Below are 224979 nucleotides of genomic sequence, written 5' to 3' on the forward strand. Positions count from 1 at the left end.
GGCGAGCTGAGTTCACCCACGTATCCCGCGGCCAGGCCGGTGATACCGACGAACAGGATGAGCGTCAGCCTGCCGCGAGCAGGCATGGACCGCATGCAGAGCCCGGCGAGACCGGCGGCGGCAACAAGACCGGTGGCGACGACTGCTGCGGGCTGGGTGACCAGTACGGCGCCGGCAATGCGTTCGGGGGAGACGAACGGGGTCCAGCTGTCCGTGCCGCGAAGTATCTCGGCGAGCGATGCCCACTGAGTGGTGACACCGGCGGACTCGATGTAGTCGAGGAACGGTGGGCTGATCTTGCCGAGCAGCAGGAGCGGAACGATCCACCACAGGGTGCCGAGAGCGACGAACAGGGCCCACCAGGCGGTGAACGTCAGCCACGTTCGGTTGGGTTTGTGCGAGAGCCACCAGATGATCGCGACAAGGCAGGCCGCGGCGGTGGCGACGGCATTGATCGAACCCATGAGCGCGACGGCGAGGGCGGATTGTGCGGCCAACCGCCTCAACCCCCGTGAGCGGTTAGGGAGTCCAGGGACTCCTTTTCCACGCACAGGGCCGAAGGCCAAAACCACCGGCAACAACACCCAGGGCGCCAACATCATCGGCAGGGTTTCCGAGGAAATCGAGCCGAGCGTGGTCAGTACGCGGGGAGATAGAACGAAGGCAACCGCTGCGATGACGCGCGAACTACGGCTGCCGATTCCGAGAGCCTCGGCAACTCGGATGATGCCCCAGAAACCCGCGATCAGGAGCAGAGCCCACCAGATGCGCTGGGTGATCCACGGCGGAACGTTCGCCAACTCGCCGAGCGCGAAGAACGGCCCGTGCGGAAAGAAATATCCGTAGGCCTGGTTCTGAACCTGGCCGAGCGGGGCCTGACTACTCCATTGATGCGACGCGCGTTCGAGGAAACCGAACGGATTCTGCGTCAGGTCGTACTTGGTGTCAGCGGTGATCAGACCCGGCGATTGCAGAAAAGTGAGAAGAAACGCTACGACGGAGGCGCCGAACAGCCACCGCTTCGACAGGGGCTCTGCCGACGGGGCGGTGTCTACCGAAGACACCGCTGCGTCGGCGGAAGAACGGGAACTCGCGAGGCCTGCGCTCTCAGCGGCTGCCGTACTCAACCTGGTTCAGCACGGAAGAATCTGCGTTTCCGCTGCGGTCGATCTCGGGACGAGTGTTGTCCGACGCGGCGGCCGTGACACCGAAGATGACGCCGGCACCCAGAACGGCACCGATGACAGCGCTGGCCACACCGGGGACAAGGAACTTCGTCATCGCGGATCTCCCAATTGGTCGTTAGTCGGTCGTTCGCAGTCGGACGGACTTACCGGCCCGTACGAACTGCTCGGGTCAAGGTATCACCCGCACTCGGGAATCCGGACGATTACCCTCGTGACGTGCTGGTCAGTCGAGGGTTTCCGCACCGAGCGCGGTCAACAGGGTGCGCAGTTTCGTGGACGTTTCGTCGAGCTCGTCCTGCGGGTCCGATTCGGCGACAATTCCGCCACCCGCGCTGGCCCAGGCACTGAGGCCGTCTGCATTGATCTCGGCGCAGCGGATGGCAACCACCCAATCTCCGTCGCCGGCATCGTCGCACCAGCCGACGGCGCCCCCGTAGAAACGGCGTGGCTCCTCGGTCTCGCGGATGACTTTCAGCGCCGCGTCAGTGGGCGTTCCGCACAGTGCCGGCGTCGGATGCAGGGCGATAGCGAGGTCGAGCGCAGTTGTATCGTCTCGCAGCGTGCCGCGGATCGGGCTGGCCAAGTGCCAGACCTCGTGGGTATTGGTCAGCTCGGGTATCGCCGGTACCGACAAGTCACTGCACATCGGTTGCAGGATCTCGCGGATCCATGAGGTCACGAAGGCGTGCTCGGCCAGGTTCTTCGTCGAATGCAGAAGGCTCTCGCCTGCCTCGCGGTCTCGATCGGCGTCGGTGGACCGCTTTGCGGTCCCGGCCAACGGGCGACACGTCACGACGCGCCCGCGTCGACTGACCAACACCTCGGGCGTTGCGCCGACCAGGCTGTGGCCCTCGAATTCGGCTCCCGCCGCAGAGAGATCGACGGCAAAGGTGTTGGCGACGGGATTGAGCGCCGCCATGCGTGCGGCGAGCGCAGCCGGGGAGATCGGGGTCTGCGTCCGAAGCTCCACAGTGCGAGCCGCGACAACTTTGTCGACCTCTCCACTGCGGAGGCGTCCGATCAACTTTTCCACCCGACGAAGATGCTCCGACGACGACGGGATCTCTCGGCCCACCCGGGTCGTGGGCAGCGGCTGGGGATCAACCGGTTGCCACGGCCTGGGCGTGATCGTTGCCTCGGCAGGCTCGTACAACGCCGTTGCGGCAGCCGGGTCGAATGGGAGAGCACCGACGATCAGCTTTGCCGAACCTGCCGACATAGCGTTGGCAGCCGCGTCGGAGCTGTCGAAGCTGCGTCGTACGCCGCGGGTGACAACGCTGTGATCGGGGCGCGAGAGAACAAAACCGTCCATGGTGCATTCGACACTAGTCGGCCGCGGATCAGGAATGCGCGAAGGTCACTTCCCCGGAGGGACGATCAACACCGGCCGATGACTGTGACGCAGAACATGATCCGCGACGCTGCTCTGCAATAGCGACCGCAAACCCGTCGTACCGCGGGTGCCGGTCACGATGATGTCGACGTCCAATTCGTCTGCGGTTTCGACGATTGCAGACCAGATCGCGGATCGGCACTCGGCGCTTCTACCTTCGACGGTCAGGCCCGCGGCTTCAGCCAGAGCGACGCCCTCGGCGAGGGTGACTTTGGCGTCGGTGTACGCGATGTCCTCGACGTCGTCGTCGGGAACCCACTCCGGTTGCATCACCCCGGACAGGCCGGACATGCGAGCGGCCTGGCGAACCATCGGCTCCCAGGCGGTGACGAGAACAGCACGATTGGCGGAGAGGAAACGCCCCGCATAGTTGACGGCGCGCTTGGCGTTGTCGGAACCGTCGTACGCGATGAGCATCAGACCTTGTGGCATCACGACCTCCTCGTCAGCGGGGGGAATCGGTTCTCTTCCAGGCTACCGTCCCGATGTGCCCGTGAGGGAGTGTATGGGTACCGGGTCCGTTACGGTCGAGGTATGCGGATCAAGTTTCTGAAGGCTGCGACGACCATTGCTTTGTGCGGAGGGTTGGTTGCGGGATGCTCAGGCGAAAACGGGACCGCTGATCCTGTTTCGAGCGCCCCGACCAGCACCAGTACCGAGATCACGTCGACGCCTGCGGCATCGAGCTCCGCACCCGTCGCCGCGTCGTGCGGTAGCGACCTTCTGGCTTCGCTCTCCCTGCGTCAGAAACTTGCCCAGCTGCTCAACGTCGGCGTCACCGGGACCGACGACGCGTTGTCGATAGTGCAGAACGAGGAGATCGGCGGCATCTTCGTCGGAAGTTGGACCGATCAGTCGATGCTCACCAATCGCGAAGTGCCGCAGGTTGCTTCGGCGTCGAAGTTGCCCCTGATGGTGACGATCGACGAGGAAGGTGGACGGGTCTCCCGCGTCGCGGACATCCTCGGACCCGATCCGTCGGCCAGGGAAACGGCGCAGACCATGACAGTGGAACAGACGTACCAGATGGCACTCGAGCGTGGACGTGGGTTGAAGGATCTCGGGATCACCGTCAACTATGCCCCCGACGTCGACGTCAGCAGCCAACCCGACGACTCCGTGATCGGGGACCGCTCGTACTCCGACGACCCCCAGACCGTGGTTGCCTACGCCGGTGCGTACGCGCAGGGTATGCGCGACGCCGGAATCTTCCCGGTGATCAAGCACTTTCCCGGTCATGGCAGCGCGTCGGGTGACTCGCACCGCGGTGAGGTGACCACGCCGCCGCTGCAGGATCTGATCGCGTCGGACCTGATTCCCTTCCGCGAACTGTCGGGAACCGGAGTCGGCGTCATGATGGGTCACCTCGAGGTTCCCGGTCTGACCGAGCCCGGTACCCCTGCCAGCATCAGCCCCGCCGCCGTTGCCTTGCTTCGCGACGGAGTGGGTTACGGCGCAGCGCCGTTCACCGGTCCGGTATTCACCGACGACCTCAGCGGTATGCAGGCGATCACCGACCGATACGATATTGCCGACGCAGTTCAGGCTGCACTCGCGGCAGGAGTCAATCAGGCATTGTGGCTGACCACCGATGACGTACCGCGGGTTCTCGACCATCTCGAGCGGGCCGTCGCGTCGGGTGCGCTTCCGCAGGCCCGAGTCGATCAGGCCGTCGTCACGGTTGCCGCGGCCAAAGGTGCCGTGACCTGCTGAGTCGAAGTTGCGATTCGACGCACAATCTTACCGTAGAGTAAGATCGACATTTACCCTGTGGTTGGAGGAAGCATGGCCGGCGGTACCAAGCGACTGCCACGCGCAGTGCGTGAGCAGCAGATGCTCGACGCAGCTGTGGACGTGTTCTCCGACAGGGGGTTTCACGAAACTTCGATGGACACCATCGCGGCAAAAGCCGAGATCTCGAAGCCGATGCTGTACCTGTACTACGGCTCGAAGGAAGAGCTGTTCGCGGCGTGCATTCATCGTGAAGGACTTCGCTTCCTCGAGGCCCTCGCCCCGGCCGGCGCGCCCAACCTGACTCCGCGTGAACAATTGCGCGCCGCTCTCGAGGGGTTCCTCGGGTTCGTGGGCGCAAACCGCAAGTCGTGGATGGTGCTCTACCGTCAGGCCGTCGGGCAGCAGGCTTTTGCGGGAACCGTGCAGTCCAGTCGCGATCGATTGATCGAGTTGACCGCGCATCTGCTCGAGTCCAGCACCAAGGATCCGGATGCCGCGCACGATTACGGGATCATCGCCATCGCGCTCGTCGGCGCCGGTGAGGCGGTAGCGGACCGGGTCGCGGGTGGGGAAATCGAAGTGGATGCCGCAGCGGACCTACTCGAATCCCTCGCGTGGCGCGGTCTGTCGGGCAAGAAGAAGTCCGAGTAGCTCTCAAACCAAACCACATCGCGTGAACGTATCGCTCCCCTTGCTGAACAAGGGGAGCGATACGTTCACACTGTCGGGGCGGGGTCGGAAACGCACCAGCCCAACCAGTTCAGTCCTGGGTCAGCGCAGCGTCGCCGTGACGTGCGGGTAACCCTTCTTCGGGTGACGCAGCGACAGATCCCAGCCGTCATCGGTGCGGTCGGCGTAGGCATTCAGCGTCGCCGGTAGCAGAATCGGCTTGCCGAAACGCACGCTGTACGTGACCTTGTCCGCGACGGAACCCTCGACGGTCCGCAGAACTGCCGCGGCACTCCACATTCCGTGAGCAATGGTCTTCGGGAAACCGAAAGCCTTGGCGCCCAGGGACGAGACGTGAATCGGATTGCGGTCGCCGGAGACTGCGGCGTACTTGCTGATCGTGGTCTGGTCGACGCGGATGGTGCTCATCGGCATCGGCGGAACCTCGTCGGCCTTTGGCTCCGGTCCGGGCTGGCCGGACAGCGAGGTCTTCTGCTGGTTCAGGAAGCTCGAGGTCTGTCGCCAGACCAGTTCCCGTCCCACCCGAATTTCGGTGACCACGTCGATCAGCAGGCCCTTGCGGTGCTCACGCAAGTTCTCGGCGTGTACCGAGAGGTCCAGCGGTTCGCTGACGGAGATGGGCCGCAGCGATTCGATGACGTTCTCGGCGTGAACGGAACCGACGGCGGCGAAGGGGAAGTCCTTCGACACCATCAGCTTCATCACGGTCGGGAAAGCCAAGGTGAAGGGATAGGTGATCGGCAGAGTGTCGCCGAACCGCAGTCCCGTCACACGGCAGTACGCCGCCAGATTGTCGGTGTCGACCTTCAATCCGGTGAGGGTGAAAGTCTGCTGTGGCACCGAGCGCGAGTTGGACTTGTTCCACGGCAACAATCCCAGTACCGCGCGGGAGTAGATGTCGAGGGTCTTCGGCTGTTCGGTGAGCGCGACGGTCTTTGCTGCCATCATGCGCCCAGAAGGCTCTGGCCGCAGACGCGAACGACCTGTCCCGTAACGGCATTGGAGGCCGGGCTCGCGAAGTATGCGACGGTCTCGGCGACGTCGACGGTCTCGCCGCCCTGCAGGAGCGAGCTCATGCGGCGGCCGGCTTCGCGGGTGGCGAAGGGGATGGCTGCGGTCATGGCAGTCTCGATGAAGCCTGGTGCGACGGCGTTGATGGTGATGTTCTTCTTGGCCAAGACGGGAGCTTCGGCGTGAACGAGGCCGATGACGCCGGCCTTGGAGGTGCCGTAGTTGGTCTGGCCGCGGTTGCCCGCGATGCCGGCGATGGAGGAGACGTCGACGACGCGGCCGCCTTCCTTGAGGGCGCCCTTCTCGACGAGGTGCTCGGTGATCTTCTGTGGTGCAAGAAGATTGACGTTCATGACCATGTTCCAGCGGCCCTCGTCCATGTTGGCGAGGGTCTTGTCGCGGGTGATGCCGGCGTTGTGGACGATTATGTCCGCGCCGCCGTGACGCTCGAGGAGATGAGCTGCGAGGACCTCGGCTGCGTCGGCTGCCGTGACATCGAGAGCGAGGGACGTGCCGCCGACCTTGTTCGCGGTCTCGGACAGCGCTTCGCCGGCGGCCGGGATGTCAGCGCAGACAACGTGCGCGCCGTCGCGGGCAAGCACCTCAGCGATGGTGGCACCGATGCCGCGGGCTGCACCGGTAACGACGGCAACCTTGCCTTCGAGCGGCTTGTCCCAGCTTGCGGGTGCGACGGAATCTTCAGCACCGACGACGATTACCTGACCGTCGACGAAGGCGGACTTGGCCGAAAGAAGAAAGCGCAGAGTCGATTCCACGCCGGAGAGTCCGGTGGACGCCTTGGGGGAGACGTAGACCAGCTGAGCGGTGGAGCCGCGCTTGATCTCCTTGCCGACGCTACGGGTGAAGCCTTCGAGGGCGCGCTGAGCGACATGCTCGTCGACGCTCGAGGTTTCTTCCGGCGTCGTGCCGAGAACGACGACGCGAGCCGACGGTGCGAGGTTGCGGATCACGGGCTGGAAGAACTCGAACAGCTGTTCGAGTTCGCTGACCTGAGTGATTCCGGTTGCGTCGAACACGAGTCCGCCGAAGCTGCTGTCGTGCGCCTGAGCTGCCGGGTAATCGGAAAGCAGTACGCGCAGTGGTTCCGCGAGCCGGCCCTTGCCGCCGATGAGGACAGGTCCGGCGAGTGCGGGTTCCCCTGCTTTGTAGCGACGCAGGTTCTCGGGCCTGGGCAGGCCTGCCTTCGACGCGATGAATGCGCCGGGGGCGGACGAGAGGAACTGTGAATAGAGGTCGGGAGCTCCCTTGCTGGCTGCCACGGTCCTACCTTCTGTTGTGTTTCGGGTTGTCTCTCACCGGGCAATCTGAAGAATGCGGCGATAGACAAGTAACTTACTACTGAGTAAGAATAGTCTTCAACAGGTAATCGCACCATCCTTGGAGACGCAAGTGACAAGCAAAGCCCGTTCAAACGCAAAGCCCGCCGCACCGCGCACTGCACCGGCCGCGGCCGCTGCGAAGTCCCCAGGTCAGCGCCGCCCGGTTGCGATCGTCGGCGGAAATCGCATTCCGTTCGCGCGCTCGGACAAGGCGTACGCACAGGCGTCCAACCAGGACATGTTCACTGCGACGCTCGACGGTCTCGTGAGCCGATTCAATCTGCAGGGTGAGACGCTCGGCATGGTCGTCGGCGGCGCGGTGCTCAAGCACAGCCGTGATTTCAATCTCATTCGCGAGTCCGTTCTCGGCAGCGCGCTGAGTCCGTACACGTCGGCCTACGACCTTCAGCAGGCGTGTGGCACCGGACTGCAGTCGATCATCGCCGTCGGCGACGCCATTTCGGCCGGCCGCATCGATTCCGGCATCGGTGGCGGCACGGACACCACGTCCGATGCCCCGATCGGCGTCAATGATCAGGCACGCGAGTTCCTGCTCTCCCTCAACCGCGCGAAGTCCACGGGCGACCGCATCAAGCTGCTCGGCAACGTCCGTGCGGGCATGCTCGGCCTCGAAATTCCGCGCAACGGCGAGCCTCGCACCGGCAAGTCGATGGGCGACCACGCTGCGATCACCGCCAAGGAATTCGGCGTGAAGCGCGAGGACCAGGACGAACTTGCCGCGGCCAGCCACAAGAACATGGCAGCTGCCTACGACCGCGGTTTCTTCGACGACCTCGTCACCCCGTTCCTCGGTCTGACCCGGGACGACAACCTCCGTCCCGGTTCGACCGTCGAGAAGCTGTCGACGCTCAAGCCCGTATTCGGTACCAAGCTCGGCGACGCGACGATGACGGCCGGCAACTCGACGCCGCTCACCGACGGTGCTTCGGCAGTGCTCCTCTCCACCGACGAGTGGGCAGCCGAGCGCAATCTTCCGGTTCTGGCGCACCTCGTCGATTCCGAAACCGCTGCCGTCGACTACGTCCACGGCAAGGACGGGCTGCTCATGGCTCCCACGTACGCGATCCCGCGTTTGCTGGCCCGCAATGGCCTCACCTTGCAGGACTTCGATTACTACGAGATCCACGAAGCCTTCGCTTCGGTGGTTCTCGCAACCCTGCAGGCTTTCGAATCCGACGAGTACTGCAAGGAACGCCTCGGCCTCGACGGCGCACTGGGGTCGATCGACCGAAGCAAGCTCAATGTCAACGGATCGTCCTTGGCTGCAGGTCACCCGTTCGCGGCAACCGGTGGACGTATCGTCGCTTCCCTCGCGAAGATGCTCGCCGAAAAGGGTTCGGGCCGCGGCCTGATCTCGATCTGTGCCGCCGGCGGCCAGGGCGTCACGGCGATTATCGAGCGGTAATCGCTCCACAATCTCCCCACGCGTGTGAAAACTGCGCTCACCTGCAGTGATCGGCGCGAGGGGATGCGTAATCGGGGATCCGGCCACGAGGGGTGGCCGGATCCCCGAACTCTTTGCAAACTTTTTCGCGCAGGCGTGTAACGCTGCAGAATAGCTACCGATATTCATGACAGCCCCGTGTTGCTGCCTGACCCCCGACCTGGCAGCAGCGCGGGGCTCTCGTATGTCCGGATATCCTGTGTTGAGTTGTCGGTGAGCGCCGCAGCGACGGTTGATGCAGCGAGGAGCCAACAGGTGAGTGACGAAGAGGGTCCGTCCGTCGAGAAGACGAACAGCGAGGACTCGTCCCTCCCAGAACAGGAACTCGAGTCGGTCGAGGAACCCCAGACCGCTGACGACACCGAGCCAGTCGTCGAGCCTGAGCCAGTAGAGCCTGAACCAGTCGAGCCTGAACCGGCCGAAGCACCAAACGAGCTGACCGACGTCGAGCCAACAATCGACGAGCTGGCAAACGACGAGCCGGCAAACGACGAATCGGCAAACGAGGTCACCACCGTCATCCCTGTCGTCCCAGCGGAGGACGCACCGCCGACGGAAGTAGTCGACTCGGCTCCGGCGACAGAAGCCATCGACGAGCAGACACAGCAGTTCGAGCCTCCAGCAGTGGTGGTTCCCCCGAAGCCGCCGCGCCCCGAGTTCGTGCAGCAGTACGACACGCAGCAATTCGAACCCATCCAGCAGCAGTACGAGCCTGTTGTCCGCGAACCAGAGGTAATTGCACCCCCGCCACCGCAGCGACCAGTGGCGCCCGCTCCGGCGTCTTCCCGCAAGTGGGTCAAACCGGCGATAGCAGTCGGCGCCATCTTTGCCGTCGCAGTGATTGCCTACGGAGTGGACATCTTCACCTCGTCCGGGAAAACTCCCCGAGGCACGCAGGTCGCCGGGGTCGACATCGGTGATCTCACGCCCGCCGACGCGGAGGCCACGCTGCGCGCCCAACTCGGCCCGAGGCTCGTCGAACCTGTAGCCGTACATGCCGGCGGCGTCGACTCCGAGATCGTTCCCGCATCTGCGGGTGTGGACGTCGACTGGTCGGCGACGCTGTCGGGCGTGAACGCTCAGCCCATCAACCCGATCACCCGCATCACGTCGTTCTTCGGCTCCCGCGAGGTTCCGGTCGTGTCGACCGTCGACCAGGGGGCGTTGGACGCCTCGATGTCGCAGCTTGCGGCGAACAGCGATCGTGCGCCCGTCGAAGGTGCAGTCGTGTTCGAGGACGGTAAGGCGACGGGTGTTTCGCCCGCCGCTGGCCAGGCGCTCGAAGCGCAGCAGGCGGGCGCCACCTTCGCCGCCGAATGGTCCGATGGTGGCGTCGTCGATCTTCCGGTCGACGAGGTTCCGGTGACGGTCACTCAGGCTGGTGTCGATCGCGCACTGCAGGAGATCGCCATTCCAGCTGTCTCGGGTGACGTCGTGGTCAACGGCCGTGACGGCAAGGTCGCGACGCTCGGCGTCGATCAGATCGGCGAGGTGCTGACTTTCACACCCGACGGCTCGGGTGGGCTGACTCCGCAGTACAACACGGATGCCGCGATCAAGATTCTGACTCCGCAGTTGGTGTCGACGGAAGTGCAACCCAAGGACGCGTCGTTCACCTTCGCCGGTGGCAAGCCGACGGTTGTGCCTGGTGTTGTCGGAGATCTGATCAACTGGCCGGACACGGTCAAGGAACTCCCGGTTCTGCTGGGCAGCACGGCTTCTCGGGCAACCCCTGCCGTGTACGGACCGGTTCCGCCGGCGCTGACCACCGAAGCCGCGAACGCACTCGGCATCAACGAGGTGATCGGCGAATTCACCACCGGTGGTTTCGAATACGCGTCTGGCGTCAACATCGGCCTGGCGGCGTCGGAGATCGACGGTGCGGTCATCAAGCCCGGAGATACGTTCTCGCTCAACGAATACACCGGTCCGCGCGGTGCCGCTCAGGGATACGTCGAGTCGGGGATCATCAACAACGGTCGGCCGGACAAGGCTGTCGGCGGCGGTATCAGTCAGCTTGCGACGACGCTTTACAACGCGACGTACTTCGCCGGCATGGACGACGTCGCGCACACCGAGCACAGTTACTACATCTCGCGGTACCCGGAGGCGCGTGAGGCGACCATCTTCGATGGTGCGATCGACTTGCAGTTCCGTAATCCGGCGAAGACCGGCGTGATGATCGAGACGATTGCGACGTCGTCGAACATCACCGTTCGGATCTGGGGAACCAAAACCGTCGATGTCGCTTCGACGACCGGCCCGCGTACGTCGCCGACGTCACCGAACACCGTGACGTTGCCGGAGGGGCCTGGTTGTGTGGCTTCGAGCGGTGCGCCCGGATTCACGGTCAGCGACACTCGCGTGATCACCGACCACGCGAGTGGCGCCGAGATTTCCTCGAACACCCGGACCGTCAAGTACGACCCGGTGCCGATCGTGAAGTGCGAGTAGGGGACTACTTGCCGACGAGTGGGCCGAGAGTGCGGCCCGCGAGGTCGACGATGCCTGGCTCTTCGCCGTTGGTGATCAGGTTGATCACGACGCCGTCGATGCCGTGGTCGAGGATGCGCGTCTGAACCTGCTCGGCGACGTCGTCCGGGCTGCCCACGAAATGACGCTCGGTGGCCTTGGCGACGACGTCTTCCGGCGCCGTGGTGATGTCGAGACCACGCTCTGCGAGGAACGTTCGCTGATGCGCGCGAGCCTTGTCGCCGTCCTCGTCGATCATCATGAACGTCAGGAAGCTGGTCTCGAGGGTCGCGGGGTCGCGGCCGGCTTCGTCGCAGCGTGCCGCAAGTGCTTCCATCTTGCGCGGCAGTTCGGACGGGTCACAGATGATGTTGAGATGATCCGCGAAGCGAGCGGCGAGCCCGAACGTCTTCTTCTCGCCGCCGCCACCGAGCAGGATCGGCAGGTCGTCGCGGACTCGGGGCTCGTTGATGGCGTCCTTGACGTGGTACCACTTGCCGTCGAAGGTGGGACGCTCCCCGCGGAGCATCGGCGCGATGATCTGCAGTGCTTCGTCGAGTTTCTCGAAGCGTTCGGTGAAAGTTCCGAACTCGTATCCGAACGAATTGTGTTCGAGTTCGAACCAACCAGCGCCGATGCCCAGGATGGCCCGACCGCCGCTCACCACGTCGAGGGTGGTGACGGTCTTGGCGAGCATGGGCGGATTGCGGTAGGTGTTTCCCGTGACCAGTGCAGACAACTGGATGGTCTCGGTGGCCGTCGCCAGCGCGGAGAGCGCGGAGTAGGCCTCGAGCATCGGGGCGTCCGGGGCTCCGATTCCGGGGAGTTGGTAGAAGTGATCCATCACGAATGCAGTGTCGAAGCCTGCGGCTTCGGCTTCGCGGGCCTGCGCTATGACGGTGGGGAAGAGGTCCTTGACCGGACCGCCGTAGCTGAAGTTGGGCATCTGGTATCCGAGGCGAGTGCTCACCGTTTCGACGTTACTCGCGATCGGTTGACCTGGCACGATTTTACCAACTCTATGGATTCTGTTGTGCTGGGCAGACTTCCGGAATTCAGAGAAGTTCTTCGGCCGCTTCGCGTCGCTTGGCTCGCTGCTGGTGAAGCTTGACTGCCGCGATTGCGATGCCGCCACCGACAATTCCGCCGACGAGAGCGCCGACCCAGGTAGACGATTCTTCGTAGGAATCGAATTTGAGACGCGCCATGATGCCGACTGCGGCGACGAGGTACAGCGCGATGCCGATCACGACCCGGGGGCGGTTGTAGTTGGACAATACGTAGACATCGACGTCGCACCGAAGTGCATAGATGATCGTGATCAACGAGCCGAACAACGCAACGATCAGCAGCGCGAGCGAGATCCACGCCCCTGTTCGGCCGGCGACCCAGGGCAGAATCGCCGAGCTGACGAATATTGCCCAGAAGACACTCTGGAGTCCCACCGCCGAGGCTTCGTTCCAGACGTCGCGCTGACGCTCGTCCTTGTAGAAGTCGTCGTCCAGATCTCCGACGAACCGCATTGCCTTCATTATGGTGCTCATGCCGTCTCCTCTGGAATTTCTGCGGTGAGTGCCGATTCGGGTAGGGGAAAGAGTGCTTCAACGGTGGTCCCCAGCGCCAGTGCCAGGCGAAGTGCCAGGTAGACGCTCGGTGCGTAGTCGCCGCGTTCGACGGAGACGATGCTCTGTCTGCTCACTTGGCCTGCTGTGGCCAGTTGCGCCTGGGTGAGGCCGGCGAGGCGTCGGTGCTCCCGCACATTGTTGTCGCCAGCCTTGCCAGTCATGGGAAAAGTAAAGAATACTTGTCAGATGATGTCAAGTTTGCTTGTCATATGGAAAGCTGACGGCATGCGTGAACGATTTCTCGAGATCGCCCTGGCAAATCCGGTGGTCGCAACGATCGTGGATCGGGCGCCGAAGTTGGAGTTGGCTGAGTGGTACCTGACCGCAGGTGGGCTTTTTCAAACCGTCTGGAATCACATCGACGGCCGTGACCCGGGAGCCGGAATCAAGGACTACGACCTCTTCTATTTCGACGCCGATGATCTGAGCTACGAGGCGGAAGATCGCGTGATTCGTTCGGCCGCAGAATTGTTCGCCGATGTGGATGCCGACGTCGAAGTACGCAACGAAGCCCGCGTGCACCTGTGGTACGAGCAGCATTTCGGCATTCCCGGCGTTCCGTTCACCAGTTGCCGCGACGCCATCGACCACTTCGCCTCCACAACTTGCTGTTTCGGGATCACCAAGGGAGCAAGCGGCACCGTGGACGTGTATGCCCCGCATGGATACGACGATCTCTTCGACATGATCGTCCGCCCCAACCCGGTGCTGGCGCCGCGAGAGGTGTACGAGGCCAAGGCGGCACGGTGGCGCAGGGAATGGCCTGCGCTGACCGTGGAGCCTTGGCCCGAGACCTAGACTTAGACCTCGATCGGCGGATGCAACCTGTCCATGGTCCATTGCCGATTACGACGTGCGGCAAGTGAACTGGCGCCGAGTGAGGCGACGAGAAGGCCACCGAGGACGGCGATCGAGACCCACAGCCTCGAGTCGATACCGCCGACGGTGAGTTGTCGTAGCCCGTTCACCGCGTAGGTCATGGGGTCGAACGGGTGGATGATCTGGAACGGTTTCGCGGTGGTTTCGACGGGATAGATGCCGCCGGCCGAAACCAATTGCAGCATCAGGAAGGCCAGGGTGATGACGCGTCCGACGGATACTCCGAAGATGGCGTTGAACGCCTGGATCAACGCCATGTAGGTGGCGGTGATGAGCATCAGGAACCCGACGGTACCGAGGGCGTGCGTGGGGTGCAGACCGACGGCGAAGTGCACGACCAGGTACATCACGATCACCTGGCAGATGCCGATGAGCAGTGCCGGCCAGTACGAGGCGAGGACCACTCGCAGCGCGCCGAGACCGTTTGCGATGGGCCGGTTCTGGAGCGGCTTGAGCAGCATCCAGGTGATGATGCCGCCCACGAACAGCGCGAGGGGCAGGAAGAACGGAGCAAATCCGGTGCCGAAGGTGCTTGCCCGGTTCTCGTAAGTTTCCTGCAGTTCGACCGGGCTGGAGAGGGTTTGAGCGGTTGCGGTTCGCTGTTGATCGGTCCAACTGGGAATCTGGCCCGCGCCCTCGGTGAGTTTGGTTGCAAGTTCGGAGGATCCGGCACGGAGTTGCTCGGTGCCGTCTGCGAGTTTGGCCGCACCGTCGGAAAGTTGGACGCTGCCGTCAGTGAGTTGAACCAGTCCGCTACTGAGGGTTTGAGCGCCGTCGTTGACTTGTTGACCGCCGTCACGAAGCTGCACCAGACCGTTGCGGAGTTCACCGCCGCCGTTGGCCGCGGCATTGAGCCCGGCTCGGAAGGTGCTCGACGGATCGTCGAGTTGGTAAGCGAGTTGTTGTGCACCGCTCTTGAGTTCGCCCAGTTGGCCCATGGTCGCTTCACCGAAACCCTGAGTGCGCAGCATGTCCTGGGCAGGCGCGAGGGCATTGGCGATCTGTTGGCTGACGGGATCCGGGTTCAGCCGAAGGCTGGCCACGGCCTGCCCGACCAGCTGTGCGACGTCTGCCTGTGTGTTCCCGAGGACGCTCAGTTGGTCGACGACCTGGGTGACGCCACCACTGAGTTGGCTTGCGCCGTCGCCCAGTTGGACGGCTCCGAGATCGAGCTGCCCCAAACCGTCGGTCAGTGCGAGGACACCGTCCGTGGCGGTGTTGATACCGGTCGAGAGTTGCGCTGTACCGCCGGCAAGAGTGGCTGCACCGTCGCGTGCGGTAACCATGTTGTCGGCCAGCGTTTTCGAGCCCGACGCCAATTCGCCGGCTCCGGCGTTGGCTGTGTTCACTCCGGCCGAGAGCTGGAGCGCTCCGTCGGCGGCCTGCTTCAAACCTGCACCCGCGTCGGTCAATCCGACGAGAACCGTCTCGACCGACTGCGCTCCGATCTTGTCGCTGACTTGGCTGAGGACCTGCTGGGCGGCATTTTGACCGATGATGGTGCCGAGGTAGTTGTTGACGTCGTTGAAGGTGAACTGCAACTGCGCTTTGTGGGGGTCCTTGGAGGTCGGGGATGCAACGGCCTCACTGAAATTCTCGGGCAGAGTCAGAGAGAAGTAGTAGGTGCCGTCCGAAACTCCCTGTGCGGCTTCCTGCTGTGAGACCAGGTGGAGATCGAGCTCACCGGAATCGAGCAGCGCTTGGCTGACCTCGTCGCCCGCGTTGAGTTCCTGCCCCTGGACCATCGCGCCACGGTCGGTGTTGACCAGAGCTACGGGGACCTTGTTCACCTCACCGAACGGATTCCAGAAGGCCCACAAGTACATCGCGCCGTACAGGAGCGGCATCAAGATGATGGTGACGAGTGCAATCCTGGGCATCGCGCCGCGGGAGAACCGCTTGAGTTCGGTTCCGAGAGACATTCCAGCGAGCATCGCGTTTACCTCGCCCCTTCTTGGTCGGGATTGGTGACTTCTTGGAGCAAGGTGACGGCATCGATGGGTGATCCGTCGGGCAGCGGGTTGACGGTCGACGCGATGATGGTCTGGTAGCTCCCCATCTCGACCAGTCGCTCGACGAGATATGCGCGCTCGGAGTCACGCCGCACCTGTTCGAGATCGTCGACGACCAGCAGGGCCGGCTTCTTCGTGTTCGCGACGGCGATACGCAGCAGGGTCGCCTCGAGTTCGCCGAGGTCGCTGACATATCGGCCGAGTGCAGGCAGCGGATGGTCACCGAAGACAGGGGCACACACGGTTTCGAGTTCTCGATCTCCGGCACGTCCGATGAGCTTGTACCAGGGTGCGTCCCACCGGATCTGCTCCGTGATCAGATCGCGAACGGTGACGGACTCGGCAAACTCGTCGATGTCCTCGAACCCGGCGACCCCGGCGATCTCGAAGATCTCACGGGGACGGGTTCGGCCGAAGACGGAGAGCGATCCGGAACTGGCTTTCATTCGCCCGCTGAGTGTCAGAAGTAAGGACGTACGTCCTGAACCGGCCGAGCCTTCGAGGATGGTCACACCGCCCGCACGAATCTCGAGATTGACGGGTCCGAACACCGGCCCCCATGGGCCGTCGAGCGCCAACTCCGTGGCAGTCAATGCCAGGTCGGGGGCGTAATCGGGTTGTGCGTGCTCTGGTGCGACCACGATGATCACCTGTCTGTTGATCTACTCGGCCTTCGAAGGAACCGAGTGCTGGTTCAGTGGACGTTCGTGCTCACCCAATCACATCGGTAGGGGGCGAGCGGTCTCACGAACGGGATGTGTCGGACACGTCTGACAACTTGGAGACCGAACGGTATGTATTCTGTTGGAAACGGACAGGGGGAGTCGAGGTGCCGGTTCGTAGACGCGGTATGTGCGTGTTGCTTGTCATGGCCGCCCTGTCGGCTGTCTCCTGTGCCGGTGAGCGCGAGTCGCGCCCGTTCGTGTCCAGCGAAGAGCGTTTCGCGTTCACCGGACGCAATCCGGCTGCTGGTCCTCCGACTGTTCCGACCTTGCCTGCCGAGGATGCGCCATACGGAGCGATCAAGCTGTCGGGTGCTTGGACGGGCGCTGCCAAAGTCTCGGTGCCCGGATCTGTCACGTGTCTCGAAACAGGTTCCGGAGATGCCACTCCAACTGGCTACCGTCAATGGACGTACGAGGTGCATACGAGTTCGTTCTACGAATACGACGGAGGCGGCGAATATCCGGGACGCGATTTTCACTTGTACGTCATGGTGAACGAGAGTCCGGAGCAAGGGCGATCCGGAGCGATAGTAAAGTTCTCCGATCAAAGTGGAGAGTTCGTGTCCTTCGGTATCAGTGACGACTCGCCCTTCGAGATGACCGGTTCCTCGGACCGAACGCGTCTGGCAATCGCAATGACCGGCACGGCGGCGAGAGCCGGCGAACAACCGACGACGTCGGTACTGTCCGCTCAGATCAGTTGCCCCACCATCGAGCGCAGATGATCGCAGGCGACACCGAGCGCTGACAATAAAAATGCCGGCCCCGAAACGTTCTCGGGACCGGCACTTTTCATGAATCAGGAGCGAATCAGAATGCTGCTTCGTCGATCTCCATGATGTCGTTCTCGGTGTTCGCGACGATCTCGCGCGAAGCCGTGAGCTCCGGCAGAACGTTCTTGGCGAAGAAGGACGCGATGGCGACCTTGCCCTCGTAGAAGCTCTTGTCCTTGTCGGAAGCGCCGTTGTCGAGTGCTGCGAGAGCGATCTCGGACTGACGGAGCAGCTGCCAGCCGATGAGCAGGTCGCCCACGGACATCAGGAATCGGACTGAGCCGAGGCCGACCTTGTACAGCTCGGTGGGCTGCTCCTGAGCTCCCATGAGGAAGCCGGTGAGCGTGGCAGCCATGGCCTGGACGTCTTCGAGTGCGGTGGCGAGCAGTGCGCGCTCCGCCTTCAGACGGCCGTTGCCGGCTTCGCTGTCGATGAAGGTCTTGATCTGTCCGGCAACATGAGCGAGCGCGACGCCGCGGTCACGGGCGATCTTGCGGAAGAAGAAGTCCTGAGCCTGGATGGCCGTGGTGCCTTCGTACAGCGAGTCGATCTTGGAGTCGCGGATGTACTGCTCGATCGGGTAGTCCTGCAGGAAGCCGGAGCCGCCGAGGGTCTGCAGGCTGTCCGTCAGGTACTGGTACGCACGCTCGGAGCCGACGCCCTTGACGATCGGGAGCAGCAGGTCGTTGACGCGGAACGCGGTGTCCTTGTCTGCGCCCGAGACGAGCTTGGCGACAACCTCGTCCTGGTGTGCTGCGGTGTAGAGGTATACCGCGCGCAGGCCTTCGGCGTATGCCTTCTGCATTGCCAGGCTACGACGCACGTCGGGGTGGTGCGTGATGGTCACGCGGGGCGCGGCCTTGTTGGTCATCTGGGTCAGGTCTGCGCCCTGCACACGCTGCTTGGCGTAGTCGAGAGCGTTGAGGTAGCCGGTGGAGAGGGTGGCGATTGCCTTGGTGCCGACCATCATTCGAGCGTGCTCGATGACGTCGAACATCTGGGCGATGCCGTTGTGGACCTCGCCGACCAGCCAGCCCTGTGCGGGGATGCCGTGGCCGCCGAAGGTGACCTCACACGTGGCGGAGACCTTCAGGCCCATCTTGTGCTCGACGTTGGTGACGAAGGCGCCGTTGCGCTCGCCGAACTCTTCGGTCTCGAAGTTGAAGTGCGTCTTCGGGACGAAGAACAGGCTCAGGCCCTTGGTGCCGGGTCCGGCGCCTTCGGGGCGAGCGAGAACGAGGTGGAAGATGTTCTCGAACAGGTCGTCCGAGTCGGCCGAGGTGATGAAGCGCTTGACGCCCTCGATGTGCCAGGATCCGTCGTCCTGCTTGATTGCCTTGGTGCGTCCGGCACCGACGTCGGAGCCGGCGTCGGGCTCGGTGAGGACCATCGTGGCGCCCCATCCGCGTTCGACGATGGTGGCGGCCCACTTCTTCTGCTCTTCGGTGCCGTTGTTGAACAGCACGTCCGCGAAGGCGGGTCCGGCCTGGTACATGTGCGCTGCGGGCTGTGCGCCCAGGATCAGCTCGCCGATGGCCCACACGACGGAGCGGGGAACCGGCACGCCGCCGACCTCTTCGCTCAGTCCCATGCGGTACCACTCGGCGTCCCAGAGAGCCTTGAAAGACTTCTTGAAGGATTCCGGCAGTGCAACGGTGTGTGTCTCGGGATCGAAGACAGGGGGGTTGCGGTCCGCGTCGGCGAAAGATTCGCCCAGCGGTCCCTCGGCCAGGCGTGCGACCTCTGCCAGCATGTTGCGGACAGTGTCGGCATCCAGGTCGCCCCAAGCGCCTTCGCTCAGTGGCTTCTCCAGTCCGAGAACCTCGAAGAGGTTGAACTCCAGGTCCCGAACGTTGCTCTTGTAATGGCCCATGTCTTCTGCTTCTCCCAGTGAGGTGGTGCGGTCCAGCACTCCTAGTACCGCCCGAAGTTTATTACTCGTCGGTAACTTAATACATGTTACTAGCCGTTCTTTGCATTGCCAACACCGGATTTGCGTCCGATGACAAGCGCGTCGACCGCGAGTCCCGTTTCGGTGTGCCTGTGGGGATTTCCGGCGATCTCGAACTCGAGCTTTCCTTGGAACTCCTGCATCAATTCTTCTGGGGTGTAGAGGATTTCGGGATCTTTCGGTCCGCCGACGCCGTAGTCGATGTTGCTTCGGTCGTGACCCAAAATCATGAGGATTCCATCAGGTTTCAGAGAATTTATGGCACGGTTCACAACCAGGGTGCGTTGTGGTGCGGGTAGATGAAGGTAAAGAAGCAGGGCCAAGTCGTATGCCTGCCCGTTTCTGGAGGGGTAATCCGCGACGGTGACGTCGCCGCATCGGTAGTCGAGCCGGTCGAGGACCGATCGGGGTGAGCGGGCTGCGATCGTGCGGGCTTTCTCGATCGCGACGGCCGAGTAGTCGATGCCGGTGACCTGCCAACCGCGGGTTGCGAGCCACAACGCGTTACGGCCCTCGCCACACGCCAGGTCCAGTGCCTGGCCATGGGGGAGGGCCGTTGCGTATTCCACCAGTAGTTCGTTGGGAGGTGCGCCCCAGACGAGCTCGGATTCTTCGTACTTCTTGTCCCAGGCGGCCGCATCCATAGATGACGACGGTAGTGGCACTCAGTTCTTGCGGACGCCGTCCATCGGGTTCTTGCGCAGGGCCGCGCGAGTCGGGATCGCGATGGAGACAAATCCCAGAACAGCGGTCACGGCGACGATGGAACCGTAGATCACCGGTGAGATCGCCGGGATCGGCTGCCCGGACACCGCCACGGCGATGCCCATCAGCGGCGGCAGGGCGATCAGCGATCCGACCACGACGGCGATTCCCACCACCATCAACGATTCGATGCGCATCATCGCTCGGACCTGCTTCGTCCGCGAACCCACCAGCTGCAGGAGCGCGAACTCGCGGGAACGCTCGGCAGTGGCGGCGACCAGAGTGTTCACGACGGCGACGGCCAGATAACCGAGCAGGACGAGGACGGCGAGGATGCTGACCCACGACTGCATACGTCGCTGATCTTCGCCTGCGGCTCCGAACTGGTCCTGGTTCATCGCGGCGATCGAGGGGAAAGACTGCAACGACTGCTGTACTTCAGCCGACCGTCCGGGTTCGGCAGCAACCAGAACGGTGTCGATCAGAGCGTCGGTGGAGTGCTGACGCAAAGTCTCGATCGGCATGGTCACGTCCCCGAATCCGAGGCCGCGACCGTATTTTGCGACGACCATCGGATGCACCAGCGTTCCGTCACCCAGATAGAGGTCGACGCGCTGGCCGACCTTGGCTCCGAGTGTGAAAGCGCCGTCTTCGCTCACGGCAACGGTATCGCCGGTCAGAGCGCTCAGGTCGCCTTCGGTCACCGCGAGATCGAGGGTCGCGGCGGCACTGTCGGCGTCGATGCCCTGGGCCGCGATCGCGCTGTCGGCTGAGCCGCCTTCCTCGCCACTCGGTACCGGTAAGACCTGGCTGCGCACCACGGGGTTTGCCGCACTCACACCGGGCACCGCTGCAATCGAGTCGAGGAGAGAGGGAGCGATACCGGCCGGAGCGCCGACGATCAGGTCTGCGGTGACGCCCTTGATCGACTGGTTGGTCGCCTCGGCTGCGACGGTGCTCTGACTGAAGAACTGCACCGAGCCCAGTGCGATTGCTAGAGCCAAGGGGACAACGGCCGACGAGAGTCGCCTCGAGTTGGATTCGGCGTTGGCCGCGGCGAGAACTTTCGACGCCGATCGGCTACGGCGCAGCGGGCCGCCGAGAACCTTGATGATGCCGCGCACCAACAACGGGCCGAGCAGCGCGACCGAGAAGATCAACAGCAGTGCGCTCGAACCGGCTCCGGCGGCTGCCACGCTGCCGGGCAGGAAGGCCGGGAGGATGCACGCGCTGAGGCCGGCGGCGCCGAAGATCAGCCCGGTGATGATGCGTCCTCGGCCCAGTTTCGCCGGGCCGCTTTCGGATTCGCGGAGTGCTTCGACAGGGTCGAGCTTTGCCGGCCGACGGGCAGCGATCGCAGCCGCCGCGCGGGCAGTGAGTACGCAGATCAGGAAGGCCGCGATGGCAGGAAGCGGGCTGTACGCCAACGCGAAATCCGTGGGCATGACCCCTGCATCGGCGAACTGTGCGCCCAGAACTCGGGCGAGCAGGTATCCGGGCACCGCGCCGAGAGCTGCCGCCGCAGCAGCAACGAGCAGCACTTCACGCCCGATCATGACGTGGACTTGCCGAGTAGTGGCTCCGATTGCACGCAACAGAGCGAACTCTCGGCGCCTGGCGTTGATCGAGAGCGACAACGTGCTGGACACGACGAACATGCTGACCATCAATGCAAGACCCGCAAACGAGGCGCAGAGCACGATCAACTGAGTCCGCGCAGCACCGGCGTCGAGGAATTCGATGCCTCCGCGTGCGGTGCCGGTCGAGATCTCGGCGTCGGTCCCGGCGAGTGCCTCGCGAGCGAGAGCGGCGGCATTCACGCCTTCGGGGGCGATCAATCCGACTGCGGTGACCGAGTTCTGGTGCGGCCACAACCGTTCGGCCTCTGCGTCGTCGAGGAAGACCAGTGCCGGACGGTCGGGTGAGGGCACCGAAGACGAATCTGCTGTGCCGACAACGGTGTACTCGTCCACTATGCCGCCGTGAGCCAGCATGATCCGCTCGCCGAGCGCGGCGCCGGTGGTCGAGACCACCTCGTCGCGGCTCTGCGGAGCGCGACCCTCGGCGAGCGAGTACGGCGCCAATTGTGCTGTGTTCCAAGGATGTGCGTCGAGTACGACGCCCTCGGCTGTACTGACAGGGACGGAGATGTCGGGAACCACCGTGACATCGAGTGCCTCGAGCTTGCGGACCGCATCACCGTCGAGGAGAACTCTCTCGGCAAAAGGCTGATCGGCATCTTCCTTGACCTCGAGTGCCTGCGGTGCGCTGACCACGGCGTCGGCGCCGGCGTAGAGATGTGGTGAGACTCCGCCTCGCACTCCGGATTCCAGCAGCACACCCAGACCGCAGGTGAGGAGAGCCGCGCAGAATACGGAGACGAACACGGCGACGAAACCGGAGCGATGCGCTTTCAGATGGGCAAACGTGTGCGCTTTCATCATCACCAGTCCCCGAGGTGTGTCATGCGCTCGGCGATCTGCTGGGGTGTCGGGCGGTCGATGTGCCCGACCAGTTTCCCGTCGGCGAGGAACAGCACACGATCGGCGTACGACGCGGCCACCGGATCGTGCGTGACCATGACGATGGTCTGGTCGAACTCGGCGGCCGTTCGGCGCAGCAATTCCAGAACCTGCTTGGCGCTGCGGGAGTCGAGGGCGCCCGTCGGTTCGTCGGCAAAGAGTGCGTCGGGGTGGGTGACGAGGGCGCGCGCGATGGCGACGCGTTGCTGCTGACCGCCGGACAGTTCGGAGGGTTTGCGCTTGCGGTGCGATCCGAGTCCGACGGATTCGAGGACGAAGGTCAGGTACTGCTTGTCGGCTCGTCGTCCGGCGAGGAGTAGGGGGAGCGTGACGTTCTGCTCGACGTCGAGAGCGCCGAGCAGGTTGTAGGCCTGGAAGACGAAACCGATGTGGTCGCGTCGGAAGATGCTGCGGGCCTTCGGTTTCAGCTGTGAGATCTCGGTGTCGCCCAACCACACCGATCCGCTGCTCGGTCGGTCGAGGCCCGCGGCGCAGTGCAGGAAAGTGCTCTTACCTGATCCGGACGGGCCCATCACGGCGGTGAAGGTGCTGCGCGGCAGAGTGAGGCTGATGTTGTCGAGGGCGGTCACGGCGCCGCGGCCGTTGCCGTAGATCTTGCTGACTCCTTCGAGGCGTACAGCAGATGTTCGAGCGCCCGTGGCACCAGAAGCCGGCGGGGCGAGGACCGAGTGTCGATTCTTCATGGGAAGAACGCTATGGAGATTCGGCATTCGTCGACATCCAGCAGAGTCCCGAATCAATGGTGTAGCCAGCTGTAGTGGATCGTGCGGTGCGGTGCGGCATGCTGGGGCAGTGAAGAAGAGAACCAGGGCTGCGGTGTACGTGCTCGTCGAGGGTGCGGCAGCTGTGGTTTCCCTGTTCTTGCTCATGGTCGGTCTCATTCTCTTGTCGCTCTCGATTCTGATCGTCGGCTGGTTGGTGTTGCCGTCGTACGTGCGAGTGCTCCGGTGGTGGGCCGGCCTGGCTCGCAAACGCACTGCTGCGTACACCGGGCGCCCTGTTCTGCAGCGATACCCACCGATGCCCAGCAATCCGACATTCGGGGACTGGCGCCGGTTCCTTACCGATCAGTCGACGAGGCGCGACGCGGCATGGTTGTCGATTCATGGTCTGGGTGCTTTCGTCGCCGCGATGCTGACCATTGCTCTGCCACTCGGTGCACTCAATGCGATTGCCGTCCCGCTGTACTGGCAGCAGATGCCCGCGGGCGAACCCGTCAACAACCCGTACCCCGTGACGTCGTGGTTGGGCGCTGCGGGGATGCCGTTGATCGGCATCCTGTACTTCCTGATCGCGTGGTGGTTGATCCCCGCGATGGCGAAGTGGATCAGTTGGTCGACCACGACTTTGCTTGCGCCGGATACGCGTTCGGACCTCTCGAAGCGCGTCACCGCCCTGACGGCCAGCCGCGCTGCAGCGCTCGACGCACATTCGGCCGAACTCAAACGCATCGAGCGCGATCTGCACGACGGTGCGCAGAACCGTCTGGTCGCGGTGGTGATGATGTTGGGGATGGCGGAGCGGTCGTTGCAGATCAACCCGGACCAGGCTCTGCCGCAACTGCATCGGGCGCAAGATGCCGCGACCGAGGCGTTGAGTGAACTGCGCACGTTGGTGCACGACATCTATCCGCCGATCCTCGACGAGCTCGGCCTCGAGGGCGCGATCTCCGCGCTCGCGGGGCGCTCCAGTGTGCCCTGTGTGCTCGAGATCGACGATCTCCGCCGTGCCCCGGCTGCCGTCGAGGCTGCCGCGTATTTTGTCGTCGCCGAGGCTTTGACCAACGTCGCAAAACACAGCGGAGCGCGCAGCGTCACCGTCACGGCAAGGACGGAGACGTCTGCCGACTCTTCGGGTGAGACGATGCTTATCGACGTGATCGACGACGGTCACGGCGGTGCGAACGAACGGCCGGGCGGCGGCGTGGCGGGCATCCGGCGCCGGGTCGAGGCTTTCGAGGGAACCGCTGTACTGGAGAGCCCGGAGGGTGGACCGACAACGATGAGGGTGGAACTACCGTGCGGATTCTGATTGCCGAGGACGACGCTCTCCTGCGTGAAGGGCTGGCACTGCTGCTTCGCGGAGAGGGCTTCGAGGTGTCTGCCGTCTCCGACGCCACACAGTTCCTCGCGGTGTTCGAGGAGACCGCCCCCGACGCCGCGGTGCTCGACGTCCGGATGCCTCCTACTTTCACCAACGAGGGACTTCGAGCGGCGATCGAGGTGCGCAAGCTTCGTCCGGGCTTTCCCGTCCTGGTCCTTTCTGCGTATGTCGAGGATCGCTACGCCGGTGAACTGTTGGCAGGCGGCGCCGGTGGCGTCGGCTATTTGCTCAAGGAACGGGTTGGCAAGGTAGCCGAGTTCGTCGACGCGCTGAACCGGGTCGTCGACGGTGGAACGGTGATGGATCCCGAGGTCGTATCCCAGCTGATGAGCCGTCGACGCGCCGACGATCCGATCAGATCGCTGACTCCACGCGAGTCCGAGGTTCTCGGACTGATGGCGGAGGGGCTGGGAAATCAGGAAATCGCCAGGAAATTGGTCGTCAGCGACACCGCTGTGAGCAAGCACATAGGAAATATCTTCGCGAAACTCGGCCTGTCGGCTTCGGAAAGCGGGCATCGTCGTGTTTTGGCAGTTCTAGCTCATTTGCGCGCCTGATCGAGGATCTGGACTACATACCTGACCGAAGCGTAACGTGAGCGAGCCTCATGTTGTTGCCGTGATCGAACGGTGACCTGAGAGGCAGGGGCTTATGTCCTGTACGTAACGTGTGATGTCGAATGCGCGTCATCACCAGAAACCAACGAGGAGATCGATCAATGGGTAAGCCGATTGCCAGTGTGGCCGGAGGTCGGCAGTCCGTCCTTCTCGGGCTCGGCGTTCACCGCCCGGAGCGAGTCGTGACCAACGACGAGATCTGCGAGCTGATCGATTCCACCGACGAGTGGATCCAGACGCGATCGGGCATCAAGTCGCGCCGGTTCTCCGGCGAAGGCGAAGGCATCCTCGCCATGTCGATCAGCGCGGCCCGTAAGGCACTGGACGTCAGCGGCATTGCACCCGAGCAGATCGGCGCCGTGATCATCGCGACGTCGACGTGGGACTTGCAGACTCCTCAGGCCGCATCCATCGTTGCCCATGAGCTGGGTATCAAGGGTCCGGCTGCGTTCGACGTCGCAGCAGGTTGCGCAGGTTTCTGTACCGCCCTTGCGGTGGCCAGTGACCTCGTTCGCGGTGGCACCGTAGATCACGTACTCGTCGTCGGTGTCGAGTTGATGAGCGAGGCCACCGAGCCCACCGATCGCAGCGTTCGCTTCATCTTCGGTGACGGCGCCGGCGCCGTTGTCGTCGGACCGAGCGATACCGTCGGAATCGGCCCGGTCGAGTGGGGTTCGGACGGCAGCCAGTCCGACGCCATCGTTCAGGAGCCGAGCTGGCTCGACTACACCAAGAACCCGACCGGGCCTCGGCCGTGGATCAAGATGGCCGGTACCGCGGTGTTCCGCTGGGCTGCCTTCGAGATGGGCAAGGTCGCCACTCGCACCCTGGAGAAGTCGGGGTTGGGTATCGAGGATATCGACGCTTTTGTGCCGCATCAGGCAAACCAGCGCATCAACGAGGTCATCGCTCGCAGCATGAAGCTGCCTGAAGGATTCCCGGTCTCCAACGACATCGCCGAGACGGGCAACACGTCCGCGGCGTCGATCCCGCTCGCCATGGAGCAGATGCTGCGCGACGGAGAGTGCAAGCCGGGCGACAAGGCCCTGCTTCTCGCCTTCGGTGCCGGTCTGTCCTTCGCCGGTCAGGTTGTCGTCATGCCGCCGTTGGCTGGGGCAGAATCAGCCTGATCTTCCCTCGTACCTACTGAGCGCCTCGAACTTCGGTTCGGGGCGCTCAGTCGTTTCGGGAGGGCAGTCGTTTCCGCTCCGGCTCGCCGGAACGTGCGATATGGCACCCTGGCGAGATGGTCGAGAGTGTCGGTGAGTCCGAACGTACGGGTGAGACGGGCGGCAGCTTGGCGAAAATGGGCGGGCAAGTGGCGCTCGCCAGCACGGTCAGCCGGATCACCGGTTTCGTCCGCACCCTTGCCCTTGCCGCAGTCCTGGGCATTGCCCTCGTCAGCGATGCGTACAACGCGGCCAACAGCTTCCCCAACATGGTCTATCAGCTCCTACTCGGCGGAATTCTCGCCAGTGTCCTGCTTCCGTATCTGACGCGGCAACGACTCCGTGGGCGGGCGCTCGAACGAGCGCAGACGCAACGCGTCCTCACTGTGGGAGCGCTTGCTCTTGCTCTCGTGACAGTAATGGCAGTGGTGTGCGCGCCGCCGCTGGTCTCGGCCGTGATCGATGATCCGGCTCAACGCGAGCTCACGACGCTCTTCGCGTATCTACTTCTGCCGGAGATCTTCTTCTACGGCATCACGGCGATGATGACGGCTGTGCTCAGTGTTCGATCGGTGTTCGGCGCGCCGGCCTGGGCACCGGTGATCAACAACGTCGTCCTTCTGGTGACGGTCGCAGTCTTCTTGTGCATCCCGGGTCCGGTGGCTTTGACTCCAGAGTCGATGACAATGGCGCAGGTTCTGGTGATCGGTGTCGGTACTCTGCTCGGGATCGTGGCGCAAACCGCTGTCGTTGCTCTAGCGCTGCACCGCAACGGGTTTCGGTGGCGCCTTCGCGTGCGGGTCGTACCGCACACCTGGCGACCGGTGCGCGTCGGGGTGCCGTTGCTCGGGTGGGTTCTGATGTACGTTGTTGCCGGTCAGGTCGGGGTGTGGGTGACGATGAAGGTGACGCTCTCACGTCACGTCTACTCGATGTACACACATGCGGATCTGCTGTTTCAAGTGGCATACGGAATTCTCGGAGTGTCTCTGTTGACGGTACTGATGCCGCGAATCGCCAGGTCAGTTGCAGCGGGGGATGACGTAGGCGTCGTATCCGATCTCGGCCGCGGAGCCCGGTATTCAGTGGTGGCTCTGATTCCGGTCACCGTGGCACTCATGGTGTTCGGCCCCTCGTTGACCACTCTGATCTTCTTCGGCCGGGTGGACGGCAGCAGTGCCCGTTTGATCGGGACGGCCCTTGCAGTCAGTGCATTCGGCCTGGTGCCCTTTGCGATGGTCATGCTTCAGCTACGAGTGTTCTACGCCGACAACGATACTCGAACTCCCGCCGTGATTGCCGTTGTGATGGTGATTGCCAAGACGACACTCGTTCTTCTTGCATCACTGTCGGCGAGTGACGAAACGCTGATCCTGGCTGTCTGCGCCGCCGGCTCGTTCTCCTACGTGTTCGGAGCGGTGCTCGGCCATGTCCTGCTTCGAAAACGATATGGGCTGTTGGGATTCCGTCACGTGCGGGCCACTGTCGGCAGGATTTCGACGGCGACAGTGCTGGCAGGCGGTTGTGCGCTCGCTCTGGTTGTGGTGGTTCAGAATCGCATCCCCGAGCCCAGACTCGCTGCTGCTGTTTCCTTGTCGTCGGGTGCAGCCGTTGGTGTCATTGTCCTGTTGGGCGCGTGCAAGGTGGTCGGTGTTCCCGAGATTCGCCAGGCCCGAGCCCTACTGTTGTCCTGAGGACAGGAGCGGTACCAGCAGTTCGTCCGGGGTGAGGGCACCGTGCTGTCCACGGAGGCCGGACAGTCCTGACTCGACAGATCGGCGTACGACGGCTACGTCTCCGGAGGCAATGGCGATCACATCGCCGATCCGCCCGTGATACTCGGAATGCACTGCGGGCCCGAACAATCCTGCGACTATGCCTTCAGATCTCGTCCCGATCCACATGCGATCACCCAGCTCGGCGCGCCAGCGGTCCGCAACATCTTGTGCAGCGCCTTCTGTGGTGTGGATATGACGACAACGCGGTTCACCGGCAAGGGCGAGTACGTTTTTGGACAGAATCGGAGTGTTGTCGAAGTCGATCTTGTTCTCGTCCAACACGTCGACCATTCCGTGGTCAGCCGTCACCAGCAATCTCACGTCCGGACCGAGAGCGGTGGCGAGTTGTTCGACCAGTCGATCGACAAGCATCAGTTGGAAGATCCACGGCTCGGACTCGGGGCCGTAGACGTGGCCGAGTGCATCGATCTCGCTGATGTAGCAGTACGTGAACGTACGGTCGGCAGATTTCGACGCCGCCACGGTGCGAGCGAGGAGGTCTCCGTATGCCTGGATTCCGGCAAACTGGGCACCGCGCATCCCGGCACGGGTGAGGCCGCTGCCGTCGAACTTCGACGGAACGACGGTAGTGACGGTGATGCCGGCGGCCGCTGCGCGATCGAAGGTCGTGGCCTGCGGCTGCAAGGTCTCCGGGACGATGGAGTCGGTCTGCGAATCCTTCTTGCCCGCGCTGTGCCAGCCCAGCCAGTTGAACACCGAATCGGCTTCTTCGACGTAGGACTGGTAGCCGGTGATGCCGTGCGCTCCCGAAGGCAGACCGGTCCCCAGCGAGACGATGCTGGTGGCCGTCGTCGTGGGGAATCCAGCCCGGATGGGCGTTCCGGCGAGTGAATTCAGGAATGGTGCATGTTCGACGTTGCGGGCGAGCAAATTCGCGCCCATCCCGTCTACCAGCAGAATGACGGTCTTCTTGCTGGGCTGCAGATCGAGACGGTTCGCTTCGCCACTCACTCCGAGGGAAGCGAGTACCGACGGCGCAAGCGTCGACAGTGTCGGCTGCGAGTACACATCGAGGAGAGGGGCGGGGGCGGGCATCCCATGAGATTAGGCGTTGGACGCAGAAAACTGCATACCTTCTGGGCGAGTGTTCAAATCTGCGCTTCTCGAAACCGGCCTTCACTCCATGATCGTCGAGATCTGGAACTTGGCACCGAGAGGATCGGCAACCGATGCGAGACGGCCGAAGGGCGTGTCCTCGGGATCGCGCAGTACGCTGCCGCCGAATTCGACGACCTTGGCGACTGCCGCATCCGTGTCGTCCGCCCCGAAGTACACCTGCCAGAACGACGGCACCTCCGCCGGGAGGAACGAACTGGCATCCATCAAACCGGCGACGACGGTGTCGCCCTGCTTGGCCTGTGAGTACCGGAACTCGTCGCTGTCGCCGATGGACTCGTAGGTCCAGCCGAACACGTCGGTGTAGAACGGCAGAACCGCGGCGTAGTTCTTGGACAATGTCTCGTGCCAGACCGGCGCTCCGGCCTCGCCGACCAGACCGAAGCCGTGGTGCTGATCTGCCTGCCAGATGCCGACGACGGCACCGGCCGGATCGCCCACGATCGCCATGCTGCCCTGAGGACCGACTTGCATCGACGGCATCATGATCGTGCCGCCCGCGGTTTCGGCCTTGGACGCCGACGCCGCCGCATCCGCCGAGGAGATGTAGGTGGTCCAGACGTCGCCGTACGGGTTTCCCTCCTGCTGGGGGCCGAGCCCGGCGATGGGCTGCCCGTCTTTGCTGAAGATCGCGTAGCCCCCGTACTGCGGGTCGTCGTTTGTGTCAGCCTGCCAGCCGAACACGTTGGTGTAGAACGATTTGGCAACCGCCGTGTCGGAGCTGGTCAGGTCGATCCAACAGGGAGTTCCGTCGAGCGCTGTACGTGCGGGCATCTGAAAATTCTCCTTTACCGAAACGGATACACAAGCAAGGGACACAGAGCGGGCTGGCCGATGAAGGCGCGATTCTCACGCTACGCGCGTACTCCGACACATTCCCAGGGATCGAGAGCTTTGGAGTATTTGGCCGCTTCATGTACACCGGTGGACCGGACCCGCCAGTATCATCTGCGCCGAATCGTTCTGACTACGCCGAAATTATTGGGGCACTTGCCCAATCGGTAAAGACTTTTTACTGGCGTAGTGCCGGTGCGGGTCAGCTCGTGATCAGCCCCGTGCGATCGAGCCACGCGAGCGCATGACGGGTGAACTCGTCCGGAATCTCCAACTGTGGGGTGTGGCCGGTGTCGCCGAGAATGATGGTGGTCCAGTGTGGATGTGCAGCAGCGGCCGCCCGTGCGGCCTCGACCGGGACAAGACGATCGCGGTCGCCGTGGATCAGGAGCGTCGGAGTCGTGATCTCTCGCAGGGTCTTTCGATACGAAGCCGGGCGGGCGAGGGTCATCAGCAGTGATCGTGCTGCCTGCAGGAACTCGGCATCCTGAGTGGGTTCGTTGCGGCGAATAGCCGTCAAGGCGGCGCCCGCGTCGAGAACCGCGGGGTCTGCTCGCGTCGGATCGGCGAAACACAATCTGGTCATCTGTGCGGCCAACTGCCGGTCGGACATCTTCCGGCGTCCGAAGCCGAGAACCTGCTCGCCGACGTACGGCATCGAGTAGAGCGCGAATTGAGCGGCGACGGTCAGGTCGGGAAGTTGGACGGGAAGGGGGAGTGCCGGATCCACCAGGACCAGGCCGGCCACTGATTCGGGACTGGCATGGGTCGACATTGCCGAGACCATTCCGCCCATCGAATTGCCGAACAGGACGGCGGGCTCACGCACCACTGCGTCGAGAAAGCGATTCAGGAGCGCCGCGTTGGCATCGACGCCGGTGTGCCGCCCATCAGCAGAGGTGAGTCCGAATCCGGCGAGATCCAATGCATACACGCGCGTGCGTGCGGCCAACGCCGGTGCCACCCGTACCCAGTTGAGATGTGAGCCGCCCAGTCCGTGAACGAGGACGATGGGCGGCGCTCCGCTGGGACCGCCGAAGTCGATCCAGTGAACATCACCGCCAAGATCGGTGATGTTGCTTGTCCCGCCCCACGGGTGCGTGAGGGTGCTTCCGTCGGCAAGTTGGGCCGAAACAGCGGATTCCATACCTGCCAGGATGCACCGAGGTGTCGTCGTAGTCACGCACTCGTCCCGGTTCGAGATGCGAAATTGTGTGCTCGATCACGGATTGTCCAGAAGCTCACGAAACGGTCAAAACGGAATATGACTGGTGCCAAGTACTTTTCGTGGTTTTCATCGATCTTGCGCGGCCGCGGTTCGCGTCCGGCCGAGGGAGGTTCGGGCATACTGAAAACCATGTGGTGGATGGTCGGGCTCATTGTGCTGGCCGCGTTGGTTTTGGCATCCGTTCTGGTCGGTTTCGTTTTCCGCCGCCCGATCGCCGAAGACAAGTCGGCGGTGCTTGCCTTCGACGACGCCGCATCTCAGCCCCAGCGCGACTGACCGCCGTCGAGCGGAATTGTTGCTCCCGTCAGATAAGCGGCATCCGGCCCGACCAGGAAAGCCACCGCTGTACCGATGTCCGTCTCGCAGTCGCCGATCCTCCGCAGTGGAATCCCGGCAACAAAAGCGGCAGCCTCTTCCGGACGCGCATCGGCCCAACGCTGTAACCCGGGTGACGAGGCGTGTGGGGCCACCGCGTTGACACGGATCCCGTCGACGCCCCATTCGCACGCTGCTGCGCGGCTGAGGGCTCGGACGGATTCCTTCACGGCCGCGTATCCGCCGTAGCCGGCAGCGTCCCAGCGGACGGCCACGGAACTGACCATGTTGATGATCGCCCCGCCGCCGCGCTCCTTCATGAACGGGTAGCAGGCTTGCATTGTTCGCAGCGTCGCGACTGGACCGGAAGTCAGTCCGTCGGCAAGGCGCTCCGGAGTGAGGTCGAGGATGTTGCCGAGCGGGTTGAGGCTGGCGTTGTTGATCAGGATGTCGACGCCGCCGAACAGTTCCACGGTTCGCGCCACAGCGCCGGTGATGGAGTCAGCGTCGGCGATATCCACGAGCACCGGTTCGGCGCGGCCGCCACGTTCGGTGATCTCGTTACATGTGACGACGAGTTTCGACTCAGTGCGGCCCGCGACCGCGACAGAAGCGCCCTCCTTGGCGAGTGCCAACGCAACTCCCTGGCCGACTCCTTGCCCTGCGCCAGTGATCAGGGCCACTTTTCCATCCAACTTGCCCACTGCTGTTCTCCTGCTCGTCATTCAACGGTTCCCGAAGCGTTGTCCGAATCGCGCATTGTTACTCGTGGGTTCCCGCTGGATGAGATGTGAGTTACGTCCCACTCGGCGGCACCGCTTCAAATTTCGGCTGTCTTACGTATATTGTGAGCGCCGTTACATACCGGGCGCGCGGACCGCGTACACATTCCATGATGAGGAGCTAGACATGGCATTCACCACTGGCAGCAGCAAGACGGACCTGGCACAGCTCGGCGACTTCCAGAAGATCATTGCAGGCCTGGGCGGCGTCCTCGTCGGCATCGGCGCAGTTGCTGGTCTTCTCGGCGCAATCGGTGGCGCAGGAAGCTCGCAGCCGAAGGCTTGATTGCTTCGCTGAACCGGATTTACGGCCTCCGGCCCGCGTCCTGAAGGCATTGCCTTCGTGGATGCGGGCCGGAGGTTTATCTTCATGTGAATGTCTGTGCCTTGCAGGCACATTCATTTTTGTGATACGTCGATTGTCGCTGGTACGTCCACACCTTCTTCGTAGACCTGGGGTCCGAAGTTCGGCAACGGAGTGAAATCGAGTGTCGCTTCCGAACCGCGGTAGTGGCGGAAGTAGTAAAGCGATCTGTCCGGCCGGACCACTGTGTCGGGTTCGGTTGTCTTCCAGGCCCAGTGGACGTCTGCTCGCAGAACCTCCGACAGTCTGAGTATGTTCTTGCAGCCGTGGCTTTGTAGCCCAAGGCATTTGAGCGTACCGACGTCTCGCAGTTGCCCGTCGCGCGTCCACCTGGATTCGTAGACCAGCGCATCGAGAACAACGCGGTGCGAACCCTCTCGAGTAACACCACCGAGTAGTGTCCCCCAGTCCAATCCTGGTGCGTGTTGGAGGTATTCGTCCGCGTCGATGAATGCTGCCCAGGCGACCGTGTCGCGATGTCGGGTCACGTAATCGACGTAGGCCTCCACCTGTCCGTGCACGATCCGACCGTCCGCGTCGCGCGGTTGCCAATCGATGATTGTCACCGGGAGGTCGTGCAGTTCCTTGCGGAATGCGACCTGAACCTCGCTGTCCGACATCGATCGCGTGAAGGCGCCGTACGAGTTGCCGCGCTTGTCCTCGCTGCGTCCGTGCCAGCGGTTGAGACTGAATGCGCTTGTCTTGCGAGTGGACCCGACGGAACCGGTGTTGTCGTAGAGAACAACCTCCCAGCCTTGCTCGATGTGGTGCAGGCACCAGTCTCTGATGAAGGGGAGATGTTCGCGGGGGAGCAGGACCGCAACCACTGCGCGACGTCCGGTGTCAGAGCTGTTCGGATGATTCTTCGGATCCGTGATCACCCGACACACGATAGTGCTCTGCGTGGAAGCGAGTTACTCGATATTGAGGATGGAGATTGTTTGACACATTCGACTATTTGTCTCATAGTCGAGTCATGACAATCTCTGTGTCACATTCGCCACGGTTTGTTCCTTCCACTGGGGAGTCCTGGCGTTCGCCGTGGGCAATGTACGACGCGTTACGCGAGAACGATCCTGTTCACAACGTTGTGCCGGAAGCTGCGCCGCAGGACGACTACTGGGTGCTCACCCGTCACGAAGACGTCTACAACGCCGCTCGCGACTACGAGACGTACTCGTCGGCAAAGGGATTGACCACTGTCTACGGTGAACTCGAGCAGATCGGGATGCAGGACAATCCGCCGTTCGTGATGCAGGACCCGCCCGCGCAGTCGGAGTTCCGGCGCATGGTGTCGAAGGGGTTCACCCCGCGTCAGGTGTCGGCGGTCGAGCCGATGGTCCGCGAATTTGTCGTCGAACGTATCGAGGCGTTGAAAGCGCGTGGCAGCGGCGATATCGTCGTCGAGTTGTTCAAGCCGTTGCCGTCGATGGTCGTCGCACATTATCTGGGTGTGCCGGAATCGGACCGTGATCAGTTCGACGGCTGGACCGAGGCCATTGTTGCTGCCAATTCGGCTGGTGGTGTGGCCGCAGCGGCGACGACGGCGCAGGCTGCCACCGGTGAGTTGATGATGTACTTCGCTTCGCTGATCGAACGCCGCAAGGTCGAACCGGGTGACGACACTATTTCGCACCTACTCGCCGCTGGACTCGGTGAAGAAGGCGACATGTCCGGCTTACTGTCGATTCTGGGCTTCGCCTTCACCATGGTGGCCGGTGGAAACGACACTACAACAGGAATGTTGGGCGGATCGGTGGCGATGCTGACCGAACGCCTCGACCAGCGTCAGATCCTGTTGGACGATCCCGCATTGATCACTGACGCAGTCGACGAACTGCTTCGGCTCACCTCGCCGGTCCAAGGTCTGGCACGCACCACGACGCGAGATGTGGCCTTGGGTGGCAAAGTGATTCCGGCAGGACGTAAGGTTTTGCTGATGTATGGTGCGGCAAATCGTGACCCCGAAAAGTACGGACCCGACGCGGCGGAGTTGGACGTCTTGCGCCGGCCACAGAAGATACTCACCTTCAGTCATGGCGCCCACCATTGTCTGGGTGCGTCGGCAGCTCGGATGCAGGCACGAGTTGCGTTGGAAGAGTTGCTCTCCCGGATTCCAGACTTCCACGTCGACATCGACGCGATGCAGTACGCACCAGGCAATTACGTCCGCCGTCCGCTCACCGCCCCGATGTCGGTTAGCCGGCCGTGAGCAACGACTGGCTCGGTGAGGGCCGCGCTTTGGCGGCAGCCGAGAAGATTCTCGACAGCGCGGCGCAATTGTTCGTCGAAAAGAGCGTCGCAACGGTCGGTATGGCGGAAATAGCCTCTGCTGCAGGATGTTCTCGGGCCACCCTGTATCGGTACTTCGAGAATCGACAGGCTCTACACATCGCGTTCGTTCACCGCGAAGCGCGCAGGCTCGGAACAGCGATCGCGGAATCGGTAGCGGCCATCGATGATCCGAGCGAGCGTCTCGAAACGGCGATGCTCGCTGCAGTGTCCGCGGTACGCAGCACTCCGACTTTGGCTGCATGGTTCACCCCGGGTGATGCGAGTCTCGCCGGTGAGCTTGCCAATTCGTCTGATGTCATCAACGGGTTGGGGGTCGCGATGCTCGGTGACACCGGTGCCGAGGCAGCCACGCGAGCACGCTGGATCGTGCGAGTGATCCTTTCGCTGCTCATGGTGCCGGGGGCGGACGAGAATGACGAGCGGGCGTTGGTGCGTGAGTTTGTCGCTGCACTGTTGAGTGCAGGAAGGACCGCCTGATCATCCCTTCCGGGTGATGCGCGTGGGTGCTGTCGGGATCGAGGATGAACCGGTATCCAGACACAGGCCACCGCGAGTTCCCGAGGAGCGTAAGAGAAGATGACTACACCGTCCGAACTCGACCCCAAGCCCGCCACCGAAGCCACTCGCCAGGCAAATGCTCAGGTGCTCCGTGACCTTCCTTTCGACGACACCTTCGACTTCGATTTGATTTCACGAGGTCTGGTGGCGCCGCTCATCGACGGCGGGCTCGTCAAGGGCGACAAAGGGCAGTTCATCTTCTCTTACGACGCCTACGGGTTCGCCGACGGCGATGCGCCGGACACCGTCAACCCGAGTTTGTGGCGCCAAGCGACTTTGATGGGAAAGGGCGGCGGACTGTTCAAGCTCGCTGATCGCCTGTATCAGGTGATCGGCCAGGATTTGTCGAACACGACGATCATCGAGGGCGACACCGGGTTGATTATCGGTGACACTCTGATGTCCGCGGAAACAGCCGCTCTCGCGCTGGAGTTGTACTACCAGCACCGCCCAAGGGTCCCGGTCAAGGCAATCATCTTCACGCATTCCCACGGCGATCACTTCGGCGGTGTGAAAGGATTTGTCACCGACGAAGAGATTGCGTCCGGTGCTGTAAAGGTCTATGCACCAGATAGTTTCACGGAGGAAGCGATCTCCGAGAACGTGCTTGCCGGCACGGCGATGACACGTCGCGGAATGTACATGTACGGATCGTTCCTGCGTCCGGGTCCACAGGGACAGGTATCCGGTGGTCTCGGCTTGTCCACTTCGCACGGCACGTCCACGTTCGCCGTGCCGACCGACGTCATCACCGAACCGATTCACGAAGAAGTCATCGACGGCGTGCGCGTGACGTTCATGCTCGCGCCGGGAACCGAAGCGCCATCCGAAATGCTCTTCTATTTACCAGATTTCAAGGCACTCGGTTCGGCTGAGGACGTCACACACACGATGCACAATCTATACACGTTGCGCGGCGCCAAGACTCGCGACGCCAAGGCCTGGTCGCATTACGTTCGCCTGGCGATGGAGCTCTTCCCCGACGTCGAAATCATTTTCGCGCAGCATCATTGGCCCACGTGGGGCAATGAGAAGATTCGCAAGCTCATGTCGGATCAGGCAGACCTGTACAAGTATCTCCACGACCAGACGTTGCGTCTTGCAAACAAGGGACTGACACCCGTCGAGATCGCCGACCAGATCGAGGTACCCGACGCCATCGGAAAGCAGTGGTACAACCGCGGGTACTACGGCTCGCTCAGTCACAACGTCAAGGCGATCTACACCTTCTATCTCGGTTGGTTCGACGGCGTTCCCGCTCACCTGAATCCTCATCCGCCGGTGGAGAACGGCAAGCGCTACGTCGAAGCCGTCGGTGGACCGGACGCGCTCCTGACGAAGGGCAAGCAGGCGTTCGATGACGGCGACTACCGCTGGGCGGCGGAGTTGGTGAATCACCTGGTCTTCGCCGATCCGAGCAATCAGAAAGCGCGAGAGTTGTTGGCGGACACGTACGAACAGCTCGGCTACCAAGCCGAGAACGGTACGTGGCGCAACTTCTATCTGGTCGGAGCGATGGAGTTGCGGCATCCGCTGGCACCGATGCCGTCCAACAACCCCACCGGCCCGGCCGTCGTCGCAGTGATGCCGCTCGAACAGATGCTGGACTTCTGGGCAGTTCGCCTCGACGGCCCGAAGGCCGCCGACGTCGACCTGTCGTTGCGATTCGTGTTGTCGGATACCGAGGACAACGTTCTGGTCACAGTGCGCAACGGCGTGCTGAACTACGACATGGACAGGGCAGATTCGTCGGCCGCCCTGACTCTGACCTTGACCCGTGCGGTGTTCAACGAGGTGTATCTGGGGACGACCTCACTCACCGAATCCATCACCTCCGGAACAGCGACGGCTGCGGGGGATCAGTCGGAACTGGAGACGTTCATCTCGCTGCTGGAGGATTTTGATCTGTGGTTCGATATCGTCACGCCGTGACTGGTCGACTCCATGATGTGGCCCGGGCGGGGATCACTCGAAACGAGAAGGATCCCCTGCTCCGACGCGCACGATCTCGGGGACACCGGACGAATAGTCGACCACTGTGGTTGGTTCAGTTCCGCAATCACCCGAGTCGATGACCGCGTCGAGCTGGTGGTCGAGTTCTTCCTTGATCTGCCAGCCGTCCGTCATCGGCTCCTCGGCGCCGGGCAGCAGAAGGGTGCTGGAGAGGATCGGTTCACCCAATTCCTGCAGGAGCGCACGCACTACCGGGTGACTGGGGATGCGCACCCCGACGGTCTTCTTCTTGGCGTGTGCCAGCCGCCGCGGAACTTCCTTCGTGGCGGGAAGGATGAACGTGTATTGGCCCGGGGTGGCGGCTTTCACCGCGCGGAACGCCGAGTTGGTGACGTGGACGAAATGCCCGAGCTGCGCGAAGTCGGCACAGACGAGCGTGAAATGGTGATCCGACCGCAGGTGACGGATCTCGCGGATCCGATCGGTGCCCGAGTGATTGTCCATTCGGGCGCCCAAGGCGTAGCAGGAATCGGTGGGGTAGGCGATGACCGCGTCGTTGCGCAGCATTTCGACGATCTGGCTGATCGCGCGCGGCTGCGGGTTTTCGGGATGTACGTCGAAGTATCGGGCCATCAACTCAGCTTAGTTCAGTCGGCAGATCACGAATGCAGTTCACCGTTCAGACTGTGGTCGGCGAGTAATCCCGTCAGTTCTTCGGCGTAGGCGAGTTGCTTACGTAAGTGTATGCAGCTTTCTTCCGCTCGGGTGTGGCAGGCGGTGACGAATTCGGTTGCACCGGTTCGCATCGACGCGTCCGAACCTTCGTCACCGAGCACTGCCAGAGAATCGAGGAGTTGTTTCATTTCTTCGAGACTGAATCCGAGCGGCTTCATTCGTCGGATTACCAGTAGCCGCTGGACGTCGGCCTCGGTGTAGAGGCGGAAACCTCCGGCGCTCCGCTCGGAGGGGGTCACCAGACCAACCTCGTCGTAATGACGGATCGTCTTGATCGACAGTTCGGTGCGCTCGGCAACCTGACCGATCTGCATGTTCTGCCCCTGGCCCGCGTGTTCCGGCTCAGACATCACTCCCACTTTCGTCGCGCTGACCCTCCATACTCTCAATGACCATCACCCAGGCGACCGGACAGGCGCAGATGGCGCTCGGCCGACGCGCCGTCGAGGCCCACGATCTCGACTTTCTTGCCTCTGGCGGCGTACTTGGTGGTGATGGCGTCCAGAGTCGCCACGGTCGACGCGTCCCAGATATGAGACTCGGAAAGATCGATGACAATGCTCTTCGGGTCGCCGACGTAGTCGAACTGATAGATGAGATCGTTGCTCGATGCGAAGAACAACTCGCCTCGAACCGCATAGACACGGGTGTCCTCGTCCGGATGCGCTACGTCGATAACTTCGGTGAGGTGCGCGACGCGGCGGGCGAAGATCACCATCGCGGTAATCACTCCGACGATCACGCCGTAGGCGAGATTATGGGTCGCGACGGTGACAGCCACGGTGACCAGCATGACCGTTGTCTCGCCGATCGGCATGCGGCGCAAGGTCTTCGGATTGATGCTGTGCCAATCGAAAGTTCCGACCGAGACCATGATCATGACGGCCACCAATGCGGCCATGGGAATCAGCGCCACGATGTTGCCGAGGCCGACCACGAGTATCAGCAGGAACACGCCTGCAAGGAAGGTCGAGATCCGAGTGCGAGCGCCGGAGACCTTCACGTTGATCATGGTCTGGCCGATCATCGCGCACCCTCCCATGCCTCCGAAGAAGCCGGTGACGATGTTCGCGACGCCTTGGCCCCACCCTTCTCGGGTCTTGTTCGAGTGGGTATCCGTGACGTCGTCGACGAGCTTGGCGGTCATCAACGATTCCAGGAGTCCGACGAGCGCCATGGCCAACGCGTACGGAGCAATGATCGACAGTGTGTGCATTTCCAGAGGGACGTCGGGGAACAGTAGCGTCGGCAGGCTCGACGGAAGTTCGCCCTCGTCGCCGACGTCGGGAACATCGAATGCGAAAACGACTGTGGCGGCGGTCAGTAGCACGATCGCCACCAGCGGAGCCGGGACCGCGTTCGTCAGTTTCGGCAAGAACACGAGAATCAGCAGGGCGACCATCAGGAGTGGGTAGACGACCCACGGAACATCGATCAGGTGGGGGAGTTGGGCGATGAAGATCAAGATGGCCAGTGCATTGACGAATCCCACCATGACGCTGCGCGGGATGAAACGCATCAACTTTGCGACGCCGAGGAGGCTCAACACGATCTGGAGGAGGCCGGCCAGGAGGACTGTCGCGATCAGGTAGTCGATTCCGTACTCGCGCGTCAGTGGAGCGACGACCAGTGCGACGGCGCCGGTGGCCGCGGAGATCATGGCAGGTCGTCCGCCGACGACGGCGATGGTCACAGCCATCGTGAACGACGCGAACAGCCCCACCCGCGGATCCACCCCGGCGATGATCGAGAACGAGATCGCTTCGGGGATCAATGCCAAGGCCACGACCAGTCCGGCCAAGACTTCGGTTTTGAGTCGGCGAGGTGACCGAAGCGCGGTTCGTACCGAGTTGTCGATGGTGGATGAAGCGGTGGTTACTGCCATGAGATTCCGTCCTGACGAGGTTCTCAGACTCTACCCTCCCGTAAGGGTAGAGTGTGAACGAGAATTTGACAGCGATGCGAGTGTCGGTCGAATTCTATTTCGCTGCAATGAATCTCGATTGTCTCGATTCAGCGGAAGGGGAAGGCTCGCGTTGGCTGTCAGATGTGACGGCCGGTAACCCTTACCAAGTATTTACCTACTGTGTGGTTTTTGTTGATCGAAAACTGGCCAATTCGGGCGTTCGCTCCGTTACAGTTCGGCGGCAAACGTCAATCAGGTTGTTCCGAGAGGACATCATGTCAAAACGCTTACTGAATGCTGCGCTGCTAGCCGGCCTCCTTGCCGGTGGAACCGCGGTGGCCGTGATTCCGGCGACCGCGGCACCCGTTGCAGAAACCACGTCGACAACTTTTCAGGTCACGTGCCGCGCAGTTCCGAGTGCGTTCTCCGGGCCGTCGTCAGACGGAAAGCCTGCCACGGTGCGGGTCTCGGCTCCGTCGGTCGTAGCGCCAGGTCAAGTCTTCGACATCGACGTGGATCCGGGTAGCGTCCAGATCCCGAACGATGTGAGCGGCGCAAGTGTCAAGAAGATCTCACGTCTGAAGATCGATCTTCCGATTCCGGCCAACGCGGAGTTCGTCTCGGCGGTGGTCACCGATCCGGGCAATGTCGTTGCCGGGAAACCTGCTTCGGTGATTCGTGTAAACGAAGACGGCACTCCCACTCCTGACGGCACGATACTCCGGTTGTCCGGCGCAAACGAAGCGATCGGCAACAGTCCGTCATCGTCGTCGGGAGCGCACGGTGGTCTCGCGATCAATGCTCAGTCCGGTGCCGAGACGAACATCGTCTTTCCGAAGATCAGAATTACCGTGAAGGCCGGGTCTTCCGGCGTGGTCGAGACCAATGTCCGGACCTCGGGCGCTGCAGGTACTTTCGGTGGGCCGGAGTCATTCTTGACCTTCCTCCCTCAGGTCAGTCACTGGCTCGCGGGAACGATCTGGGCGCCTACGTCCTGCTCACCCCGCGACAGCGAGACCGGCCCTCTCAATGCCGGTGCCGGCGGCCTGGCGTCGACAAAAATCGACGGGGACCTGGGACCGGTCGATCCTGAGCCCGGTACCGACATCGTGACCACACTCGAGGGACCGGCTACCGCCGTAACCGGCACCAAAGTGTCCTTCGCTACTCACGTCGAACCGGAAAATGCCACGGGAACAGTCCAGTTCATGGTCGACGGCAAGCCCGCCGGCGAACCGCGGCCGGTGGTTCGCGGTATCGCCCGCCTGGATCTGACCTTCGGTAAGGCCGGAATCAAGTCTGTGACTGCGGTGTTCACCGCTACCGATGACGAGGCGAAGCACATGTCGGCGGCACACATTCTCACCGTCACCGGCGATTCAACAGGTCCGGTCGATCCTAACCCGACCGATCCGGGCACGCCGGGCGGTCTGGGCAGCCTCGAGTCCGTTCTGCCGCAGCTGCCGACGGGTTCGCTCGGCGGCAAGTGATCACGGATCTACTTCACCGAACACTCGATGCCCGAGTTCTTTTGAAAGGCAATACATGAACCCCCGTTCTCTGGCTGTTTGCGCAGCCGTACCCGCTCTCGCGGCCGGACTCCTCGCTGTGTCCGCGCCGACAGCAGCAGCATCAGATGCCGTGACACGAACAGTTTCCTTCGAACACAAGTGCCGGGTCGACGGCGCCACCGATTGGGATTCGTCGTTCTCCGACAACATGGAGGTCACGGCGCCCACGTCCGTGCGTCCCGGCGAGCAGTTCACGGTGAAACTCCATCCCGGCACCATGCGTAGTTCGGATTCGGACACCGGTCGAATCAAGTACGACATTGCGCTTCCGCAAGGGGTAACACTGGTTTCGTACTCTCTCGTCGGTGATTCGTCGTCCAACTTGACCGGCGAAGCTGCGGTACTGCTCCGTGTGGGTGCAGACGGAAATGCGAACGCCACCGGTGAATATTTGCGCATTACCGGGACCAGCAACAAAACTGTCAACGACGGTCCGAGCGCGAACGACAACAAGCCCAAGGAAGGGCTGCAGGTCAAGGCCAACACGGACTTCCGTCTGCCGGCAGTCGAATTGAAACTCGAAGCTCGCTCCGACGAGGGCAATGCGACGACGCACTTGCGTGCAGGGGCTTCGAGCCCGACTATCAAGATCAAAGACACAAGCATGAGCTTCGGCGAGTCCCGATGGGTCAATGCCGCTGGGTATTGTGTTGCTTCGGGCGACGGACGCGGCGCCCTCTCGACTACAGAGGTCTTCTCGACCAACCAGACCGAGACGACGGTCGCTGTCGCACTAGAGGCACTGACGGGCGAAGACGTCAAGATCGCGGCGAGCATCGACCCGAATCCAGGTGAGGGAACAGTCGAGTTCTTCGACGGCGATACCAAGATCGGCAGCGCCGCAGTCGATTCGAATGGCCATGCTGAACTGGTCTGGCCGTTCCGCGACCAGGGCGAGCATCGCATCACCGCAAAGTTTCTGGGTACCAAGAAGTTCAGTTCTTCGGAATCTGCGGACAAGACCGTGACCGTCACCGTGCCTGGTGTCATCGTCGTCGAGCCGGTGGATCCGACGGATCCGGAAACACCGGGCGGAACCGGAAGCCTCGGTGACATCTTCTCGAAGCTGCCGACGGGCTCACTCGGAGGCTGAGTCACCCAAACGGCAGGGGAGCGTCGACGTTTCGGCTCGAATCTGGGTGTGTGGTCGAATACTGGAATGACAGGTTCGAATCATGTCGAGAGCCGCAACGCCGGCGTTCCCTGTTTTTCTCAATGGGAGTCTCCGTCACGGAAACCGGGCCGGAACCACAAAAGGTAGCTCACCAAAACTCGTGCCCTTTTACTACCGTTGGTTGAAGAACTGCGCGATCCGCGGGTTCTTACATCAACAAGCCTTCGAACTCGCCGCTGCGGTTCAGGTATGAACAAGGTAGGGAAAATGCGCAAGGTTGGTTTGCTCGCGTCCGCTGCGGCAGTAGCTGTCAGTGTGGCAATGATCGGGACGTCTACGGCTTCAGCAGCGCCGGGAAGCATTCCCGGACACGGGCTGTTCGACGTGCCGTGGGAGGTGTTGCCGGGAACCTACACGACTTCTGGACCCGAATCGGCTGACATGCCATGCATTTACGGCCGAGCAAAAGTTGGCGGCGACGGTGAATTGAATGTCCTCGAGTTCGAAAGCACCCTCGAACCGGCGACGGTCACGATTCTCTTGACGGATTCTCGCTTCACCACCGCATATTGCGCTGATTGGAAGAGAGTGTCGTCAATCGGATCGTTGGACCTCGGATCACTTTTCGGGTCATAGACGTCTCCTGGATTGACATGAATATCGGATATGGCTGTTCTTGCCATTTCGATTGAACACTCGGCTCGCGGATGCGCTCGTTCGTCTCGAGTTGCCGACCACTCGTCGCATGAGTCGACGACCAGGGACTTTGGCCCTCGGTATTTACCTACCACTCGGTATATTCTGCGAAGGTACGGACTTCGTGAACCGATGTGAGTTGGCTCCGGGGGACGTGCCGGCCTCGCAGGACCGCCCGCAAAGTCAGCCCGGTGAGGCCACCAGAAGTTCGCGCATTTCGACAGATTGCCGCTGGGTCCGTCCGCTACGAGGGGAGCGGACGGACCAGACGGCACGAGAGAGTGCCATGCCTGAACGTGGTCAAAGCAGAGTGGACGCGGGGATCATCGCCGTTGTCGCGATCGTTACCGGTGTGTTCGTTGCACTGACCGGTCACGGTCTCGTTGCAGCGCTGGCCACCGTGTTGGGGCTCGCGCTCGGAATGGCGATTGTGCGGTATCTGATCAAGGGCCGCTGATCAAGGGCCGCTGATCAAGGGCCGCTGATCACTGGACTCTGATCACCGTAAAGAGTTTCAGCAGGTCGTGAGAATGTCGGCGATGGTGTCATGTTCGGCTTGGGTGACCCACAAACCGTATGCCGCTTTGACTTCCACTTGAGCAGTCACGTACTGGCAGCGGTAGGCCTTGTTGGGTGGCAGCCACGACGCCGCGTCGGAATCCGACTTCTTCTGGTTCGTGGGTCCGTCGACAGCGCGCAGGTTTCGAGGGTCGTTGGCGAGATTGGTTCGCGTTTGCGTATCGAGCTGCTGCGCGCCCTTCTGCCAGGCGTCCGAGAGTGCGACAACATGGTCGATCTGGACTGCAGAAGACGTGTCCTGGCCGCGGGTGAAGGAGATGGTCTTGTTCGTGTACGGGTCACGGAGCGTACCGGTTTGGACCGAGCAGCTTTTGGAACCGTCTTTGAATGTCAGGTCGGTGAGGTCACGCCGCAGGATGTCGTTTCGGGTATCGCAGCCGTTGTGGCCGAACTCGACGGTGACGTCGTCGGTCCAGGCGGTACCGAACAGTGCACGGTCGTATCCGGTCTTGGGTGCGCGTCCCTTGATGGGGATCTGTGCCAGCAGTTCAATTGCGGCGGACGAGGGAGCCGAAGTTCCGGCCGATACCGTCGTCGTGACGCCGGATCCGATTCCTGAACCGAGAGAAGATGTTTCGGGTGCATCGGCCTTGGAATTGGCGCAGCCTCCCAGCACGATCACGGCAGCGATGCCGATGGTGACGCCGGTGATGCCGCGCCTGTGATGTGCCGTGCGTGCCATGTGCGAGAGTCCATTTCTTCGAGAGATGAACTACAAGTATGTCATTCGCGACATTTCGGGCTGAACCGGCACCTCCCGTCAGTCCGGTCGAAGTAGCCACCGCTTCACCGGGACGGAGACTAGAACTCGCGGGCCGTCGCGAGTCTCATCTGCGGCGTCCCATCCGTCGTACTTCTTGCCGAAAAGTCGCGGGAGATCACCGAACTCGTCGACGTTGCGATGAATTGTTGCGAGACCCTGTGCGACCCACGGGTCGCGTGTGGAGCCGTCAACCGCCAAGGAGACCCGAGGATCGTCCCGCAAGTTCCGAACCTTCCGATTCCTTTCGGCGCTCGGAATCCAGAATGTGTTCTGACGCAGCAAGAACCAGACCGGAGTCGTGTGCGGCGAGCCGTCAGTTCGAAGGGTGGTCAACCACACGCAAGGAGTGTCCGCGATAGTCACGGTCTCAGTATCGGTGCCCGCCGGAGGTACACAAGTCGACGATGCGAAACAAACAAGGCCCGGTTGTCGCCGTGCGGCGACAACCGGGCCTTGTCGGGAGGTGTGGAAGCGTCAGATCTCGATCTTGGGGGTCTGTTCGCCCAGCTTGTGGCGAGCGAGTGCCAGGTTCGCACGTGCGCGGTCGAGGACGAGGTACACGAACAGCGTCGAGAGTCCGGGCGTCTCGAGGACACGAATGAGGTGGTACTGGTTGCTCAGGGTAATCAGGATGTCTTCCAGGGTGTCGGTAATCCCCAAGTTACTCATCGTGCGGAGCTTTGCTCGCACAACCTCGGAGTTGCCGGCGCCGGCGTACTCGAGGCTGAATGACGGGTTGCCGCTCATGCCGAGAACCATTCCGCTGTCGGCGTCGACGACGGCTACACCGCTGGCACCGTCGATGCGCATCAATTCGCCGAGGATTTTGTCGATGTTGCTCATTACTTCTCCTTGGTTGGACAGAGCCGCGCGGGGCGACTCCAGGTGATGCTTCGGTGGTGAAGTCATCGGTACATTTCGAGGTGGAATCGTTGGTTGCGGCGTCGGGGGTGGGCCGGGCGGCAACTGTTCAGCCTGTGAGATTTGGGGGCTTGCTCCGCTATGCGCAGATGAGCGGCCGTTCGACGACTCGAATTCGTCGATGCGGTCTGCGGGCAGCCAGCCGTCTCCAGGGGGTGCGTTGAGCGGCCATCGCGTGTCTGTCTCGTAGTCCGGGACCGGCGGCTGGAGTTGTGGATACACCGGCGCAGTCAGTGGTCGCTTGTACGGAATCGGTTGACCGCCCGCGTCGCCGACGTTCGCGAACCAGGCGGCGTACCCGGGATCGCTGCGATCGAGGTTTTGCCCGCGATCGTCATCATCCTCCCGGGAACCTCGTCGACGAAAAAGTCCCACTCGTTCCAGCCCCTTAAAGACGAACTCTTTCCGATCGGTGCGTTCCGGATGAACGCGGCAGACCGGACAATCCCACCCGTAGTTACTTTGCAGTTAAATCACCGTAGCATGGGTTTGCGAAGGCGGTATACGGTCCAATACCGCAGACGGGAGGACGAGGCGCTCGGATTCGGCAGGCTGCGCGGGCGATTGTCGCTGATCGGCGATGCCGGTCCGTTCGAACCTCAGTGGCCCTCTGGCATCCTTGAGGGATGAAGAAAACGATCACCGGGTTCATCGGTGCCTGCTCGCTGGTGGCGCTGGTTGCCTGCGGTTCTGACGGAGACAAGCCGACCGAGGTCGGAACACTCACTTCCTCCGCTTCGGCGACCACTACGGCGACGCCGACGGCGTCATCCGAGGCTCCGGCAACGTCGTCGGACATGACTACCGAGGCACCTTCGGTCGAGTCGAGCGCTCCGGTGGAGGTTCCTTCGGACCCGAACGCAAGCTCGGCGCTGCCGCGGACATACGCGCAAGCCTGCGCCGACGTTCTCCGGTACCTCGACGCGTACCAGCCGGCAATCGACCAGTCGGGCGAGGAAATGGGTATGACGCGTGAATCATTGGCAAACGACATGATGACGTCCATCCAGGCTTATCCCGAATGGTCGAGCTTGTCTGCCGACGAGCAGGCCGAGGTCACTCGCGGATTCGCCGCAGCGACCGCAGGAAGCTGCTGACTTCCCTTCAGAACAACGATTCCTGAATCGCCACGCCAGGGGATACGAACTCGCCGACGGTGATGGTTCGACCGACCAGTCCGGACACGTCCGCGACAAAGCGTGGTGATTCAGGGTCGGTGTCGATCCGCAGCGATGCGATCGACCCGGCAAGGCCCTCCAAATACAGAGAATGCTCCCCGGACTCGAAAGTGTGCGGATACGCGATCAACGGTGCCGCATCGAAGACCACGTCGGCGCACGCCGGCGCCGTCCATTCTTCGGGAGCCTCCAGGATCTCGATGCCGTCGATGTCCGCCCCGATGTCCTTCAACTCGTCTTTGATCGACGATACGAAGTGATGCAACGACTTTCGGAGTTTCTCGCGATCCAAAGAACCCGTCAGTGCTTCGATCTTTCGAGACGTACGGATGGCCTGGCTCAAGTGGAACTCTTCCGACACCCGGGCTTCGAGCGAACGGATGCTGTAACCGTCTGTCGACCGCGCGACGAACAACGCGCAGACTGCTCCCTGCTCGGCGACTCGCGGATGCTTGCGGAACTCGGACGCCGTCCCCACCTTCATCTGACCGCCGGCGAATACGTCGACGTAGAGCCATTGTGGTTGTGCGAGGTAGGTACGCACGTTCGGATGAATGTGCGCACCGCTGACGTGTGCCTGATGAACTGTGGTGAACCCCTCACGATTTCGGCACCGATCGCATTGGCGTCCGGCAACGACGGTGGCCCCGCGGTCACACGGCGAGTGGCCTGGACCTTCTGCGGTGAGATCTCGCCACCCGAGGCAACGGCGGCCCTTCGCTTTGTCGACGGAGAATCGCAGTACCGAGTCGTGAGTGAAGAACGTCGTAGCGGAAGTGGTGTCGTCGACGCATCGGATCCGTGGTGCTGTCGGGTTCGACCATTCGATTCCGCGGACGAGCAGGGTCATGATGAAGTGTCGATTCCTTCTGGACGAGGCGTCGTCGCGGTTGGCGCGGTAGTTCGCAGGTCGACACTTATGGTAGTCAGTGCACGTGCGGTTCAGTGCAGTGGTTGTGCCCCGCGTTGCCCGAGCATCAGTGTCATCAGCCCGGATTCCTGACTCTGGGTGTTGATCATGTCTCGGGCGGACTGTTTCACCGGCCCACTCTCGAGTAGTGCATCGGCGGCCTGCGCCATGGCGATCCCGCCGCGGTGGTGGCGTTCCATCAGTTGAAGGAACATGACCTCGGCATCGCTGCCCTGAGCGGCGCCCAATCTCTCGAGTTCCTCGGTCGTAGCCATTCCGGGCATGACCTCGGTGTCTGTGTCGGGCGCATCGGGTGCCGGGTGATGATGGCCATCGCCGGTGCCGCTGAAGGATGCTTCCATCCACCCCATCGGCGTTCTACTGTTCGGTGGTACACCCGCCAGTCGGAGCCAACCGAGCATGACGCCGATCTCGGTTCGCTGAACGTCGTCGATCTGTTGGGCCAGCCTCGTCACTGCCTGGTCCACATCGGGACTCAGACGCGCGAGAATGAAGAGGGCCTGCTGATGGTGGGTCGCCATGTCGTGCACGAATCCGATTTCGGTTTCGCTCAGAACGGCTGTCTGCGTATGGTTCTCGGGCGCAAACAGGGGGCGCAATGCTGCGCCGAGTACGAGCAGCATCAGGGCCGCCGCGACCAGCGCGACGGCTTTGACCGATCGCGTAGCCGTCATGATCCGACAGTTGTTTTCTGGTCGGTGGGAGGTGTGTAGACGCCGTTTTCGAGCTGCATGGCAACAAAGCCGTTGTCGGCGCACGTCGCCCACAACGTGGTCCCTCGCCATTCGGGTGGGGAGAAGCACCAATCGGTGGAGATGTCGCCGAGAGCGACCATGCCTGACCGCGAACTCAGCGCTTGGCCGGGGTCGAACTGACCTTGCGCGATCGACTGCGCAATTGCCGGCGTGCTGAGAATGGGTACCCCGATGAGCGAGGCGAGAGCATGCGGCGAGTTGGCGAGTTGGAGATTGTCGCCGGTTCGGGCGGGTGGGTTGAAGTACGCAATTTCGTGGACGTCGAAGGGATCTCGAACATCGAAGACCCGAATCCCGCTCGAGATCCATCCACATGCCAGCGCCGTCGGGTCGACTGGGCGATCGGCGGAACAGTAGTGCGATTCGTACGCGAACAGCGATCCACCGGCAGCGGACGCCAGCGCGGTGTCTTGATTCTCCGGCAGATTGATTTCCAGCTTCACCGAGTTGACGACGGTCGGTTCGTTGTCATTCGAGATGTCGATCAATTTGACGCCGCCGGAACCACCCTCGTCGACGGTGAACAGGTACGGCGAACCGTCGTAGGTGACCGGAATGCTGTGTTGGGTGGCCCAGCCGTCGGTCCACGAGAGCTGGGACAGTTGGCGCACTCGCGGATTCGGGACGCGGCGCTGAACCTCACTGATGTCGAGAACATGTATTCCGCCGAGATTGTTCGACAGGTACATGCGATTTCCGTCGGGACTGATGCCGAAGCCGTGGGTCGACAACCCGATGAGGTCCTGCCAGATGACGCGAGGGTTGGCGGGATCGGTGAGATCGACGGCACTCACAACACCGGGCGCGGTGCCGGAAGACCAGTATGTGTTGCCGTCCGGTGAGAATCCGCCTTCGTGATTGGTGATGGGCAGCAACATTCCCAGATCGGTTCCGGGGCCGGGGTTGAGTAGTTTCGGGTGCGCGCAATCGGAGATGTCGTAGACCGACATCAGGCCGACGCCGGTCAAGAGCGGAACGCCCGTGCCCACCAGCAGCTTTCGTGCGGTGTTGACTTTGAGACTCTCCCACGTTCCGGCGAGCATCGCGGGTTCGGTCAGGGTAGCGGTGAGTGCGGGGTTGGCAGGATTCGATACGTCGAGAACTTGGACACCCTGCGCGGGGCCCAGGAGGTTTCCGGGGAAGAAGCTGCCGACGTACGAGCAGTGTTCGAAGTTGGTGGACGTGATTCCGCCGCCGCGACCCGAGTAGCCGCCGATCTGAGACATGTTGCAGCTGTATCCGTCTCGGCTGCGTCCGCTGTTTCGGTCCTCGGCGGGCACATCGCCCTGCAATCCTGTCTCGGGCATCGAACCGGGCCCGCATTCCGCGCGACTTGCTGCATTCGAGCCGACGCCTGAAGCCTCGAGGATGGAGCCGGGGGCAGCGGCGGGTTCGGCAGCGGCAACACACACCGGAAGGATGGTGATCAATGCGACGAGCGCGATGGCAGATCTGGTTCTGATGGTCGTGAACGATTTCATCGAGTCCAACTCCCGGTGCGGGATTGCCTTTCGTATCTCTCACGGACAGACGTGCCTCACGGACAGGCAGCACGGAGGGCAGGCGCGTGTTCGAGCGCTCACGACGGTCGGGTCGGGGTGTGAACCGGTGTCGGGCCGCAACCAACCGGACAATGCTGTCCGGTTGGTATCGTAGTGTGCGTGACATCGTCTGGCCGCGTCAATAGCGGATCCCTCAACAGAGGGCCGAGAGATGCGGCGCGCAATCGTGCGGCGCTCATCTCGGCAGCTCGCGAGGTGTTCGCCACTCATGGTTTTGCTGCTCCGCTCAGCCTGATCGCCCGCACGGCAGGAGTCGGCCAGGGCAGCCTCTACCGGCACTTTCCCACTCGCGAAAGCCTTGCCCTCGCGGTGTTCGACGAGAACATCGTCGAACTGCAAGACCTGGCTGCCGATCCGGATTCGACTCTCGACGATCTTTTTCGTTTGTTGGTCGACCAGATCACCACCTCCATCGTGTTCGTGGAGGTCATCAAGCCCGTCTCCTTCGGCGACTCTCGACTGAATTCGGCAGGCACCCGCCTGACCGATCTCCTCGAAGGACGCCTCGAGGAGGCGCGTCGAGCTGGGAAGATACGCGAGTCCGTCACTGCTGAGGACGTGATCCTGGCGATCGCCATGTTTGCCGCGATCATGGAACGGACCGCCGAGAGCTCGCGAAGAGAAGTCGCGCACTCGGCGTGGAACCTTCTTGTGCAGGGACTGGCCGGACCGGCAGCGGCGGGCTGAGACGCGTTCGCCTCGCGCTTCGAAGTGATCGCCTAGGCTCGTGCCATGGCTATTGTCTGGACAGTTCCTCGCGCTATCGGCTCCACCCTGCTCGTTGCTCCGTTGATCAAGGAGTTCCTTGTCGAGGGTGACGGCACCCTCGATGCAAAACTGAATGCGGTCGGTACGGTCTCTGCCTCTCTCGAGAAGCAAGTCGGTCGCACGTTCACCTCGATCAGCGCTGCTTCGGCGGCAATCTTTTCCGGTGTTGCCGGTTCAAGTAGCGTGCCCGACGCACTCCGTCTGGCCGTGATGCGCACTCTGTCCACCGAGGTCGTCGTCCGGAAGCCGGCTCCGCAGCCGTTTACCGAAAAGGTCGGGAAGAGGCTGGGGCAGTACGTCTTTGCCCTGCGCGACCCACGTAACCACCAGGTATTCCATGTCGGGCACGGCGCGGGAAATCAGGTCTTCGCGCCGGTGTTCGAAGCGCTCGGTGAACTCGCGAATCTCGAAGGTGCGGACGGCCCGGCCGAGACGAATGCTGCCGTGACCGCGGCCAAGATCGCTCGGATCCGCGAAATTTACGACGCGGGTTCGGCGGTGGAGCACTTCGTACTCCTCCGCTCGGTCTCCGCCGCCACCGATTCGGCCGCCACCACCGGAGAGGTCGTTCGCGGAATCGCGGAAGCTTTGCGGATCACCGACGCGGGAGACGGTCTGACCAACCTCGCCGGCGACACGTCGGACAAGGACACCCGTGCGACCCGCGTCGAGGAACTCGCCTTGCGGTACTCGGCGGATCCCGCGCCGGAACTCCCGACACCGAGCATCGTCCTTCATGTACCGGCATCGGCTCGTCCGGGAGCGACGCAGGAAGAGATCTACGAACTCGCGCGCGCCGAGTGGTCTGCCGGGGCGGCTGTCCGCGCCGAGATCGGCATCCCGGTTCTGGTGTTTGCGGACAGCATCATTCGTGGTGCATTCCGCGCTCAGTCGTGGGAGGTGTCCACGCGCAACGCCGACGGAAGCCAGCTGTGGCGGTTCAACGGAACCGTCGACGACGAGCTTGCTGCCAAGTACGTCGGAACCGAAGTCACCCCGCACAACGTCGGCCTGAAGAAGTGGCCCGTCAGTGGTTGGGTCACGCGGTTGACCACCGCCCGCCCAGGTGCGGTTATGCCGGGACCTCGTAAGTCCAAGTAAGGCAACAGTTCCAGGTAGGCAACACTGTGGGGCGGGATCCGACCGGATCCCGTCCCACAGTGTTGTTGACGCCCTCGCCAGCGTCGCTATCCGAGCAATCCGCTTCCCAGATAGTCGTTCTCGCTGCATCCCGGCGGAATGAGATACACCGCCGAACCGATCGGCGTCGTCCACTCGTTGAGTGCGTCGAAGTCACTCAACCGCTGTTGGACCGGTAGATACTGCTCGGCGATGTCCCGTTGGAACGCTGCGAAGATCAATCCCGAGTTCGAGGTCTGCCCGCTCTCGGGTGCGTCGTCGTAGTTGTACGCCCGACGGAAGAACTGCTCCTTCTCGTGTGTGCGGCGGGCTCTGGCGATGTGTGATCCTGGCGGGATAACCGGAATGCCGAACTTGTCCGTGAGAGTGAAGTCCGCTTCGTCGAATTCGTTGGTTCCGTTGAGCGGAGCGCCATTGGACAAGGTGCGCCCCATGGTGAGTTCGCGCCCCGAGCGGTCGAGTTCGTCCCACGTGTCCATTTCCATACGAATGCGTCGCAGTACCAACGAGGTTCCACCCGCCAGCCACGACTGACCGGCGCCGTCGTGCCAGATCAGTGAATCGAAATCCACTGTTCCCGGAGCAGGATTGACCGTCCCGTCCACCTGGCCCATGAGATTGCGCATCGTGGTTCCCTCAGGCATGGTGCCGCGAGCATTGCGGAATCCCTTTTGCGTCCACCGGATGGTCGTCAATGATCGGACGTTCTTGGTCAGGACTCGCACAGCGTGAGCAATGGTTACCGGGTCGTCGCCGCAGATCTGCAACAACAGATCCGAGGCGCCCCATCGATCGTCGAGTCGATCGATCGCGTAGCTCGGCAACGGTTCGAACCAATCCGGTTGACGTGCCTGTAATCCCAGCTTGGAGAACAGACCAGGGCCGTAGCCGACGGTCACCGTCAAGCGGGCCGGATCCACAGCCAGTTCCCGTTCGGTGTCCGCCAGCGCCGGGTTGCCGGCGGTGAGCCGTGACGCGTCCTCGGACCACATCTTCATGATTCCGACGACTACAGCTCGATCGGTTCCCGGCAAGAGGTCGAACCCGATGAAGGTGCCGTGCGCTTGTGGCGTGGTGTCGATGCCGGCTTGGTGGACTCCGTAGAACGGTTCCACGAGCTTGCCTGCTTGCTGCTGGTGTTCGCTGCGCTCGACCACTGTGGTTGCGCCCCAGGTTATTCCCGCGACGCCGAGCGCGGCGGCGCCTCCTCCGAGAAGGCGCCGCCGGCTGAGAGCTCGGCTGGGCGGGTTCGTGTTCTCAGCCACCGTGATTCGGGTCGTAGTTCTCCTGATTACCGGAGAAGTCGCGAATCTGGGCCGTGAACGTGGTGCTGGAACCGTCGTCGTAGATCAAGGTGAGGTCGGTTTCTGCGCCGGGGAGCAGTGGCGCGGACAGGTCCATGAACATCAAGTGGTCACCCCCCGGCGTCAGGGAGGCGGAACCGTTGGCGGGGACCAGGAAACCGCCGTCCTTGGGGCGCATCGTCATGGTTCCGCCGTCGCCGGTCACAACTTCGTGCAGTTCCAGTCGCGACGACGCGGGGCTGGTTGCCGAGACCACGCGCACGTCCTTGTCGCTGGAGTTGACGAGTTCGGCGAATGCCGCGCTCATTCCTTCCGGCGCAGCCTTGACCCATTGATCCTGAACGGTGATCGATTGTGCAGCCTCGGTTTCCTTGTCGGAGTTGGAAGAACAACCGGTCAGAGCGAGAGCCGCGGTGAGTGCAACAGCTGCGAATATCTTTGTACGAACAGTCATGTGTGTCTCCGTATTTCGTGAAGTGTCAGGTGGTGGCACGGCGTTTGAACGCCGCAATGCACACGTCGATGAGCAGGAATGCGAGAAGGCTGATGCCCAGTAGCGGCACGAACCAGCCGACCAACGCCGTGATCGCGACGAGCGCAACGATGCTGGTCGGGGAGAGGTTGCGGATTCCGCCGCGGGCGGGAACCCGGCCGACTGCCCAGTCGGAGCCTCGGGTGGGGCGTCGGCGCCACCACATGATGTAGCCGCGGATCACGACGCTGACCAGCGCGAGTGCCAATGCGGCGAGTGCGATCTGGTTGGCAAGGCCGAACAGCAGACCCATGTGGAGCTGGATTCCCCAGGCCGAAAGTTTAGCTGCGAGTGGCCAATCCGAGAACCACAACTCGTCGGTGACCTTTTGCGTCGCTCCGTCGATTGCGATGGTGTTGTTGCTGTACACCCAGGGCTGACGTGTCTGGGCGACGGTGAACGCTGTCTCGGCGTTCGCCGGTATCGATACTTCGACCGGACCGGTGATCCCGTTGTATCTTGCGATACCGAGGATTGTGTCGACGCGTCCGACGTTGGTGTCTGTCAGCGTGCCGGTGGCGGCGGGGGCCATGTCGTGACCCTCGTGCCCGCCCGTTGCCGGTGGGGGAGCGTCGCCGAGAGTCTTCACGACGGAGGGCGTCGTCCAACTCAATGCGGTTCTCAGATTGCTGACGTTCTCTCCGGCGTACGTCGACCACGTGAGGCCGGTCGCCGAGAGAAAGACCAATGCAACTGCTATCCAGATGCCGACGACACCGTGCCAGTTCAGGGTCCGGCTTCGTCCGGTGGACGCTCGATCGATCGTGAGCAGTCGAGCGTTCCGGGCGGTGCGGTATCGACGGAACCAGAGGTAGACACCGCCGAGGGTGACCACCCACATCCACGACGCGGCCAATTCGCTGTAGAGGCGGCCCGGTTCGCCCAGATGTAGGTGGCGATGCAGTTGGGAGATCCAGGTTCGTAGTGGCAGCGAACCACTGCTTCCGTACACCGCCAACTCGCCGACCGGCTGTGCGAGCACCGGATCGACGAAGACCGCGAGCCTCTCCGATTCGCCCAGTGACGGATCGGTGAACAGGACCCGGGTGGTTTCGCCGGCGCCAGGCGACGGACGTACTGCCGAGACAGTCAAGTCGGGGCGGTACTGCTGAGCGGAACGGATCTGGTCGTTCAGAGACGCGATCTGTCCGGTGGTGTCGGTCTGGAGGTAGTCGTCGTAAACGAACTTCTCGATGGTGGGCGCCATCGCGTAGATACCGCCGCTCAGCGCGGCGATGAGAATGAACGGTCCGATGAGGATGCCGGCGTAGAAGTGCAGGCGCAGGATCAGGGGTCTGGCGCCGCCAACCTGCTTCTTCGGGGGAGAACTGTCGTTGGACGCGCGCGTCTGTGCGCGCTCCAATTCGGGTGCGGACATGCGTGTACTCGATCCCGCCGTGCGCCTTTATTAACCGCGGGCGGTTAATAAAGGCGCACAGCAAAGTGCGCACGTATTCACGTGCGTGAAGTGAAAAGGGAAGGTGAGTTACACGAATGCCGGTGGGCCGCGAGTGCCCAAGCCGGAGGTGAGCAGTTGACGCAGAACAACTTTGGCGCGGTATCGAGTCCGCGCAGTGAACGGCGAGGGTTCAGGTGCCCACGGGCGCAGAAGCACTGCGACAATGGCGGCCACCGTCGACGCTGCCACGACGTATCCGCGTTCTGCGCCGCGAATCAGCACTGCGCACACTCCGACGGCAGCGATGTGCGCCGCCAGCATCGGAAGGGACAGGAGCAGTCCGTGCTGATGATCCGAAGCGATGGTCAAAGTCGCGTGACCGATGGCCTGACCCGCAGCGAGCATGAGGGCAAGCAAGAGCGCGGGGGAGCGACGGGTGTCGATGGACGTGACCACCGCGCCGACGCTCGCGCACGCGAGGATCAACAACACCACCGCGCTTTCGGACGGGGCCATGCCGCCGCCACCGAGGGCGTGGGCCGCGACAGAGACCGCGCCGGATGTGCCGCCCACGAAGGCGCCGCGCAGCTGCGCGACATCTTTCGGACCCGGCGTCATACGCGAAAGGATACAGGCGCCTACTACCGGGCTTAGTAGGTGACCAGGTCGCGATGTCTCCGGGGGACGGCTGAGGGCAACCTGAACCTCCTCGGCGCCGGCAGAAAAGTTGCGAAGACAACCGCGGACATCTCCGGGTGAACGTGAATGCGGCAGACATCACAGGCGGTGATCTCGCACCCACCATCAACCACTGCGACACGAGCGGTTCATTCGCAAGTATGGATCTGTCGACGATATTCGGAAGTTCACGGAAGCCTGGAATCCTGCAGCAGCTGAACACTTGTCCATGAAGGGTGGGTGATCGCCCAGGCGATCACCCTCCCTTTTCTCGTTTGGTACCAAGGGATTTGCCCTGACATTGCGGAGAGCTGTTTTCAACGGCAGATGAAGATATATGTGCCGCATATCGTTACGCCTTCGTATTTGCTGAGAATGGCACCAGCGGGGGGACCAAAGTCATCGAAAGGCGGGTGTAACGGTCTGTTGTGCTGTGACGGTATTGAGCAGAGAACGGCAAGCCCGCCAGAGTGATAGCGTCCGAGAGGCTATGTCCGAATTGATTTCGACCTCGACCTAGGAAAACGGTGCGCAGCGATAACAACGGTTCGAATGGCGGAGTCCTGGGGAACAACTCGGGAACGACTAGAGGCGACGGCCTTTTCGACGCGTCCGACGACGGCTACTCGACGTCGATTCGAACTGTCACGTTCACACCACAATTCGACGAACCAGCCGCAAAACCGTTGCCCAGCCAGCGGATGCGCCAGCAACGGCGTGAAGAGCCGACCGATTTTCGAACCTCGACGCCCAGGCCTATGACCTCCGTCGACGACTTGGACATCATCAAGCGGGCGAAGCGTCCACCCGAACGCGGTTTGGGCAGTGTGTTGTTCAAACTCACCGGCGGTCGCATCAACACTGGACAGTCGGCTGCCGAACTCGAACACCAGGCTCTCGTGCGCCGTGCCAACCGCACGGTGCGCGGCGTGTACAAGATCGCTTTCATCTCGCTCAAGGGCGGTGTGGGAAAAACCACGGCGGCCAAAACGGTCGGTTCGACGTTCGCCTCGATCCGTGGCGATCGGATCGTAGCCATCGACGCCAATCCCGACCTGGGGACTCTGGCTGATCGTGAACGACGTGAACACCATCTGACCGTTCGTGATCTGTTGGCCGACGGCGACATTCGTACGTACAGCGATGTTCGCTACTACACGTCGCAAGGCGACAGCCGGCTCGAAATCCTTGCAAGTGAAGCAGATCCGGAAACTTCGGAGTCGTTCAACGAGCAGGACTACCTCGATACCCTGCGGATTCTCGAGGTGCACTACAACATCGTCATCACCGACTGTGGCACCGGAATCATGCACTCGGCCATGTACGGAATTCTCGACGAAGCAGATGCCTTGGTTGTCGTCAGCCCGACGGCGCAGGACGGTGCGCGTAGTGCAGCAGCAACGCTCAGTTGGCTGACCAAACATGGATACGCGGATCTGGTGAGCAGGTCGGTTGTGGCGATCAATTCGACGCGGCCAGGTTCGTCTTCGCTCGATCTCGACCAGCTCGAGGACGTTTTCGCTCAGCGTGGAGTGCGCGCGGTCAAGACCCTGCCGTACGACGATCACCTCGGCGAGGGCGGTCCGATCGACTTGAAGTTATTGAACAAGCGCACTGCGCGGGCGTATCTGGAGCTCGTGGCAGCGATTGCCGATGGTTTTCCGGACTCGGTGGGCAAGCACGCTTCTCGCTGAAGGTGCTCGCCCACTGAATCTGATCAGCAGGCCTGTGTTCAGGGGTGCCGAAGTATCGCGCCGTAGCCGTCGGCGAGAACCAGGCGTTCGTCGATCTGCACCAGTTCGGTGCCCGTCCCGATTGCGAGGTAGGGAAGTACGCGATCGGCGGGCCCGATCAACTTTCCGCTCGTGACTTCCTTGTCGTCGGGGTCGGTGAGCAGTAGCGTTTCGACCTTGCCCTGCTCGAGTGCGTCTAGGACGCGTGCGGTCCCGTCGATGGAGAGGCCGGAGTCCCGTCCCTGCTCTGCGACGTAGCGTTCGGTTTCCGTATCCATTCTGCGCAGCCGCTGCGTGCCGATCAGTTCACGAATCGACTTCGACACCTCGGCGGGTGTCGAACCGACTGAACGCGAACCCTTTTCGACGTCCACCACCCGTAGCGTCGACGGTAGGAGCTGAGCAAAAGCTTTGCGTGACTGTACTTCTCCGATCACGACTACCAATGCAACCTTGTGTTCACGGGCGAGCGCCGCCGCGCGCTCCACGGCCAGTGTCAGGTTCTTCCGGATGTTCTCCTCCACGAGGCCTTGGCTGTCGGTGTACCGCTCCTGACCGCCGACGTGTGCCTTGTGGACCGGGAAGCCGTCGCCGTCGACCGATTCGCCGTACACGTCACGCCCGCGCGCATCACGTACGCACAGGTCTGCGCCGGTGTGGTCGACCTTGGCGATGAGGAACGGCTCGGTGTCGTATCCATGTGCGATCAGTGGAATCAGGTAGGGCAACTCGCCCAAGGTTGCGATGGTCGATCCGGCAGGTTCGAGCAGAATGTCGTCGATCAGCACGGCCTCCGGCGTGGCGACGATCGCCCGCCCGGCGCGCCCCGAGATTCCGTGATGGTTGTCCTTCACCTCGTCCAGCCGTGCGATCAGTGATTCGGATGCTCCCTGCTTCGAGAGTTGATTGCGCATCGAGCGCCATTCGAGTTCGAAGCGCTCGCGCGCATCCTCCCGGTTGCGGACGTCCTCGAAGTACACGGAGGCAAACGGGCCGTCACTCGAACCGACCTTCTTCAGTCGCCCAGCATGCATGTCGGCTCCCTTCTGTAGTGGTCCTATGCCGCGTACCCGACAACCGGGGATTCGACACGACCGCTTTCAGTTCGCACGTTTGTTCGACTGCTGGTACTGTCTGTGAACGTGAGGGTGGTGCAGAGGGAAGCCTGCATCACCTTCACGCCAAGAACTCGGGACCTGCCGCCGACTGCCTTCGGTGGCAGGCCCCGATTCTGTTCACTCGGCGTCGTCGGCGCCCTTTGATCTGTCGGAACTCTTGCGCCAGTGGGTAAATCGTTCCTTGATGTCCGACGCCACGTCGCCAACGCCGTTTCCGACGGCGCCAACCGCGCCGCCCAGTCCGCTGCCGATGTCGCGCACCATTCGGATCAAAGGGTCTTCTGATTCGTCGAAGTTCTGCTTGTAGGTCTTGGCCGCATTCTTGAACTCGTCGCTGATCTTCGCTCCGTCGTCTTCTCCTCGCCGCGGGTAGTTTCCGCGCAGAATTGCGGCGTAGTCACCACTGTCCACCCACTTCTTGAGTTCTGCGGCGCGAAGTACCGAGAACGGATGCGAGAGCAGTTCGATGTTGAGGAGCTTGAGTACACCGTCGCGGAGGTCACCACTGGCGTCGTACTCGGCGGCCTGGGCCAAGAATGCGTCGATGTCGATTTCACTGACTCGGGATCCGCCCGCCAATTTCATCTGGACGCGGATCGCGGTGTGTACGTCCTGCCCGCACAGCAGTCCGGCGCGATCGCCGGACAGTTCGGACTTGCGCTGCCATTCCATGAGGGCCGCGATGATCGCGCGCAGTGCCCACCCGCCGACGGGCAACCAGCCGATGGTTCCGGCAAGTCGCATCAAATGCATCAAGATGGTGCGATACACCGCATGACCGGACAGTGCGTGGCCGAGTTCGTGGCCGATGATGAACCGCTGTTCCTCGTAGTTCATCACGTCCAATAGCCCAGTAGTGACCACCATGAACGGCTTGTCCATGCCGATGGTGAAGGCGTTGACCATTGGGGTCTGGAGTACGAACAACTCGGGTGTCTCGTCGGCCTGCAGGATCTCGACGCAGTCACGGCGCAGGTCGTTCAGGTCGCTGAACTGGCGTTCGTCGACTCGCACCGACGTGGCGAGGTACATGAGGCGGTGCTGACGTTCTTGGAGCAGTCCGGACAGCGTCCGCAGAACGGTGTCGAAACCCCGAAGCGTCCGGAGCGTCACCAATGCAGCCCGATCGGCTGGGTGTTCCCACGCACGCGAGCTGATGTCCGGGAACTCGATTCGGGTGCGATCTGGTGCAGTGGTCATGGTGGCCCCTCACTTCGATGTGTGTCGACTCACCTCCAGGGTAACGACTAGTCGGTTTAGCGTGGATTTTCGGCAGTTCATTCGGTCGGTTGAGGAAGCGTGCAATCCGTAACCTTGGGATTGACGCCGAAGTAGTTCAGCGGGCCGGCGATGACGGTGAGTGCGATGGTCCCGACCCCGGCACAGTTGGTCGGCGAACTGCTGTAGTAGCCGCGCTGGCCGGCCGCGACGGCCCCGACGATCAGCCAGATCAGAACGATCAGAGTCACAATTCTCATCATGGCGTGCTCGATTCTTCAAATATTGTGGTGCCCAGCGAAATACCCGGTCAGAGTGGGTATGAAACGCTCGGCCGACGGGTATCCACGGTGTATGCGGCTCGAGGCGGGCGTATCCGCCCGAGTGAACGCACTGAAGGAGCTTGTCATGATCATCCTCGGCGTAATCCTGCTGATAATCGGCTTCGTGGTGAACATTCCGATCCTGTGGACGATTGGTGTCGTCTTGCTGGTGATCGGAATCATCCTGTACGCGCTGGGCGCGGCCGGGCATGCCATCGGTGGTCGGCGGCATTACTACTGATCCGGAGTCGGGCCGCCATGCGTATCCATGCCCGCCGGCGCGGTCGGGAGGGTGCGTCGAACGGCACGCGCGATCAACTCCCGAAGGCAGACCTGGCGCAGCGTTCGATGTTGCCAGTCGCTGCCGCTACCGGTGACCAACTTGTGGCGCAGCGCCGACTCCACACTCGCGTACTCACCCGTCTCGTCGAGTGAGTCGCGGAGATGGATCAGGAGTCGGCGAAACAGCTCCGTGGCCGAAATTCTCTGTGCGGTAACCGGATCGATCAGCGTTCCCAGGATGCCCTCCTTTGCGGACACCCATGTCGCGATGCGAAGACTCTCGAGAGAAGCGCGCGGTGCGTTCACGCCTTTGTCTACGGCGCGCAGCGCAGTGGCGACCAGGGCGCGTACAAGTGTCGCAAGCAGCACGGCGTCGTCGACCGTCGGTTGAACGTCGCAGACCCGGATCTCGACGGTCGGTAGGTGGCAGGACGGTCGGATATCCCAGTAGGCCATCCGCTTGTCTAGCATCACTCCGCAATCCACCATCATCGCGAGCGCGGTGTCGAAGTCCTCGGCGGTCTCGAAGTACGGCGGCGGTCCGGCCACGGGCCACCTGGACCACTGAACCGCTCGCCAACTCGAGAATTCTGTGTCGACTCCTTGGTGGATACGGGAATTGGCGCTCAGGGCAAGCAAGGCCGGTAGCCAGATGCGCACGTGATTGCAGACCTGCACTGCCTCAGCTTGATCAGCGACGCCTACATGGATGTGGCAACCGCAGATGCTCTGTTCGGCAGCGAGGGCGCCGAAGTGTTGCCCCATCTGCCGGTAGCGAGGCGAGTCGCTTATCTCGAAACGGGAAGGTCCCGAAAGCGGTGCGCCGACGGCCAACAGCCTGCAGCCGTTCAACTCGGCCGCCTTCCCCGCGAGCCGACGCATGTCGATCAGGTGGGTTCGGAGCTCGTCGATGCCCTGGCACACGGGAGAGTTGGTCTCGACTTGGCAGCGGGACAGTTCGAGCTGAAGATCCAAACCCAGTGTCGACGCGGTTTCCGCAACCGCGGCATTGTCGGTGGACGGCAGCCACGATGTCGGGTCGACGAGGATGAATTCTTCTTCGACGCCGATGGTTGGGGTCGTCGATTCGTAGCGGCCAGCGGTGGATCCCGTCGAGCAGGTGGCGCTCATGCTCGCGTCTACCCGGTCGGTGGAAGGCGGAAACAGACACGAGGAAGCCCCGTTCTCGTCGGGAGAACGGGGCCTGTGGTCGGTCTTGCCAACATCTCGGAAGCGTCAACGAGCCCTTGCACACCGTGTGAATCTGGGGACTGGCGTGCCTGGGAAAACGTACTGTGCCGGACTCGGTAAAACGAGACCCCCAGGCATGTCTCACCCCCTATTTCACCCTCGGGTGATCTTGCCCGCACGCCCGCACACCTGTCGTCGAGTCGCGGATCGTGTCCTGGCGTACTGCCGTGGGGCAGCCTCGGTTCTGTCCTTGGAGTCGGCCAGTTATCGGGCCGATCTCGGAGAAATGTGAACTCATCTAAACTAACGTCCAACAATTGGATATGAAATTTTGGTGGAGCATGCGCGCTCGGTGATTTAGTGCAGGCGCGATCAGTTAATCGCGCGCACAGTATCAATTGAAGCTCTCGAATTCTTGAACTGGTATTGCGTTCGATCAGCGGGAATCGCTAGTGGTTACATGTGAATTCCAAAGATGTGGAGAGGTGCCAAGGATAGTGGTGCAATCCATTCGTTATCGCGGTCGAATGTCCGACAGAACTGCATACCTTCTATGTCGAAACTTCGTCTACCTTGCAGTCTCTGATTCAGGCTTTCGCCAGGAATATCTATGGAAATCGACGCGCCCAGAAATTTTTCTCAAAGATTACCCACCTGTGAATTGGGAACTATTCGTAGGTCGTGGATGAGGGGAATATTGCTTGTGGGGCTGTTATTTGCGGCAATTTGCTCACATCTTGCTGAATGGGGCATTTGCAGTCGAAGTGTTGCGTGGTCGAGAAAAAATCCCATTGATGCTTTACATTGGGAATTGCAAGATGCACGTTTCATCCTCCAGTGTTAAACGAAAGGACGAACGCAATGGGTAGCTTGGAAGATTTCGACATCGCGGCACTTCTTCAGAAGGTCATCGCATTCTTCGACGGATTCTCGTCGGACGAGACTGAGCCTCCCACGGGCTAAGACTTACCGAAGCCGCTGCGCATCCTGGTGACACCGGATGCGCAGCGGTTCTCTGTATCCGGCCATCTCCACGGGTCAGGCAGGACTCTGTGTCCGTGTGTTTGACCCGCCCGGTGCGCTCTAGCTGGTTGCATCCTTCTGGATCAAGAGCATCGCGTCGTCGACCGGATCGAAGTACAGAGCTGGGTCGGCAACCAGTGCAGCCTCGTCACCATGAGTTTGCATGGTGACAACCCAGGCACGATCGTCGTGTTCCACGTAATAGGCACCCGCGAGGACCCCGATGGAGCTGCCGCCCTTGAATCCGCCGTAGGTGAACCATTTCGCGGACTCGTCGCTGAGCGCCGGATCTTCGGCGAGTATGTCTCGAACAGGGGCGCCGCTCTCGGTCTTCGCCATCTCTTGTAACGAGACCAACGCGGAACGCAGGTCGGCGGGCGAGGCGAACCAGTCGATGTCGAAAGGCCATGCGGGGGTGGTGAATGCTGACGCCGGGATGTCCACCAGACCACCCGGCAGCGCCGCGAGTATCGCTCGACGCTCATCAGGAGTTCCGTCGCGCCAAGCGATACGTTGTGCGCCTTCGTCACCCCAGCCGAGTTGGAACAGTGCGCGGGTCGGCTTGAGCGGGATGTTGAGGGAAGGATCCGCCATGCCCATCGGCGCGAATTCGGCTTCGACCTGCTCGCGCCCGACAGCAGCGATCAACATGTCGGTGGCGGTGTTGTCGCTGATCGAGATCATCTTGCCGGCGGTTTCCCGGACCGTGACTTCAGTTCCCGATGGCAGATCCTGCAGGGTCCCACCGGGCATCGATTTGAGGTCGTCGGTGATCGTGAGCTTCTGATCCCAGGAGAGTGTCCCGTTCTTGACAGCCGTCGCGACCGCGCCGAGAACGTACAGCTTGATCGTCGACCCTGTCGGCTGGGGTGCGGTGTCGCCGACACTGAAGACTGCGGCGTTCTTTCCGCCGGTGACCTCGGTGACGGTCAGATTGGTCGGCGCGGGAAGCGCTTTGACGACTGCCTCGAGCTCTGGCCACGATGCGGCCGGCACATGATCGGTCTTGGTCGGTGTGATCGCCATTCCCAGGATCAGCCCGCTGCCGTCGACGACGACGTTGATGTCGAACGCACCGCCGGTGGTGCTGGTGATGGAAACAGTGCCGTCGGTGTCGCCTCCCCTGTAATTCACTGTAATCCAGGGCTGTCCGGCTCGGATGGAGTCGAAGTCCGGAGGTGTCAGGACAACAGGTGCGGTGGGTCCGAAATGCTCGGCGATTCCTTCTTGGGTCAAGGGTGTGCTCGTGTTGACCGCGCTGAGAAGCCAGGTGATCTGCTTGCCGACGGCGCTGTCAGGGATCGTGACCGTTGCGGGTGCCTCGGTGGCGGAGACCTTTGTGCTGTTTTCGGAGGTTTGTGCGGAATCGGTCCCGGAAGTACATGCGGCAAGGGCGAATACCGCTGCGGAGGCAAGTGCCACCAACGTGAGTGGGCGACTCTTCCTGCGTGTGTGTTCGAGTTTCATGGACTCATTTCATCAGTATCTTCGCCGGCGCGCGTCCGTCTGAGGTGTAGACATTCTCAGCCTGAAGTACGGAATCGGTTCATCCTCGAGTACCGTCTACGGCTCGTAGTGGTGACACGCAAGGTGAAGCTGGACAAAAGGGAGAAGTGCTGCACCCGAGGCGCTTTCGTGAGGACTGCGAGAGTTAGTTCTTGGTCGCGGCCAGGAAAGACGGTTGCGCCGACAGCGCCGCGATTTCTTCGGGGAGTTCGGGGATCCGGCGATCGTAGAGTTCTGCCAACTCGACCGAACTGAAGCGACGGACGGTCCAATTGTGTTCAGCTAACCACTGACCCGGATCGGATCGTGTGTCGCTGTAGAACAGTTGCGAAATGTCCAGGTCGCCGAACGGGTTCTTGGCGAAGTACTTGGATCTGATGGCCGCAAGCTTGCTCGGGTCGGTGCCGGCCGGAAAGTCGTTCACCGCCAACCGACTACCGGTGGTCGAGAGTTCGTCGATCCGTTCGAACAGGGCGTCGTGGGCCGGGCCGGGGAGATAGGCGAGCAGGCCTTCCGCCGACCAGGCGGTGGGGTTGTGCGGATCGAAGCCAGCTTCCTCGAGTGCGGTCGGCCAGTCGTTTCGCAGATCGGTGGCTACAGCGCGTCGATCGGTTTTCGGCTGGGCGTCGTGTGCCGCGAGCACTTCGGCCTTGAACTCCAATACCTTTGGCTGATCTACTTCGAAGACTGTCGATCCGGACGCCCATTCCAGTCGGTACGCACGCGAATCCAAGCCTGCCGCGACGATGACCGCCTGTGCAACGCCGGATTCAGTTGACGACAAGAAGAATTCGTCGAAGAATCTGGTTCGCAAGCCCATGAAACCGCCGAAGGGTGTGTCGTCGAGGAGTTCAGGATCTTTCAGCAGAGCTGTGAAATGTGGCTCTGCTGCGGCTTCTACGAACCACGATGCGAACTTGTCTTCGATGATCGCATCCGGACGGGTGCTCTCCAATGCGCGAAATGTTGCCACTGCCAGTGCGGTGAGTCCAACGCTACTGACGATGTCCCACGTATCTCCATCGCTCCGCATTGTCTGGGTGTCCTTCCGCTCTTGACGACTGAGCCGAACTCTCTCGACCTTACGCCCGTGCGACCCGTCGCCGCCTGGAACGGAACGGTCGGACTTGAAGCAGAAAAGACAATCCACCGATATCGAAAAACTCTGCAGTGCAAGGCGTTCGGTTTGAATCAGCACCCTGCCAGGAATTTGCCAGGTTAGTGCCAGTCGACGGCCAGGATGCAGGACTTCACTGGTGTGCGCCCCATTCATGACTGCGAGAGACAGTCTCGAGAAATCTACGGAGAGTGGTGTCAGGACAGCCAGAACCAGTGGCAAAGCTGGCAAGACTCGGCACCCACGCCGACTGTGAACCTCTTCGCCGGACTGTTCGGTTCCAGCTGATCCCTCGGACTGCAGGACAAATTTCCCGTCGAGAAAGAGAGAATGTGAGCCCATGTTGAAGGAAGGCTCGCTGGATGGGCTTGCCACCGCGGCGCGGAGCGGTAACCGTGAGTCCATGGCCAGTTTGCTTGCGGCGTTTCGTCCGATGGTTGTGCTGCGGTGCCGCGCCGAGCTTGATCGGGCCGTCTCCGACTCCGCCGCGGATGCCGCGTGCGTCGCGGTTCTCACGGCAGTGTGCGACGGATCGGAGACGAATCAGCCCTTCTTGCGTCTGCTGTACGCGAGTACGAGCGTCGCGATTGCTCGCGCGGTATCCGACGGTTTCGCCGTCGGGCCGCTCCCGCCTCCGACAACGCTTCCGGTTGTCGAGCGCGACGTCTTGGTGTTGCGGTTGATCGTCGGCCTCGACAACGAGGAGACTGCAATATCGCTTGCCCGTACGACCGACCAGGTGTCACTCGACCTGCATCGGGCGCTCCAGCGACTGCGAAAGTTGCCTTCTCCGAATGCAATCAGGGAGATGTTGGTGTCAACCTGAGGGTAGTCGGAGTGCGCAGATTCAGGCGGGAATGGAACCCGTCCTTACTGGCCGGCGATGTATTCGATCGACGGTCCGGCAGTCCAGCCACCGTCGACGGCGATCTCGGAACCCGTTGTGTACGAGGCATCGTCGGAAAGAAGGTACGTGACCGCACCGACCAACTCTTCCGGGCGACCAACGCGGCGATACGGATTGTTGGGGAATGCGCCTTCTTCGAGGCTGATGCCCGTCGGTGCAGTCATGGGCGTCAGGACCATGCCGGGGTGAACCGAGTTGACCCGGATCTTGTCGCGACCGAGTTCGACGGCAGCAATCTTGCTCAGTCCTCGCACGCCCCACTTGGCTGCGCCGTAACCGCTGGTCAGAGCCATGCCCATCAGGCCTGCGGCCGAGGAGATGTTCACGATGGATCCGCCACCGGCGGCCCTCATCAACGGGACCACCGTGTGGATGCCGGTGTGTACGGACACGAGGTTGATCTGGATGATCCGTTGGAACGTTTCGAGGGGCTCGTCGGTGACAGTCTGGCCGGAAGCGGAGATTCCCGCGTTGTTGACCAGTCCGTTGATTGCGCCGAACTCGGACACGGCGAACTCGGCGGCGGACTTCCACGATGCCGCGTCGGTGACATCGAGATGAACGTAACGCGCTGCCTCGCCGAGAGATTCGGCTACCGCTCGGCCGTCGTCGTCCAGAATGTCGCCGATGACCACGCGCCCGTTGCCTGCGACGATGCCGCGCGCAAACGCTTCACCGAGGCCGCGGGCGCCACCTGTGACGAGAACGATTTTTCCGGAGAGATCTTGAGTCATGATTATTCCTTACCTGTTGGGTGCGCGAGATACGACGTCGAATACGCGTCGAGCGCGCGGTTGATTGCCGTGAGTGCAGGTGTTCGGCGGTCTGCCATCTCCCGCAGTGCTGCGACCACAGCGAGGGTCGATTGACCCGCCGCCGCAGTGGTGTCGAGCGAGGTTTCCGGTCGATCGATCAGCCGGGCCACTTCGGGGCGAATGAGCTCCATCGTCTCGAAAGTCGCTGATTCCCAGACTCTCCGGAGTGCGGCATCGCCGAAGATGATCGGCATCAGGGATCGGGTCATGTCTTCGAAAGACTCACCGACCGAGGCGACGAAGGCGTTCCGGACAGCCCGCGCCAGTCCGGAATCGCGTGGCTGCTCACCGAGTGCAGCGGCGAGACTCCGGTTCCCGTCGTCGAGCATCGGCCAGATGCTCTCCTCTTTGGTGGCGAAGCAGCGGTAGAACGTTCGCTCGGAGATTTCCGCGCGCTCCGCGAGCTCGGCGATGGTTGTCGAAGTGTCACCGCGTTCGACGAAAGCGGCAGCACAACTCTCCGAGACGCGGAGAAGCAGTGCGGTGCGGCGGGCTGTTGCCATATCCGCACTGTACCAAAAGTGGCAGAAACTGCCACAAATGGTGTCGGCTGGTCAGCCGGCGTTACCTTCGACGCCGGAAAACTCCTGCTCAACTGCGTTCTTGAGGTTCAGGAGCGTCTTGCGGATGTTGCCGCGCTGAAAGTCGGCGAACGTTTTTCCTCCGGTGGCAATTTTGTCGAACATGTCGGCGGCGAAGTCCGGCCAGCCGCGTCTGTCGTCGGTCCACGTTTCGGTAACTCGGGTTCCGTCGGGCATCGGTGAAAATCGGTACTGCCAGGTTGCGATGGAGGCGGGGATCCGGGGAGTGCCGAGGCCGATCTTGTGGACACGGAATTCGAAGAGCTTCCCGGCGTTGGCAGCGGTAACTGTGCATCTCGTGGTCCACTGCGCGCGCCCACGCTTGTTGTGCCCGTCGAACTCCATGCCCAGGAAAGCGCTTTCGCTGTCTCCTCGCAAGGTTGCGCCTGTGTTTTCGGGACTCCAGGCACCCATACGAGTGGGATCGCTGATGAGCTCGTAGAGGGAAAGTGCGTCAGCGTTGACGACGACGCTGTCGGAGACGGTGAGTTCGCGAGCCATTTCGGTTTCAGTTTCTTTCTGTCGAGCGTGTGTGAAGCGAGTACGACGATCGGTGGTATCGGTCAGTGGTCTTTCAGTATCACTTGCTTGTCGATTCCGACTACTGGCGTTCGTAGGAGGGCCAACGGCTCGGCATACAGCAGTTCCTTGATCTCGTGGAGCGTGCGTCCACGAGTTCGAGTCAACGTGCGTGCGTAGTCGACCGCTGTCGAAAGTACATCGTCCGCAGCCGCGACTTGATCTACGAATCCTGCTGACATTGCCTCGATTCCGCCGTACCGCCTACCTGTTACGAGCGCGTCGTGGACTGTGCGTGTCGGAAGACGTGATGCCAGTAGGGCGATGCTTCCGGGTGCGTAACTCGCGCCTATTGTGATCCCTGGCAGGCAGAAGAAACCGCGATCCTCACGCATCACGATGTGATCGTGCGCGGCGGCCAGAATTGCACCACCGCCGAAGGTATGTCCCGGAATCGCGGCGACGGTGGGCATCGCAAACGTCAACAGTCGCGCGAACAAGGTTTGAACGCGGTCGATGTACCCATTGACCTGATCGGCGTTGTGCAGAATCCAATCTGTATCCAGCCCAGTCGAATAGAACTTGCCCTCAGCTGTCGTGACCAGCGCTCCCGGACCGTCGAAGTTCTCGACTTCGGTGAGGAGTCCCTCGACCTCGTCGAGCCACCGGGGATTGAACGGATTCGGCGTATCCGGCTCGCCTTCATTACCCAGGTGGAGGACAAATACTTCTCCGACGCGATCCAAATACGGCATATCGGGCGACAATACTGCGGAGTTGGATTAACCGTGCGGTTTCAGTTGGATCTTGACCGCGCCTTCCTGCTTCTTCTGGAAGATCTCGTAGGCGTGTGGCGCCTGATCGAGCGGGAGCTGATGAGTGGAAAAAGTGTCGACGCCGAGTGGGTCGTCGTCAGCGAGCAATGGCATGATGTCGTCTACCCACTTCTTGACGTTCGCCTGGCCCATCCTGAGCTGAATCTGCTTGTCGAACATGGTCATCAGCGGCAGTGGATCAACCATTCCGCCGTAGACACCGATCAGAGAAATGGTTCCCCCGCGCCGAACGATGTCGATGGCCGAATAGACGGCACCGAGGCGATCGATCCCTGCGGTGCGCATCGCCGGCGCGGCAAGAGCATCGGGAAGGAGTCCGACGAACTGCTGCGCGAGCTTTCCGATCGGAGACCCGTGCGCTTCCATGCCGACAGCGTCGATCACCGAATCGGTTCCGCGTCCGTTTGTCGCGTCTCTGACAGCATCGCCGATCTTGCTGCCGTAGTCGTCCAGGTTGAGGGTCTCGATACCGCGTTCGGCAACGCGCGCAAGGCGTTCGGGTACACGATCCACGCCGATCACCCGAAATCCCTTGTGGTGCGCGATGCGAGCAGCCATGTCGCCGATCGGTCCGAGGCCGAGGATTGTCACGGATCCACCCGGTGGGATGTCGGCGTATTCGACCGACTGCCAGGCAGTGGGAAGCACGTCGGAGAGATAGACGAATCGTGAATCCGCCGGACCTTCGGGAACTTTGATGTGTGTGAAGTGTGCCTGCGGGACTCGTAGGTATTCAGCCTGACCACCTGGCACTGATCCGTACAGCTCGGAGAAGCCGAACAACGCGGCGCCCGTTCCCTGATCGCGGACCTGAGTCGTTTCGCACTGGGTATAGAGACTCGAATCGCACATGAAGCAATTGCCGCACGAGATCTGGAACGGGATCACGACGCGATCGCCTATCTCGAGATTCGTGACATCCGATCCGACTTCTTCGACGATGCCCATCGGTTCGTGACCGAGAATGTCGCCCGCATTCATGAAGGCACCCAGAGTCTCGTACAGATGCAGATCCGATCCGCAGATGTTCGTCGTGGTGACCTTGATGATCGCGTCGGTGGGCTCGATGATCGTCGGGTCCGGAACCGTATCGACGCTTACTTTCCGTTTGCCTTGCCAAGTCACTGCGCGCACTGGGATCGACCTCTCATCGTGGAAATGCTGTTCGCTGTCACCTGCCCGAAAGTGCTGAAATGCAAACAAATCGGTGAGGGTTGCGAGAAGTGCTGAGAGCGTTAGATTGAGAGGGCGGTGGGCTTGACGTTCTTGCAAGGCCGCGCGCTGTATGACTGACACGACCAGATGACTGACACGATCAGATGACGGGGATGACCGCATGACCGAGAAGGACAATAACGCTCAGTCGCCCAAGGGTGGGCACCCAGGGCCCGTCGACAAGGGCGGCGACGGCGGAATGGCAACTCGCGAACAAGCACCTGAACTGGTCGAGGAGACCTCCGACAAGAAGTCTGGCGACAAGTAGTTTCCTTTTACTCCGTGTTGGGTAACAACGGGGATAGGCCGCATCGGACCGTCCCGGAATCAATGCGGGCGAGGTTCCTCGAGGTTGAGCAGCCAGCCACGGGAACCGCCTTGGACAGATCCCTCAGCCCAGTCGCCATTCAACCCTGTTGTCGTTCAACCCTGTAACAGCAAGTGATCGAATCGGGTCCGCAATGGTGTCGGTACCCGGAATTCATCCAGCGTTCGCACTATCAACTGCTCCGCAACGTCCCTCAGTTTCACGTTGGTCTCTTGAGAACGCCACACGAGGATGTCGAAGGCGCGGTCGGCCGAAATTCCGTAGATCAGCATGAGCATGCCTTTGGCTTGCTCGATCACTGCGCGAGAAGCGGTGATTTCGTTGACCAGTACGTCGACCGATGCTTTCACTGTGCTGTCCAGGGTTTCGGTGACGTCGATATAGAAGCCGGAGCTACCCACCACTTGACCTGACTCGGCCACGACGCTGTCTCCGACGACGATTACCGAGTGCGTGTCCCCGGCAGTGTCGATGATGCGGTGCCGGCTACTGAACGGGCCGCCTGAAGTGCGGATGGCGAGCAGTGTCTGGGCAACGTGACTTCGGTCGTCAGGATGCTTGTGCGAGAGCATCAATTCAGTCGTGGGGTCTACTTGTCCGGGTTCGTAGCCGTGAATCCGCGCAACTTCGTCCGACCACTCCCACCGATCGCCGCTTCGGTGATAGTGAAACCCGCCCACTCTGTGTGGGGCCCCCGATTCCGAGGTCCGTCCCAGCCCGTCCTCACTTACCACCCACGCCCCCTCGTTCTCGACCTCGTCCCAACCGGCGTACTCGCCAGTTAGTTATATCGGACAAATCCGGCGGAGGTGGTGTCGGTCCCACATTTCGGAGCAAGGTCTGGGTCGCTACCGCACGCGTTAGCGAAACGACGCTCGGAGCGCTTGAGCGACGGAGTCCGGTCACTCGCGGCTGAAACGGTGTTGCCGCTGTGTCCATTCGGTGATTGCCGCGGCGATTGCCGAGGGCTGATCCTCGGGGGCGAGATGCCCTGCGGGACCGCACTCGGTCACCTCGAGGTTCGCGATGTTCGATCGACTCCACGCGACTTCGTCGGGTCCGATCATGAGAAGTTCGGCGGGGCCGCTGAAGGTGAGAAGGAGTTTGGGTACCTCGGTGCTTTCCGCGAGCCATTCGCTGTACGCCGACACACGTGCATCCACTTCAGCGGGACTTCCTTCGATGGGGAAGGATCGTGGCCACGCGAGAAGGGGCCGGCGGCTCTCACGTGAGGGGTAAGGGGCACGATAGGCGTCGACGTCTGTTTCGGACAGGCCGCCGAGAACTGTTCTGTGAAGCGCGATTTCGAGGAAGAAGTTCTCGTCGAGTACCTTCGTCTCGCCGGTCCCGGGGGCTCTCAGCGCCTCGATCCGTGCTCGTGCGTCTCCCGGGAAGTGCTCGTCCCAGGTCATCGGACGCAGGATCGTTTCGAAGAGTGCCACGCCTCGGACGCGATCGGGGTGACGGGTAGCCCAGTCGAGAGCGAGTGCTCCACCCCAGTCGTGCCCGACGAGTACGACGTCGTCGAGCTCCATCGCGTCGAACCAGGCATCGAGGTAGCGGGCGGTATCGAGGAAACCGTAGTCGATTGCGGGCTTGCCGGACGCGCCCATTCCGATGAGGTCGGGAGCAAGTGCGCGGCCGGTATTTCCTATGTGTGGCAGTATGTTTCGCCACACATAGGAAGATGTGGGATTTCCGTGGATCAGCACGAAGGGTGCGCCTTCGCCGCACGAGCTGTAAGCCATGGTCGAGTCGAGCACGGAAATTGTGGGCATTGCGACTCCTCAAATAGTTTCCATATACTCTAATTGAGATAGTAGCCATGTACTCTATATGTATGCAAGATCGAGAAACATGGACTACAGGGTCGCTGGTGTGGCATCTTGCCCTTCGCTGGCGGGCGGGAGTTGACAGAGCGATCGCGCATCTCGGGTTGACTCACGCCCAGTATTCGGTGCTTGCGTCACTCCACGGTCTCGTAAGTGAGGGGGAGAGGCCAAGTCAGCGAGAACTTGCCGCACAGACAGGGTTGCAGCGAATCTACATATCCAAGCTCGTGCGAGCTTTGGAGAAGGGCGGATTTGTTGTCAGCGAACGTGACAGTCGCGATGCTCGCGCCGTTTGCCTCGATCTCAGCGACGAGGGAAAACGGGTTATCGTGCTCGCCAAAGACATTGTCCGCGAATTGGACGCGGAAAATACTCGCGTACTGACAAAAACCGGCGGTCGCGAGCTTGCCGAACTTCACCGCGCCCTCGGTGCGCTACTCGACGCCACCGAAGCCGGAGATGAATAACGCCCTGATCCACTTCGAAGCGCAACCGATGGTGGTCGTGTGCGGATCCGCGCCGTCGGACGCTCGTTGGGGGACCGACGGAAGCGTCGATCCCCCAACGAGATTTGCTGTCTACCTGTCGATCCTCACGGTGTCACGTTGATCGGCGAGGCCGACGCGAACTGCAGTGTGCCGGACATGGTTGCCGTGCCAGTGGCTGCGGCGGGGCAGACGGGCCCGGTGCCGGTACGCGTGTAGTTCACAGTGCCGGTGTTGCTTGCCACGACGCGCTGGTTGGGAACATCGAACGGCAGCGGTCCGATGGTGCTGGCACCGACGGTAACTGTGCATGTTGATCCAGGCATCGTGACGACTGCGCCTCCAGCAGGAATGACGAGGGATCCCTGAGCCGATCCGGTGTCTGCCGAGACGTTCAACAGCCACGAGCCCGAGGTCGTGACCACGGCGGGTAGACCGTTGGCTTTGCATCCGGTCAGACTGGGGGTGCCGATATTGACGTTGACCCCGCCGGTGCCGGTGTTGGCGTTACCCGGTGCCGCTGGGATGGTTCCGGAGCCCGTCGTACTGGAGCAGGTAAGTGTGATCGTTCCTGTCTTGATGCTGAGATTGCTACTCGAAGCAGTCACGGCTTGACCCGCTGGAGTGACGACGGTCGAAGCCAGAGCGGTGCCGGCTGCGACTGCAATCGCGGCTGCTGCGGCAGCTGTGACGAAGGTGGTGCGGCGAACTGCATGGGACATCGATATCTCCTTGTTGTCGGTGATACTTCGTGAGTCGCCGGTGCTTGCTCTACTGCGTCCGCAGGCTGTCGGCGCCGATGTTGAACACATCGCTTGTGGTGGTCAAAGAGTTGTGACCACTTGAAGACGGAACGTTCGCGCGAAGATTGACGGCCCAATTCAATGCGCCGAACAATCCGCAGCCAGATGCGCCCGGTACTGCGAAAGTCTCGTCGGCGTGCATCACGTTTCTGACGGCGGCGGTATCCGGAAATCCTGGGACTTCCTCGAGGACACCATTTTCGGACACTCCGAGTTTGAACATGATCGGGTTACTCGCAGAACCCAGATAGCAGTTTCCCCCGAGCAAAGGGTTGGAAATCTTCAATCTGGCCGGAAGTGTGACGCCGAGTTGGAATGCGTCGACTGTCGGCAACGCGACCGGCTCGACAGTCGCCTTGATAGTGGTCAGGCCGCCGGGAAACGGTATACCGAGTCCGAAGATCCCGCCCGGCACCTCGATGGGGGTCGAATAGACGCCTTTGGTGCCGTCAGCGGGAGGAATGAAGATCTGGTCGAACCCGAATTCTGCGTCGGGGTTCTCGCGATAGGCGACACCGCCGGCGATATTCAACGAGCCGGAAGGAATCGGTACTTTGAGTCCGTTGATGTTCATTTCGCCGCCTTTGACGACGACGTCGACGCAGGTGCTTGTCTCCGGATTGGCAATCGGGCACTTTCCCCAACCTCCGAACGGTGCGTTGGGCAGCGGAGCCGCCGTCGCGGTTGACACCGCCCCGAGAGTGAGGACTCCTGCTGCGACGACAGCGAGCACGGCTCTGAATCGTATTGTGCGCATGGACAAGTGAGCTCCGTTCGGGGTGAGAAATCTTTCGGCGCTGACGGTTCCGGTTGGTCGGGAGGTGGAGGTGGATTGCTAGTTGGCACTACGTTCGGCGATGACGGCAGCGGGCTCGGGTGAGCCGGCCGGCTGAGGCCTGAGGCTGTCGGCACCGATGTTGTAGACGTCACTCGTTGTGGTCAGGGAGTTGGAGGTGGTGGACGAGGGAAGCCCGGCGCGCCAGTTCACGATGGGATTCAGCACGCCGAACGGGCCACATCCCGAAGCCGTCGGGACCGCGAAGGGCTGTCCGGTGTGTCCGGTGTTTCGAACGACCGCGGTGTCCGGGAAACCTGGAACTTCCTCGAGGACACCGTATTCGGTCACATCCAGGTTGAGCTGGACGGGGTTGCTGTCCGAGCCCAGGTAGCACTTGCCGCCGAGTAGGGGGTTCGCGATCTTCAGTTTGACGGGTAGCTTCACACCAAGCTGAAATGCATCCACGGTGGGGAGCGCGGAAGTCGACTCGACGGTGGCCGAGGCCTTGTTCAATCCGAAGAGATTGTTGAACGGTAGGTCGATTCCGAGTGCGCCGCCGGGGATCTCGATGGGCTTGGCGTAGATCCCCCGACTGTTGTCGTTCGGCGGGATGAATACTTGGTCGAATCCGAATTCAGCCTCCGGATTCTCCCGGTAGGCAACTCCGCCGGCGATGCGCATCGCCCCGGCGGGGATACTGACGGAGAGCTTGCCGATCTTCATGTTTCCGCCGGTGACTGTGACGTCCATGCAGGTGCTGGTCTCGGGATTGTCGATCGGACATGAATCCCAACCGCCGAAGGGAGTCTCCGCAGTTGGGGCGGCGCTTGCAATACCTGCTGACAAGGCTCCCATCGCAGTGACGGTGGCGAGCACAGTTGTGGTGGCGAGCGCGCTGAAAGGCCCACGCGACGTTGAACGTCGGGACATGTAATTCTCCTTAGGATGCAACCTCGTGAGTCGCGACGTCGCGACCAGTCGGATTGTGATGATCAGTGACGGTAGTCACGTGTGACTTGGATGTACAGACAATCCGTAACAATTCCGACAAAAGTAGGACAACGATCGGCTCCGCTACTACTTGTGGGCGTGGGCATTGAAATTCGTTGCAGTGCTATGTGTCTCATCATTCACTCGCGAATCGACGTGAAATGCTTCGGCCGAAATAGCGTTCGTCGACCGGAACATCAGACTCCCGCCAAAATCGAGTAGTCAATGTTTTGCCAGAGTCATCAATGTGGGGAGTCAGGGCGAGTAACTTGTCGAACAGCGGCTGACTGGTGCACCGGTCAGCCGCCTGAGAGAACGGATCGCCATGACGCTGATGCTGCCGCTCGACTCGATGTTCCTGCTGATGGAGTCACGGGAGCACCCCATGCACGTCGGTGGACTGTCACTGTTCGTTCCACCGGAAGGGGACGACGGCGAATTCGCCAGATCGCTTTACCGTTCGCTCACCGACGTCGAGTCGATCCGCCCCCTCTTTCGCCGCAAGCCGGTGCAGTTCCTGTCGAACTTCGCGCCGGTGCGTTGGACGGAGGACGAGGACGTCGATCTCGAATATCACGTCCGGTTGCTTGCGCTGCCCAGGCCGGGTCGAGTCCGCGAGTTGTTGGAACTGACCTCGATGCTGCACGGCACGCTGCTCGATCGGCATCGGCCACTATGGGAGGCGTACGTCATCGAAGGCCTCGCCGACGGCCGAGTTGCCGTGTACATGAAGACACACCATGCGCTCATGGATGGTGTGTCCGCTGTTCAAGCGTGGTACCGCAGCCTCTCGTTGGATCCGCTCGATCGGCATTCGATGCCGCCGTGGGCGCAGCGCCCGTCTTCCGGTCGGGTCCGAGCCAGTCGCGGGCTGGACCTGCAGAGGCGGGTGGGCTCGGTGATCGACACCGTGCAAGATGTGGTCGGGGTGGGCCCCGCGATAGTGAACGCTGCTGCCTCGGCAGTGAAGGATCACGTAGCGCCGTTGCCGTTCGCTGCTCCGAAATCGATCTTCAACGTCCCGATCACCGGAGCGAGGCGAGTCGCCGCGCAGTCGTGGCCGATCGAGCGCCTGCGCAAGGTCAGCTGCGTTGCAGACGTGACGCTCAATGATGCGGTGTTGGCCATGTGCGCGGGCGCGCTACGACGCTATCTGATCGAACTGGACGAATTGCCGGACAAACCGTTGATCGCGATGGTGCCGGTATCTCTTCGCAAAGGCGAAACAGGTGAGGCTTCCGGCAATGCCGTAGGTGCGGTGTTGTGCGATCTGGCAACCGAATTGGCGGATCCGGCGGCCCGACTCCAGAGAGTTCACGACTCGATGAGTAGCGCCAAGTCCCTGATGTCGGGCCTGACGCCCCTGCAGATCACGGCACTCAGTGCGTTGAACGTCGCGGGTCTCGGGTTACCGCTGATTCCTGGGTCCTCGCGACTGATCACCGGTCGTCCGGTTTTCAATTTGGTGATTTCCAACGTCCCCGGCCCGACGACGACACGATACTGGAACGGCGCGAAGCTCGAGAGCTGCTATCCGGCGTCGATTCCGTTGGACGGGCAGGCAATGAACATCACCGTCATCGGTTACGCGGACACCATGCAGTTCGGGCTGGTCGGCTGCCGCCGTAATGTCCCCCACTTGCAACGACTCCTAGGTCACCTCGAGGAATCCTTGGGTGAGCTCGAATCTGCCGCAGGCTGAATGCACGAGAAACTCAGCCGGCGGTGGCCTCTCCGCGAGCGTTCGACACCAAATGAGTGCCGATCTGAAGGAACGCAGGTACGAAGTCCGGAGTGCCGATCGCGGGGGAAAGGATGTGGGCTCCGAAATGTGCGACTACGAATTCCAGGTCGCGCGAGATCAAGAGTCTCTGACCATGGATTCCGCTTGCCATGAACGATCCGAACGGATCATTGAGAATCCACCAGTAGTCGTGGTAGCTCATCGTGGCGGGTGAGTCGACAGCGGCACGCGGGCTTCTGACCTCCGAGGGATAGCCTGCGGGCACACCGGCGGTCATAGATTGCGCAATACTCGGCGGGATCACCTGACGGTCCCCGACGGCGCCGTCACAGCGGATCATCTCACCCACTCGGGCCACGTCTCGAAGGGTCGCACTGAATCCGCCTGCCGCCATCTCCGTTCCGGCGGAGTCCACTATGTAGAACGCATCCTCTTCGGCCCCGATCCGTGACCAGACCAGCTCACTGAGTAGTTCGGCGAGTGAAGTTCCGGTCACGCGGCGCAGTATTTCTCCGACAGTCTCGACATTGCCGTTCTCGTAGCGGAATTCGACGCCAGTCGGGCCCGCGGTGCGTGCTGTGGCGAGGTGCTCGAGAATGGTCTCCGGTCCGCGGTAATTTGCGGGGCGCAGCTTCGGGGCGACTACGGCCCAGAAACGGCTGGCTTCGATGGTGCGATAGAACGGCCGACCGCCGTACGTTACATCAGTGCCCATGTGTAGAAGGTCCTGAATCCGATTGTCTCCGAACGCAGTTCCAGCCAACTCGGGGATGAACTTCGATGCCCGATCCTGGCGGTCGAACAATCCTTGTGCTTCGACCAGTGCAGCCATCAAACCGACGTAGGATTTCGCCATCGATGCATTGAGGTGCGGTTCGTGTGGTTTGCAACCGTGCAAGTAGCTCTCGTACACGATGCGTCCTCGATGCAGCACGGCGATACCGTCGCTATGCGCACCCGCGAGGAACTCGGACACCGTCTGCTTCGGCTGATCCGGAAGGTTCAACGTGACACCGGATAGATCCGTTTCGTCGGTCGGGAGGGTCCATTTGGGTCCGTCGCCGCGCCACACACGGCGGGTAGCAACCATCTCTCGTATGGTTGTGGCTTGTTGGCGCACGTCGGCCGGGTCGGTGAATCCGCGCGCCCAGGGAATGTCATCCGTTGCGATGTTTCGTGTCATCTGAGGTCTTCTTCCGTCTTGATTGCCGAGTTGGAGTGTTGATTGCCGCGTTCGCAGTTGATGATCTGAATTGCCTAGTGCCGAAGCGCATTCTGTTCATGTAGGGGGTTGGCGGATGGCTTGGCGAGTAGGGCTGCGCTGTCGCGGGCGTACGGGCGATACAGTGCGCCTGAAGCGACCCCGTTGACGGTGGTCAGCACTACGGTGACGATGAAGAGTGCGCCTTGCAATCCGATTCTGTCGCCGAGGGTTCCGACCAAGACAGCGTATCCGGCGTAGGCCAGCGATTCGACTGTCGAGACGGAAACCGCAAAGGCCAGGGCTCGCAGTTCCGGACGGACTACAGCCATGATGATCGGCCGATTGACCACTGGAACCTGACCTTGAAGGACGCCCACGATCCCGAACAAGACCGCGTAGACGCCGATGCTGTTCCAGGAAATCTGCGTAGCGATCAGTGCTGCGGCCGCGAATCCGAGTTGGCTGGCCTGCAGCATGATGATGCGGCCGCTTCGGGGTCGTTTGACGTGTACGGCGTCGTTGACTCGTCCGCCGACGAACGTGCCGAGCAGGTACCCGATTGCGAAGGGCGGTGCGATGATCGAAGCAGTTGCGGTCGTGAATCCGTGCTCCTCGACGAGAAATACGATGCTGAAGCTCATGATGACGTTCTGACCGGAGAATACGCGTTGTACGAGTATGTATCGGAATGTCTTGACAGCGAGTAGCTCTCGTATCCCTTCACGCCAGAATCTTGCTTTGGCACCGAGATCGTCGGCGGTCGTCTGTGTATGCGCGTCGGCGGATTCAGGATCGTCGAGGAAAAGCATGATCAGCACACCGATGGCGATGCAGATTGCACCGGTGATTATGTATCCGTAGCGCCATCCATCTTCGAAGCGCGACAAAAGCCCGAATATCGGGGCGGTCGCGCCGGTGATGACGGCGACGCCGCCATATACCAATCCCGTTGCGCGGCCCCTCCTGGCGTCCTCGTACAGATCTCCGAGGATGGACAATGCAATCGAGCCGGCGCCGGCGAAACCTGCGGCGCCGATCGCGTAGAGGACGAGAAACTGAGTGAAGCTGCCGGACAATCCGGCCAGGATTACCCAGACACCCCAGAACCCTGAACAGATGGCAAGTACCGACTTACGAGAATATCGTCGGGCCAAGAACGCCCAGGGGATTGCCGTGAAGACCCCGACGGCCTTGGCCACTGCAACGATCGTGCCGAGCGCCGCCGATGACAATCCCATGGCCTCGCGCATGAGAGGGAAGAGCACGGACGTCACGCTGCTTTCGGCGTTGTCCATTGCCGTCGAACCGGTCAGCAGTGCGAGATTCTTTCCCCGGCGACCGCGTTGAAACTGGGTAGGTGACGCAACTTCTGTGGTCATGGGTTCCCTCTCGAAATACGCCGATGATTTCGTGGCGCGGTGTAGCTGCGCGCGGCGGTCGACTGTGCACTGAGTCACAGCGAGCATTAGTGGAGAGAATATACATAAATAAACACTCTGTCTATCTATGGTTCAAAGTTGGATAACAAGGCTGGAGCCGAGTCCGGCAATCGCGATGCCGGCCGCCAGGGTTGCCATGATGGCGAGTGGCATTTCTCGAGAATCCCTGGGGTTCAGAATGAATCGACGATGTCGCACCCGTGCGCCCACTGTGACGCCGACCGCCGTGGTGAGCACTGTGACGAACACTGCGACGGATAGGACTGACGGGTGCAGGACGATTTCGCGGCCCGAAATCACTGACACCGACAAGGCGGAAAGTGCGGTGCGTCGCCAGGCGAGCACCGTTCGCTCTGGTTGCAATCCGGGAGGCTCGTTCTCCGCCACAACCTCGTTATCCGTCAAAACACCGTCATCCCTACACACAGGCCGGCGACCAGGCACACCCCGCCGACGACAAGCGCGATCATCGGTGACTTGGGGAGCGGTTGATCACGCCGCATTGCGGTTTGGACTGCTTTCCAATGTCTGAGCGCGCCGAGCGCTATCGCTGACGCCACGACGGTGCACACGATTCCGAGAAGTTTGTTCAGGCTGTTGTCATTCTCAGATCCGTAGAATTGGCCGACTGCGACGCCGCCGGCCAACAACCCCAACGCCGTTCGAATCCACGCCAGAAAAGTTCGCTCGTTGGCAAGGCTGAATCTGTAGTCCGGTTCGTTCTCGATCACAGGGATTGCCTCTGGAGCGTCGAGTGCCCGTCCGGCCGCCACATCGAGCGGGAGACGACCTGGCGTGCACGGAGTGGATACGCATTTGGATCAATGATGTTCAGGTGGTGAGTAATTGGCGCGCGATGCCATTCTTCTGAATCTCGGATGATCCGGTGAGGATTCGGAACATCCGCAACCTCTGGAACAGTGATTCGATCTCCGAACCACGGATGACCCCGGCCTTTCCGTGAATCTGAACTGCGTGGTCGGCGATGGTGAAGGCCTTCTCGGCAACGAACAGTTTGCACATGAATGCTTCGATTCGAGGACTTCGACCGGCGTCGAGTGCGGCGAGTGCGTCGTAGGTCATCGAGCGCGCGGCGTAGTAGTCCGTCGCCATGTCGGCGAGTTTGTGTTGAATGGACTGCAGCATCGCAAGAGGAGCGCCCTGCACCTGGCGAGTCTTGCTGTACTCCACCGACAGTTCCAGCGCTCGGCGTGCTCCGCCGAGGACGGTGGGGCAATGCAACAACCGGTTGACCGTGACTCGGCCGAGTCCGATTCGCAAGCCTTCGCCCACATTTCCGAGAAGCTGTTCCGGCCCCACGTAGCAGTCGTCGAGGATGATGTCCGCTTCGATGTGCTGACCGGACATCGGGACGTCGCCGTCCGCCACTGTGCAGCCGGGAGAATCCAGGTCGACCAGAAAGGCAGAGTACGAATCCGGGCCGTCGCCGTCGGATGCCATCTTTGCGATCAGGACCGAAAAGTCGGCGAAGGGACCCGCGGACGAGAAGACCTTGTGGCCGTTCAGGCGCCAGCCGGCACCGTCCGGGGTTGCTGTGGTGAGCATGCCGCGGACGTCTGAACCTGCATCGTTCTCGGTGAGGGAGAAGCAGCACGCCTTCTCGCCGCGCAGTACCGGAATCAAGTACTTTTCCAACTGGTATTCGGTGGCGTACTGAAAGATCGACCCCGCGCGGAGTGGACCGCCCATGTCTCCGAGTACGGACGTCGCGAGGACCCGCGGCGATGCGCCGACCTCTTCTTTGAGCGCGGCGAGTTCCGTAAAGGTGAGGTTCTGGCCGCCGAGTTCAGTTGGGAGGTGGATCCCGTAGAAGCCGAGTTCGCGGCTGCGTCTCCACACTGGCTCGAGCGTCTCACGGATGTAGTGGGATTCTTGAGTGAGACCCAATTCGGCTTCGTACTCGGCGAGTTCGCCGTCGAGATAGTCGCGTAGACGCTCGACGAGCGATTGAAGTCTTGGGTTGTCTTCGTAGGTAGGGGTGAGAGCGAATGACATGTCTTTTTCCTGTCAGTTGACGTGACGGTCAGCGGTGGTCCAATAGGTTGCGCGAATCGCGCGGCGATCGATCTTGCCGTTTCGGTTGACGGGCAACGAATCTGCGAAGTCGACCGAACGCGGCTTCTTCATGCTTGCCAGACGGGTCGAGCAGTGCGCGATCAATTCCATTGCGGTGGTGTCAATGCCATCGCGGGTCACGACAACGGCTTTGACCGCTTCTCCCCATTTCGGATCGGGAACTCCGACTACGCATACTTCGGAAACAGCAGGATGTTCGTACAGGGCTGCCTCTACCTCGCTGCAGTAGATGTTGAATCCGCCCGAGATGATCATGTCCTTCTTGCGGTCGACAATGAACAGGTAGCCGTCTTCGCGGAAATAGCCGACATCGCCCGTGTGGACCCAGCCGTTCTTGAACGTCTGAGCCGACAGTTCGGGTTCGCGGAAGTATTCGCGGACACAGTCCGGACCCCTGGCGACGATCTCGCCGATCGTGCCGGCCGGGACCTGTACGCCGTTGTCGTCGACCACTCGAACATCGGTGTCGTATGCCGGCCGACCACACGAGAGAAGAAGCTCGGGGTCGGATTCGATACCGCGCACCACGTCTTCAGCGGTCAAAACAGTGACGACGCTGGTCGTTTCGCCGAGCCCGTACCCCTGGATGACGATGGGACCGAACAGCTTTACCGCGTCACGCAGCCGTTGTGGAGAAACAGGCGCGGCGCCTACGCCGATGCAGCGCAGAGAGCTCAGGTCGACGTCGGTAACCGACGGATGGTCCATCAGCAGGTTGAGCATCGTCGGGACCACCATGGTGGTGGTGATCCGCTCACGTTCGATGGTCTGCAGGAACGTCCTCGTGTCCCATGCCGGCAGGATCACCACTGCGGCGCCCCTGGCGAACATTCCGAGCATCACCATGCCGGAGGCGTGTGTGATCGGGCCGGGGGCGAGGTAGCGATCACCAACAGTCGGCGCACCCTCCGGACTCATCAGTCGCTTGCGCATGTTCGCCAAGCGGTTGCCGTGACTCTGGACCGCAGCTTTGAGCTTGCCGGTGGATCCGGATGTGTAGTTGAGGACAGCCGGGGCGTCAATGTCGAGGTCCACCTCGACGTTGTCTTCGCTGCCCCTTGCCATCAGCTCGTGATAACTGTCCGCGCCGGGAGTCGAGGTGCTGTAGTCGATGACCCTGCAGTGCAGCCCGGCGTCGGCGACGACCTTCAGCGCCATGTCGGCGTGGGCGGCGTCGACGAAGAGAACACGCACGTCGGCGTCGGCGAGGATATGCGCGAGTTCGTCGGCGCCCAGTCGTGCGTTGATCGGTACCCTGACGAACCCTCCCTTGTACAAGGCCATTTCGGTCACCACGAGCTCCCCGCAGTTTCCGGCAAAGGTTCCGACCATGTGTCCGGGCCGTACCCCGGTCACTGCGAGAGCGGACGCGAGACGGTTTGCGGCCGTATCGAGCTCGCTGTAAGTCCACCGGCCTTCGCCGCAGACAAGGGCTTCGAGATCGGGGTAGAAGCTGGCGCTTCGGGCGAGATAAGTACCGAGGTTCATGAACACTCCAGAGAAAATTGACATCACGAATGTTAATGGACAGTCTGTCTATATTCGATCGTCCTGTCAATGTTGAACTATGCTGCGTTCAACAGTGCGAAGGAAGGGAAGCCAGTGCCTCCAGAAGACAGACGCGTCCGGCGTACCCGACGATTGCTGCGGGATGCCTTGGTCTCGCTCGTTCTGGAACGGGGATATGCGGGGATTACCGTCGAAGACATCACGGACCGCGCAGATTTGGGTCGCGCGACGTTTTACAGCCACTACACCGACAAAGACGACCTGCTCGGTCAAGTCGTGTCCGATCTGGCCGATGACTTACAAGAGCGACTCGGTCCACTCATTCCTGCGTCTTCGATCGGATTCACCGGCAAGCCCGTGCTCGAGATGTTCAGGCATGCGGCCGAGGAACGTGACGTCTACCGTGTGATTCTGCGTGGTGAGGGGGACGGCAAGGCGCTGCGAAAGTTCGTCGAAGACCGCAGCGTCGCCGCCGTGCGGATATTTTCCGCACGGGCGGAGGCGCTCGGAGTGACTCCGCGAATCGACATCGAAGTACTCTCGCGGGCATGGGTGGGTGAACAGATCGCGGTCATGCAGTGGTGGCTCGAGTCCGACCCGCCACCTCTGACCCCGGAAGAAGTCACCGAGATGCTGCTCGAACTTTCGTTGCGGGGTCGCTACTGGTCTTCGGGCTTCGATGGCGAATTGAAAGCGGACTAGTCGCTGTCACGGTTCGCTTCCGTGGAGGCTTCGTTGAGAACAGACTCGGTATGCTCGCCCACGTACGGAGTCGGAAGTCGAAAACTGTTCAGTCCCAAGCTGAATTGCGCCGGGAATCTCATCTGAGGCCAGCTTCCTCCATCGTCGTTCGAGACCTCGCAGAACAGGTTTCGAGCGACGACATGGGGATCGCTCATCAGTTGTCCGGCGTCGGTGAACACCGGCGCCCACGGGGCATTGATCGCAGTCAACGATGTTTCCCACCACTCATATGTTCGCGCACCAATGGTGGTGACCAGGAGTTTCCGCACCTCTTCCTTGTGCTGTGTTCGAGTCCGTCGATCGTCGTAGCACTGCGTGGTCAGTGCCGGAAACTCAGCGCTGAATGCTGTGCGGAACTCGATCCAGAACTTGTCTTCGAAAGTGGCAAATGAAAGCAAACAACCGTCGGAAGTCTCGAAAATGTCATTGTCTCCCTGGACAGTTGGTGAATCGGTAGGGTTCTCGATATCTCGGATCATGAGCGCGAAAGGCGCGCACCAGGCGGTTGCAGCCTCGGCGAGGGAAATGTCTATGTGTTGTCCGCGTCCGTGCTTGTCCACGCTGGCGAGAGCAACCGAGATGGACAGTGCCGCGTACATCGAACCCACCAGATCGCCGGCCCGGATGCCAGGGCGGGTGACGACTCCGTCGGTGCACCCGGGAACTGCGAAAAAGCCGGAAAGGCCGAGGAAGTTCAATTCGTGCCCAGGCTTGTCGGCATAAGGTCCGGACTGCCCGTAGCCGGTGATCGAACATAATACGATGCGTGGGTTGGCTTTTCGTAGTACGTCATAGCCGAGTCCCATGTGTGCCAGTACCTGCGGTCGGAACCCCTCGACCACTGCATCTGCAGTCTCGACCAGTCGAAGGAACGTCTCGCGATCGGGTTCGAGGCGGAGATCGAGCGCAATCGACCGTTTGTTCCTGTTCAACGAGGCCATCCGTTCACCAGCAATACGGGTGGGATCAGGGCGGCTCGGGTCCTCGACCTTGACCACGTCGGCGCCCAGATCTGCAAGCAGCGTCGTCGCAAACGGGCCGGGCAGAAGTCGAGAGAGGTCGAGAACGCGCTTGCCGTGTAAGAAACTCCATTCCGGCGCGTTGTCACTGTCCATGTTCACACTCCGAAGACTGTCGAGGCAGTAGCCGATAGCGCCAAACCCTCATCGGCATGGCGTTGTTCGTAGCTGCTGGATTCCAGGATGATCAACCTGATCAATAAATGGCAGACTATCGATTAATGAACAGGATGTCTATGAATTGATTGCGGCGAGGTTTTGTTCTGCTTCGTCGACGCGACGCTCTGCGCCACGGAGTTCTTTCTCGGATTCTCGAACCGCAGCATCACGGGTCTTCTCGGCGTTCCGTGCGAACTGTCGTTGCTGCTCAGCGTGCTCGAGTTCGGCGCGCAGTTCTTCAACACGACGCTCGACGTCTGAAATCGTCGTTCTGGCTTCCTCGAGTTCGGCGGTCTCTGCCTTCACCCGGCGGCGGATCTCGTCGGCTTGCGCCGTGGCTTCCTTCAATTCTGCTTTTGCTCTGACACGTTCGGTCTTCAGGTCCGGAGTTTTCGACTTCGGAGTCTGCGGCTCCTCAACCGCGGCGTGCTGCGGTGATTTCTCCTTCACCACGGCGAGCCCGGAGGGTCCGAAACCGCTGTAACTCGCGGCGGTCACCACCCGTCCGAGTCGAACCTGCGCGGCAGTCTCCTCGTCGGCCAGGGCGGCATTGAGCGTCTGCGCGACATCACGCAACAAATCCTCGCCGACGCTCTTTCCGCGTGAAGCAGCAATCTCACCGGATTTGTGCGCGAGACTCCGCACCACCTGCTGCCTCTGAGTCGTCAGTCGGCGCAGGTCCGGGCCCGACAGATGGCGCTGGGCGTCGCGTAGCGATTCGCCGAGTGCGAGAAGCGCATCCAGATCTTCCGGTAGATCGCGCGCAATGAGATTGACCAACCATCCCGCGGTGGTCGGCTTCCGAAGTTTTCCGATCTCCGTCGCCAATGTGCGGTCGTTGTCGTCACGGGCAGCCTTCACATGATGTGTACGCGCCTCGACGAACTCGCCGGGGTCGAGCCCGTACAGTTCGTCGGCGACATCATCGAGGGTCACGTATCCATATTGGCACTCGGAACGGTTACATGTGGCAAGGCGGAAGGTATCGCACGGTGGGTGCGCCCCCGGGACCATCAAGGCGTACTTCGGCGTCGACCTGATAGACCTCGGCGATCAGGTCGGCAGTGAGGACCTCGGTCGGGCTTCCGTGGGCAACGATGGATCCCCGGTTCAGCATCACTATCGAATCGCAGAACATGGCGGCCAGATTCAGATCGTGCAACGCCATGATCGTGGTGGTGGGCAGGCGTCGCACGAGCGCGAGCAATTCGAGTTGGTGGTTGATGTCCAGGTGATTTGTCGGTTCGTCGAGTAGCAACTCGTGGGGTTCCTGGGCGAGGGCGCGTGCGATCTGGACGCGCTGTCGCTCCCCGCCTGACAGGGTGTGCCACGACCGGTCCAGCATGCCGGCGAGGTCGGTGTGTTCGATCGCTGCGCGGACGGCGTCACGATCGGAATCGGACTGCCCGCCCCACAGACCGCGGTGCGGTGTGCGTCCGAGTTCGACGACCTCGGCAACAGTCAGATCGATCTCGGTGTTGCTGTGCTGGTCGACGGTGGCGATTCGGCGTGCGACGTCGCGCCGTTTCCAGTCGGACAACGGAGTTCGGTCCAGGGTCACCACTCCGGACGTCGGACGATTCTGCCCGGCAAGAAGTTTCAGCAGCGTCGACTTTCCCGAACCGTTGGGGCCGAGGAGCCCCACCGTGCTTCCGGTGGTGGGGGAGACGGCGATGTCGTCGACTATGAGCGCCCCGCCGACCCGCCAGCTGATACCGGTAGCTTCGAGCGTCATGGCCTGGCCTTCCGTCTCCAGAGGATGACGGCAAACGCAGGTACACCGACCAGTGCGGTCACCACACCGGCCGGGAGTTCCTGCGGCGCAATGGCTGTGCGTGCCACGGCGTCGACCCAGACCAGGAAGACGGAGCCGATCAGTGCCGATGCGGGCAGGAGTCGGCGGTGGTTCGAACCGACGAGAGCGCGCGCCGCGTGCGGGAGGACGAGGCCCACAAAGCCGATGGCGCCTGCGACGCTCACGATCACTGCGGTCATCAAAGCTGTTGCCAGTAGCAAGGTCAGCCGTACCCGCCACACGTTCACTCCCAGCGACGACGCGGCGTCCTCACCGAAGGCAAACGCGTCGAGTGCACGGGAGTGAGTCAGACAGACCACGAGGCCGATTGCCACCACCGCTGCGCAGAGCGCGACATCGAGCCAGTCGGCGCCGCCGAGTGAGCCCAGGAGCCAGAACATCACACCGCGGGTCTGCTCTGGATCAGCCGAGGTGATGACGATGAACGAGGTGAGCGCGGAGAACAGTTGGGTCGCGGCGACTCCGGCCAGGATCACCCGATCCGGTGTGCCGCCGGCCGCATGGGCGAGCAGCAGCACCAGTGCGAAGGAGATCACCGCGCCGATGAAGGCGCCGCTCGACAGTCCGACCACCCCTGACCCCACTCCGAGGATCACGATCAGAACGGCGCCGGTCGAGGCGCCGGACGAGATACCGAGGACAAAGGGATCGGCCAGTGGATTACGAAGCAGAGACTGCATGATCGCTCCGCACAACCCGAGGCCGGCACCGCAGAGCGCGGCGAGCAGAGTACGCGGCAGACGGAGATCCCATACGATTCCGTCGCGAATAGGGGTGACGTCCGCCGCGGTACCGCCGAGATGGCCCACGACGATCGAGGCCACCTCGCCGACCGACAGACCGGCCGGCCCCAACGTGATCGCCACGGCGGCCGACCCGGCCAGCGCGACAACACCGATCACCCACAGCAGGGTGACGGCTTTCGGGTTGTCACGCAGCCGAACGCTTGTCGTCATCTCACGCCGTAGACCACGTAGTCGTCGAACAGTTGCCAGACCGTTCCCGACTCCCGAAAACCCGCCTGCGCGAGCGCCGCCAACTGGAAGTCGACGGCAGTGGGCGCGGTGGCGTCGCGTCCGGCGAATCTGCGCTCACGCTCGCCGGTCAGTGCCCCGATGCCGGGAGTGGCCCGCAGCCCGTCCCACCAGCTGTCCCATTCGGGAGCACCGGTCGCAAAAGCGGAGCGTTGTGTCTGCTCGTCGTGAGCTTTCGCCCATCGACTCATGACGGGGGAGCGGCTGTCGAAGCGAAAGTGGTCACCGTTGAGCAGCACACCGTCAGGGCTCAGCAGTTCGCGGCACTGCCGGTACACCTCGACGAGCTGCTGCGGTTGCAACCAGTGCAGCGCGGTCGTCGACACGATCGCCTGAACCGGCGCAGTGACCGCAGTCGGCCAATCGGCGCCTGCCAGGTCTGCGTCGATCAGCTGCAGTCGGTCACCGAAACGAGTCGACGACTGGCGGGCGAGCTCCAGCAGCATCGGGTCGTAATCGATTCCCACAACGCCGGCGTGCTCGAACTTCTCGAGGATCCGGGCGCTCAGTGAACCCGGCCCGCAGGCGAGGTCGACGACCGTGAAGGGTGTCTGCGCGTACTGCAATTCGAGAACGTCGAGAATCACGTCGAAGCGCTTCTCGCGATCGGCGATGTATGCCGCTTGCTGGTCGTCCCACTGACGCACCAGTTCTCTGATCTCCGCGGACATCTAGACCACACCCAACTGGCGCAGCCCGTCGGAGAGCTGTTCGATGCCACCGACATTGCGGATCGAGGGATCCATCGTCGTGCCTTCGAGGATGATGTAACGCTTGTTCTTCACGGCCGTGAGCTTGCTGGCGACCGGGTCCGATTCGAGGAACGCGATCTTGTCTGCGGCACTGTCACCGTCTCCGCCGCGGTCGAGATCAGCGAGCACCAGCACGGTCGGGTCTCGATCGAGCACACTCTCCCAACCGATTTCGGGCCAGTACTGTTTGTTGTCGTCGAAGGCGTTCTTCGCACCCACCGCGTCGGTCATGATTCCCGGTGCGCCGCAACATCCGGCGAAGTACGGAGTCTTCGTGGCGGCGTACCACCACGCCAGCGTCACCTTTTCGGCTCCCAGTGACGCCGTGGCGGTGGCCGCGCGATCCTTCAGGCTCTCGGTCAGTTCGGAACCTTTGTCTTTGACGTCGAACAGTGTTGCCACGTCGCCGATTTCGGCGTAGAGGTCGTCGAGCGTGAGGGCCTTGCTCTGCTCGGCATCCTGACCGGTGCACTCGCTGGGCGACTGATACGTCGCGACCCCGAGGTCGGTGAATTTGGTTCGGTCGGCGATGCCCTCCGAGGTGAACGTGTAGTTGAAGGTCGTGTAGACCATGTCGGGTTCGCGTTCGAGGACACTCTCGAATGACGGGAACTCGGTGTCGAAGGCCTTCACCTGACCACGCGCCTCGCGCAGCTCGGGGAGGACGTCGTCATCGCTCATGGCATAGCCGGCCATCCGGTCCTGCACTCCCAGCGCGAACAGCATTTCGGCCGCAGGCTGATTTACCGCGATCGCCCGTTCGATCGGTCGCTCCACCGTGACGTCTCGGCCACAGTTCTGGACTGAGGCGCTGGATTGTTCGGCAGAACTGCCGTCGGAGGAACAGGCAACCAACGATGCGCCCAACAGGGCTGCAACGGCAGCGGCGGGTAGGCGAAGTCTGGACAGACGCATGGAATCTCGTTCTCGCAGGGGCTCGTACGCGGAGCCCGTTACCGTGTGAACAGGCGTCTGTTGACCCCTGCTGCCAGCCGGTATTCGGACTCGAGATCGCCCCACCCGAGCGCCTTCCCAGATTCTCATCCAGTGGCGTAAGCCCGGGCGGTCACCCTCACCGCTGCGCGTCAGTTCCGGATTCACACCGGATTCCCTGACCCCCTGTGTGGAGGTCTGCTGGCACAGAGGAACTTATCACCGCAGTGCACTGCCGGTCAGGTCGGCCAGTGTGAGGCAATCAGATCTCGATGGCCAGGTCGTCGATGTCGGTCAGGGTTCCGCCGTCGGCGAGGATGCGCTCGTAGTTCTCGCGTCGACGGAGGTCGATCTCGGTGTTGCTGATGCCCTGCTTCCAGTACCCGAATATCGCAACGTCGTCCTTGTCGAGTCCGACGGTCGAGCGAAAGTGCTTTCGTATTGCGCGCATCTCACTGCGTTCACCGGCGCCCCACACGACGTAGCTCTCGGGATCCGCGAGCTCGCGCGCCCGCGTCGTCAGTGGGCCGTCGGGCTCAGCGAGATCGACGCGGACGCGGTGAAGTTCCAGGCCGGAGAGGGTGGGTAGTTCGGCGAATGCGACCTCGTCATCTGTTGTGACCCAGCCGATTCCGGCGACGTCGGTAGGCAGTTGCTCGATGATCGAGTGCAACGCAGGTATTGCGGTGCCGTCCAGAAAGAGTGCGATACGTCGACCGGGAACATCGGGGATCAAGAAGTGCGGTCGCGGACCGGTGAGGCCGAAGGTGTCGCCGACGGTCAACGCCGCCGCCCATCTCATCATCGGACTGGTCTGTCCGTGCAGGACCACGTCGATGACGATCGATCCGCTCGCGGAATCGTAGGAACGCACCGTGTACACCCGCGAAGCGTCGTCGAAGGCCGGTCCGAGATTCATGCGTACTGTCACATTCGGGCGTGACCAGGTCGGGTCGTCGGTCGACTCGCTCAAGTGAGCCGTGATCCGCAGCAGGTGTTCGCTCGGTCGCTCCATTGCTTCGACAATGGCGAGGACGTCGTTGAGTCCGCGATTGTGGTCAGGGGTGCGTAGGACGGTCGTCGGGGAAGTTGTTGTGCTCGTGGCGTCTGCATGTGTCATCGGTTGCGCTCCTGGATCGGATTGTCGAGGTGACGATCAGGTTAGTGCTGCCTAAGTAGTTTGAGTTGTCCGGAAGCGACATCTGCTTACCTCAAAGGACACGCTCCGCGAACAACGCGTTTGAGCGACCTGTGCTCGCGCTGTTACCGTGCTTGTGATGTCCATACGCCGCTGTTCTCTCGCTTCCGGTCGTGCACTGCGCACGGCCCGATTCGGCGTAGCGACTTTCCGACGGGGGCGTAAGGCGATCGACCGCCGCCCCTCTGGTCTCGTCTGGATCGAAAGAGCATTGGCCGCACCGGCCGGATCCGTCTGACATTCGCCACTTCGGCGGGCATTGCCTCGCTGAGATTTCACAGTGCCACACCTGTTGCAGTGCTGCGCATTTCCCGTACCTGAAGTTTCTCGCGGGTGAGTTGTGAGTGTCGGCGCCACCGAGCCTGGGTTACCAGCCAACTCGTTTTCGTGAAAGGTACACAGCAATGAATCGTTTCGAAGGTCGTCGTATTCTCGTCACCGGCGCAGGATCTGGAATCGGGCAGGCCACCGCGCTGCGGTTGCTCGCCGAAGGTGGCCGCGTGGTCGCTGCCGACATCTCCGAGCAGGGTTTGGCGAACACCCGGAAATCGGCAGAACATGCTTCGACGGAGGATCGCCTCGACACCCTCGTCGTCGATATCGGTGACGAGAGTTCCGTCATCAAGGTTGTGGGTCAGGCGATTTCGACTCTCGGGGGACTGGACGTACTGGTCAACGCTGCCGGGATACTGCGTGGTGGGCACACCCACGAGACCTCGCTGGACCTGTGGAATCAGGTGCTCTCCGTGAATTTGACGGGCACTTTCCTCGTCACCCGCCAGGCACTGCCGGCTCTCCTCGCCACCGCCAACGCAGTCGTGGTGAATTTCAGTTCCACCTCCGCGGCCTTCGCGCACCCGTACATGGCCGCGTATGCCGCAAGTAAGGGAGGAATCCAGTCCTTCACTCACGCACTGGCTCTCGAATACGGCAAGCAGGGTCTGCGTGCCGTCGCGGTGGCTCCAGGCAGTGTGAAGAGCGGGATCACCGACACTACGGCGTCGTACTTGCCGGAAGACACCGACTGGTCGCTCTTCGGCAAGTTGTCACCGATTCTGAGCACTGATCTGGAGTCCGGTGGTGCCCCCATGGCCGGGCCGGAAAGTGTTGCGGGAGTTATCGCGATGTTGGCATCCGACGATGGTGCCTTCATCACGGGCACGGAGATCCGGATCGACGGCGGCACGCACGCCTGATTCTGCGTCCGTCTGACGGCCCGCACAGGCAGGCCGTCAGACGCGAGCCGTCATTCTCGCGAGCGAGTGATGGCGGGGACGACGTAGGACTGATCGAGCACGGCGGGCGAAGGTTCGTACATTCTCAGTACCGGTCGGAAATCCCCGCGCGGTGCGGGCAGCCAGTTTGCCTTCGCCGTGGGGTCTTTCGGCTCCTCGTGGCTGATCGTGATCGTCAACGCACCGTCGGCGTCGTGGACGATTCCTGGAGTGCGGTCGCCGATCGAGTATCGGTCGACGGGGTTCGCCACGAGGAAGAAGTCCGGCACCGAGTACATCGTCAGCGACCAGAAGGCGCTCACCGGCGGAGTGGGGTCGAGTCTTATTGTGTAGGTGTGGGTTCCGTTCAACTGCTCGCCCTGATCGTCGACGTAGGTCATGATGTACGCCGCTTCGTAAGGGTGGTTGCCCCACAGCCCGCCCTTGGCAGCCGCGGCGCGTTCGACGATGCGCAACCTGGGATCGGCGATCTTGAATTGTGGATCGTCGATTGTGCCGACCTCGAAGTAGTCGAGGTTGTAGTCGAAGGCGTGGAATGTGAGCTTCCATCCGTTGACTTCGGGGCTGGAGCCTTTCGTGAGGGCCTCGAGCAGGTTCTTCTCACCGATCGTCAATCCGTCAGCCAACGCGGCTGCCTCGTCGGCAGAGAGTGAGTCGGCAGCGTGTGAGTCAGCAGAGTGTGAGGTATAGGGAGAAGCCCCGGGCTCGTTGATGCCGATCGGCGAGAACGAATCCTGGAGTTCTCGATCGCGCGGGGCCGGCGGAAAGGCCTGTGACCAGATGCGGAGTTTCTCGAGGAACAGGAGGTCCTGGCTTACCCCGGCGTCGGGGACTGGGAGACCGGCCGGGGTTCCGGTGGAGTCGACGACGGTCAGCGTGGTGGCGTCCTGCAAGGCGTGCACCGCAGGGAGGTCGTCGTCGCCACCGCATGCCCACCGGCCCACGATCGACGCAATGTTCGTGGGAAATCTGATCACCGTGGTCTGGTCCGCCGGGGTTCCCGTCCAGGTGGGTGGGACGAGAAGGAAGTCTCCGCTCTTCGTGCCGGTGGCCCGATGCCCGACGTAGGCGAAATTGTTTGTCCAGGCATCGACGAACTGGAGGACGTAGTAACGGCCATCGGTATCGGGGACGTGCAGAGCAACGGGGCCGACAGAGAGATCGATCTGCGCCATGGAATACACGGTGTCGTTGTTGATCGTGACAAAAGTGTCTGCCGGGCCGGCGAGTGTGCGGGCGTGGCTGAAGGTGTTGAAAGGTGCGGCGGGGTTCGCTCCGACACCGTCGTGAACGTACCGATGGACCTGGTCGAGATTGAAAACGAGGGGAAATCCGTAGATATACGCCTGAGCTGCAAGCTCGGTGCGGCTGGTGTCGGTCATCTCTGCCCTCTCGTCGTTCACGTCGGTTCGAAGTCCACCTTGCGGGAACCCTGTCGTCGGGGCATCACCCGCCAGGGGTGACGCCCCGACGACAGGGAGAAGACATGTCGGATCAGGAGAGTGCGGCATTGGTCGCTGTCGCAGACGAGTGGAACGTCGCGATTTGCTCGAACGACGCCGAACGGATCGGCGACTTCATGGCAGACGACTGGGTAATCGTCTCGGAATCCGGGGTATCGACCAAAGCGGAGTTTCTGGGCTTCGTGGCCTCAGGCGACCTGACGCATTCGGCGATGGACCGCGTCGGGAGCGCTCGCGTGAGTTTCTTCGGTGACGTCGCGCTGTTCACCACTCGGATCACCAATACTGCGCACTACGACGGCAGGCAGTACGACGCCGACGAGTGGACCACCGACGTGTTCGCGCGACGAGACGGTCGTTGGCGCTGCGTGTTGAGCCACATCACGCCGGCGGTCGAGGCGAAGATCGAGGACGTGGAACCGTGACGGAGAAGCATGAGAAAGGCTGATGTTTTAACGGAGAAAATATTGGGTAGTAATACGAGTTTTATATTTATGAATGTATTTATCGGATTTATCGATTGTGAAGTTTCTGTAGTAGCGTCAGTTGAGTAGATCATTTTGATACGCATACCGGATGAGGTTCTCACATGATTGTTCTCGGCATTATTCTGGCGTTGATCGGCTTTTTCACGGGGTTGAGCATTCTGACCACTGTCGGCATCATCTTGGTCGTCGTAGGTGCAGTTCTGTCTATCCTCGGTGCTACCGGGCGTGCAGTGGGCGGACGAAAAGTCTGGTATTGATCGATACTGCGCGAGTAGCTGAGAAGCGGTACTCGATCTCTTCGGAGATCGAGTACCGCTTTTTTGTTCTCGATTCGTGTGTTGGTGCATCCACCCCGAAGCCTGACTCTGAATGGCGTCGGGTAAACATGAAGGATGCTTTCTCGAGATCAGGACGAAGAGAAATCTGCAGAGAGATTCAGATTCCCTCGCAGATGGAATCAAATCGACGAATCGCGCCGCGGTTTGGTGCTGGCGTGGGTGGCCTTCACGCTGACGTTCGGCGGAGCACGTCTGGTGACCTGGTTGATCCAGATCGATACCAGGGATGTCGGCGACATCAGCGCCGGTGGCACTCATCTGCATCACTACCTGTGGGGAATTCTCCTGCTGGCGGGAGTAGCGATCTTCGGACTCGTCGACCGAAGTCCTCGCGCAAGAACCTGGATGGGCATCGCCTTGGGTATTGCGCTCGGACTCATCGTCGACGAAGCCGCACTACTGATCACTCTCGACGACGTCTACTGGCAGAGCGACGGTTGGCCGAGCATCGCCATCGCCGTGTCGATCATCGGTGTTGTGGGAACCGGGCTCGCGCTGACACGAAGCGGAGCGGAGAAGCCTCGAGGTTGATCCGACTGCGGCACGGGTACTCACCCTCGAGCCGGGAAGTCGCGCGGATCGTGAGGTGGCTTGGATGGAACCCAGTTCCGCGGACACATCACCGGATTCCGAAAGCGAAGTTCAACCGATAGATCCGATGGCGGAAGCCGAACGTGAAGCCGCAGCATTGGCGACGCCCGTCCGGCCGCTGGGCGAACCCGGACCGAGATTCGATCGTCGTTCACCGTTCTTCATCGGACTGAGCGCTGCGGCCGGAGTTGCCGTGACGTACGCGGTGATCGAGGTGTTGCTTGCGGCGCGGGGCATGTTGATCCTGATCGTGGTCGCATTGTTTCTCGCGGTGGGCATCGAACCGGTGATCGTCTGGCTGGAGCGGAGAAATTTCCGACGCTGGATCGCGGTCACCGTGGTGCTCCTCGGAATTGCCGTGATGTTGGCTCTGTTCCTCGTTGCTGCGATCACGCCGCTGGTCGAGCAGGGACGCCAGTTCGCATCGCACGCTCCCGAACTCCTGACACACATTCGTGACCGGTATCCGATCGTGAGCGACCTCGACCAGAAGTATCACCTCGAGCAGCACCTCACCACGCAACTGGATGGTTCGGGTTCTGCACTCGCGACGGGTTTGCTCGGTGCGGGGCGGGCGGTGTTCAGCGCAGTCGCCGACGCCGGAATCGTTGCTGTACTGACGACGTACTTCTTGATCGACTATCCACGAATCCGCACGAATCTGTATCGGCTGGTGCCACATTCGCGCCGGCCGCGAGCAATCGCCATCGGTGACCAGATACTGGCAGGTGTGGGCGGGTATGTCCTCGGCAATGTTCTGATCTCTGTGATCACCGCAGGATGCACCTTCGCCTGGTTGGTGATCTTCGACGTGCCGTATCCGTTGATCTTGGCGCTGCTGGTCGCTCTGCTCGATTTGATCCCGATAGTCGGTTCCACGATCGCAGGGGTTATCGTCGCCCTGGTCTCCCTGACAGTCTCTGTCCCAACGGCATTGGCGACTGTTGCGTTCTTCGTCGCACTACGCCTGCTCGAGGACTACCTTCTCGTCCCGAAGATCATCGGGAAGACGGTGGCGGTCCCGGCACTGGTGACTGTCGTCGCGGTTCTGTTGGGCGGAGCGTTGCTCGGTATTGTCGGTGCGTTGCTGGCAATTCCGGTCGCTGCGGCCTTGCTGCTGCTCGCAAGGGAAACACTCTTCCCTCGGCTCGACGCTTCTTGACTGGCTCTATCGGACAGCTCGCGCGTGACGCCGCGAACCAGGATTCGGCTTGGGGCACATCCGAGTCGGGATCGTTTCCCCTTCGTCGGTGATGCGGAATACCGACACTTTTTCGCTGCAACCGTGATTCAAATCGACCGCGTATGCGATCGCGGCGCGATCCGAGACGAAATCTTCCATCACCGTTGTACCGTCCGGTAGTTCGATTCTGTAGTTTTCCATGACTTACACAACCTTCTTTCGCTAAGACGATCTTACCCGGCTCGAGAAGTGGCAAACCCGTGGAACATAACGTGCGACAGTCGACTTCACGTCTCGCCGCTGCGATGTTTCGACAACTCGCCTGCGGGGTAGTGAGAGTCGGTCAGCCGCTCAGGCGGTACGTGTCGAACTACGGAGGATCCGCGCAATGAGCGCAGTATCGAAAGCGATGTACAAACCACTCTCGCTGGCCACGAGCGTCCTGGGCGGCATTGTGGCCGGCGCTGTTTTCCAACAGGTGTGGAAGCGCATCGGTGACGACAAGAATGCGCCCGAGCCCAAGGACTTGAGCAGGTCGAGTAGGGAAGTCCTGATCGCCGCTGCCCTGCAGGGCGCCATCTTCGCTGTTGTGCGCGCCGCCGTGGACCGTGCGGGAGCAAAGGGCTACCGGGCCCTGGCTCACGAAGATCCACGGTAGGGAAGATCCCCGGCAGGAACGTCCAGCCAGTTCGAGTTCAGTCGACGACGGCCGCGATTGCCTCGATCTCGACCAACTGATCGTCGTAACCGAGAACGGTCACACCCATCAGAGTGCTCGGGGCGTCATGATCGCCGAACGCGTCGCGGACTACTTCCCACGCCGCAACGAGGTCTTCTTGACTGCTCGACGCCACCAGAACGCGGGTGTTGATCACATCGGTGATGGACGCGCCGGCGTCCGAGAGGGCGGTTCTGAGGTTGTCGACGGCCTTGGCTGCCTGTCCCGCGTAGTCGCCGACTGCGGCGGTGGAGCCGTCCTCGTTCAACGGGCAAGATCCTGCGAGAAAGATCAGTCGAGCCTCGGCGGGAGCCGTTGCAGCATAGGCATATTCAGCGACTGAAGAGAGTGATGTGGAACGGATCAGAGTTACCGACTTCGGCATAGTTTCCCCAAGGAATAGTAAAGGTTTGCAGCGAGTCTTTCACAGCACACCTGGGGTAGCCAATTCGTCATCGGACCCGTCCATTCGGGCTGCGGCTACGAATGTCTGTCAATGAGCCGAGAAGAAGAGCACACAGCACCTGTCGATGAGTGGCTGACGACCAAACAGGTTGCGGCACTGTTCCACGTCGACCGGACCACGGTATCCAGATGGGCGAGGGAGGGCAAAGTCGGAACTCTGAGAACGCTTGGCGGACATCGGAGATACCGACGGTCGGAGATCGAGAAGTTGTTGCGCAACCGCTTGACGACACTCGACCCGACGTAACCTCCGGCATGAAGCAGACAGGTCGCCGAGCACGATGAGGGCTCGGCGACCTGCCTGGTCAGCAGGAACTGATTACACCTTGGGGACGCGGATAATGAGTGCGTCGCCTTGTCCGCCGCCGCCGCAGAGTGCGGCTGCGCCGATGCCGCCGCCGCGGCGTTGCAGTTCGAGGGCGAGGTGCAGGGCGATGCGGGCACCGGACATGCCCAGGGGGTGTCCGACGGCGATGGCGCCGCCGTTGACGTTGACCTTGGCGGGGTCGAGGCCCAGTTCGCGGGTGGAGGCGATCCCGACGGCGGCGAACGCTTCGTTGATTTCGACGAGGTCGAGATCGGTGGGGTCGATACCTTCCTTGGCGCAGGCCTTCGCGATGGCCCGGGCGGGCTGGGACTGGAGGGTGGAGTCCGGTCCGGCGACAACGCCGTGAGCACCGATTTCCGCGATCCAGGTCAGGCCGAGTTCTTCGGCCTTGGCTTTGCTCATCACCACGACGGCGGCGGCGCCGTCGGAGATCGGGGAGGCGGAGCCGGCGGTGATGGTGCCGTCCTTGCTGAACGCGGGACGTAGCTTGCCGAGGGATTCGGTGGTGGTGTCGGCGCGGATGCCTTCGTCCTGCGCGAAGACGATCGGCTCGCCCTTGCGTTGGGGGATGGAGACGGGGACGACTTCGTTGTCGAAGTAGCCGTCTTTCCAGGCGCGGGCCGCGTTCTGGTGCGAGGCGGCGGCGAAGGCGTCCTGCTCGGCGCGGGTGATGTGGGCGCTCTCGTGTTGGTTGACCTGTTCGGTGAGCAGGCCCATGGCCTGGTCGGTGAAGATGTCGTGGAGGCCGTCGTAGGCCATGTGGTCGCGCATCGTGACGTCGCCGTATTTGAAGCCTTCGCGGCTTTTTTCGAGCATGTGGGGTGCGCGGGACATCGATTCCTGCCCGCCGGCGACGACGATGTCGAATTCGCCGGCGCGGATGAGTTGGTCGGCGAGGGCGATGGCGTCGATGCCGGACAGGCACACTTTGTTGATGCTCAGGGCGGGCACGTTCATCGGGATGCCGGCGGCGACGGCGGCTTGGCGGGCGGGCATCTGGCCGGCGCCGGCGGTGAGGACCTGTCCCATGATGACGTAGTCGACCTGTTCGGGTGCGACTGAGGACTTGTCGAGGGCGCCTTTGATGGCGATGCCGCCGAGGTCGGACCCGGAGAGGTCTTTCAACGATCCGAGGAGTCGACCCATCGGGGTACGAGCTCCCGCAACAATCACAGTTGTCGTGTCGGTCATGCCAGTTCTACTTTCAGTTCGGTGCCGGTTGCGGCGACTACGTCTTCGACGCTGACATCGGGGGCGAGTTCACGCAAGACGAGTGGACCGTCTTCGCTCACGTCGATGACGGCGAGGTTGGTGATGATCCGATTCACCACTCCCTGGCCGGTGAGCGGCAGGGTGCAGGCGTCGACGATCTTGGGGTTGCCGTCGCGGTCGTTGTGCTCCATGACGACGATGACGCGTCGAGCGCCGTGGACCAGGTCCATTGCGCCGCCCATGCCCTTGACCATCTTGCCTGGCACCATCCAGTTGGCGAGGTCGCCCGTCTTCGACACCTGCATACCGCCGAGGACTGCGGTGTCGATGTGGCCGCCGCGGATCATCCCGAATGAGAGGGCGGAGTCGAAATATGCCGCACCCGGATTGACGGTGACGGTCTCCTTGCCGGCGTTGATGAGGTCAGGATCGACGTTGTCCTCGGTGGGATACGGTCCCGTGCCGAGAATTCCGTTCTCCGAGTGCAGGACCACACGAACGTCCGAGCCCAGGTATCCGGGAATCAGTGTGGGAAGACCGATTCCGAGGTTGACGTACTCGCCGTCGATCATCTCTGCGGCCGCCCGCGCTGCCATCTGCTGGCGCGTCCAACCCGTCACTGTCACTGGTGCGGTCATCGTGTGGTTCCTTCCGAAGCGCTGACGGTTCGCTTTTCGATTCGCTTGTTCTGAGGTCCGGTGTGAACAATGCGCTGGACGAACACCCCAGGCAGATGCACTGACGCCGGATCGATCTCGCCGGGCTCGACCAGGCGTTCCACCTGCGCGATCGTGATGCGACCGGCCATAGCGGCGAGGGGGTTGAAGTTCATCGCGGTCTTGTCGAACACGAGGTTGCCGTCGGTGTCTCCGAGAACAGCGTGCACGAGTGCGTAGTCGGCGTTGATCGCCTCTTCCATCACGTAACGCTTGGCGCCGAAGACGCGAGTCTCCTTCGGGGGAGAGGCGATTGCGATCGAGCCGTCGGCGTCGTAGCGCCACGGCATTCCGCCGTCGGAGATGGGGCTACCCACTCCGGCCGGTGTGAAGAACGCCGGGATTCCGGTGCCGCCGGAGCGAAGACGCTCCGCGAGCGTGCCCTGCGGCGTCAGTTCCACTTCGAGCTCGCCGGCAAGGTATTGCCGGGCGAACTCCTTGTTCTCACCGACGTACGACGCGGTCACCCGTCGGATACGTCCCGCGCTCAGCAAGATTCCGAGGCCGTGATCGTCGACGCCGCAGTTGTTGGAGAACACCTCGAGGTCGGTTGCACTGGTAGCTGCGATCGCGTCGATCAGTACGTCGGGGATGCCGCACAAACCGAATCCGCCGACTGCCAGCGTTGCGCCGTCGACGATGTCGGCGACCGCGTCTGCTGCGGACTCGTACACCTTTGCTGTCATGTTCTCTCCCTGCCAGGCGTTCATTGAGTAGACACTCACTCACTTCGGTATCCAGTCAACTATCTCCAGTTCACAGGTTCAAGCAATCGCGAACATCGACAGAGAACTGATCGACTACTGACCATCTGAAGGAAATTCGTTCACTGAATGGACGCTAGGATGAAGACATGCCAACTCACGAGCAATCGCCGGCCATGGTCGCGCGGGTGGCGGCACTTCTGCGAGCCCTCGGCGCGTCCGAATCAACGGGCGCTTCCACCACGGAATTGGGCAAGCTCACCGGCCTCGCTCGGCCCACCGCGCACCGACTGCTCACGTCCTTGGCTGCCGAAGGTCTGGTCGACCGTGACTCACGAACCGGTCGGTGGTCGCTCGGTCCGGAGTTGTACCTCCTGGGGGCGGCGGCCGGAAATCGGTACGACATCACCGACCGCGCTCGCGACGTCGTCGACGAACTTGCCCGGGTCACGGGGGAGAGCGCATTCCTGTCGGCACGTCGAGGTGACGAGACCGTCTGCATCCTGAGTCAGGAAGGCAGTTTTCCGCTGCGATCTCACGTGCTGCACGAGGGGAAGCGTTTCCCGTTGGGAGTCGCGTCGGCCGGCCTTGCCATCTTGAGCCACCTACCGGCGCGGGACGTCGACGACTATTTCGCCCGGGTGAATCTGGATTCGGAATGGGGTGAGATCCACAGCGAGACATCGATTCGAGAGCGAATCGAGTCGACGCGGGTCAGCGGCTACGCCGTCAATCCAGCCCTCATCGTCGAGGGAAGCTGGGGGATGGGTGCCGCGGTGTTCGACCGCAACGGTCGCCCGGCCTGGGCGCTGAGCCTGACCGGAGTAGAAACTCGCTTCCGGCCGGCCCGTCATGCCGAGTTGGGAACGCTACTCCTCGAGCACGCTCACACACTGTCGAACCGATTGAAAACGCATGCAGTGAACTAGCTTTCGGAAACCAGGTCTTGCGCAGCAGTAGTTTTTGCCTTCGTGCGCACATGTGCCTTCTCGCCTTGCGGGCCGAAAAGATGCAAGATTTCCACCACCTGTTCATCGGCAGGCCCGAACCAATGGGGCTCGGCAGTGTCGAACTCCGCGACTTCACCGGGGTGTAGGAGAACCTCGTTCGCCCCCAGGATGAGACGCAGATCCCCGGCGAGGACGTAGAGCCATTCGTAGCCGGCGTGGGTGACGAGTTTCGGTGGACGCGGACCGATCACCTGCTTGAAGACCTGCACGCGGCCGGGATAGCGCGTCAACGGAACGACGGCACTGCCGTTCTTGCGTCGGCTCGGGGTGAGATGAACCCGGGGATCGCCCGTAGCGGGAGCGCCGACGAGTTGGTCCAGCGCGACCCGGTGCGCTCGGGCAAGCGGCAACAGCAGATCGAGGGTGGGGCGACGCTTACCCGATTCGAGGCGTGAGAGTGCGCTGACGGAGATGCCGGTGGCCTCGGACAGCGCCTCGAGAGTCAATCCGCGATCGCGTCGAAGCGTGCGCAGCCTCGGTCCGATATCGGTGATCAACTGCTCGAATTCAGCATCCATGCCGTCCATCTTTGCAGTTTCCGCAAAATTTCTACCGGCTTCGGACGCTGGAGAGCAACGATCCTTTCGACAGTCGAGTACGGCAGAGCACTTCGAGAGATGGAGTCCGACCATGAAACCTTCGAGCGGGATCGAACCGCAAGTGATCGGACTTGATGCAAGGCGACGATGGGGCATCCTGGCGATCTGCTGCACGAGCCTGTTCGTCGTCGGGTTGGACACGACCATCGTCAACGTAGCCCTGCCGACGATCGGTGAGGGATTTCGCGTCGGAACCCGTGGTCTGGAATGGGTCGTCAACGCGTACACACTCGTCCTGGCCAGCTTGCTGATCTCGTCCGGAGCGGTGGCCGATCGTTTCGGCAGGAGACGAGTCTTTCAGATCGGGCTTGTCGTTTTCGGGGTGGCGTCGATTGCCTGCGCACTCGCTCCGTCGGTGGAGGTGCTGATCGCGGCGCGGATCGTCCAAGGCGTCGGTGGGTCGATGCTCAGTCCGGTTGCCTTGGCGATCGTGGTCAACGTGATGACCGACCCGAAGGAGCGGGCCAAGGCGATCGGGGTGTGGGCCGCGGTCTTCGGCCTGAGTATGGCGGCAGGGCCGATCGTCGGCGGCCTGCTCATCGAAAGTTTCGGCTGGCGATCGGTTTTCTGGATCAACGTGCCGGTGATCTTGGCCGTGCTCGTCTTGACTGCTGTGTTTGTACCGGAGTCCCGAGCACAGCAGTCGCGACGTCTCGATCTTCCCGGTCAGTTGCTGCTGGTGATTCTTGTAGGCGGTGCGGTCGCCCTTCTGATCGAGGGTCCGCGAATCGGATGGTTCTCTGCCGCGGCGACGGCCGGGTATGTCGTTGTTGCTGCAGCGTTGGCCGCATTCATCCGCGTCGAATCACGCAAGCGCGAGCCACTGATGGATCTCGCACTCTTTCGCCGCAGACCGTTCTCGTCGGCTGTGATCGGCGCTGTCGTGGTGTTCGTGGCGTTGAACGCGACGCTACTGCTCGGCACGTTCTACTTGCAGCACTCCCGCGGTATGAGTCCGGCCCTGGCCGGCGCGATCACCCTCCCGATGGCTGTTGCGGCAACGGTCTGCGCGCCGTTGTCCGGAATACTCGTCGGACGCTTCGGCCCGCGGCGGCCGCTGCTGATCGCCGGTAGTTTCACGACGCTCGGTGGACTGTGCCTGGTTTCGCTCGACAACAACACGGCGATTCCGATGCTGTTGGCCGCTTACCTGTTTCTCGGTATCGGATTCGGGTTCTCGAATGCCCCCATCACCAACACCGCCGTCAACGGGCTGCCGAGATCGCAGGCGGGGCTTGCCGGTGGAATAACTTCCAGTGCACGCCAATTCGGTGCCGCTCTCGGTGTGGCGCTGGCCGGTGGCATTATCGGCGGCAGTGCACCGGTAGACGTCGCGCAGGCATCGAGGCTGGGATGGATCCTGGTTGCCGGATGTGGGATCGCAGTCCTGTTAATTGCACTCGCATCTCGGAATTCCGAGGAACTGCCCGGTTGATCACCTCGCGTGTTCGTGCGAGCTTCACCCTGCGCGGGTGATTCCAAGCGCGCGCCCAACCGATACAGATGATGGGGTATCAGATCGTCGTATCCGAGCGGGGAGTGCCATGTGCCAGACACCTAAGGACGCAACACCGGCCACAGTCACGGCGAATCGCGAGGCAGTCGCGCGGTATGCCATGGATGACCGGCAGGATTTTGCCGATGCGGATCGAGGGTTGATCGCTCCGTTGCCGGGCAACGTTCTCGGCGACGACGGGCATGTGGTCTTCGACCCGGACGCTTTGGCGTACATCGGTGACGACGTTCCCGCGCCGGACACCGTCAACCCCAGCCTGTGGCGCCAGAGTCAGGTCATACGCCGAGGTGGGCTTTACCAGGTGACGGATCGCCTCTACCAGGTGCGCAACAACGACATCGCGAACCTGACGGTCGTAGAGGGCGACGAGGGACTGATCGTCATCGACTGTATGGCTGGAGTCGAATCGGCACGGCAGGGAATGAAGATGATTCGCGAGCACGTCAGCGACAAGCCGGTCGCGGCAATCATCTACACGCACACCCATATCGACCACTACGGCGGCGTCAAAGGAATCGTCGACGTCGAGGACGTTGCGTCGGGAAAGGTGCCGATCATCGCACCCGGCACGATCGCATCGTTCGACAAGTTCGCAATCGGTGAGAACGTTGTGGCCGGCAATGCCATGGCCCGGCGGTCTTTCTATGCCTTCGGTGGATTGCTCGACCTCGGCCCGAAAGGGGCAGTCTCCTGCGGAATCGGTGTGCTCAGCACCAAAGGCCCTCAGATCTCGTATATTTCGCCGACCGACAGCATCACGGAGACCGGAACGAAGCGTGAGATCGCCGGTCTGGAATTCGAGTTCCTGTATGCGCCGGATACCGAGGCCCCGGAGGAAATGCACATCTGGATCCCCGAACTCGCCGCGCTGACCTGTGCGGAGAACGCCAATCATTCGCTCCACAACATCCAGACCCTCAGAGGCGCGCGCACTCGCGACGCTCGGAACTTCGCTCGGTATCTGGACGAGACTCTCGAACGATGGGGAGACGAAGCGGCTGTTCACTACGGACCGCACACGTGGCCGGTGTGGGGTAACGAGAACCTGGTGCCGTTCATCGAATCGCAAAGGGACACTTACAAGTACATTCACGATCAGGCGCTACGTCTCGCGAACAAGGGGTACACGCCGCTCGAAGCTGCCGAGGTGATCGAACTGCCGGACGAACTCGGGCGCAAGTGGTACAACCGCGGATATCACGGAACTCTGCACCACGACGTTCGCGCCGTGTACACCAAGGAACTGGGAATGTGGGACGGCGATCCGGTGTCGCTTCATCCACATCCACCGGTCGAATCGGCGAAGAGGTTCGTCGATCTCCTTGGCGCGCAGAAGATCCTGGACGAGGGCAAGCGAGCATTCGACGCCGCGGACTACAGATGGGCGGCGGAGATCCTGCACAAGTTGGTGTTCGCGCAACCGGAGAACACCGAAGCGAGGAACCTGCAAGCCGACGTCTACGAGCAGATGGGCTATCAAGCCGAGGGGCCGCAGTGGCGTGGGATCTATCTCTCGGCCGCCCTGGAGCTCCGTGAAGGCGCCCAGCCCGCCCCCTATGTCACCGCGAGCCAGGACAGTGTCCTCGCGATGCCCATCGACATCCTCTTCGACTTCGTCGCAATACATCTCATCGGCGACAAGGCCACCGACGCGGAACTGCGGATCGATTTCGTGTTCACCGATCGCGACGACGAGGCATGGACTGCGTGGGTCAAGCGTGGCGTCCTCAATGCACGTAAGGGCGCGTCACCGAACACACAACTGACGGTCTCGGGCCCGAAAGCGGCACTCGTGGGAGCGCTTCTGCAACCGGGCGCGGCCGCCGAACTGGCCAAGGCCGGGAAGATTTCGCTCGACGGAGACGAATCAGCGCTCGAGACGCTGGGCGGGTTGCTCGACACCTTCGATCCCAGTTTCAATATCGTCACGCCGTAACGAAGGGATAGTTTTCGATGTGTACTCGCTTGGTCTACTTGGGCCCCAACGACACTGTGATCACTGCCCGATCGATGGATTGGAAGGTCGATCTCGGAACAAACCTCTGGGCATTCCCGCGCGGCATGACCAGAGAGGGCTGCGCAGGTCCGAACTCGATACAGTGGACGTCGAAATACGGAAGCGTTGTCGCGACGGCCTACGACATGTGCACGACCGACGGGGTCAACGAGGCTGGGCTGTCTGCCAATCTCTTGTGGTTGGTCGAGTCCGAGTACCCGACATATGACGGTTCGAGCCCGGGATTGTCGATCGCAGCATGGGCGCAATACGTCCTGGACAGCTTTGCGACAGTTCAGGAAGCGGTCGACGTGTTGGCGTCAGAACCGTTCACTGTGGTGACCGCTGCCGTACCCGGCGAAGACCGCCTCGCGACGCTGCACATGTCGCTCTCGGACGCTGGGGGAGACAGCGCGATCATCGAGTACATCGGCGGACGCCCGACGATTCATCACAGCCGCGAGTACCAGGTGATGACCAATTCGCCGATCTTCGATCAGCAACTTGCCGTCAACGAGTACTGGAAGCAGATCAACGGAACCGTCATGCTGCCCGGAACCAACCGTGCCGCTGACCGATTCGCGCGGGCATCGTTCTATGTGGATGCGATACCGCAGACGGACGATCCGCGGTCGGCATTGGCATCCACGTTCAGTGTTATTCGGAATGTATCGGTGCCGCTGGGTATTTCGACTCCCGACGAGCCCAACATCTCGTCGACTCGGTGGCGCACGGTTGTCGATCACAAACGCACGCTCTATTTCTTCGAGTCGGCGATGACACCGAATACTTTCTGGGTGGACGTGGCGTCGATGGATCTCGCGGAGGGGACGCCCGTCCGAAAGCTCGGGCTCGGCCCGAACGAGAGCACCGTCTATTCCGGTGATTCCACTGACCAGTTCGAACAGGCGGAGGCATTCACGTTCGCGGGAGCATAAGCCTTCTGGGGGCAATAAAAATTCATTCATGAAACTTCTTGACATTGCTACTCCGTTCAGATGAAACTTTGTTGCATATTCGGGTTTCGTCAACGGAGGACGGCATGGGCATCACAGTGCAGACACGGAACGATGGTGCGCAGCTCAAACGGCGCAGGGCGCTCGTCGCCGGCTCCGTAGGAAATTTCATCGAGTGGTACGAGTTCGGTGTGTACGGGTTCTTCGCGACGATCATCGCGTCGAACTTCTTCAGCGCCGATGGCTCCGGCGACCTCGAAAGCTTGATCAAGACCTATGCGTCGTTTGCGTTGGCGTTTTTCTTCCGCCCAGTGGGTGCCGCACTCTTCGGTCGACTCGGTGACCGCATCGGTCGACGCCCCACCCTGGTGATCGTTCTTCTGCTGATGTCGGCCGCGACGACCCTGATCGGTGTGCTCCCCACCTACGAGAGCGTCGGAATTCTGGCACCGCTTCTCTTGACGGTGCTTCGAATTCTGCAGGGATTGTCGGCCGGTGGTGAGTTCGGCGGTGCAGTGTCGGTGATGACCGAGTTCGCTCCGCCCGGACGACGTGGGCTGTACGGCTCGTGGCAGTCGTTCACCGTCGCACTCGGACTGCTCGCCGGTGCGGGTATCGCAGCACTCCTCGCTACTGTCCTCGACCCGTCACAGCTCAGTGACTGGGGCTGGCGCATCCCGTTCCTCCTTGCACTGCCGATGGGGCTGGTTGCCCTGTGGCTCAGGCTCCGGCTCGAAGAGACGCCGTCGTTCGAGCGTGCTCGATCAGTCCAGTCCGAACCGACAGCTGATGCGCCGGCGCCGGTCGTGCAGCCGACTGTCGGAGAGACGGCCAGGGCAATTCTGCTCGGAATCGGGCGGTTGATGGGTTGGTCTGCTGCCGGTTACACGTTCCTCGTCGTCATGCCGACTTATCTTCAGAGTTCGCTCAACGCGACTTTCCATCAGGCACTTGTTGCTTCTGTGCTCGCCAATGCGGGCTTCGCGGTGACCATTCCGATCGCGGGTGGACTCAGCGATCGCATCGGACGACGCGCGGTCATGCTCACCGGCACCGTGATAATTCTGGTCCTGGCTCTGCCGCTGCTCAACGTCCTGCAGAACGGGCAGACGTCTCTGACAGCCAAGGGATTTGCAGTGTTTGCCGCCGGCGCCGCAGTGGGACTTGTCGCCGGGCCCGGACCCGCCATGCTCTCCGAGATGTTCCCCACTTCGGTTCGGTACACCGGATTGGGACTCGCATACTCCCTGTCCAACGCGGTCTTTTCGGGCTGCGCCGGTCTGATCATCACGTGGCTGATCAAGGAAACTTCCAATCTCGATATTCCGGCCTACTTCGTGATGGCAACGTGCGCCGTCAGTGCGATCGCCTTGAGTACCTTGCGAGGAAATGCCCACAAGCGGGCACTCGTCGACTGACCGCAGCTTTTCCGAATGCCGAAACGATCCGAGTAAGGGATATTTCATGAGAGTCATCGGCCTGATGTCCGGTACTTCGTACGACGCTATCGATGCTGCCGCAGCAGACATCCGGATCGACGGGGACACTCTTGTGCTCACCCCACTGGGGATGGTCAGCGAACCGTATTCCGGTGAGTTGCGGGCTGCGGTGGCGGCTGCGGTACCGCCGGCGTCCACGACTGTCGGTCAGATCTGCCAACTCGACACCGAGATCGGACAGGCATTTGCGGCCGTCGCCGCGCGGGCGAACGCGGAACTGTGCGGTGGCAGTGCGGAATTGATCTCCTCACATGGTCAGACGATGTTCCACTGGGTCGAAGGAGCGCAAGTAAAAGGCACTCTCCAGCTCGGGCAGCCGGCCTGGATAGCCGAGAAGACCGGATGCACGGTTGTGTCGGACCTGCGCTCTCGCGATGTGGCGACGGGTGGTCAGGGTGCACCACTGGTCAGTGCGTTCGACGTATTGTGGCTCAACGGAAGAACTTCGGGTTCCGTCGCGCTCAATCTCGGTGGCATCGCCAACGTCACTGCTCCGGGAGGCGCTCCGACATCGACGGTCGATGGTGCCGCAGTACCGATTGCCTTCGACACCGGCCCCGCAAATGCGTTGATCGACGCCGCGGTAAGCGAATTCACGGAGGGGGAGCAGTGGTTCGATCTCGGTGGGGCTCTGGGCGCAGCCGGCACACCGAACGTCGATCTGCTGGCACAACTACTGAGCGAACCGTATTACGCGCAGCCCGCTCCCAAGAGCACGGGCAAAGAATTGTTCCATCGGGACTATCTACTCGCAGCTCTGCGGGGCTACGAATCCTTGTCTCTGGCTGACATCGTCGCGACACTGACTGCACTGACCGCCCGGACGGTAGCCGATTCCGTCAGAGGGCTGGCAGCCACCGAAGTGGTGGTGTCAGGTGGTGGTACCAAGAACCCGACGTTGATGGCGATGCTCCGTGACGAACTGGGCGACATCGCGCTTGTCTCTTCGGACGAACTCGGCGTCACCTCCGACATCAAGGAAGCATTGGCTTTCGCGGTTCTCGGCTTTCTCACCGCACACGGATTGCCCGGAAGCATTGCTTCGTGCACCGGTGCGCGTCACGCCAGTGTGCTCGGATCTCTGACGCCAGGAAGCCGTGGGCTGCCTAGAATCACATCGGTGCCGTCAGCTCCGAAAACGATGCGAATCGAGGCGTTATGACTTTGGACCGGAGTGCTCCGGCGTCCGTCGACCTGCTTGCTCGTATTCGCGCATCACTGAGCAGCCTCTCGCCTGCCGAGCTGCGGATCGCCGAAATCATCGAAGCCGACCCCAGTCTGGCCTCCACCCTGACGGTCAACGACCTCGCCGAGCGAGCGTCGACAAGCACGGCGACAGTGGTCCGCACAGCCAAAAGGCTCGGTTTCGAGGGCTATCCACAGCTTCGTCTCGCGCTGGCGGCCATCAGCGGGTCCGGCGCCGGGGACACGATCCCGCTCGGTGTGGACATCGTTGCTGCCGACTCGGCCGGCGAGGTGATGGCCAAGCTCGCCGAGTTCGAATCCGAACAGCTCAAGGGCACGGCGCAATTGACCGATCCTGCTGCGCTCGAAGAAGTTGTGTCCCGGATTCGATCCGCCCGCCGCGTCGAGGTGTACGGCATCGGCGCGTCAGGCATCGTCGCGCAAGACCTCACGTTGAAGCTCTCGCGTATCGACGTCAATTGCCGGGTTCATCTCGACCGCGACGCGGCGATGGTCAGTGCCAGCTTGCTCGGGCCGGACGACATCGCAGTGGGGATCTCACATTCAGGTGAGACTTCCGATGTCGTCGAGCCACTTGCTCTTGCCCGTCGTACCGGGGCGTCGACGGCTGCGATCACCGGTGGGGCGCGATCGACGCTCGCCGTGCAGTCACACCACGTTCTACTTACTGCCGGTAGAGAATTCGGTTTCCGATCGGCTGCGATGGCAAGCCGCACCGGCCAGCTGTTGGTAGTCGACACAATTTTTGCGATGGTGGCGCACTCGCTGCCCAGCGCACTCTCCGCTCTGCAACGAAGCCATGACGCCATCGCTTCGAAGCGGCACTGACGAGGAGTCGTCGTCGTAGTGAAATCTGATCGAGGAGGACTCGCCACAATGCAATTGGAAATGCTCTCCACCGAGAGACCCAACCCTCTCACCCGCGATCTCGACGTCATGTCGGTGTCGGACTTGCTGACGGTGATGAACCAGCAGGACTCAATCGTGGCCGACGCCGTCGCGGCGGTAATACCCGCCATCGAAGCCGCAGTCGACTTGATCGTCGCTTCCCGGGCGCAAGGTGGTCGACTGATCTACCTGGGAGCCGGGACAAGTGGGCGCCTGGGAGTTCTCGACGCAGTGGAATGCCCTCCGACGTTCGGGACAGATCCGGGCGAGGTGATCGGCATCATCGCCGGTGGCCCGGGAGCGTTTCTGAACGCAGTCGAGGGAGCAGAAGACGATCCGCGATCGGCTGGGGTGGACCTCGACGCAATCTCGTTGAACGCCACCGACGTCGTCGTGGGCTTGGCGGCCAGTGGTCGTACCCCCTATGTCATCGGTGGCCTCGATCATGCCCGCGAACTCGGCGCCGCAACAGTGGCAGTCTCGTGCAACCGGGGTGCGGCAATGAGTTCTCACGCCGGCGTGGCCATCGAAGTGGACACCGGCCCCGAGATCCTCACCGGATCGACGAGGCTCAAGGCCGGGACTGCGCAGAAGATGGTGTGCAACATGCTCTCCACGGCCAGTATGGTCCGATCCGGGAAGGCATTCCACAATCTGATGGTCGATCTTCGGCCGACCAATGCCAAACTTGTCGATCGCGCAAACCGGATCGTCGCGGCAGCCACCGGAGTCGATACCGAGATCGCTTCGGAGACCATCGAGAATGCCGACGGTCATGTGAAGACAGCGGTCGTCATGTTGTTGGCCGAATGCGACTTCGCCGAAGCAACCGAACTGTTGGAACGCGCTTCGGGTTCGGTACGCAATGCCATCGTCGGAGCCGGCAAGAGCAGTGAGGAAGCCTGAATGGAAATCGTCATCGTTCCCAGTCCGGAAGACGGCGGGCGAATTGCTGCCGATATCGTGTGCGGCGCAATGGAGAACGGAGCGCGAACGCTCGGCCTCGCGACGGGATCGTCACCGCTGCACACGTATCGAGAGCTGATCAGGCGGCATCGAGAATCGGGAGTGTCGTTCGCGGACGTGAGCGCGTATCTTCTCGACGAGTACGTAGGTCTCACGTCCGATCAGCCACAGTCCTATGCGCACACTATCCGCACGGAACTCGTGGATCACCTCGACATCCACAATGCGCGAGTGTTCAGCCCCGACGGTGGAGCCGCGGATCCCAGTGAAGCTGCCAGGCGCTACGACGCTGCCATTGCCGAAAACGGTCCCGTCGACGTGCAGATCCTCGGCATCGGCCTCAACGGACACATCGGTTTCAACGAGCCCTCCTCTTCACTTGCGTCGCGCACCCGAGTGAAGACCTTGACCGAGAGGACCCGCGCCGACAACGCACGGTTCTTCGCAGACCCGGCCGACGTGCCGCATCATGTGATCACACAAGGACTCGGAACCATCAGTGATGCACGGCATCTCGTCCTGATCGCGGACGGCGCACGCAAAGCGCCCGCCGTCCGGGCGGCGGTCGAAGGTCCGGTCTCGGCGTTCTGCCCGGCATCAGTGCTTCAGCTGCATCCACACGTGACCGTCATCGTCGACGAGGCAGCTGCCGGTGAACTCGAACTCGCGGAGTTCTACCGCTACACAACCGAGCACAAGCCTGCAGAGCAGGGCTACTGACTGAAAAGCGGGGGACTTGATCTCTAGCGCAGTTGAGCTCCTAGCCTCGGTGCATGATCAGTGTGAGAGCGGTATCCCCGCTTGCGTCGCCCCGGGTTTTCTCACCTCCGCGCAGTGTTGCGATCGTCGGAGCGGGGCCGGCGGGAATCCACGCTGCGAGCGCTCTCGCTGAACTGGCGCCCGGCACCAAGATAGACGTGTTCGAGCGTCTACCCACGCCGTACGGACTAGTGCGTTACGGTCTCGCGCCAGGGCACGCCGAGTCCGAGAAGTTCGTCCATTCTCTGCACACCGCGCTGGGCGCCAGTGACTTCCGGCTGTTCTGCAACGTAGAGATCGGAAAGGACCTTTCCGTCGAGGTTCTACGTTCTTCCTACGACGCCGTGATCATTGCAACCGGTGCGCCAAGGGATGTGCCGCTCGACATTCCCGGCGTCGACCTTCCAGGCTCTTTCGGTGGCGCCGATTTTGTCGGTTGGTACAACGATCACCCGGACAGTTCGCCGCAGTGGCCGCTGAACGCCGAATCGGTCGCCGTGATCGGGGGTGGCAACGTCGCACTCGATGTCGCGCGCATGATCCTCGCCGAGGAGCAATCACTACAGGCCGCCGACGTATCGGCCGACGTTCGGGAAGGGATCGCCAGCAGTCTCGTTCGGGAGGTGCACATCTTCGTCCGGCACGGACCCGCCGACGCTCGATTCTCCCCGAACGAGTTGCGCGCTCTCGGTGAACTGCCCGGAGTCGATGTTGTCGTCGACGCTGCCGATGTCGCACCGGATCGGCATATCGAGCGGATGACCAAACAGTGGGTGCATACCCGACTGGCTGTCGAGACGCTCCGCACTTTCGCAGGCGCTGCTTCTGCCGACCGAATCGCCCAGCGCCGAGTTCACCTGCACTTTTACCGACAGCCGGCGGAGATTCTCGGTAACGGGAAAGTCGAAGCACTTCGCGTCGAGCGGACTGATCCCGACGGCTACGGTCACGTCACCGCTTCGGGGGTCTGTACCGACTATCCGGTTCAAGCGGTGTACCGGGCAATCGGATTTCGCGGCACTCCACTTGCCGGGGTGCCCTTCGATCACGGACGCGGCACGGTTCCGCACCGGAGCGGCGCGGTGGTCGACGAGAGCGGTCTTCCCATTACGGGCCTGTTCGTGACCGGATGGATGAAGCGAGGTGCCGTCGGGCTGATCGGTGCGGCACGGCCGGATGCTCGCCAAACCGTCGAAACTATGCTGCGGCAGCTGGATTCGGATGTCGAATGTCGATCGGACCGCAGCCGGATCGCTGCACTACTCGCGGCCGGAAAATTACTGCCCGTCGATTGGGACGGATGGCTTCGCATCGATGCCGCCGAACGCGACCTCGGTGCGCGGCACGGGCGTGATCGCGTCAAGATCAAAGATCGCGAAGACCTTGTCCGCATCGGCGCGAACGTGGCCGTTCACCCCGAATAGAATCGCTGGGGTCTGGGGTACCACCGGGGTTACGCTGAAGTGAGTCACCTCGATTCATCGTGCTCGAGGTGCGGAGCAGAAGTGTCATGAATGAACGTGGTGCGCAGGCCAGTGACGCGACAGTCGCGAGCGGGCCCCTGACCGAACGGGGCACCGTCACCGAGTTGCGCCCGTCAGCACCGCCGGTGGGGCATGACGGGCGCAACGGTGCCGACGGGCTCGGTCGCCTGGTCGGAGACTGGGAGGCGGGGACCCCTTCCGAATTGACCGATTATCTGCCCGATCCAGCCAAGATTCGCCGGGCCGCACTGATCGAACTGGTCGGAATCGACATGGAGTACCGCTGGCTGAAAAGCGATCGCCCGAAGCGGCTCACGGAATATTGCGTCGAGTATCCGGAATTGCTCGAAGAACCACTACCGGCCGAGCTCCTGTACGAGGAGTTCCGGCTACGGAAGCAGGGCGGCGAGGACGTCGTGGCGGCTGAGTACGTCGCCGAGTTCCCTTTGCAGGCAGAGAGTTTCGAGCAGATGTTCGACCGTGATTCGATGGCCGGTCGCGAAGACGTCATGATGTTGGGTCTCTCGGGTTTCGACGAGTTCGAAATCGGGCAGCACCTCGACGATTTCGAACTGGTGTTGGAACTCGGGCACGGGGCGTTTGCTCGAGTGTTCCTCGCTCGGCAACTCTCGATGCAGCGGTGGGTTGCGTTGAAGATTTCCCGCAACGTCGGAGTCGAGCCGCAGACCCTCGCCCAGCTCGACCATCCCAACATCGTCCGCGTCTTCGATCAGCGACTGCTCGAGGAACGCGCGTTGCGAGTCCTGTTCATGGAATACGTGCCAGGTGGGACTCTGCTCGACGTGGTCAAACTTGTGCGCGTGACACCGCAGGCCCAGCGGTCCGGACAACTTCTTCTCGACGCCATCGATCAGACTCTGGCGAAGAAGGGCGAGATGAAGCCGAGCGAGACGAGCCTGCGGAGCGAGATCGCTGCGATGTCGTGGCCGGAGACCGTGGCCTGGATCGGAATGAGACTGGCCGACGCTCTCGAGTACGCGCGTGAGCACGGCGTACTACATCGGGACATCAAGCCGGCGAACGTACTTCTCAGTGTCGAAGGCATCCCGAAACTCGCCGACTTCAACGTCAGCTCGAGCGAGGAGGTCTCGACCGAGGACGCGGCTTGTTTTGTCGGGGGTTCGCTTGCCTACATGTCTCCAGAGCAGTTGGAGGCCTGTGCGGTGGGTGCGCCCGGCACACTCGACACTCGCAGCGACATCTATGCACTCGGCGTGATGCTGTGGGAGCTCCTCACCGGGAGTAGGCCTTTCACTGACGACGGAACGGGGGAGAACCCGCCGTCGCCCAAGAAGGCCCTCGAAGCTCGTCGGCGCGGAGTGGACCCCGCGGCCGAGGCCCGATTACCGGACGACTGTCCGCCGGCGCTGCGCCGAGTTCTGGTGAAGTCTCTCTCGCCGGAGCGAGACGGTAGGTGGTCTGGTGGCCGAAAGCTGGCTCGTCAGTTCGCTCTGTGTCTGGACCGGTCTGCCCGCAATCTGGTGGACCCACCGGAAGGGAGCCCGCGTTCCACGTTGTGGAAGTGGGCGCTGCCGATTCTGCTGGCGGCGATCGGAATTCCGAATCTCCTTGCGGCGGGTTACAACTACTATTACAACAAGATGCTGATCATCTCGGGGCTCTCGCCGCAGGCTCAGCAGCATCTCGAGCAGGTTCATCTGGTCATCGGGGTGGCTGCGTTCTCTCTCGGCGCCGCGGCGATCCTGTATTGGTGTCGGCTTGCGCTCACCGTGCCTCACGGACTGCGTAACGGTCAGACGTACAGCGCGGAGGTCTTGAACAAGGCGCGTACCGCGACGCTGAACGTCGGACACCGAGCGGTGGTGATCGCTTTCGGTCTGTGGGTGCTGGCCGGTATCGCATATCCAGTTGCGTTGCAGATTGCGGCTGGCGGTATTCCGCAGCGAGCCTACGTGCACCTGATGTCGTCGCTGGCCGTGTGCGGAGCCGTCGCAGTCGCCTATCCGTTCTTCATCCTGACCTACTACTCGGTTCGATGTCTGTATCCGATCTTGTTGTCACACGGCGAGTTACGAAGCGACGACGGCCGCGATATTCGTTCACTGGGTCGGAGCAGCACGAGGTACCTCGCGGTCGCAGCCTCGGTTCCCCTGGTGGGAATCGCAGGGCTCAGTTTTGTCGGTTCGGGTGCCGGTGAGGAACTCAACGCAACCGTCCGCGCTCTGTGTTTGGGCGGTATCGCCGGATTCATCGTTGTCTACCAACTGTTTCGACGAATCGAAAGGGATCTCCGGGCACTGCTGCGCGTAGTATCTCTCGAGGTGTCGGCGTCTCCTTAAGTGCCTGTCAACCGAATTCGAGTCGGCCTATTTGGCAGTGCTCTTGCGTGGTCGGCTGCGACGGACGGCTTTGGCGGGAGGCGGAGACTTCACTTCCGATTCTTCCTGAGGGTCGTCGCGCCAGTGGATCTCGATTTCTATCTCGACGTCATTGCCGTCGACTTCGATCTCGAGTTCCCACCGAACCTGCTCCGGAACACTGATTTCGATCGAGTCCCCGCCAGATCCCAGTTCCACTTCCGATCCACTGGCGAGCGCTTGGCCGAGGGCGATGAGTCGGTCGGCGACTTCCTGGCGCGAGAGTTCTGACTTCCTCTTGATCTCCAATTTGGGCACGATCACTCCTGACCTCGGCGGATTCTCCCTTTCACGGTAGATGGAACAAACGAAAGATTGTCGGAATTTGTGGAACCGCGAGGTGGCAACAGGCTTCAACGCAACGCTGATCTCGAATGTTCAGGACTCTTGCGTGCCATCGACGAGGCGGTGTATTTCCTGGGCGATGATTTCCGGATCTGTGATGGGGACGTAGTGGCCGGAGCGCTCGGCGATGACGTGGCGGCCCTGTGGAGATTGTTCGGCCCGGTACTCGTGGGAAGCATTCGCAGCCGCCCTGACTGTGGCATTCATGCCGGATCCTGTTCGCGCGCCGGAGATGACGGTGACCGGAATCCCGCCGAGCGCGGGTGGGTCAGCTCTGAACTTGTACAAGTCGTCGATGAAGGTTTCGGCTTGCGAGGCATGCGTGCGGACCATCGTGACGGTAAATCCCTCCAACTCCATATCTCTGCGCGCGTCGTCCGGCAAGGCGTCGGTCATCGACTTGTACAGTCGCGGCATCAGTTTGGTTCGGGCCAAGACCATGTTCGCTGCGATGGCCACCCGCTCCATCAGACGGAACATCCGGCTGAACAGCAGATCTGCAGCCTCGTCAGTCGGATCGACAAGCACGACGCCCGCAATCCGTTCGGGGCGAGCGGCCGCTGCAGCCCGGACGATGGGTCCGCCGGCGCTGTGGCCGACCAAGACGAACGGGCCCGGGCCGAAGTGATCGAGTACGTCGCCCAGATCGTCAGCCATCCGCCGTAGCGTCCGCGGCTGCGCATCGACGGCACTGCGTCCCAGTCCGGAACGGTCGTAGACGACGGCGCGAGCCCAGTTTCCGACCGCTGGTTGAACCAAAGCCCACCCGGATCGGCTTGCCGCAGCACCGGCTTCGAAGACGACGGTGACCGACCGATTGCGAGGCCCTGGCAGCACCATCGTGTGCAGGTATCGGCCGTCGCGGGTGCGGACTGACTCGGAATTCCCCTGGCAATGATTCTCGCGTCGTTCGTCCGGTTCGGTACTGCTGAACTCCACTTGTCGCGCTCCCCTGAGTTGACTGTTCAATCCGCCGGAACGTAACACGCCTGAAGACGCAACGGGGACGCCCGAGGGCCAGGAGGCGTTCGATCGGAGTTCTCGCGTTTCCTCATGCGGATCGTTCAGGGGTCCTGTTCGGTTCGTGGAATGCGGGCAGTGCAGGAATGAGGAGGTCGGCATAGTCGCGAATGCGCTGTGGTGGAAAGGATTTCGGTTCCGCCAAAACCAAGCGACCGGCCTCCCAGAAAAGTGCATACATGGTGCGGGCGGTGAGGTCGACATCGACGGCGGGAAGTCGATCCGGAGGTGTTGCCGCTCGTACGAAGTCCGTCAGTGCTGCGATGAGCGCCTGGCGGCCGTGCTCGAGGCGTCTACGAAAGGTTGGCGTGCTCGAGTCGGCGAGCTGGAAGACTGCTCGCCACCGGTTGGGTGCGGCCAGGACGGCCGTAAGGAAAACTTCGAGGCTTTCTGTCATCGCGTGGATCGGGTCCTGCGTGTGAAGAGGCACCACGTTGGCGAGTTGCGTCAGTGCTGCGTTCTCCTCGCGGTCGAGGCAAGCGCGCAGCAGTTGGTCGGAGTCGTCGAAGTGGCCGTAGACGACGGGGCGACTGACGCCCGCTTCCTTCGCCACCGTGTCGATGGACACCTTGTGGACGCCTTGTTCGACGATCACCCGCAGGACTGCGTCCAGTAACTGCTCCCGACGTTGTTCAGGAGCCATTCGCGGTGCATACGCCCGGTTCCGTCGTTCGGTCATGATCGTTTGCCGCCTCTCCGTCACCGCGTTGCTTGACATGCAACAACGCCTTGGCAAATACTACACTGACTGTAGCTACACTGACTGTAGCTTTGAGGGAAGGTTGCAACCGTGACTCGGTACTGCATCATCGGAGCTGGATACACCGGGCTGGCGGTGGCAAAGGCCTACGCGGATCTCGGCTTGGACTACGACCACGTCGAGACCGCCGTTGCGATCGGCGGAAACTGGTCGCACGGGGTGTACGACTCCACGCATCTGATCAGTTCGAAGGACGTCACCGGGTATCCGGACTATCCGATGCCCGACGACTACCCGGACTTTCCCAGCGCCACACAGATGTGCGAGTATCTGCGCGCCTTCGCTGCCGAGTTCGGCCTGGATCACCGGATCGAATTCAACACGCTGGTTGTCGATGTGGCGCCACTCGATACTTCGGGAAGAGCCGGGTGGCTGGTGGAATTCGGAGACGGCACGGTGCGCGAGTACGCCGGCGTCGTGATCGCCAACGGTCACTACTGGGATGTCAACATTCCCGCGTATCCGGGCGAATTCACCGGCAAACAGATCCATTCCAAGAACTACAAGCGCCCTGCCGACCTCGACGGCTCGCGCACGTTGGTGGTCGGCGCGGGAAACTCCGGTTGTGACCTGGCGGTAGAAGCCGCGCTGACCTTCGGCGCCGCGGAGATTTCACTGCGCCGTAGCTACTGGTTCATTCCGAAGTACGTCCTCGGTGTCCCTAGCAGCAAGTTCGACGTGGGCTCGATCCCAGTTCCAAAAGTGTTGCAGGAGCTAGTCTTCCGAATGATCGTTGTTGTCGGAATGGGAAGTTTTCGCAGTTTCGGGCTGGAAAAGCCGAAGCACCGTATCTTCGACCAAGATCTGGTAGTCAACCAGCAACTGCCTTACTTCCTCAAACACGGCCGCATTGCAGTCAGGCCGGAAATATCCCGGTTCGACGGACGTACAGTGCATTTCACCGACGGCACCAGCGGCGAATACGACACCATCGTCTGGGCCACCGGCTTCAAGACCACCTTCCCCTTCCTAGGCGACGGACTGCTCACGTGGGATAACGGGCAACCGCGCCTGGTGTCACACACCTTCGCCCCGGGGTTGGCCAACTTGTATTTCGCGGGACTGGTCGCCCCGCGCTCGGGTGCAGGAATGCTGCTGATGAACAGTTCACGCCTGCTCGCCGAGGCCGCGATACTGCAGCAACAACTGCATACACCGGTCGGTGATCTCTACTCGTATCTGTCCAAGCCATCCGGAGAAATCCTCGCCGGCGGCCCCGAATTGCGCTGGGAAATGCGGCGCGGCCGGTGGTCGGTCCGGATCATGACCCAACTGGCCACACTCCGCTCGAAGCTCCTCGGTGCACTCGCCGGCCCACCGACCGCGCGGAGAATTCCCGAGCCGCGACCTGTTGTGCCCGGCAACGTCCGGCGACCGATCCTCGCTGCCGCGCACCGCAACGCCTGACCTCCAATTCTCCACCACGACAACAGGAGTAACCATGCCACCCAAGAAACACGCACCCCGCACTGCTACCGCTGCCAGTTCACTCACGCTGCCATGCGGCGTTACCCTGCCCAACCGCATCGCCAAGGCCGCGATGAGTGAACAACTCGCCGCGATCGACGGCTCACCCAGCCAGAACCTGACCCGCCTCTACAGCGCCTGGGGACGAGGCGGTGCAGGCCTGCTCATCACCGGCAACGTCATGATCGACCGTCGCGCCTACGTCGAGCCACGCAACGTGACCCTCGAAGACGACCGCCACCTCGAAGCCGTCGGCAACTGGGCCCGGGCAGGATCCCGGGAGGGTGCGGTGATGATCATGCAGATCAACCACCCCGGACGAGTTGCCGTCGGACCACTGCACCGACGCCCGGTCGGCCCGTCGGCGCTGCGGCCGCAGGCGCTCGGATTCAATCTGCGCAAACCCCGGGAACTCTCGCTCGGCGACATCGCCTTCCTGCGTCGCCGCTACGCCCGAACCGCGGAACTGGCCGTGGCAGCCGGATTTTCGGGAGTGCAGGTCCATGCCGCACACGGATACCTCCTGTCGCAGTTCCTCTCACCTGTCGCGAACAAGCGCACCGACAGCTACGGCGGAAGCCCGGAGAACCGGCGTCGCCTGTTGCTCGAGGTGATCGCTGACGTTCGCGCAGCCATCGGCCCGGAGGCCGTTGTGTCGGTCAAGCTCAACTCGGCAGACTTCCAGCACGGCGGGTTGGGGGAAGACGAGTCGCTCGATGTCGCGCTCGCTTTGGAAAAGGCCGGCATCGACCTGCTCGAGGTCTCCGGCGGCAACTACGAAGCTCCAGCCATGACCGGCGTCGTGCAGGACAGCACCCGAGTCCGGGAGGCTTACTTCCTGCGCTACGCCGAAAGCCTGCGCGCCCGTACTGCTATGCCGCTCATGTTGACCGGCGGTGTACGCACCCGCGACTTCATCCGCGACGTGCTCGCTCAGGGCGTCGTGGATGTGATCGGGCTCGGCCGACCATTCGCCGTGCGGCCGACGATCGCGGCCGACCTGCTGTCCGGGACCGGTGAGCCGCAGGTGCTTCCGACTGCGCCACGCATTCCGCTGGCCGGCGCCACACCAATCAATTCCTACCTCCAACTCGCCTGGCATGCGGCGAATTTCCGCCGGATTGCGGCAGGCAAGGAGCAAGTACGTGAACCGGGTGCAGTTCGCACTCTGATCGCTGCTGGTACCGCCGTGACTGCCCGCGCGCTCACCCAATTCTGATCACCGAGGAGCGAACCATGAGCCTTCCCCCACCCACATCAACCACGCGAGCTGTCGTCACCGGTGCGTCCTCCGGTATCGGTCTCGCCCTCGCCGAAGGCCTGGCGCGGCGTGGATACTCGTTGATCCTGGTAGCCCGCCGCGAGGATCGATTGCGTGAGCTGGCCGCGCGGTTGGCCCAGCGTTACGGCATCGAGGTCGAGATCCGAAGCGTCGATCTGTCCGACCGTGCCGAGCGCGCGAAGCTCTGTGACGAGCTCGCGACCAGAGATGTCGTAATACTGTGCAACAACGCCGGATTCGCCACCTACGGCGAGCTCGCGACCGCGAACCCGGAGCGGGAACGCCAACAGGTGGAACTGAATTCCGTTGCAGTGCACGACCTCATCCTCGCTGTACTGCCACCCATGCTGGCGCGCGGCGTGGGCGCGATTCTGATCACCGGATCCACCGCAGGCAACCAACCCGGACCGAACAACGCTACTTACGCGGCGAGCAAGGCATTCGCGAACACCCTCGCCGAATCGCTGCACAGTGAGCTCGTCGGCACCGGAGTGCAATGTACGCTACTCGCGCCAGGCCCAGTACGTACGGAATACGCCGAGGTAGCCGAGGTCCCGAAGCTCGACCGCCTGTTGCCAGGCCCGCTGTGGGTCAGTGCCGAACAAGCCGCAACGGCAGCAATCGTCGGGCTGGCGGCTGGTCGCCGCCGCGTGGTCCCCGGCGCGTTCGCCAAACTGCAGACCGTCAGTGGCCAATACACCCCGCGAGGGCTGATCGGGCCGATTCTGCGTACCGTCTACCGAAGGGTCAAATGAGATGGGCTGGGAACCGGCCGTCAGGACTGCGGGTCGCTCACTCTGGACGGACCTGCGCCGCACACTGACGCTCGGCGATCCGCGGCGCAGCCTCTACCGCGACGCCCACTACTTCAGCGCCACCGTCGAAATCGACCCCGACATCATGAAGCAGTGGCTTCCTGCGGGGGTACGGTTGGCCGAACCGGCGCGCGCCGACCTTTTCACCGCCTGTTTCCCGGACAACAATTTCGAGTCACCCGGCTATCACGAGGCCGGACTGTTCGTTCACATCAAGACAGTGCAGGGCACCGGAATTCACTGCCCGTGGATGATTCTCGACGACGACGTAGCCCTGATCATCGGCCGTGAGCTTCTTGGCTACCCGAAGAAACTGGGTGAGATCGAGTGGACGGTCACCGATACCGATATCCGCGCTGCGGCAACCCGGCGTGGGCACAAGCTGCTCACCATGAGCGGCCGCATGGGCGACGCCATCACCGACCCACCGCCGATCCTCGCCCGACCGCACCGCAATGTCGTCGGCGTCGCGGGCATGCTGCCGCCCTGGTTGGTCGCCTTCACTCCACGTGAGAGCGTGCTCGAGGTACGGCGCATCGACGAATTCGCGCTGGAAGTGTTTGGCTCAGAACGAGACCCTCTGGATCAGATGGGAATCGGCCGGGTGGTCGAAGCGCGGCTGCACCGCGTCGACCTGCCGGGCGTGTGGGTGCCGCCTGTCCCGGTACGCCCACTTACTCCGTTGTTCACGACCAGCCGTCTACGGCCGCGGGTCCTGTGACCTTCACATACTCGAGCGCACCCGCGGGAAATCAACGTGAGCTGCCGCCACCTACAGAATCCCTCTGCGAGAGAACTTCAGGACCGTCATGAGCGATATCTATCGTCACATCTTGCGTGCCCACAAATGGATCTACATGCGTACCGGTGGACTGGTCGGGCATCGTCTCCTCTTCGGCAACCCCACCCTTCTGATACGCACCCTCGGTCGCAAATCCGGTCTGCCGAGAACTTCGGCATTGACCTACGCACGCGATGGCGGAACCTATCTGGTGGTCGCCTCCGCCGGAGGAGCAGCCAAGCCACCCGACTGGCTTGCCAACCTCACCGCACAACCTGTGTGCGAGATGCAGATCGGCTTACGCAGTACACGAGTTCGCGCGCGCGTCACCCTGCCGACCGATCCGGATTACGCGCGACGGTGGTCGACACTCGACGTCGTGAACAAGGGGCGATACTCCGCCTACCAGAACAAGACATCTCGCACGATCCCGATCGTAGAACTGGTCCCGATGAAGTCTTGAACACCGCCGTCGCTGCGCTGAATGCGCGAAGTCACGACGGTGAACGGAGTTGCCCGACCACCGTCGCATTAGGTTCAGGTGTCGGACGATAACTCGGGGATCGCAGGCGAGCCCGCCTTTTACCTGTTGAGGTGACGGGTGACCGGACGGATTGTTCACAGGGCCGATTAGCTCGATCGGGCAAGAATTTCGCGAAAGTCTGGGTTCAGTCCAGAAGATTGCGCAATAGTGGAAAGGTGCCTTCGACGCCGGATTACGCAGCCCAATTGCGTGACGCTGAGCTTCGCGTGACTCGCCCCCGAGTCACGGTGCTCGAGGTTGTGCATGCACGCCCACATGCAGCCACCGAGACGATTTTCGATGCTGTGCGGGCGGTTCTGCCAGGGGTATCTCGGCAGGCGGTCTACGACGTGTTGCACGCTCTCACCGACGCCGGATTGATACGGCGAATACAACCGTCCGGATCCGTGGCGCTGTACGAGTCTCGCGTCGGTGACAACCACCATCACGTGGTCTGCAGGTCGTGTGGCGTTGTCGAGGACGTCGACTGCGCCGTAGGTGAAGCGCCGTGTTTGACGCCGTCGACGCACAACGGCTTCGTCCTCGATGAAGCCGAGGTCATCTACTGGGGCCTGTGTGCCGACTGTTCGACAACTCAGAGTTTGCGATCACAAACGTGATCGAAGTCCGTTCTACTCGCTCATGGAGGGATTACCGTGTCCGATAGTTGCCCGGTTGCTCACGATGGAAACACCGAGAGCACCAGCGAAAGTGAAAACCCCGCAATCCCGTCGCCGACACCCACCGGGAACCGTCCGAGAACGAACAGCGACTGGTGGCCGAATCAGCCGGATCTCTTTGTCCTGCATTCACATTCGTCGAAGTCGAATCCCATGGGTGCAGACTTCGACTACGCCCAGGAATTCGCCAAACTCGACGTCGAGGCACTCAAGCGCGACGTCATCGCGTTGATGACGGCGTCGCAGGATTGGTGGCCGGCCGACTACGGCCACTACGGCGGACTCTTCGTGCGTATGAGTTGGCATGCTGCCGGCACCTATCGCATTGCAGACGGCCGCGGGGGCGGCGGTCAAGGCGCTCAGCGTTTCGCCCCGCTCAACAGTTGGCCGGACAACGCCAGCCTCGACAAGGCACGGCGCCTGCTCTGGCCCGTGAAGCAGAAGTACGGAAAGCAGGTTTCCTGGGCCGACCTGCTGGTGTTCGCGGGCAACTGCGCCCTGGAGTCGATGGGGTTCAAGACCTTCGGCTTCGGATTCGGCCGAGAAGACATCTGGGAGCCCGAGGAGATCTACTGGGGTCCTGAGGACACCTGGCTCGGCGACGAGCGTTACAGCGGAGACCGTGAGCTGTCCGGACCGCTCGGCGCCGTGCAGATGGGCTTGATCTACGTCAATCCCGAAGGGCCCAACGGGCAACCGGATCCGGTAGCGGCCGCCCGCGACATCCGAGAAACATTCGCGCGCATGGCGATGAACGACGTGGAGACAGCTGCGCTGATCGCCGGCGGCCACACCTTCGGCAAGACACACGGAGCCGGACCGGCCGACCTCGTCGGACCGGAACCCGAAGGCGCACCCATCGAGCAGCAGGGACTGGGCTGGAAGAGTGCCTTCGGCACGGGTGTGGGTAAGGACGCGATCACCAGTGGTCTTGAGGTCGTGTGGACTCCCACTCCGACGAAGTGGGACAACACCTTCTTGGAGATTCTGTACGGCTACGACTGGGAGCTGACCAAGAGCCCGGCGGGTGCGTGGCAGTGGATTCCGAAGGACGGCGCGGGGGCGGGCACGATCCCGGACCCGTTCGATTCGTCGGCCGGACGCACACCGACGATGCTGACGACCGACCTCTCCCTACGCCTGGATCCGACGTACGAGAAGATCACCCGGCGTTGGCTCGATCATCCGGAAGAATTTGCCGAAGAGTTCGCCAAGGCTTGGTACAAGCTCCTTCACCGTGACATGGGACCGGTCACGCGCTACCTGGGACCTTGGGTTCCCGAGCCGCAGCTGTGGCAGGACCCCGTTCCCTCGGCCGATGATCAACTGATCGGGGACGCAGACATCGCGATCCTCAAGAGTCGACTTCTCGACTCCGGGCTGTCCATTTCGCAGTTGGTGTCGACCGCGTGGGCGTCGGCTGCGAGCTTCCGCAGCACCGACATGCGCGGCGGCGCCAACGGTGCGCGAATTCGACTGGAGCCGCAGAAGAACTGGGAAGTCAACGAGCCCGCAGCCCTCGCCGCGGTGCTTGAGACTCTCGAGCGGGTTCAGCAGGACTTCAACCAGGCTGGTGGAGCCAAGGTTTCACTCGCCGACCTGATCGTTCTGGGTGGTACAGCGGCCGTCGAACAGGCCGCGAAGAACGCGGGACAGGACATCACGGTCTCGTTCACTCCGGGACGTACTGACGCAACGCAGGAGCAGACAGACGTCGACTCGTTCGAGGTACTCGAACCTCGGGCCGACGGATTCCGGAACTACCTCAAGGGTGGGGAGAAGATTCCGGCAGAGATTCTGCTGGTGGACCGCGCGTACATGCTGTCTCTGACCCCACCCGAGGTGACAGTGCTGGTCGGCGGACTTCGCGCGCTGAACGCGAACTTCGGCAAGACCGGCCACGGGGTGTTCACCGACCGTCCCGAGACCTTGACCAACGATTTCTTCGTCAACCTTCTCGACATGGGTACCGAGTGGAAGCCGTCGAAGACGAACGAGAACGTCTACGACGGGGCTGATCGTGCGACGGGCGACCCGAAGTACACGGCAACTGCAGTGGACCTCGTCTTCGGATCGAATTCGCAACTGCGCGCACTCTCCGAGGTGTACGCCAGCGAAGACGCGAAGCAGAAGTTCGCCGAGGACTTCGCCGCCGCCTGGACCAAGGTGATGGACCTCGACCGGTTCGACGTCAACTGATCCAGCAGATCGTCGACGGCGCCCCGCGAGCTTGTTCTCGCGGGGCGCCGTCATTTCACGCGCACGATAGCGTGGTCGTGTGGCCGATCAATTTGCGCTGGTACCAGCGGTGTACGTGATGTTCTGTCGAAGCAACCTGGCACAACGCCCGGAGGTGCTGTTGCAATTGCGCGAGGGCACGGGATTCATGGACGGATACTGGGCTCACGCGGCTGCGGGACACGTCGAACTGGGGGAGTCGGCACTCGACGCTGCCATTCGGGAGGCTGCGGAAGAAATTGGCGTTGAGTTGCTTTCCTCGGAACTGAAACCGCTGACCGTGTTGCATCGCCGTCACGCGGCAGGGATTGAACCAGTGGATCATCGAGTGGACTTCTTCTACGAATGCCGTACGTGGTCGGGTGAACCACGCCGGATGGAGCCGTTGAAATCTGCAGATCTGCGGTGGTGGCCGGTTGACGAACTCCCGGAGAAGCTGGTCGACCACGAGCGTTTCGTGATCGAAGCCCATCACGCCGGTCAGCTCGCACCCATCCAAAGTTACGGTTTCTGACCGAGCGAGGAACAAATTCAGGCTTCGCTCGCAACGATGACCGGGCACTGAGCTTTTCGAATCATCGCACTGCTCGTCGTGCCGAGACCGGCGTCGTCGAACGAGCCTCGACCACGCCGGCCTACGACGAGAAGCCTTGCCTCGGTGGAGAGTTGTTCCAGAATGGCTACCGAAGGGCCGTCGAATTCGATCTGACGGATGGTGACGCCAGGGTAGAGCGAGGCCCAACCTGACAGTTGCCACGTCAGCGGCGTCGGGTGCTGGGGCGCGTGCCCGGATGCGAAGTCTCGACGCAGCTCGGCTTCGGGCGAGGCAGCATGTACGACGATAAGTTCGGTGTTCACTGCGTCGGCTTCCTTGAATGCGATTGCCAAAGCGCTTTCGCTGTAGGCGCTTCCGTCCAAACCGACGACAACCGGCAAGGCTGCCGCAGCGCTGCTTTCACGCGGTGTTCCGACTCTTGCGAACGAACATGTCGGTCCAGGTGCGGCGGGATCGTCCTGTGGTGCGACGATCAAGGCGGCCTCGGACGTCAACGCGGTGAGGATTGCGGTGTTCTCCCCGGAGATCAGATCGGTCCGGATCCGAAGATCTGGCGACACCGACTCGGTGATCTGAATGGCTTCCATGAACAGGCCGGTCGGTGACGCCGAGGTGTTCGGATCGGCGGTGAACGGGGCTACGAAAACTATTCGCATCCAGAGACTGTGGCGATGCGCGAACTCGGCCGCCCACGTGATCACGTCGGGGCGCAGCGGGGATCCGTCGATGCACACGACCACCGCCCCGTCCGCGGACCACTCCGAGGTGATGAGGTCAGTCGATAGTTCGGGCTTCATCGTGAACTCCTCGAGCTGTGTCTTTTGAATGCGAACTAGCTTGCAGGACAGTGCCGAACAGCAATCCTGCGACGACTATCGAGCACGCGGCAGTCGTCAGGGGCAACCACACGAGCGTCGTGACAGCGAACATGAGCACAAGCAACGGGGCGAGAAGATGGCCGGGTTTCGCTCGGCGTTCGTGTTGCTGCTTTTCTGCCCAGGCTCGGTACTTCGTGCCGTCATTCATATTGTTTCACCTTGGTGTTTACCTCGGAAACCGACTTGTGGCCAAGCAGTCCGACGTGCGCCTCGTCGCGCATTCTCTCGACCATGTGGGGGTAGTGCAGTTCGAATGCGGGCCGCTCACTGCGGATTCGGGGGAGTTCGGTGAAGTTGTGTCGCGGTGGCGGGCAGGACGTCGCCCATTCGAGCGAGTTTCCGAACCCCCAGGGATCGTCGACGGTCACAATTCGGCCGTAGCGGTAGCTCTTGAAAACGTTCCAGATGAACGGAATCGTCGAGGCTCCGAGCACAAACGCGCCGATGGTCGAGATCGTGTTGAGAAGAGTGAAATTGTCCGACGGCAGGTAGTCCGCGTACCGCCGAGGCATACCCTGAGCGCCGAGCCAATGCTGGACGAGAAATGTTGCGTGAAAGCCGATCAGGGTCAACCAAAAGTGAATCTTGGCGAGCTTCTCGTCCAACATCCGGCCGGTCATTTTCGGGAACCAGAAATAGATTCCGGCGTATGTCGCGAAGGCGATCGTTCCGAAGAGGACGTAATGGAAGTGTGCGACGACGAAGTACGAGTCGGTGACATGAAAGTCCAAGGGCGGGCTGGCAAGAATCACGCCGGAGAGTCCGCCGAACAAGAATGTGACCAGGAAGCCGACGGAGAACAGCATGGGCGATTCGAAGGTCAACTGCCCCTTCCACATCGTTCCGATCCAGTTGAAGAACTTGACTCCGGTGGGAACTGCGATCAGGAAGGTCATGAACGAGAAGTACGGGAGGAGAACGGCGCCGGTTGCGTACATGTGGTGTGCCCACACCGCGATCGACAGTGCCGCAATTCCCAGCGTTGCGTAGACCAACCCGGTATATCCGAAGATCGGCTTGCGGCTGAAGACGGGGAAGATCTCCGAGACTATGCCGAAGAAGGGCAGCGCCAGAATGTAGACCTCGGGATGGCCGAAGAACCAGAACAGGTGCTGCCACAACATGACTCCACCGGTGGCGGGGTCGAACAGGTGCGCACCCAGATGACGATCCACCCACAGCCCGATCAAGGCGGCAGCGAGCAGCGGAAAAACGAGGAGAATCAGCATGCTGGCGACCAGCGCATTCCACGTGAAGATCGGCATGCGGAACATCGTCATCCCAGGGGCACGCAGGCAGACGATCGTCGACACGATGTTGACTGCGCCGAGAATGGTGCCGACGCCGCCGAGCGTGAGACCGATGATCCACAGGTCGGCGCCCATGCCGGGGGAGTGGAGTTCGCTGGTGAGCGGCACGTAAGCGGTCCAGCCGAAATCTGCCGCACCGCCAGGTGTTACGAATCCGGCGGAGGCGATCAGGCCGCCGAAGAGATAGAGCCAGTAGCTGAATGCGTTGAGTCGCGGGAAACACACATCCGGCGACCCGATCTGCAGTGGCATGAGGTAGTTGGCGAATCCGAAGAAGACCGGGGTCGCGTACAGCAGGAGCATGATCGTTCCGTGCATGGTGAACAACTGGTTGTACTGCTCGTTGGACAGGAATTGCATTCCCGGAACGGTCAATTCCATGCGCATGAGTAGCGCCATCAGTCCGCCGATCAAGAAGAAGGCAAACGATGTCACGATGTACATCAGGCCGATCATCTTGTGATCGGTGGTCCTGAGGATCTCGACCAGTTTCGAACCCTTCGGAGCGGTTCGGGGAATCGCATCGGCGTGCGTATCGACCTCACCTACCGGCCGGGGTGCTAGATCAACCACGACGGCCGCCTACGAGAATCGACGTGACGAAATACCGAGAATGCCTGGGACTGTGGAACATAACGCAATGATCGTGGCGACCGGGAACTCGGACGAGGGGAAAAGGTCCCTAGGATCGGAACAGAGGCATGGCGTAGATCACGTGGTCCGGTACGGTCGAGAGAGTTGTCTTCACGGGCGGAAAGAAAGCGAGATCGTCATGGCGTGTCGCATCAGTGAACTGGTGCTCGGTTGCCGGGAACCCGAGGTGCTGGGCCGGTTCTGGTGCGAGGTCCTGGACTTCGTCGTGCTCGATCGAATGGACGACGGGTCGTTGGAGATCGGCCCACGCGAAGGCTTTGGCGGTCCACAGCCGACGATCATCCTCAGTCGCAGAGACGAACCGGAGAAGGGTAAGCCTCGCCTGCATATTGACGTCAACGCTACCGATCGCGATCAGGAGGCCGAACTCGAACGACTACTGGGTCTCGGTGCGCGCCCGGCTGACATCGGCCAGACAGGGCAGGAGCAGTGGCATGTCCTAGCGGACCCAGAAGGTAATGAGTTTTGTCTGCTGAAGGCTCGACTATCTCCGCTCTGACGCTCAACGATCGTGACTCGGTAACAGGCTCGGCCTTCGGCTCAGCGGAACGCGCCACACCAACTCGGTGACACCGTTCTCGCTGGTGATGTTGCTCGAGCCTCCGCACTGACGAGCGCGGGTCGCAAGGTTGTCGAGACCGTGGATTCTGGTTGCCTGGTCGATACCCACACCGTCGTCGACGATGCTGATGACAAGCTCCTCGGTGGCACGGATGGTGACGTCGATGGCATCGGCATGGGCATGTCGCAGAGCATTGCTCAAGCCTTCGCGCACAACGGCTTCGGCGTGCGGGGCTAGTCGAGCCGGGACGGAACTGTCGATGGTTCCCTCGAAAGTGACGCTGGGAGTGATCGGCGAGTGGCCGGACAGGCCGTTGACGGCGTCGAGGAGTCGCCGCCGTAGGCTTGTGGGAGTGGACATCTCGCTCGTGTGGAGGTCGAAGACTGCGGTGCGAATTTCGCGGACCGTCCGGTCGAGTTGATCGACAGAGGTGTCCAAAACGGTTCGAACGGTGGCCTCGTCGCCTGGACGTTGAAGTACTCCCTGCAAACTCAATCCGGTGGCGAACAACTGTTGAATGACGTGGTCGTGGAGGTCACGCGCGATGCGGTCACGATCTTCGAGCACGTCGATCAGTCTTTCCTTTCGTTGCTGTTCAGCGAATTCGACAGTGACAGAGGCGATGTCTGCCATTGCCGTCAATTGCTCGATCTCCTCTGTTCCCCACGGGCGGTCGCTGCGGCGTGACGCGAAGAGAACGCCGCCGCCGAACGAGGTTCCGGAGAGGGGGAGTGCGATCACAGATTCGTCACCGGAAACATTCAGTGCCGGAACGGGACTGCCCTGTGGTGCAGAGATCGGTCGCCGGCTGCGCGCTGCGTCGTCGATCACGGTCCCGGACAGATTGACGGCAGAGCCGGTCGCGGCGAAAGGCTGGGAATCGGCAATATCTGCGACGTGGACTACTGGCTCTCTGCCCAGGTCGTAGCGAACGACGCACACCAGATTTCCATCCGTGAGATGCCTTGTCGTCCGAACCAGTTCGGCCAGCGTCTCGTCGCGCGATCCGCCACTGAGAAGACGTGCATTGACGGCGGCGACTGCCTTGAGCCAGGCCTCCCGCGTCCGGGATTCCTCGAACAGGCGCGCGTTGTCGATGGCGATGCTCGCAGCGTTTGCCAGTATCTGGAGTACTGCCTCGTCGCGATCGTCGAATGCAGCCCGGTCCGAGCTGTCCGCGAGGTAGATGCTTCCGAACACCTCTCCCCTGACAAAGATCGGAACGCCGAGAAACGTGTCCATCGGTGGGTGATTGGTCGGAAACCCTGCCGAGGACGGATGCGAGGAGATGTGGTCGGTTCGAACCGGGCAGGGTTCCTGAACGACCAGGCCCAGCAGTCCGTGCCCTTCGGGAAGGTGCCCGATCTTGGCAACCTGACCCTGATCCAAACCCGAGTGGATGAATCGCGACAAGCGCCCGTCGGGCGACTTCACGCCGAGCGCTCCGTAGTCCGCTTCGAGGAGATGACGCGCGACGTCGACTATCTGTTGCAGGGTTTCGTCGAGCTGGAGGGTGGATCCGACAGTCAACACGGCGCTCAGCAGTTTGGGAATCGCACTCGGGTTCAGGGCAGCCAGCTCGGCGCTTCCAGCGATATCGCCGAATAGGCTGAGCATGAGAGCGTCGCGGCTACCTGGCATGGTGCGTGCCCGTGGTCGCGGAGAAGGGCGAGCCTGACGGCGTCAGCAGGTGAGTAGTCGCCTGGCCCGAAGGATCCGGGTGAGAAGTGCCTGCGCGAAGCTTTGTTGCCAAGACTGCAGCCTGCGTTCGGCGTTCGAGGCCCAGTTTCTCGAGGATGCGTGAGACGTAGTTCTTGACTGTCTTCTCCGAGAGCTCTGCGTGCGTGCTGATCTCTCGATTGCTCAGTCCCTTGCCGATCAACTCGAAGATCAATAGTTCCTGATCGGTCAACAGGGCCGCCGCAGTACCCGATTCCTGCTCGGATCGGATGCGCCGCACCAAACCGATCACCGCCTGCGTATTCAACAGCGATTTGCCGGTAGCAACCGTACGGATCGCCGAAACGAGGTCATGGCCGCGAATGTTCTTGAGGACGAATCCACGTGCGCCGGCGATCAGGGCGTCGAGGAGGGCATCGTCGTCGGAGTAGGACGTGAGCATCAACGTCGCCGCGTTCGGATAGGTCGACGCCAGTTCTCGGCACAGTTCCACACCGTTGCCGTCGGGAAGCCTGACGTCCATGACAACCACGTCGGGTCGGCATTCGGGTATCCCGACCGAGGCTTCGCGAACACACGACGCCTCGCCCACGACGTTGAATCCCGATACCTGATTCAACAGGTCTGCCAATCCACGACGGACGATCTCGTGGTCGTCGACCAGATAGATGCCGATCGTCACGGTGGTCACCTCTTCCAGCTCACGCCTGTCGTCGATGTTACCGGACGGTAATGTCCCGACAGGATCGGGTTGTCCGACCGATGGCCGACAAAAAACCCGCGTCGAAGGGTGCGAGACCGAGTCTCGATTGCACAGAGCCAAAGGTCCCGACCGTCACGAGATCTGAATCACCCCGATCTCGTGAGGTAGCGGGTGTGCGCTGAATGTGATTGTGCCGGTGTCTGTTCGATCCGCTCAGTCGACGGGAGCGAGTTCGACGGAGACGTAGACACCCTTGCCTTTTCGATGTGCGAGTGCCTCGCCGGGGCGATCGATACCGTCCAGTTGGAGAACGATCGGACCATGTTCCGGATAGAAATTGCGCCACCAACTCTTCTTGTCCGGCATGGCAACCCCGATCGTCACATGGTCGCCTTTTCGTTTGTAGGACACGGGCGCGCTGAAGGTGCGACCGGACTTGCGGCCGACGTAGGTGATGACGGTCATCGAACGGCCGAGTAGTTTGCCTACGATCGGAGCGCCGATCAGCGGTTGGACCACTACGTTCACGGCGGCGGATACACGTTGGAAAGTGTTCACGAGAAGCCCTTTCGCGACGAATGTTGCACGAATTCGAATCCTGCACGGAAATGGTGCGTGCAGTAGTTCTATCCTGCTCGACCGGGATTGTCGCGTGGGCAGAAATTGGTACAAACCGGTGTGCCGAAGCGAGTAGCGTGGGGTACGTCGAGGGTCATTCGAATATGCGCGGTCAAGCCATGTCGTCCTCGACGCCAACCCGGTCTGTGGTCGAACGGCCGAGAACTGGAGCGCCTGTATGGCGTCGAACCCGTCCGATGTGTCGAATGCACGAGGGCAATCCGAGTCGACTGACGCGGATCAGGAAACGCCGTCGATCTGCCCGGCGTGTCAGCACAGTATGGAATCCCACGATCCGCTCGGAGTTCGCTTCTGCGCAGTGACTGCCGACCGCGGTCTCGATCGAAAGTGCATCTGCGCTGCAGATCGCGAGGAGATGCAGCACTATTCGCGCTACTGAGGCGCATCCTGCATCCCAATCGAAGACGCACCGACCTGCAGTCGCCGACAGTGCTGGATGCCCCGAACCCGCCCTCGTCTATCGACGATCAGCACGTGGTGGTGATGTGTGCGTAGTGCACCTTTACCTGTACAACGTGCAGGGCTGCAATGTGTATGTGCGCTGCCCGCCGCGCTCAGAGGTGACCGGATAGACCGCCGGTCGCGGTGTGTGCTCGCTTCGCCGAACGACTACCTGCTCCAACGCTGCCGTGCTTACTCGATCAGATCCACCTCCCAGTTCGTTCGTTGAATCTGTGTATCGACCTCACGAATCTCGCGGGCGAGGTCGTCCGCGATTGCCCGAAGTTCGGTGACGGGAACTGCCGCGACATAGACCAATTCTGATCGGAGTTGACGACCGTAACCTCGCTCTTCGCGCCCGGACGCGGCGTCCGCAGCGGCATTGACTGCAGAGTGTCTCAGGCGCAGCACATCTCGATGGGCGAGTGCATCTGTGACAGTGCCGTTTCCGAGGATTGCCTGCGCATTGGTTCGATTGATCGCGCGCATCAACCGTTCGAGTTCGCTCAGAGTTGACGTCAGCTCTTCGAGAAGGACGGCAGCGTCTTCGGCGGGAATTTCTCCCTCCTGGTGGCGTGCATTGTCGACGATCCGCTCGCGCAAGTGCGCAACCTTGCGAGTGGTGTCACTGCGTAGCGCGAGTGCCTCTGCCAGTTTCATGGATGAAGCTCCTGCTCTGACCTGAATCGGGAACTCCAAGCTAGCACTCGGTTGACCACCTGGGTCGGATTCCATTGTCTTGCTGCGTTCTTCCCAGTTCAGCATTCGAATCATCTTGGAGACAGCTGGTACTGCGTGTCCGCTGGGGCTGCCACACCGAACTCGTAAGCAATGGGCTTCACCCCAACAAATTAAGGGTGTGGCGATGTTCGATGAAGCGATGAAGTCGGTGGAGCACGCTGCGCACGGTCTCGGGTCGACGGAGCGGGCGAGGCATACGATGGTCCGCCGTCGATCTCGCGGTTCAGGCGAGATAGTCGCCCCGAGACGAGTTTGAGCGCGCCTTTCCCTATTTGTTCGTCTTCGGGAGGCCAGGCGGATTGACCAGTGATTTGTCCACTGCTTCGTTGGTGATCTTCCAGCGCTCGAGGACCTGAGCGTACGTGCCGTTTTCGATCAGATGATCGATTGCCTCACTGATCGGCTGAACCAATCCGTTGTCCTTCTTTACCAATACACCGATCTGGCCCAACGCAGCCTCTCCAGCGCCGGAGAACTGACCGATCACTTCGTTCTCACCGGTCTGGGCGGCGTGGAACTGGGATGACGGGTTCGGGCCGAAGTATGCGTCGATTCGACCCGACGAGAGGGGAAGGTAGTAGTCAGTGGTCTTCTGGTACACGGTGATTTCAGCGGGAGCCAGACCGGCCGCCACGTTGTCCTCGTTCCACTTCACCAGCAACGCTTCCTGATTGGTGGCGGCGCCGACACCGACCTTCAGCCCGGCGATGTCCCGCGGCTTGTCGAGCGAGATGTTCTTGTCTTTCCTGACCTCGAAAGCGAGAGTGTCGAGGCGGTACGTCGCGAAATCGTACTTCTCCTTGCGTTCCTCGGTGACCGTCACGTTCGAGACGAATGCATCAGCATCTCCCGAATCGATCCGCACCGAATTCTGCGCCCAATCCGCAACCTGAAGATCGATTTTCAGCCCGAGCACCTCGGCAATCAAGTACGCGAAGTCGGTCTCGGAACCGATGACTGTCTTGTCGTCGTCGGCGTAGAAGCGTAAGGGAGGGGCGGTTCCGGCATTGCCGGTGATGCGGATCGTGCCGCGGTCTCGGAACTCCTGAGGGACCTTAGCTGCGATCGAATCAACCTTCTCGGTGGTGATTCGGTTCTGCTCGGACGACAAGTTTATGCCGGATGTTGTTGCACCGGAGTGCTGCTCAGTCGATTGTTCATCTGGGCTTCCGCAAGCGGCACCCAGGAGGGCAACTGTGGCCAGGGTAGCGATCAACAGCGTCGCGGAGCGAGGGCGGGTGAACATGAGGTTCCTTCCACAAAGAGGTTTTGTCGAAACAGGCTGATGTGTTGACGAAGTGCGAGCTAGCTCTTCCAGGTATCCACGAAGTCCACCGAGTAGAGATCGGCCTGGATACGCAAGTCGTGAACTGCGGGAGTCGTCGCGAAGATCAACGAGGAGGCGTGCAACGGGATCGCCAATGCCTGATCGGCAATCAACTCCTGAATCTCTTTCAACACGCCGTTCCTCGCATCTACGTCTACGGTTCGAGATTGTTTGATCAGCAACGTATTCAGCTCAGGCGTCGAGGCGATGCCTTTGGTCGAGCCGAGAGTGGGGCTGAACACCAGCAGTACGTCACCGTCTGCACGCAAACTCTGGAAGTAGATCGATTCCCATGTGCCATCGGTTCGTGCAGTGTTGTCCTCGGCAGTCGAGCGAGGTTGCAAGTTCACCGCGACGCCGATGTCACGCAGCTGAGACTGGATCAGTTCGAACTGCGATTGTGGGAGGTGGTTGCGGTACGCCAACTCCACGGTCAACTTCTCACCGCCCTTCGTGCGAAGTCCGTCACCGCCGACTGTCCATCCACTGGCTTCCAGTAGCGACTTCGCACCCTCCGGGTCATACGTGTAGTCGGACGAGAGATCGGTGTACCCAGGCGCTTTCACCGACAGGATGCTTCGTGCAATCTCGTCACTGGGCGTGTAAGTGGTGTCGATGATCTGTTGGGTATCGATGCCCTTCACCAACGCACGCCGCACGTTCAGGTCCGCGAGCACTGGCGCAAACGTGGGGTTGAGCAAGAGCGAATCGTTGATGCCGGCAGCTATTGACGGAATGACAGTGAGTCCGGAGGCCTGTGTGCGATCGACGTCTGTGCTCGGAATGTCGATCGCGGCGTCCAGTTGCCCTGACGTCAAGCCACCGATCCGCACCGAGGACTCGGGGACGACCAAAAAGGTGATCGAATCCAGATATGCCTCTCCCTTGTTCTTGTTGAGTGAAGATCCCCAGCGATAGCCGTCGCGTCGAGCGAGAACGACCTTCGCATTGGTCTCCAGTTCCTTCTGCACGAACGGCCCCGAGGCGATAACGCCCTGCGCGCAGCGTTCTTCGGGCGTCTTCTTCAAGGATTCCGGAGCGATGATGGCGAGTGTGTCGGAGCGTGCGGCTTGAAGGAAACCCGCTGACGGTTCCGAGAAATTGAGTGCGACAGTGGAAGCGTCGAGTACCTCCGCTCCAGTGAAGTTTGCAAGATGTGACTTCGCAGTGGTCGCGAAGCCACTGTCTCCCAGTCTCTTCTGGCTTTCGAAGTTGTCCGCGACAACCTGCGCATCCAGACGCTCGCCGTTGCTGAAGGTCACGCCGTCCTGGAGAGCGAAGACGAATCGTCGACCGTCGTTCTGGACCTCCCAGGACGTCGCCAACCAAGGCACGATCTCCCCGGTGTCCAGGTTCTGGTCGACGAGTTTGTCGTACAGGGGATGGAACGCAGTAGCGGTCTGACCGTTCAACGTCTTGTCGATGCACGGTGGAAAAGTATTGATCGCAAAGGTCAGATCGCCCCCGGAAGTGGGTTCGGAGTCGGCGCTCGCAGCTGGTGTTGCAGTGCTGCAACCCGTCGCAACTGCAAGCGTCGACGCCAGGATGGCGACTCGGATCTGTATGGATGAAAACCGCGACGTCGTCATGGAGCGAGTTCCGTTCATCGTGTGGAAGTGCGAGTGGAATCGAAGATGTGGGACCGCAGGGTCGTGCCGGTGTATTCGCGCCGGAACACGCCCCGGTTTTGCAGCAGTGGCACAACAGAACTGGTGAAGTCGTCGAGCCCTCTGGGGAAGTGGGTCGCGGTGAGGATGAAACCGTCGGCCGCTCCTGATTCGAAGAGGTGTGTCAACTCGTCGGATACCTCCTGCGGCGAGCCGACAATTTCGGGAGTGAGATCATTGCGCGCGAACAACTCTGCGGTTTCGGCGATGGTGAGATTTCGGGATTCGATCAGGCGTGCCAATCGATGTGAGGGGCCCTTACCGCGGTTGAGGACCTCGGCAATCGGAGTGGTCGGATCGAACTGCGACAAGTCGAGCCCTGCGGAGTGGGAGACCCACTCGATTGCTGCATCCGGATGGATAAGGGATCGCAGATACTCCTGCCGTTCCTTCGCGATGCTCGACGTCTCGCCGACTATCGGTTGCACAGCGGCGACGAGGCGGACCGAATCAGGGTCGCGTCCGGCCTCTTCCGCGTAGCCGCGAATTGCCTTGCGCTTCGCTCGAAGATCTTCCTCCAACGGGTCGATCGCAAAGACCAGATCTGCCCACCGCCCACCGAACTCGCGCCCTCGGGCGGATTCACCTGCCTGCATGAAGACCGGCCGGCCTTGCGGTGATTGCGGCAGGGTGAGTGGCCCCTGTACCGACAGGTACTTGCCCTTGTAATCGGCGGCATGAATCTTGCTCGTATCTGCGTAGATTCCGCTGTCGCGATCAGCCAGAACCGCATCTTCTTCCCACGACGACCAAAGTGCGGTGGTTGCTTCGAGGACCTCGTCTCCGCGTTCGTACAGCTCCTCTCGGGGCAGTCGGTCGACCTCGGGGAAGTTGTCGTTCGCGGGGCCAGGTGCCGTCATGACGATGTTCCATGCTGCGCGTCCGCCGCTGAGTATGTCGAGGCTGCCGAGGGTCCTCGCCAAGTTGTACGGACTGTTGAAACTAGCCGAAAGCGTCACGCCGAGACCAATTCGTTTCGTCGCGCCGGCCACGACCGCAGCAAGTTGCGTCGGATCATGTTGAAAGCCGGTCAGCAGACCGTATTTGGTGTGGCCGTCGACATAGTGCACGCGCTCAGGTATCAGTATCAGATCGAATTTTGCTCGTTCGGCCGCCTGTGCGTATCGCTCGTACAACTGCCTGTCCTCGAAGGAATTCTCCGAGTAGGAATGTCGCCACATTCCGGCACTGTGCATGCTCGGGAACACCATGTAGGCGCCGAGGATCATCTGTCGTGTCATCGCTTCTCTGGATTCCTTGATGTGTGATGGATGCGAGTGGAGACGGGTCGTTCAGGGTCGGCGCTCCACCCCGACCACGATGCGATGTAGACCGCGGAGCTGATGCCGATCGCGGCCAGCGCCAGTGCATTGTGCGAAGCGGCAACGCCGCCGCCGCAATAGGACACGACGGGTGTACTACTCTCGATCCCGAACTGACGGAAGTGCTCTCGCAGCTCGGCGTCGGGAAGCAGGAAGCCGCTTTCGTCCAGTACATCGAGAGCAGGTGCTGATACTGCTCCGGAAATATGGCCTTGAAAGTGGAAACTGCTCGGACTGCGAGAATCGAGCAAGATGCCGGTCGTCGCTGCGCGCGCGGCATCGTCTGCGTCGGCCGGCGATACTTCTACCGAACGAGTCGGCGCGTTGGCTATCGGCATGTCCGCGTTTGTCTGCTGCTCGATCGCAGCCGTCCACGCCGCCATTCCGCCGTCCAGATAGCGCACCGACCTTCCCGCCCAGTGCAAAGTGAACCACGCACGCGCGGCCAGCAGCGGGCCGTCGGGACTGTAGACGACGATGTCTGCGTCGGCAGCTATGTGTCGATCTGCGAGAGTCTTCGTGAGGATGTCGAGATCAGGCAAGGGGCGATCTCCGCGGGTTCCACCACCTTCGCCTTGAAAGTCTCTGATCGACAGAGTGACATGATTTGGTGAACTCACGATCTCGGATGCACTCGTTGTCTGTTCGCGCACAACTGTGATGACGACCGGTGCCTGGCCCAACCGAATCAATCTGAAAAGTTCGTGGGCGGATACGATCACCGAGTCTCGCTCGCCGCCCTCTGTCGAAGTCATGAAAGATACTTTCCAGCAGTTGTTTTCGCGGCGGTAGTCACACGATCGCGGTAATCCTTGGTCACGGCGCAACCGCTGCCAGCACTTGCCCGGCATCAATGACGTCTCCTACCGTCACACTCACCGCCGAGACTGTCCCAGGAGAGGACGCGCGGAGGGCAGTCTCCATCTTCATGGCTTCGACGACCGCAACGACATCACCTTCCGATACCCGTGTTCCAGTCTGGAGTACAGCCAGTACAGTTCCCGGCATCTTCGAAGTGATCTCTCCGTCCCCGGATTCGGAATCCTTTGCTGTATAGATCTTCTCGCTCACCGGAACGGTCCAACCGCCGACGCATACCCACGCGCCGGTGCCGACTCCGAGACGTCCAGCGGTGGTTGCCAATCCGTCGGCGACCAGACTGAGGGTCATTTTTTCGGTTCCGCCCCTGACGAGCACGGAAATGTTCCGGCCGTCGGCGTCCACAATCCACTGGTCGCGTCGTTGTGAGATGACCGTTGTCGTTACGACTCGGCCGTCAGCTACTAGTTCGCGTCCGATCGGATCGGATCCCGCTTTGCGCAATGCTGCTCGATGTAGTCCGTGAGCGCCGGTCCAGGACGACGTAGTGACCGGCAACTGTTCCTCGACCGAAGTCCATACCAATGCAACAGCCGCGGCGGTGGCCTGGAGTTGCTCCGAATCCGGGACCAATCGAGTGAGGTGCTCGTCGACGAAGGAAGTGTGAATGTCATCCGTCCGCACAGCCGTTGTCGCCAAGAGTAATCGGAGGAAGCCTATGTTCGAGGCTCCGCCGAAGTAACTCGCATGGGCCAAAGCTCGGTCCAACGACTCCAGCGCCGCTGACCGTGTCAGCCCCCGCGCTATCACCTTTGCGATCATCGGATCGTAGAACGGCGGAATGGCGCCGACGCCCTCGAAAGCACTGTCGACGCGGACCTTCGACGGCCAGGAGACCTTCACGGAATGTGAAGGTGCGGGCCGAAACCCGTTGGACGGATCCTCGGCGTAGATTCTCGCTTGCACCGCGAAGCCTCGCAGTGCGATGTCGCGCTGCTGTAGAGGCAAGCGCGCGCCGAGGGCGATGTCAAGTTGCAGTTCGACGAAATCGACGCCCGTCACTTCTTCGGTGACCGTATGTTCGACCTGCAGGCGCGTGTTGACTTCGAGGAAGTAGTAGCGGTTTTCGGCGTCGACCAAGAATTCCACGGTGGCCGCGTTCACGTAACCGACGCCTGCGAGAAGACGGAGAGCGTCGTGCTGCATGGAACCCAGGACTGATTCGGGCACGGAAGTAGCCGGTGCCTGTTCGATGATCTTCTGATTTCTACGCTGAAGTGAGCATTCGCGGGTGAAGAAGTGAACTCCCGTGCCGTAGGAATCGAACAACACCTGCACCTCGACGTGACGTGGACGCTCCACCAGCGTCTCGATCATGAGGTCGCCGCGACCGAAGTTCCTTTTGTTCAACCCGATTGCGGAGGTGATGACCTCACGGGCATCATCACCCGGATGCAGGCGGACCATCCCCTTGCCTCCGCCACCGAACACCGGTTTCAGCAGCACCGGAACGTCGAGAGACTGAACATGACCGACGATGATGTCGGGATCGGCACTTGCCTCACCCCACGCATTGAGCGTCGGAATGCCGGCATCTGCGGCAGCCTTCTTCGCCCTCGCCTTGTCGCCGAGCATTGCGATGGATTCAGCGGCCGGACCGACGAATGTCAACCCTGCAGCGACGACTGCGGTAGCAAAATCGGAGTCTTCGGAAAGGAATCCGTAGCCCGGGTGCACGGCATCGCACCCGGCGCCGAGGGCGGCCGCAATGATTTGATCCGAATTGGTGTAGGACTCAGACGGAAGGTCTCCGTCCAGGATTACCGTGTGATCGGCAAGGCGATGCCACTGTGCGTGTGAATCGACGGGTGAGGAGATCGTCACTACCGACATGCCCAGGCGGCGGGCTGTTCGCGCGATGCGTGTGACGATTTCACCTCGATTGGCGATGAGAAGTCGAGTCATTGTGCTCACATCCTGAATACGCCGAAGCGCGTTGTTCCGTGATTGCGGGGAAGCATGGACAGTGCGAGCGAAACCCAGGATCGCGTGTCGACCGGGTCGACGATCGCGTCCACCCACAGCCTGGACGCAACGTAAACCGATTCCCCTTGCCGGTCGTAACCTTCACGGATCGGCCGCTTGATTTCCTCTATTTCCTCTTCTGTGAGCGGATTCCGCGTGTGCGCGCAGATTCGATCTTCATCAAGGCCATCACCGATGCTGCTTGTTCCGCACCAACTACGGTTGTCTTGGCGTTCGGCCACACGGCCATGAAGTCAGGGCCTATCGAGCGTCCGCACATTGCGAGGTTTCCCGCCCCATAGCTTCCACCGATGACGATGCTGAGCTTGGGAACTCTCGCGCAGGCAACGGCGTTGACCAGTTTCGCTCCATGCTTGGCGATACCTTCCGCTTCGTACTGCTTCCCGACCATGAATCCGTTGACGTTGTGCAGGAACAACAGTGGGATATCTCGCTGTGAACACAGCTCGACGAAGTTGGCGGCTTTGAGGGAGTCCTCCGAAAAGAGCACCCCGTCGTTCATGACGACTCCGACGGTGTACCCCTCGATGTGGCCTGTTCCGCAGACGATGGTTCGGCCGTAATTTGCTCGGTACTCGACCAATTCGCTCGCGTCGAGTAGGTGGGCCAGAACGTCGCGCGCGACGATAGGTGTTTTGGAAGAAGCCGGGATCACCGTGTCGAGCGCCTCGGGGGAGTGGAGAGGCGGTCGCGGAGATCGTGACGGTGCCCGTACTTCCCGTCGATCACCTCGGGCGACGATGTCGGCGATCATTGTCAGTGCCTCGATGTCGTCGTTGGCGATGTGATCGACGACGCCGCTGATCACCCCGTGCACGTCGGCACCGCCGAGTTCCTGCGGTTCGACGTCGACACCGGTAGCAGCCTTGACCAACTGAGGACCACCGAGATAGACAGTGCCGGTGCCTCGGACGATGACGGTCTCGTCGCACATCGCCGGGATGTACGCACCTCCCGCGGTGCAAGAGCCCATGACGGCTGCGATCTGAACGATTCCGTCTGCCGACATTTCGGCGATGTTCTTGAACATCTCGCCGAAATGGTGCTCGTCGGGGAATATCTCATCCTGCATGGGGAGGAAAACACCTCCCGAGTCGACGAGATAGACACACGGCAGCCTCAGTCGACGGGCGACAGCTTGCAATCGCAGTTGCTTCTTGACGGTCAGCGGGTAGTAGGTGCCGCCTTTGACAGTGGCGTCGTTTGCGAAGATGGCGCAGAGTGAGCCGCGGATGAGACCTACTCCCGTAACCAGACCGGCCGACGGGAGTTGCTCGTCGTACACCTCGAATCCGGCCAGTTGGCCGATCTCGAAGAATGGGGACTGCACGTCGAGAAGAGCGTCGATGCGTTCGCGAGCGGGCAATTTGCCGCGAGCACGATGCTTGGCGACGGACCGCTCGGGTGCTCCGTGAACGGACAAGTGTTGCGCGCCCGCGACTCGCTCACGAATAGTCTTGTAAGCCAACAAGTTTTGCTCCCGGGTTCCGGGGTCGAGTTGTGCGGTGCGTTCAATGACGGGCATGGGACGTACCTACTGTCGGTTCGGAGGAAGCTGTACGGAGGGAGAACACGAGAGCCGTCGCTGCTGCGGTGATGAGTGCGATGATTGCCGACCACACGCGTTCGTCGGACGCGAGAGGTCCGACGACGGAGGCGATGCCGGCAATCCCCTGCTGCACGAGGCCGCAGTAAGCCACGGCGATGGCTCCACCTTCCGCGAAATGTGTCACTGCTGATGCGGCCGAGTTCGGGAAGAGCAGCGATTGCCCGAATGTCAATGCGACGTAACCGATCAGGAAGACGACGAGCAACGGAATGGAACCAAGCGGGGGATACCAGCAGAGCATGAGGACGAGACCCGCAACCAGCATGCATAACGCACCTCTGCGCATCAGCTTTTCCGAACCAACGGCCGTGGCCCTGCGGTTGACGTACAACGCGCCGCCGAAGTAGGCGGCTCCGTAGAGGATTCCGAAGGCCCCGAACGCCCACGGTTGCAAATTGAATCGATCGCTGAACAGGAAGGGACTCGATTGCTGGACCAGGACGATCGCGCCGAAACCCAAACCTCCCGCAATGGCCGGCTTGTAGAACTTGGGTGTCAGCACTATGGCATTCCACCGAACGACGCGTTCGTTGTTGTCGCGGACCGTGGTGTTCTCGGTATTCACCGCCACTGCAGCCAGTGCTACGCCGAACGCCCCGAGGACTCCGAATCCGGCGCGCCACGAGGTGAACGACGCGAGTGCGCCGCCGATCAGTTGGCCACCGCCCAGCGCCACCACAAATGCCATCGACAACAGTGACAATCGGCTGGCCAGCTCCGAACCGGTGAACCTGTCCTTCACCATCATTCGCACGACGATGGCCGCGCCTCCGGCCCCGATGCCTTGCACGATCCGGCCGATCAGTAGAACGGCGGCGCTCTGGACCAAGGCCAGAGCAACGCAGGCGATCACGAACAGGGCCAAACTGGACAACAGTGCGGTCCTACGTCCGAGGCGATCGGCCAACCGCCCCCACACGACCACCGGTAGTGCTGCACTGATCACGAACAAAGTCACCGACCACTTGACGACGGAATCCGCGATGCCCAAATCCGCGGCGATCTTCGGCAGTGAAGGGAGATAGATGGTCGTCGCCATCTGTGCTGTCAACACGACGGCACAAGCCAGCGGTGTCACTGCGACAGTGCGGCCTTCGCTCATTCGGTGACACTTCGTAGGACGTCGGCGAAACGCTCGATCGTTGCCGAAGGCAAGTCCGCGCGAAGCATCAATCTCAGCCCGGCTTTGCCTCGACCGATGACCGGAAAGAAGACCGCCGAGGTGTAGAAACCGCGTTTCAGCAGTTCCTTTGCTGCAGCGATGGTTCTTTCTTCCTCGTGGAGTGTGACGAACCGGATCGGGAGGCCATCGCCCGATGCCGGCGTGTCGACGAGTGAATCGAACTGTTCCACAACCGTTTGCAGTCGCCGTTGGCGCTTGTCGACCTCTCCGCTGTGGTGAAGTTCCACGGACGCTGCGATAGCGCCCAGCCCGGCTACATTCACACGTTGCGACCACGTCAGTGGGCCGCCGTAGCGAAGTGCTAGATCACGATTTCGACTGCCACTGTTGCTACTGAGTGCGATCGCGCCGCCGGAAGCGCCGAATCCCTTGTTCAGCGATGTCAACAAGAATGTTCGATCATTCAAGCTGCCAATGAGATCCAGTACTGCACCACGGCCGTTGTGTCCGAGGACCGAGGTGCTGTGTGCCTCGTCGAGAACGAGAATCAGTCCGTATTTGGCCTGTAATGCGAACAGTTCGTTAAGCGGTGCCTTTCCTCCGGTGCTGTAGACGGTGTCCGCCACGTATGCCACCTGAGAATTCGTGCGGCAGAGACTTTCGAGTTCATCGACGTCGTCGTGTCGAATGGTCACGATCGTCGTTTCGTCGGCGACGCTCGCCTTCATGGCATTCAGGCAGAAGTGTGCGTTCTTGTCGAACACCATGAGGGGAGGTTCGCCGCCGGTGAGCAACCCGGACGCGACGAGGGGGAGCAGACTCCACGCCGCGTTGGCCGCGGACCCGAGCGTGAGAACATGCGCGTCCAACAGTTCGCCCAGTGCGGCCTCGGTGTCGTCGAGGAGACGGGAGTGAACCCTCATCCGTGAGATGGAACTGTTCAACGTTCGTTCGCGCTCGAGAGCGGCGATTGCACCCGACCGAATCCGATCGTCGGTGTCGAGACCCAGATACGAGTAGGTGGAGAAGTTCTCGAATTCGTAGCCTTCGGTCGTCCGGTGTTCGAAGCCTGCGACGCGGTCGGCGGTGATATCTGCCAGGCCCTCGCCGACTGCGCGATCCCAGAATGGGTTGCTCAAATCGGCAGCACGCCTGAGGTTCGAGTACAGGTTCCTATCTTTCAAGCTCTCGGCAACCGTCATTTTCGCGGCTGATCCCTTCACTGGATTCGATAGCGGAATTAATGCGTTGATGCACGAAGGAGCATCACGTCAGTGGGCATCGCTAATTGAGAACGAAAGACAATTCGATGTCAAGCATTGCCAGTTGAAATGCCGCGAAAAGTGAAGAGAACCCTGCGGTTTGGAATTAGTTGAATCTAGGACTTTTGCAGTTCTTCCAGTTCAAGGCCGGTGATGAATTATCACGATTTCCCGTGGTAAATCGGAAAATGCCGTGAGTCACACGCTGATCAGTGTTTACCGGCGATGATCGAGGAATTTTAAGATCCGGGTGCGTGAAAGGGTTGGCCTGGATGCGATAAGGCTTCAGACCTGATGGTCTCCGTCAATACTTCGGAGTGTTTTGTAGTCAGGAGTGGCCTATCTGGAATTGAATTTCTTCGAGGTGAATAGTGTGAAACTCGAAGACGTAGATGGGTAAAGCTTGTCAAGTTCTTTACTTATGGCTATTGATGGTGTGCGGTTGAACCGGCAATGATTCAGCTTCGTCGGAACCACTTACCGCGCAGAATCATCAGTATTCGGTCTGTCCGCCGATGACGACGAAGACGATCCAGAGAAACTGCGCCAAGAAAGCTCGAGATCGACTGCCATTGCTCAGTTATGCGCGTACTTCGAATCGTGCACGTCCATCGATCGGTCTGCTGCAGCGTCATGCAATGTCAAACTGCCTCGCTCCCTTGAATTCTCATGGAGGGAGCCCAGTGGAGACGCTATGACGTCAGGGAATTGGTAGCCACGTCCTGGCCGCGACGACCAAGGCGTTCACGCCGATTGTCAGGGTCGGCTCGATCACCGGAGCGTAGTGCGGCGAATGGTTCGACGGCACGGTTCGCAGGGCTGGGTCGGTCATGTCACCTGTCGTGAACAGGGAAGGGTCGGTGCCGCCGAGCAACCAGTACGACAGCGGCGCACCGGCGCTGGTCGCGAGAATGCCGACATCCTCGCTCCCTGCTCCTGCGCCAGGGTCGAGAATCTTGTTGTTTCCCAGCCATTCGGCAAAGGCATCGAGTGTCTTGTCCAGCGCTGCCGGATCATTGACGACGATAGGAAAGTGCTCTGTCTCGGTGATAGTCGGTGGGGTGGGTGCGCCGGCAGTGGCCGCCTCGCCCCGGACGATGCGGTCGACGCTGTCGAGGATTCGTTGACGCACACCGGCGTCGTAGCTACGGATGTTGAGTTGGAGTTCCGCTTCGCCGGGAATGACGTTGGCGGCATCTCCAGCATGAATGGAGCCGACGGTGAGGACCGCCGTCGCGGTGCTCGGCACTTCGCGTGAAATGACAGTTTGCAGGCGGAGCACGGTTTCGGCTGCCATGACCACGGGATCGACGGAGTTCTCCGGCATCGATCCGTGCGCGCCTTTTCCGACCAGTCGCACACGCAACGAGTCCGATCCCGCGTACGAGGGCCCAGCATGCCCGGCGATGGTGCCTGCCGGAAGCGGAGCCACGTGTTGTCCGAGGACGATGTCGGGCTTCGGGAATCGCTCGAACAGTCCGTCGTCGACCATGGCCTGCGCACCTGCGCCAAGTTCTTCGGCCGGTTGGAAGACGAGGACGAGAGTGCCGGACCAGGTCGTCGTGTCCTGAGAAAGAATTCGGGCTGCACCGAGTAGACAGGTTGTGTGCAGGTCATGGCCGCACGCGTGACTGACCGAGACGGACTTCCCCTGATCGTCGGTGGTCGTCACCGTGCTGGCGTAGTCCAAGCCGGTTTCTTCTCGAACCGGGAGGGCGTCCATGTCCGCACGCAGTAGCGCAGTAGGTCCCGCTCCGTTCTTCAGGACGGCGACGACTCCGGTCGAGCCGACCCCGGTTGTGATGTCGAATCCCAATGCTGCCAAATGTTTTTCGACGATCTTGGATGTTCTATCCTCGTGAAACCCCAGCTCCGGGTGGCTGTGGAGGTCCTTGTAGACGTCGATCAGGTTTGGATCCACGGCGACGGTTTCGTGCACAGTCGAGGTCATGAGCGTCCTCTCGGTAGCGTCTTTTCAGGCTAACCGGGATGACGTGTCGGCAAACACGACCTAGGTCCCATCGCGCCCGTGATTCGGAGTTCGGATGCTTACGGCACGTAGAACGATGCGACGCCTGGGGTGATCGTTCCGGTGACGGACAGGACGGCGACAGCGACTTGGCCGGTTCCGGTCTGAACGATCGCCTCTGCCGGGAATCCGTGCAGGCCGTCCGAGAGTCGGGCGGAACCGGAGGCCCCGGTCGAGAGGTTCAGCCAGCGCACTTCGGACGAGAGCAGGCATCCCCACCGGTCTTCCTTGCCGCCGGTGATCGTCACCGTGCCGGGTTGGTCGCCGACCACAGCTACGCAGCGGACTGCGGGCGCGTCGAAGCTGCCGTTCGGGTTGCCGTACGGCGCAGGGTTGACCTGGAATGGAATGGTCACCGCTGCAGATGCGAGCGCTACCGGCGTCAGAGCCGAAACGATCACGACAGATGCGCAGACGCTCAGTCGGCGAACGAGATTCATCACGAGAGATCTCCAATGTCCAGGTTGTTCATTCCCCGACGCACAGCTCGGTTCTTCGTGTGCCCGGAACTCGTCCAGCAATGTCGTTTGCAGTGGCCACTTTCCAACACTGTCGTGATCGAAGGGACAGCCTCACCATATCCGCTCGAATCGGAGAATTCAGAGATTGGCGATGATGCGATCGACGGGACCCTGCGGTGAGCGCCGCAATGCGTCAACCGTGACCGGGTGCTGTTTGAGCACCCCGCGTGCAGTGTCCCGCTGAATGGGCATTCGGACCCTACTGCGCCGCGACTGCCCTAGCGTTTGCGTCGATAAACCACGTGAAGGGATTCGTTCAATGGCTAAGAATCAGGCACCCCCCGCGACTCGAGCCCATGACATCGCTGTCGACCTGCTTGTGATCGGGTCCGGTACCGGCATGGCTGCGGCCCTCACCGCGAACGAGCTCGGCTTGTCCACGCTGATCGTGGAGAAGACGCAGTACGTTGGCGGTTCGACGGCGCGGTCCGGTGGGGCGTTTTGGATGCCTGCCAACGCGGTACTGGCGGAAGCCGGTGCGGGCGACACCGTTGCGCGCGCGAAGACCTATGTGCATGCGGCGGTTGGTGATACGGCACCCGCCGCACGTGGTGAGGCGTTCGTCGACAACAGTGCCGCCACGGTCGACATGCTCAGTCGCACGACGCCCATGAAGTTTTTCTGGGCCAAGGAATACTCCGATTACCACCCCGAACTGCCGGGCGGCAGCGCGGCCGGCCGCACTTGCGAGTGCCAGCCCTTCGACGCGTCGGTACTGGGCGCCGAACGCGGGCGCCTGCGCCCCGGCCTGATGGAAGCCGGGCTTCCGATGCCGGTCACTGGCGCGGACTACAAATGGATGAACCTGATGGTGAAGAAGCCGACCAAGGCTTTTCCGCGCATCATCCGCCGCTTGGCGCAGGGTGTTTACGGTAAGTACGTCCTCAAGCGTGAATACATCGCCGGCGGTCAGGCGCTCGCAGCGGGCCTGTTCGCCGGTGTGGTGCAAGCAGGTATCCCGGTGTGGACGGAAACGTCGTTGGTTCGGCTCGTCACCGAGGGCGACCGCGTGACCGGTGCGATCGTCGTGCAAGACGGTCGCGAGGTGACAGTGACGGCCCGCCGCGGTGTCGTTCTGGCCGCCGGCGGGTTCGACCACAACATGGAATGGCGTCACAAGTACCAGTCGGAGAGCCTCGGAGAGCACGAGAGCCTGGGCGCAGAGGGCAACATCGGCGAGGCGATCGAGGCTGCCCAGGAGTTGGGCGCGGGTATCGGCTCGATGGATCAGTCATGGTGGTTCCCCGCAGTGGCGAGCATCAAGGGACGACCGCCAATGGTGATGCTCGCGGAGCGTGCGCTGCCTGGCTCGTTCATCGTCGACCACACAGGTCGTCGATTCGTCAACGAGGCAACCGACTACATGACGTTCGGTCAGCGCGTGCTCGAAAGGGAGAAGGCGGGCGACCCTGCCGAGTCCATGTGGTTCGTTTTCGACCAGGAGTACCGCAACAGTTACGTGTTCGCAGGCGGCATCTTCCCGCGTCAGCCCCTTCCACCAGCGTTCTTCGAGTCCGGTATCGCGCACAAGGCGAGCAGTCCGGCCGAGCTTGCCCGCAAGGTCGGACTTCCCGAGGATGCTTTTGCCGAGTCCTTCGAGAAGTTCAACGAGGCCGCAGCTGCCGGTAGCGATGCGGAATTCGGTCGCGGCGGAAGTGCATACGATCGGTACTACGGCGACCCGACAGTGTCCCCGAACCCGAACCTGAGGAAGCTCGACACGAGTGCCCTCTACGCGGTGAAGATGACGCTCAGCGACCTCGGCACCTGCGGTGGCGTGGAGGCCGACGATCGAGCGCGCGTGCTTCGTGAGGACGGCAGCGTCATCGACGGCCTGTACGCGATCGGCAATACCGCGGCCAACGCATTCGGACAGTCTTACCCGGGCGCTGGCGCGACGATCGGCCAGGGCTTGGTTTACGGATACATCGCCGCGCATCACGCAGCAGAGCGGTAGCTCTACCGAACAACAGATCTACCTGAACGGGAGATCAGCGCACGTTCCGATACCGGGACATGCACTGGTCTCCCGTTCGACGTTCAGGTGACGTCGAGGCGGGTGCAATTTCGACCGGTCGGGTCGACCTGGCAAAAACAGGTATGTATCCAGGTAATTCAACCGTCGTGTGGAGCACCATGAAGCGACAGCGTATGGGGTGATTCTCATCCGCAACGCAAGGATCCGCATGTTCCACCCCAATCTCGACTGCCCGTGCAGACACCCGCCCTGTCGATCTGCAACCGAAATGCCTTCGGTTCGGCGTGGCGACATTCGTGGCCCACGATCAAGGATCGGTTCCCGCCCTGCCGCGAGTTGGCTCGGGATTTTGACAGTGCTTTCACCAGTACTGACGGAATAGTCTCCGGACCTGCTCTCCGTCCACCCGCGTGACAAGTCCGCGGGGCACAGGACGAGCGCACCACAGTGTGGTCCGTGATGCGAGCTAGCGCGCTCAGGTGTTCGCGGTTGTGGCCGTTTCCGTGCCACAGACCATGCCGTCGAAGATCCACGAGCTCGTCGGATTCTCGACATTTCGATCAGTACCCATGCGTCCCGCTGTCGCAAGAGTTGTCGCTCTGGTTATCGCCGCGGCGCATTCCGAAAAATTCACTCCAACGGAGTCGGTGCTGTCTGCCGTACCGCTCAGCACGTACCGAGTGCTGCCCGCAGGTAGAGCGTTGCACCTGCTCCGATCACATCAGTCAAGGAAAAAATGAGTAAGCACAGAAAACCCATGCGTTCCAACACGAAACGATTCATCGCTGCCACTGCGGGCGTGAGTGCTCTTGTGGGTGCCGGAGCGGTCGTCAATGCAGGTATCGCCGGTGCGCAAGGTTGGTCGGCGAGTTGTAACTGGGAGTGGCCGGTAGACGGGGCGCTGTCACAGGGCTTCCATGCAGGACATGACGGCGTCGACTTCGCCGTAAACGTAGGCACCGTGCTCCACGCACCGACGTCGGGCACGATTTCGGTTGCAGGACCGAACGATCCGGGTGGATACGGAACATACATCCAGTTGGAAGCGGACTCGGGCGCGCAGATTCAGATGGGTCACCTCTCCGAAACATGGGTCGGTGTGGGGCAGCATGTCGAGGTAGGCGATCAGATCGGGGCAACGGGCAACACCGGCAGTTCCACCGGGCCACACCTGCATCTGCGGATTCACAATGGTGGCGCCGTCGATCCCATGGCCTTCCTGAGTTCGGTCGGCGCATGCGACACCGGCTCGAGCATTGTTCCTGCACCTGCACCTGCACCTGCACCTGCACCTGCACCTGCGCCTGCACCTGAACCCGAGCCTGAAGTGGTACCCGAATCCGTGCCGGATCCGGTAGTCGAGTCTGCAACATTCGAATCTTCACCGGCAGAGAGCATTCCGGAGTCTGTGTCTCAGACGTCGGGTGAAGCGGTGATCGTCGCGGCCGGTGATACGTTGTTCGGCCTCGGTGCCGAAAGGGGGCTCACCTGGCAACAGGTTTGGGACATGAACCCACAGATCGTCAATCCCGATCAGATCTTCGTGGGCGACGTAATCGCTCTGTAAGAGTGGAGGATTCGATGCTGAGTGAGGGTAGACGACTGGTATTCGAACACGTTCAGTAGTTGCGTTCATTCTGAATCCCAGTTGGTGCGTGAGGACTCTGCAGCCGGGCCGTGTTGCGGCCCGGCTGTTTTCGTGCCCGCGATGTGCGCGTCAGGTCGACGATCCAGACGATCAATGCAGCGGCAGCGTACCCGCCCCCGACGGCGCTCGAAGCACCCCAACCCGCGGCATGGAAGACCATGGTGGTGGAAATCGCTCCGATTGCGCTGCCCAGCGAATAGAACACCATGTAGCTGCCGATGATGCGGCCGGCCGATTCCGGTGCATGGGCGACTATGAGATTCTGACTTGTGACGTGTACAGCCTGGACGGCGAAGTCCAATGCAATCACGCCGATCGCGAGCAGAACAAGAGAGTGCGTAGCCTGCGCGCTCAGCACCCACGAGAGTACGAGAACGATCAGGGACAAGCCGGTGACGCGTTGCGACTTGCCTTCGTCTGCCCATCGGCCGGCGCTGATTGCACCCAGTGCGCCGACAAGTCCGGCTATACCGAACAGCCCGATCTGTGTTGTGGTCAATCGCCACGGTTCCTCGCTCAGTGGCAGGGTCATACCGCTCCACAATGCACCGAAGGACGCAAAGAGGAACAGGGTGATCAGCGCCCGGGTGCGGAATACTCGGTTCGTAGTTGTCAATGTCACGACTGACCCGACTGCCCGCGCGTAACTGCCCTTCTTCCGTCGTGGGCACACGTCTTTCGGCAACATCGCCAAGGCGACCGCGGCGATCAGAAGAGAGATGACGGCAGACCCCGAATAGACCGCCCGCCAGCCGGCCAGATCTGCAACCAGTCCCGCCACGGTGCGGGCGAGGATGATGCCCACCACGACGCCACTGGTGATGACGCCGATGTTTGCGCCCCGCTCCTCCGGGTGGCTGATCGCTGCGGCGTAGGCAACTATGACTTGGACGACGACTGAGAATGCGCCTGCGACGGTGATGCCGATCAAGAGTTGCAGACTCGTGGTGGAAAATGCGACAAGCATCATTGCCGTTGCGGCAGCGCCTATCTGGAGTGCGATCAGATTCCTGCGGTCCACCAGGTCGCTCAGTGGCACCAGCACGATCAGCCCTGCGAGGTAGCCGAGTTGGGCGAGTGCAACGACTAGTCCGAGACCGGCTGCTGGAAGTGACAGGTCCGCCCCGATTTGGCCGAGAAGTGGCTGTGCGTAGTAAATGTTTGCTACCGAGACCCCGCAGAGGACAGCCAAAAGGATGCGCAGTCTGTGAGGCATCCCGTGCCTGGTCGGCGCGGCCTCGTGCGCGGCATGATTGACCACTTTCACTCCATTTGGTTGCGTTTTGATACCATTTGAAGGCTATGTCATGTCGGTTTCAAAACGCAACCAAAGAGGAATTCGATGGCTTATCGCATGCAGTGGACGGACTCTCACTGCCCGGTGGCTAGAGCAGCCGACATCATCGGGGACCGCTGGTCGCTGCTGATCGTGCGGGATGCCTTCGACGGGGCGCGCAGATTCAGCCAGTTTCAGCGCAACCTCGGCATCGCGAAGAACATTCTGACCGACAGGCTGCGGAGCCTTGTCGAACAGGAAATCCTGGAGGTTCGAGCAAACGAACAGGGGACCAGGAACGAGTACGTCTTGACCGCACGTGGCGCGGATCTGTTCACCGTGATCGTGAGTTTGCGTCAGTGGGGCGAGCGCCACGCGTTCGACGACGGTGAACCATCTTCGACGTTGGTCGACGACACGACGGGAGATCCTGTGCCGACGCTGCGATTAGCCAATGCACAGGAAATCGAACTTGATGTGGCAAATACGCACGTACGGAAGGTCGATCTCGATTGATACTCCATTCATCGGGACCGCTGTGAAGCGATCCGACATCGGTGTTCTGCGCCGCCGTTGGTCAGACGAGGATGTCGAGAAATTACGGGCAGAGTTGCTTGATCAGTCACGGATCGTCAAGCCACCTCACGCGCTCACCTCGCCATGGACGGAGACTGCCGACGGGTTGGTGGATTTGCGTGGCCTGACGGCAGGTAGCGGTGGTATCGACATCAGATTCATCACTCTGGAACGCATCGACCTGAGCTTCGTCAAGGGTGCACTGTCAGTCTTCGAGTCCGAACTATTCGACTGCCGTTTCGATTTCGCCATGTTGACCGGCCAGCCGCGCATCAATCGCAGATTCGAGCGGTGCAGTTTCCGCGGTGCCACGCTCTCCCGTCTGGCTCTGGGGCCGCAGATCGTCGATTGCGATTTCACCGGAGCGAAAGCACTGCGGCTCAGGTCAGTGCCCAATACTGTGTTCGAGCGCTGCATATTCGACGGCGCGGACCTGACCGGTGCGCAGTTCTCGGACACGTCTTTCGTAGATTGCACCTTCGGCGCCGCGCGATTCTCCCCGTCCTCGAGCTTCGTGCGGTGCTCCTTCACCCGCACCGTCGTCGAGTTCTCCACCGCGCGGGTGTCGCGAATGACGAGCGACGGGCTCGAGGTGCCGGACCAGTGGGCGGGTGAAGCAGATGCGACCGTCGCGCTGGAGCAGTATGCCGCGCGCTACGCGCAAGCACTTGGCGCGGGAGATGAGGGTGGAATGGGTCTCGATCCCGAAACTCAGGATCGATAGTTCGAGTTGGAATCGGGGGAGCGTCGTCAGGTGATTTCGGCAACGACTTCGACGCGGACGACGAACTGCGAAAGATCGAGTTCTTGGTTCTGGAAGGTATCGGTGAGCCCCAGTGTCCACCCGCATTCTGTCAGCGTGGGCCGACCCCGATTGTCAATGGCGAAAGCTGTGTTCCTGAAGGATAATTGGCGCCGAACACCATCGAGCCCACAGTAGTTACCAGTACCTGGGCGTGCACGCCTGATTCTGAGCTCTCGACGTCATCGAGGGTCGCAATCACGACGCGTTGCGACCCGTCAAGGGTAGTCCGTACACTCAGTTGCCCCTGCGACTCGGCCAAACGAACCTCGGGATCGGCGATTACGATATCCAGGAGTCCGTCGTGCGCGCGGAGGTGCATCTCACCGCTGTACTGGGTAATCCGAGTCCCATCGGGTTCATGACGATCTGCGACGAGTGGCCAGATCAGCTCGTCCCCCTGTTCGACCAGGGCAGACCCGTATGAAATCTCACCAAGTGCTCGAACGTACTGCAGCAAGGACTCTTTCACTGACCATCGCAGTGGCGCGGCGTCGCTGTGCTCTGTTGTTCCCACGGTCTTCTCTATTCTTTGTACCGGCATGTGGACCAGCAAACGATCGGATTTGAACGCAATCCAAAGATTGGGCCACCCGGAGCTGACCTTTGCCGACTCCGGTTGGTCTAGTTTTGTTACTCGTTATCAATTATCAGTAGAACTGCTGTTGTACTCGAGGCCACCGAGAACGAGGTCGACGACTGATTCGATGTATTTGTCCGCGCCGGATTCAAATTCCTTGACTTTAGACATCGGTGTCATCAGAAAACGGTGCTCGATTGTTCCTGCCACGGCGTCAAGTATCAGAGCTGGTGATGTGCCCTTCGCGATCTCTCCGCGTTCGATTGCGCGAAAGATAGTTTCGCGGCCACCGACGATACTTTCGTTGCGAAATTCGGCGATTTCGCCCTCGAATAGTTCTGGAAATATTTTTGCATCGATCATGGCGCGCATTCGTGCTGAGCCATGCTCGCCGAGCAACCGCTCTACCGTCACCTGGCCGATTGCCACCAGGTCTCCGCGAAGCGTTCCGGTATCGAAGTCAGTGACTGTCATTTTGCTGGACCGCAACGCGGCTGACATTATCTGTTCTTTTGTCTGCCATCGTCGGTAAAGAGCCGCTTTTCCAACCTTGGCGTGTCGCGCAATCAAGTCGAGATTCAGCCTTGCCCACCCGAGATTCCCGTACAACTCCATCGTCGCGGACAAAATACGTGCTTCTATTTCCGGATCGCTTGGTCGCCCACGGCCAGACGGTTGGGGGATGGCGCGTGACATAGACTCATCATGCCACGCACCATCTGCTGGCTACTCCAGGGCATCTCGTTGGTTCTGTCAAAGCTCGATGCGACAGTGAACTGTCGCCGGTTCCCTCGCCCGAAGCCAAGGTTCGAGATAGGTTTTCGAGCCGTTCGATCACATAGTTTCTCGTAATTATTAGGGGAAATCAATTTCGAACACTCGTGGTGCCAGAGATTCACATACGTACGGCAAGGAATCTTATAGGAAATATCACGATGATTCTCGGACCGGAATGTCGGCCACATGTTTCGGCAATTCGGGTTGGTAGGCCTTTCCTCCCAGCTTGTCGAGAAATGGAACCAGCAGAAAAATCAGCACGCCTACTCCGATGCAGACGGACCAGACCGTTAGGAACGCAGTCTCACTTGGTATTTTCGATCCGCTGATCACCATGCCGGACATGATCGCGGCAAACGCCGCTCCGGCAGTAGCCCCGGCCACGGTTCGAGAAGTGTTATACAGGGCACCCGCGATTCCGGAGTCTTCCGGACGTGCGCGAGAGATAACAAGTGCGGGAAGGAGCGCGACGAATAGTCCGATGCCGATACCTCCGATCAAACCCATCGAAATGAAGCCAGTCAGGTTGTGTCGAAATGCGATCAACCCAACGAACCAAATGGAAATCAGAAGGGCAGAGATTTGCAGTACCGTTCGGATCCCGAGTCGTCGCGCGAGGCTGTCGGCGAGCGACGACGAAACCATGAGGGCGAGTGGTACGGGAGTTATCGCCAGCGCAATGCCCATCGAGTCGAGTCCAAACCCGTACCCGACGATGTCAGGTTTCGATGCAAAATACAGTGCAGAAACGGTAGCAGCTCCGTAGAACTGCAATCCGAATAGCCCAGTCAACAGTAGAAGGAATCCGACTCCTCCCTTCGTCAGCAACGTCAAGTCGACCAAAGGGCTGCTGATTTTCTTCTCCATCACAAAAAAGGCGACAAGTAATGCCAAGCCGACGCCAGTTGCCATCAGGGTTGTCGGAGAGGTCCACCCTAGCTTGCTTCCATTGCTGATCCCGACGAGGAAGGCTGCGAGACCGGTACCCAATAGGGCAGCACCTGTCCAGTCGATGGAACCTTCTGTACGAGCAGATGTTTCGGGAACAAACATTGCGATAGTTACAAGGCTTGCCAGTGCGAGTGCGACAGGCACGAAAAGGGTGACGGTCAGATTGGCGTGAGTGCCGAGTAGTCCGACCAAGAGTGTCCCCGCAGCTCCTCCGGCACCGAGGCACCCTACAAGTATCCCGATTGCGCGGCCTGAACTGGCGCCCGCGCGTTCTCGGAGAATTGCCAACTCGAGCGGAAGGAGTGCCCCCAACGTTCCTTGGATGATTCTGCCCAACAGGAAGATCCCGAATGAAGGTGCTACCGCTGTAATGATCGTTCCGGCGGAGACGGCGCCAAGCACAATCAGTACCAGGCGCCGGTGGCCGTATTTGTCGCCCAATTTGGCCAGCACCGGTACGCAAATGACGGTCGAAAGCAGGTATGAAGCCAATACCCAGTTCAGTTGGGCTGGGGTGATCTCGAGCCTCTGTCCAATTTGCGGTAGAAGTGGGATGTACCACGACTGCAGCATTCCGCTGGTGACTTCGGAAAAGGCGAGGAATCCAACGGCGGCGAGTCCTCCGACTTGCCGCGTCGACATCGCAAGATTCGACTGAACATTCGGTTCGGTCACTGGCACCCCTTGGTGGTGTTTGCAATGCGGGTTGGGTTGCTAGGCATCAGTTCTCGCGTCCTTTTTATCAGGGGTTCGGAGTGCATCGAATTAGAGACGACTATCGTCCGCTGAACAGTATTGAGCAGGTTGGGGATGTGTCAAGGCTCACAACGTTGTTACCGGAAGGTAGTCAATCTCGATGGTCGAACGGCAGAATCCTGACTACCGGACATGGGGTCACCCCGGCGGGATCGCAGAACAATGCGAGGCTGCACCACAAATTCGTGCCACGGATCATCTGTCGGTCGTGTGTGGACACCACCACCGCCGCTTCGGTCGCTTCGAGGGCCTCGGTCAGCTCGTCGACGAGACGGATTGACAGATGATTGCTCGGCTCATCGAGCGCGATGTTCACCCGTCGTTCGGCATTCCAAGCATCCAGTGCCTCTACCTGTTCGAGTGCAGCTGAATAGCGGTGGTCGGCCTTCGCGGTGCCAGGTGCGAGACCGTTCAACGCGATTTCGAATTCGTCCACTGCGGCTAGAGCATCGGCGATGGAGTCTCGTACGACTTGCCCGACCGTGCGTTCGTCGGTGGTCAGCATTTCTTGCTCTGCCGGACCGAGGGCGCCGACCCGTGAAACGACGCCGACGTCCGGTGTCAACTTTCCAGCCAACACGTGTACGAGGGTGGACTTACCGCGGCCGTTCTCGCCCACCACCGCCCAGCGCGATTTCGGCGTCACAGTGAGGTCGATTCCGCTCAGTATCGTTGTGCCGCTGTAGGTGACGGTGATGTCGGTGGCGGTGAGTTGCGCGCGCAGGCGTGCAGGAATGGTCGATGAATCAGGCATTCTTTCTCCCGAGGAGCGTGCGCGCTACCGAAATAGGTGCTGGTACGCGCAAGTGAGTTGACGGAGACCACGCGGGTCGGAAATCGCAGGTGCGACCGACCGGGATCGCTCCCGAGGGTCGGCGCGACTGAATGAATCCGTCACTCGAAGATCAAATGCCTGCCGTCACGATAACAGGAAGCGGTGTCATGTGACTACGAAAATGCCGCAGGTGGACTTCAGCTTCCTTTCGCCCAATTTGGTCGTTCTGTTGTCAACCTCTGGCACCGGTCACCGGTGATGGAAGACCCTCACGATTCGTTCGGCGGTGCGCGGTGGCGGTGACAAGTAGGTAGCGTTCCGCTGCGGAGTAGTCGGTGATCGATGTGCCGTCAGGTCCGGGGGTTTGGGCGATCAGGTCGAGGTAACGGCGGCGATAGAGGTATGCGTCGGGCTGGGTCAACAGGTACTCCGCGGCGGCGACGACTTCCGGACTCGGTGCGGCCCGCTCGAGTCGAGTGCGGGCCGGCTGGTAGTCGGCTCCGTCGTTCCGGGTCGGTCCGATGGCTGTGTAATGCCCGTCGCTGCGATCGTCATCTCGGGCAATGTTTTTCATGCGGTGGCCTTGGTGTGTATCAGCTCGACGTTGCCGTTGTAATAGTCGAGGACGCGGTGATCCATGATCCGCCTCCACAGCGGTGGTATGGCAGCGCAGACGATCATCACCGCGTACCCGGCCGGCAACTGCGGAGCGGTGGGAGCGCTGCGCAGAGATTGGTAGCGTAGTCGCGGATTCGCATGATGGTCGCTGTGTCGTTGCAACTGGTACAGGAACAAGTTGGACACGAGATGATCGCTGTTCCAGCTGTCTTCGGGCCTTGCCCTGACAAAGCTGCCGTCTTCTCTGCGCGCACGGAGCAATCCGTAGTGTTCGAGGTAGTTGGCCGCCTCGAGGAAAGTTATCCCAGCCAAGGCTTGCAGGAACAGCCAGGGCAGTACCTGCCACCCGAACACGATGATCAACGTCCCGAACAGCGCGGCGCAGAGTGACCACGCCTGCACGATGCTGTTCCGAGGCGACAGTACCGGTGAACCTTGTCGGCGCAGACGTGCTGATTCGATTAGCCAACCCGACCTCAGGCCTCCGAACACACTGCGGGGCAGAAATATCCAGAAAGATTCCCCAAAGCGGGCACTGGCCGGATCGCGAGGCGTCGCGACCTTGATGTGGTGACCGTGATTGTGCTCGATGTAGAAGTGTCCGTAGAAGGATTGACCAAGAACAATTTTCGCCAATCTTCGCTCATGGCGGTTGTTCTTGTGGCCGAGTTCGTGTGCGGCATTGATACCGACACCTGCCACGACTCCGACGGTCATCGCCAGTGCGATCTTCTCTCCGGTTGCCATCGGGGCATACGACCAGCACCAGGCAGCGAAGACGAGACCCCCGTATTGCAGCGGCACGAACAGGTAGGTGCACCATCGGTAGTAGCGGTCATCCTGCAATGCCGCGATCGCGTTGTCGGGCGGACTGTGGCCGTCGGCGCCGACTGCGAGGTCGACGATCGGTATGACGAGAATCAGGATCCAGGCACCGGTCGCCCAGAACAGGCCGAGGTGCAAATGTTCGACAAGTAACCAGGACAGGAAGGGGCTCAGTGGGATCAGCAATCCCAACGGCCACAAGTAACGCTTCCGATCCCGCCATGCAGGCGCATCGGCGCCGGTTTCGACGCTCGCACCAACGTCGCCGGTTTCGACGCTCGCACCAACGTCGTCGGTGTCTGTCATCGAGAGTTCTCGGTCAAGGACAAGTGGAACATGATCATTGCTCTCCAACTGTTCGCGCAGAATTTCGAGGTCTATATCATTCCGCTGCAATGAGTTTCATGCTTCGGCGTCGTCGGGCGGTCAGACGATGTCGGCGAATGCGATGATGTTGTCGTTGTAGCTGCGTGCGGTTTCGTCGAAGGATCCACCGCACGTGATGATCCGGAGTCCGGGATGGTCGAGGTCGCTGTATACGACGTCGGTGGGGAAGTTCTCTTTGGGGAAGTGCTCGATGCTGGTGGCGGTGAACACAGCGCGACTTCCGTCTTCGCGCGTGACGATGATGTCGGCTCCTGGTTCGAGATTCCTCAGATCGAAAAAGACCCCGGCTACGCCTTCCCAGTCGACGTGGCCGGCGATGATCGCTGGTCCGACCTCGCCGGGGGCGGGAGCGCCGGTGTACCACCCTGCAGCCTTCCCGTCCGGTGGGACTTCGAGAGTTCCATCGGTATCGAGTCCGAGATCGATGATGATGGTGTCGACGCCGATGGACGGGATTTCGAGTCGCACGGGGCGTTGTGCGGCCGTTACCGGAACCTTTTCCGGCTGTACAGAGTCAGGGGCGCTCGGCGCGGATGGGGCAGTTTGTCGAGACGACGGGTGAGGTTGTGAGTTTCCGGCGTCGACCTGTCCGCCGGCGCATCCGACGACTGTCAAGAGTGCCGAAACAACAAGGGCGAGAGCCGTGATGGCTCGGCGAGATCGCGGAGCCATCACGGAGTTGCTGTCCTTCATCTATCGACTGGTCCGACGGATGACGAGGACCGATGTTGCCATGACGGCGAAGGTGCAGACCAGCAAGGCAATCCACCCTTCACTCGACTGCCCGGCACTTTGGGATTGTGTGCTTCCGTCGCCGGTGTCGACCGAGCCTCGTGGTACCTGCGGCACCTGAGGGGTTCGGCCAGTGGGGGATTCCGGTCCTACAGGTTGAGTGGTCGGGGCACTCGTTCGAGATGCCGAGGTCGTCGGTACCTGAGACGGGATGGTTACTGTCCCGGGCACAGTCGGAGGTGTTCCCGGTAGTGGCGGTAAACCGGGAATCACGGGTATCGACGGAATGTTTCGGCTGGTCGTGATGACCGGAGGTACGCCCACCGTGGTGGTCACCGTTCCGACAGGGGTGCCCACCGTGGTTGTAGTCGCCTCTGGCGGGACCGCCGTAGTGGTGGTCGTAGTCGCCTCTGGCGGGACCGCCGTAGTGGTGGTTGTAGTCAACTCGGGTGGGACCGTCGTCGTGGTTGTCGTCGTGTCAGGCGGGACCGTAGTCGTCGTAGTGGCAGTCGGGGTTGTAGTTGTGACCGGCGGCGCACAGGTGGGGACGGTAACGGTGTTCGTATCGAGAGTGACCGCGCCGTTGATCGCCAACAGGCGACCCTCGACAGTGGCCTCCGTTGTGGCAGTAATGTCTGTCAGCGCCAACAGGTTTCCTCGGAACACGGAATTGGTGCCGAGAATGGCGGAGCTACCAACCTGCCAGAAGACATTGCACGCCTGCGTCCCGTTGATCAACGCGACGGTGCTCGAAGACGACGTGATCAGCGTTGATCCGGCTTGAAAGACGAAGACGGCATCCGGGTCACCTTGAGCGTCGAGGGTCACGGTTCCCGACAGGGCGATCGACGATCCGGAGTTGTAGACACCCGAAACCAGTGTCCGGCCGGTCAAGTCGGCTCCGGTCGGTTGTGTCGGGCCCTGACCGGCGAGAGTGTTGTAGGCAGTCAACACGTCGGGTTTTGCTCCCTGAGATACCGCGTCTCCGCCATGGTTGGTGCCGGTGATCGTCAGGTCCGATACACCGGTGATGGTCGGCGTCGGATACGTGCCGATATCGCCTCCGAGTGTTGTCGGTCCGGTGTTGGTGATTCCCGCTCCGGCAAGGACTGCAAAGGGCTCAGCGGTGCCGAGTCCGACAGCAGTCGCTTCCGCGCCGGCAGTGCCGGCCGGCAGGACGAGAAGGCCGACTGAGAATACGGAAATCGTTGCAATACCTGAGAATTGAAAGAACCGCGAGCGTCGTGTTGCGGTAGGTGCTGTCATGTTCTGTTCATCTTCGATCCTTTGAAGAAGGGACTCATGCGACGAAAGTGAGTCCGTACGTCCGCGCCGACTCCGGCGCCGGGACGTATCGATGAGCGCCCACGTAAATCCGGACATTCCGGGTATACGATGTGTGTATACGTTGTATATATAGGGCGTCACCGAACAGTAAACCAGTCGCGCGGTTCTGTCAACGCGTAGGCATACGTTGTATATTCTGTGAATGGCCGGACACTCGCGAGACCGCACTCATGGTTCGATTCCAGTCGGCGATCGCGAGGAACCTCTCACCAGGGCGTTTGTGCTCTCGACGGCGCTGGCGATCATCGACGAGGAAGGTGCCGAGGGCCTTTCCATGCGGCGACTGGGGAAAGCGCTCGACAGAAATCCGATGACCCTTTACAGGTATGCGGCAAACAAGGCGGCACTGCTGGACGGGGTCGTGGAGACCGTGCTCGAACAGCTGGTCGTTGACCCGTCCGATCGCGACTGGAGAGGGCAACTGCACGCGGTTGCGTATGGGTATCGCCGCCTCGCGCTCGCACACCCCAATGTGGTTCCGCTGCTGGTCACTCGGCCGTTGTCGACGCCGCTCGGATTGCGTCCTCCGGGGACACTGCGCTACCTCGAGGCGATTCTCGAACTGTTGATCCGCGCCGGTTTCACCCCCGAAGACGCTTTGCACATCTACAGAGCGGTGTTCGGTTTCCTCAACGGGCACATTCTCAACGAGCTTCAAGAAATTGTCGAAAACCCAGAGGAGACCGACGATCTCCTACGGCTCGGCCTGCATCGGCTTCCGCTCGCCGAGTTCCCGAGGCTACGGTCGATGGCTACGATCATGGCTCATTACGACGGTCAGGACGAACTCGAACGCGGCCTGGCAATCCTTCTGGAGGGTCTGGCGACGGCTTCGCCGCCGTCGGGAGCAGAAGCCTGACCACTGTCACGTTGGGTGGCGACATGAGACGACCTCGACGGCCACACAATTCAGGGGACCGACGAGGCCGGTGAACGCCAGTAAGATCGCTGACGTTTACATATCAACCGTACGTGTCACGGTCGGAGGGTGGCGACGAGCTTCGTCCTGGTTGTGTGAGTGTTTCGTCCTGCTTCGCCCATTTCGGGCGATTCTTATATCGAGTGCCGGCTCGTATGCGCAGATTGCACGGTGAACGACCTGCAAGCTGCGCGTGCGCAAAGACGCCTGAACGGCGCCTTCCGTCCGTCAGGATGAACGGACGGAAGCCGCCGTATCAGTTGTGGGTGCCCGCAGGCGGCGAGATCGGTCTGGACCTGTCAGGGTTGAAATTCTTCGTTGTGGGGATTCTCCGGCGGGCTGGTCGCGAGTATGCGTTTCCACCACTTTTGCCGTTGCGGATCTTCGTTCCAGATGACCGGTTCGGCCAGGGTAGCGGCGGGGGCCATGATTGTCGCGGACATAGTGGACCTCCTGGGATGAAAGGTTCTTGTGCAGGCGATTTCGCACCAAGCGCTGCAGAATCCTGCAGTGCGATCCCGATGTGTGGGTAGCGCTACAGGCCGATCAGGTCAGGCCTCGATCTGTCCCTGAGCTTCTGCCTCGGAGTTTGCAGTGCGGGCCGGCGGCCCCGACGAGATTTCGATCCGCCTCGGTTTTGCCTTCTCGGCGATCGGCAAGGTCACGGTCAACACGCCGTTGTCGTACGACGCGATGATTCGCTCAGAATCGATGTCCTCGCTGATCGACAGCTGCCGTCTGTACGTACCGGCGAAACGTTCGCCGGCCAACCACGTCACACCCTCTTCGGAGAGAGCACTGCGGTGCGCGGTCAAGGTCAGGGTCGAGCCGTCTACCTGAACGTCCACCGATCCTGGGTCGACGCCGGGAAGATCGGCGTGCAGAACGTAGTGGTCATCGATCTTGTAGAGGTCCATCGGCATGAAGCGAGGACTTCGGCTGCTGCCGGTTCCGGTGGCAAGCAAGGATTTGGTGATCGCGTCGATGTCGGTGAAAGGATCGAAACGAAGCACAGCAACACACCTCCCGTAGCGTCGAAGAAAGGTCACCGCCACCTCGACGGCGACCGAACTCACTGTGCGAGAACATGATAACTAAAAAATTTGGCACTCTGCAACCCTGAGTGCCAGATTCTCGAGTGAAATTTCGGTCCGAGTTTCGGGAGCATCTGAAGGCCGTGATCAGGTCGATTTGTTCGTGCTTCCGAGTCGCTAGGGGATCAGAATGCGCGGGTGGAAGATGTGGTTGGGCGGATGCTGCGGCCACTTCGTCTCCGACGGGCTGTCTCAGATGTTGCTGAGGTCGGTCATCACCTGATCCAGTGCGCCGGTACGGCCCGGTGTGACTACTTTCTGGAATATCGTCAGTACGCACTCGTCGAGGGCGTCGGTCACCGACACAGTTTTCCGAGTGACGGTGCTTCGGTTGGACCAGCGGCCGCGGGCCATATGTGCCAGAGTGATTCCGTCGCGCAGGGCCGTCGCTCTCCGGCTCGAGGAATGCGTGAAGATGTACGTCCGACCGGAGATGTCGACCTCACATCGCTTGTTCTTTCTGCGCATGGCCCCGCGCTTCTGATCAGTCACGGTTCCGATCGTTCCGTCGGCCAAGTGAAGTGTTGCGGGGTGACCTTTGCGGAACGTGAGTACAGGTCGGTCTCGATCGGCAACCGACGATTTCGGCTTACGTCTACCGGGAGTTCGATCGCCCTCGTCCGGGTGCGTGGGGGACAGGTTGCCGTACAGACTTCCCGCTGGATCGAAAATGGCTACGGCAGAGCCATCTTCGGCAAGCTTGACGAACCATCCGGCTTCCGTGGAACTGTCCCAATTCATGTCGACGATTATCCTACGGTTGATCGTTGAACGGCGCGCTGCCTGCTCGAACGTCAGAGGGCACGCCGGAACACCTTATCTTCGTCTGTGGTGACAGCGCCGGACGCGATGAGTCGTTCGAGGTGCAGCTGTGCTGTTCGTCGTTCTACGGCGTCGACGTAAGGGGCGGCGACGTGGGGGCGGTAGACGAGTCGATGGGCGACGATGTCTTCCAAGCGTTTTGGTTCACTGAGGAATCGAACGAGACGTTCTTCACGGCTGAGCAGTTTCTCACGGTAGGCGGTCAACCGGCGACGGAACTCGTCGCTGCCCTCGACCACGCCTTTCTGGTGGAAAGTTCCGTACCAGCGTGCGTCGATCGTTGAGACGTGGTCGATGGAGTCGAGGAAGTCGTTGACGCTGCTACCCAGATCGCCGTACATCGGGCCGAAGGAGGTGAGGTCGATGTCGGCGACGTAGAAGAAGCCGTCGGGTTCGACGAGTACACCGCAGTGTCCGCGCGTATGCCCCGGCAAATGAATGACCGTCGCCGTGCGGTCACCGAGTTCGAAGACGTGGCCGTCCGCGATCCCTGCCACATTCTGGTGCGTCGGAGGTATGCCGTACTGCGTTGCTATCGATAGTCGGACCTCTGCTCGTTCGTCTGCGCGGAGGCCGTAGTTGTCGAGCAATGTTTCGAGTGATGCGACCGAGGGCGCGTCGAGGTGGTGTGCGAACGTCGGCACGTCGAAATGATGGAGGCCGGCGATGTGATCCTCGTGGCCGTGGCTGATGAACGCCAGGTCTGCACCTACGGGATCTCGGTCGAGGGAGAGTGAGGGGTCGATGACGAGAGTGCTTTCGGATCCGTGCACCACCACGGTGTTTCCGTAGGGGACGGCACCACCGTTCTGGGGAACCAATACCGACACCTTGCCGAATTCTGCAGGTGTGAACATCTTTCGCCTCCCTCGTGACGATCGTGTCGTGATGACACCGGCTTGCCAGCTCGTCTCACTCGAGTTGTAGTCGAGACCTCTCGACAGTATCCGTCGTCCAAGCGGCGGGGTAAATCGGATAGCGGCTCGATGGCATTGCGATCCACGAAATCCTCGGTTAGATCCAGTCAGGTTGCGGTGCTCGCTATTTCGTTGAGAGTCCGTTCGACGGCTTGCGCGATCCTGTGTGCAGGAGGGAGATGCTCGGCATCTGTCTGGATTCCGATCCAGAATCTGTCGTTGTAGGACACTGCGGTGAATCCGACTCGAACATTGCCGGCCAACGGGCCCAACGGCCAGAGTTCGACGAGCGCTGCCCCGTCGAGCGTGAGCGGGCCACGCGGTCCGTGGACATTGGATACCACTGCACCGATCATGTGCTGGCGCTTCGCAAGCCTGTCGAAAATGCGGGCCATACGTGGTGACCGAAATGTTGTTCCCGCTGCGCGTGCGGACGGCTTTGCCGCAGCGGTTTGCTTCGCGACGATCGCGACGGCGCGTTCTCGGTCGGTTTCGAGAAGTGGGAGGTCGATGATCATGAACCCGACGGCATTGCGTGCGTCACCGATCGCGCTGACTGCGACGGGGACCGACACCGCGATCGACTTGGGAATGTGTTCACCGCAATCTTCGAGGATGTATCGCAGTCCGGCGCCCGCAGCCACGAGATAGGCGTCGTTCAATGTGCCTCCAGCCTTTTGCGCACCACGCTCGATCAACGAGGTGCCGACGTTGACGGACGAGATCGATCTCGTGGGGCCAATGGTGCCCAGCAGTACCCGCGATCGAATCGGCCGGTGTAGGAACGTCCCCATTCGAAATCGGAGAAGGTCCCGGGGGCTGGCTTTCTTCTGATCGCGGAGTTCGAGAGTCGGACGGATCTTCGTCCTTGGCGAGGTGCCCGTGCTTGGTTGCGTTGTCGATGGCGCCGAGGTGAAGAGTCGTTCGAAAAGCTCGCTGGCTCTGGCACCGTCGAGTACCGCGTGATGGACTCGGATGACGATGCCGCACTGCCCCGGTCGAGCTGCGGGAACCACTGCGATGTGCCACAGGGGGCGGGAGGGGTCGAGGGGAAGCATCACGAGTCGACTGCAGATCGCTTCGAAGTCGGGTTCGGTAGGACCGCGTTCGTCCAGTGAGACATGGAGGTCGAAGTCGATGTCGTTATCAGTCCACCACCATGACCCGTTCCGCATGATCGGTCGCTGCCGTAGTAATGGCTCCTGCGCGATGTGAGCTGCGAGGGTGCGGTGAAGATGCGCAAGATCCGGTCGACCGTCTCGATCGACGAAGCCACCCGGAGAGAGCAGTCCGGCAATCGTGACGAGGTACGGCTGGACGTGCACACCGAGCTGGAAGCTCGCAGCGTCGACGGGTGATATCGGCACGTCGCGTGTGGTTTCGACCATCTGCTGAGCCTAATCGAGGCGACAGGGTGAACGACGCTGGTTTCGGCTAGCGGATCACCAAGTCGTGGTCGGTGGCGCTGAGCGTGATCGCCGCAATGTGATTGCCGCGCATCCAGTCCTGTACGAACGCGTCCAGAGCGGGGTTCGATGCCCGATCCGCGTACGCGTCCGACGGAATTTCGATTGCCCCGACGAGGTGGCGCGGATCGGCGTCGAGGCCGGACGCGTGGGGAGTCATCCGTAGCCCGTCGGCGGTGTGCAGGACGACCGGAAGGACTGTGCCATCCGGTGCAGTCACGGCCGCGGTCCGGGTAGTGGCGACGGGGTCGAAGTGGTCCACGTCCAGTCGGTATCCAGAGGGCTGTGCGTGCTGGCCGATCGCGTCGAGCAGACGCGGGTCCACTACAGAATATGGAAACCCGATGTCGATCAGAGTCTGACCGTCGATGGCACCGTCGCGGGCGGGCAGAGACGTGGACAAGTGCCAGGGGGCGGCGGGGGCCAGGGTATGTGTCGAACGGTCTGTCGGCGAGTTCTCGATCAGCGCGCCGACGAGAGGCGCGCCAGTCGGTGTGAAATCCCAGGCTCCGTCGACGAGATCCTTGTGCCAGAAACCGGATTCGGTACCGCGGCGGCCCTCGACGCGCAACTCCCGTCGATTCGGGCCAGGGCCGAGAGAGTGCACACTGATCGCGGATGTGACTTCACCGGGAATCTTGGGTTGGTGTACCCAGTCCGGCGCCGGCAGTTGGATCGCGGCGGTACTGCGGTCGAGGGTTTCGGCGACGAGGTTAGGTGCGCTGGGCTTGCCCGACTGGTCATCCCAGCTGTAGCGGAAGAAGATCGAGTCAGAACCTGAAGAGTCGAAATCAAATGTGCGGGTGTACATGTCGCCGTACTTGTTCATCACGAAGGTGGTCGACCCGGCCGCCGACAAGGACTCGGCCTGGAACCGTCCGCCGAGCGGACCGCCGATCTCGTAGCTGTCGTCGTTGGGCAGCCACGGGTCCGCGTAGGTTATTCGGCTGCCGTCCCCGGTCAACGTGGGGATCATCGTCATCTTGGCGAGTCCGACGAAGTGAATCCGTCCTGCGACGTCGGTGAAAGTTTGGTTGTCCCACGGCGACGAGACGCTCAGTGCCCACCCGTTCGGGCGGTCTCCGGGGAGTTGTCGGCCGGGACCGCTCCACAGAGGTGCACCCCATGCCGAGGTCCAGTTCCACACCAGCGGATCCTGGGATGCGTTGTCCATCGTGTAGATCCAGCCGTTGTCGTCGACCGCGACGAGTTCGTCGTCGTCCAGTGAAATCCCGACTAGTCGGCTGCGCAGGCACTCGGGCATCGGCACGAAACGCCACGGTTCAGCCGTTGATGCGCCTGGCTCTCGTGGCCGAGCGAGTAAGTCGTGGTCGACTAGCGCGAAGTCCCAGAAACGATTGAATTGGGTAGTTGGCGTGCGGATCTCGATCGAGTCGGGGGCGGTTGAACTGGTGAATGTCGGTAGGTTTGCCAACCCGACTCGACCTCCACCGGAGGGCGCACCTGGTGGCAGTTGAGCGGTTCCGAATGGTATGCAACTGGCCGGCCCGGGTTCGGTGGGCGCGGCGGCGGCGAGGGGAGTGGACCACAACAGGCCTGCAGAGAGTAGGACGCCGACGCTCAGTAGTCGCGGTCGGTGCGGGTGCGAAACTCCACTCGCGGTCTCGTTCACCGTCCGATTGTCGCACGATTCGCATTGTTTGTACGGATTGCGCGAATTGTCTACTTGTTTGGGTTATGGCGCAGAGTGCCGATCGCTGTGCTCGGGAGTTTGTTGATGATTGGAGAGGTTGTCTTGCAGGTGCTTTCGGAGGAATTGTCAGCCCACTCCGTGGGTTTGTCGTTCAGATGAGGCTCGCCATCACCTGCAGATACGGTGGAGTGATGAGAAGGCCGAAGTCATTGGGTGAATGGTTGGTAGCGGATCCTCCCGCGTCCGCCAAGCCCCCTGGGCCGATTCTTCTTGCCTTCACCGTTGTTCCGCTTGTTGCGTTGGTCTGTGAGCATTACGGTTGGTGGCCTTCGCCGTTCGGGGAGTACAGATGGTTGGATCCCTTCCTCGTCAGCGCTGCGGCTCTGCTCATCTTGATCGTGGTCGGTCTGGTGTGGGCGATCCGCACCCTCTATGTCCTTGGCCAAGACCGACGGTGGTCGTGGTCGATCCTGCCTTCTCCGATCGCCGTTATCGCTGCAGTCGCTCTGGTGTTGTTGATGCCACCGGCTACTTTCCTCGACAAGAGCGGAGAGTTCGAGACCATCGCGATTGGTCTTCTGGAGCAGCCTGAATCGACCGTGGAAAAGCTCGAGATCGGCCAGTTCGATATCAGTAGTGCCCATGTTGTGCGTCCCGATGAGGTCTACTTCATCGACGACAAAAGCATGTTCATCACCTCGAGTGGGTGGGTGTACTCGCCCAGCGGCCCACCATCGGGTTTCGATGATTTCTCCGCAACTCACCTCGGTGGACCTTGGTACGAGTTCACGGCGGTATGGCGTGACTGATAAATCGAGTGGCCTGTAACGCAGATCTGTAGCTACCATCGCGGTGTGGATACGTACACGGTGAAGCCCTATGGGCGTGAGGGGGTTGTCGGCGTCGCCTTCGCCGGCAACAGATAGCGCATTTCAGGCCCGACAGCACTTGGTGCTGGTCGGGCTATGAGCTGTACCCACCTTCACCGAGCCACGATTGGTATACACCCATGATCATTTTGACCGATACATCGATCCGTTCCAGCCTCGTCAACGCGAGTCGTAAGGAGAAGTCCGATCTCACCCTGCCGGACCGCTTCGACACCATCGACTTCGACGCTCTCGACTACCTGGGCTGGCGAGATCCGAAAATGGGCCGACGCGCCTACGCGATCGTTCCGACACTCGACGGGGAGACCATCGGAGTCTTGCTCGTTCAAGCGGAGGCCACTCCGCGGTCGCGCGCCCAGTGTTCCTGGTGCCGAGACACGCGACTTCCCAACGAGGTCGTCTTCTACGGCGCTAAGTTGGCCGGGCCTGCCGGTCGACGCGGCAGCACAGTCGGAACACTGATCTGCCGAGACTTCCAGTGCTCGGACAACGTTCGTAACGACCCCCCGCTCCCGTATGCCGGCTACGATGCCGCCGCAGCGCGCCAGGATCGGAAAGATGAACTGGTGCTGCGAGCTTCGAGTTTTGTCGAGCGGGTGGCTCGGCAGTAGAGCCGACCAAATCGGGGACGAGATAGCACCCTGTTGCGACGTTCGTCCCCCTTCCTGGCTCAGGGAGGGGGACGAGCTGTCTAGACGGTTTCGACCCGGGGAGCACTCCGAGACGGCGCGACATGTGGCGTCGCACATGATTGCGCGGTCACGGCGTTGCGCGACGCAACGTCGCCCAGGCTCCGGCGATGCACGCGATGGCAAGGGCCAAGGGGAGTAGTGCCATCGGGACCACTCGGGGAGTATCGACAAACCACGAACCGATCGCGGGCCACCACCCGGCCCACGTGATCAGGATCGCTGACAAGCCGAGCAAGCCGAAAAGCCCGGTGAGGGAGGCGAGTAGGCCGGTGGTTCTCCACCGCTGGTAGATAGCACCTGTCAGCATTGCGATCGAACTGGTCAGCAGCAGCGTCGCGAACAGTGCGAGCAACTGTACGGCGGTGTTGTCGGTGAAATAGCGTGCGATGCCGAACATGCGCATGTGCACACCCCAGCCGTTGGTGGCGGACTCCACCACGGACAGCAGTTGCAGCGCGATTGCGAAGACTGCGGACTGTGCCAGCGCCATTACCGTGGTGGCAGTGAAGAACTCGCGGCGAGTCACGCTCAGTCCGAGCGCGAACGGGAACGTCTGGGTCATCGACTGGAGGTAGAACGCCAAGACGAAACCGTATACGGAGAACACGCTGCCGGTGAACCCCTCACCCTCATCGTTCCGGACGATCGCGTAGATGGTGAAGCTGATCAGGAACGATATCAACAGGATGCCCACCGGCCAGGCGATCAGCAACGGCCACGCGACCGTGTGCAGTTGTAGGACGGAACCGATCCTGGACCGGGTGGGCGCCTTCGGGACCGTCCGTGGTGCTGTCGTTGCGTTGCTCATACGGTGATCTCCTTGCGCTGAGTCGTGGTCGCGATGACAAGTTCCTGTAAAGACGCCGGTTCCACTGCGACACCCGCCTCCCGAAGTCGGTTTCGGTCGGTGTCTGTCAGATGGGCCTGCAACGTGATTCGGCTGTGGGCGCCCAGCGTCTCCCGGTGCAAGACCGTGCCGGACGTGGCAACAGCATCCACCGCGTCCAAGGGGCCGGTTACCACTACTGCGCGGCTTCGCAGTGTGTCCGCATCCTCGTCGACGACAATCCGGCCGGCGTCGACGACGATCACGTGCTCGAGCAGATTCGCTACCTCGTCGATCAGGTGAGTCGAAAGCACTACAGTGCGAGGATGTTCGGCGTAGTCGGCCAGTAGGTGGTCGTAGAACAGTTGGCGCGCAACGGCATCGAGACCGAGATATGGCTCGTCGAAAAGCGTCAGGGGTGCGCGGGAGGCAAGTCCGATGATTACCCCCAACGCCGACCGCATGCCGCGTGAAAGCTTCTTCACCTTGCGGCAAAGGGGAAGTTGGAAGTCCTCGAGCAGTGTCTCGGCGAACGCGTGGTCCCAATTCGGGAGAAGATGGCCGGCGGCGACGAGTACGTGCTTGACCTTGAGGTCTTCGGGGTACGTCTGGCTTTCCTTGACGAAGCACACGTTCGCCAGTACGTCGGCATTCTCGAACGGGGCAGCCCCGAATACCTTGACGTCGCCGCTGGTGTGCAGGTCCTGCCCGGTCAGTATCTGCATGATCGTCGTCTTGCCTGCGCCGTTGCGGCCGAGCAGGCCGTAGATCTTGTTGCGGCTGATCTCGAACGAGACGTCCGCGAGCGCGTCGACGTCTCCGTACTTTCTGTCCACGGAGCGCATCGAGGCGATGAGTTCAGTTTCGTCGAAACGCCTGACGTGGGGCTCGGTCGTTGTCGTGCTTGCGTTCATCAGTCCGCCTTCCTGTCGTCCAGCATGGATTTGAGTTCGTCGAGGGAAATCTGGAGGCGGTCGGCCTCCGCGACCAGCGGCTCGATGTACTGGCGCGCGAACGCTTCTCGGCGTCTGAACCTGAGTGCGTCGCGGGCGCCGACAGTGACAAACATTCCGATTCCCCGTTTCTTGTAGAGAATCCCCTCGCCCACGAGTTGATTGAGGCCCTTGGCTGCGGTGGCCGGATTGATCCGGTGGAAGGCCGCCAGTTCGTTCGTCGACGGCACCTGCCCGTCCTCGGGCAGCGAGCCGTCGATGATCGAGCTCTCGATCTGCTCGGCGATCTGCTGGAACAGTGGTCGTCCGTCGTCGATCACGATGATCGGCGCTCGGTGTTCACTGGTTCATTACTCATGTAATGAACCATAGAACGTCGTGGGGCATGTTGGCAATGAGACCGCGGAAACTGGCATCGATGACTTGGGTCTCCGAGCGCTGCCCATCGGGACATTCACCGAGGCGACAGCGGTGGACAGTTCCGCTCGTGGGGGCATTCCGCATGGACGCTGTAGATGGGGAGTTCACTACGCGTTGGCGCGAACACCCGTCATTATCGGCAACCCGCCACCCAACGTGAAGTAGGCGAAACCAGAAGCCTCGGCTTCCGGTCGTAACCCGCAGTCGTAGAACAGAAGCCGGACCGCACGCCGCGGTCGGGCTGTTTTTCGTCACCCCAAAGACGGAGTCGTATCCACCGCAAGTAGGGACTTAGCGCCCCGTTTTGGTGTTTCTGTACTGATTCGCAATCCCGATACGTACGCTTCCGGCCAGGGAATCGGACACTCGACCAGTAGGGGTATCTATGCCGAATGTGACCGTGAAATTCGGGGGTTCAGACCCGGAAACAGCAGACCTTGCACGCCGGGCACTGCAACCAGTACTCGACAGCATCTACCGCACATACCGCAGGAAACCGCTCCCATTCGTCGAAGCCGCACTGAAACGCGCAGGCCGAGGAAGCTTCTCACAAGCAGGAATTGAACGATTCGCCAATTACATTTCAAGAGGAGACCGACCGATCCTCACCAAATAGTGGCCAAGGGTTTCATTCGGCGGCAGCTGATTTGAGAGCTTTCGGCTCCGGAGATGTCGAGTGTCAGAGCACATCCGGCTCGTCGCCGGAAGCCGTCGACGGGGTTTCCGGGATCCGGATCATCCGAAACGAATTGAACACCCCGACGAGGCCGGCGAGGAGGGGAATGAGAAGCGCGACCTGAAGCGCGAGAGGTCTTGTGTCGGTGTTGATACGGATGATTTCGTTCTGAATTTCCGGAGGCTGGTTGACGAGTAGTTGTTCGAGCTGGGTGTTGCTCATGACTTCGGCATCGTCTTCGAGTACTTGCGCCACTTGCTGCTGCTCTGCCTGAGGGAGCACGCTGCTCGATTGCGCCATGGTGGTGAAAGTGATCGAGAGTGTCGCCAACATGATGGCGCCGGCGAATGCCAACCCGAATGACAATCCGAAGGACCCGGCCGCGGAATTGACGCCGGCAGCTTCGCTGATCCGCTGCTCCTCGATCGGGGCAAGTGTGTAGTTGTTGAGCTGAGAGACCAACAATCCCAACCCTGATCCCGCGATCAGCAGGGGGATTATCAGACCCCAGCCGAACTCCGCCCGTGGCACGATCGGGATCAACGCCACGATTCCGATCGTGAGCAGTACGAATCCCCACCTGATGATTTTGCTCGGGCGCCGATCACCCGCCTTCTTCGCCGCAAGTAACGCCACTGCGAACATACTCAGGGAGAGGGGCGCGAGAGACAAACCTGCTTGCATGGCGTTGTACTCGAGCACCATTTGCAGGTAGATCGGCAGCGCGATCATCGTGCCACCCAGGGCTATTTGTTGGAGCATCTGTCCGGAGATGCCCAGCCGGAAGATCTTGGAGCGGAACAATTCCGGATCCAGCAGTGTCGGCCCTCCTCGACGTTTGCGCCGCACGAGCCAGTACGCCAACAACGCCAGTGCAATCGCCCCAACCGCCAGCAGCGCACCAACGGCTTCACCGCCTTCCTGCCAGACCAGGATTCCCAACACGATCCCGCCCATACCCAGAACTGACAGGACCGCACCCACCAGATCGATGCCGGTAGGGCCCGTGTACGGCACATCGCGGACCAGCTTGATGCCGGAGAGGACGACCGCGATGACGACGACCTCGAGCACGAAACCGACGCGCCACGAGAGATAGGTGGTGATGAATCCTCCGAGTAGCGGTCCGACGGCGGCGGCAATCGCTGCCGCTGCACCGACCAAGGCGTAGACCTTCTTCTGCTCTGCTCCTTCGAAGTTGCCGTGGATGAGGGATTGCATTGCGGGCAGCAGGAGTGAGGCGCCGATCCCGCCGAGCACTGCCCAGAAGATGACGATTGCGGTCAAGGACTGTGCAAACGCCATTGCCGAGGCACCGATGGCGTAGCCCAGGAGGCCCAGCACATAGGCCCGTTTGCGCCCGATGAGATCGCCGACTTTGCCGCCGATCAAAATGAATGCCGCGGATACCAGTGCTTCGAGTGCGATCGCCGCCTGGACGCCGCTCACTGTCGTGTCGAGGTCGCGGACGACGGAGGAGATCGAGACATTCATCAGTGATGTGTCGACGACGAGAACGAACATCGCCATCGCGAGCAGGAGGGCGAGCAGGCGTGGCGGACCGGCTGCCTGCTCGGCGGTGCTGTCGGTTGTCGGTTCCTCAGTCATGACGGATTAGCTGCCTCCGTAGTTAAGACACTCTCCCCGCAGAGTTCCACCTCGCGACGAGTCCCAATCTGCGCTCGACCGTGGATGCCTGCGGTATCAGAGCGAACGTGCGGAGCGCCTGTGAACGACCCGACATCGCCGTGGTCGAGGGCCGCATGAGGCTGTCGACTTCGCTCCCCGCGATTGAGGACCGAGCAGCGGGTATCCAGCCGTCGTGACCCTAGGGCAGGGGCACCCGACCGATTCGCACGTGAGACCTCGAGGGGCGGCTATGTCCGAGAAAATTCTGGTCCAGCAAGGTGTGGCAAAGGGAGCGACGATGGGCGGTGCGGTACTTCTCGTCACTGTCGGCGTGCTCGAGTTCTTACAAGGTGTCTCCGCGATAGCGAAGGACGAAGTGTTCGTCGTAGGTCCCGATTACTCCTACCAATTCAATCTCACTGCGTGGGGGTGGATCCATCTTGTACTAGGTGTCGTCGTCGCGGTGGTCGGCGCCAGTTTGTTCACGGGGTCGATTTGGTCCCGGGTGGGCGCTTTGGTGATCTGCGGTGTGTCGGTTCTCGTCAATTTCTTGTGGTTGCCCTACTACCCGTGGTGGGCGACGATCATCATCGCGCTCAATGTTTTCGTGATCTGGGCGGTCACGACCTGGAATCGCGAGATCATCTGAGGCGCAACGCTGTGGGCACCTCGTTGTATGTACACGTGTTCGAGAGTTCGAAGTGCTCGGAGAATCATCGACACCGGCTTCGGACGCCTGATCAAGCAGAAATCGCCTATCGGAAGGAACTACGGATCAAATAGGTGAACTCAACAGTGCTTGATGGGCGAGAACCCTGTGGAGCCGATGACGGGAATCGAACCCGCGTATTCAGCTTGGGAATGTGACTGAATGGCGTTGCCCCAGGTTGGTGGGCTTGCACTGCGGGGTGTTTCGAGGGGGTTCAGGGTGCTCGTTGCATCTGTGTGTACCTGCGTGTGTACCTGTCGGTGTTCAGATGCGGTTGTCGGTCTGGCATGCATTGGCGTCATTCAAAAGACGTACCGCGTGCACCAAACAGGAAACGTGATGTCGGACACGTGGTGACAAAGGTCCCCTATGCAGGTCGGACTGCTTTCGTGATGTGTCTGTTATTGGAGTTTCGAGGTATTTTGGCTCCGGGGCATTCGGAGGTGTGGCGACCAAACGGGGCGATTGGTACTGTCCGGTAACTTGTTCAGTTAGTTATCGGTTACCGTCAGGTTGCCGTTCGAAGCTCGGGAGCAGTCCATGGGAATCGGTCAATCGAATCGCGCTGCACGTCCCTGTGTGAAGTTTTTGGGTGGTGCTGTAAGTGTTTGTGCTGCAAGCATTGTCGTAGCAGGAATCGTCTTCGGTGGAACCGCCTCGGCGGCCCCGACGGCGTTGGCAGACAAGTATGCGAGCACGGTCACCGATGACGGCTGGGCGTTGGATCTTGCTGCTACCAAACTGTCGGCGAATCCGGTGCCGAATCTGGCGACGACGGCGTTCACCCGTGAGGGGTTCGTGTCGGCGAAGGTGACCGGCACGATCGGTGGTGCGGGCGATTCGGCGGTGAAGACCGGTTATGTCGAGCAGGGATTGCAGATCGGCTGCCAGATCGATGTCTCCTCCGGACTTGGCTTGGGGCTTGGCTTTTCGCTCGGCCCGTCTGTCGGTGTGAGTATTTCGGGTGTCCCGTCGGCGAACGTGGGTGTGAATGCGTCGGTGAATCCGAGTATCCAGTCGACGATTGCGCCGGGCACGATCACGACGATTCCGTTGGGGAAGAAGGATCTCGAGTCGTCGAAGGCGTCGATCACGGCAGAGAACGTGCACGTGAAGGTTGATGCGTGCATGGGGCCGGTGACGATCCGCTCCTACGCACAACTCTCGGTGTCGACTGCAACGTCGGACAACACGTTGTTCGTGTACTCCGATCCCACCTGGATTTAGCCTTTGCAGTCAAAAGGCGCCCTGCCGCGAGTCTGATAACTCTGTCCGACAGCATAATTGAGTGTTTGGAGTTCCGATCATGCCCGTCCGTAGTGCCGAACAGCTCCCACCCGGACCCGCAGTGCAACCCGTGTTTGCTGGTGACCGTCACCTCGATGGAGGCGACAACGACGACTGGGATCCGAACAGTGAATTGAGCGAAACGTCGAAGGCGGTGATCGTCACCGTTTTCGGGCTCGCATTGTTGATTGCAGCGTTCGCGGTGATCGGGCGACTCGGGGGCTGGGCCGAGGATTACGGGACGATCCTGGTGTATCTGGCGTTCTTTCTGTGGATGTCGATCGCGGGGCGCCTGTTCTGGTGGGGCGCAGACAAATTGATTGCCACGGTGCGGAAGAAGTCGGGCCGCAGTGGTGATCGTCGGTGAAGTCCGCTCTGCGACTCAAGCGGTCGTTCGCGGGGTTTCTTGCAGCCGGAGCACTGTTGACCGGGACCGCCGGCGTGATCGGTGCGGGCCTCGCGCTCACTGCCGGACCGGCGCATGCGACACCGGAAGAGGATTGCGCGGCGGTGCGAGCACGTGATCATCAGATCTACCTGAACCTGATCGCCTCACTGCCACCTGGTGCCCCAGTCCCGCCTGAGTACATCAACCCGTGCCTGACGGCACCATCCACGACGGCGACGGCTGCGCCGACGACCACCGTGGGACTCCCCGGTGCACAGGCTCCGGGCGGCGGCCCGAATGTCGGGGCGAACGCTCCGACGAACTTTCCCACCTACAACGGAACCCCCATCGTTCCCGTGCCAGGTGCGGCGCAACCGGGGCAGCCGAATTCGCCGACACCATCTGGTATCGAGAACCCTGCGGGAGTTCCGGTTCCGACGACCACCAGCGAACCTGCACCGGCTACGCCGCAACCCGCTGGATCGACCGCACCTACCGTGACGGCTGATCGTGGTCCTGGACCGGTTCCCGCGGATTCGGATTCGAATATCGCACCGGTCCAGCCGGTTCCGGACCCGGCAGCAGATGTCGCTACATCCGGGGAGGGCGAAAGTCGTGACCGGTATCTCGAACTCGCCCTGATCGGCGCTGCGGCGTTCACCGCTGCGGGTATCGGAGTGCGCGGGCGGCCGGGACCTTTCAGCCCCCGCACACCAGAATCAGTACTCTCCCAGGTAGTCGGGACTATCGCTTCGCCACTGATGGCGTACGCACCTGGCGGGCAGTCGACGTTGCGGGTGTTCGATCCGATCACCGGCGGAAGCCGGTTCTTCTTCCTGATCCACGACGAAACGTCGTCGCACGAATCCGTGATTCCCGTGACGGTGCCGCCCGGCGGTCACATGAGCGTCAACCACGACGGCACGGTCACTGTCTTCGACGCCGACGGAAACCCGGTCTCGACGATCGATGCCCCGTGGGCCTACGACGCCAACGGCACACCCATCCCGACGCACTACGAGATCCGGGACGGACAACTCGTCCGGGTCGTCGACACCGCCGGTATCGAGAATGTGCTGTATCCGATTTTGGCGGACCCGGAAGACCACACACAGAGCGGCAAGAAATCCCCCACTCCGGCGCGCCCGACCAAGATCTCCGGTGAGGACGACGGCACCCGACCGGAGGACGGTCAACATTGGAACGAGCCACCACCAGTCCAAGGCCACAAGGCCCCCAATCCACCAGTCCAGAAACCGAAACCCACCCAACCACCAGTCCCACCTGCGGCGGAGCCCGAACCACAAGTCCCTGAGCAGGCTCCGGCGCAAGTGCCCGAGCAGATCCCGCAGCAGTCGCCGGCCGAGGACATCGGCGGGGACGGACCAGGTGCCGGGACAGCCCCATCCATCGACCCAGCGCCCGCTACACCGAACGAAACCGACACACCCCAAGCGGAATTGGCAGGCTTCTCGATCTCCTCTGTCGCAGAGGCTGTGGTGGGCGGTGTGTCGTTGGCGGTGGCGATCGCGAACTTCTTCGAGCAGGTCGCCCGCGGTGCCAGGTTGGACGACCCCGCTGTGCTCAAGGACCTGCTGAACCTGCGCGAGTTGGCGCTCAAGGCCGGACTGAACTTCTACTCACTGCTCATCGAGGAGATCGCGAAGCTCTCCGAGGAGCAACGAGCAATCATCAATGCTGTTCTCAATCCGTTGGCGACGATACCTCCTGTGCGTACCGTGCCGTCCGGGCCGGCAACTAAACCATCACCGACGAAGCCGAAACCCCGTCCTGGGCCCCGCCTGCCTGGCGATTCTCAACCCGACGATCCGACAGGACCGCAAGATCCCTCCGGCGCACCGGATTCAGCCGATTCGGTGACCCCGAAGAACCTTCGGCTCCCGAACCGGGCGAGCAACCGGCCGTCGATCCGGTCAACCCGGGCCACATCCCGGTCGATCCCGAGACCCCCGGTGCGCCCCAACAACCCGGGCCCCCGGATTTCGACCCCTTCGATCCCGACCCGAGCACGATCCCACAGCCAGGTGCCATAAAAGATCCGACCGAGCGGCCTTCTACCCCCGACCCTGGGACGACATCACCCGATACACAGCTCCCCGGCGTATTGGTGCCACCATCAGCAGCTATCGAGCCGGGCCCAGCCCGGACACCGAACACTCCCGCGGTGATCCCCGCTGATTCAACGCGGCCTGCGGACGCGCAGGCCGCCAAAGACTTTGTTGCAGAGTGGGTTATGGATGCGGTGAACACACTTTGGCCTACCGCTCAGTCGAAGTATCCGAACATTCCTCCTATGAACCTCGGGATGGTCGCGCACATCTATTTTGAACGACTCACCAACCTCGATCTGGTCCACGCGTTAGCCGAAGCGCATCCTCAGTTCATGGTGAGGGCCGAGGAATCCTTCAGAGAGGGAATTCTGGGCGAAATCGCGCGCCGTGGAGAAGGTGGTTCGATCCGTCCTGATCTGATCTTATTTCGGATTGGCGGCGACATTGAGACCGCGATTGAGGAGGTCGTCGCCGTCTGGGATCTGAAGACGGGTGATGCGATGATAACGCAAGAGTGGGCCGAAAAGACTGCAGCGAGGTTGGGCATTCCGCTGGAGTGGATCTACACCATCCGTCCAGACTGAGTTTGCACGCCCGATCTTGAAAGTACTAGGAAAGGTGGAAAAATAGTGACTGACGATCCATCTCGTACTGACCGAAGAGCGAAGTTGGCTTCCATCCTCGAGGGAATCGATGGCTTGGCCATGGCGACCCCGAGGAAGGGGCGCGGTTCTGCATGGGAGCGGGTGTTGAAGGCTGCGGCGAGCAGTCTTGGTCCAGAATGGGTTGTGGCACGCTCTGGCACCCAGGCGGAGTTGATCCATCTACCAGTGCGATGGTGGTTCAATTCCATTGGGTTGGATCCCAAACCGAATCGGGAAGAGCTGACCTTCAGTCATGTCCCCCTGATGAGAGAATTCACGCCGGGCACTATCACCTTTCGGCAGAGTTCATATCAACCTGGTCCCACAGATTCTGCACCACCGAATATTCAGATGGACATCTTCGATACCCGCGGTGCTGCGGAGATCGTGCGCTGGTGGGCGCTTGGTCCGTCCACCAAGTTCTTTGCTGCACCGCCGCTTCCTGACTTGGTCGCTGCAGCCGAGCAGGCTTATGCCGACCGCGAGGAAAAGCCACGCCGGGATTGGATGATTTCGGCTGGACTGCGGGTGATAGCTGACACCGGTTCGCCAATCGAAGTCATCGACAGCGTCCTCTGGGAGTTGGCTCGCCGTGACGTCGGTGGCCACGTCCAAAGTTTCTGGCGAGAATTTCGCGCGGTTGCGGAAAACAGAGACCGACTAGCGACATTGCAGTGGCTGGACGAAGAACGACGTCGTTCTGTAAAGGATGCATACGGGCTTCGGGATTCTGCGTTTGCCGATGTGATCTCCCATACAGAGGACTCGTAGCCGAGGGAAGTAGGCGTGAGGGAGAGGAGCCCGATGGATTGCGCGTCGCATCGGAGAACCTCTGTCGGTGTGCACAGTCGCTCCTTTTCGTCTACCAAACGATACGAATGGCCCTTTATGGCAAGCATGCAGATGAGTGATGACAAGCCTAAGCCTCCGAAATCGGTCAGTGAGGTGCTCGAATCCCTAGGAATGGACCGGGATCAGTTGCGGGCGATGGCGAAAGATGCCGTCGCGGATCTGACTCCGAAGAAGGGGAGAGGTGCCGCCTGGGAGAAGGTACTGGACGCGGCGGCGGAGAGGCTCGGCCCGAACTGGACCATCATCGGAAACGGTTTGCGAGCGGAACTACTGCACACTCCGGTGCGATGGTTCTTCGACACAGTCGGGATCGACCCTATCCCGAACCGAGAACGGCTGATTGTCGGGCACACACCGCTCTTCGAGCCTCTTGTTCCACGTGCGATCACCCTCACGCAGGATAGTTCGGACAGTAGGCTTCGAGACAAAGAGTTTCGGCGACTGCAGATCGACATCTTCGACACCGATTCCGCTGCGGCACTGGTCACGCGGTGGGCTCAGGGACCCGCAACGGAACTGTTTGATTTGAAGCCGATCGACGCCATTACCGCGTGGTTCGAAGACGCCTACCGAGCTCGCGATGAACAGCACCGTACCAACTGGAAACTCTTGGCAGGCCTGCGTGTAATCGCCGATACAGGCTCACCGCTCGAGGTCATCGACAGCCAACTCGACTATCTCCGCAGCCGGGCTGCCGACCCGGCAGGTCCACTTGTCATGTTCTGGGAACAGTTTCGTGAGGTAGCCGCTGCCGGTGATCGAGAGACGACACTGCGGTGGCTCGACGAGCATCGACGTACCACGGTGCGTGAGCACTACGCGCTACCGGATTCGGTGTTCGCCGACGTTCTCGACGACTTGGGCAACGGCTAGCCACGCGTCTGCAAAATCTCGAATTTGCTTCGACCACAACACTTCAAGGAGATGGGAAATCAATGGACCACTGGGTCGTCGTCCCGGAACAGCCAGGGTTTGTCGGGGATCGCACAGTTGTCGATACGGCAACCTTGCCGCCGACGGTAGAGCGGGCGCACTTCGTGTTCACCCGGCAACCTACCGACGGACTGATCGGTGCCGGCCCGCTGGTATGGGTGGACCGTGAGACCTCGGAAGCGCTCGAGGACAACCTCTTCGGTGAAGTGTCCCTTCATCCGGCTGACCTCGATACGGACCCGACATCGGGGTTGTTGCACGTTCCCGACTTCGTGTGGTGTCAGGTGCATGGGCAAGCGGGGATGCTCGATATCGGCCTCACCGAGGACGGTCGCCTCGTGATGTCGGGGCAAGCGTTGCTGGTGTTCCACTCGTTCGGTGGCGGTATCGAGAACGCCACCATCTCCGAATGGCTCGGCTGAATCACTCGCCTGACGAAAACACGAGCGAAGCGCGCCGTTGCGGTGCTGGCGGGGGTTCCGGAGCAGTACGAAACTAGGTGGCGGCCGTGCGTGTGAATTCGATTTCGTTGCGGCCGAACTCTCCGTACAGGCTCGCGCAAGAGTACGGCGGCCACCGCTCGATGCAGGCACGATCTAGCACTCGTCGGCTGGACGGGAACTGTGAGAGGCGAAGGTCATCGTGAACGTCGAGAAGGAATTGAGTAGCTTTGATGTCCGAATGTGATTTCGGCGCAACGTATTCTGCCACTTGCGATTCTGCTCAGGACCCGCAGCAGGATCGGCATGGCATGCAATTGCGAGGAGAACCGAAGCATGGATGACCAATACCTCGATTTCCACTTCCTTGCCGATGTGAGAGATTCACCGATCGTTGATTGGTTCATCGGCAAGTTCATCATTCTGCTGGCGATCGTGATGTTCTGGCTTCTCATTTGGTTGATCCAGAACGGATGGATCCGTCTTCGTGGGCAGAGGTCCAATCTGAAGACGAGGAAACTGCTGGTCGCGATCGGGGTTGTCACTGCACTGTTCGCCATCACCGTGGCGGTGGACAAGTCACGAGCGCGTATGGACCCAGAGGAAACCGAGAGACAGGCTCGGTCCGAACTGGTTGGACAGGTCGAACAGAAGTGGGACGTGAGCTTACTTGATCCTTCTTCTGAATCAATCCCAGGTCGCCCTGACAGTTTCGGCAGAGTTTCTGTGAATGCGGCTGTGGGGTCGGACCAGTCTCCAAAGAAGTGCGAGATGACCAATCTGTATTGGCGCAGTGGAGCAAAACAGAGCCTTGGCGATTTCGACCTGAGGGTAACTTTCACCTGTGATGGATTGCCCGCACCGCTGCGAGATCCATCATGAAGTGGCAGCGAAGTTGCACATGACGGATTGTCGTCGGGGGTGGAATGTTCAGGTACTTCCACCGACGAGCAGACATGACCAGGAACCCTCTCCTCGAGGAGGAAGAGAACAACCGTAACGGCGCAGCACCTTTGACGGATGCCGAGATCACCGAGTTCACCGAGGCGGTCGTTTACTCGCGTTCTGTCATCCCAGATGTTCCGAGCGTGTGGCTCGAGGGATACAAGGTTGCGGCGACGTTCCCGCACGGTTTGGGTATGTCGATCTCCAGTTTCAAGGCCGTCATCATCGCGTACTACGGCGTGGCCGAAACCGGTACGACTTTGAACCGAATCCCAGTGCAATCTTCCGGCTGATTTCACTGGAGTTCCGAGGGAGATAGGTTTTCGGTGATCGATCCTCATCGAACTGCAGAATTCCGAGACGCGGTCCTCCGGCACCCCCATTCGCGTTGGATTCAGATTGACTGATCACTGAATAGAGGAGGTTGTGTACCTGCCGTGTACCTGTCACAGGATTCGGGACCCAAACAAGCGAAGTGCGACTGCCCCAAAAAGGCTCTGAACTGCGGAGAATCTGTGGAGCCGATGACGGGAATCGAACCCGCGTATTCAGCTTGGGAAGTCGATTTGATCCGTCCTTTGATGTCCGTGGCTGTTCGGGAAACCATTTCTCACCTGCGGCAAGTCGTCATTGGTGTTCGTGTCGGTTCGCAGCAATTCGCACCCTCTAGTGACATCGCTGTGACACTGAGACGTCCGTGCGGTGAACCTTGCGGAAGACGAGCCTGTCGAAACGTTCATGAGCAAGTGTTTCGAGTTTTGCGTGGTGTCGGAGGGCGCGGTTTCCCACATGTCGGTGTGAGGGTGTAAGTGTCGTAGCCATGAAACTGGACAGCGCGAGACTTGAGGCAATTCGGCACTTTGGCGATTCACCCCAGAAGCGGCGTGCTCCCTTCGTTGTCTACCAGGCAATGGAGACGTTGATTGACGGCGCCGACGTGTCGGCAGGGCTGGCTGACTTTCATTCGAGTGAAGGTGGCACAGAATGGCGAGCAGTGTGGGTGACTGCGAACTCAGTCGCGTACGTCACGGCAAACAGCAACCTTCAAGATTGGGATCGCGAAAGCTCGCCTACGGGGAGCGCGCCATCTATTCAGGGCTGGGTTCGACCAATCTCATCTATCGAGGGATTCGGATTGTCTGCGATTGAGGATCGACCGAGCGCCGGGGCAGTTCACGAATGGGCCGCAGTCCATCAGATCAAGTTTACGAGTGGCGTCCGAATCGATGTGCCACTGTTCGGTGACGTTGCCAGTTATTCTTGGAAAGACGTTGATCAGTTCGTTTCATACCTGCGTGGCGTGTTGAACTAATGCACTCTGCGCTCGACGAAGACAGAGCCTTCGCCTGCCGGCAGGAAACTGCTGTGCCTGGGAAACTGACAAATTTCCCAGCGTCCGAACCGTCTGGTATGTATTGCTGACACTTCCCCTGCCAACAGGGCCAAGCAAGGACGCAGCGATGAACTCACAGCCCGGCTGGTACCCAGACCCGCAGAACCCGGCAATTGTTCGGTACTGGGACGGGCAGCAATGGACCGCGGCGACTCAGCCAAACGCACTCGCCCAGCCCTCCCAATTCCATCCCGGAGTACCACCAAAAAAGCCGATGAATTTCGGCGTGAAACTGCTCATCATCGGAGTGACGATCCTCGGAGTCGGCATATTCATCTCGGCGCTCACGAGCAATGACGGCGCGAGATCGACAGCTACCCGAGTCCCTTCCACCACTCGCGCGCCCGCTGCGGTCATCGACAAAGCGGAATCGGAAACACAAACACCAACGCCGACGAAACAAGAGCAAGTCGCCACTGGATTCGATACCGAAGTGCGAGACGGGAAGTTCGGCTTCATTGTCACCAAAGTCGAATCAGGACTCACGAGGATCGGAACAGAGTCGTCGTGGTTCAGTGAGACAGCGGAGGGCCAGTTCGTCGTCGTCTACGTTGACGTCACGAACACCTCCAATAAGCCGCAATACTATGCGAGCTCGAACCAAGTCTTGATCGACGATCAGGGGCGTGAATTCACCAACAACTTTTCAGCCGAGTTCGGGCTGGACGGTGACGACAAGGGCGCCGGCGACATCAACCCAGGCATCACTCGCTCAACCCGAGTGGTGTTCGACATCCCCGTGGGCGCGGTACCGACTGCAATCGAAGTGCACGACTCGATGTTCTCCAATGGCGCACGGATCGAGTTCAACTAACCAAGGCTGCGCATCGAATCATGCACTGATCCCGATGCACACGGCTCATCCGGCAGATAGTCCCTCACAACCCGGGTGAGCTACCGAGACACAAAGACCCAAAAGTCCGATTCGAATGATGCTGCAAGGTTGCGGCATGCAATGATTCCCGGACCACAAAGATTAGCCCCGGCAGATGCGGTGAACGTCCTCGAGGCGCTGCCGAGAACGTGAAGTTCGCAGCCTCCTTGAACTTCTCAATCTAGCCACCGATAGTGTTGCGCAGTTCACATTTGCATGGAGGATTGGATGACATCGTACGGCTATCGCGTGTTCGCGGTCGAATTGTTTGAAGGAAAGAAGGCGAAGGCACAGCCTTTCGGGGCCGCACGTTTGCAAGCGGATGGAGAAACCGGCCCCACGGTCGACTACCTGGACTGCGCAATCGACGACGTCGCGAAAAACTTGAACAAGAATTTCAGCTTTGGATTGTCTACAGAGTCCGGAGAAGACGAGCATGCAGGAGAACTCAGTGGTATCTCCGCTCGGTTCACTGCCGCATCAAGGGTTGGAAATCGCGTTCGATTCGCATTGCAGCACGGTGTCATTAATGGCGACGGAATCCTCGTCGACCCCAAGGACGTTGATGACGAGGGACGTTCACTGCGCGGTAAGTCGACACTGCACAACTATCGAGCCTGCCTTTTGGCGGATCCTTCGTCGATGCGCGCCATCGTGGCAGTTGAGGTCCGTGGCCGTTCCTGCCCGATTGAATCACTTGTCAAAGGGCTCCGACATGTAAGTAGCGTGCCGTGGAGTGTGCGCCCGCTGGGCAATGTTGCAGGCCAAGCGATCATGGAAGAATTCATTCGCACCGCGAAGATCGGCAGGGTTCAGTTCCATAAGTGGACTCACACTTCCGACGGGACTCGGGACCAACGCGAGGTATCGATGTCTGTCCGGGTGAGCACCGAAGGCGAGAAGGTACGCCAGCATGTCCTCGGCTGGGCGAAGGAATACTTCGGATTCAACGACATTGCATGGCCAACCAAAGAAGAAGTCCTGGCCCATGCGAAACGGACGACCCAGTCCGCGAAGGGTAAGCCGACCCGGACCGAGGTCGCTGCAGCTCGCAAGGAGCTGAACGAGGCCGTGCGCAGGAGGCTTGCCGAACGCTCACAGGCGACGGAGCTGAACGAGGCTAAGTCGATGGTCTCGGACATCTATGCAGCAGCAGTCGATATCGATTTCAACGACGTCTCGGTCGACCTCAGTGACGGGGATACGACCCGCACAGTGCGTCCGTCTACCGACTTCCGTAGATTCACCTATTCACTTGGCAAAAAACTGCCGACAGATGATGCGTTCTATAGCGCTGCCGAGGCAACTGCGGCAAGCTTGTTGTCACAGGTACAAGATCTTAAGCTCCGGTGACTCGGGAGGAGGCAACATGTTCGATCGTTTGAGCCTTCGAACAGTGGCAACTGATTACTGGCGTTCTCTTCGGCGGTACGGAACCTCGGAACGTGACACCTCGGCCACACTGGTGATCTTCGGCGTGCCCGTCGCATTGTTCGTTGTCGCACTTCTGTGCGGGTTCAGGATGTGGCAGCCCACAGCATTGCTGCCCGCGGTTGCCCTGTTGGCCGGCGTCCTGCTCGCGGCTGCGGGGCAGATCCTGACTCTGCGTGCCCGTATCGCGGACTCGCTAGTCTTGTCATCGAACAAACGGGTGACCGGTCACATTCGCGAGACGATGAGCGGTGTGGTTCTGGCCGCCGTGGCGGCTCTCGCTGACGCCTTGCTTCTGGGGGGTCTAGCGTCAGCAGGCGACGCGGACAACTGGATCACGGGCATCTTGTCGGCACTCGTTCTCATGTGCACGGCATACCTCGCGCTGATGTTCCTGGTGACAGCACGACGCCTCTACTCCACATACCTGGAAGTGTTCGAGGGAGGAGCGGGTCTGCCTCGTCGATCCCAGCGGGAGATTGACGAGCAGCACGAGTACGAAGCCGGGTCACTGGACGTGAGCTAGTCCAAACGCGGTCGAACACCGACTGTCCAGCCATCAAGCCCACCGCACGACTTCGACTCCTGGGCACACGCCAGCATTCATGAGCGGAACGAAGCCTCCAACCTCGAATGGTTGGGGGCTTTGTCGTGCAACAGGTTTGATCTGCCGATCGCTCGGGAATCTGATGCTTGCTGCGGCGACTCCCGTGGGCGCGAGTCCGCCGCGCTGGCCCGCCTCCCGGCTGTCGATTCGCCGGGGGTGGGTCCTTCCCCGTTAGGGGCAGCCGGACCGTCGACGAGGCGGCCCGACTGCGTGCACCTACACCAGGCGGAGGTGAGTTCTCATGCTGGCTATCTGCTTAACCAGCACCGCTCGATGCTCGGAGTATCGCCGGATCGCATCGTCGTTACCTGCGAGCCGGGCTCGCGCTAGCAGGTACAGACAATCGTTCAGCTGATCCCTGAGAGTCATCATCACCATCACCTCCGATCCCTTTGCGTAGGTACCAATTAACCCTGACATCACGACGCTGTTCGCACGTGCGTCAAATGACCTATGTAGGTACCTGCTTTCCGAAGGTGAGGTGGTCGTGCTGATCGGCGAGTATCTCTCGCCCGTTCTGGCGGATAACCCCCGCGATGGCCTGCCGGAACCCTCCGATCATCGTCGGCATTTACTCAGGCGGGCGGTAGGTCTTTCGAACTAGAGACTTTCGCCCCAATCGGGACGAACCGTGCGACTGGCACGATCCCTCTGTGAAAACGAACTCCCAGAACCGACGCAGACGCAGACGTCGCCGTTACAGCCCCGACAATCGCTGGCAGACCGCACTAGTCCTCGCGTTCTGCACTGTTGCCGCTTCGGTGACCGCCTGGACCATGCTCTTCGGCAAGGGATAGCGCGAGCAGGCGAGGCCCAGAAGCTGTCGGCACCCCGACCTACACTGCACCGCGCGGGGTCGGGAGGGTAAGGGAAGACCAGCTCGGCCCCGCGCCTATAGCACCCGCAGGCCCCGCCCACTCCGAGAAGGACTGGGCGGGGCCTGCGAATCTTCTACATCCGAACTATCTGTCAGCACTACAGCGCGTTCAGATGCTGGCGCATCTCCCGGCGCACTGCGCTGGCTGTTTGCTGATCGGCCAATAATGATTGTCGGCTCGGTTGGCCGTCGCGAATCCACTCGTCGAACAATTTTGCGGAGTTGTTCTTATCTGGATGCATGATTGCCCATTCTTCCGATAGCTCAGCTTCGTTGTACGGGCCGAATGTTTGAAGGTCGAAAGTGCGAGTAGGAACCAACACGCGACTGTTGTGATAGACCCACCGTTGACTGAGTACGTTAACCCCAAATTGAGAGAGTACAGCTATCCTCGCGCTGGTCTTGAGCGACTCAGAGGGCATAGTGCTCAGCAGATCGAAGTCTGCCACGTAGTGTTTCGAGTCGTCGCGTAATCCTGGCAGCGGCATCTCGGTCAATCGATGGTTCTTCCACTCTGTACGTGGCTTCTCCGATACCTCTCGCACCTGCGCCGTCAGCAGCTTGGGATGAAGCGTCATACCCCTGCGAAGTGCGCACGGGTGTTGGACGAGAATCTGGAAAGCACCATCCACATCGAACACGTCACCGGTGAAGTGAGCGCGTTCAAGCGTGGCGTCGTCGCCCTTATAAGCATAAAGTGACTCGGAATCTTTGGGGGTTTCCAGCTCCTCGTCGGCCATTAGATTGATGCCTTCGGCCGTATCGCAACAATGCCATCGGCATCAACGAAGGTTTCGAAGTTCTTGTCCACCAGCGAGTTTCGCCAATCAGGATCGAATTCATCGAGAATCGTTTGGTGGTCGCCGCCAGCTATTGCATACGCAGCGAACTCAAGTACCAGGTCATATCGATTGGCAACCAGCATATCGATCGGCGTCAAGTTCACGCCGTCATGTATCGGCATCTCCAGCCACGAGGCGGGCTCAGCAATCATGTGGGTTTCCAGCACGTCGAGGAGTGCGAGTATCCGCGCTAATTTTAGCCTGTTCGGTCCGGTTATTCCTTCTCCTCGACGCCACTTGTTCACGGCCGCAACGCTGACTCCCATCAGAGCAGCTACATTCCGCCACGCGAAACCTAAGTCACCCAATGCGTTAAGTCCATCGCGGGGCGCCAACTTCGCTCTATCACTCGTCCTTTGTTCGAGATCGAGCTTAAGTGCCGTACGGTGGCTTTCGCGGACTGGATCTCCCAGGTCTTCGTACTTCCGTTTCGTGACGAAAGTATCGTCAACGAGGCTTCGGAATTGAGTGGCAGCAGTCGCTGGTAGCGGCGCAAACGTATACAGGGAACCGCCTGTGATCGTGTCCTGCGCATCAACCTTCAACGAAAAACACCTCATTCCTCAATCGCTTGGTAATCAGACTTTCGAACAGCATCTTAATCGGAGCATGTAGGGCGTCACATATTTCCAGCACATGTGCTGGATCGAACACCGGCACCGATCCGGTCGGGTCAGTCCACGCCGCGTCGGTGTCTATCAAGAAGAACTCACCATCAGTTGGCGGTTCCTGCAGTCGGCGAAGATGCTCTGTAGAGCCCACCACGGCCCCACGCGACACACCGTAACGAAGAGTGAACGTATATCCAGGTTCGTCAGTCTGGTACTGGGCGACGCTCTGCTGTTGGGTCAGTCTCATCGTCAGCGGCGACTCGCGTACGCGTGGCGCTATGAGGTCAGGTGACACCCACTGGGCCCAATCGACGTCGACGAAGGGCACCCGGATCTCGTCGATGTAACGGAGCCCGATCCGTTCCAAGCCGTCCAATGGCGCAAACTCGTGCCGCGCGGTCAACGCTGCCGACGCCAACGTACGTAACCACTCCCACCCTTTGTAGTGGGACGTTTCGATGACGATGGCACTCTCTTGGAAGGACACCGACGTGTGCAGGTCACGCGAAACCAAGCGTCGGCGCATGATCGGCTTCGACTGCGGGGGGCCGTTCTGCGCTATCTCGAATTCAACTCCGGTCTCAACCCGCTCAATCGGCGTGTACTCGCTCATTACCGACTTCATGAATGTGTGAGCAGGTGTCGACACCTCGGACCGGGGGTGACGAATTTCCAGTACGACCATTACGAGTGGCGGATTCGGGTAGAGGGATGCTGGCATAGTTCCAACCTACCGGAGTGAAACCAAAACATATACCGATTCGCAAACCTGTAACCGACCTGTTGTCAATCTACGACAAAAAGATGCAGCGCGCCGACGATCGCGCCTGGTAGACACCTAAAAGCCCCCGACCCCACCGCTGGATGCGATGAGATCGGGGGATTAGTCGACCGGGGTTACCTGTCGCTGCCGAAGATTTCCACCTTGGCTGTCGAATCGAACAACTAACTCCACCTCGCCCCGTGCTGCAGGGCCAGCTGCGCCGCATAGGTTTTCGCTTTCGCGAATGCCTCTTCGACAGACTGGACCTGAATGTTGATGGTTGTGGACTGGTCGACCGGGGCAGCGCCGTCACCGGCGTAAATCTGGTCCGGTCGATTGGTGGTGCCGACGTTGTACTGCGACCCGGCTGTCAGACCGGGGGCAGCACCCGCCGACGGCACTGTGGCCTTCGACGCCTGCTCGAACGCCTGTCGGTAGTAGCTGTTCGGATCGATGGGAGTGCCCTTGAGCCCGAAGATTTCGAGCAGAGCGTCCTGACCGATCTTGCCGACGTCCTTGCCGTACTTGTCCAGGCGTGTGTTCATGTACGCCTGGGGATCGAACGCCGCCGCACCCGGAACTGGTGCTGCCGGATCACCTGCGAGAGCAGGTGCTACCGACGGCGATTCGGGTGTGGTCAGCGGTTGACCTGTCACTGCCGGGATGTACTGCTGCAGCAACCGCCACTGGTCGTCCGTGAACACGACTTCGGGCTTTCCGGAGAGGTTGAAACCGAAGGTCTTGTCCTTGAAGACTCCGCCCTGGTCGTATCCGGCACCGGTCAACGCTGCGACACCTTGCCCACCGAACTTCGGGTCACGAAGTAGGTAGTTCAGCGACGCACGGAGATTCGATTCCGGATCCCAGATGTCGTCGAACCCTGGGTCCTTGTACGACTGGAACGTCGGGTCGATGACCTGAGCGAGACCTTTCGATGGGACACCGTTCTGCGCGTTGATGTCCCAGTCGTTGATCGCGTTCGGGTTACCACCGGATTCCCGTTGGATCTGGTACAGGTACTTGTCGACCAATGACCGGTCGATACCCTTTTCGTCGAACAGCTTCTCCACGAGGGGTCGCCACTGTTCGGCGCCAGAGTTTGTGTCGTACGGGACATCTCCGCCACCGGAGGTAGCTGACTTGCCACGGACGATCGTCAAAGCCGCGTCCGTCAACTTGTCGTAGACGGCGAGCGGAATCTGCCCGAACATGCCCAATTCCGAGAACTCCGGAATCATCTTCCGCAGCCCCTTGACCGGAAGCTCGAACAGGTTCGCGGTCTGATTGCGGACCATGTTGAACGCCCCGCCGATGGCTCCCGTGAACCGTTCGAACAGCGACTTCTTTTCCTCGTCGCTCATTTCGGCCTGCGGGAAATCGTTCGCCCAGTGCACGTGATCCCAGTGACCAGGCAAGTCACCGGCGTACACCTGATTGGAGAGCTGGCCCTGGTCGGTGATCATGTTTCCGCCGACGTTGTAGAGCAACGGTCCTGGACCCCAAATCAGCTGCGCTGATTGCGGATATGCCTGGAAGATCCAGTCCGCGTAGGCCTGCTTGTTCGGACCGTCGATGTCGACGGCGCCGCCCTTGCCGTGATAGCCGGAGTGGCCGGGGCGAAGAGCGGACGTGATCGTCACTTCCGGGAACGCGTCCTGGATGACCTGCGCCATCCAGGTGTCGGTGTCGGAACCGAAGATCACACCACCACCGAGCGCGAACTTCGCCGGTCCCTTGTTCTGGACCCGACCCCCGTCTCGGTAGTTGCTGGCCAGGGTCTCGCGGCGCATCCGCTCGACCTCGCCGTGACCGCCTGCAGCCATGACTTCTGCTGCTGTCCAGACGTGCTCGCCGTTCGAGAGCCAGGCGGGGATCTTGTCGTCGCGCGGGCCACCTGCACCGAACACCGCGCCACCGTCGCGACGATGGATCATGCGGTCTGCGATGTTTCCGCCGGACTTGCCGCCGACTTCACCGATTGGATCGATCGTCGGCCACGGTTCCAGATCGAGCAGTCCCGCGACTGCGTTCCACGCTTTGCCGAGCCCGTTGTTGAGCACGGTGTCGATGACGAAGTTGATCGGCCCTGCCAGACGCTCCTTCAATCCGTCCCAGATGTCGCCGATTGCAGAGACGATGCCGCCGAAGAAGTTTCGCAGTTCGTCGAGCGCGCCCCGGAATCCTGGGAAGTGCTTTTCGACGATGTCCGCGATACCGGAACCGATGGCGGATGGAAGGTTCTTCCAGTCCGTGACGGCGCCGTTGGTGATCTTCGCCAGGAAATCGTTGGCGAGTCCACCGAGGCCTTCGTTGCGTAGGGTGTCCCACGCCGGCCGGATGGTGTTATTCCAACCGTCGGAGACCCGTGAGCACAGTTCGTCCCACTTGGCCTTCGCCCCGTCTCGTAGACCGGTGATCGCCGATGATCCGATTTCACCGATCCGGGAGCTGACGTCACCGAACCATTTCTTGGTGTCCTCGACCTTGTCGCCGACGGCGCCGGTGAATCCGTCCCAGGCGTCCTTGGCCGCATTGATCGACTTCTCCCACAACGCTGCGGCCGGAGACTGACCATCTTTCGCGCCGATCCAGTCCCACGCGCCGCCGCTGACGAAGTCGCCGACGCCGCTGAGTCCGCGGTTGATCGCGCCGCCCCAGCCGCCGTGGTCCTTGTTCCACAGGCCACCGTCGTATTTCTCGGTTTCGTTGTTGTAGCCGAAGAACGAGTTGACGCCGCGGGCGAACTTGCCGCCGAAATCGGTGTCGTTGTCGGCCCAGTCCCAGATTTGGCGGAACCATCCGGCTTGCTCGGCTTGGCCCGGTTCGAGTTGTTCGGGAACCTTGCCGGGTGCGTCGCCTTGTTCGCTGTCGTCGCTACTTCGGGCCGGGCGGAACCACTTCAGCATTTCTGCGGAAGTGGCGATGATGCCCATGATTGATTCGACGATCGACTTGACGTCCTCGAAGAACTTCTTGATTTCTTCGCGACCTTCGGGCGTTCCGAGGAATTCGTTCCAGCGGTCGAGGGTGGACTCGATCGAGTCGAGCCAGGACTCCCCCACCTCATCCGAGCCAGCGAACATGTTGCCCGCGAGTTCGCCGATTCCCTTGATGATGCGCCAGATTTGAGCGAACGTGTCGATCGCTTCCTGCATGAAATTGTGCAGTTGCGACTTACCGTTTTCGTCGAAGGTGGTGCGCATCGAGTGGATCATTTCGGCGAAATTGCCGGTCCCCTCCTCGAAAGCACCGGTGATAGAGGGGAGGAAATCCGATCCGACGGCAGAGAGGTCCAGCAGCGCAGAACCGAGATTGCCGAGACCATCCAGCAACGGCCCCAACGCTTCTGCCGTGTTGGTGAGGATCTGCGAGATGTCGTCCTTGACACCATCGGTCATCAGCCAATCCATGGCCGACTTCAGTTTGGTGTTCAACACGTCCGCCAGCGCCGTCAGACCGTCCGTCAGAATCGGCATGTAGGTACCGCCGAGCTCCGAGAACTTCTGCCCCATCCCGTCGAACAGCGCGTCCTGTACCGAGAACCGGAGTTCCTTCCAAGCGTCGGACATTCCGCGTGTCATCTCGACGAACTGCCGTGCATTCGGCGAGAGGTTCGCGAGCGCCTCGTTGTACTTCTCGAGGGACGGCGATCCTGCTGCCATGGTGTCGTTCAGGTTCTGCTGAGCGACCGCCACGTTGTCGAGTGCCCGCTCAATCCCCCTCTGCGACTCAGCGACTCGATCCTGCGCATCGACAATCGCTTGCTTCGAGTCGACGACACGGTCATCGGCGTCCACCACTGCCTGTTGCGCAGCGACGACCTGGTCCGCACCTTCGACGCCCTTGGCATTGACTTCGGCGACCTCGGCCCGGAGATCCTGGTTCGCCTCGCGAACTTCCGTCAGACGCTGGACCTGCTGGCGGTAGGCGAGATCGGCCCTGCGTAGCTGGGTCGGGGTCGTATCGCCGGAGCTTCGGGCTTCGACCAGTCGTTCCCAGGACTCCTGAACCCCGAGTAGCGCGTCCTCTTCGTCGAGGGAACTGCGCTTGAGGGCGAGGTTCATGTCCTCGATCTGCTCGGTTGCGGCCTTGCGCGCCTGCGTGAGCGACTTCTGTGCGAGTTCCGCATCCGCCACCGCGCGACGGTTATTCTTCTCCGCAGACTCGACCTCACGCAGTGCTCGTGTGTGGCCCTTCTCTGCCTGCTCCACCGCGTCGATCGCGTCGGCAAGAGAGCGCTGAGCGGCCTCGGTCTGCTTCGCTGCGGCTGCCGACTCCTTCGCGGAGTTCTTGGCCGCTTCCTTGCCTGCCTCGAAGGCGTCCTTGATGCCGGTGGCACCGACTGCGATCGTTGCGAAGGTCGCGGCGGCTGCAGCACCCATCGCGGGGAGTAGTGCAACGACCCCTGCTGCCTGGACGAGTTGGCCGATGAGCGGTACCAACGACACTGCACCCAACGCGACCAAAGCGATCTTCGCCAGACCTGCACCGGAAGCAATGCCACTGAGAGCTGCTCCGGCACCGCCACCGGCACCGCCACCGCCGGCAGGGATCGGCGGCATGCCACGAATCAGCGCCTCAAGCGCCAATACCTGTGCGGTCAGAGCTGCGACCTGAGTCATCGCCGCACCTGTGTCGATGTCCAGGTTCATGTGGACGTCTCTGATCGATGCCCGGAACGCCTGCATTTGCGCATGTGCCCTGGTCAGGTCCAGATCGGCGCGAACGGTGACGTCGGCTTCCATCCCCTGCAACTGGGTACGTACGCGATTACGCAGCCCCGTGAGATTCGGGGTGATGTCGACCTCGACTGCCGGCATGTTCCGGGTACCGTTCCGCACCCGCTGGTGGAATCCGGCAAGGTTCGGGAGCACTTGAACGTTCGCTTCGACATGTTTGGCGTCGACGAGGAACTTGACGCGCTCGTGGAAGTTCGCCTTGAGTTCGGGTTCGACGATCAGCCGTGCGGATCCAGCGTTGTACGACGTTGACATGGGTGCCTCGCTATTCAGTTGTTTTTCTTGTTGTCTTGCGCTGCTACTTCAGCTAATGAGCTGCAGCGCAGGTGTTTACGTAGCTATCGCGCGAGCCGGCGCTGGATTGCTGCTTTGATGCGCGCGGCGTACCCGGGCTTGGGGGAGTTGCTCGTAGATGCGGCGTCGACTGAATGGGCCATTCGACTGCGTCGGAGCCGTGGGGGCGTTAATCCGAGACGGGCGAATAGTCGGCGGTAGGCGTTTCTCATGGTGTGGGTGACCTTTCGGGGTCGAGAAAACACCCCATCGGCATGTGCTCCGATGGGGTGTGGCGATGAAGTGGGAGGCGATCTGGTGCCCCGGGTGGGGGATACGCGAAGGATTGGCTAGATCGATGGGTGTCTGACTGCGGACACACTGCTAGCGCGGAAGTAGCGTACCACGAGTTTCGCGTTCGAATTGAATGAAAATCGTTGTCCTCATGGAGAACTGGGGTTCAGCTCAGGTGCTTGTATGTCATCTTGAAGACCGACCGAGCGTTTGCGACAGCTTCGGATTGTCGAGGGCCGGAGCGGAGGAGAATCTCGACGACCGCGCCTTCAATTAATGGTGAGAGGCCATGGCACGACACGATCTCGCCGTCCTCGAGGGCGACCACAAGGAGAAGTTCGAACGCGGCCGCCAATTCGTCGTATGTACGCGCAGGTCGGCCGGTTCTCACACCTCCATGGAACCCCATCTTGGCGGGTTTGCGTGCCTTCTTGACGAACAACAGAGGCTTGCCTGGCATCCAGGCAAGCCTCTGGGGGTGTCGAGCGGGTTAGAGAATGTGCATCCCATCGCTGAGGTCAGCCGCCTCGCTGAGGATCTGGGCAAGGGCCCTGGCCAATTCTGGGGTCAGGCCTTCGATCGTGTCGATTGTGCCGGCGCTGATGGTGATGGGGTGACCGTGCTGGGCAACAACGTCCAAGCTGCCCACCCTTTGGTCGGAATGGAGGGAGGTGATGCTGGTGCCTTCCACAGTGAAGTGATCCAGTGTGATGCTCATGCTGACACCTCCAGGAGTGCGCTTGCGGGTTCGAGTTCTTCGATTGCCTTGGTCAACTGCTCGAGTAGGAGTTTGGCTTGCTCTGGCTCGAGGTGGAGGCTTTGGTGCTGTAGCTCTGGAAAGTACAGCTGGACAAGAGGGTTGGACGGTTCGGAGGACCAAGGGTGTACCCAGACTTCCTTGCCCTGTACGTCTGTGACTCGAGGCCTGATTGGGGTGATGTGTGCCATGTGGATGCCTTACTCGAGGGGATGTGCCATCCAGGTTGCTGTCCCTGGGGCTGATTCATTTTTACACCCCCCTTCAAAATATTTCAACCCCCCTTCAAAAACTAATCCGTCGAGCCAGGTGCTCGTAGCTACTTGGGGCGGGCCTTCGCGATCGTGTAAACCCGGGACAGGCTGACGCCGGCCGCGCTGGCAATCTCTGCGATGGGAACGCCAGCGTCTATCGCCGCGTAGATCGCCGCGCGGTGAGCTTCTGCTGCATCGATCGACGATTGTTGTGCCGCTTTGTTGGTAGCCGCCGTGGTTGCAACGCGCGCCAGAGGATCCAATGTCATATTCCCAAATTACACCCCCCTTCAAGTTTCTGAGTAGGTGAGCCCGTGCGGGATTGTTCTTCGCAGTTGCGAAGGGGCTGGGCGCTACCTCGGCAGCATTCAAACGTGCGTTTGCGTCGACTGAAGTGCTCTAGTCGAAGCAGCGCATTCGCTCGGCATGTCTCCGTGATGAAAGTTCGCGGTGATATTTCATTCGCAGTCATAAAATGACCTCTTCGGTCGAGATCTGCGAATTATGACCTGCATGTGCAGGGCCCCGACGGGATGGTGGTCAACGGAGCGGGTGGGGCGTGGTCACACATTTGGCGCGGCAATCCACCGCTGTTTCGGGGCATCTGGTGTTCGGGGTGGGCGGCGGCGGCGAGCCACAAGCAGCGCTTGAGGTCCTCGGTAAGGACACTTGAATTGCCGTAACTAGCGCCATGAACCATAGTGGTACCGAATTAGGTACATGTCTGGTACATTGAGGGGCAACGGCAGCATAAAATTGAAACAGAAAAATACCATCGAAGTCATCGACGACGCGAGCTGCTGTTCAGGAGGCCAAATGTCCAATGCCATCACCGCCACGGACGCCAGGAAGTCACTGTTCCCGCTCATCGAGCAGGTCAACGACGACCACACGACGATCGAAATCGTCTCAAAGAAGGGGAACGCCGTTCTCCTCTCGAAAGACGACTACGACTCCATCGTCGAGACCGCGCACCTGCTGTCATCGCCTGCAAACGCGATGCGCCTGATCCGCAGTCTGGAGGCAACCCGACGTGGCGAATACACCGAAAGAGAGCTTCTCGAGTGAACATCGCCTTTACGGACGACGCCTGGGATGACTACACCCACTGGTCCGTCGCAGACCGCAAGATGCTCAACAAGATCAACGATCTGATCAAGGACATCAAGCGGAATCCCTTCACCGGGACCGGCAAACCCGAACCTCTGCGATACAGCGACTTGAACGCCTGGTCTCGTCGCATCGACCGCGAGCATCGCCTCGTCTACGTCGTCAATGATGACATCATCGTCATCCAGCAGGCACGGCGACACTACTGAAAGCGACAGCCCCGGTGCGCAACTCGCGCACCGGGGTTTTCTCAATCAGCTTCGGGAATTCGTATGCATCACTTGCCTTGCTTCGCTTCGGCCGCGGTCAGCAGGTTCACGAACGCCGACGAGGTCACCAGCATGTATCGCGCGAGATCCTGATCCGGAGTCGGCGCCGAATCGCAGCCATGACGCAACCCGTCCTCATCGCTCGCCCAGCCGTAAATCTTCTTCCACCCCTCGACCAAAGACGGATGCACGTACGGACCCGACTTTTTGATCTCGTCGAGGGCTTTCCCTAAGGTGCTTCTACCAGTCAGCTGGCCGGCCTTCGACTCAACCGCACTGATCGACTCCTTGATAGAGTTTGGGTAGTCAGGGTTGTCCCTATCAGCAAAAAGATCCAAGGCCTGCTTCAGGTGGTGCCGGGTCCCTTCGTGCTCCGAACCGATCGCGGTTTCGATCTCCGACACCTCTGCTTCATCCGAAATTGGGACGACGCGCCCCGCCAGCACCCGATAGCCCGCTTTGTGTTCCTCTAGCAGTGAGTTAATTGAAGCGGCGAACGCTGGCACCTTCCCGGTCAGAACCTCCACCAGGTCGTAGACCTCGTTCCACGGCCCCTTCTTGATCCATGTCTTCACCCAGGTGTCGATGTCGTAGGAACTCCGGTACTGGTCGGCGTCATACCCATAGTGAAGAGTCCATATAGGGGCGAACAACGCATCGACTTCGTGGTCGGCCATCGCGCCGTGGTCGAACACGGTTGCGTAGAGCAGATTCCAAATCTGGGTGCGTGTCGCGTCGTCTAGCACCTCGACTTGGATCGCACTACGGATGGGTGCGTAGCCGTATCTTTCTGAGAATCTCATCGCGCCATTCATGCCGAATCCGACCGACTGGTTCACGGTCGACTTTGTGCGGGCCAGTTCTCCGGCCCTGCGCCATACCCCCACTTCAGACTGATTGGTACGATCTGCTGACTTCGAGCGAAAGACGGCCCATGACCAGCAAAATCAAACGCTTCGCGACCACCGCCGCCCTCACAGCAGCGGCAGCCCTCGCGGTTCCCGCGCTCGCTTCCGCAGCGCCGACGCCCGCCACTATTTCCGTTGAGCCTGGAACCAACTCGGCCGTCGTGACCATTCACGCGCCGGACAGTCTCACCCGGAACGGCAATTGCCAGGGGCCGTGGGTGCACACAGCCCAGGACGCCAAACTGATGGACGCAAGTCCACTGCTCGACCTGGCGAACAATCCACGAAATTGGCTAGTCGGCAATCCTGCATCCCCGACAGCAGCCGACAACCCGTCGTTCGAGTCGTACGCCTACCTTCAGCCTGGCGAGACGAAAACCCTGACGATTCCGTTCCTCAGGGACGGCGAATACGTGGCGGGGGCCCTATGCCAGGACTGGGACGGGAAAGTCGTCTACACGCTAGCTCGGACTTCGTTCACGGTTGGTACCCCGACAACTGAGCCCGGCAACGGAGCCGGAAGCATCGGGAGCCCGTTCGGTTCGTGACCGACCGCCCAACACACGTCTTCTTCTCCACAAATGCAGCCCCGGTGAGCAAATCGCGCGCCGGAGGTTCCTCATTCACCGCCAAGATTCCCTATGACCGAACGAAAGAAGGCCCAATGACCAGCCTGATCAGACGCGCCACCACCGTCACGGCCCTCGCGGCAGCGACCGCCTTCGCAGTCCCCGCCCTCGCACACGCTGCGCCCGCTGCCACAGTGACAGTAACGAGCGTGGCGAACACTGCGAACGTGACAATCAAAGCCCCCGACGGAGGAAACATCGGGCAGTGCACGGGGCCGTGGGTGCATACGGCAGCTGAAGCGAAGAAGCTTCACGAAAGCGCCGAACTTGACATCGCCAATAACCCGATCAACTTCTTCGTGGGAACGCCGGTGTCCCCGAACACCGGCACCTCGCAGGGGGCTGACCGAGACGCCTGGGTTGACGTGAATGCGGGTGAGACAAAGACTGCGAAGATCCTCTTCATCGACGACGGCAACTACGTTTCCGGTGTTGTCTGCGTAGCTATAGAAGACAACAAACCTGTCTACTCACTGACTGAAACGCCGTTCACGATCGGCACGCCGACAACTGAGCCCGGCAACGGAACCGGAAGCCTCAGCAGCCCTTTCGGTTCGTGACACGTCGAACAGCAATAAGCCGTTAAGGCATTTGCCCCGGCATGCGGATTGCATGCCGGGGCTGTTGGAACCGATCTGCCCGGCCATTGCCCACTCCGAAGACGGGGTCATGACGGCATCGAAATCGATTCGCGACGGTGTGCCCGAAAAACCGCCACGGGGTGGCTCACGCCGTCAGACCTGCGGAAACCCGACAACTGCAGTGTAAGAGCGCGATTCGGAATCACGGCCATGTCGTTTCGAGGCATCCATAGGTGCACACAAACCATGTTTCATCGCCGGCAATAATATCCGGGATCTGCGAAATTATCGCGTCTCGACGAAACCGTTAACGCCGTGGAAGTCATCGTCTTCCGCCGCGTCAGCAGTCATTTCAGCGAGCACCGCACTGCGCCGCTCCGAGATACGAGACTTGTATGCGAGGAGATCCGCGAGATTGACCCTCCGATGCCGACTGGGCTTCTCGAACGGAATCTCGCCCTCCTCGAGCAATCGCACCAACGTCGGACGTGAGACGCCCAGCATCTCCGCAGCTTCCTGAGTCGTCAGTTCGTCGTCACCCATCACCTTCCCGCCACCCATCCCCGGATCCACCCAGATATCTAGTGTCTAGCGCGCCACTCGATAACCATCAAGTGGCGCAACGTTTTTCAATCAACGATACTCAACAGTCCACACAATCGGAGAGTACGTGACCAAACCAAATCCACCGCACCACCCACCAGCGATCGAACCACTGATGACCCTCGCCGAACTGTGTTCGGTACTAAGCATCACGCCAGCAGCCGTCCATAAAGGCCGAAACCGCGGCGGACACCCCCTGTACGAAAAAGGATTCTGCCCACTAGGCACCCGAGCCGGCCTACGCTGGCTCACCGCCGACGTACGAGACTTCATCAACCGAGCAGCCGCGAACTCCGACTGATAAACGTTCGCCCGGCCGCTCGCGTCGAGTGGCCGGGCGAACACTCCATCAATCCTCGATCGACGTCACGCGACCACCACTGGAAATGAACGCCTGACGTTCCCTGAGAGCTTTGCGCTTCGCCTCCGCACGCTCCTGAGCACGCGCGACGGTTTCAGTCCGGTACGTCGACTGCCTCGCCAAATGCGCAGCCCTCGCCTGCCTCCCGACTGCGTTCATGCGCTCCACCTCCGAGTCGTGCGCGGCTGCCGTCCGTGCGGATCGATCCTGATCCCTATTGCGCCGTTCCTCGATCAATGCGGCAACATCATCATCAGTCCGGCCTGCGCGCTTGCGCTCCCGGATTGCGTCAATCCGAGCCTCCTCCTCGAGACGTTCCACGTCGCGGGCAGCGCGAGCCTCCTCCTGCGACATCGGAACATCCAAAGCCTTGGCAACCTGTTCATCCAACTCGGCCCTCGCCTCCTCGCGGCGTCGAGACTGAGCCTCAGGACCTGTTCGACCCCGGTGAGACTCCTTCAAGGACTCGATCGACGCAGCTCGATCATCTTGTGACCCATTGTGCGAAACAGACATGAAACTTTCCCTTCAAACGAATGATGGACGAGCCAGAACAAATGTTCAAAACGATTCCTCGCGCGCGCACGCGCGCGCACACGAGACTCCAACCGGTTGACGGAGACGATCAGCCCCTGGCGCTTCGGAGTTTTGCTTCGAGTGCTGCGCGTTTGAATTCCTCTCTGACAGGGATATTTTCGGCGTCGCATAGTTCGAGGATTGGTTCGAGGATCATGGTGGCCATTTGTGTGATTGCGATGGCGGTGTAGTGGTGGCCGTTGGTGCCGAGTGTGTGGTTGTAGTCGGTGATGAGGCTGATGAGTCGGGTTGGGCTGTCTGTGTTGGCGGCTGCTTGCCAGATGAGGTTGTGTGTTGCGCGGTCGAGTTTGTCGGGTGGGGTGTTTGGTGTGGGTTTGATTGTGGCGTCGAGTATTTGGTGGATTCGGGTGTTCATGTGGGTTGCTTTCGTTGTGGGTGGGTTCCGGGCCAGCCGTAGGCGGTGAAGTTTCGGGGCATTTGGGTGAGGCCGGCGGCGGTGGGGTGTAGGCATTGGTTGTGGCGTCGGTGTTGGTCGAATGCGCTGGGGCTGGTGAAGGTGGTGTGGCAGTTGCTGCAGTGGCATGTGGTGAGTCCGGTCCAGGTGGCTGCGCAGCAGTTGGTCTGTATTGCGGTGGTATTGGGGTGGGGTTTTTCGGCCTGGGGTTCTCCGCTGTGCGGGTTTTCCAGAGTGTCTGTGGGTGTTTGGTTGGGTTTGGTGTTCATCGGCGGTTTCCACGATGGTCTGGGCAGAGTTGTGTTGGGTGTCGGGTGAGTTGTGCGCAGTTTGTGGTGGTGCAGCGTTTGGCTGGCGCTTTGGCGCGCTGTTGGCGATGGACTGCGATGAGGTCGGTCATGCGAGTGGTCCTTCGGGTTGTGCGGGGGCGTTGTAGGGGTGGAAGGTGGCGTTGGCTGTCGCGGGTGGGATCAGGGTGATGGTGGTGCGTCCTGTGCTGGTGAATACGTCGAACTGCTGTTGTGTGTTCTTAGTGGGGTCTGGGTTCCAGTGATGCGTGAATGTTCCGCCGGTGTTGCCGATTTCGACGATGGATGAAACTGGGCGGCCGTCGGAGTACGTGGAGCTGGTGGTGTGTGCTCGCGCAGCATCGTGGACGTCGTAGATGAGTTGGCTGAGTGAGTCGAGTGCACGCCGATTGCTCTCGTAGAGGTCGTCGGCTGTTGTTCGCGCGGTGGGAATGTTGTCCGCGATCGCGTGGATCGCGCGTTGGACGCGGGCTTCGACGATGTTCGCAACGTAGGCGACGGCGTCGACAGCAGTGTGGTTCGGCACAGTCATGGTCTCTCTTAGGTGGTGGTGATCGGAGGTGCTGATTCGTAGTCAGCGTTTGTCCGTTTGTCCGCTCTCCTTAGAGAGGAGAGAGCGGACGAACATAACGGCGCTTCGCGGACAAACCTCGGACAAACTCCGGACAAACTTGGACGTTGTTCGATCACGGGCCGTCAGCAGCAGGGAAAAATGCAGGCATCCCGACATAGTGGGTTCGCTTCTCGCTACCGATGTTCTTGAGTTTGTTGCTATTGACCAGCAGTTTTAACGCTTCGAAGTACGAGGTGCGTTTCATGCCGTGTTCGAGGGCGATCTCTCGAATCTCGGATCCCGGTAGACCGTCCTGGGTCAGCTTTGTCCGGAGTATGTCCAGAAGCAGGCTGCTGTTCTTCTCGGCGGCGAGAAGGTTTGTTCGGGCGCCATTTCCGGACACACTGTCGGCCTGGATGAGCACCAGTGTTCGCCGCTGCGGTTCGTCGGCCTCCGGCATCAGCCTCTTGCTGACCGTGTGTGGAACGAGTCGGTAGTGGTAGTCCATCCCGGCAGGAACATCTTTGTGTTTCTCGACATGGATTCTTGCCATGAGATCACCACCTTCGAGGCGAAGATCGGACCATACGGCGCCGTCCCATGCGTTCGATCCACGACCAGCGGTCCCGCCGCGCGAGCTGTGATGGACGGTGAGAACCGCACAGTCGGCGGCTTTCTGGATCAGCTCAAGCGCCCGGATGGCTTTCCCTTGTTCTGTCGCCGAATTCTCTTCCAAGCCGACTGTGCACCGTGCCCGCGTATCGAGAACGAGTAAGTCAGCATCGATCTCCTTTACCATCTCCACGGCTTCACTGATATCAATGAGCTCGCCGAGCTGTACTGGGCAGGGCAGGATGAACAGTTGCCCCTCGAGTGCGTCGGGATCGATCCCGGAAAGCTCGCAGTAAGCCAGGATTCTGGCTCGCAATCCCGTCGCACCTTCCGCTGCGACGTAGACAACTTTCCCTTTCGTGGGCACATGGTGCCCTTCCCAGTTTTCGCCGGCTGCGACGGCGACACTCATTCCAACGGTGCAGAACGATTTGTACGAACCAGGGGGGCCGGACAGCTGGGCAATGGTGTCGCGATAGATGATTCCGTCCACGAGCGCTTCGACGGAACCGATGTCTGCGAGACTGGCAAGCGTCAACAGTCGGTCTTTGAGGGGCTTCCGAGTGGGCATCGTGCTATCCACGACTTGACCGTTCGTCGTTGACGAGAGCGCGGTCATGCGCAATCACCTCGGAGTGCAATTAGCCTCTTCGAGTGGAGCCGAAGTTCTGAGCCTTCAGCCACGAGATAGGGAAGTAGGTCATCCTCTCGCCAGCTGTCCGCGTGTTCAATGAGACCGCGGCCGAGTGCGCTGTACCGGCGTCGGTAGGACGCGGATACGACTGCGGCGGCGTAGGTTCGCAGTCCGTGTGCGTCGGCGCCACAAGTGACGGCATCTAGAAGTCGACGACTGACCAGTTGACCGGCGTGGCCACCAAGATGGCCATTGCGTTGCAGTTCGTCAGCGATGCCGGTGCTGTCAGTGGGTCGTTTCGCTTCGGCCAGTCTGCGGATTGCTGCCAGAATCGTTCGTGCAGAAGGATCTTCACAGTCGTGGCTATCGACATGGGCTAGTATCGTATGTAATTCGGCTGGTCGGGCCCACATTAATGCGCCGAGAAACATCGTCTCGGCGGAGATCATTTCCCGTTCCGGGATGGCTGGCGGGCTGTTGTCGTATACAATTGTCAACGTGAAACTCTGCCTTGGATAAAGGGTTTCGCATCCCCCGCACGCTTTTGGCGGCGGATACCTTGTTGCTCGAGCTGTGTGGGTGTCGAGAAACTTGAGTTAGATGGTCGGGACCTTGCCAGAGGTCCCGACCACTTTCTTTGGAAGATTTGAATCTCAAGAAGCTGCCAGTGAGCGTCCGTCCACCTGGCTTCTCTTGGATGTGTCGGAGTGCTTTTGACTCCTATTGACTGCGTCAGACTTTTGCACCAGGTGGTCGATGAACTCATCGATCGCCTCATCCGTGGCCAGTCGGCGTCTGCCGACCTTCACCGTCCGTAGTGTGCCTGCGGCTATCTGCTCGTAGATATGCGTCCTACCTAAACCTGTGCGGGCGCAGATCTCGTTCACTCCGTTGAGCTGGGCCATCCCTACTCCGTTCCGTAATGCGACAGAATGTCTCTATCGCTGTCGCGATCAATAACGAATATACTGGGATGGGTGCGAACGCGCCAGGATGTGTGAAAAACTGACTCAATGCCGAACATTGATGAAGCAGGAAAGAACTGGCAGAAGCAGAACGCTGCTCGTATAGGTAAAGGCATCGCTGCGGCCCGCATCGAAGCTGGAATGTCCGCCGTGCAACTCGCGGACCGCTGCAAGCGCCTTGGGTTCCCCATCTCGCGTGTTGCGATCTCGAAGATCGAGAACGGCAGTCGCGAGGGCAAGCTGGACTTGGCGGAGATCTTGACCCTTGCTCGAGCACTGTCGATTCCGCCGATAGCCGTTATTTATCCGGGGTTGGTAGACGAAGTTGTTGAGCCTGCTCCTGGAGGGGTTCGGGTTCGGAGTGGTGAGGCGGCCCAATGGTTCTGGGGGCAAAGTGGACTCTGGGACGTGGTATCCGATGAAGAAACGCTGAAGGATCAGAAGTGGGCGGTGCGCGAACAGGAAGGCATCCATAAGATGGCTTTGGTGCGTGAGTATGAGCGACTTCAGCATGGACTGGCGCGACTGCAAAGTGAACTGATATCGCCCGAGGATTCGACCGAGGTAGGGCGTGAACGCATCGAGCGTGCCCAGCGCTTGGCGCTAGCTGAGTTCGAGAAGGTGCGCAGGACTCTGCGCGATCGCGGCGCTGTCGTGGATATGGGCTATGACCCGCTCGCGGTTGATCCGTTGGCTCGGATCGAGGCCGGCGATGGCTAGAAAGCGGCTCCCACCTGGCATGAAGAAAGTCGCCTTGGCGAGCGGAGCAATCCGTTACGAGGTCATTCTCGACGCTGGACTCGATCCTGTCACTGGCAAGCGACGGCAGACGCGCAAGCGCTATGTCACCCTCGATGAAGCGAACGACGCCTACGCGAAGATTGCCACTCAGGTGAATGAAGGAACGTACGTGGCTCGATCGTCAGTGACCGTCGAAAAGGCTTGTGCGGATTACGTTGCGGGGCGACACAAGCTGCGTCCGACGTCGCTGTCGAAGCTCGAATACGATCTGGCGCCATTGCGTCAACGGCACGGCGAGACGCTTCTTCAGTCGCTCACAAAGCGGCACATTGATGACCTCGTGAAGGACTTGGTGGCAGGTGGCACCAAGACGGCAAAGGGTCGTGTCCGCAAGCCGTGGTCGCCAGCAGCGGTGAACAAGGTGGTCGCGACTGTCGCCCAAATGCTTGAAGATGCGTTTGCGCAAGGTCTAGTGGCTCGCAACGTCGCCGCGAAGGTCGATCGTGTTCCGAGCGCACACAAAGAGATGGAGACCTACTCACCCGATGAGGTGAAGCAACTCCTTGTGCAGGCCGCGGTGGACCGCAACGGCCACGGATGGCATCTCGCGCTGTCCGGCCTGCGGCGCGGTGAAATCGCAGGCTTGCGATGGACCGATATCGATTTCGTCAACAACACACTCTCGATTGCAAACAATCGGACGAGCGCCGGCGGGAAGACCGTCGAGGGTGATCCGAAGTCGAACAGCTCGCGTCGCACGCTTCCACTGACGGCGACGCTCAAAACAGCCTTGGAGGCTGCCAAGCTCCGCCAGAAGCGCGAACGTCTCGCGCTAGGGCCGGACTACGGCTCGGGTGAGTATGTGATGAGCAATGAAGCGGGGGAGCCTTATAACCCGGCTGTGCTGTCGCGGTACTGGGCTCGGGCTGCAAAGGATGCCGGTGTTCGGCACATCAGACTGCATGACGCGCGGCATACCGCGGCGACGACGCTGCACCTCCAGGGTGTCCCGGTCGCGGTCATCGCAGCGTGGATCGGACACTCGGATGCGAGTTTCACGATGAAGGTCTACGCGCACTCACAGAACGACGCCCTGAAGGATGCAGCGAAAGTTCTCGGAGGCGCAGTGACATCGCTGTGACATTTTGCGGCGATCGAACAAATGTGTGACATGAAAAAAGCGGCTCCAACGCTGTTCGGAACCGCTTTTCTGTGGAGCCGATGACGGGAATCGAACCCGCGTATTCAGCTTGGGAAGCTGATGTTCTACCATTGAACTACATCGGCGTCGCAGCCGACCGGGCGTGTTTTCACCGCCGACCAACCTGCGTTCCGAACATTATCAGACGAGCTTTCACACAGCGTGTCCCCGGCCGTCATTGATCAGATGGCGTGTGTCGAAGTCGGCGCGATTGGTGGATGGTTTGTCCACAAGTTCTGCGCGGGAAAGCCTTTCGGCATGGACAGCTCGAGGTATGTGGGGCAGAGGCGCTGCGGGGTAGTCCCGAACTCACCCATCGCGCTTCGTCACCGCAATGTGATCGCCGCCGGCGATGGGTCGGCACTGCCCGCAGAACCGGTAGCCTCTACCTGTGCTGCTCTCCGATCGTGACATCCGTGCCGAAATCTCCGTTGGACGTCTGGGTATCGACCCTTTCGACGATTCCATGGTGCAACCGTCGAGCGTCGACGTGCGCCTGGACGGTCTGTTTCGGGTCTTCAACAACACGCGGTATACGCACATCGACCCGGCACTTCGCCAGGACGAGTTGACCAGCCTGGTCGAACCGGCAGAGGGCGAGCCGTTTGTACTTCATCCCGGCGAGTTCGTTCTCGGTTCGACTCTCGAAGTGTGCTCACTGCCGAACGACCTCGCCGGTCGCCTCGAAGGTAAGTCGAGCCTCGGGCGCCTCGGCCTTTTGACGCACTCGACCGCCGGTTTCATCGACCCGGGATTCAGCGGCCACATCACACTGGAGCTGTCCAACGTCGCAAACCTGCCGATCACGCTCTGGCCGGGAATGAAGATCGGACAGCTCTGCCTGCTCAAGCTCTCGAGCGCTGCAGAGTTCCCGTACGGAAGCTCCGAGGCCGGATCCAAGTACCAGGGCCAGCGCGGCCCGACACCGTCGAAGGCGTACCTGAACTTCAACCGCAGCTGAACGAACGAACTTCGGGGGGAGTCGCATGATCGGACTTTTCTACGGTCTGGTTTTCATGAACTTGTTGTTCGTGACCAGCACCGTGTGTTTGATGAAGCCGTCGAAAGTCAGTGTCGTTGCGACCGCCTGTGCAGGGGTGGCCTGGCTGTTCTTCAATGGACCGCTGGAAGGTCAGGTCTTGTGGTCGTTGAACAGAGAACACGGTCTGACGGTCTCGGATCTGATGTCGCTTGTTGCCTTCGGCATCGCCGTCCGGGGATGGAATCAGGTTCGCAAAGTCCGTGAAACCGTCGACGCAGATCGTTTCTGACCTGCGCGCTCACCTGGATTGACCGCCACGATTCGGACAGATGTTTCGACCTGGAGCACAACAGTCGTCGAATCGGGCACAATTACTGGTTATGTGGTGGATTGTCGGTGGCGTACTACTCGTATGGGTCGTGTGTTCCATTCCGATTGCCATCCTGGTGGGGCGGGGTATCGCGCGTCGGGACCGCGCAGAATTCGACGGGCGAAATCAACAGTGGGCCGACGAGGTTGTCAGGTCGATCGAGAAGCAATCGGAGCAGGACAATGCCGATCGGCGTAAGCCACCACTGATCAGCTGACCAGCTGGACTTTTCCGGAGGTGAGTGGGCATGGAACTTCCATCCGATACTCCCGACGACGTCGTGGCCGCGGCCGCCGGCGGACCCAGGGTTCCGCAGTTCGATCCCACAGTGGGGATTCCGGTAGTTCCACCTGGGGGAGATGCTCCCCACCGGTTGGTGGTCATCGGCGATTCGCTGTCGCAGGGATTCCAGAGCGGGGCGATCTTCAATACCGATCTGTCGTATCCGGCGATCATTGCTCACCAGCTGGGCCGGCTCGACGAGTTCCGCTTTCCCCGTTACGGCGGCCCGGGCGGGCTTCCGCTCAACATCGAACTGTTGCTCCGCACCCTCGAGGAGCGCTTCGGCCCACGGCTCGACCTCTGGGAGGTTCCGCTCGCACTCTTCGCTGCGCGTGCCTTTATGGACCAGGTGGAGGACTACTGGGAACGCGGACCGGGCAGCGAAGCGCCGACGTTCTCGGCAATCAACCACAACCTCTCGGTGTACGGGTGGGATCTTCGTGACGCTCTGACCAAGACGGCGCAGGGCTGTGAGGACGCTCTTCACCAGCCGCACGACGATTTGATCAGCCAGATCGTCGAGAACAACGGTGAGCGCGCCGCACTGCGAGTTCTGCCGCGAGGCTCCGACGCCGAGAAACGAATGACCGCGTTCGACGCAGCAGCGGAGTTGGGTAAGGAAGGCATCGAAACTCTGATCGTCTTCCTCGGTGCCAACAACGCGCTCCGCACCGTCACCGAACTCCGAGTCGAGTGGAGCGGCAACAACTTCCGTGATCCGGACGGCAAGCGCGACTACACGGTGTGGCAACCCGAGCACTTCGCGTCGGAGTATGCCGAGGTACTCGCTGCGATTCGAAAGATCAACGCGCAGCACGTCATCCTCTGCACCGTCCCACACGTGACCATCGCACCGATCGCCCACGGGCTCGGTGGGAAGATCGAAATCGGATCCCGCTATTTCCCGTATTACGCGCGACCATGGGTGCGCGACACCGGCTTCGACCCACAACGCGATCAACACATCACCGGCGCGCAGGCATGGGCCGTCGACACCGCAATCGACATGTACAACGACGGAATCGAGCAGGCCGTCGCGAACGCCCGTCGGGTGGGGAAGGACTGGTACCTCTGCGATATTGCCGGGTTGCTCGAGCGCGTGGCCTCACGGCGCTACGTCACCGACGTCAATGCGCGGCCGTCATGGTGGACGCCGTACCCCCTCCCCAAAGCGCTGACCGACCTGCAACCCGTGCCGGACTCGCTGTTCCTCTCCGCCGACGGTCACGGTGGCCGCGCTTCGGGTGGACTCTTCTCGCTCGACGGCGTTCATCCCACGACAGTCGCGTACGGGGTGATGGCGCAAGAACTGGCGAACATCATGGTCACGGCCGGAGTCCAGTTCGACCGTGCTCAGGTCGATTTCGACCGTCTCGTCAGACGCGACACCTTGGTGCGCACTCCGCCACAGAATCTCGATTCCACACTCGGCGTCATCGGGTGGGCGGACGAGCATCTCGGCTTCGCCAAACGTGTCTTCGGCCTCTGAATTCAGCTTGCCTTCGACATCGTCGGTGCAACGATGCGTTCCGCGTACTCCCGCAAGAGCGCCACAAGTTCTGCGTCGTCCACGGAAAGTCTGCCGGTCGGACCTATCGCAGCCAAGGCGCCGACGACACACCTTTCCGCGTCGTGGATCGGGACGGCGACGGCGGAGCGTCCGACACGAATCTCGTCCACCTCACGGGCGGGCTCACCGCGCCGGATCCGCGAGAGCTCGAGTTCCAACGCGTCGCCGTCGGTGATGGTGTGAGCGGTGACCTTTCGCAGTGGGGTCTCGGCCAACTCGGGACGGTTGGCGAGGAGCAGCTTTCCGATAGCCGACGCGTGAACGGCGGTGACCAGTGTCCGTTCACCGCTGAGTTCGTGGTCGGGATCGCGATCGACGAGCCGAATTCTGTTTTCTGCAAACGACGCGAGATAGACGCCGAACCGCAGCTGCTCGCGGAGTTCTTCGAGGAGCACCGAATTGTCGACAGGTGTGGGTTCGGCGGCAGCTCCGGCTAATTCGCGGGTGCGTCGACCTAGTGCGAATCCGGAGAGATCGGCGATCCGGACCAGGTAGCCGTCGGCGACAAGAATGTTGAGTAACCGGTATGCAGTGGCGGGTGGAATATCGGCCAGAGCGGCAATGTCTTTGGCGGTGGCACCCGATCCGAGCCGGGCCGCCGCTTCGAGCAGGGCAAGGGCGCGCTGAACGGCTCGGGGTTCGTGCCCGCCGAGGTCGCGTGGTCGACCCACCATCAGCGGACGCCGGCAGTCGGCTCGCCCACCAGCACGATGTTTCCGGCTGCGTCGGTGGCGAACACCCCAGCTCCTGGTAGTACGTCCTCGGTTTCGGGACTGTCGAAGGCTCCGACGTGCAGCAGGCTTTTGGGGCTTCGGCGTCGCAGGTAGAACCGCCAGAGCGTGCCCGAGGTCAAGATGACCAGTACGGCGATCGGTGCCACGTACGCGTGGTCGATCGTGTTGGCGTAAACCAGGTATCCGAGAACTACCGCGCCGGCGCCACTTCCACACGACGCGGCCGCGAGAACGCCGGGGGTGTGCTCACCGATCCGTGTCAGGAAGACAACGGAAGCGATCGCCACCAGTGCATAGGCCACGATGACGGCGCCGCGAACAGTCAGTCGAACGTCGTCGAAGATTTCTCCTCGCCCGAGTACGGCAAAGGTTCCGCCGCCCAGCAGGACAGTGCAGACCACGGCGGTCAATGCGAAGTAGGGCGTGCGGAAGGCACTGTGAACCGAGGCGAACCGGCGGGGGAGTAAGCGCTCGACACCGAACGAATAGACCAGGCGTGACGCAGCATTGGACGACGCCATCGACGACGCCAGCCACGAGCAACCCAGACCGACGTTGAGGGCGATCACGACACCGGGGCTCACTCCCGTCGCCGTTCCGTGGAGATAGGCGTTGACGAGGGTGTCACTGCGTCCGGACCAAGCGGCCCAGCCGGCGAAGATGAAGAGCGATCCACAGATGATCGGAGTGAGCAGGACTGTGCGGGTGACGGTTACCAGCGGACGACGGGCCTCGGGGCCGAAGAAGGCCGCGCTCTCGAATCCGGCGAGAGCAAACACGGCAGCCAGAGCGGTGAGCAGTAGTCCGTGGCCGGAGGTGGGCGGAACGATCTGCGCTTGTTGACTTCCGGAACCGCCCAGGATCATGAGCCCGACGATGAACAGAAGGGAACAGCTTTCGACGACGAGGATCGCGAGCGCGGCGAATCTGACACTTCGCACGAGGGCACCGAGAATCAGCAAGGCTATCCCCAGATAGATCGCGATGACGTGAAAAGTCTTGTCCACGTGCACACCCGCGAAGCCGAGCAACGCGATTGCCGCCTGCCCGCCGTGATAGAGCGTCATGACCGCGCTGCCGACGTATTTGACCAGCATGGCGATGCCGGTGGTCAATGCTGCCCGGGTACCGAGGCCACGAAATACGAAGCTGTGCAGTCCGCCCGACGCCGCCATTCGGCGGGTGAACTGCGAAACACAGAACGCTATGAGCGTCACCAACACGGTGGCGGCGATGATGGTGATCATCCCGCTTAACAACCGGCCGTGCGTCAGCATGGTGACGGGCAGAACGACCATCGACACAGCGGGAGCAGTGGTCGCCACCGACTGGGCCAGCACCTCGGCACCGGAGAGTTGCCGACGGCCCAACGCGCGCAGCGGCGATCGCGCCGGGGGCTGCTTCTCGCGCGTGGTGAACGACCGCGCGATGGCTTCGGTGAGAGCGGACATGTCGCGTCACGCTAGTCCGGTTCTGTAACGCCGATATTGCGGACATGCTTCCGCTGATCGCACTCGGGTGAGAGAGCAAGATGCGAACGCTCGCACGTTTCTCACTCGGTCCCCACCGACTGTTTCCTGCGCGTCAAGTTCCGGACCCAACGCTCCTGAAGTCTGTGTTCAACACCAACCACCCGGGTCACCGGGAGCACACTGGGGAGCTCGAATGCCATACACACGTAGATCTTTCATGCGCAGCCTGGGAATCACCGGCGGCGCGGGCCTGGCACTCGGTGCTATGTCGTCCATCGGCCTGGCGCCGGCAGTGGCGTCGACGCCGAGACGATTCCAGGCACCCGCCGCGGGTGACCTGATCGGAAAGGTCAAGGGAAATCACTCTGTCGTGATCCTCGGCGGCGGACCCGCCGGGCTGTGCTCGGCCTACGAACTGCAGAAGGCCGGATACAAGGTCACTGTCCTCGAAGCGCGCAACCGCCCGGGTGGTCGGGTGTGGTCGATCCGCAACGGCACCGAAGAAACCGACCTGAACGGCGAGACACAGACCTGTACGTTCTCGGAGGGGCACTTCTACAACCTCGGTGCGACGCGTATTCCGCAGAATCACAACACCATCGACTACTGCCGCGAACTGGGCGTCGAATTGCAGATGTTCGGAAATCAGAATGCGAACACCTTCGTCAACTACTCCGGCAACAAGCCGCTCGCGAATCAGTCGATCACCTACCGAGCAGCCAAAGCCGACACATACGGATACATGTCCGAGCTACTGCAGAAGGCCACCAATCAGGGTGCCCTCGACCAGGTTCTGAGCAAGGAAGACAAGGAGGCGCTCTCGTCGTTCCTCACCGACTTCGGTGATCTCTCCAGCGACGGCCGCTACGTCGGTTCCTCGCGTCGCGGGCACTCTGCGGAACCGGGGGCCGGCCTCAACTTCGGAACCGAGATCGAACCCTTCGGGATGAGCGATGTGATCCAGGGCGGCATCGGGCGCGCATTCTCCTTCGAGTTCGGTTACGACCAGGCCATGACGATGATGACCCCCGTGGGCGGTATGGACCGGATCTACTACAAGTTCCAGGACGCGATCGGCATGGACAACATCGAGTTCGGCGCCGAGGTCAGCGGCATGAGGAACGTGCCGGAAGGCGTCACCGTCGATTACGTCGTCGACGGCAAAGCCAAGTCGATCACCGCCGACTACGCGATCTGCACGATCCCACCGCACTTGATCAAGCGGCTGAACAACAACCTGCCCTCCGACATCCTGCTCGCGTTGGATGCCGCCAAGCCGTCGTCGTCGGGCAAGCTCGGTATCGAGTACTCGCGTCGGTGGTGGGAGACCGAGGACCGCATCTACGGCGGCGCCTCCAATACCGACCGCGACATCTCTCAGATCATGTTCCCCTACGACCACTACAACTCCGACCGCGGCGTCGTCGTCGCGTACTACAGCTCGGGTAAGCGTCAACAGGCTTTCGAATCGCTGACCCACCGTCAGCGATTGGCGAAGGCCATCGCCGAAGGCGCAGAGATTCACGGCGACAAATACACTCGCGACATCTCGTCGTCCTTCTCCGGAAGCTGGCGGCGCACCAAGTATTCGGAATCCGCCTGGGCATCGTGGGCCGGCGCGGGAGATTCCCACGGCGGCATGGCAACTCCCGAATACACCAAGCTTCTCGATCCCGTCGACCGGATCTACTTCGCCGGCGATCACCTCTCCAACGCCATCGCCTGGCAGCACGGGGCCTTCACGTCCGCGCAGGACGTCGTCACTCATCTTCATCAGCGTGTTGCGCAAACCGCTTGACGTGCTTTGTTTTTCATCCCTTTCTCTGGAGGTCAGATCATGAAATCTCGCAGCACCAAGATCCTTGCGGCCGCATTTGCCGCCACCGCGCTGCTGGGTACCGCCACAGCCTGTTCATCCGATGAAGCGGACGCCGAGACCACATCGAGTTCGTTCGTCTCCAAGTCGGTCATCGAAGCGGGGCAGGCCAACCCGATGATCGCTCAGGGCGTCGCAATCGGCGGCGACACCGCGATCTACAAGACCAGCGGCATCGGTCCGTCGGCAGGCAACAAGGCGGCGCCGGAAGGATCCCCCGAGTCGTACATCGACGGCCAGTTCTCCGGCGGAATTCTGCCCGCCGGAGTGACTGTCACCGAGGCGCAGGGAATCAACGTCCTCAAGAGGATCCGCGACAATCTCGAAGCCCAGGGGTTGAGTCTCGAGGACGTCGTCACGATGCGCGTCTTCCTCGACAACGCACCGGGGTCGGACAAGGCCGACTACACCGGATGGAATCGCGCGTACCGCCAGTTCTTCGCCAATACCAATCTCGACACAGGCGACACGGAGTTGGTGCCGATGGGCACTGCCGAACCGATCGCCCCGATCGAGCGCAACAGCGCCCGGCCGACCCGCTTCGCCCTGGAGGTTGCGGGACTGCCGGTGGCCGGTTGGCTCGTCGAGGTAGAGGTCGACGCGGTGTACCCCGAGGGCAAGGAACCCGCCTGATGGGCGCGCTCAGCCCAACCCACTGGGCGATCGTCGCAGTAGTACTCGTAGTGCTGTTCGGTTCGAAGAAGCTGCCCGACGCCGCCCGCGGCCTCGGTCGGTCGATGCGGATCCTCAAGACCGAAGTCGGTGAACTGCATTCGGATACGGACCTTGCGCTGGAGAAGCGAGACTGACCCCTGTGCGCGGTTGAGGAGTCCCCACACTCCTCAACCGCGCACAGGTGGGGGTGCTGTGCAAAAGTGAAAGCGTGTCCCACACTCTGCTTGCCGCGATCTTCGCCATCGGTGCGGCGCTCTGCATCGCCGTTGGCACCGTTGTGCGCCAGCGCACGGCCGCTGTTGTCCCGGACGATTCGATCGGGGCACTCGGACCCATCACGACGCTCGTCCACAGCCCGGTCTGGTGGCTCGGCACCGTGGTCGGAATCGCGGGATATGCGCTGCAAGCGTCGGCCCTCGGCCTCGGATCGTTGCTCCTTGTTCAGCCGCTCCTCGTGCTCTCACTGCTGTTCGCACTACCGCTGGGCGCCCGGTTCAGTGGACGCCGTATCAGCGCTCGCGAGTGGTTGTGGGCCGCGGCACTCACCACATCTGTTGCAGTCTTGGTGATTGTGGGAGATCCGCGGCCGGGTGAGCCCCGAGCCGAAACACACCACTGGATCGTGATCTCCGCGATCGGATTGCCGTTCATCGCGCTCTGCCTGTTCGGGGCACATCGTCGAACAGGCTCCGCCCGCGCCCTCCTACTCGGTCTTGCCGGCGGGACGCTCTTCGGCGTAGCAGCGGTATTGACCAAGGGCGTCGTTCATCTCGTGAACCTCGGACCTCACGCGATCCTGACGTCTTTCGAGTTCTACGCACTGATCGTCGTTGCCGCCGTCGCGACGTCTTTGCAGCAGTCGGCTTTTCAGGCGGGGGACCTCCAGGCTTCGCTGCCGGCCACCACGATCATGGAACCGGTCGTGGCGTCGCTGCTCGGATTCGTGGTGCTCGGTGAATATCTCGATGCGGATCGAAAGGTCGCCGCCGTGCTCGTCCTCGCGCTCGCGGCCATGGCTGCGGCGACCATTGCCCTGGCGCGAGGGGCCGCGAACGACGACGCGAACGCAACCCCTCGTACGCCGGTCGGCTAGATCAGACCTTCGGAACGAGCCACCGACGGTGGTGACGGCGGACCCTTCACGAAGACGTCGATCAGCACGTCCTCGTCCTGGTACGACGCGAACTGTGCCAACCCCGGCGTCTGGCGCACAGCCGAATGAACGGCGTCACCGTTCTGCGGATACTCCGGTACGACGTGACGCCAGTGGGCGCACAGCAGAGTGCCGCCAGGCTCGAGATGCTCGACGACCTGCAGCATTGCCTCAACGAGTTTGTCGAAGGTCAGGTAGTAGCCGACCTCGCTGATGACGACGAGGTCGAAGGTCTCGCCGGGCCAGTCGTCGCCCAAAGCCCAGAGGCGGAATTCGGCGTCGCGACCGGCAAGCCGCGCACGAGCACCGTCGAGTGCGGCCGGGACGATGTCGGTCGCGAGAACGCTGTCGCAGCGCTCGGCCAATTTCTCGGTGAGAACCCCGATCGAGCACCCAGGTTCGAATGCACGACGGTATCGGGGTTTCGGGAGCATCGCGACACTGAGCGCGTATTTTCGCTGCTCGTACCAACGGGATTCGAAATCCCATGGATCAGATTGTGCGGCATACATCTTGGCGAAGTAATCCGCGGGAAGTTCACGATCGGTCATACGAACACCGTTTCGTACGGGCGCAGTAAGCGTTCCATCACGTGTCGGGGGAGTATGGGTGCATCCGCAGGGTGATCGGAGAGCGGTGCGATCTGTGATGTGAACTCTTGGGCAGCAGCAGATTTTGCGGCCTGAACATCAGACGGCAAGGTCACTCTTCTGACTCGTTCCCACGGGACTGCCGCATGATCCGGCGCGGCCCAATGCCAAGCCCAGATGGGATACTCGATCAACCGTGATCCCGTGTCCTCGCAAGCCTTCGCAGCTGCGTCCCCGGTGGATTCATGGTCCGGATGGCCGTCCCCACGCCACGTCGATGCGCACCAGGTTTCCGCCGATGAATCACCGAGAATCGAGCTGAGGCGGTCGGTCAACTCCTGCCGGTTCTCGCCGATCCTCCCGTCCGGGATACTCAGTCGAACGGGCGTAGGAATTCCGAGTACACGCGCTGCCTGATCCGACTCGGACCGTCGAAGTCGTTCCATCTCGGGCTGAGACACAGTCGGTGAGTCGGGATGTGAAGCTCCGCCGTCGGTGACGGACACCACTTGAACCTCGATTCCGGAAAGTGCTGCCAGAAGGGCGGTTCCACCCAGCCCCAGTACTTCGTCGTCGGGATGGGGAGCGACGACGATCAATCGTGAGCACCCGGTGAGATCCAGTTCCGGAAAACTGCGTCCCCACTCCCTCCACGTCGATTCGGGGGTGCCGCCGTCGTCGACAGACTTCTGCGCGAACAGTTTCGAGTTCACCACGGCCGTTTCCCCTTGGCCGCGATCCGGCCGAGTTCGGCGAGATCCTTCTCGGCGTGGCTCTGCCGCAAGTAGACGGTGAGGTCGGCTACCCGCGCGGCATGTTCGGCGTCCATGCAGAGCGGTGCGGCTCCGAGAGCGCGTCCGACCCGATCGAGGGTTTCCGTCGCGGCACGCTCCACGATTGCGCGAACGCGTAGGGCCCGTTGCATGGCTTCGGCATTCTGGTCAGCGGGATCTGCGTCGATCTCCGCTGCCGCGACTGCGAGAGCGTTGCGCGCCGCGGCCAACGCTGCGTCGACTGCGCCGAGATGTGCGAGGACGTACGGATCTTCGGTGCTTGCGGCCTTGTCGTACAACGGATCTGCGACTCCGCAGGCGCCGCCGTACCAGCATGCAGCCACGCCTATCGCCCCGTGCCAGAACCCAGGCCGGCTCAGGTAGTCGCCTGCCGTTCCGACCGGTATGGCCGGAACCATGTCGAAGTCGACTGCACTGGAGTCGCTTTCGGCCATACCGACGGCCTTCCACGAATCGGGAACCGGATGCACTCCAGGTAGTCCGAGTTCAACCGCGAAGAGAGAGGGGACTCCCTCGACTAAGGCGGTGATCAGTGCATGCGTGCAGGTGTTGGCGCCAGAACACCACAACTTGCGACCGGTGAGTGTCCAGATCCCCACGTGCTCAGACGCATTCACCACCGGTGTGGGTGGCTCGGCTGCCCACACGCCCCACAGCTGTCCCGGTTCGGGATCGGGTCCGTCGAGTTCGGTGAGTATCGCGACGGCGTCGGTGTGAGCCTCAGCCATCCGGCCGAGAACCACGTTCTCCCGTGTGAGCTCTGCGAGGGAGGTCCACCGTGCGGCCGTTGCGCCGCCGCCGGGCAGTGGCAAATACAGTCCGCCTGCATCCAAGAGTGTGTGTAGTCGTTTCATCGTGCCAGCTCCGCTTCTTCGTTATCGGCGGTCGTACCACCCAGGTTACGGATATGTCCGGCAAAGCCGCCCGGCGTTCGGCCGTCGAGGCGCGCAGACGTGGTGACCGCAATGTCTTCTGCCCACGCGATACACGCGCCCGCCGCGCTCAATCGTCGGACGAGATCGACGTCCTCGTCCTCCTCGAGATCGGAGAATCCTCCGACGCTCCAGTACATGTCAGCGCGAACACCGAGGTTGGCGCCGTGGATGTGACCGTGTCGACCATATGGATGTGCGTGGTACATACGTTCGTATCGCTCGCGGACGGACTGCGGCTGACCCTCCCAATCTGCGATGCGAACGGTTCCCGCAACCACGTCCGCGGTACGCGCATATTCCAATTGGCGCGCAATCCAGGTGGGTCCGACCACCGAATCGGCATCGGTGGTGGTGAACCACGCTGAAGGACCCAAATCTCGGCCGAACTCGGAGAAGCCCGTCGCTCGTGAGCGCCCGACGTTCTGGTGCTCGACGCGGAGCACATCCACGCCTTCGGGGATGACCCCCGCGGTTCCGTCCGAACAGTTGTCGAGGACGGCGACAACTCGGACGGGGACAACGCAAGCCGACGCCGCTGTTGCGAGTGCACGAAGGCAATTGGGAAGGTCTTCGGCTTCGTTGTGGGCGGGAACTACGACAAGAACCTGGTCGATTGGCACAGCGACGATCCTTTCCTCACCCTGGTACGGTCGGGTTTTCTTTCGTCCCGGTTCTCAACAGATAACCACATTTCAGACGAGTGCCGCCGCTCGACCGCCAGCAGTCGCGCAGGTCGAAACCTGTTTCGGTGAAACATCTCTGGATACGTTTGGGAGCTGAACCTTCGGGGTACAAAACGGGGTTTTGCGACTGTGTCTTCGGGTGCAAAACGGGGTTTTGCGACCGAAGAATCTTCAGAACCTGCGGTGGCGCACCGAATCGATGAGCATCCGTGCAACGTCGTGGAGTTTGACGTTGGTGTGCTGTGATTGCTGCACGAGTCGACTGAATGCTTCCTCGGCGTCGATACCGTGGACGGCGATCAGGACGCCCTTGGCCTGCTCGATCTCGGCCCGAGACTCCATGGCGCAGTGCAATTGTTCGATGTGCTCGTGTGCCTGACGCCAGCGTCGTGAATCCGCGATCGCCGCGCCCGCACCGGCGGTGAACAATTTCATCAACTCTTCGTCGAAGGCCTTGAACTCGGTCGATGCGAATCCGTAGACGTTGAAAGCGCCGAGAAGTTCGGCGCTCCCCTCGCCCATGGTGATCGGCACGGACAGATAGGACCGGACGCCTTGTTTGCGGGCCTCGACGGTGAATTCCGGCCATTCGGCTTCGTGATCACCCACCTTTGCCCGGACCGACGAGACTGAGCGTGCGGCGTCCACACACGGTCCACGATCGGCGGAGTGCTGGGCGTGGTCGATCGCGGAGAGATAGTCCGCGGTAGATGCAGCAGTTCGCGGGCCATCGGCCGACAACACGGTCACGCTGACTGCGTCGGCGTCCGGCAGTGCCTTGACCGCCGTCTCGGCCAGACGTTGGAGCATGGAGTCGAGGTGCTCGTCCGTGTTCAGATTGGACCGGAGTCCGGCAATCGCTTCGGCGAGAGTGTCGAGTGAATCTGCTGCGGAAGCAAACGCCGCGGCCCCTTGTGGAGTGTCCGCATTGCCTGTCATGACTCAGGTCTACTCCGCAAACTGCGGCGATGTAACCGTTCCAGGCTGCCGATGCTCCAATATTGCATGAAATTCGGGGTTCCGGGGTAGCCGCACGCAGCGATGCGCGATGTCGCCTGAAAAAGAGGAGCCGATGATGATCCTGCGTTTACCCGGTGTGTATCCACCGCAACATGACACGTCGTTACTCGCGGATGCACTGCTGTTCGAGCACCTCACTGCTCGCAGTCGCGTGCTGGATTTGTGCACCGGGACCGGCGCCCTCGCCGTCGCGGCATCTACGGCAGGTGCAGGCCACGTCGTCGCGGTCGACATATCTCGCCGAGCGTGCGCCAATGCTCGTCTCAACGGAATCCTCAACGGCACCTTGATCGATTCCCGTCGTGGCGATCTCACCGAGGCCGTGCACGGCGAACACTTCGATCTGGTGATCTCCAACCCTCCGTACGTCCCTGCACTTGCAGATGACCTCCCTACCACTGGAATCGAACGAGCTTGGGACGCAGGCAAGGACGGTCGCGCCCTCATCGACAGGATCGCGGCCACCGTTCACGACGTACTCGTCCCCGGCGGCACACTTCTTCTCCTGCAGTCGGTACTGTGCGGGGTCGACAAGACCGAGGCGATACTCGAGGAACACGGTATGGCCGTGGAGATTTCGGCCCGGAAGTACGTTCCGTTCGGGCCAGTGATGCGTGAGAGACGCACGATGCTCGAGGCGCGGGGGTTGATCACCACCGGTCAGGAAATCGAACAACTCGTGATCATTCGCGCAACGAAGTCTCACCCTTCTCCCAACTCGATGTGAGGTGTTCGCCGAGAAGGTCGTCGAACGCGAGGCAAGCTGCGGCGCCGAACAAGATGTCGCCGGCGCGGTGTGGCTGCGAAGAAGCAAGGCCGCCGGCAAGTTCGCGAACGGCAATCTGTTCGTGGACGGAATCCGCTTCGACATGCTCGTCGTAGAACAGGGTCGCGTGCGAACCGAATCCGAGTCGGCGCAGGCCGGCGCTGTAACGCTTGCTCGGCAGCGCCGACGTGGTCTCGACGGCGCACAGGTGCCCGACCAGGGTGCCGAGATGTCGGCGATGAAAACCGAAGAGCGAGAGAGCATTCAACGACGCCAAGGTCACGGCGGGAACGGCATCGATGTAGTGACCGTAGCGGTCCGAAAGGCCGACAGCCCGCATCGTGTCGGCAAACAGACGCGAATGCATACGCTCTGCGCGGCCGCCTCCGTACTCGTCGCTCTGCACTTCGACGAGGGCTGCCTTGACGGCACCGGAGAGCCGAGAAATTCCAAGGGTGTGCACATCCGCTTCGCGGAGCTGATTGAGCGAACGGTGAATCAGCACCTCCGCGAACTGATCGACCGTGGCGTCCTTCGCCATGTAGGACGCAAGACCGGGTCCGGCACTGGGCGCCGTCATCGCCCACAGGTCGGCCACCACGTCGCCAGACGACGGCACAGTCCCCACGAGTTGCGCGATGGCGGACTCGAAGTGCGTTTCGAGACGAGACCGCACCACGAGCAGGTCCGGATTCCACTCCCACTCGTCCGAGACGTTTTCTATTCCCTGCAGATGAAGCTCGTAGAGGAGCGTCAGCGTCAACTGGGCGTCGTCGTCTCGAAGAATGTCGTAGTTGTGGTCGGTGGAGCGTGCGTCTTCGAACGCGTCAGCGGCCGCCTTCAGCTCCCTCGGATCGGCGGAGGAGAGCAGAATGGAAACGAGAGTGGCGCTCAGTGGGCCGCGAGCCTGCGGAACAGGCATGGAAGTAGGCACGCCAGTGGCCGAATCGAGAAGTGAAGAGGACATATGACTGCGTTTCCCGAATCGTCATCTGCCGAAACACCGGATGGTTCCGGGTGCAACACCACCATAACCGCCTGCTCGGACGGACCGCTGCTGGTGCGTGGTGACTTCGAGTTGCTCCGCGACGACGGCACTCCGATAGAGAACAAGCGCTCTACGGTCGCTTTGTGCCGATGTGGACGGACCGCCATTGCGCCGTTCTGCGACAGCTCCCACAAGAAGAAGCGGGCGCGAGCGAGTTAACCGGTACCGAACTCGGCACGCGCCGGACCTGAAAACCAAGGAGACCCGGAAACCCAGGGGACCCAGAAACCAAGAAAAGGCTGGATGCCGGCACCGTGCGGTGCAGCGTCCAGCCTTTTCAGTCTGAATTCAGACTGGGATCGAACTCAGATGGCGCGAACGTTCTGAGCCTGGGGGCCCTTCTGGCCCTGTCCGATCTCGAACTCGACCTTCTGGCCCTCGTCGAGGGACTTGTAGCCGCTGCCCTGGATCTCCGAGTAGTGAACGAACACATCCGGTCCGCCACCTTCCTGCTCGATGAATCCGAAGCCCTTTTCACCGTTGAACCACTTGACACTGCCCTGAGCCATAACCAAATTCTCCTGGATCCATCGAGCCGAGCCCTCCCATCGAGAGTCCGGTCTCACACCTGATCCTGCCATGCTCTTCTTTTTCTGTCTCCAATTACATGCATGGCGAGTTGCAGTAATTGACGGGTTTGTCCCGTTCCGGGGCCGCGTCGGAAGCAGGTGATTGTTCAACTATGCGCGTTTACCTGCTGTGATGTATTCGTCGCTTCGATACAGCGCGAAATGACAACACCTGTGTTAAATCTGGATTCGCGGCGCAGAATGTCACCCCGATACTCAGGACGGGACCAAATACCCAACTCGATCGGGGTCGAGATCAGTCCGATTCGTCGGGTTTGGTGTGCCCGTCGAACGTCACGTGGATGTTCTCGTGGGGAACCGCGCGTTGTGCTTTTGCTTGATCGGCGAAGGTACGTCGATCGCCTTCGATGAGTTCGGTGTTGTCGGTGAACGGAGCCAACAACGCCCGCGGATGGAGTTTGTCGACTCGCACGACGTTGATTTCCGCGCACATGACGATCGAGGCGGCAGCGAGGAACAAGAAGGCCAGCAAACCCAGAACGATGGCAAAGACGCCGTTGGTGGTGGAGGCGCCCCGCACCACGGATGTCACGTAGAGGGCACCGAAGGACTGAAGTGCTTGCCAGAGAACAGCAGCGGCGATCGCACCAGGTGCCACATCGGCTACCGAGAGCGGGCGGGCACAGGTGAGCCGGAAAGCGACGATGAAGATGCCCGCATTCAAGACGACTACCGCGAGGGTCAGCAGGAAGCTGAACGAACCGCCCAGATGAAGCGCACCGCCGATGTTGGAGACAGCGGTGGTCCCCAAGATCGCGAGACCGATCGTGCCGAGGAGTAGTAGCCCTTGAAGACGCCCGCGGATGGGATCCGGTCGCATGTTTCGGGGCACCGACCACACCGTGTTCATCGCATTCTGGCAAGCCAGAGCGACACCGAGGCCACCGTAGAGACCACCGACGATTCCGATCACCAAACCCGTGACGCCGCCGCCGATCTGTTGCGCATTGCCCAGGTCGTCACCGATGACCGGGAACTGATGCAAGGCCGAGTCCAAGATCTGTTGCTGAAGTTCGGGGTTGTCCGACAGCACGAAGCCGAGAATGGTGGAGAGTAAGAGAAGCAGCGGAAACAGCGAGACGAAGCCGTAGTAAGCGATCAGCGCGGCGAGATAAACACCTTGATCGTCGAGGAACTTGTAGAGGACCGCTATAGGGAACCCCAGTGCCGGATGCTTCTGTTGCAAGGCATCGAGGCGCTTGGCGATTGTCATTCTCGGTCTCTCTCAGCTCGTCGGACAGCCCGACGAACCTTAGTCGCTGCGAGCGCACAGCGCTCGGCGCTCGACATGGGTGCCGGGCGTGCCGTCAGGAGGCTTCGAGCGACTTCTCGGCGTCGCGGAGCGCGCGCATGGCTCCCTCGACGGAGTTCGTAACCGGAAATTCTTCTTCGGCCCGCGCTGCCCGAAGCAAGCGTCGAAGTGGGTGCGACCCGATGACGGACCACTGGAAGTCGTGGGCTCGTGATCGGGAGTTCAGCTCGGCGAACAGTTCGAGGCATACCGCACCGACGAACAATGAATTGGAAAGGTCGAGGATGACGCGAGACCACTCCGCAGCGTACGAGCTGAGAAGCTCTTGCAGTGCGGGGGCGGAGAGTTTGTCGAGGTCGACATCGACCTGGATCAGGACTGTCGAGGGTGCTACCCGCCAGGCGGCAAAGCCTTGTGTTTCCACGATCGGACCCAATTGTGTTGAGGGATCGATGGAATCGATCGAAGTGTGGTCGAGTTCATTCAGATTCATGGCAGATCCGGTCTGTGTGCTTTCATCGAAAGGCTGACGACCGATCTGGCGGCGCGGAAAGTGAATGCGTCCAGGCGTGGAAAGCTGTAGAGCTCAATGGATATGCGCAGGGCAGACACGCGGAGAACGTACTCACCTGATCCAGAGCCTTGATGCGAACCGAGCGCCAGTGGCTTCAACCCCGGCTGTATTCTCAACCTCGGTACCGCTCAGTGTAGCTCGAGGGCGTAAATCGGTCCAGGTGTGGAGTCGAACATCAAGCAGTGCAATGTTTTTGGCTATACGCTTCGGTAGGGTGGGGGATCAGCGTCACCGGACGA

General features: G+C 61.2%; 227 protein-coding genes, 1 tRNA gene, 2 pseudogenes and 1 riboswitch (1 of these 231 only partly in view). Of the genes and pseudogenes, 96 read left to right on the plus strand and 134 right to left on the minus strand.

Going from position 1 to position 224979, the window contains the following annotated elements:
- The 4 genes from ACFWEM_RS17730 to ACFWEM_RS17745 all read right to left on the minus strand — a co-directional run.
- A protein-coding gene (locus ACFWEM_RS17730; protein ID WP_378536178.1) for an alpha-(1->3)-arabinofuranosyltransferase family protein crosses the window boundary here: on the minus strand, positions 1-1064 show its 5' end (the start). The gene continues 3256 nt to the left of window position 1, outside the view; only the first 1064 of its 4320 coding nucleotides appear in the window; the start codon lies at positions 1062-1064; the stop codon falls past the left edge of the window.
- A 43-nt stretch (positions 1065-1107) separates the two neighbouring features.
- Positions 1108-1281: a DUF2613 domain-containing protein gene (locus ACFWEM_RS17735; protein ID WP_003945488.1), complete on the minus strand. Its 174-nt coding sequence runs from the start codon at positions 1279-1281 to the stop codon at positions 1108-1110.
- Positions 1282-1410: 129 nt separating this feature from the next.
- On the minus strand, positions 1411-2499 hold the full coding sequence (locus ACFWEM_RS17740; RefSeq protein ID WP_378535479.1) for an isochorismate synthase MenF: 1089 nt from the start codon (positions 2497-2499) through the stop codon (positions 1411-1413).
- A 45-nt stretch (positions 2500-2544) separates the two neighbouring features.
- On the minus strand, positions 2545-3012 hold the full coding sequence (locus ACFWEM_RS17745; RefSeq protein WP_230815001.1) for a universal stress protein: 468 nt from the start codon (positions 3010-3012) through the stop codon (positions 2545-2547).
- Between the two features lie 102 nt (positions 3013-3114).
- On the opposite strand from ACFWEM_RS17745, the gene ACFWEM_RS17750 reads away from it, so the two are divergent.
- Both ACFWEM_RS17750 and ACFWEM_RS17755 read left to right on the plus strand, forming a co-directional pair.
- Positions 3115-4293 carry a glycoside hydrolase family 3 N-terminal domain-containing protein gene (locus ACFWEM_RS17750; protein ID WP_378535481.1) on the plus strand — a complete coding sequence of 393 codons (1179 nt, stop codon included), beginning with the start codon at positions 3115-3117 and terminating at the stop codon, positions 4291-4293.
- A 72-nt stretch (positions 4294-4365) separates the two neighbouring features.
- Positions 4366-4965, plus strand: a complete 600-nt coding sequence (locus tag ACFWEM_RS17755; RefSeq protein WP_003945885.1) for a TetR/AcrR family transcriptional regulator — start codon at positions 4366-4368, stop codon at positions 4963-4965.
- A 120-nt stretch (positions 4966-5085) separates the two neighbouring features.
- Here ACFWEM_RS17755 and ACFWEM_RS17760 read toward each other — a convergent pair whose 3' ends face one another.
- A complete protein-coding gene (locus ACFWEM_RS17760) occupies positions 5086-5949 on the minus strand; it encodes a MaoC/PaaZ C-terminal domain-containing protein (protein ID WP_378536181.1) in 864 nt (287 codons plus the stop codon).
- Complete coding sequence (locus tag ACFWEM_RS17765; protein ID WP_003945596.1) at positions 5949-7295, minus strand: 3-oxoacyl-ACP reductase; 1347 nt, start codon at positions 7293-7295, stop codon at positions 5949-5951. The genes ACFWEM_RS17760 and ACFWEM_RS17765 overlap by 1 nt, the downstream gene beginning before the upstream one ends.
- A 130-nt stretch (positions 7296-7425) precedes the next feature.
- Here ACFWEM_RS17765 and ACFWEM_RS17770 point away from each other — a divergent pair, with 130 nt between their 5' ends.
- Both ACFWEM_RS17770 and ACFWEM_RS17775 read left to right on the plus strand, forming a co-directional pair.
- The gene (locus ACFWEM_RS17770) at positions 7426-8781 is read left to right on the plus strand and encodes an acetyl-CoA C-acetyltransferase (protein WP_378535483.1); all 1356 of its coding nucleotides are present in this window, start codon (positions 7426-7428) and stop codon (positions 8779-8781) included.
- Between the two features lie 294 nt (positions 8782-9075).
- Entirely contained in the window at positions 9076-11274 is a 2199-nt protein-coding gene (locus ACFWEM_RS17775; RefSeq protein WP_378535485.1) for a VanW family protein, read from the plus strand.
- Between the two features lie 4 nt (positions 11275-11278).
- Here ACFWEM_RS17775 and ACFWEM_RS17780 read toward each other — a convergent pair whose 3' ends face one another.
- From ACFWEM_RS17780 to ACFWEM_RS17790, 3 genes are all read right to left on the minus strand, one after another.
- Positions 11279-12262 (minus strand): LLM class F420-dependent oxidoreductase, encoded by a 984-nt coding sequence (locus tag ACFWEM_RS17780; protein WP_378535487.1) that lies wholly within the window; start codon positions 12260-12262, stop codon positions 11279-11281.
- Positions 12263-12347: 85 nt separating this feature from the next.
- On the minus strand, positions 12348-12836 hold the full coding sequence (locus ACFWEM_RS17785) for a hypothetical protein (RefSeq protein WP_378535489.1): 489 nt from the start codon (positions 12834-12836) through the stop codon (positions 12348-12350).
- Positions 12833-13078 (minus strand): helix-turn-helix transcriptional regulator, encoded by a 246-nt coding sequence (locus ACFWEM_RS17790; RefSeq protein WP_019747144.1) that lies wholly within the window; start codon positions 13076-13078, stop codon positions 12833-12835. The genes ACFWEM_RS17785 and ACFWEM_RS17790 overlap by 4 nt, the downstream gene beginning before the upstream one ends.
- 64 nt (positions 13079-13142) lie before the next feature.
- On the opposite strand from ACFWEM_RS17790, the gene ACFWEM_RS17795 reads away from it, so the two are divergent.
- Positions 13143-13715 (plus strand): nucleotidyltransferase family protein, encoded by a 573-nt coding sequence (locus tag ACFWEM_RS17795; RefSeq protein ID WP_378448781.1) that lies wholly within the window; start codon positions 13143-13145, stop codon positions 13713-13715.
- 2 nt (positions 13716-13717) lie between these two features.
- On the opposite strand, the gene ACFWEM_RS17800 is transcribed toward ACFWEM_RS17795, so the two are convergent.
- Positions 13718-15730, minus strand: a complete 2013-nt coding sequence (locus ACFWEM_RS17800) for a YhgE/Pip family protein (RefSeq protein ID WP_378535491.1) — start codon at positions 15728-15730, stop codon at positions 13718-13720.
- Positions 15731-15735: 5 nt separating this feature from the next.
- A complete protein-coding gene (locus ACFWEM_RS17805; RefSeq protein WP_378535493.1) occupies positions 15736-16458 on the minus strand; it encodes an ATP-binding cassette domain-containing protein in 723 nt (240 codons plus the stop codon).
- A gap of 179 nt (positions 16459-16637) precedes the next feature.
- Between ACFWEM_RS17805 and ACFWEM_RS17810 the strand changes: the two genes are divergently transcribed.
- Positions 16638-17258 (plus strand): hypothetical protein, encoded by a 621-nt coding sequence (locus ACFWEM_RS17810; protein ID WP_378535495.1) that lies wholly within the window; start codon positions 16638-16640, stop codon positions 17256-17258.
- 85 nt (positions 17259-17343) lie between these two features.
- Here the strand turns inward: ACFWEM_RS17810 and ACFWEM_RS17815 are convergent, their stop codons facing one another.
- The 4 genes from ACFWEM_RS17815 to ACFWEM_RS17830 form a co-directional block, all read right to left on the minus strand.
- Positions 17344-19179, minus strand: coding sequence for an acyl-CoA dehydrogenase (locus tag ACFWEM_RS17815; protein WP_347871955.1), 1836 nt, complete (start codon positions 19177-19179; stop codon positions 17344-17346).
- Between the two features lie 89 nt (positions 19180-19268).
- Positions 19269-19901, minus strand: coding sequence for a class I SAM-dependent methyltransferase (locus tag ACFWEM_RS17820; protein WP_378535497.1), 633 nt, complete (start codon positions 19899-19901; stop codon positions 19269-19271).
- A 21-nt stretch (positions 19902-19922) separates the two neighbouring features.
- Positions 19923-22406 carry an FtsX-like permease family protein gene (locus ACFWEM_RS17825; protein WP_378535499.1) on the minus strand — a complete coding sequence of 828 codons (2484 nt, stop codon included), beginning with the start codon at positions 22404-22406 and terminating at the stop codon, positions 19923-19925.
- Positions 22406-23188 carry an ABC transporter ATP-binding protein gene (locus ACFWEM_RS17830; protein WP_378535501.1) on the minus strand — a complete coding sequence of 261 codons (783 nt, stop codon included), beginning with the start codon at positions 23186-23188 and terminating at the stop codon, positions 22406-22408. The genes ACFWEM_RS17825 and ACFWEM_RS17830 overlap by 1 nt, the downstream gene beginning before the upstream one ends.
- A 109-nt stretch (positions 23189-23297) precedes the next feature.
- Between ACFWEM_RS17830 and ACFWEM_RS17835 the strand changes: the two genes are divergently transcribed.
- The 4 genes from ACFWEM_RS17835 (at position 23298) to murJ (ending at position 28088) form a co-directional block, all read left to right on the plus strand.
- Positions 23298-24536: a sensor histidine kinase gene (locus ACFWEM_RS17835; protein WP_378535503.1), complete on the plus strand. Its 1239-nt coding sequence runs from the start codon at positions 23298-23300 to the stop codon at positions 24534-24536.
- Positions 24524-25165 (plus strand): response regulator transcription factor, encoded by a 642-nt coding sequence (locus ACFWEM_RS17840; RefSeq protein WP_283307679.1) that lies wholly within the window; start codon positions 24524-24526, stop codon positions 25163-25165. The genes ACFWEM_RS17835 and ACFWEM_RS17840 overlap by 13 nt, the downstream gene beginning before the upstream one ends.
- 161 nt (positions 25166-25326) lie before the next feature.
- On the plus strand, positions 25327-26355 hold the full coding sequence (locus tag ACFWEM_RS17845; protein WP_378535506.1) for a beta-ketoacyl-ACP synthase III: 1029 nt from the start codon (positions 25327-25329) through the stop codon (positions 26353-26355).
- Between the two features lie 116 nt (positions 26356-26471).
- Positions 26472-28088 carry a murein biosynthesis integral membrane protein MurJ gene (murJ, locus tag ACFWEM_RS17850; protein WP_378535508.1) on the plus strand — a complete coding sequence of 539 codons (1617 nt, stop codon included), beginning with the start codon at positions 26472-26474 and terminating at the stop codon, positions 28086-28088.
- On the opposite strand, the gene ACFWEM_RS17855 is transcribed toward murJ, so the two are convergent.
- The 3 genes from ACFWEM_RS17855 to ACFWEM_RS17865 all read right to left on the minus strand — a co-directional run bounded on the left by ACFWEM_RS17855 (position 28074) and on the right by ACFWEM_RS17865 (position 31290).
- Complete coding sequence (locus ACFWEM_RS17855; protein WP_378535510.1) at positions 28074-29228, minus strand: alkaline phosphatase family protein; 1155 nt, start codon at positions 29226-29228, stop codon at positions 28074-28076. The two genes, murJ and ACFWEM_RS17855, sit on opposite strands and share 15 nt — an antisense overlap.
- Before the next feature lie 81 nt (positions 29229-29309).
- Positions 29310-30083: a VOC family protein gene (locus tag ACFWEM_RS17860; RefSeq protein WP_378535512.1), complete on the minus strand. Its 774-nt coding sequence runs from the start codon at positions 30081-30083 to the stop codon at positions 29310-29312.
- Between the two features lie 262 nt (positions 30084-30345).
- The gene (locus ACFWEM_RS17865; RefSeq protein ID WP_378535514.1) at positions 30346-31290 is read right to left on the minus strand and encodes an alpha/beta fold hydrolase; all 945 of its coding nucleotides are present in this window, start codon (positions 31288-31290) and stop codon (positions 30346-30348) included.
- Between the two features lie 219 nt (positions 31291-31509).
- Between ACFWEM_RS17865 and ACFWEM_RS17870 the strand changes: the two genes are divergently transcribed.
- Positions 31510-31647: a hypothetical protein gene (locus ACFWEM_RS17870; protein WP_378535516.1), complete on the plus strand. Its 138-nt coding sequence runs from the start codon at positions 31510-31512 to the stop codon at positions 31645-31647.
- Here the strand turns inward: ACFWEM_RS17870 and ACFWEM_RS17875 are convergent.
- The gene (locus ACFWEM_RS17875) at positions 31629-32390 is read right to left on the minus strand and encodes an SDR family NAD(P)-dependent oxidoreductase (RefSeq protein WP_378535518.1); all 762 of its coding nucleotides are present in this window, start codon (positions 32388-32390) and stop codon (positions 31629-31631) included. The genes ACFWEM_RS17870 and ACFWEM_RS17875 overlap by 19 nt on opposite strands.
- Before the next feature lie 205 nt (positions 32391-32595).
- Here ACFWEM_RS17875 and ACFWEM_RS17880 point away from each other — a divergent pair, with 205 nt between their 5' ends.
- Positions 32596-32754, plus strand: a complete 159-nt coding sequence (locus ACFWEM_RS17880) for a hypothetical protein (RefSeq protein ID WP_019747160.1) — start codon at positions 32596-32598, stop codon at positions 32752-32754.
- A 113-nt stretch (positions 32755-32867) separates the two neighbouring features.
- Here the strand turns inward: ACFWEM_RS17880 and ACFWEM_RS17885 are convergent, their stop codons facing one another.
- On the minus strand, positions 32868-33713 hold the full coding sequence (locus ACFWEM_RS17885; RefSeq protein WP_378535520.1) for a hypothetical protein: 846 nt from the start codon (positions 33711-33713) through the stop codon (positions 32868-32870).
- A 95-nt stretch (positions 33714-33808) separates the two neighbouring features.
- On the opposite strand from ACFWEM_RS17885, the gene ACFWEM_RS17890 reads away from it, so the two are divergent.
- The 3 genes from ACFWEM_RS17890 (at position 33809) to ACFWEM_RS17900 (ending at position 37617) form a co-directional block, all read left to right on the plus strand.
- Positions 33809-35044, plus strand: a complete 1236-nt coding sequence (locus ACFWEM_RS17890) for a cytochrome P450 (protein ID WP_378535522.1) — start codon at positions 33809-33811, stop codon at positions 35042-35044.
- Positions 35041-35604: a TetR/AcrR family transcriptional regulator gene (locus tag ACFWEM_RS17895; RefSeq protein WP_378535525.1), complete on the plus strand. Its 564-nt coding sequence runs from the start codon at positions 35041-35043 to the stop codon at positions 35602-35604. Before ACFWEM_RS17890 ends, ACFWEM_RS17895 begins: the two co-directional genes overlap by 4 nt.
- 99 nt (positions 35605-35703) lie before the next feature.
- Positions 35704-37617, plus strand: coding sequence for an alkyl/aryl-sulfatase (locus tag ACFWEM_RS17900; RefSeq protein WP_378535528.1), 1914 nt, complete (start codon positions 35704-35706; stop codon positions 37615-37617).
- A gap of 33 nt (positions 37618-37650) precedes the next feature.
- Here ACFWEM_RS17900 and ACFWEM_RS17905 read toward each other — a convergent pair whose 3' ends face one another.
- The 3 genes from ACFWEM_RS17905 to ACFWEM_RS17915 are packed head-to-tail and all read right to left on the minus strand — an operon-like array spanning position 37651 to position 40258.
- The gene (locus ACFWEM_RS17905) at positions 37651-38271 is read right to left on the minus strand and encodes an L-threonylcarbamoyladenylate synthase (RefSeq protein WP_003945756.1); all 621 of its coding nucleotides are present in this window, start codon (positions 38269-38271) and stop codon (positions 37651-37653) included.
- Between the two features lie 26 nt (positions 38272-38297).
- A complete protein-coding gene (locus tag ACFWEM_RS17910; protein WP_378535530.1) occupies positions 38298-38723 on the minus strand; it encodes a MerR family transcriptional regulator in 426 nt (141 codons plus the stop codon).
- 35 nt (positions 38724-38758) lie between these two features.
- Positions 38759-40258, minus strand: coding sequence for a SulP family inorganic anion transporter (locus tag ACFWEM_RS17915; RefSeq protein WP_378535532.1), 1500 nt, complete (start codon positions 40256-40258; stop codon positions 38759-38761).
- Between the two features lie 296 nt (positions 40259-40554).
- Here ACFWEM_RS17915 and ACFWEM_RS17920 point away from each other — a divergent pair, with 296 nt between their 5' ends.
- The 4 genes from ACFWEM_RS17920 (at position 40555) to ACFWEM_RS17935 (ending at position 44117) form a co-directional block, all read left to right on the plus strand.
- A complete protein-coding gene (locus tag ACFWEM_RS17920) occupies positions 40555-41769 on the plus strand; it encodes an Ig-like domain-containing protein (RefSeq protein ID WP_378535534.1) in 1215 nt (404 codons plus the stop codon).
- Positions 41770-41824: 55 nt separating this feature from the next.
- Complete coding sequence (locus ACFWEM_RS17925) at positions 41825-42943, plus strand: Ig-like domain-containing protein (protein ID WP_378535537.1); 1119 nt, start codon at positions 41825-41827, stop codon at positions 42941-42943.
- 288 nt (positions 42944-43231) lie between these two features.
- Complete coding sequence (locus tag ACFWEM_RS17930; RefSeq protein ID WP_378535539.1) at positions 43232-43600, plus strand: hypothetical protein; 369 nt, start codon at positions 43232-43234, stop codon at positions 43598-43600.
- Between the two features lie 346 nt (positions 43601-43946).
- Entirely contained in the window at positions 43947-44117 is a 171-nt protein-coding gene (locus ACFWEM_RS17935; RefSeq protein WP_378535541.1) for a hypothetical protein, read from the plus strand.
- Positions 44118-44177: 60 nt separating this feature from the next.
- Here the strand turns inward: ACFWEM_RS17935 and ACFWEM_RS17940 are convergent.
- The 3 genes and pseudogenes from ACFWEM_RS17940 to ACFWEM_RS17950 all read right to left on the minus strand — a co-directional run.
- Positions 44178-44921: pseudogene (locus ACFWEM_RS17940) on the minus strand (HNH endonuclease family protein); the annotation flags it as partial.
- A gap of 78 nt (positions 44922-44999) precedes the next feature.
- Positions 45000-45365 carry a pyridoxamine 5'-phosphate oxidase family protein gene (locus ACFWEM_RS17945; protein ID WP_378535543.1) on the minus strand — a complete coding sequence of 122 codons (366 nt, stop codon included), beginning with the start codon at positions 45363-45365 and terminating at the stop codon, positions 45000-45002.
- Positions 45366-45476: 111 nt separating this feature from the next.
- Positions 45477-45845: a hypothetical protein gene (locus ACFWEM_RS17950; RefSeq protein ID WP_378448756.1), complete on the minus strand. Its 369-nt coding sequence runs from the start codon at positions 45843-45845 to the stop codon at positions 45477-45479.
- A 704-nt stretch (positions 45846-46549) separates the two neighbouring features.
- Here ACFWEM_RS17950 and ACFWEM_RS17955 point away from each other — a divergent pair.
- Positions 46550-47020 (plus strand): hypothetical protein, encoded by a 471-nt coding sequence (locus ACFWEM_RS17955; RefSeq protein WP_378535545.1) that lies wholly within the window; start codon positions 46550-46552, stop codon positions 47018-47020.
- A 7-nt stretch (positions 47021-47027) separates the two neighbouring features.
- On the opposite strand, the gene ACFWEM_RS17960 is transcribed toward ACFWEM_RS17955, so the two are convergent.
- From ACFWEM_RS17960 to ACFWEM_RS17970, 3 genes are all read right to left on the minus strand, one after another.
- Positions 47028-47951 carry a DUF2797 domain-containing protein gene (locus ACFWEM_RS17960; RefSeq protein ID WP_378535547.1) on the minus strand — a complete coding sequence of 308 codons (924 nt, stop codon included), beginning with the start codon at positions 47949-47951 and terminating at the stop codon, positions 47028-47030.
- Positions 47952-48043: 92 nt separating this feature from the next.
- Positions 48044-48706, minus strand: a complete 663-nt coding sequence (locus ACFWEM_RS17965; RefSeq protein ID WP_378535549.1) for a DUF305 domain-containing protein — start codon at positions 48704-48706, stop codon at positions 48044-48046.
- Complete coding sequence (locus tag ACFWEM_RS17970; RefSeq protein WP_378535552.1) at positions 48703-50268, minus strand: LVIVD repeat-containing protein; 1566 nt, start codon at positions 50266-50268, stop codon at positions 48703-48705. The genes ACFWEM_RS17965 and ACFWEM_RS17970 overlap by 4 nt, the downstream gene beginning before the upstream one ends.
- A 180-nt stretch (positions 50269-50448) precedes the next feature.
- On the opposite strand from ACFWEM_RS17970, the gene ACFWEM_RS17975 reads away from it, so the two are divergent.
- Positions 50449-51036 (plus strand): TetR family transcriptional regulator, encoded by a 588-nt coding sequence (locus tag ACFWEM_RS17975; RefSeq protein ID WP_378535554.1) that lies wholly within the window; start codon positions 50449-50451, stop codon positions 51034-51036.
- Positions 51037-51081: 45 nt separating this feature from the next.
- On the plus strand, positions 51082-52218 hold the full coding sequence (locus tag ACFWEM_RS17980) for a GIY-YIG nuclease family protein (RefSeq protein ID WP_378535556.1): 1137 nt from the start codon (positions 51082-51084) through the stop codon (positions 52216-52218).
- Positions 52219-52304: 86 nt separating this feature from the next.
- On the opposite strand, the gene ACFWEM_RS17985 is transcribed toward ACFWEM_RS17980, so the two are convergent.
- From ACFWEM_RS17985 to ACFWEM_RS18000, 4 genes are all read right to left on the minus strand, one after another.
- Positions 52305-53522 carry a Dyp-type peroxidase gene (locus tag ACFWEM_RS17985; protein WP_378535558.1) on the minus strand — a complete coding sequence of 406 codons (1218 nt, stop codon included), beginning with the start codon at positions 53520-53522 and terminating at the stop codon, positions 52305-52307.
- Positions 53515-54015 (minus strand): copper chaperone PCu(A)C, encoded by a 501-nt coding sequence (locus tag ACFWEM_RS17990; RefSeq protein ID WP_019747182.1) that lies wholly within the window; start codon positions 54013-54015, stop codon positions 53515-53517. The genes ACFWEM_RS17985 and ACFWEM_RS17990 overlap by 8 nt, the downstream gene beginning before the upstream one ends.
- Positions 54016-54040: 25 nt before the next feature.
- Positions 54041-55471, minus strand: a complete 1431-nt coding sequence (locus ACFWEM_RS17995) for a PepSY-associated TM helix domain-containing protein (RefSeq protein WP_378535560.1) — start codon at positions 55469-55471, stop codon at positions 54041-54043.
- A gap of 108 nt (positions 55472-55579) precedes the next feature.
- Entirely contained in the window at positions 55580-56110 is a 531-nt protein-coding gene (locus tag ACFWEM_RS18000; RefSeq protein WP_029254615.1) for a hypothetical protein, read from the minus strand.
- A gap of 587 nt (positions 56111-56697) precedes the next feature.
- Between ACFWEM_RS18000 and ACFWEM_RS18005 the strand changes: the two genes are divergently transcribed.
- A complete protein-coding gene (locus ACFWEM_RS18005) occupies positions 56698-57864 on the plus strand; it encodes a MinD/ParA family protein (RefSeq protein WP_378535562.1) in 1167 nt (388 codons plus the stop codon).
- A 38-nt stretch (positions 57865-57902) separates the two neighbouring features.
- Here the strand turns inward: ACFWEM_RS18005 and ACFWEM_RS18010 are convergent, their stop codons facing one another.
- From ACFWEM_RS18010 to ACFWEM_RS18020, 3 genes are all read right to left on the minus strand, one after another.
- Positions 57903-58937 carry a hypothetical protein gene (locus tag ACFWEM_RS18010; RefSeq protein ID WP_378535564.1) on the minus strand — a complete coding sequence of 345 codons (1035 nt, stop codon included), beginning with the start codon at positions 58935-58937 and terminating at the stop codon, positions 57903-57905.
- Positions 58938-59138: 201 nt separating this feature from the next.
- On the minus strand, positions 59139-60221 hold the full coding sequence (locus ACFWEM_RS18015) for a M48 family metallopeptidase (RefSeq protein WP_378535566.1): 1083 nt from the start codon (positions 60219-60221) through the stop codon (positions 59139-59141).
- A gap of 77 nt (positions 60222-60298) precedes the next feature.
- Positions 60299-60502 (minus strand): hypothetical protein, encoded by a 204-nt coding sequence (locus ACFWEM_RS18020; protein ID WP_003945456.1) that lies wholly within the window; start codon positions 60500-60502, stop codon positions 60299-60301.
- A gap of 145 nt (positions 60503-60647) precedes the next feature.
- Between ACFWEM_RS18020 and ACFWEM_RS18025 the strand changes: the two genes are divergently transcribed.
- Positions 60648-60803: a DUF6131 family protein gene (locus tag ACFWEM_RS18025; protein ID WP_003945912.1), complete on the plus strand. Its 156-nt coding sequence runs from the start codon at positions 60648-60650 to the stop codon at positions 60801-60803.
- On the opposite strand, the gene ACFWEM_RS18030 is transcribed toward ACFWEM_RS18025, so the two are convergent.
- The 3 genes from ACFWEM_RS18030 to ACFWEM_RS18040 all read right to left on the minus strand — a co-directional run bounded on the left by ACFWEM_RS18030 (position 60797) and on the right by ACFWEM_RS18040 (position 65597).
- Positions 60797-61975 carry a glutamate--cysteine ligase gene (locus tag ACFWEM_RS18030; protein WP_378535568.1) on the minus strand — a complete coding sequence of 393 codons (1179 nt, stop codon included), beginning with the start codon at positions 61973-61975 and terminating at the stop codon, positions 60797-60799. The two genes, ACFWEM_RS18025 and ACFWEM_RS18030, sit on opposite strands and share 7 nt — an antisense overlap.
- 1143 nt (positions 61976-63118) lie before the next feature.
- Positions 63119-64525, minus strand: a complete 1407-nt coding sequence (locus tag ACFWEM_RS18035; RefSeq protein ID WP_378535570.1) for a serine hydrolase — start codon at positions 64523-64525, stop codon at positions 63119-63121.
- A 184-nt stretch (positions 64526-64709) separates the two neighbouring features.
- Positions 64710-65597: an SAM-dependent methyltransferase gene (locus ACFWEM_RS18040; protein ID WP_378535572.1), complete on the minus strand. Its 888-nt coding sequence runs from the start codon at positions 65595-65597 to the stop codon at positions 64710-64712.
- A gap of 424 nt (positions 65598-66021) precedes the next feature.
- On the opposite strand from ACFWEM_RS18040, the gene ACFWEM_RS18045 reads away from it, so the two are divergent.
- Positions 66022-66507, plus strand: a complete 486-nt coding sequence (locus ACFWEM_RS18045) for an RNA polymerase subunit sigma (protein WP_378535574.1) — start codon at positions 66022-66024, stop codon at positions 66505-66507.
- A gap of 44 nt (positions 66508-66551) precedes the next feature.
- Here the strand turns inward: ACFWEM_RS18045 and ACFWEM_RS18050 are convergent, their stop codons facing one another.
- The 5 genes from ACFWEM_RS18050 to ACFWEM_RS18070 all read right to left on the minus strand — a co-directional run bounded on the left by ACFWEM_RS18050 (position 66552) and on the right by ACFWEM_RS18070 (position 70473).
- Positions 66552-67322 (minus strand): SDR family oxidoreductase, encoded by a 771-nt coding sequence (locus ACFWEM_RS18050; RefSeq protein WP_378535576.1) that lies wholly within the window; start codon positions 67320-67322, stop codon positions 66552-66554.
- A gap of 2 nt (positions 67323-67324) precedes the next feature.
- Positions 67325-67906 (minus strand): TetR/AcrR family transcriptional regulator, encoded by a 582-nt coding sequence (locus tag ACFWEM_RS18055; RefSeq protein WP_378535578.1) that lies wholly within the window; start codon positions 67904-67906, stop codon positions 67325-67327.
- Positions 67907-67957: 51 nt separating this feature from the next.
- Positions 67958-68485 (minus strand): SRPBCC family protein, encoded by a 528-nt coding sequence (locus ACFWEM_RS18060; protein ID WP_378535580.1) that lies wholly within the window; start codon positions 68483-68485, stop codon positions 67958-67960.
- Positions 68486-68547: 62 nt separating this feature from the next.
- Positions 68548-69258: an enoyl-CoA hydratase/isomerase family protein gene (locus ACFWEM_RS18065; protein ID WP_378535582.1), complete on the minus strand. Its 711-nt coding sequence runs from the start codon at positions 69256-69258 to the stop codon at positions 68548-68550.
- 27 nt (positions 69259-69285) lie between these two features.
- Positions 69286-70473, minus strand: coding sequence for a zinc-dependent alcohol dehydrogenase (locus ACFWEM_RS18070; protein ID WP_378535584.1), 1188 nt, complete (start codon positions 70471-70473; stop codon positions 69286-69288).
- A 202-nt stretch (positions 70474-70675) separates the two neighbouring features.
- On the opposite strand from ACFWEM_RS18070, the gene ACFWEM_RS18075 reads away from it, so the two are divergent.
- Positions 70676-70822, plus strand: a complete 147-nt coding sequence (locus ACFWEM_RS18075) for a hypothetical protein (RefSeq protein ID WP_378535586.1) — start codon at positions 70676-70678, stop codon at positions 70820-70822.
- A 155-nt stretch (positions 70823-70977) separates the two neighbouring features.
- On the opposite strand, the gene ACFWEM_RS18080 is transcribed toward ACFWEM_RS18075, so the two are convergent.
- Positions 70978-71616 carry a PAS and ANTAR domain-containing protein gene (locus ACFWEM_RS18080; protein ID WP_378535588.1) on the minus strand — a complete coding sequence of 213 codons (639 nt, stop codon included), beginning with the start codon at positions 71614-71616 and terminating at the stop codon, positions 70978-70980.
- A 168-nt stretch (positions 71617-71784) separates the two neighbouring features.
- Positions 71785-72660: a haloalkane dehalogenase gene (locus ACFWEM_RS18085; RefSeq protein WP_378535590.1), complete on the minus strand. Its 876-nt coding sequence runs from the start codon at positions 72658-72660 to the stop codon at positions 71785-71787.
- A 62-nt stretch (positions 72661-72722) separates the two neighbouring features.
- On the opposite strand from ACFWEM_RS18085, the gene ACFWEM_RS18090 reads away from it, so the two are divergent.
- Positions 72723-73181 (plus strand): MarR family winged helix-turn-helix transcriptional regulator, encoded by a 459-nt coding sequence (locus ACFWEM_RS18090; protein ID WP_378535592.1) that lies wholly within the window; start codon positions 72723-72725, stop codon positions 73179-73181.
- A complete protein-coding gene (locus ACFWEM_RS18095; protein ID WP_378535594.1) occupies positions 73174-73323 on the plus strand; it encodes a hypothetical protein in 150 nt (49 codons plus the stop codon). Before ACFWEM_RS18090 ends, ACFWEM_RS18095 begins: the two co-directional genes overlap by 8 nt.
- Here ACFWEM_RS18095 and ACFWEM_RS18100 read toward each other — a convergent pair.
- The 3 genes from ACFWEM_RS18100 to ACFWEM_RS18110 all read right to left on the minus strand — a co-directional run bounded on the left by ACFWEM_RS18100 (position 73307) and on the right by ACFWEM_RS18110 (position 75710).
- Entirely contained in the window at positions 73307-73921 is a 615-nt protein-coding gene (locus ACFWEM_RS18100) for a hypothetical protein (RefSeq protein ID WP_378535596.1), read from the minus strand. The genes ACFWEM_RS18095 and ACFWEM_RS18100 overlap by 17 nt on opposite strands.
- A 49-nt stretch (positions 73922-73970) precedes the next feature.
- A complete protein-coding gene (locus tag ACFWEM_RS18105; RefSeq protein ID WP_378535598.1) occupies positions 73971-74759 on the minus strand; it encodes a hypothetical protein in 789 nt (262 codons plus the stop codon).
- A 78-nt stretch (positions 74760-74837) separates the two neighbouring features.
- A complete protein-coding gene (locus ACFWEM_RS18110; RefSeq protein ID WP_378535600.1) occupies positions 74838-75710 on the minus strand; it encodes a hypothetical protein in 873 nt (290 codons plus the stop codon).
- 385 nt (positions 75711-76095) lie between these two features.
- Between ACFWEM_RS18110 and ACFWEM_RS18115 the strand changes: the two genes are divergently transcribed.
- The gene (locus ACFWEM_RS18115) at positions 76096-77472 is read left to right on the plus strand and encodes a wax ester/triacylglycerol synthase family O-acyltransferase (RefSeq protein WP_378535602.1); all 1377 of its coding nucleotides are present in this window, start codon (positions 76096-76098) and stop codon (positions 77470-77472) included.
- A gap of 13 nt (positions 77473-77485) precedes the next feature.
- Here ACFWEM_RS18115 and ACFWEM_RS18120 read toward each other — a convergent pair whose 3' ends face one another.
- The 6 genes from ACFWEM_RS18120 to ACFWEM_RS18145 all read right to left on the minus strand — a co-directional run bounded on the left by ACFWEM_RS18120 (position 77486) and on the right by ACFWEM_RS18145 (position 83742).
- Positions 77486-78697: a serine hydrolase domain-containing protein gene (locus ACFWEM_RS18120; RefSeq protein WP_378535604.1), complete on the minus strand. Its 1212-nt coding sequence runs from the start codon at positions 78695-78697 to the stop codon at positions 77486-77488.
- 74 nt (positions 78698-78771) lie between these two features.
- The gene (locus ACFWEM_RS18125; RefSeq protein ID WP_378535606.1) at positions 78772-80097 is read right to left on the minus strand and encodes an MFS transporter; all 1326 of its coding nucleotides are present in this window, start codon (positions 80095-80097) and stop codon (positions 78772-78774) included.
- 132 nt (positions 80098-80229) lie between these two features.
- Positions 80230-80562, minus strand: a complete 333-nt coding sequence (locus ACFWEM_RS18130) for a DUF202 domain-containing protein (protein WP_378535609.1) — start codon at positions 80560-80562, stop codon at positions 80230-80232.
- Positions 80559-80888: a YidH family protein gene (locus ACFWEM_RS18135; RefSeq protein ID WP_378535611.1), complete on the minus strand. Its 330-nt coding sequence runs from the start codon at positions 80886-80888 to the stop codon at positions 80559-80561. The genes ACFWEM_RS18130 and ACFWEM_RS18135 overlap by 4 nt, the downstream gene beginning before the upstream one ends.
- A gap of 100 nt (positions 80889-80988) precedes the next feature.
- Positions 80989-82173, minus strand: coding sequence for an acyl-CoA dehydrogenase family protein (locus ACFWEM_RS18140; RefSeq protein ID WP_378535613.1), 1185 nt, complete (start codon positions 82171-82173; stop codon positions 80989-80991).
- Positions 82174-82185: 12 nt separating this feature from the next.
- The gene (locus ACFWEM_RS18145) at positions 82186-83742 is read right to left on the minus strand and encodes a long-chain fatty acid--CoA ligase (RefSeq protein WP_378535615.1); all 1557 of its coding nucleotides are present in this window, start codon (positions 83740-83742) and stop codon (positions 82186-82188) included.
- 114 nt (positions 83743-83856) lie between these two features.
- On the opposite strand from ACFWEM_RS18145, the gene ACFWEM_RS18150 reads away from it, so the two are divergent.
- On the plus strand, positions 83857-84465 hold the full coding sequence (locus ACFWEM_RS18150; protein WP_378535617.1) for a TetR/AcrR family transcriptional regulator: 609 nt from the start codon (positions 83857-83859) through the stop codon (positions 84463-84465).
- Here the strand turns inward: ACFWEM_RS18150 and ACFWEM_RS18155 are convergent.
- The 7 genes from ACFWEM_RS18155 to ACFWEM_RS18185 all read right to left on the minus strand — a co-directional run bounded on the left by ACFWEM_RS18155 (position 84462) and on the right by ACFWEM_RS18185 (position 91340).
- Positions 84462-85622 carry a CaiB/BaiF CoA transferase family protein gene (locus tag ACFWEM_RS18155; RefSeq protein WP_378535619.1) on the minus strand — a complete coding sequence of 387 codons (1161 nt, stop codon included), beginning with the start codon at positions 85620-85622 and terminating at the stop codon, positions 84462-84464. The genes ACFWEM_RS18150 and ACFWEM_RS18155 overlap by 4 nt on opposite strands.
- A 138-nt stretch (positions 85623-85760) precedes the next feature.
- On the minus strand, positions 85761-86621 hold the full coding sequence (locus tag ACFWEM_RS18160) for a hypothetical protein (RefSeq protein WP_378535621.1): 861 nt from the start codon (positions 86619-86621) through the stop codon (positions 85761-85763).
- A gap of 25 nt (positions 86622-86646) precedes the next feature.
- Positions 86647-87420, minus strand: coding sequence for an ABC transporter ATP-binding protein (locus tag ACFWEM_RS18165; protein WP_378535623.1), 774 nt, complete (start codon positions 87418-87420; stop codon positions 86647-86649).
- Positions 87417-88457 carry a FecCD family ABC transporter permease gene (locus ACFWEM_RS18170; RefSeq protein WP_378535626.1) on the minus strand — a complete coding sequence of 347 codons (1041 nt, stop codon included), beginning with the start codon at positions 88455-88457 and terminating at the stop codon, positions 87417-87419. Before ACFWEM_RS18170 ends, ACFWEM_RS18165 begins: the two co-directional genes overlap by 4 nt.
- The gene (locus ACFWEM_RS18175) at positions 88454-89206 is read right to left on the minus strand and encodes a class I SAM-dependent methyltransferase (protein WP_378535628.1); all 753 of its coding nucleotides are present in this window, start codon (positions 89204-89206) and stop codon (positions 88454-88456) included. Before ACFWEM_RS18175 ends, ACFWEM_RS18170 begins: the two co-directional genes overlap by 4 nt.
- Complete coding sequence (locus ACFWEM_RS18180) at positions 89207-90202, minus strand: ABC transporter substrate-binding protein (protein ID WP_378535630.1); 996 nt, start codon at positions 90200-90202, stop codon at positions 89207-89209.
- Positions 90203-90259: 57 nt separating this feature from the next.
- Positions 90260-90441, minus strand: a riboswitch (cobalamin riboswitch).
- 41 nt (positions 90442-90482) lie between these two features.
- Entirely contained in the window at positions 90483-91340 is an 858-nt protein-coding gene (locus tag ACFWEM_RS18185; RefSeq protein WP_378535632.1) for a siderophore-interacting protein, read from the minus strand.
- 482 nt (positions 91341-91822) lie between these two features.
- Between ACFWEM_RS18185 and ACFWEM_RS18190 the strand changes: the two genes are divergently transcribed.
- On the plus strand, positions 91823-92614 hold the full coding sequence (locus tag ACFWEM_RS18190; protein WP_003945545.1) for an SDR family NAD(P)-dependent oxidoreductase: 792 nt from the start codon (positions 91823-91825) through the stop codon (positions 92612-92614).
- A 50-nt stretch (positions 92615-92664) separates the two neighbouring features.
- Here ACFWEM_RS18190 and ACFWEM_RS18195 read toward each other — a convergent pair whose 3' ends face one another.
- The gene (locus ACFWEM_RS18195; RefSeq protein ID WP_378535635.1) at positions 92665-94035 is read right to left on the minus strand and encodes a DUF1254 domain-containing protein; all 1371 of its coding nucleotides are present in this window, start codon (positions 94033-94035) and stop codon (positions 92665-92667) included.
- 104 nt (positions 94036-94139) lie between these two features.
- On the opposite strand from ACFWEM_RS18195, the gene ACFWEM_RS18200 reads away from it, so the two are divergent.
- The 4 genes from ACFWEM_RS18200 to ACFWEM_RS18215 all read left to right on the plus strand — a co-directional run bounded on the left by ACFWEM_RS18200 (position 94140) and on the right by ACFWEM_RS18215 (position 96695).
- On the plus strand, positions 94140-94541 hold the full coding sequence (locus ACFWEM_RS18200; protein WP_378535637.1) for a nuclear transport factor 2 family protein: 402 nt from the start codon (positions 94140-94142) through the stop codon (positions 94539-94541).
- A gap of 164 nt (positions 94542-94705) precedes the next feature.
- Positions 94706-94861 (plus strand): DUF6131 family protein, encoded by a 156-nt coding sequence (locus ACFWEM_RS18205; RefSeq protein WP_003945564.1) that lies wholly within the window; start codon positions 94706-94708, stop codon positions 94859-94861.
- 135 nt (positions 94862-94996) lie between these two features.
- The gene (locus tag ACFWEM_RS18210) at positions 94997-95473 is read left to right on the plus strand and encodes a hypothetical protein (RefSeq protein WP_378448717.1); all 477 of its coding nucleotides are present in this window, start codon (positions 94997-94999) and stop codon (positions 95471-95473) included.
- A 64-nt stretch (positions 95474-95537) separates the two neighbouring features.
- Entirely contained in the window at positions 95538-96695 is a 1158-nt protein-coding gene (locus ACFWEM_RS18215) for an AI-2E family transporter (RefSeq protein WP_378535639.1), read from the plus strand.
- A gap of 6 nt (positions 96696-96701) precedes the next feature.
- Here the strand turns inward: ACFWEM_RS18215 and ACFWEM_RS18220 are convergent, their stop codons facing one another.
- Entirely contained in the window at positions 96702-96917 is a 216-nt protein-coding gene (locus ACFWEM_RS18220; RefSeq protein WP_283306092.1) for a hypothetical protein, read from the minus strand.
- A gap of 187 nt (positions 96918-97104) precedes the next feature.
- On the opposite strand from ACFWEM_RS18220, the gene ACFWEM_RS18225 reads away from it, so the two are divergent.
- Complete coding sequence (locus tag ACFWEM_RS18225; RefSeq protein ID WP_378535642.1) at positions 97105-97374, plus strand: DUF4235 domain-containing protein; 270 nt, start codon at positions 97105-97107, stop codon at positions 97372-97374.
- A gap of 37 nt (positions 97375-97411) precedes the next feature.
- Here ACFWEM_RS18225 and ACFWEM_RS18230 read toward each other — a convergent pair whose 3' ends face one another.
- Positions 97412-97819, minus strand: coding sequence for a RidA family protein (locus tag ACFWEM_RS18230; protein ID WP_378535644.1), 408 nt, complete (start codon positions 97817-97819; stop codon positions 97412-97414).
- Between the two features lie 111 nt (positions 97820-97930).
- Between ACFWEM_RS18230 and ACFWEM_RS18235 the strand changes: the two genes are divergently transcribed.
- On the plus strand, positions 97931-98146 hold the full coding sequence (locus ACFWEM_RS18235) for a BldC family transcriptional regulator (protein ID WP_317551308.1): 216 nt from the start codon (positions 97931-97933) through the stop codon (positions 98144-98146).
- 72 nt (positions 98147-98218) lie between these two features.
- Here ACFWEM_RS18235 and ACFWEM_RS18240 read toward each other — a convergent pair whose 3' ends face one another.
- Genes ACFWEM_RS18240 through ACFWEM_RS18250 form a run of 3 tightly spaced genes read right to left on the minus strand, consistent with a single transcriptional unit; the run spans position 98219 to position 100841 of the window.
- Positions 98219-99418 (minus strand): acetyl-CoA C-acetyltransferase, encoded by a 1200-nt coding sequence (locus tag ACFWEM_RS18240; RefSeq protein ID WP_378535646.1) that lies wholly within the window; start codon positions 99416-99418, stop codon positions 98219-98221.
- Positions 99415-100077 (minus strand): 3-oxoacid CoA-transferase subunit B, encoded by a 663-nt coding sequence (locus tag ACFWEM_RS18245; RefSeq protein ID WP_003941451.1) that lies wholly within the window; start codon positions 100075-100077, stop codon positions 99415-99417. The genes ACFWEM_RS18240 and ACFWEM_RS18245 overlap by 4 nt, the downstream gene beginning before the upstream one ends.
- Positions 100074-100841 carry a CoA transferase subunit A gene (locus tag ACFWEM_RS18250; protein WP_378535648.1) on the minus strand — a complete coding sequence of 256 codons (768 nt, stop codon included), beginning with the start codon at positions 100839-100841 and terminating at the stop codon, positions 100074-100076. Before ACFWEM_RS18250 ends, ACFWEM_RS18245 begins: the two co-directional genes overlap by 4 nt.
- Before the next feature lie 167 nt (positions 100842-101008).
- On the opposite strand from ACFWEM_RS18250, the gene ACFWEM_RS18255 reads away from it, so the two are divergent.
- Positions 101009-101788: an IclR family transcriptional regulator gene (locus ACFWEM_RS18255; RefSeq protein ID WP_378535650.1), complete on the plus strand. Its 780-nt coding sequence runs from the start codon at positions 101009-101011 to the stop codon at positions 101786-101788.
- Here ACFWEM_RS18255 and ACFWEM_RS18260 read toward each other — a convergent pair.
- Positions 101785-102387, minus strand: coding sequence for a helix-turn-helix domain-containing protein (locus ACFWEM_RS18260; RefSeq protein ID WP_378535653.1), 603 nt, complete (start codon positions 102385-102387; stop codon positions 101785-101787). The two genes, ACFWEM_RS18255 and ACFWEM_RS18260, sit on opposite strands and share 4 nt — an antisense overlap.
- A 112-nt stretch (positions 102388-102499) precedes the next feature.
- Here ACFWEM_RS18260 and ACFWEM_RS18265 point away from each other — a divergent pair, with 112 nt between their 5' ends.
- The 10 genes from ACFWEM_RS18265 (at position 102500) to ACFWEM_RS18310 (ending at position 116059) form a co-directional block, all read left to right on the plus strand.
- A complete protein-coding gene (locus ACFWEM_RS18265; protein WP_378535655.1) occupies positions 102500-103903 on the plus strand; it encodes an MFS transporter in 1404 nt (467 codons plus the stop codon).
- Between the two features lie 109 nt (positions 103904-104012).
- A complete protein-coding gene (locus ACFWEM_RS18270) occupies positions 104013-105920 on the plus strand; it encodes an alkyl/aryl-sulfatase (RefSeq protein WP_378535657.1) in 1908 nt (635 codons plus the stop codon).
- 17 nt (positions 105921-105937) lie between these two features.
- Positions 105938-106918 carry a linear amide C-N hydrolase gene (locus ACFWEM_RS18275; RefSeq protein ID WP_378535658.1) on the plus strand — a complete coding sequence of 327 codons (981 nt, stop codon included), beginning with the start codon at positions 105938-105940 and terminating at the stop codon, positions 106916-106918.
- A 104-nt stretch (positions 106919-107022) separates the two neighbouring features.
- A complete protein-coding gene (locus ACFWEM_RS18280) occupies positions 107023-108354 on the plus strand; it encodes an MFS transporter (protein ID WP_378535659.1) in 1332 nt (443 codons plus the stop codon).
- 46 nt (positions 108355-108400) lie between these two features.
- Positions 108401-109597: an anhydro-N-acetylmuramic acid kinase gene (locus tag ACFWEM_RS18285; RefSeq protein WP_378535660.1), complete on the plus strand. Its 1197-nt coding sequence runs from the start codon at positions 108401-108403 to the stop codon at positions 109595-109597.
- Positions 109594-110469: a MurR/RpiR family transcriptional regulator gene (locus ACFWEM_RS18290; protein ID WP_378535661.1), complete on the plus strand. Its 876-nt coding sequence runs from the start codon at positions 109594-109596 to the stop codon at positions 110467-110469. The genes ACFWEM_RS18285 and ACFWEM_RS18290 overlap by 4 nt, the downstream gene beginning before the upstream one ends.
- Positions 110470-110517: 48 nt before the next feature.
- The gene (gene murQ, locus ACFWEM_RS18295; RefSeq protein WP_378535662.1) at positions 110518-111435 is read left to right on the plus strand and encodes an N-acetylmuramic acid 6-phosphate etherase; all 918 of its coding nucleotides are present in this window, start codon (positions 110518-110520) and stop codon (positions 111433-111435) included.
- The gene (gene nagB, locus ACFWEM_RS18300; protein WP_378535664.1) at positions 111436-112215 is read left to right on the plus strand and encodes a glucosamine-6-phosphate deaminase; all 780 of its coding nucleotides are present in this window, start codon (positions 111436-111438) and stop codon (positions 112213-112215) included. It abuts the gene before it with no gap.
- A gap of 53 nt (positions 112216-112268) precedes the next feature.
- Positions 112269-113678 carry an FAD-dependent oxidoreductase gene (locus ACFWEM_RS18305; protein WP_378535666.1) on the plus strand — a complete coding sequence of 470 codons (1410 nt, stop codon included), beginning with the start codon at positions 112269-112271 and terminating at the stop codon, positions 113676-113678.
- 86 nt (positions 113679-113764) lie between these two features.
- On the plus strand, positions 113765-116059 hold the full coding sequence (locus tag ACFWEM_RS18310; protein WP_378535668.1) for a serine/threonine-protein kinase: 2295 nt from the start codon (positions 113765-113767) through the stop codon (positions 116057-116059).
- A gap of 27 nt (positions 116060-116086) precedes the next feature.
- Here the strand turns inward: ACFWEM_RS18310 and ACFWEM_RS18315 are convergent, their stop codons facing one another.
- From ACFWEM_RS18315 to ACFWEM_RS18325, 3 genes are all read right to left on the minus strand, one after another.
- Positions 116087-116395 carry an amphi-Trp domain-containing protein gene (locus ACFWEM_RS18315; protein ID WP_378535671.1) on the minus strand — a complete coding sequence of 103 codons (309 nt, stop codon included), beginning with the start codon at positions 116393-116395 and terminating at the stop codon, positions 116087-116089.
- A 120-nt stretch (positions 116396-116515) separates the two neighbouring features.
- Positions 116516-117421 carry an alpha/beta fold hydrolase gene (locus ACFWEM_RS18320; protein ID WP_378535673.1) on the minus strand — a complete coding sequence of 302 codons (906 nt, stop codon included), beginning with the start codon at positions 117419-117421 and terminating at the stop codon, positions 116516-116518.
- A 112-nt stretch (positions 117422-117533) separates the two neighbouring features.
- On the minus strand, positions 117534-118181 hold the full coding sequence (locus ACFWEM_RS18325) for a TetR/AcrR family transcriptional regulator (protein WP_378535675.1): 648 nt from the start codon (positions 118179-118181) through the stop codon (positions 117534-117536).
- 111 nt (positions 118182-118292) lie between these two features.
- On the opposite strand from ACFWEM_RS18325, the gene ACFWEM_RS18330 reads away from it, so the two are divergent.
- From ACFWEM_RS18330 to ACFWEM_RS18365, 8 genes are all read left to right on the plus strand, one after another.
- The gene (locus tag ACFWEM_RS18330) at positions 118293-119669 is read left to right on the plus strand and encodes a flavin-containing monooxygenase (protein ID WP_378535677.1); all 1377 of its coding nucleotides are present in this window, start codon (positions 118293-118295) and stop codon (positions 119667-119669) included.
- Between the two features lie 34 nt (positions 119670-119703).
- A complete protein-coding gene (locus ACFWEM_RS18335; protein ID WP_378535679.1) occupies positions 119704-120948 on the plus strand; it encodes an NADH:flavin oxidoreductase/NADH oxidase family protein in 1245 nt (414 codons plus the stop codon).
- 17 nt (positions 120949-120965) lie between these two features.
- A complete protein-coding gene (locus tag ACFWEM_RS18340; protein WP_378535681.1) occupies positions 120966-121766 on the plus strand; it encodes an SDR family NAD(P)-dependent oxidoreductase in 801 nt (266 codons plus the stop codon).
- 1 nt (position 121767) lies between these two features.
- Positions 121768-122547, plus strand: a complete 780-nt coding sequence (locus tag ACFWEM_RS18345; protein ID WP_378535684.1) for an acetoacetate decarboxylase family protein — start codon at positions 121768-121770, stop codon at positions 122545-122547.
- Positions 122548-122635: 88 nt separating this feature from the next.
- Complete coding sequence (locus tag ACFWEM_RS18350) at positions 122636-123070, plus strand: nitroreductase/quinone reductase family protein (RefSeq protein WP_378535686.1); 435 nt, start codon at positions 122636-122638, stop codon at positions 123068-123070.
- Positions 123071-123306: 236 nt separating this feature from the next.
- Positions 123307-123750, plus strand: a complete 444-nt coding sequence (locus ACFWEM_RS18355) for a Fur family transcriptional regulator (protein WP_378535689.1) — start codon at positions 123307-123309, stop codon at positions 123748-123750.
- 36 nt (positions 123751-123786) lie between these two features.
- Positions 123787-126009 carry a catalase/peroxidase HPI gene (gene katG / locus ACFWEM_RS18360; RefSeq protein WP_378535691.1) on the plus strand — a complete coding sequence of 741 codons (2223 nt, stop codon included), beginning with the start codon at positions 123787-123789 and terminating at the stop codon, positions 126007-126009.
- A 79-nt stretch (positions 126010-126088) separates the two neighbouring features.
- Positions 126089-126562: an NUDIX domain-containing protein gene (locus ACFWEM_RS18365; protein ID WP_378535693.1), complete on the plus strand. Its 474-nt coding sequence runs from the start codon at positions 126089-126091 to the stop codon at positions 126560-126562.
- Between the two features lie 17 nt (positions 126563-126579).
- Here the strand turns inward: ACFWEM_RS18365 and ACFWEM_RS18370 are convergent, their stop codons facing one another.
- Both ACFWEM_RS18370 and ctaD read right to left on the minus strand, forming a co-directional pair.
- On the minus strand, positions 126580-127401 hold the full coding sequence (locus tag ACFWEM_RS18370; protein ID WP_378535695.1) for a universal stress protein: 822 nt from the start codon (positions 127399-127401) through the stop codon (positions 126580-126582).
- A gap of 221 nt (positions 127402-127622) precedes the next feature.
- A complete protein-coding gene (gene ctaD, locus ACFWEM_RS18375; protein WP_378535697.1) occupies positions 127623-129365 on the minus strand; it encodes a cytochrome c oxidase subunit I in 1743 nt (580 codons plus the stop codon).
- A 199-nt stretch (positions 129366-129564) separates the two neighbouring features.
- Here ctaD and ACFWEM_RS18380 point away from each other — a divergent pair, with 199 nt between their 5' ends.
- Positions 129565-129945: a VOC family protein gene (locus ACFWEM_RS18380; protein WP_378535699.1), complete on the plus strand. Its 381-nt coding sequence runs from the start codon at positions 129565-129567 to the stop codon at positions 129943-129945.
- 3 nt (positions 129946-129948) lie between these two features.
- On the opposite strand, the gene ACFWEM_RS18385 is transcribed toward ACFWEM_RS18380, so the two are convergent.
- The 3 genes from ACFWEM_RS18385 to ACFWEM_RS18395 all read right to left on the minus strand — a co-directional run bounded on the left by ACFWEM_RS18385 (position 129949) and on the right by ACFWEM_RS18395 (position 132949).
- On the minus strand, positions 129949-131625 hold the full coding sequence (locus tag ACFWEM_RS18385) for a GAF domain-containing protein (protein WP_378535701.1): 1677 nt from the start codon (positions 131623-131625) through the stop codon (positions 129949-129951).
- A gap of 13 nt (positions 131626-131638) precedes the next feature.
- Positions 131639-132370, minus strand: a complete 732-nt coding sequence (locus ACFWEM_RS18390) for a response regulator (RefSeq protein ID WP_378535703.1) — start codon at positions 132368-132370, stop codon at positions 131639-131641.
- A gap of 234 nt (positions 132371-132604) precedes the next feature.
- The gene (locus ACFWEM_RS18395; protein ID WP_378535705.1) at positions 132605-132949 is read right to left on the minus strand and encodes a hypothetical protein; all 345 of its coding nucleotides are present in this window, start codon (positions 132947-132949) and stop codon (positions 132605-132607) included.
- A 238-nt stretch (positions 132950-133187) separates the two neighbouring features.
- On the opposite strand from ACFWEM_RS18395, the gene ACFWEM_RS18400 reads away from it, so the two are divergent.
- A complete protein-coding gene (locus ACFWEM_RS18400) occupies positions 133188-133409 on the plus strand; it encodes an RGCVC family protein (RefSeq protein ID WP_378535707.1) in 222 nt (73 codons plus the stop codon).
- Positions 133410-133663: 254 nt separating this feature from the next.
- Here the strand turns inward: ACFWEM_RS18400 and ACFWEM_RS18405 are convergent, their stop codons facing one another.
- The 11 genes and pseudogenes from ACFWEM_RS18405 to ACFWEM_RS18455 all read right to left on the minus strand — a co-directional run bounded on the left by ACFWEM_RS18405 (position 133664) and on the right by ACFWEM_RS18455 (position 147856).
- Positions 133664-134131, minus strand: a complete 468-nt coding sequence (locus tag ACFWEM_RS18405; RefSeq protein WP_378535709.1) for a DIP1984 family protein — start codon at positions 134129-134131, stop codon at positions 133664-133666.
- 349 nt (positions 134132-134480) lie between these two features.
- Positions 134481-135458 carry an ABC transporter substrate-binding protein gene (locus ACFWEM_RS18410; protein WP_378535711.1) on the minus strand — a complete coding sequence of 326 codons (978 nt, stop codon included), beginning with the start codon at positions 135456-135458 and terminating at the stop codon, positions 134481-134483.
- Positions 135459-135517: 59 nt separating this feature from the next.
- A complete protein-coding gene (locus ACFWEM_RS18415; protein ID WP_378535713.1) occupies positions 135518-137128 on the minus strand; it encodes an ABC transporter substrate-binding protein in 1611 nt (536 codons plus the stop codon).
- Between the two features lie 14 nt (positions 137129-137142).
- Entirely contained in the window at positions 137143-138447 is a 1305-nt protein-coding gene (locus ACFWEM_RS18420; protein ID WP_378535715.1) for an NtaA/DmoA family FMN-dependent monooxygenase, read from the minus strand.
- The gene (locus ACFWEM_RS18425; RefSeq protein WP_378535717.1) at positions 138444-139283 is read right to left on the minus strand and encodes a sulfurtransferase; all 840 of its coding nucleotides are present in this window, start codon (positions 139281-139283) and stop codon (positions 138444-138446) included. The genes ACFWEM_RS18420 and ACFWEM_RS18425 overlap by 4 nt, the downstream gene beginning before the upstream one ends.
- Positions 139284-139344: 61 nt before the next feature.
- Positions 139345-141312 (minus strand): acetyl/propionyl/methylcrotonyl-CoA carboxylase subunit alpha, encoded by a 1968-nt coding sequence (locus ACFWEM_RS18430; protein WP_378535719.1) that lies wholly within the window; start codon positions 141310-141312, stop codon positions 139345-139347.
- 5 nt (positions 141313-141317) lie between these two features.
- Positions 141318-142918, minus strand: a pseudogene (locus ACFWEM_RS18435) (carboxyl transferase domain-containing protein).
- Positions 142905-144104 carry an MFS transporter gene (locus ACFWEM_RS18440; protein WP_378535721.1) on the minus strand — a complete coding sequence of 400 codons (1200 nt, stop codon included), beginning with the start codon at positions 144102-144104 and terminating at the stop codon, positions 142905-142907. Before ACFWEM_RS18440 ends, ACFWEM_RS18435 begins: the two are co-directional and overlap by 14 nt.
- Positions 144101-145264 carry an aminotransferase class I/II-fold pyridoxal phosphate-dependent enzyme gene (locus ACFWEM_RS18445; protein ID WP_378535723.1) on the minus strand — a complete coding sequence of 388 codons (1164 nt, stop codon included), beginning with the start codon at positions 145262-145264 and terminating at the stop codon, positions 144101-144103. Before ACFWEM_RS18445 ends, ACFWEM_RS18440 begins: the two co-directional genes overlap by 4 nt.
- Before the next feature lie 823 nt (positions 145265-146087).
- A complete protein-coding gene (locus ACFWEM_RS18450; RefSeq protein WP_378535725.1) occupies positions 146088-147338 on the minus strand; it encodes an amidohydrolase in 1251 nt (416 codons plus the stop codon).
- Between the two features lie 98 nt (positions 147339-147436).
- The gene (locus tag ACFWEM_RS18455; protein ID WP_378535727.1) at positions 147437-147856 is read right to left on the minus strand and encodes a hypothetical protein; all 420 of its coding nucleotides are present in this window, start codon (positions 147854-147856) and stop codon (positions 147437-147439) included.
- Positions 147857-148196: 340 nt separating this feature from the next.
- Between ACFWEM_RS18455 and ACFWEM_RS18460 the strand changes: the two genes are divergently transcribed.
- Both ACFWEM_RS18460 and ACFWEM_RS18465 read left to right on the plus strand, forming a co-directional pair.
- Complete coding sequence (locus ACFWEM_RS18460) at positions 148197-149894, plus strand: 3-ketosteroid-delta-1-dehydrogenase (RefSeq protein ID WP_378535730.1); 1698 nt, start codon at positions 148197-148199, stop codon at positions 149892-149894.
- Positions 149895-150672: 778 nt separating this feature from the next.
- The gene (locus ACFWEM_RS18465; protein ID WP_378535733.1) at positions 150673-151482 is read left to right on the plus strand and encodes a peptidoglycan DD-metalloendopeptidase family protein; all 810 of its coding nucleotides are present in this window, start codon (positions 150673-150675) and stop codon (positions 151480-151482) included.
- A 52-nt stretch (positions 151483-151534) separates the two neighbouring features.
- Here the strand turns inward: ACFWEM_RS18465 and ACFWEM_RS18470 are convergent, their stop codons facing one another.
- Positions 151535-152779, minus strand: coding sequence for an MFS transporter (locus ACFWEM_RS18470; RefSeq protein WP_378535735.1), 1245 nt, complete (start codon positions 152777-152779; stop codon positions 151535-151537).
- A 126-nt stretch (positions 152780-152905) separates the two neighbouring features.
- Here ACFWEM_RS18470 and ACFWEM_RS18475 point away from each other — a divergent pair, with 126 nt between their 5' ends.
- Both ACFWEM_RS18475 and ACFWEM_RS18480 read left to right on the plus strand, forming a co-directional pair.
- Positions 152906-153355 carry a winged helix-turn-helix transcriptional regulator gene (locus ACFWEM_RS18475; RefSeq protein WP_378535737.1) on the plus strand — a complete coding sequence of 150 codons (450 nt, stop codon included), beginning with the start codon at positions 152906-152908 and terminating at the stop codon, positions 153353-153355.
- Positions 153356-153377: 22 nt separating this feature from the next.
- On the plus strand, positions 153378-154139 hold the full coding sequence (locus ACFWEM_RS18480; protein WP_378535739.1) for a pentapeptide repeat-containing protein: 762 nt from the start codon (positions 153378-153380) through the stop codon (positions 154137-154139).
- A gap of 130 nt (positions 154140-154269) precedes the next feature.
- Here ACFWEM_RS18480 and ACFWEM_RS18485 read toward each other — a convergent pair whose 3' ends face one another.
- The 8 genes from ACFWEM_RS18485 to ACFWEM_RS18520 form a co-directional block, all read right to left on the minus strand.
- Entirely contained in the window at positions 154270-154761 is a 492-nt protein-coding gene (locus tag ACFWEM_RS18485) for an HtaA domain-containing protein (protein WP_378536183.1), read from the minus strand.
- A gap of 99 nt (positions 154762-154860) precedes the next feature.
- Positions 154861-155493, minus strand: coding sequence for a TetR/AcrR family transcriptional regulator (locus ACFWEM_RS18490; protein ID WP_378535741.1), 633 nt, complete (start codon positions 155491-155493; stop codon positions 154861-154863).
- Between the two features lie 234 nt (positions 155494-155727).
- On the minus strand, positions 155728-157200 hold the full coding sequence (locus ACFWEM_RS18495; protein ID WP_378535743.1) for an MFS transporter: 1473 nt from the start codon (positions 157198-157200) through the stop codon (positions 155728-155730).
- Positions 157201-157372: 172 nt separating this feature from the next.
- Positions 157373-158035, minus strand: coding sequence for an ATP-binding cassette domain-containing protein (locus tag ACFWEM_RS18500; protein WP_378535745.1), 663 nt, complete (start codon positions 158033-158035; stop codon positions 157373-157375).
- 253 nt (positions 158036-158288) lie between these two features.
- Positions 158289-158630: a hypothetical protein gene (locus ACFWEM_RS18505; RefSeq protein ID WP_378535747.1), complete on the minus strand. Its 342-nt coding sequence runs from the start codon at positions 158628-158630 to the stop codon at positions 158289-158291.
- Complete coding sequence (locus tag ACFWEM_RS18510) at positions 158627-159805, minus strand: alkane 1-monooxygenase (RefSeq protein ID WP_378535749.1); 1179 nt, start codon at positions 159803-159805, stop codon at positions 158627-158629. Before ACFWEM_RS18510 ends, ACFWEM_RS18505 begins: the two co-directional genes overlap by 4 nt.
- 120 nt (positions 159806-159925) lie before the next feature.
- On the minus strand, positions 159926-160579 hold the full coding sequence (locus ACFWEM_RS18515; RefSeq protein ID WP_378535751.1) for a class F sortase: 654 nt from the start codon (positions 160577-160579) through the stop codon (positions 159926-159928).
- A complete protein-coding gene (locus tag ACFWEM_RS18520; protein WP_378535753.1) occupies positions 160580-161884 on the minus strand; it encodes an ice-binding family protein in 1305 nt (434 codons plus the stop codon).
- A 223-nt stretch (positions 161885-162107) separates the two neighbouring features.
- Here ACFWEM_RS18520 and ACFWEM_RS18525 point away from each other — a divergent pair, with 223 nt between their 5' ends.
- Positions 162108-162824: a TetR/AcrR family transcriptional regulator C-terminal domain-containing protein gene (locus ACFWEM_RS18525; protein ID WP_378535755.1), complete on the plus strand. Its 717-nt coding sequence runs from the start codon at positions 162108-162110 to the stop codon at positions 162822-162824.
- 359 nt (positions 162825-163183) lie between these two features.
- On the opposite strand, the gene ACFWEM_RS18530 is transcribed toward ACFWEM_RS18525, so the two are convergent.
- From ACFWEM_RS18530 to ACFWEM_RS18555, 6 genes are all read right to left on the minus strand, one after another.
- Entirely contained in the window at positions 163184-163327 is a 144-nt protein-coding gene (locus ACFWEM_RS18530) for a hypothetical protein (protein ID WP_378535757.1), read from the minus strand.
- 108 nt (positions 163328-163435) lie between these two features.
- Positions 163436-163897, minus strand: coding sequence for an Hsp20/alpha crystallin family protein (locus ACFWEM_RS18535; protein WP_378535759.1), 462 nt, complete (start codon positions 163895-163897; stop codon positions 163436-163438).
- Positions 163898-164170: 273 nt separating this feature from the next.
- Positions 164171-164719: a hypothetical protein gene (locus tag ACFWEM_RS18540; protein WP_378535761.1), complete on the minus strand. Its 549-nt coding sequence runs from the start codon at positions 164717-164719 to the stop codon at positions 164171-164173.
- Positions 164720-164772: 53 nt separating this feature from the next.
- A complete protein-coding gene (locus ACFWEM_RS18545) occupies positions 164773-165657 on the minus strand; it encodes an MBL fold metallo-hydrolase (protein WP_378535763.1) in 885 nt (294 codons plus the stop codon).
- Between the two features lie 167 nt (positions 165658-165824).
- The gene (locus ACFWEM_RS18550; protein ID WP_378535765.1) at positions 165825-167105 is read right to left on the minus strand and encodes a wax ester/triacylglycerol synthase domain-containing protein; all 1281 of its coding nucleotides are present in this window, start codon (positions 167103-167105) and stop codon (positions 165825-165827) included.
- A gap of 46 nt (positions 167106-167151) precedes the next feature.
- The gene (locus ACFWEM_RS18555; protein WP_378535771.1) at positions 167152-168816 is read right to left on the minus strand and encodes a hypothetical protein; all 1665 of its coding nucleotides are present in this window, start codon (positions 168814-168816) and stop codon (positions 167152-167154) included.
- 212 nt (positions 168817-169028) lie between these two features.
- Between ACFWEM_RS18555 and ACFWEM_RS18560 the strand changes: the two genes are divergently transcribed.
- Positions 169029-169646: a DUF1109 domain-containing protein gene (locus tag ACFWEM_RS18560; protein ID WP_378535773.1), complete on the plus strand. Its 618-nt coding sequence runs from the start codon at positions 169029-169031 to the stop codon at positions 169644-169646.
- Between the two features lie 200 nt (positions 169647-169846).
- On the plus strand, positions 169847-170338 hold the full coding sequence (locus tag ACFWEM_RS18565) for an FBP domain-containing protein (RefSeq protein ID WP_378448659.1): 492 nt from the start codon (positions 169847-169849) through the stop codon (positions 170336-170338).
- A 148-nt stretch (positions 170339-170486) separates the two neighbouring features.
- Here the strand turns inward: ACFWEM_RS18565 and ACFWEM_RS18570 are convergent, their stop codons facing one another.
- From ACFWEM_RS18570 to ACFWEM_RS18585, 4 genes are all read right to left on the minus strand, one after another.
- Positions 170487-171227 (minus strand): ABC transporter permease, encoded by a 741-nt coding sequence (locus ACFWEM_RS18570; RefSeq protein ID WP_378535775.1) that lies wholly within the window; start codon positions 171225-171227, stop codon positions 170487-170489.
- A complete protein-coding gene (locus tag ACFWEM_RS18575; protein WP_378535777.1) occupies positions 171224-172159 on the minus strand; it encodes an ABC transporter ATP-binding protein in 936 nt (311 codons plus the stop codon). Before ACFWEM_RS18575 ends, ACFWEM_RS18570 begins: the two co-directional genes overlap by 4 nt.
- Positions 172159-172518, minus strand: coding sequence for a GntR family transcriptional regulator (locus tag ACFWEM_RS18580; protein WP_214881681.1), 360 nt, complete (start codon positions 172516-172518; stop codon positions 172159-172161). Before ACFWEM_RS18580 ends, ACFWEM_RS18575 begins: the two co-directional genes overlap by 1 nt.
- A 779-nt stretch (positions 172519-173297) precedes the next feature.
- Positions 173298-174902, minus strand: a complete 1605-nt coding sequence (locus tag ACFWEM_RS18585; protein ID WP_378535780.1) for an MFS transporter — start codon at positions 174900-174902, stop codon at positions 173298-173300.
- A gap of 271 nt (positions 174903-175173) precedes the next feature.
- Between ACFWEM_RS18585 and ACFWEM_RS18590 the strand changes: the two genes are divergently transcribed.
- The 15 genes from ACFWEM_RS18590 to ACFWEM_RS18660 all read left to right on the plus strand — a co-directional run bounded on the left by ACFWEM_RS18590 (position 175174) and on the right by ACFWEM_RS18660 (position 188295).
- Positions 175174-175572, plus strand: coding sequence for a hypothetical protein (locus ACFWEM_RS18590; RefSeq protein WP_378535782.1), 399 nt, complete (start codon positions 175174-175176; stop codon positions 175570-175572).
- A 600-nt stretch (positions 175573-176172) separates the two neighbouring features.
- Positions 176173-176859 (plus strand): MspA family porin, encoded by a 687-nt coding sequence (locus tag ACFWEM_RS18595; RefSeq protein ID WP_378535784.1) that lies wholly within the window; start codon positions 176173-176175, stop codon positions 176857-176859.
- A 79-nt stretch (positions 176860-176938) separates the two neighbouring features.
- On the plus strand, positions 176939-177286 hold the full coding sequence (locus tag ACFWEM_RS18600; protein WP_378535786.1) for a hypothetical protein: 348 nt from the start codon (positions 176939-176941) through the stop codon (positions 177284-177286).
- Positions 177283-179361, plus strand: a complete 2079-nt coding sequence (locus tag ACFWEM_RS18605) for a hypothetical protein (RefSeq protein WP_378535788.1) — start codon at positions 177283-177285, stop codon at positions 179359-179361. Before ACFWEM_RS18600 ends, ACFWEM_RS18605 begins: the two co-directional genes overlap by 4 nt.
- A gap of 131 nt (positions 179362-179492) precedes the next feature.
- The gene (locus ACFWEM_RS18610) at positions 179493-179963 is read left to right on the plus strand and encodes a hypothetical protein (protein WP_378535790.1); all 471 of its coding nucleotides are present in this window, start codon (positions 179493-179495) and stop codon (positions 179961-179963) included.
- Positions 179964-180125: 162 nt separating this feature from the next.
- The gene (locus ACFWEM_RS18615; RefSeq protein ID WP_378535792.1) at positions 180126-180794 is read left to right on the plus strand and encodes a hypothetical protein; all 669 of its coding nucleotides are present in this window, start codon (positions 180126-180128) and stop codon (positions 180792-180794) included.
- 132 nt (positions 180795-180926) lie between these two features.
- The gene (locus ACFWEM_RS18620; protein WP_378535794.1) at positions 180927-181748 is read left to right on the plus strand and encodes a hypothetical protein; all 822 of its coding nucleotides are present in this window, start codon (positions 180927-180929) and stop codon (positions 181746-181748) included.
- A gap of 62 nt (positions 181749-181810) precedes the next feature.
- Positions 181811-182230: a hypothetical protein gene (locus ACFWEM_RS18625; RefSeq protein ID WP_378535796.1), complete on the plus strand. Its 420-nt coding sequence runs from the start codon at positions 181811-181813 to the stop codon at positions 182228-182230.
- A gap of 354 nt (positions 182231-182584) precedes the next feature.
- Positions 182585-183130, plus strand: coding sequence for a hypothetical protein (locus tag ACFWEM_RS18630; RefSeq protein ID WP_378535798.1), 546 nt, complete (start codon positions 182585-182587; stop codon positions 183128-183130).
- A 74-nt stretch (positions 183131-183204) separates the two neighbouring features.
- Positions 183205-183486 carry a hypothetical protein gene (locus ACFWEM_RS18635; RefSeq protein ID WP_378535800.1) on the plus strand — a complete coding sequence of 94 codons (282 nt, stop codon included), beginning with the start codon at positions 183205-183207 and terminating at the stop codon, positions 183484-183486.
- A 527-nt stretch (positions 183487-184013) separates the two neighbouring features.
- Complete coding sequence (locus tag ACFWEM_RS18640; RefSeq protein WP_378535802.1) at positions 184014-184505, plus strand: hypothetical protein; 492 nt, start codon at positions 184014-184016, stop codon at positions 184503-184505.
- Positions 184506-184653: 148 nt separating this feature from the next.
- Complete coding sequence (locus ACFWEM_RS18645; protein WP_378535804.1) at positions 184654-185400, plus strand: DUF4352 domain-containing protein; 747 nt, start codon at positions 184654-184656, stop codon at positions 185398-185400.
- A gap of 288 nt (positions 185401-185688) precedes the next feature.
- Positions 185689-186813, plus strand: a complete 1125-nt coding sequence (locus ACFWEM_RS18650; protein WP_378535806.1) for a hypothetical protein — start codon at positions 185689-185691, stop codon at positions 186811-186813.
- A 16-nt stretch (positions 186814-186829) separates the two neighbouring features.
- The gene (locus ACFWEM_RS18655; RefSeq protein ID WP_378535808.1) at positions 186830-187417 is read left to right on the plus strand and encodes a hypothetical protein; all 588 of its coding nucleotides are present in this window, start codon (positions 186830-186832) and stop codon (positions 187415-187417) included.
- Positions 187418-188151: 734 nt separating this feature from the next.
- Positions 188152-188295 carry a hypothetical protein gene (locus ACFWEM_RS18660; RefSeq protein ID WP_378535810.1) on the plus strand — a complete coding sequence of 48 codons (144 nt, stop codon included), beginning with the start codon at positions 188152-188154 and terminating at the stop codon, positions 188293-188295.
- Between the two features lie 178 nt (positions 188296-188473).
- Here the strand turns inward: ACFWEM_RS18660 and ACFWEM_RS18665 are convergent, their stop codons facing one another.
- The 7 genes from ACFWEM_RS18665 to ACFWEM_RS18695 form a co-directional block, all read right to left on the minus strand.
- Entirely contained in the window at positions 188474-189115 is a 642-nt protein-coding gene (locus tag ACFWEM_RS18665) for a hypothetical protein (protein ID WP_378535812.1), read from the minus strand.
- Complete coding sequence (locus tag ACFWEM_RS18670) at positions 189115-189762, minus strand: transcriptional regulator (protein ID WP_378535814.1); 648 nt, start codon at positions 189760-189762, stop codon at positions 189115-189117. Before ACFWEM_RS18670 ends, ACFWEM_RS18665 begins: the two co-directional genes overlap by 1 nt.
- On the minus strand, positions 189752-190549 hold the full coding sequence (locus ACFWEM_RS18675) for a TIGR04255 family protein (protein ID WP_378535816.1): 798 nt from the start codon (positions 190547-190549) through the stop codon (positions 189752-189754). The genes ACFWEM_RS18670 and ACFWEM_RS18675 overlap by 11 nt, the downstream gene beginning before the upstream one ends.
- Positions 190550-190773: 224 nt before the next feature.
- Complete coding sequence (locus ACFWEM_RS18680) at positions 190774-195585, minus strand: transglycosylase SLT domain-containing protein (RefSeq protein ID WP_378535818.1); 4812 nt, start codon at positions 195583-195585, stop codon at positions 190774-190776.
- Positions 195586-196063: 478 nt separating this feature from the next.
- Complete coding sequence (locus tag ACFWEM_RS18685; protein WP_378535820.1) at positions 196064-196357, minus strand: hypothetical protein; 294 nt, start codon at positions 196355-196357, stop codon at positions 196064-196066.
- Positions 196358-196387: 30 nt separating this feature from the next.
- Complete coding sequence (locus ACFWEM_RS18690) at positions 196388-196615, minus strand: hypothetical protein (RefSeq protein ID WP_378535822.1); 228 nt, start codon at positions 196613-196615, stop codon at positions 196388-196390.
- 358 nt (positions 196616-196973) lie between these two features.
- The gene (locus ACFWEM_RS18695) at positions 196974-197177 is read right to left on the minus strand and encodes a hypothetical protein (protein WP_378535824.1); all 204 of its coding nucleotides are present in this window, start codon (positions 197175-197177) and stop codon (positions 196974-196976) included.
- Positions 197178-197628: 451 nt separating this feature from the next.
- Between ACFWEM_RS18695 and ACFWEM_RS18700 the strand changes: the two genes are divergently transcribed.
- The gene (locus ACFWEM_RS18700; RefSeq protein WP_378535826.1) at positions 197629-197976 is read left to right on the plus strand and encodes a type II toxin-antitoxin system Phd/YefM family antitoxin; all 348 of its coding nucleotides are present in this window, start codon (positions 197629-197631) and stop codon (positions 197974-197976) included.
- Positions 197973-198227, plus strand: coding sequence for a Txe/YoeB family addiction module toxin (locus ACFWEM_RS18705; protein WP_378535828.1), 255 nt, complete (start codon positions 197973-197975; stop codon positions 198225-198227). Before ACFWEM_RS18700 ends, ACFWEM_RS18705 begins: the two co-directional genes overlap by 4 nt.
- 68 nt (positions 198228-198295) lie before the next feature.
- Here the strand turns inward: ACFWEM_RS18705 and ACFWEM_RS18710 are convergent, their stop codons facing one another.
- Positions 198296-199126, minus strand: coding sequence for an AbiJ-NTD4 domain-containing protein (locus ACFWEM_RS18710; protein WP_378535830.1), 831 nt, complete (start codon positions 199124-199126; stop codon positions 198296-198298).
- 95 nt (positions 199127-199221) lie between these two features.
- Between ACFWEM_RS18710 and ACFWEM_RS18715 the strand changes: the two genes are divergently transcribed.
- Both ACFWEM_RS18715 and ACFWEM_RS18720 read left to right on the plus strand, forming a co-directional pair.
- The gene (locus ACFWEM_RS18715) at positions 199222-199743 is read left to right on the plus strand and encodes a hypothetical protein (RefSeq protein WP_378535832.1); all 522 of its coding nucleotides are present in this window, start codon (positions 199222-199224) and stop codon (positions 199741-199743) included.
- Positions 199744-199859: 116 nt separating this feature from the next.
- Positions 199860-200384, plus strand: coding sequence for a hypothetical protein (locus tag ACFWEM_RS18720; protein WP_378535834.1), 525 nt, complete (start codon positions 199860-199862; stop codon positions 200382-200384).
- Between the two features lie 306 nt (positions 200385-200690).
- On the opposite strand, the gene ACFWEM_RS18725 is transcribed toward ACFWEM_RS18720, so the two are convergent.
- The 7 genes from ACFWEM_RS18725 to ACFWEM_RS18755 all read right to left on the minus strand — a co-directional run bounded on the left by ACFWEM_RS18725 (position 200691) and on the right by ACFWEM_RS18755 (position 205372).
- Entirely contained in the window at positions 200691-200966 is a 276-nt protein-coding gene (locus ACFWEM_RS18725) for a helix-turn-helix domain-containing protein (RefSeq protein WP_378535836.1), read from the minus strand.
- Positions 200967-201357: 391 nt separating this feature from the next.
- Positions 201358-201759 (minus strand): hypothetical protein, encoded by a 402-nt coding sequence (locus ACFWEM_RS18730; RefSeq protein ID WP_378535838.1) that lies wholly within the window; start codon positions 201757-201759, stop codon positions 201358-201360.
- Positions 201760-201994: 235 nt separating this feature from the next.
- Complete coding sequence (locus ACFWEM_RS18735) at positions 201995-202321, minus strand: hypothetical protein (RefSeq protein WP_378535840.1); 327 nt, start codon at positions 202319-202321, stop codon at positions 201995-201997.
- A 435-nt stretch (positions 202322-202756) separates the two neighbouring features.
- Positions 202757-203200: a hypothetical protein gene (locus ACFWEM_RS18740; protein ID WP_378535842.1), complete on the minus strand. Its 444-nt coding sequence runs from the start codon at positions 203198-203200 to the stop codon at positions 202757-202759.
- Positions 203201-203354: 154 nt separating this feature from the next.
- Positions 203355-204452, minus strand: coding sequence for an AAA family ATPase (locus ACFWEM_RS18745; RefSeq protein ID WP_378535844.1), 1098 nt, complete (start codon positions 204450-204452; stop codon positions 203355-203357).
- On the minus strand, positions 204449-204916 hold the full coding sequence (locus tag ACFWEM_RS18750) for a DnaB-like helicase N-terminal domain-containing protein (protein ID WP_378535846.1): 468 nt from the start codon (positions 204914-204916) through the stop codon (positions 204449-204451). Before ACFWEM_RS18750 ends, ACFWEM_RS18745 begins: the two co-directional genes overlap by 4 nt.
- A gap of 204 nt (positions 204917-205120) precedes the next feature.
- On the minus strand, positions 205121-205372 hold the full coding sequence (locus ACFWEM_RS18755) for a helix-turn-helix transcriptional regulator (protein WP_378535848.1): 252 nt from the start codon (positions 205370-205372) through the stop codon (positions 205121-205123).
- A gap of 108 nt (positions 205373-205480) precedes the next feature.
- On the opposite strand from ACFWEM_RS18755, the gene ACFWEM_RS18760 reads away from it, so the two are divergent.
- Together ACFWEM_RS18760 and ACFWEM_RS18765 are read left to right on the plus strand one after the other, a co-directional pair.
- The gene (locus tag ACFWEM_RS18760; protein WP_378535851.1) at positions 205481-206152 is read left to right on the plus strand and encodes a helix-turn-helix domain-containing protein; all 672 of its coding nucleotides are present in this window, start codon (positions 205481-205483) and stop codon (positions 206150-206152) included.
- A complete protein-coding gene (locus ACFWEM_RS18765) occupies positions 206145-207314 on the plus strand; it encodes a tyrosine-type recombinase/integrase (protein ID WP_378535853.1) in 1170 nt (389 codons plus the stop codon). The genes ACFWEM_RS18760 and ACFWEM_RS18765 overlap by 8 nt, the downstream gene beginning before the upstream one ends.
- 72 nt (positions 207315-207386) lie before the next feature.
- Here ACFWEM_RS18765 and ACFWEM_RS18770 read toward each other — a convergent pair.
- Positions 207387-207460, minus strand: a tRNA-Gly gene (locus ACFWEM_RS18770).
- A 305-nt stretch (positions 207461-207765) separates the two neighbouring features.
- Between ACFWEM_RS18770 and dcd the strand changes: the two genes are divergently transcribed.
- From dcd to ACFWEM_RS18790, 4 genes are all read left to right on the plus strand, one after another.
- Positions 207766-208335: a dCTP deaminase gene (gene dcd, locus ACFWEM_RS18775; protein WP_019747488.1), complete on the plus strand. Its 570-nt coding sequence runs from the start codon at positions 207766-207768 to the stop codon at positions 208333-208335.
- A 25-nt stretch (positions 208336-208360) separates the two neighbouring features.
- Positions 208361-208645, plus strand: coding sequence for a hypothetical protein (locus ACFWEM_RS18780; RefSeq protein WP_378535855.1), 285 nt, complete (start codon positions 208361-208363; stop codon positions 208643-208645).
- 91 nt (positions 208646-208736) lie between these two features.
- The gene (locus ACFWEM_RS18785; protein WP_007726530.1) at positions 208737-208943 is read left to right on the plus strand and encodes a hypothetical protein; all 207 of its coding nucleotides are present in this window, start codon (positions 208737-208739) and stop codon (positions 208941-208943) included.
- 30 nt (positions 208944-208973) lie between these two features.
- The gene (locus tag ACFWEM_RS18790) at positions 208974-210497 is read left to right on the plus strand and encodes a hypothetical protein (protein ID WP_378535857.1); all 1524 of its coding nucleotides are present in this window, start codon (positions 208974-208976) and stop codon (positions 210495-210497) included.
- Positions 210498-210499: 2 nt separating this feature from the next.
- On the opposite strand, the gene ACFWEM_RS18795 is transcribed toward ACFWEM_RS18790, so the two are convergent.
- Positions 210500-211252, minus strand: coding sequence for an IclR family transcriptional regulator (locus ACFWEM_RS18795; protein WP_378448649.1), 753 nt, complete (start codon positions 211250-211252; stop codon positions 210500-210502).
- Entirely contained in the window at positions 211252-212763 is a 1512-nt protein-coding gene (locus ACFWEM_RS18800; protein WP_378535859.1) for an APC family permease, read from the minus strand. The genes ACFWEM_RS18795 and ACFWEM_RS18800 overlap by 1 nt, the downstream gene beginning before the upstream one ends.
- A 238-nt stretch (positions 212764-213001) precedes the next feature.
- Between ACFWEM_RS18800 and ACFWEM_RS18805 the strand changes: the two genes are divergently transcribed.
- The 4 genes from ACFWEM_RS18805 (at position 213002) to ACFWEM_RS18820 (ending at position 216428) form a co-directional block, all read left to right on the plus strand.
- Positions 213002-214582, plus strand: coding sequence for a flavin monoamine oxidase family protein (locus tag ACFWEM_RS18805; RefSeq protein WP_378535861.1), 1581 nt, complete (start codon positions 213002-213004; stop codon positions 214580-214582).
- Between the two features lie 39 nt (positions 214583-214621).
- Entirely contained in the window at positions 214622-215293 is a 672-nt protein-coding gene (locus ACFWEM_RS18810) for a Rid family hydrolase (protein ID WP_378535864.1), read from the plus strand.
- Positions 215293-215469: a Sec-independent protein translocase subunit TatA gene (tatA, locus tag ACFWEM_RS18815; protein WP_019747480.1), complete on the plus strand. Its 177-nt coding sequence runs from the start codon at positions 215293-215295 to the stop codon at positions 215467-215469. Before ACFWEM_RS18810 ends, tatA begins: the two co-directional genes overlap by 1 nt.
- Positions 215470-215543: 74 nt before the next feature.
- The gene (locus tag ACFWEM_RS18820) at positions 215544-216428 is read left to right on the plus strand and encodes a DMT family transporter (RefSeq protein ID WP_378535866.1); all 885 of its coding nucleotides are present in this window, start codon (positions 215544-215546) and stop codon (positions 216426-216428) included.
- Here ACFWEM_RS18820 and ACFWEM_RS18825 read toward each other — a convergent pair.
- From ACFWEM_RS18825 to ACFWEM_RS18845, 5 genes are all read right to left on the minus strand, one after another.
- Entirely contained in the window at positions 216425-217039 is a 615-nt protein-coding gene (locus tag ACFWEM_RS18825; protein WP_378535868.1) for a class I SAM-dependent DNA methyltransferase, read from the minus strand. The two genes, ACFWEM_RS18820 and ACFWEM_RS18825, sit on opposite strands and share 4 nt — an antisense overlap.
- Positions 217036-217794: a PIG-L deacetylase family protein gene (locus tag ACFWEM_RS18830; RefSeq protein WP_378535870.1), complete on the minus strand. Its 759-nt coding sequence runs from the start codon at positions 217792-217794 to the stop codon at positions 217036-217038. The genes ACFWEM_RS18825 and ACFWEM_RS18830 overlap by 4 nt, the downstream gene beginning before the upstream one ends.
- Positions 217788-218726, minus strand: coding sequence for an acyl-CoA dehydrogenase (locus ACFWEM_RS18835; protein ID WP_378535872.1), 939 nt, complete (start codon positions 218724-218726; stop codon positions 217788-217790). Before ACFWEM_RS18835 ends, ACFWEM_RS18830 begins: the two co-directional genes overlap by 7 nt.
- On the minus strand, positions 218723-219427 hold the full coding sequence (locus ACFWEM_RS18840) for a glycosyltransferase (protein WP_378535874.1): 705 nt from the start codon (positions 219425-219427) through the stop codon (positions 218723-218725). Before ACFWEM_RS18840 ends, ACFWEM_RS18835 begins: the two co-directional genes overlap by 4 nt.
- 234 nt (positions 219428-219661) lie before the next feature.
- Complete coding sequence (locus ACFWEM_RS18845) at positions 219662-220429, minus strand: ANTAR domain-containing protein (RefSeq protein ID WP_378535876.1); 768 nt, start codon at positions 220427-220429, stop codon at positions 219662-219664.
- A gap of 109 nt (positions 220430-220538) precedes the next feature.
- Between ACFWEM_RS18845 and ACFWEM_RS18850 the strand changes: the two genes are divergently transcribed.
- On the plus strand, positions 220539-221237 hold the full coding sequence (locus ACFWEM_RS18850; protein ID WP_378535878.1) for a HemK2/MTQ2 family protein methyltransferase: 699 nt from the start codon (positions 220539-220541) through the stop codon (positions 221235-221237).
- On the opposite strand, the gene ACFWEM_RS18855 is transcribed toward ACFWEM_RS18850, so the two are convergent.
- Positions 221194-222243, minus strand: coding sequence for an iron-containing redox enzyme family protein (locus ACFWEM_RS18855; RefSeq protein WP_378535880.1), 1050 nt, complete (start codon positions 222241-222243; stop codon positions 221194-221196). The genes ACFWEM_RS18850 and ACFWEM_RS18855 overlap by 44 nt on opposite strands.
- Here ACFWEM_RS18855 and ACFWEM_RS18860 point away from each other — a divergent pair, their 5' ends adjacent.
- Positions 222244-222483, plus strand: a complete 240-nt coding sequence (locus ACFWEM_RS18860) for a CDGSH iron-sulfur domain-containing protein (protein WP_378535882.1) — start codon at positions 222244-222246, stop codon at positions 222481-222483.
- Between the two features lie 146 nt (positions 222484-222629).
- On the opposite strand, the gene ACFWEM_RS18865 is transcribed toward ACFWEM_RS18860, so the two are convergent.
- The 3 genes from ACFWEM_RS18865 to ACFWEM_RS18875 form a co-directional block, all read right to left on the minus strand.
- The gene (locus ACFWEM_RS18865) at positions 222630-222833 is read right to left on the minus strand and encodes a cold-shock protein (protein WP_003943666.1); all 204 of its coding nucleotides are present in this window, start codon (positions 222831-222833) and stop codon (positions 222630-222632) included.
- Between the two features lie 316 nt (positions 222834-223149).
- A complete protein-coding gene (locus ACFWEM_RS18870; RefSeq protein ID WP_378535884.1) occupies positions 223150-224127 on the minus strand; it encodes a YihY/virulence factor BrkB family protein in 978 nt (325 codons plus the stop codon).
- 94 nt (positions 224128-224221) lie between these two features.
- Positions 224222-224590, minus strand: coding sequence for an STAS domain-containing protein (locus ACFWEM_RS18875; RefSeq protein ID WP_378535887.1), 369 nt, complete (start codon positions 224588-224590; stop codon positions 224222-224224).
- Between the last annotated feature and the right edge of the window lie 389 nt (positions 224591-224979).

The sequence above is a fragment of the Rhodococcus sp. NPDC060176 genome (assembly GCF_042728675.1).
Taxonomy (GTDB): Bacteria; Actinomycetota; Actinomycetes; order Mycobacteriales; family Mycobacteriaceae; genus Rhodococcus_F.

Excerpts from the sequence above, each read along its gene's own strand:
- ACFWEM_RS17790 (WP_019747144.1), bottom strand. The coding sequence starts at position 13,078 with ATGACTGGCAAGGCTGGCGACAACAATGTGCGGGAGCACCGACGCCTC.
- ACFWEM_RS18805 (WP_378535861.1), top strand. The coding sequence starts at position 213,002 with ATGCGCAGCCTGGGAATCACCGGCGGCGCGGGCCTGGCACTCGGTGCT.
- ACFWEM_RS18050 (WP_378535576.1), bottom strand. The coding sequence starts at position 67,322 with ATGACTCAAGATCTCTCCGGAAAAATCGTTCTCGTCACAGGTGGCGCC.
- ACFWEM_RS17820 (WP_378535497.1), bottom strand. The coding sequence starts at position 19,901 with ATGGATGCGGCCGCCTGGGACAAGAAGTACGAAGAATCCGAGCTCGTC.
- ACFWEM_RS18795 (WP_378448649.1), bottom strand. The coding sequence starts at position 211,252 with ATGGTGGGTCGACCACGCGACCTCGGCGGGCACGAACCCCGAGCCGTT.
- ACFWEM_RS17830 (WP_378535501.1), bottom strand. The coding sequence starts at position 23,188 with ATGAAGAATCGACACTCGGTCCTCGCCCCGCCGGCTTCTGGTGCCACG.
- ACFWEM_RS18180 (WP_378535630.1), bottom strand. The coding sequence starts at position 90,202 with ATGCGTCTGTCCAGACTTCGCCTACCCGCCGCTGCCGTTGCAGCCCTG.
- ACFWEM_RS18520 (WP_378535753.1), bottom strand. The coding sequence starts at position 161,884 with ATGACAGCACCTACCGCAACACGACGCTCGCGGTTCTTTCAATTCTCA.
- ACFWEM_RS17910 (WP_378535530.1), bottom strand. The coding sequence starts at position 38,723 with ATGTCTGAGCCGGAACACGCGGGCCAGGGGCAGAACATGCAGATCGGT.
- ACFWEM_RS18075 (WP_378535586.1), top strand. The coding sequence starts at position 70,676 with ATGACCGAGAAGGACAATAACGCTCAGTCGCCCAAGGGTGGGCACCCA.
- ACFWEM_RS18105 (WP_378535598.1), bottom strand. The coding sequence starts at position 74,759 with ATGCGCACAATACGATTCAGAGCCGTGCTCGCTGTCGTCGCAGCAGGA.
- ACFWEM_RS18645 (WP_378535804.1), top strand. The coding sequence starts at position 184,654 with ATGAACTCACAGCCCGGCTGGTACCCAGACCCGCAGAACCCGGCAATT.
- ACFWEM_RS17980 (WP_378535556.1), top strand. The coding sequence starts at position 51,082 with ATGGCTATTGTCTGGACAGTTCCTCGCGCTATCGGCTCCACCCTGCTC.
- ACFWEM_RS18120 (WP_378535604.1), bottom strand. The coding sequence starts at position 78,697 with ATGACACGAAACATCGCAACGGATGACATTCCCTGGGCGCGCGGATTC.
- ACFWEM_RS18260 (WP_378535653.1), bottom strand. The coding sequence starts at position 102,387 with ATGGATGCTGAATTCGAGCAGTTGATCACCGATATCGGACCGAGGCTG.
- ACFWEM_RS18255 (WP_378535650.1), top strand. The coding sequence starts at position 101,009 with ATGCCAACTCACGAGCAATCGCCGGCCATGGTCGCGCGGGTGGCGGCA.
- ACFWEM_RS18230 (WP_378535644.1), bottom strand. The coding sequence starts at position 97,819 with ATGCCGAAGTCGGTAACTCTGATCCGTTCCACATCACTCTCTTCAGTC.
- ACFWEM_RS17955 (WP_378535545.1), top strand. The coding sequence starts at position 46,550 with ATGAAGAAAACGATCACCGGGTTCATCGGTGCCTGCTCGCTGGTGGCG.
- ACFWEM_RS18785 (WP_007726530.1), top strand. The coding sequence starts at position 208,737 with ATGTGGTGGATTGTCGGTGGCGTACTACTCGTATGGGTCGTGTGTTCC.
- ACFWEM_RS18810 (WP_378535864.1), top strand. The coding sequence starts at position 214,622 with ATGAAATCTCGCAGCACCAAGATCCTTGCGGCCGCATTTGCCGCCACC.
- ACFWEM_RS17755 (WP_003945885.1), top strand. The coding sequence starts at position 4,366 with ATGGCCGGCGGTACCAAGCGACTGCCACGCGCAGTGCGTGAGCAGCAG.
- ACFWEM_RS18530 (WP_378535757.1), bottom strand. The coding sequence starts at position 163,327 with ATGTCCGCGACAATCATGGCCCCCGCCGCTACCCTGGCCGAACCGGTC.
- ACFWEM_RS18425 (WP_378535717.1), bottom strand. The coding sequence starts at position 139,283 with ATGACTTCGACAGAGGGCGGCGAGCGAGACTCGGTGATCGTATCCGCC.
- ACFWEM_RS18675 (WP_378535816.1), bottom strand. The coding sequence starts at position 190,549 with ATGCCAGCATCCCTCTACCCGAATCCGCCACTCGTAATGGTCGTACTG.
- ACFWEM_RS17905 (WP_003945756.1), bottom strand. The coding sequence starts at position 38,271 with ATGGCCCGATACTTCGACGTACATCCCGAAAACCCGCAGCCGCGCGCG.
- ACFWEM_RS18310 (WP_378535668.1), top strand. The coding sequence starts at position 113,765 with ATGAATGAACGTGGTGCGCAGGCCAGTGACGCGACAGTCGCGAGCGGG.
- ACFWEM_RS18350 (WP_378535686.1), top strand. The coding sequence starts at position 122,636 with ATGAGCGATATCTATCGTCACATCTTGCGTGCCCACAAATGGATCTAC.
- ACFWEM_RS18780 (WP_378535855.1), top strand. The coding sequence starts at position 208,361 with ATGATCGGACTTTTCTACGGTCTGGTTTTCATGAACTTGTTGTTCGTG.
- ACFWEM_RS18585 (WP_378535780.1), bottom strand. The coding sequence starts at position 174,902 with ATGACTGAGGAACCGACAACCGACAGCACCGCCGAGCAGGCAGCCGGT.
- ACFWEM_RS18635 (WP_378535800.1), top strand. The coding sequence starts at position 183,205 with ATGACCAGGAACCCTCTCCTCGAGGAGGAAGAGAACAACCGTAACGGC.
- ACFWEM_RS18095 (WP_378535594.1), top strand. The coding sequence starts at position 73,174 with ATGAATAACGCCCTGATCCACTTCGAAGCGCAACCGATGGTGGTCGTG.
- ACFWEM_RS18600 (WP_378535786.1), top strand. The coding sequence starts at position 176,939 with ATGCCCGTCCGTAGTGCCGAACAGCTCCCACCCGGACCCGCAGTGCAA.
- ACFWEM_RS17785 (WP_378535489.1), bottom strand. The coding sequence starts at position 12,836 with ATGAGCACCATAATGAAGGCAATGCGGTTCGTCGGAGATCTGGACGAC.
- murJ (WP_378535508.1), top strand. The coding sequence starts at position 26,472 with ATGGTCGAGAGTGTCGGTGAGTCCGAACGTACGGGTGAGACGGGCGGC.
- ACFWEM_RS17865 (WP_378535514.1), bottom strand. The coding sequence starts at position 31,290 with ATGGAATCCGCTGTTTCGGCCCAACTTGCCGACGGAAGCACCCTCACG.
- ACFWEM_RS18725 (WP_378535836.1), bottom strand. The coding sequence starts at position 200,966 with ATGGGTGGCGGGAAGGTGATGGGTGACGACGAACTGACGACTCAGGAA.
- ACFWEM_RS18765 (WP_378535853.1), top strand. The coding sequence starts at position 206,145 with ATGGCTAGAAAGCGGCTCCCACCTGGCATGAAGAAAGTCGCCTTGGCG.
- ACFWEM_RS18720 (WP_378535834.1), top strand. The coding sequence starts at position 199,860 with ATGACCAGCCTGATCAGACGCGCCACCACCGTCACGGCCCTCGCGGCA.
- ACFWEM_RS17815 (WP_347871955.1), bottom strand. The coding sequence starts at position 19,179 with ATGGGCCATTACAAGAGCAACGTTCGGGACCTGGAGTTCAACCTCTTC.
- ACFWEM_RS18665 (WP_378535812.1), bottom strand. The coding sequence starts at position 189,115 with ATGGCCGACGAGGAGCTGGAAACCCCCAAAGATTCCGAGTCACTTTAT.
- ACFWEM_RS17960 (WP_378535547.1), bottom strand. The coding sequence starts at position 47,951 with ATGACCCTGCTCGTCCGCGGAATCGAATGGTCGAACCCGACAGCACCA.
- ACFWEM_RS18325 (WP_378535675.1), bottom strand. The coding sequence starts at position 118,181 with ATGACCGAACGACGGAACCGGGCGTATGCACCGCGAATGGCTCCTGAA.
- ACFWEM_RS18640 (WP_378535802.1), top strand. The coding sequence starts at position 184,014 with ATGAAACTGGACAGCGCGAGACTTGAGGCAATTCGGCACTTTGGCGAT.
- ACFWEM_RS18560 (WP_378535773.1), top strand. The coding sequence starts at position 169,029 with ATGAGAAGGCCGAAGTCATTGGGTGAATGGTTGGTAGCGGATCCTCCC.
- ACFWEM_RS18210 (WP_378448717.1), top strand. The coding sequence starts at position 94,997 with ATGCTTTCTCGAGATCAGGACGAAGAGAAATCTGCAGAGAGATTCAGA.
- ACFWEM_RS17900 (WP_378535528.1), top strand. The coding sequence starts at position 35,704 with ATGACTACACCGTCCGAACTCGACCCCAAGCCCGCCACCGAAGCCACT.
- ACFWEM_RS17795 (WP_378448781.1), top strand. The coding sequence starts at position 13,143 with ATGCGTGAACGATTTCTCGAGATCGCCCTGGCAAATCCGGTGGTCGCA.
- ACFWEM_RS18695 (WP_378535824.1), bottom strand. The coding sequence starts at position 197,177 with ATGACATTGGATCCTCTGGCGCGCGTTGCAACCACGGCGGCTACCAAC.
- ACFWEM_RS18500 (WP_378535745.1), bottom strand. The coding sequence starts at position 158,035 with ATGCCTGATTCATCGACCATTCCTGCACGCCTGCGCGCGCAACTCACC.
- ACFWEM_RS18220 (WP_283306092.1), bottom strand. The coding sequence starts at position 96,917 with ATGGAAAACTACAGAATCGAACTACCGGACGGTACAACGGTGATGGAA.
- ACFWEM_RS18405 (WP_378535709.1), bottom strand. The coding sequence starts at position 134,131 with ATGAAACTGGCAGAGGCACTCGCGCTACGCAGTGACACCACTCGCAAG.
- ACFWEM_RS17990 (WP_019747182.1), bottom strand. The coding sequence starts at position 54,015 with ATGACTGTTCGTACAAAGATATTCGCAGCTGTTGCACTCACCGCGGCT.
- ACFWEM_RS18125 (WP_378535606.1), bottom strand. The coding sequence starts at position 80,097 with ATGACCACAGAAGTTGCGTCACCTACCCAGTTTCAACGCGGTCGCCGG.
- ACFWEM_RS18540 (WP_378535761.1), bottom strand. The coding sequence starts at position 164,719 with ATGAATTGGGACAGTTCCACGGAAGCCGGATGGTTCGTCAAGCTTGCC.
- ACFWEM_RS18055 (WP_378535578.1), bottom strand. The coding sequence starts at position 67,906 with ATGGCAACAGCCCGCCGCACCGCACTGCTTCTCCGCGTCTCGGAGAGT.
- ACFWEM_RS18185 (WP_378535632.1), bottom strand. The coding sequence starts at position 91,340 with ATGACACATGCAGACGCCACGAGCACAACAACTTCCCCGACGACCGTC.
- ACFWEM_RS18595 (WP_378535784.1), top strand. The coding sequence starts at position 176,173 with ATGGGAATCGGTCAATCGAATCGCGCTGCACGTCCCTGTGTGAAGTTT.
- ACFWEM_RS17950 (WP_378448756.1), bottom strand. The coding sequence starts at position 45,845 with ATGAGCAACATCGACAAAATCCTCGGCGAATTGATGCGCATCGACGGT.
- ACFWEM_RS18085 (WP_378535590.1), bottom strand. The coding sequence starts at position 72,660 with ATGCCCACAATTTCCGTGCTCGACTCGACCATGGCTTACAGCTCGTGC.
- ACFWEM_RS18045 (WP_378535574.1), top strand. The coding sequence starts at position 66,022 with ATGTTGAAGGAAGGCTCGCTGGATGGGCTTGCCACCGCGGCGCGGAGC.
- ACFWEM_RS18275 (WP_378535658.1), top strand. The coding sequence starts at position 105,938 with ATGTGTACTCGCTTGGTCTACTTGGGCCCCAACGACACTGTGATCACT.
- ACFWEM_RS18515 (WP_378535751.1), bottom strand. The coding sequence starts at position 160,579 with ATGAAGGACAGCAACTCCGTGATGGCTCCGCGATCTCGCCGAGCCATC.
- ACFWEM_RS18270 (WP_378535657.1), top strand. The coding sequence starts at position 104,013 with ATGTGCCAGACACCTAAGGACGCAACACCGGCCACAGTCACGGCGAAT.
- ACFWEM_RS18250 (WP_378535648.1), bottom strand. The coding sequence starts at position 100,841 with ATGACAGCAAAGGTGTACGAGTCCGCAGCAGACGCGGTCGCCGACATC.
- ACFWEM_RS18030 (WP_378535568.1), bottom strand. The coding sequence starts at position 61,975 with ATGAGCGCCACCTGCTCGACGGGATCCACCGCTGGCCGCTACGAATCG.
- ACFWEM_RS18430 (WP_378535719.1), bottom strand. The coding sequence starts at position 141,312 with ATGACTCGACTTCTCATCGCCAATCGAGGTGAAATCGTCACACGCATC.
- ACFWEM_RS17970 (WP_378535552.1), bottom strand. The coding sequence starts at position 50,268 with ATGAAATCGTTCACGACCATCAGAACCAGATCTGCCATCGCGCTCGTC.
- ACFWEM_RS18265 (WP_378535655.1), top strand. The coding sequence starts at position 102,500 with ATGAAACCTTCGAGCGGGATCGAACCGCAAGTGATCGGACTTGATGCA.
- ACFWEM_RS18745 (WP_378535844.1), bottom strand. The coding sequence starts at position 204,452 with ATGACCGCGCTCTCGTCAACGACGAACGGTCAAGTCGTGGATAGCACG.
- nagB (WP_378535664.1), top strand. The coding sequence starts at position 111,436 with ATGGAAATCGTCATCGTTCCCAGTCCGGAAGACGGCGGGCGAATTGCT.
- ACFWEM_RS18400 (WP_378535707.1), top strand. The coding sequence starts at position 133,188 with ATGGCGTCGAACCCGTCCGATGTGTCGAATGCACGAGGGCAATCCGAG.
- ACFWEM_RS18470 (WP_378535735.1), bottom strand. The coding sequence starts at position 152,779 with ATGCCTCACAGACTGCGCATCCTTTTGGCTGTCCTCTGCGGGGTCTCG.
- ACFWEM_RS18685 (WP_378535820.1), bottom strand. The coding sequence starts at position 196,357 with ATGCCAGGCAAGCCTCTGTTGTTCGTCAAGAAGGCACGCAAACCCGCC.
- ACFWEM_RS18165 (WP_378535623.1), bottom strand. The coding sequence starts at position 87,420 with ATGACGCTCGAAGCTACCGGTATCAGCTGGCGGGTCGGCGGGGCGCTC.
- ACFWEM_RS18000 (WP_029254615.1), bottom strand. The coding sequence starts at position 56,110 with ATGACGCCGGGTCCGAAAGATGTCGCGCAGCTGCGCGGCGCCTTCGTG.
- ACFWEM_RS18110 (WP_378535600.1), bottom strand. The coding sequence starts at position 75,710 with ATGTCCCGACGTTCAACGTCGCGTGGGCCTTTCAGCGCGCTCGCCACC.
- ACFWEM_RS18680 (WP_378535818.1), bottom strand. The coding sequence starts at position 195,585 with ATGTCAACGTCGTACAACGCTGGATCCGCACGGCTGATCGTCGAACCC.
- ACFWEM_RS18100 (WP_378535596.1), bottom strand. The coding sequence starts at position 73,921 with ATGTCCCATGCAGTTCGCCGCACCACCTTCGTCACAGCTGCCGCAGCA.
- ACFWEM_RS18620 (WP_378535794.1), top strand. The coding sequence starts at position 180,927 with ATGAGTGATGACAAGCCTAAGCCTCCGAAATCGGTCAGTGAGGTGCTC.
- ACFWEM_RS18285 (WP_378535660.1), top strand. The coding sequence starts at position 108,401 with ATGAGAGTCATCGGCCTGATGTCCGGTACTTCGTACGACGCTATCGAT.
- tatA (WP_019747480.1), top strand. The coding sequence starts at position 215,293 with ATGGGCGCGCTCAGCCCAACCCACTGGGCGATCGTCGCAGTAGTACTC.
- ACFWEM_RS18755 (WP_378535848.1), bottom strand. The coding sequence starts at position 205,372 with ATGGCCCAGCTCAACGGAGTGAACGAGATCTGCGCCCGCACAGGTTTA.
- ACFWEM_RS17800 (WP_378535491.1), bottom strand. The coding sequence starts at position 15,730 with ATGCTCGCTGGAATGTCTCTCGGAACCGAACTCAAGCGGTTCTCCCGC.
- ACFWEM_RS18525 (WP_378535755.1), top strand. The coding sequence starts at position 162,108 with ATGGCCGGACACTCGCGAGACCGCACTCATGGTTCGATTCCAGTCGGC.
- ACFWEM_RS17925 (WP_378535537.1), top strand. The coding sequence starts at position 41,825 with ATGAACCCCCGTTCTCTGGCTGTTTGCGCAGCCGTACCCGCTCTCGCG.
- ACFWEM_RS18065 (WP_378535582.1), bottom strand. The coding sequence starts at position 69,258 with ATGCCGTATTTGGATCGCGTCGGAGAAGTATTTGTCCTCCACCTGGGT.
- ACFWEM_RS18505 (WP_378535747.1), bottom strand. The coding sequence starts at position 158,630 with ATGAAAAACATTGCCCGAGATGACGATCGCAGCGACGGGCATTACACA.
- ACFWEM_RS17930 (WP_378535539.1), top strand. The coding sequence starts at position 43,232 with ATGCGCAAGGTTGGTTTGCTCGCGTCCGCTGCGGCAGTAGCTGTCAGT.
- ACFWEM_RS18590 (WP_378535782.1), top strand. The coding sequence starts at position 175,174 with ATGTCCGAGAAAATTCTGGTCCAGCAAGGTGTGGCAAAGGGAGCGACG.
- ACFWEM_RS18060 (WP_378535580.1), bottom strand. The coding sequence starts at position 68,485 with ATGGCTCGCGAACTCACCGTCTCCGACAGCGTCGTCGTCAACGCTGAC.
- ACFWEM_RS17750 (WP_378535481.1), top strand. The coding sequence starts at position 3,115 with ATGCGGATCAAGTTTCTGAAGGCTGCGACGACCATTGCTTTGTGCGGA.
- ACFWEM_RS18245 (WP_003941451.1), bottom strand. The coding sequence starts at position 100,077 with ATGACCGCACCAGTGACAGTGACGGGTTGGACGCGCCAGCAGATGGCA.
- ACFWEM_RS18215 (WP_378535639.1), top strand. The coding sequence starts at position 95,538 with ATGGAACCCAGTTCCGCGGACACATCACCGGATTCCGAAAGCGAAGTT.
- ACFWEM_RS18625 (WP_378535796.1), top strand. The coding sequence starts at position 181,811 with ATGGACCACTGGGTCGTCGTCCCGGAACAGCCAGGGTTTGTCGGGGAT.
- murQ (WP_378535662.1), top strand. The coding sequence starts at position 110,518 with ATGCAATTGGAAATGCTCTCCACCGAGAGACCCAACCCTCTCACCCGC.
- ACFWEM_RS18860 (WP_378535882.1), top strand. The coding sequence starts at position 222,244 with ATGACTGCGTTTCCCGAATCGTCATCTGCCGAAACACCGGATGGTTCC.
- ACFWEM_RS18305 (WP_378535666.1), top strand. The coding sequence starts at position 112,269 with ATGATCAGTGTGAGAGCGGTATCCCCGCTTGCGTCGCCCCGGGTTTTC.
- ACFWEM_RS17870 (WP_378535516.1), top strand. The coding sequence starts at position 31,510 with ATGGTCGGGCTCATTGTGCTGGCCGCGTTGGTTTTGGCATCCGTTCTG.
- ACFWEM_RS18650 (WP_378535806.1), top strand. The coding sequence starts at position 185,689 with ATGACATCGTACGGCTATCGCGTGTTCGCGGTCGAATTGTTTGAAGGA.
- ACFWEM_RS18855 (WP_378535880.1), bottom strand. The coding sequence starts at position 222,243 with ATGTCCTCTTCACTTCTCGATTCGGCCACTGGCGTGCCTACTTCCATG.
- ACFWEM_RS18850 (WP_378535878.1), top strand. The coding sequence starts at position 220,539 with ATGTCGCCTGAAAAAGAGGAGCCGATGATGATCCTGCGTTTACCCGGT.
- ACFWEM_RS18845 (WP_378535876.1), bottom strand. The coding sequence starts at position 220,429 with ATGACAGGCAATGCGGACACTCCACAAGGGGCCGCGGCGTTTGCTTCC.
- ACFWEM_RS17735 (WP_003945488.1), bottom strand. The coding sequence starts at position 1,281 with ATGACGAAGTTCCTTGTCCCCGGTGTGGCCAGCGCTGTCATCGGTGCC.
- ACFWEM_RS18090 (WP_378535592.1), top strand. The coding sequence starts at position 72,723 with ATGCAAGATCGAGAAACATGGACTACAGGGTCGCTGGTGTGGCATCTT.
- ACFWEM_RS18170 (WP_378535626.1), bottom strand. The coding sequence starts at position 88,457 with ATGACGACAAGCGTTCGGCTGCGTGACAACCCGAAAGCCGTCACCCTG.
- ACFWEM_RS18455 (WP_378535727.1), bottom strand. The coding sequence starts at position 147,856 with ATGAATCTCGTTCGCCGACTGAGCGTCTGCGCATCTGTCGTGATCGTT.
- ACFWEM_RS18750 (WP_378535846.1), bottom strand. The coding sequence starts at position 204,916 with ATGATCTCCGCCGAGACGATGTTTCTCGGCGCATTAATGTGGGCCCGA.
- ACFWEM_RS18200 (WP_378535637.1), top strand. The coding sequence starts at position 94,140 with ATGTCGGATCAGGAGAGTGCGGCATTGGTCGCTGTCGCAGACGAGTGG.
- ACFWEM_RS17855 (WP_378535510.1), bottom strand. The coding sequence starts at position 29,228 with ATGCCCGCCCCCGCCCCTCTCCTCGATGTGTACTCGCAGCCGACACTG.
- ACFWEM_RS18420 (WP_378535715.1), bottom strand. The coding sequence starts at position 138,447 with ATGACACGACAGATGATCCTCGGCGCCTACATGGTGTTCCCGAGCATG.
- ACFWEM_RS18790 (WP_378535857.1), top strand. The coding sequence starts at position 208,974 with ATGGAACTTCCATCCGATACTCCCGACGACGTCGTGGCCGCGGCCGCC.
- ACFWEM_RS18870 (WP_378535884.1), bottom strand. The coding sequence starts at position 224,127 with ATGACAATCGCCAAGCGCCTCGATGCCTTGCAACAGAAGCATCCGGCA.
- ACFWEM_RS18740 (WP_378535842.1), bottom strand. The coding sequence starts at position 203,200 with ATGACTGTGCCGAACCACACTGCTGTCGACGCCGTCGCCTACGTTGCG.
- ACFWEM_RS18345 (WP_378535684.1), top strand. The coding sequence starts at position 121,768 with ATGGGCTGGGAACCGGCCGTCAGGACTGCGGGTCGCTCACTCTGGACG.
- ACFWEM_RS17860 (WP_378535512.1), bottom strand. The coding sequence starts at position 30,083 with ATGCCCGCACGTACAGCGCTCGACGGAACTCCCTGTTGGATCGACCTG.
- ACFWEM_RS18450 (WP_378535725.1), bottom strand. The coding sequence starts at position 147,338 with ATGACCTCGACTGTGCACGAAACCGTCGCCGTGGATCCAAACCTGATC.
- ACFWEM_RS18490 (WP_378535741.1), bottom strand. The coding sequence starts at position 155,493 with ATGTCACGCGCCATCCCCCAACCGTCTGGCCGTGGGCGACCAAGCGAT.
- ACFWEM_RS18415 (WP_378535713.1), bottom strand. The coding sequence starts at position 137,128 with ATGACGACGTCGCGGTTTTCATCCATACAGATCCGAGTCGCCATCCTG.
- ACFWEM_RS17965 (WP_378535549.1), bottom strand. The coding sequence starts at position 48,706 with ATGACGGCTACGCGATCGGTCAAAGCCGTCGCGCTGGTCGCGGCGGCC.
- ACFWEM_RS17915 (WP_378535532.1), bottom strand. The coding sequence starts at position 40,258 with ATGGCAGTAACCACCGCTTCATCCACCATCGACAACTCGGTACGAACC.
- ACFWEM_RS18035 (WP_378535570.1), bottom strand. The coding sequence starts at position 64,525 with ATGAAACTCGAACACACACGCAGGAAGAGTCGCCCACTCACGTTGGTG.
- ACFWEM_RS18385 (WP_378535701.1), bottom strand. The coding sequence starts at position 131,625 with ATGCTCAGCCTATTCGGCGATATCGCTGGAAGCGCCGAGCTGGCTGCC.
- ACFWEM_RS18015 (WP_378535566.1), bottom strand. The coding sequence starts at position 60,221 with ATGACCACTGCACCAGATCGCACCCGAATCGAGTTCCCGGACATCAGC.
- ACFWEM_RS18010 (WP_378535564.1), bottom strand. The coding sequence starts at position 58,937 with ATGCATGCTGGGCGACTGAAGAAGGTCGGTTCGAGTGACGGCCCGTTT.
- ACFWEM_RS17845 (WP_378535506.1), top strand. The coding sequence starts at position 25,327 with ATGGGTAAGCCGATTGCCAGTGTGGCCGGAGGTCGGCAGTCCGTCCTT.
- ACFWEM_RS18280 (WP_378535659.1), top strand. The coding sequence starts at position 107,023 with ATGGGCATCACAGTGCAGACACGGAACGATGGTGCGCAGCTCAAACGG.
- ACFWEM_RS18020 (WP_003945456.1), bottom strand. The coding sequence starts at position 60,502 with ATGATGAGAATTGTGACTCTGATCGTTCTGATCTGGCTGATCGTCGGG.
- ACFWEM_RS18800 (WP_378535859.1), bottom strand. The coding sequence starts at position 212,763 with ATGTCCGCTCTCACCGAAGCCATCGCGCGGTCGTTCACCACGCGCGAG.
- ACFWEM_RS18485 (WP_378536183.1), bottom strand. The coding sequence starts at position 154,761 with ATGCCGGTACAAAGAATAGAGAAGACCGTGGGAACAACAGAGCACAGC.
- ACFWEM_RS17935 (WP_378535541.1), top strand. The coding sequence starts at position 43,947 with ATGCCTGAACGTGGTCAAAGCAGAGTGGACGCGGGGATCATCGCCGTT.
- ACFWEM_RS18835 (WP_378535872.1), bottom strand. The coding sequence starts at position 218,726 with ATGAAACGACTACACACACTCTTGGATGCAGGCGGACTGTATTTGCCA.
- ACFWEM_RS18195 (WP_378535635.1), bottom strand. The coding sequence starts at position 94,035 with ATGACCGACACCAGCCGCACCGAGCTTGCAGCTCAGGCGTATATCTAC.
- ACFWEM_RS18575 (WP_378535777.1), bottom strand. The coding sequence starts at position 172,159 with ATGAACGCAAGCACGACAACGACCGAGCCCCACGTCAGGCGTTTCGAC.
- ACFWEM_RS18370 (WP_378535695.1), bottom strand. The coding sequence starts at position 127,401 with ATGAAGCCCGAACTATCGACTGACCTCATCACCTCGGAGTGGTCCGCG.
- ACFWEM_RS18340 (WP_378535681.1), top strand. The coding sequence starts at position 120,966 with ATGAGCCTTCCCCCACCCACATCAACCACGCGAGCTGTCGTCACCGGT.
- ACFWEM_RS18145 (WP_378535615.1), bottom strand. The coding sequence starts at position 83,742 with ATGAACCTCGGTACTTATCTCGCCCGAAGCGCCAGCTTCTACCCCGAT.
- ACFWEM_RS18465 (WP_378535733.1), top strand. The coding sequence starts at position 150,673 with ATGCGTTCCAACACGAAACGATTCATCGCTGCCACTGCGGGCGTGAGT.
- ACFWEM_RS18550 (WP_378535765.1), bottom strand. The coding sequence starts at position 167,105 with ATGGTCGAAACCACACGCGACGTGCCGATATCACCCGTCGACGCTGCG.
- ACFWEM_RS18865 (WP_003943666.1), bottom strand. The coding sequence starts at position 222,833 with ATGGCTCAGGGCAGTGTCAAGTGGTTCAACGGTGAAAAGGGCTTCGGA.
- ACFWEM_RS18040 (WP_378535572.1), bottom strand. The coding sequence starts at position 65,597 with ATGCGGAGCGATGGAGATACGTGGGACATCGTCAGTAGCGTTGGACTC.
- ACFWEM_RS17995 (WP_378535560.1), bottom strand. The coding sequence starts at position 55,471 with ATGTCCGCACCCGAATTGGAGCGCGCACAGACGCGCGCGTCCAACGAC.
- ACFWEM_RS18140 (WP_378535613.1), bottom strand. The coding sequence starts at position 82,173 with ATGTCATTCGCTCTCACCCCTACCTACGAAGACAACCCAAGACTTCAA.
- ACFWEM_RS18760 (WP_378535851.1), top strand. The coding sequence starts at position 205,481 with ATGCCGAACATTGATGAAGCAGGAAAGAACTGGCAGAAGCAGAACGCT.
- ACFWEM_RS18025 (WP_003945912.1), top strand. The coding sequence starts at position 60,648 with ATGATCATCCTCGGCGTAATCCTGCTGATAATCGGCTTCGTGGTGAAC.
- ACFWEM_RS18545 (WP_378535763.1), bottom strand. The coding sequence starts at position 165,657 with ATGTTCACACCTGCAGAATTCGGCAAGGTGTCGGTATTGGTTCCCCAG.
- ACFWEM_RS18655 (WP_378535808.1), top strand. The coding sequence starts at position 186,830 with ATGTTCGATCGTTTGAGCCTTCGAACAGTGGCAACTGATTACTGGCGT.
- ACFWEM_RS18460 (WP_378535730.1), top strand. The coding sequence starts at position 148,197 with ATGGCTAAGAATCAGGCACCCCCCGCGACTCGAGCCCATGACATCGCT.
- ACFWEM_RS18825 (WP_378535868.1), bottom strand. The coding sequence starts at position 217,039 with ATGACCGATCGTGAACTTCCCGCGGATTACTTCGCCAAGATGTATGCC.
- ACFWEM_RS18715 (WP_378535832.1), top strand. The coding sequence starts at position 199,222 with ATGACCAGCAAAATCAAACGCTTCGCGACCACCGCCGCCCTCACAGCA.
- ACFWEM_RS18225 (WP_378535642.1), top strand. The coding sequence starts at position 97,105 with ATGAGCGCAGTATCGAAAGCGATGTACAAACCACTCTCGCTGGCCACG.
- ACFWEM_RS17890 (WP_378535522.1), top strand. The coding sequence starts at position 33,809 with ATGACAATCTCTGTGTCACATTCGCCACGGTTTGTTCCTTCCACTGGG.
- ACFWEM_RS18175 (WP_378535628.1), bottom strand. The coding sequence starts at position 89,206 with ATGTCCGCGGAGATCAGAGAACTGGTGCGTCAGTGGGACGACCAGCAA.
- ACFWEM_RS17825 (WP_378535499.1), bottom strand. The coding sequence starts at position 22,406 with ATGATGAAAGCGCACACGTTTGCCCATCTGAAAGCGCATCGCTCCGGT.
- ACFWEM_RS18475 (WP_378535737.1), top strand. The coding sequence starts at position 152,906 with ATGGCTTATCGCATGCAGTGGACGGACTCTCACTGCCCGGTGGCTAGA.
- ACFWEM_RS17880 (WP_019747160.1), top strand. The coding sequence starts at position 32,596 with ATGGCATTCACCACTGGCAGCAGCAAGACGGACCTGGCACAGCTCGGC.
- ACFWEM_RS18410 (WP_378535711.1), bottom strand. The coding sequence starts at position 135,458 with ATGTTCACCCGCCCTCGCTCCGCGACGCTGTTGATCGCTACCCTGGCC.
- ACFWEM_RS17920 (WP_378535534.1), top strand. The coding sequence starts at position 40,555 with ATGTCAAAACGCTTACTGAATGCTGCGCTGCTAGCCGGCCTCCTTGCC.
- ACFWEM_RS18190 (WP_003945545.1), top strand. The coding sequence starts at position 91,823 with ATGAATCGTTTCGAAGGTCGTCGTATTCTCGTCACCGGCGCAGGATCT.
- ACFWEM_RS17745 (WP_230815001.1), bottom strand. The coding sequence starts at position 3,012 with ATGCCACAAGGTCTGATGCTCATCGCGTACGACGGTTCCGACAACGCC.
- ACFWEM_RS18205 (WP_003945564.1), top strand. The coding sequence starts at position 94,706 with ATGATTGTTCTCGGCATTATTCTGGCGTTGATCGGCTTTTTCACGGGG.
- ACFWEM_RS18690 (WP_378535822.1), bottom strand. The coding sequence starts at position 196,615 with ATGAGCATCACACTGGATCACTTCACTGTGGAAGGCACCAGCATCACC.
- ACFWEM_RS18335 (WP_378535679.1), top strand. The coding sequence starts at position 119,704 with ATGCCACCCAAGAAACACGCACCCCGCACTGCTACCGCTGCCAGTTCA.
- ACFWEM_RS18235 (WP_317551308.1), top strand. The coding sequence starts at position 97,931 with ATGAGCCGAGAAGAAGAGCACACAGCACCTGTCGATGAGTGGCTGACG.
- ACFWEM_RS18700 (WP_378535826.1), top strand. The coding sequence starts at position 197,629 with ATGTCTGGTACATTGAGGGGCAACGGCAGCATAAAATTGAAACAGAAA.
- ACFWEM_RS18155 (WP_378535619.1), bottom strand. The coding sequence starts at position 85,622 with ATGGACAGTGACAACGCGCCGGAATGGAGTTTCTTACACGGCAAGCGC.
- ACFWEM_RS18290 (WP_378535661.1), top strand. The coding sequence starts at position 109,594 with ATGACTTTGGACCGGAGTGCTCCGGCGTCCGTCGACCTGCTTGCTCGT.
- ACFWEM_RS17760 (WP_378536181.1), bottom strand. The coding sequence starts at position 5,949 with ATGGCAGCAAAGACCGTCGCGCTCACCGAACAGCCGAAGACCCTCGAC.
- ACFWEM_RS18630 (WP_378535798.1), top strand. The coding sequence starts at position 182,585 with ATGGATGACCAATACCTCGATTTCCACTTCCTTGCCGATGTGAGAGAT.
- ACFWEM_RS18570 (WP_378535775.1), bottom strand. The coding sequence starts at position 171,227 with ATGAGCAACGCAACGACAGCACCACGGACGGTCCCGAAGGCGCCCACC.
- ACFWEM_RS18565 (WP_378448659.1), top strand. The coding sequence starts at position 169,847 with ATGATCATTTTGACCGATACATCGATCCGTTCCAGCCTCGTCAACGCG.
- ACFWEM_RS17740 (WP_378535479.1), bottom strand. The coding sequence starts at position 2,499 with ATGGACGGTTTTGTTCTCTCGCGCCCCGATCACAGCGTTGTCACCCGC.
- ACFWEM_RS18380 (WP_378535699.1), top strand. The coding sequence starts at position 129,565 with ATGGCGTGTCGCATCAGTGAACTGGTGCTCGGTTGCCGGGAACCCGAG.
- ACFWEM_RS18240 (WP_378535646.1), bottom strand. The coding sequence starts at position 99,418 with ATGACCGACACGACAACTGTGATTGTTGCGGGAGCTCGTACCCCGATG.
- ACFWEM_RS18510 (WP_378535749.1), bottom strand. The coding sequence starts at position 159,805 with ATGACAGACACCGACGACGTTGGTGCGAGCGTCGAAACCGGCGACGTT.
- ACFWEM_RS18440 (WP_378535721.1), bottom strand. The coding sequence starts at position 144,104 with ATGAGCGAAGGCCGCACTGTCGCAGTGACACCGCTGGCTTGTGCCGTC.
- ACFWEM_RS18115 (WP_378535602.1), top strand. The coding sequence starts at position 76,096 with ATGACGCTGATGCTGCCGCTCGACTCGATGTTCCTGCTGATGGAGTCA.
- ACFWEM_RS18735 (WP_378535840.1), bottom strand. The coding sequence starts at position 202,321 with ATGAACACCCGAATCCACCAAATACTCGACGCCACAATCAAACCCACA.